At 72.6% G+C, this 225213-nt stretch carries 217 protein-coding genes, 3 pseudogenes, 1 CRISPR repeat array and 1 riboswitch (2 of these 222 only partly in view); of the genes and pseudogenes, 73 read left to right on the forward strand and 147 right to left on the reverse strand.

The window, feature by feature from the left end:
* Positions 1-1046, reverse strand: partial view of a beta-N-acetylhexosaminidase gene (locus tag IF45_RS0100525; RefSeq protein ID WP_015507778.1) — the 5' portion only. Its footprint begins 646 nt before the window's first position; 1046 of the gene's 1692 nt are visible here — the first part of the coding sequence; the start codon lies at positions 1044-1046; its stop codon lies beyond the left edge, outside the window.
* Between the two features lie 285 nt (positions 1047-1331).
* On the opposite strand from IF45_RS0100525, the gene IF45_RS0100530 reads away from it, so the two are divergent.
* The 8 genes from IF45_RS0100530 to IF45_RS0100565 all read left to right on the forward strand — a co-directional run bounded on the left by IF45_RS0100530 (position 1332) and on the right by IF45_RS0100565 (position 7527).
* Positions 1332-2024, forward strand: coding sequence for a 2-oxo-4-hydroxy-4-carboxy-5-ureidoimidazoline decarboxylase (locus IF45_RS0100530; RefSeq protein WP_020571955.1), 693 nt, complete (start codon positions 1332-1334; stop codon positions 2022-2024).
* 137 nt (positions 2025-2161) lie between these two features.
* Positions 2162-2542 carry a succinate dehydrogenase, cytochrome b556 subunit gene (sdhC, locus tag IF45_RS0100535; protein WP_003948436.1) on the forward strand — a complete coding sequence of 127 codons (381 nt, stop codon included), beginning with the start codon at positions 2162-2164 and terminating at the stop codon, positions 2540-2542.
* A gap of 5 nt (positions 2543-2547) precedes the next feature.
* Complete coding sequence (locus IF45_RS0100540) at positions 2548-3024, forward strand: succinate dehydrogenase hydrophobic membrane anchor subunit (protein WP_003948437.1); 477 nt, start codon at positions 2548-2550, stop codon at positions 3022-3024.
* 22 nt (positions 3025-3046) lie between these two features.
* Complete coding sequence (sdhA, locus tag IF45_RS0100545; protein WP_003948438.1) at positions 3047-4801, forward strand: succinate dehydrogenase flavoprotein subunit; 1755 nt, start codon at positions 3047-3049, stop codon at positions 4799-4801.
* Positions 4801-5559, forward strand: coding sequence for a succinate dehydrogenase iron-sulfur subunit (locus IF45_RS0100550; protein WP_003948439.1), 759 nt, complete (start codon positions 4801-4803; stop codon positions 5557-5559). Before sdhA ends, IF45_RS0100550 begins: the two co-directional genes overlap by 1 nt.
* 180 nt (positions 5560-5739) lie before the next feature.
* Positions 5740-6162, forward strand: coding sequence for a hypothetical protein (locus tag IF45_RS0100555; RefSeq protein ID WP_030304806.1), 423 nt, complete (start codon positions 5740-5742; stop codon positions 6160-6162).
* A 5-nt stretch (positions 6163-6167) separates the two neighbouring features.
* Positions 6168-6644 (forward strand): thiol-disulfide oxidoreductase DCC family protein, encoded by a 477-nt coding sequence (locus tag IF45_RS0100560; protein ID WP_003948441.1) that lies wholly within the window; start codon positions 6168-6170, stop codon positions 6642-6644.
* 10 nt (positions 6645-6654) lie between these two features.
* Complete coding sequence (locus tag IF45_RS0100565) at positions 6655-7527, forward strand: TetR/AcrR family transcriptional regulator (RefSeq protein WP_037637449.1); 873 nt, start codon at positions 6655-6657, stop codon at positions 7525-7527.
* Positions 7528-8186: 659 nt separating this feature from the next.
* Here the strand turns inward: IF45_RS0100565 and IF45_RS0100575 are convergent.
* The 5 genes from IF45_RS0100575 to IF45_RS0100600 all read right to left on the reverse strand — a co-directional run bounded on the left by IF45_RS0100575 (position 8187) and on the right by IF45_RS0100600 (position 11763).
* Entirely contained in the window at positions 8187-8435 is a 249-nt protein-coding gene (locus tag IF45_RS0100575; protein WP_030304811.1) for a hypothetical protein, read from the reverse strand.
* A 577-nt stretch (positions 8436-9012) separates the two neighbouring features.
* Complete coding sequence (locus IF45_RS0100585) at positions 9013-9480, reverse strand: hypothetical protein (protein WP_030304815.1); 468 nt, start codon at positions 9478-9480, stop codon at positions 9013-9015.
* Positions 9477-9869, reverse strand: a complete 393-nt coding sequence (locus IF45_RS0100590; protein WP_256671055.1) for an ATP-binding protein — start codon at positions 9867-9869, stop codon at positions 9477-9479. Before IF45_RS0100590 ends, IF45_RS0100585 begins: the two co-directional genes overlap by 4 nt.
* A gap of 169 nt (positions 9870-10038) precedes the next feature.
* Positions 10039-11454, reverse strand: coding sequence for a metallophosphoesterase (locus tag IF45_RS0100595; RefSeq protein ID WP_030304818.1), 1416 nt, complete (start codon positions 11452-11454; stop codon positions 10039-10041).
* 21 nt (positions 11455-11475) lie between these two features.
* Positions 11476-11763: an SCO4848 family membrane protein gene (locus IF45_RS0100600; protein ID WP_008405262.1), complete on the reverse strand. Its 288-nt coding sequence runs from the start codon at positions 11761-11763 to the stop codon at positions 11476-11478.
* Positions 11764-11899: 136 nt separating this feature from the next.
* Here IF45_RS0100600 and IF45_RS0100605 point away from each other — a divergent pair, with 136 nt between their 5' ends.
* Positions 11900-13150 carry a D-alanyl-D-alanine carboxypeptidase family protein gene (locus IF45_RS0100605; RefSeq protein WP_008405264.1) on the forward strand — a complete coding sequence of 417 codons (1251 nt, stop codon included), beginning with the start codon at positions 11900-11902 and terminating at the stop codon, positions 13148-13150.
* A gap of 9 nt (positions 13151-13159) precedes the next feature.
* On the opposite strand, the gene IF45_RS0100610 is transcribed toward IF45_RS0100605, so the two are convergent.
* Positions 13160-14128 carry a YihY/virulence factor BrkB family protein gene (locus IF45_RS0100610; protein WP_030304820.1) on the reverse strand — a complete coding sequence of 323 codons (969 nt, stop codon included), beginning with the start codon at positions 14126-14128 and terminating at the stop codon, positions 13160-13162.
* A gap of 154 nt (positions 14129-14282) precedes the next feature.
* Here IF45_RS0100610 and IF45_RS0100615 point away from each other — a divergent pair, with 154 nt between their 5' ends.
* A complete protein-coding gene (locus tag IF45_RS0100615) occupies positions 14283-15647 on the forward strand; it encodes an FAD-binding oxidoreductase (RefSeq protein WP_030304825.1) in 1365 nt (454 codons plus the stop codon).
* A 32-nt stretch (positions 15648-15679) separates the two neighbouring features.
* Positions 15680-16435, forward strand: coding sequence for a decaprenylphospho-beta-D-erythro-pentofuranosid-2-ulose 2-reductase (dprE2, locus tag IF45_RS0100620; RefSeq protein WP_003948455.1), 756 nt, complete (start codon positions 15680-15682; stop codon positions 16433-16435).
* 76 nt (positions 16436-16511) lie between these two features.
* Here the strand turns inward: dprE2 and snpA are convergent, their stop codons facing one another.
* Positions 16512-17159: a snapalysin gene (gene snpA, locus IF45_RS0100625; RefSeq protein ID WP_003948456.1), complete on the reverse strand. Its 648-nt coding sequence runs from the start codon at positions 17157-17159 to the stop codon at positions 16512-16514.
* A gap of 235 nt (positions 17160-17394) precedes the next feature.
* Here snpA and IF45_RS0100630 point away from each other — a divergent pair, with 235 nt between their 5' ends.
* Positions 17395-18357, forward strand: coding sequence for a LysR family transcriptional regulator (locus IF45_RS0100630; RefSeq protein ID WP_010638565.1), 963 nt, complete (start codon positions 17395-17397; stop codon positions 18355-18357).
* Between the two features lie 22 nt (positions 18358-18379).
* On the opposite strand, the gene IF45_RS0100635 is transcribed toward IF45_RS0100630, so the two are convergent.
* Positions 18380-19354, reverse strand: a complete 975-nt coding sequence (locus tag IF45_RS0100635) for an NAD(P)-dependent oxidoreductase (RefSeq protein WP_018894291.1) — start codon at positions 19352-19354, stop codon at positions 18380-18382.
* A 109-nt stretch (positions 19355-19463) separates the two neighbouring features.
* Between IF45_RS0100635 and IF45_RS0100640 the strand changes: the two genes are divergently transcribed.
* Positions 19464-19658, forward strand: coding sequence for a hypothetical protein (locus IF45_RS0100640; protein WP_129854232.1), 195 nt, complete (start codon positions 19464-19466; stop codon positions 19656-19658).
* A 2-nt stretch (positions 19659-19660) separates the two neighbouring features.
* Here the strand turns inward: IF45_RS0100640 and IF45_RS0100645 are convergent, their stop codons facing one another.
* From IF45_RS0100645 to IF45_RS0100660, 4 genes are all read right to left on the reverse strand, one after another.
* A complete protein-coding gene (locus IF45_RS0100645) occupies positions 19661-20911 on the reverse strand; it encodes a hypothetical protein (protein WP_030304827.1) in 1251 nt (416 codons plus the stop codon).
* 78 nt (positions 20912-20989) lie between these two features.
* Entirely contained in the window at positions 20990-21520 is a 531-nt protein-coding gene (locus IF45_RS0100650) for a 2'-5' RNA ligase family protein (protein WP_003948460.1), read from the reverse strand.
* Between the two features lie 98 nt (positions 21521-21618).
* Positions 21619-22632, reverse strand: coding sequence for a tryptophan--tRNA ligase (gene trpS, locus IF45_RS0100655; protein WP_008405279.1), 1014 nt, complete (start codon positions 22630-22632; stop codon positions 21619-21621).
* 220 nt (positions 22633-22852) lie between these two features.
* Positions 22853-23023 (reverse strand): hypothetical protein, encoded by a 171-nt coding sequence (locus tag IF45_RS0100660; RefSeq protein ID WP_008405281.1) that lies wholly within the window; start codon positions 23021-23023, stop codon positions 22853-22855.
* Between the two features lie 299 nt (positions 23024-23322).
* On the opposite strand from IF45_RS0100660, the gene IF45_RS0100665 reads away from it, so the two are divergent.
* Positions 23323-23508, forward strand: coding sequence for a CsbD family protein (locus IF45_RS0100665; protein WP_003948463.1), 186 nt, complete (start codon positions 23323-23325; stop codon positions 23506-23508).
* A gap of 577 nt (positions 23509-24085) precedes the next feature.
* Positions 24086-24922 (forward strand): DUF1206 domain-containing protein, encoded by an 837-nt coding sequence (locus IF45_RS0100675; protein WP_030304832.1) that lies wholly within the window; start codon positions 24086-24088, stop codon positions 24920-24922.
* A 90-nt stretch (positions 24923-25012) separates the two neighbouring features.
* Here the strand turns inward: IF45_RS0100675 and IF45_RS0100680 are convergent, their stop codons facing one another.
* On the reverse strand, positions 25013-25840 hold the full coding sequence (locus tag IF45_RS0100680; protein WP_008410798.1) for a S1 family peptidase: 828 nt from the start codon (positions 25838-25840) through the stop codon (positions 25013-25015).
* A gap of 156 nt (positions 25841-25996) precedes the next feature.
* Here IF45_RS0100680 and IF45_RS33220 point away from each other — a divergent pair, with 156 nt between their 5' ends.
* On the forward strand, positions 25997-26167 hold the full coding sequence (locus tag IF45_RS33220) for a hypothetical protein (RefSeq protein WP_008410796.1): 171 nt from the start codon (positions 25997-25999) through the stop codon (positions 26165-26167).
* Between the two features lie 108 nt (positions 26168-26275).
* On the opposite strand, the gene IF45_RS0100690 is transcribed toward IF45_RS33220, so the two are convergent.
* Positions 26276-26773: a hypothetical protein gene (locus IF45_RS0100690; protein WP_003948467.1), complete on the reverse strand. Its 498-nt coding sequence runs from the start codon at positions 26771-26773 to the stop codon at positions 26276-26278.
* A 357-nt stretch (positions 26774-27130) separates the two neighbouring features.
* On the opposite strand from IF45_RS0100690, the gene rocD reads away from it, so the two are divergent.
* Complete coding sequence (gene rocD / locus IF45_RS0100695) at positions 27131-28384, forward strand: ornithine--oxo-acid transaminase (RefSeq protein WP_003948468.1); 1254 nt, start codon at positions 27131-27133, stop codon at positions 28382-28384.
* A gap of 12 nt (positions 28385-28396) precedes the next feature.
* Here the strand turns inward: rocD and IF45_RS0100700 are convergent, their stop codons facing one another.
* The 4 genes from IF45_RS0100700 to pdxR all read right to left on the reverse strand — a co-directional run bounded on the left by IF45_RS0100700 (position 28397) and on the right by pdxR (position 32628).
* On the reverse strand, positions 28397-28930 hold the full coding sequence (locus IF45_RS0100700) for a GNAT family N-acetyltransferase (RefSeq protein ID WP_030304835.1): 534 nt from the start codon (positions 28928-28930) through the stop codon (positions 28397-28399).
* 43 nt (positions 28931-28973) lie between these two features.
* Positions 28974-30194 (reverse strand): glutathionylspermidine synthase family protein, encoded by a 1221-nt coding sequence (locus IF45_RS0100705; protein WP_003948470.1) that lies wholly within the window; start codon positions 30192-30194, stop codon positions 28974-28976.
* A 143-nt stretch (positions 30195-30337) separates the two neighbouring features.
* Positions 30338-30916 carry a hypothetical protein gene (locus IF45_RS34335; protein ID WP_030304837.1) on the reverse strand — a complete coding sequence of 193 codons (579 nt, stop codon included), beginning with the start codon at positions 30914-30916 and terminating at the stop codon, positions 30338-30340.
* Between the two features lie 284 nt (positions 30917-31200).
* Positions 31201-32628 (reverse strand): MocR-like pyridoxine biosynthesis transcription factor PdxR, encoded by a 1428-nt coding sequence (gene pdxR / locus IF45_RS0100715; RefSeq protein ID WP_030304838.1) that lies wholly within the window; start codon positions 32626-32628, stop codon positions 31201-31203.
* 106 nt (positions 32629-32734) lie between these two features.
* On the opposite strand from pdxR, the gene IF45_RS0100720 reads away from it, so the two are divergent.
* From IF45_RS0100720 to IF45_RS0100735, 3 genes are all read left to right on the forward strand, one after another.
* Positions 32735-33295, forward strand: a complete 561-nt coding sequence (locus IF45_RS0100720) for a carboxymuconolactone decarboxylase family protein (protein ID WP_030304840.1) — start codon at positions 32735-32737, stop codon at positions 33293-33295.
* A gap of 607 nt (positions 33296-33902) precedes the next feature.
* Positions 33903-34175: a CRISPR direct-repeat array (repeat unit 29 nt; unit sequence GTGGTCCCCGCGCACGCGGGGGTGGTCCC).
* Between the two features lie 160 nt (positions 34176-34335).
* On the forward strand, positions 34336-35445 hold the full coding sequence (locus IF45_RS0100730) for a LacI family DNA-binding transcriptional regulator (protein WP_037637458.1): 1110 nt from the start codon (positions 34336-34338) through the stop codon (positions 35443-35445).
* Positions 35446-35481: 36 nt separating this feature from the next.
* Positions 35482-36360, forward strand: a complete 879-nt coding sequence (locus IF45_RS0100735) for a M55 family metallopeptidase (protein ID WP_030304844.1) — start codon at positions 35482-35484, stop codon at positions 36358-36360.
* A 49-nt stretch (positions 36361-36409) separates the two neighbouring features.
* On the opposite strand, the gene IF45_RS0100740 is transcribed toward IF45_RS0100735, so the two are convergent.
* Together IF45_RS0100740 and IF45_RS0100745 are read right to left on the reverse strand one after the other, a co-directional pair.
* Positions 36410-37264 carry an alpha/beta fold hydrolase gene (locus IF45_RS0100740; RefSeq protein WP_051720656.1) on the reverse strand — a complete coding sequence of 285 codons (855 nt, stop codon included), beginning with the start codon at positions 37262-37264 and terminating at the stop codon, positions 36410-36412.
* A 132-nt stretch (positions 37265-37396) separates the two neighbouring features.
* Entirely contained in the window at positions 37397-38296 is a 900-nt protein-coding gene (locus IF45_RS0100745; RefSeq protein ID WP_018894279.1) for an acetylxylan esterase, read from the reverse strand.
* 690 nt (positions 38297-38986) lie between these two features.
* Here IF45_RS0100745 and IF45_RS0100755 point away from each other — a divergent pair.
* The 5 genes from IF45_RS0100755 (at position 38987) to IF45_RS0100775 (ending at position 44901) form a co-directional block, all read left to right on the forward strand.
* Entirely contained in the window at positions 38987-40237 is a 1251-nt protein-coding gene (locus tag IF45_RS0100755; RefSeq protein WP_010638599.1) for a sugar ABC transporter substrate-binding protein, read from the forward strand.
* Between the two features lie 5 nt (positions 40238-40242).
* Positions 40243-41193 carry a carbohydrate ABC transporter permease gene (locus IF45_RS0100760; protein WP_003948480.1) on the forward strand — a complete coding sequence of 317 codons (951 nt, stop codon included), beginning with the start codon at positions 40243-40245 and terminating at the stop codon, positions 41191-41193.
* Entirely contained in the window at positions 41190-42023 is an 834-nt protein-coding gene (locus IF45_RS0100765; RefSeq protein ID WP_003948481.1) for a carbohydrate ABC transporter permease, read from the forward strand. The genes IF45_RS0100760 and IF45_RS0100765 overlap by 4 nt, the downstream gene beginning before the upstream one ends.
* A 67-nt stretch (positions 42024-42090) precedes the next feature.
* The gene (locus IF45_RS0100770; RefSeq protein WP_008410772.1) at positions 42091-43284 is read left to right on the forward strand and encodes a glycoside hydrolase family 1 protein; all 1194 of its coding nucleotides are present in this window, start codon (positions 42091-42093) and stop codon (positions 43282-43284) included.
* Positions 43285-43380: 96 nt separating this feature from the next.
* On the forward strand, positions 43381-44901 hold the full coding sequence (locus IF45_RS0100775) for an FG-GAP repeat domain-containing protein (RefSeq protein WP_030304846.1): 1521 nt from the start codon (positions 43381-43383) through the stop codon (positions 44899-44901).
* 60 nt (positions 44902-44961) lie between these two features.
* Here IF45_RS0100775 and IF45_RS0100780 read toward each other — a convergent pair whose 3' ends face one another.
* The 7 genes from IF45_RS0100780 to IF45_RS0100810 form a co-directional block, all read right to left on the reverse strand.
* On the reverse strand, positions 44962-45426 hold the full coding sequence (locus IF45_RS0100780) for a VOC family protein (RefSeq protein ID WP_003948484.1): 465 nt from the start codon (positions 45424-45426) through the stop codon (positions 44962-44964).
* Positions 45427-45623: 197 nt separating this feature from the next.
* Positions 45624-46601 carry an ABC transporter substrate-binding protein gene (locus IF45_RS0100785; RefSeq protein WP_003948485.1) on the reverse strand — a complete coding sequence of 326 codons (978 nt, stop codon included), beginning with the start codon at positions 46599-46601 and terminating at the stop codon, positions 45624-45626.
* Position 46602: 1 nt separating this feature from the next.
* Positions 46603-48597, reverse strand: a complete 1995-nt coding sequence (locus IF45_RS0100790) for an ABC transporter permease (RefSeq protein WP_030304848.1) — start codon at positions 48595-48597, stop codon at positions 46603-46605.
* Positions 48597-49718, reverse strand: coding sequence for a quaternary amine ABC transporter ATP-binding protein (locus IF45_RS0100795; RefSeq protein ID WP_003948487.1), 1122 nt, complete (start codon positions 49716-49718; stop codon positions 48597-48599). Before IF45_RS0100795 ends, IF45_RS0100790 begins: the two co-directional genes overlap by 1 nt.
* Positions 49715-51232, reverse strand: a complete 1518-nt coding sequence (locus IF45_RS0100800) for a GMC family oxidoreductase (protein WP_003948488.1) — start codon at positions 51230-51232, stop codon at positions 49715-49717. The genes IF45_RS0100795 and IF45_RS0100800 overlap by 4 nt, the downstream gene beginning before the upstream one ends.
* Before the next feature lie 189 nt (positions 51233-51421).
* On the reverse strand, positions 51422-52900 hold the full coding sequence (locus IF45_RS0100805) for an aldehyde dehydrogenase family protein (protein WP_370443939.1): 1479 nt from the start codon (positions 52898-52900) through the stop codon (positions 51422-51424).
* Between the two features lie 496 nt (positions 52901-53396).
* Positions 53397-53717 carry a hypothetical protein gene (locus IF45_RS0100810; RefSeq protein WP_003948490.1) on the reverse strand — a complete coding sequence of 107 codons (321 nt, stop codon included), beginning with the start codon at positions 53715-53717 and terminating at the stop codon, positions 53397-53399.
* Between the two features lie 86 nt (positions 53718-53803).
* Between IF45_RS0100810 and IF45_RS0100815 the strand changes: the two genes are divergently transcribed.
* Positions 53804-54067, forward strand: a complete 264-nt coding sequence (locus tag IF45_RS0100815) for a hypothetical protein (protein ID WP_003948491.1) — start codon at positions 53804-53806, stop codon at positions 54065-54067.
* 72 nt (positions 54068-54139) lie between these two features.
* Positions 54140-54928 (forward strand): hypothetical protein, encoded by a 789-nt coding sequence (locus IF45_RS0100820; protein WP_030304852.1) that lies wholly within the window; start codon positions 54140-54142, stop codon positions 54926-54928.
* Between the two features lie 147 nt (positions 54929-55075).
* Here IF45_RS0100820 and IF45_RS0100825 read toward each other — a convergent pair whose 3' ends face one another.
* The 4 genes from IF45_RS0100825 to IF45_RS0100840 all read right to left on the reverse strand — a co-directional run bounded on the left by IF45_RS0100825 (position 55076) and on the right by IF45_RS0100840 (position 59646).
* Positions 55076-56065, reverse strand: a complete 990-nt coding sequence (locus tag IF45_RS0100825) for a malate dehydrogenase (RefSeq protein WP_003948493.1) — start codon at positions 56063-56065, stop codon at positions 55076-55078.
* Between the two features lie 343 nt (positions 56066-56408).
* Positions 56409-57470: a helix-turn-helix domain-containing protein gene (locus tag IF45_RS0100830; protein ID WP_030304853.1), complete on the reverse strand. Its 1062-nt coding sequence runs from the start codon at positions 57468-57470 to the stop codon at positions 56409-56411.
* A 500-nt stretch (positions 57471-57970) separates the two neighbouring features.
* On the reverse strand, positions 57971-58837 hold the full coding sequence (locus IF45_RS0100835; protein WP_030304854.1) for a helix-turn-helix domain-containing protein: 867 nt from the start codon (positions 58835-58837) through the stop codon (positions 57971-57973).
* Positions 58834-59646, reverse strand: a complete 813-nt coding sequence (locus tag IF45_RS0100840) for a helix-turn-helix domain-containing protein (RefSeq protein ID WP_030304855.1) — start codon at positions 59644-59646, stop codon at positions 58834-58836. Before IF45_RS0100840 ends, IF45_RS0100835 begins: the two co-directional genes overlap by 4 nt.
* Before the next feature lie 195 nt (positions 59647-59841).
* Between IF45_RS0100840 and IF45_RS31170 the strand changes: the two are divergent.
* Both IF45_RS31170 and IF45_RS0100850 read left to right on the forward strand, forming a co-directional pair.
* A pseudogene (locus tag IF45_RS31170) lies at positions 59842-60418 on the forward strand (LuxR C-terminal-related transcriptional regulator).
* Between the two features lie 63 nt (positions 60419-60481).
* Complete coding sequence (locus IF45_RS0100850) at positions 60482-61522, forward strand: hypothetical protein (protein WP_242534339.1); 1041 nt, start codon at positions 60482-60484, stop codon at positions 61520-61522.
* A gap of 215 nt (positions 61523-61737) precedes the next feature.
* Here IF45_RS0100850 and IF45_RS0100855 read toward each other — a convergent pair whose 3' ends face one another.
* Both IF45_RS0100855 and IF45_RS0100860 read right to left on the reverse strand, forming a co-directional pair.
* Positions 61738-62271, reverse strand: coding sequence for a DUF3017 domain-containing protein (locus tag IF45_RS0100855; RefSeq protein ID WP_030304858.1), 534 nt, complete (start codon positions 62269-62271; stop codon positions 61738-61740).
* 22 nt (positions 62272-62293) lie between these two features.
* Positions 62294-63157, reverse strand: a complete 864-nt coding sequence (locus IF45_RS0100860) for a bifunctional methylenetetrahydrofolate dehydrogenase/methenyltetrahydrofolate cyclohydrolase (protein ID WP_003948498.1) — start codon at positions 63155-63157, stop codon at positions 62294-62296.
* Between the two features lie 305 nt (positions 63158-63462).
* Between IF45_RS0100860 and IF45_RS0100865 the strand changes: the two genes are divergently transcribed.
* Entirely contained in the window at positions 63463-64110 is a 648-nt protein-coding gene (locus tag IF45_RS0100865) for a hypothetical protein (protein WP_008410620.1), read from the forward strand.
* Between the two features lie 76 nt (positions 64111-64186).
* Here the strand turns inward: IF45_RS0100865 and purH are convergent, their stop codons facing one another.
* Complete coding sequence (gene purH, locus IF45_RS0100870) at positions 64187-65749, reverse strand: bifunctional phosphoribosylaminoimidazolecarboxamide formyltransferase/IMP cyclohydrolase (protein WP_003948500.1); 1563 nt, start codon at positions 65747-65749, stop codon at positions 64187-64189.
* Complete coding sequence (gene purN / locus IF45_RS0100875; protein WP_008410614.1) at positions 65746-66402, reverse strand: phosphoribosylglycinamide formyltransferase; 657 nt, start codon at positions 66400-66402, stop codon at positions 65746-65748. The genes purH and purN overlap by 4 nt, the downstream gene beginning before the upstream one ends.
* A 311-nt stretch (positions 66403-66713) precedes the next feature.
* Between purN and IF45_RS0100880 the strand changes: the two genes are divergently transcribed.
* On the forward strand, positions 66714-67592 hold the full coding sequence (locus tag IF45_RS0100880; protein ID WP_030304860.1) for a hypothetical protein: 879 nt from the start codon (positions 66714-66716) through the stop codon (positions 67590-67592).
* A gap of 48 nt (positions 67593-67640) precedes the next feature.
* On the opposite strand, the gene IF45_RS0100885 is transcribed toward IF45_RS0100880, so the two are convergent.
* Positions 67641-69329 (reverse strand): cell division protein PerM, encoded by a 1689-nt coding sequence (locus tag IF45_RS0100885; protein ID WP_037637459.1) that lies wholly within the window; start codon positions 69327-69329, stop codon positions 67641-67643.
* Positions 69330-69509: 180 nt separating this feature from the next.
* On the opposite strand from IF45_RS0100885, the gene IF45_RS0100890 reads away from it, so the two are divergent.
* Entirely contained in the window at positions 69510-70727 is a 1218-nt protein-coding gene (locus IF45_RS0100890; protein ID WP_030304863.1) for a helix-turn-helix domain-containing protein, read from the forward strand.
* A 105-nt stretch (positions 70728-70832) separates the two neighbouring features.
* Here IF45_RS0100890 and sucD read toward each other — a convergent pair whose 3' ends face one another.
* The 5 genes from sucD to IF45_RS0100915 form a co-directional block, all read right to left on the reverse strand.
* Entirely contained in the window at positions 70833-71717 is an 885-nt protein-coding gene (gene sucD, locus IF45_RS0100895; protein ID WP_030304865.1) for a succinate--CoA ligase subunit alpha, read from the reverse strand.
* Between the two features lie 20 nt (positions 71718-71737).
* Positions 71738-72916 (reverse strand): ADP-forming succinate--CoA ligase subunit beta, encoded by a 1179-nt coding sequence (gene sucC, locus IF45_RS0100900; RefSeq protein WP_003948506.1) that lies wholly within the window; start codon positions 72914-72916, stop codon positions 71738-71740.
* Positions 72917-73246: 330 nt separating this feature from the next.
* Complete coding sequence (locus IF45_RS0100905; RefSeq protein WP_030304867.1) at positions 73247-74467, reverse strand: vWA domain-containing protein; 1221 nt, start codon at positions 74465-74467, stop codon at positions 73247-73249.
* A gap of 77 nt (positions 74468-74544) precedes the next feature.
* Positions 74545-76989, reverse strand: coding sequence for a DUF5682 family protein (locus tag IF45_RS0100910; protein WP_030304870.1), 2445 nt, complete (start codon positions 76987-76989; stop codon positions 74545-74547).
* 62 nt (positions 76990-77051) lie between these two features.
* Positions 77052-78170 carry an ATP-binding protein gene (locus IF45_RS0100915; protein ID WP_003948509.1) on the reverse strand — a complete coding sequence of 373 codons (1119 nt, stop codon included), beginning with the start codon at positions 78168-78170 and terminating at the stop codon, positions 77052-77054.
* Between the two features lie 202 nt (positions 78171-78372).
* Here IF45_RS0100915 and IF45_RS0100920 point away from each other — a divergent pair, with 202 nt between their 5' ends.
* Positions 78373-79719 (forward strand): SWIM zinc finger family protein, encoded by a 1347-nt coding sequence (locus IF45_RS0100920; protein ID WP_165395711.1) that lies wholly within the window; start codon positions 78373-78375, stop codon positions 79717-79719.
* A 220-nt stretch (positions 79720-79939) separates the two neighbouring features.
* Positions 79940-81727, forward strand: coding sequence for a DUF5691 domain-containing protein (locus tag IF45_RS0100925; protein ID WP_030304874.1), 1788 nt, complete (start codon positions 79940-79942; stop codon positions 81725-81727).
* Between the two features lie 34 nt (positions 81728-81761).
* Here the strand turns inward: IF45_RS0100925 and icmB are convergent, their stop codons facing one another.
* Positions 81762-82184 (reverse strand): coenzyme B12-dependent isobutyryl CoA mutase small subunit, encoded by a 423-nt coding sequence (gene icmB, locus IF45_RS0100930; protein ID WP_003948512.1) that lies wholly within the window; start codon positions 82182-82184, stop codon positions 81762-81764.
* Positions 82185-82366: 182 nt separating this feature from the next.
* Here icmB and IF45_RS0100935 point away from each other — a divergent pair, with 182 nt between their 5' ends.
* Positions 82367-83314, forward strand: a complete 948-nt coding sequence (locus tag IF45_RS0100935) for an esterase/lipase family protein (protein WP_030304877.1) — start codon at positions 82367-82369, stop codon at positions 83312-83314.
* A gap of 421 nt (positions 83315-83735) precedes the next feature.
* Positions 83736-85448: a M23 family metallopeptidase gene (locus IF45_RS0100940; RefSeq protein WP_018468445.1), complete on the forward strand. Its 1713-nt coding sequence runs from the start codon at positions 83736-83738 to the stop codon at positions 85446-85448.
* 20 nt (positions 85449-85468) lie between these two features.
* Here the strand turns inward: IF45_RS0100940 and IF45_RS0100945 are convergent, their stop codons facing one another.
* Entirely contained in the window at positions 85469-86755 is a 1287-nt protein-coding gene (locus IF45_RS0100945) for a glutaminase (protein ID WP_030304880.1), read from the reverse strand.
* A gap of 185 nt (positions 86756-86940) precedes the next feature.
* Here IF45_RS0100945 and IF45_RS0100950 point away from each other — a divergent pair, with 185 nt between their 5' ends.
* On the forward strand, positions 86941-87537 hold the full coding sequence (locus IF45_RS0100950) for a dihydrofolate reductase family protein (RefSeq protein WP_015507748.1): 597 nt from the start codon (positions 86941-86943) through the stop codon (positions 87535-87537).
* Between the two features lie 19 nt (positions 87538-87556).
* On the opposite strand, the gene pcrA is transcribed toward IF45_RS0100950, so the two are convergent.
* Positions 87557-90079 carry a DNA helicase PcrA gene (pcrA, locus tag IF45_RS0100955; protein WP_003948517.1) on the reverse strand — a complete coding sequence of 841 codons (2523 nt, stop codon included), beginning with the start codon at positions 90077-90079 and terminating at the stop codon, positions 87557-87559.
* A gap of 290 nt (positions 90080-90369) precedes the next feature.
* Positions 90370-90521, forward strand: a riboswitch (cyclic di-AMP (ydaO/yuaA leader).
* A 7-nt stretch (positions 90522-90528) separates the two neighbouring features.
* Here pcrA and IF45_RS0100960 point away from each other — a divergent pair.
* Positions 90529-91710: a C40 family peptidase gene (locus IF45_RS0100960; RefSeq protein WP_030304881.1), complete on the forward strand. Its 1182-nt coding sequence runs from the start codon at positions 90529-90531 to the stop codon at positions 91708-91710.
* A gap of 94 nt (positions 91711-91804) precedes the next feature.
* Entirely contained in the window at positions 91805-92278 is a 474-nt protein-coding gene (locus IF45_RS0100970) for a DIP1984 family protein (protein ID WP_003948519.1), read from the forward strand.
* Positions 92279-92600: 322 nt separating this feature from the next.
* On the opposite strand, the gene IF45_RS0100975 is transcribed toward IF45_RS0100970, so the two are convergent.
* Both IF45_RS0100975 and IF45_RS33525 read right to left on the reverse strand, forming a co-directional pair.
* A complete protein-coding gene (locus tag IF45_RS0100975) occupies positions 92601-92954 on the reverse strand; it encodes a hypothetical protein (RefSeq protein ID WP_008412721.1) in 354 nt (117 codons plus the stop codon).
* A 47-nt stretch (positions 92955-93001) separates the two neighbouring features.
* Positions 93002-93187 carry an Lrp/AsnC ligand binding domain-containing protein gene (locus tag IF45_RS33525; RefSeq protein WP_015507746.1) on the reverse strand — a complete coding sequence of 62 codons (186 nt, stop codon included), beginning with the start codon at positions 93185-93187 and terminating at the stop codon, positions 93002-93004.
* Here IF45_RS33525 and IF45_RS33710 point away from each other — a divergent pair.
* The 3 genes and pseudogenes from IF45_RS33710 to IF45_RS0100995 all read left to right on the forward strand — a co-directional run.
* A pseudogene (locus tag IF45_RS33710) lies at positions 93188-93529 on the forward strand (APC family permease); the annotation flags it as partial.
* Positions 93530-93638: 109 nt separating this feature from the next.
* A complete protein-coding gene (locus IF45_RS33715; protein ID WP_030304885.1) occupies positions 93639-94208 on the forward strand; it encodes a hypothetical protein in 570 nt (189 codons plus the stop codon).
* 158 nt (positions 94209-94366) lie between these two features.
* Entirely contained in the window at positions 94367-95470 is a 1104-nt protein-coding gene (locus tag IF45_RS0100995) for a C40 family peptidase (RefSeq protein WP_030304886.1), read from the forward strand.
* A gap of 9 nt (positions 95471-95479) precedes the next feature.
* Here IF45_RS0100995 and IF45_RS0101000 read toward each other — a convergent pair whose 3' ends face one another.
* On the reverse strand, positions 95480-95806 hold the full coding sequence (locus tag IF45_RS0101000) for an SCO4225 family membrane protein (RefSeq protein WP_003948523.1): 327 nt from the start codon (positions 95804-95806) through the stop codon (positions 95480-95482).
* Positions 95807-95910: 104 nt separating this feature from the next.
* Positions 95911-96909, reverse strand: a complete 999-nt coding sequence (locus IF45_RS0101005; RefSeq protein ID WP_239469427.1) for a PI-PLC domain-containing protein — start codon at positions 96907-96909, stop codon at positions 95911-95913.
* Positions 96910-96979: 70 nt separating this feature from the next.
* On the opposite strand from IF45_RS0101005, the gene IF45_RS0101010 reads away from it, so the two are divergent.
* Together IF45_RS0101010 and IF45_RS0101015 are read left to right on the forward strand one after the other, a co-directional pair.
* On the forward strand, positions 96980-97363 hold the full coding sequence (locus IF45_RS0101010) for a VOC family protein (RefSeq protein ID WP_030304890.1): 384 nt from the start codon (positions 96980-96982) through the stop codon (positions 97361-97363).
* Positions 97364-97424: 61 nt separating this feature from the next.
* Entirely contained in the window at positions 97425-98666 is a 1242-nt protein-coding gene (locus IF45_RS0101015) for a metal-dependent hydrolase family protein (RefSeq protein ID WP_003948526.1), read from the forward strand.
* Here IF45_RS0101015 and IF45_RS0101020 read toward each other — a convergent pair.
* A complete protein-coding gene (locus tag IF45_RS0101020; RefSeq protein WP_003948527.1) occupies positions 98663-99511 on the reverse strand; it encodes a class I SAM-dependent methyltransferase in 849 nt (282 codons plus the stop codon). The two genes, IF45_RS0101015 and IF45_RS0101020, sit on opposite strands and share 4 nt — an antisense overlap.
* 166 nt (positions 99512-99677) lie before the next feature.
* Between IF45_RS0101020 and IF45_RS0101025 the strand changes: the two genes are divergently transcribed.
* The gene (locus tag IF45_RS0101025; RefSeq protein WP_030304893.1) at positions 99678-100577 is read left to right on the forward strand and encodes a bifunctional helix-turn-helix transcriptional regulator/GNAT family N-acetyltransferase; all 900 of its coding nucleotides are present in this window, start codon (positions 99678-99680) and stop codon (positions 100575-100577) included.
* Positions 100578-100688: 111 nt separating this feature from the next.
* On the forward strand, positions 100689-100952 hold the full coding sequence (locus tag IF45_RS0101030) for a GlsB/YeaQ/YmgE family stress response membrane protein (protein ID WP_008412745.1): 264 nt from the start codon (positions 100689-100691) through the stop codon (positions 100950-100952).
* An 82-nt stretch (positions 100953-101034) separates the two neighbouring features.
* Here IF45_RS0101030 and IF45_RS0101035 read toward each other — a convergent pair whose 3' ends face one another.
* The 4 genes from IF45_RS0101035 to IF45_RS0101050 all read right to left on the reverse strand — a co-directional run bounded on the left by IF45_RS0101035 (position 101035) and on the right by IF45_RS0101050 (position 103768).
* On the reverse strand, positions 101035-101739 hold the full coding sequence (locus tag IF45_RS0101035; protein ID WP_235208972.1) for a DUF4232 domain-containing protein: 705 nt from the start codon (positions 101737-101739) through the stop codon (positions 101035-101037).
* 89 nt (positions 101740-101828) lie between these two features.
* Positions 101829-102803 carry an alpha/beta hydrolase gene (locus IF45_RS0101040; RefSeq protein ID WP_030304895.1) on the reverse strand — a complete coding sequence of 325 codons (975 nt, stop codon included), beginning with the start codon at positions 102801-102803 and terminating at the stop codon, positions 101829-101831.
* A 141-nt stretch (positions 102804-102944) separates the two neighbouring features.
* On the reverse strand, positions 102945-103280 hold the full coding sequence (locus tag IF45_RS0101045) for a hypothetical protein (RefSeq protein WP_030304897.1): 336 nt from the start codon (positions 103278-103280) through the stop codon (positions 102945-102947).
* Positions 103277-103768, reverse strand: a complete 492-nt coding sequence (locus tag IF45_RS0101050; RefSeq protein WP_030304899.1) for an SRPBCC family protein — start codon at positions 103766-103768, stop codon at positions 103277-103279. Before IF45_RS0101050 ends, IF45_RS0101045 begins: the two co-directional genes overlap by 4 nt.
* A gap of 178 nt (positions 103769-103946) precedes the next feature.
* On the opposite strand from IF45_RS0101050, the gene IF45_RS0101055 reads away from it, so the two are divergent.
* Positions 103947-105179, forward strand: coding sequence for a PQQ-binding-like beta-propeller repeat protein (locus tag IF45_RS0101055; protein ID WP_030304901.1), 1233 nt, complete (start codon positions 103947-103949; stop codon positions 105177-105179).
* A 60-nt stretch (positions 105180-105239) separates the two neighbouring features.
* Here IF45_RS0101055 and IF45_RS0101060 read toward each other — a convergent pair whose 3' ends face one another.
* The 5 genes from IF45_RS0101060 to IF45_RS0101080 form a co-directional block, all read right to left on the reverse strand.
* Positions 105240-105539, reverse strand: a complete 300-nt coding sequence (locus tag IF45_RS0101060; protein ID WP_051720658.1) for a DUF4333 domain-containing protein — start codon at positions 105537-105539, stop codon at positions 105240-105242.
* A gap of 91 nt (positions 105540-105630) precedes the next feature.
* The gene (locus IF45_RS0101065; RefSeq protein ID WP_030304904.1) at positions 105631-106206 is read right to left on the reverse strand and encodes an AAA family ATPase; all 576 of its coding nucleotides are present in this window, start codon (positions 106204-106206) and stop codon (positions 105631-105633) included.
* 48 nt (positions 106207-106254) lie between these two features.
* On the reverse strand, positions 106255-108033 hold the full coding sequence (locus tag IF45_RS0101070; protein WP_015507739.1) for a BCCT family transporter: 1779 nt from the start codon (positions 108031-108033) through the stop codon (positions 106255-106257).
* A 107-nt stretch (positions 108034-108140) separates the two neighbouring features.
* The gene (locus tag IF45_RS0101075) at positions 108141-108848 is read right to left on the reverse strand and encodes a LuxR C-terminal-related transcriptional regulator (protein WP_003948537.1); all 708 of its coding nucleotides are present in this window, start codon (positions 108846-108848) and stop codon (positions 108141-108143) included.
* 116 nt (positions 108849-108964) lie between these two features.
* Positions 108965-110206 (reverse strand): ATP-binding protein, encoded by a 1242-nt coding sequence (locus tag IF45_RS0101080; RefSeq protein ID WP_018468463.1) that lies wholly within the window; start codon positions 110204-110206, stop codon positions 108965-108967.
* Positions 110207-110351: 145 nt separating this feature from the next.
* Here IF45_RS0101080 and IF45_RS0101085 point away from each other — a divergent pair, with 145 nt between their 5' ends.
* Together IF45_RS0101085 and IF45_RS0101090 are read left to right on the forward strand one after the other, a co-directional pair.
* Positions 110352-111641: a PspC domain-containing protein gene (locus IF45_RS0101085; RefSeq protein WP_030304906.1), complete on the forward strand. Its 1290-nt coding sequence runs from the start codon at positions 110352-110354 to the stop codon at positions 111639-111641.
* Entirely contained in the window at positions 111628-111855 is a 228-nt protein-coding gene (locus IF45_RS0101090) for a hypothetical protein (RefSeq protein WP_030304909.1), read from the forward strand. Before IF45_RS0101085 ends, IF45_RS0101090 begins: the two co-directional genes overlap by 14 nt.
* Here IF45_RS0101090 and IF45_RS0101095 read toward each other — a convergent pair.
* A complete protein-coding gene (locus IF45_RS0101095; protein WP_030304911.1) occupies positions 111842-112045 on the reverse strand; it encodes a hypothetical protein in 204 nt (67 codons plus the stop codon). The genes IF45_RS0101090 and IF45_RS0101095 overlap by 14 nt on opposite strands.
* Positions 112046-112227: 182 nt before the next feature.
* On the opposite strand from IF45_RS0101095, the gene IF45_RS0101100 reads away from it, so the two are divergent.
* Together IF45_RS0101100 and IF45_RS0101105 are read left to right on the forward strand one after the other, a co-directional pair.
* Complete coding sequence (locus IF45_RS0101100; protein ID WP_030304913.1) at positions 112228-113022, forward strand: helix-turn-helix domain-containing protein; 795 nt, start codon at positions 112228-112230, stop codon at positions 113020-113022.
* Entirely contained in the window at positions 113019-113489 is a 471-nt protein-coding gene (locus IF45_RS0101105) for an NUDIX domain-containing protein (RefSeq protein ID WP_030304915.1), read from the forward strand. The genes IF45_RS0101100 and IF45_RS0101105 overlap by 4 nt, the downstream gene beginning before the upstream one ends.
* Position 113490: 1 nt before the next feature.
* Here IF45_RS0101105 and IF45_RS0101110 read toward each other — a convergent pair whose 3' ends face one another.
* The 4 genes from IF45_RS0101110 to guaA all read right to left on the reverse strand — a co-directional run bounded on the left by IF45_RS0101110 (position 113491) and on the right by guaA (position 118414).
* The gene (locus IF45_RS0101110) at positions 113491-114030 is read right to left on the reverse strand and encodes a DoxX family protein (protein ID WP_003948544.1); all 540 of its coding nucleotides are present in this window, start codon (positions 114028-114030) and stop codon (positions 113491-113493) included.
* Between the two features lie 102 nt (positions 114031-114132).
* The gene (locus IF45_RS0101115) at positions 114133-114885 is read right to left on the reverse strand and encodes an SDR family oxidoreductase (protein ID WP_003948545.1); all 753 of its coding nucleotides are present in this window, start codon (positions 114883-114885) and stop codon (positions 114133-114135) included.
* A 78-nt stretch (positions 114886-114963) separates the two neighbouring features.
* Positions 114964-116376, reverse strand: coding sequence for a hypothetical protein (locus IF45_RS0101120; RefSeq protein WP_030304917.1), 1413 nt, complete (start codon positions 116374-116376; stop codon positions 114964-114966).
* Between the two features lie 445 nt (positions 116377-116821).
* Positions 116822-118414, reverse strand: a complete 1593-nt coding sequence (guaA, locus tag IF45_RS0101125) for a glutamine-hydrolyzing GMP synthase (protein ID WP_003948547.1) — start codon at positions 118412-118414, stop codon at positions 116822-116824.
* Positions 118415-118874: 460 nt separating this feature from the next.
* Between guaA and IF45_RS0101130 the strand changes: the two genes are divergently transcribed.
* The gene (locus tag IF45_RS0101130; RefSeq protein WP_003948548.1) at positions 118875-119198 is read left to right on the forward strand and encodes a chorismate mutase; all 324 of its coding nucleotides are present in this window, start codon (positions 118875-118877) and stop codon (positions 119196-119198) included.
* A 704-nt stretch (positions 119199-119902) separates the two neighbouring features.
* On the forward strand, positions 119903-120943 hold the full coding sequence (locus IF45_RS0101135; protein WP_234313014.1) for an RAD23 family protein: 1041 nt from the start codon (positions 119903-119905) through the stop codon (positions 120941-120943).
* 130 nt (positions 120944-121073) lie between these two features.
* Here IF45_RS0101135 and IF45_RS0101140 read toward each other — a convergent pair whose 3' ends face one another.
* From IF45_RS0101140 to IF45_RS0101170, 6 genes are all read right to left on the reverse strand, one after another.
* A complete protein-coding gene (locus IF45_RS0101140) occupies positions 121074-122957 on the reverse strand; it encodes a GMC family oxidoreductase (protein ID WP_030304919.1) in 1884 nt (627 codons plus the stop codon).
* Between the two features lie 139 nt (positions 122958-123096).
* Positions 123097-124713, reverse strand: a complete 1617-nt coding sequence (locus IF45_RS0101145; protein WP_030304921.1) for a succinic semialdehyde dehydrogenase — start codon at positions 124711-124713, stop codon at positions 123097-123099.
* Between the two features lie 246 nt (positions 124714-124959).
* Positions 124960-126918 carry a TcdA/TcdB catalytic glycosyltransferase domain-containing protein gene (locus IF45_RS0101150; RefSeq protein ID WP_030304923.1) on the reverse strand — a complete coding sequence of 653 codons (1959 nt, stop codon included), beginning with the start codon at positions 126916-126918 and terminating at the stop codon, positions 124960-124962.
* A gap of 436 nt (positions 126919-127354) precedes the next feature.
* Positions 127355-129037 carry a serine/threonine-protein kinase gene (locus tag IF45_RS0101160; protein WP_030304926.1) on the reverse strand — a complete coding sequence of 561 codons (1683 nt, stop codon included), beginning with the start codon at positions 129035-129037 and terminating at the stop codon, positions 127355-127357.
* Between the two features lie 94 nt (positions 129038-129131).
* A complete protein-coding gene (locus tag IF45_RS0101165; RefSeq protein ID WP_030304930.1) occupies positions 129132-131747 on the reverse strand; it encodes a serine/threonine kinase C-terminal domain-containing protein in 2616 nt (871 codons plus the stop codon).
* Positions 131748-131893: 146 nt separating this feature from the next.
* On the reverse strand, positions 131894-133855 hold the full coding sequence (locus IF45_RS0101170; protein WP_030304932.1) for a serine/threonine-protein kinase: 1962 nt from the start codon (positions 133853-133855) through the stop codon (positions 131894-131896).
* A 630-nt stretch (positions 133856-134485) separates the two neighbouring features.
* Between IF45_RS0101170 and IF45_RS31175 the strand changes: the two are divergent.
* Positions 134486-135591 (forward strand): annotated as a pseudogene (locus tag IF45_RS31175) (tyrosine-type recombinase/integrase); the annotation flags it as partial.
* Positions 135592-135705: 114 nt separating this feature from the next.
* On the opposite strand, the gene IF45_RS34340 reads toward IF45_RS31175, so the two are convergent.
* The 6 genes from IF45_RS34340 to IF45_RS0101205 all read right to left on the reverse strand — a co-directional run bounded on the left by IF45_RS34340 (position 135706) and on the right by IF45_RS0101205 (position 152434).
* Positions 135706-136215 carry an SUKH-3 domain-containing protein gene (locus IF45_RS34340; protein ID WP_078842822.1) on the reverse strand — a complete coding sequence of 170 codons (510 nt, stop codon included), beginning with the start codon at positions 136213-136215 and terminating at the stop codon, positions 135706-135708.
* On the reverse strand, positions 136215-143012 hold the full coding sequence (locus IF45_RS0101185; protein WP_051720659.1) for an RHS repeat-associated core domain-containing protein: 6798 nt from the start codon (positions 143010-143012) through the stop codon (positions 136215-136217). Before IF45_RS0101185 ends, IF45_RS34340 begins: the two co-directional genes overlap by 1 nt.
* Before the next feature lie 94 nt (positions 143013-143106).
* A complete protein-coding gene (locus IF45_RS0101190) occupies positions 143107-146730 on the reverse strand; it encodes a LamG-like jellyroll fold domain-containing protein (RefSeq protein ID WP_030304938.1) in 3624 nt (1207 codons plus the stop codon).
* Positions 146727-148292 (reverse strand): integrin alpha, encoded by a 1566-nt coding sequence (locus IF45_RS0101195; protein WP_234344601.1) that lies wholly within the window; start codon positions 148290-148292, stop codon positions 146727-146729. Before IF45_RS0101195 ends, IF45_RS0101190 begins: the two co-directional genes overlap by 4 nt.
* 418 nt (positions 148293-148710) lie before the next feature.
* The gene (locus tag IF45_RS0101200) at positions 148711-150531 is read right to left on the reverse strand and encodes a stealth family protein (RefSeq protein WP_030304941.1); all 1821 of its coding nucleotides are present in this window, start codon (positions 150529-150531) and stop codon (positions 148711-148713) included.
* A 196-nt stretch (positions 150532-150727) separates the two neighbouring features.
* On the reverse strand, positions 150728-152434 hold the full coding sequence (locus IF45_RS0101205) for a glycerol-3-phosphate dehydrogenase/oxidase (protein WP_010638737.1): 1707 nt from the start codon (positions 152432-152434) through the stop codon (positions 150728-150730).
* A 409-nt stretch (positions 152435-152843) separates the two neighbouring features.
* Between IF45_RS0101205 and IF45_RS0101210 the strand changes: the two genes are divergently transcribed.
* Positions 152844-154109, forward strand: coding sequence for a nucleotide sugar dehydrogenase (locus IF45_RS0101210; protein ID WP_003948564.1), 1266 nt, complete (start codon positions 152844-152846; stop codon positions 154107-154109).
* A gap of 86 nt (positions 154110-154195) precedes the next feature.
* On the opposite strand, the gene IF45_RS0101215 is transcribed toward IF45_RS0101210, so the two are convergent.
* The 4 genes from IF45_RS0101215 to IF45_RS0101230 form a co-directional block, all read right to left on the reverse strand.
* Complete coding sequence (locus tag IF45_RS0101215) at positions 154196-155323, reverse strand: GuaB3 family IMP dehydrogenase-related protein (protein ID WP_003948565.1); 1128 nt, start codon at positions 155321-155323, stop codon at positions 154196-154198.
* A gap of 102 nt (positions 155324-155425) precedes the next feature.
* Positions 155426-156934 (reverse strand): IMP dehydrogenase, encoded by a 1509-nt coding sequence (guaB, locus tag IF45_RS0101220; protein ID WP_003948566.1) that lies wholly within the window; start codon positions 156932-156934, stop codon positions 155426-155428.
* Positions 156935-157095: 161 nt separating this feature from the next.
* Complete coding sequence (locus IF45_RS0101225) at positions 157096-157671, reverse strand: sigma-70 family RNA polymerase sigma factor (protein ID WP_003948567.1); 576 nt, start codon at positions 157669-157671, stop codon at positions 157096-157098.
* 252 nt (positions 157672-157923) lie between these two features.
* The gene (locus tag IF45_RS0101230; protein WP_003948568.1) at positions 157924-158535 is read right to left on the reverse strand and encodes a response regulator transcription factor; all 612 of its coding nucleotides are present in this window, start codon (positions 158533-158535) and stop codon (positions 157924-157926) included.
* Between the two features lie 445 nt (positions 158536-158980).
* Here IF45_RS0101230 and IF45_RS0101235 point away from each other — a divergent pair, with 445 nt between their 5' ends.
* Complete coding sequence (locus tag IF45_RS0101235; RefSeq protein WP_003948569.1) at positions 158981-159325, forward strand: WhiB family transcriptional regulator; 345 nt, start codon at positions 158981-158983, stop codon at positions 159323-159325.
* Between the two features lie 180 nt (positions 159326-159505).
* Here the strand turns inward: IF45_RS0101235 and IF45_RS0101240 are convergent, their stop codons facing one another.
* Positions 159506-160402: a LysR family transcriptional regulator gene (locus IF45_RS0101240; protein ID WP_003948570.1), complete on the reverse strand. Its 897-nt coding sequence runs from the start codon at positions 160400-160402 to the stop codon at positions 159506-159508.
* Between the two features lie 139 nt (positions 160403-160541).
* On the opposite strand from IF45_RS0101240, the gene IF45_RS0101245 reads away from it, so the two are divergent.
* Positions 160542-161354 (forward strand): SDR family NAD(P)-dependent oxidoreductase, encoded by an 813-nt coding sequence (locus tag IF45_RS0101245; protein WP_008413971.1) that lies wholly within the window; start codon positions 160542-160544, stop codon positions 161352-161354.
* Positions 161355-161443: 89 nt separating this feature from the next.
* On the opposite strand, the gene groL is transcribed toward IF45_RS0101245, so the two are convergent.
* From groL to IF45_RS0101260, 3 genes are all read right to left on the reverse strand, one after another.
* Positions 161444-163066: a chaperonin GroEL gene (gene groL / locus IF45_RS0101250; RefSeq protein WP_003948572.1), complete on the reverse strand. Its 1623-nt coding sequence runs from the start codon at positions 163064-163066 to the stop codon at positions 161444-161446.
* A gap of 157 nt (positions 163067-163223) precedes the next feature.
* Positions 163224-163532 carry a co-chaperone GroES gene (gene groES, locus IF45_RS0101255; RefSeq protein ID WP_003948573.1) on the reverse strand — a complete coding sequence of 103 codons (309 nt, stop codon included), beginning with the start codon at positions 163530-163532 and terminating at the stop codon, positions 163224-163226.
* 590 nt (positions 163533-164122) lie between these two features.
* Positions 164123-165061: a polysaccharide deacetylase family protein gene (locus IF45_RS0101260; protein WP_030304949.1), complete on the reverse strand. Its 939-nt coding sequence runs from the start codon at positions 165059-165061 to the stop codon at positions 164123-164125.
* A gap of 102 nt (positions 165062-165163) precedes the next feature.
* On the opposite strand from IF45_RS0101260, the gene IF45_RS0101265 reads away from it, so the two are divergent.
* The 4 genes from IF45_RS0101265 to IF45_RS0101280 all read left to right on the forward strand — a co-directional run bounded on the left by IF45_RS0101265 (position 165164) and on the right by IF45_RS0101280 (position 169005).
* On the forward strand, positions 165164-166372 hold the full coding sequence (locus tag IF45_RS0101265; RefSeq protein ID WP_015507730.1) for a class I SAM-dependent methyltransferase: 1209 nt from the start codon (positions 165164-165166) through the stop codon (positions 166370-166372).
* A 105-nt stretch (positions 166373-166477) separates the two neighbouring features.
* On the forward strand, positions 166478-167128 hold the full coding sequence (locus IF45_RS0101270; RefSeq protein WP_030304951.1) for a helix-turn-helix domain-containing protein: 651 nt from the start codon (positions 166478-166480) through the stop codon (positions 167126-167128).
* A complete protein-coding gene (locus IF45_RS0101275) occupies positions 167125-168495 on the forward strand; it encodes an MFS transporter (protein ID WP_030304953.1) in 1371 nt (456 codons plus the stop codon). Before IF45_RS0101270 ends, IF45_RS0101275 begins: the two co-directional genes overlap by 4 nt.
* 30 nt (positions 168496-168525) lie before the next feature.
* The gene (locus tag IF45_RS0101280) at positions 168526-169005 is read left to right on the forward strand and encodes a DUF5709 domain-containing protein (RefSeq protein ID WP_003948578.1); all 480 of its coding nucleotides are present in this window, start codon (positions 168526-168528) and stop codon (positions 169003-169005) included.
* 109 nt (positions 169006-169114) lie between these two features.
* Here IF45_RS0101280 and IF45_RS0101285 read toward each other — a convergent pair whose 3' ends face one another.
* The 5 genes from IF45_RS0101285 to tsaB form a co-directional block, all read right to left on the reverse strand.
* Positions 169115-169531, reverse strand: a complete 417-nt coding sequence (locus tag IF45_RS0101285) for a CBS domain-containing protein (RefSeq protein ID WP_008414820.1) — start codon at positions 169529-169531, stop codon at positions 169115-169117.
* A 219-nt stretch (positions 169532-169750) separates the two neighbouring features.
* Positions 169751-170026 carry a hypothetical protein gene (locus tag IF45_RS0101290; protein ID WP_008414818.1) on the reverse strand — a complete coding sequence of 92 codons (276 nt, stop codon included), beginning with the start codon at positions 170024-170026 and terminating at the stop codon, positions 169751-169753.
* Positions 170023-171159: a tRNA (adenosine(37)-N6)-threonylcarbamoyltransferase complex transferase subunit TsaD gene (tsaD, locus tag IF45_RS0101295; protein ID WP_003948581.1), complete on the reverse strand. Its 1137-nt coding sequence runs from the start codon at positions 171157-171159 to the stop codon at positions 170023-170025. Before tsaD ends, IF45_RS0101290 begins: the two co-directional genes overlap by 4 nt.
* The gene (rimI, locus tag IF45_RS0101300; protein ID WP_003948582.1) at positions 171152-171721 is read right to left on the reverse strand and encodes a ribosomal protein S18-alanine N-acetyltransferase; all 570 of its coding nucleotides are present in this window, start codon (positions 171719-171721) and stop codon (positions 171152-171154) included. Before rimI ends, tsaD begins: the two co-directional genes overlap by 8 nt.
* The gene (gene tsaB / locus IF45_RS0101305) at positions 171718-172380 is read right to left on the reverse strand and encodes a tRNA (adenosine(37)-N6)-threonylcarbamoyltransferase complex dimerization subunit type 1 TsaB (protein ID WP_010638764.1); all 663 of its coding nucleotides are present in this window, start codon (positions 172378-172380) and stop codon (positions 171718-171720) included. The genes rimI and tsaB overlap by 4 nt, the downstream gene beginning before the upstream one ends.
* A 127-nt stretch (positions 172381-172507) precedes the next feature.
* Between tsaB and IF45_RS0101310 the strand changes: the two genes are divergently transcribed.
* Entirely contained in the window at positions 172508-173065 is a 558-nt protein-coding gene (locus IF45_RS0101310; RefSeq protein WP_008414815.1) for a L,D-transpeptidase, read from the forward strand.
* Between the two features lie 74 nt (positions 173066-173139).
* Here IF45_RS0101310 and IF45_RS0101315 read toward each other — a convergent pair whose 3' ends face one another.
* From IF45_RS0101315 to alr, 4 genes are all read right to left on the reverse strand, one after another.
* Positions 173140-173349 (reverse strand): hypothetical protein, encoded by a 210-nt coding sequence (locus IF45_RS0101315; RefSeq protein WP_008407295.1) that lies wholly within the window; start codon positions 173347-173349, stop codon positions 173140-173142.
* Positions 173350-173545: 196 nt separating this feature from the next.
* Positions 173546-174142 (reverse strand): tRNA (adenosine(37)-N6)-threonylcarbamoyltransferase complex ATPase subunit type 1 TsaE, encoded by a 597-nt coding sequence (gene tsaE / locus IF45_RS0101320; protein ID WP_008407293.1) that lies wholly within the window; start codon positions 174140-174142, stop codon positions 173546-173548.
* Entirely contained in the window at positions 174099-175358 is a 1260-nt protein-coding gene (locus tag IF45_RS0101325) for an alpha/beta fold hydrolase (RefSeq protein WP_010638771.1), read from the reverse strand. The genes tsaE and IF45_RS0101325 overlap by 44 nt, the downstream gene beginning before the upstream one ends.
* A 67-nt stretch (positions 175359-175425) precedes the next feature.
* The gene (gene alr, locus IF45_RS0101330; protein ID WP_030304957.1) at positions 175426-176607 is read right to left on the reverse strand and encodes an alanine racemase; all 1182 of its coding nucleotides are present in this window, start codon (positions 176605-176607) and stop codon (positions 175426-175428) included.
* Between the two features lie 332 nt (positions 176608-176939).
* On the opposite strand from alr, the gene IF45_RS0101335 reads away from it, so the two are divergent.
* Positions 176940-178010, forward strand: coding sequence for a M23 family metallopeptidase (locus IF45_RS0101335; RefSeq protein ID WP_010638775.1), 1071 nt, complete (start codon positions 176940-176942; stop codon positions 178008-178010).
* Between the two features lie 86 nt (positions 178011-178096).
* Here IF45_RS0101335 and IF45_RS0101340 read toward each other — a convergent pair whose 3' ends face one another.
* From IF45_RS0101340 to IF45_RS0101355, 5 genes are all read right to left on the reverse strand, one after another.
* On the reverse strand, positions 178097-178522 hold the full coding sequence (locus tag IF45_RS0101340; RefSeq protein WP_015507727.1) for an SRPBCC family protein: 426 nt from the start codon (positions 178520-178522) through the stop codon (positions 178097-178099).
* 97 nt (positions 178523-178619) lie between these two features.
* Positions 178620-179240: a DUF6000 family protein gene (locus IF45_RS0101345; protein WP_030304959.1), complete on the reverse strand. Its 621-nt coding sequence runs from the start codon at positions 179238-179240 to the stop codon at positions 178620-178622.
* A gap of 64 nt (positions 179241-179304) precedes the next feature.
* A complete protein-coding gene (locus tag IF45_RS32060) occupies positions 179305-179484 on the reverse strand; it encodes a DUF397 domain-containing protein (RefSeq protein WP_078485275.1) in 180 nt (59 codons plus the stop codon).
* Between the two features lie 76 nt (positions 179485-179560).
* A complete protein-coding gene (locus tag IF45_RS0101350) occupies positions 179561-179755 on the reverse strand; it encodes a DUF397 domain-containing protein (protein WP_003948593.1) in 195 nt (64 codons plus the stop codon).
* Entirely contained in the window at positions 179752-180501 is a 750-nt protein-coding gene (locus IF45_RS0101355) for a DUF5753 domain-containing protein (RefSeq protein WP_226660293.1), read from the reverse strand. The genes IF45_RS0101350 and IF45_RS0101355 overlap by 4 nt, the downstream gene beginning before the upstream one ends.
* Positions 180502-180720: 219 nt before the next feature.
* On the opposite strand from IF45_RS0101355, the gene IF45_RS0101360 reads away from it, so the two are divergent.
* Together IF45_RS0101360 and IF45_RS0101365 are read left to right on the forward strand one after the other, a co-directional pair.
* Positions 180721-181092, forward strand: coding sequence for a hypothetical protein (locus tag IF45_RS0101360; protein WP_003948595.1), 372 nt, complete (start codon positions 180721-180723; stop codon positions 181090-181092).
* 63 nt (positions 181093-181155) lie between these two features.
* A complete protein-coding gene (locus tag IF45_RS0101365) occupies positions 181156-181449 on the forward strand; it encodes a hypothetical protein (RefSeq protein WP_003948596.1) in 294 nt (97 codons plus the stop codon).
* Here the strand turns inward: IF45_RS0101365 and IF45_RS0101370 are convergent.
* Positions 181430-182173 carry a DUF4097 family beta strand repeat-containing protein gene (locus IF45_RS0101370; RefSeq protein ID WP_003948598.1) on the reverse strand — a complete coding sequence of 248 codons (744 nt, stop codon included), beginning with the start codon at positions 182171-182173 and terminating at the stop codon, positions 181430-181432. The two genes, IF45_RS0101365 and IF45_RS0101370, sit on opposite strands and share 20 nt — an antisense overlap.
* A gap of 194 nt (positions 182174-182367) precedes the next feature.
* Between IF45_RS0101370 and IF45_RS0101375 the strand changes: the two genes are divergently transcribed.
* A complete protein-coding gene (locus IF45_RS0101375) occupies positions 182368-182562 on the forward strand; it encodes a hypothetical protein (protein ID WP_008407279.1) in 195 nt (64 codons plus the stop codon).
* Positions 182563-182684: 122 nt separating this feature from the next.
* A complete protein-coding gene (locus IF45_RS0101380) occupies positions 182685-183137 on the forward strand; it encodes a hypothetical protein (RefSeq protein WP_008407277.1) in 453 nt (150 codons plus the stop codon).
* A gap of 86 nt (positions 183138-183223) precedes the next feature.
* On the opposite strand, the gene IF45_RS0101385 is transcribed toward IF45_RS0101380, so the two are convergent.
* The 3 genes from IF45_RS0101385 to gap form a co-directional block, all read right to left on the reverse strand.
* Positions 183224-184753, reverse strand: a complete 1530-nt coding sequence (locus IF45_RS0101385) for a bifunctional ADP-dependent NAD(P)H-hydrate dehydratase/NAD(P)H-hydrate epimerase (RefSeq protein WP_030304962.1) — start codon at positions 184751-184753, stop codon at positions 183224-183226.
* A 4-nt stretch (positions 184754-184757) separates the two neighbouring features.
* Complete coding sequence (locus IF45_RS0101390) at positions 184758-185126, reverse strand: holo-ACP synthase (protein WP_003948600.1); 369 nt, start codon at positions 185124-185126, stop codon at positions 184758-184760.
* Positions 185127-185328: 202 nt separating this feature from the next.
* A complete protein-coding gene (gap, locus tag IF45_RS0101395; RefSeq protein ID WP_030304963.1) occupies positions 185329-186330 on the reverse strand; it encodes a type I glyceraldehyde-3-phosphate dehydrogenase in 1002 nt (333 codons plus the stop codon).
* 143 nt (positions 186331-186473) lie between these two features.
* On the opposite strand from gap, the gene IF45_RS0101400 reads away from it, so the two are divergent.
* The gene (locus IF45_RS0101400; protein ID WP_030304965.1) at positions 186474-187370 is read left to right on the forward strand and encodes an alpha/beta fold hydrolase; all 897 of its coding nucleotides are present in this window, start codon (positions 186474-186476) and stop codon (positions 187368-187370) included.
* Positions 187371-187381: 11 nt separating this feature from the next.
* On the opposite strand, the gene IF45_RS0101405 is transcribed toward IF45_RS0101400, so the two are convergent.
* The 6 genes from IF45_RS0101405 to IF45_RS0101430 all read right to left on the reverse strand — a co-directional run bounded on the left by IF45_RS0101405 (position 187382) and on the right by IF45_RS0101430 (position 194618).
* Positions 187382-188338 carry a GlxA family transcriptional regulator gene (locus tag IF45_RS0101405; RefSeq protein ID WP_003948603.1) on the reverse strand — a complete coding sequence of 319 codons (957 nt, stop codon included), beginning with the start codon at positions 188336-188338 and terminating at the stop codon, positions 187382-187384.
* A gap of 85 nt (positions 188339-188423) precedes the next feature.
* On the reverse strand, positions 188424-190145 hold the full coding sequence (locus IF45_RS0101410) for an eCIS core domain-containing protein (RefSeq protein ID WP_174905198.1): 1722 nt from the start codon (positions 190143-190145) through the stop codon (positions 188424-188426).
* 222 nt (positions 190146-190367) lie between these two features.
* Positions 190368-191534, reverse strand: a complete 1167-nt coding sequence (locus tag IF45_RS0101415; RefSeq protein ID WP_242536808.1) for a PP2C family protein-serine/threonine phosphatase — start codon at positions 191532-191534, stop codon at positions 190368-190370.
* Positions 191535-191662: 128 nt separating this feature from the next.
* Positions 191663-193564, reverse strand: coding sequence for a glutamine--fructose-6-phosphate transaminase (isomerizing) (glmS, locus tag IF45_RS0101420; protein ID WP_008407263.1), 1902 nt, complete (start codon positions 193562-193564; stop codon positions 191663-191665).
* A 144-nt stretch (positions 193565-193708) separates the two neighbouring features.
* On the reverse strand, positions 193709-194269 hold the full coding sequence (locus tag IF45_RS0101425) for an MOSC domain-containing protein (RefSeq protein ID WP_030304975.1): 561 nt from the start codon (positions 194267-194269) through the stop codon (positions 193709-193711).
* Between the two features lie 25 nt (positions 194270-194294).
* The gene (locus IF45_RS0101430; protein ID WP_018468506.1) at positions 194295-194618 is read right to left on the reverse strand and encodes a hypothetical protein; all 324 of its coding nucleotides are present in this window, start codon (positions 194616-194618) and stop codon (positions 194295-194297) included.
* A gap of 98 nt (positions 194619-194716) precedes the next feature.
* On the opposite strand from IF45_RS0101430, the gene coaA reads away from it, so the two are divergent.
* Positions 194717-195694: a type I pantothenate kinase gene (coaA, locus tag IF45_RS0101435; RefSeq protein WP_003948609.1), complete on the forward strand. Its 978-nt coding sequence runs from the start codon at positions 194717-194719 to the stop codon at positions 195692-195694.
* Positions 195695-195773: 79 nt separating this feature from the next.
* Here the strand turns inward: coaA and glmM are convergent, their stop codons facing one another.
* The 3 genes from glmM to rplM all read right to left on the reverse strand — a co-directional run bounded on the left by glmM (position 195774) and on the right by rplM (position 198410).
* Entirely contained in the window at positions 195774-197135 is a 1362-nt protein-coding gene (gene glmM, locus IF45_RS0101440; protein WP_010638815.1) for a phosphoglucosamine mutase, read from the reverse strand.
* A 284-nt stretch (positions 197136-197419) separates the two neighbouring features.
* Complete coding sequence (rpsI, locus tag IF45_RS0101445) at positions 197420-197923, reverse strand: 30S ribosomal protein S9 (RefSeq protein ID WP_008407256.1); 504 nt, start codon at positions 197921-197923, stop codon at positions 197420-197422.
* Between the two features lie 43 nt (positions 197924-197966).
* Positions 197967-198410 (reverse strand): 50S ribosomal protein L13, encoded by a 444-nt coding sequence (gene rplM, locus IF45_RS0101450; RefSeq protein ID WP_003948612.1) that lies wholly within the window; start codon positions 198408-198410, stop codon positions 197967-197969.
* A 310-nt stretch (positions 198411-198720) separates the two neighbouring features.
* Between rplM and IF45_RS0101455 the strand changes: the two genes are divergently transcribed.
* Positions 198721-199599: a hypothetical protein gene (locus IF45_RS0101455; RefSeq protein ID WP_010638819.1), complete on the forward strand. Its 879-nt coding sequence runs from the start codon at positions 198721-198723 to the stop codon at positions 199597-199599.
* 10 nt (positions 199600-199609) lie between these two features.
* Here the strand turns inward: IF45_RS0101455 and truA are convergent, their stop codons facing one another.
* From truA to rpsJ, 31 genes are all read right to left on the reverse strand, one after another.
* Entirely contained in the window at positions 199610-200497 is an 888-nt protein-coding gene (truA, locus tag IF45_RS0101460; protein ID WP_015507724.1) for a tRNA pseudouridine(38-40) synthase TruA, read from the reverse strand.
* Positions 200498-200585: 88 nt separating this feature from the next.
* Entirely contained in the window at positions 200586-201086 is a 501-nt protein-coding gene (gene rplQ / locus IF45_RS0101465; protein ID WP_003948615.1) for a 50S ribosomal protein L17, read from the reverse strand.
* A gap of 386 nt (positions 201087-201472) precedes the next feature.
* Positions 201473-202495: a DNA-directed RNA polymerase subunit alpha gene (locus IF45_RS0101470; RefSeq protein ID WP_003948616.1), complete on the reverse strand. Its 1023-nt coding sequence runs from the start codon at positions 202493-202495 to the stop codon at positions 201473-201475.
* A gap of 161 nt (positions 202496-202656) precedes the next feature.
* Positions 202657-203061 (reverse strand): 30S ribosomal protein S11, encoded by a 405-nt coding sequence (rpsK, locus tag IF45_RS0101475; protein ID WP_003948617.1) that lies wholly within the window; start codon positions 203059-203061, stop codon positions 202657-202659.
* Positions 203062-203126: 65 nt separating this feature from the next.
* The gene (gene rpsM / locus IF45_RS0101480; RefSeq protein WP_003948618.1) at positions 203127-203507 is read right to left on the reverse strand and encodes a 30S ribosomal protein S13; all 381 of its coding nucleotides are present in this window, start codon (positions 203505-203507) and stop codon (positions 203127-203129) included.
* 221 nt (positions 203508-203728) lie between these two features.
* Positions 203729-203842 (reverse strand): 50S ribosomal protein L36, encoded by a 114-nt coding sequence (gene rpmJ / locus IF45_RS0101485; protein ID WP_003948619.1) that lies wholly within the window; start codon positions 203840-203842, stop codon positions 203729-203731.
* A 64-nt stretch (positions 203843-203906) separates the two neighbouring features.
* The gene (infA, locus tag IF45_RS0101490; RefSeq protein ID WP_003948620.1) at positions 203907-204128 is read right to left on the reverse strand and encodes a translation initiation factor IF-1; all 222 of its coding nucleotides are present in this window, start codon (positions 204126-204128) and stop codon (positions 203907-203909) included.
* 247 nt (positions 204129-204375) lie between these two features.
* Positions 204376-205212: a type I methionyl aminopeptidase gene (gene map, locus IF45_RS0101495; protein ID WP_003948621.1), complete on the reverse strand. Its 837-nt coding sequence runs from the start codon at positions 205210-205212 to the stop codon at positions 204376-204378.
* A gap of 145 nt (positions 205213-205357) precedes the next feature.
* Positions 205358-206014, reverse strand: coding sequence for an adenylate kinase (locus tag IF45_RS0101500; RefSeq protein WP_003948622.1), 657 nt, complete (start codon positions 206012-206014; stop codon positions 205358-205360).
* On the reverse strand, positions 206014-207327 hold the full coding sequence (gene secY, locus IF45_RS0101505) for a preprotein translocase subunit SecY (RefSeq protein WP_003948623.1): 1314 nt from the start codon (positions 207325-207327) through the stop codon (positions 206014-206016). Before secY ends, IF45_RS0101500 begins: the two co-directional genes overlap by 1 nt.
* 234 nt (positions 207328-207561) lie before the next feature.
* Positions 207562-208017, reverse strand: a complete 456-nt coding sequence (gene rplO / locus IF45_RS0101510) for a 50S ribosomal protein L15 (RefSeq protein WP_003948624.1) — start codon at positions 208015-208017, stop codon at positions 207562-207564.
* A gap of 1 nt (position 208018) precedes the next feature.
* A complete protein-coding gene (gene rpmD, locus IF45_RS0101515; RefSeq protein ID WP_003948625.1) occupies positions 208019-208201 on the reverse strand; it encodes a 50S ribosomal protein L30 in 183 nt (60 codons plus the stop codon).
* Positions 208201-208803, reverse strand: a complete 603-nt coding sequence (gene rpsE / locus IF45_RS0101520; RefSeq protein ID WP_003948626.1) for a 30S ribosomal protein S5 — start codon at positions 208801-208803, stop codon at positions 208201-208203. The genes rpmD and rpsE overlap by 1 nt, the downstream gene beginning before the upstream one ends.
* Positions 208804-208869: 66 nt before the next feature.
* Positions 208870-209253 (reverse strand): 50S ribosomal protein L18, encoded by a 384-nt coding sequence (gene rplR / locus IF45_RS0101525; protein WP_003948627.1) that lies wholly within the window; start codon positions 209251-209253, stop codon positions 208870-208872.
* A gap of 3 nt (positions 209254-209256) precedes the next feature.
* The gene (rplF, locus tag IF45_RS0101530; RefSeq protein WP_003948628.1) at positions 209257-209796 is read right to left on the reverse strand and encodes a 50S ribosomal protein L6; all 540 of its coding nucleotides are present in this window, start codon (positions 209794-209796) and stop codon (positions 209257-209259) included.
* 21 nt (positions 209797-209817) lie between these two features.
* On the reverse strand, positions 209818-210216 hold the full coding sequence (rpsH, locus tag IF45_RS0101535; RefSeq protein ID WP_003948629.1) for a 30S ribosomal protein S8: 399 nt from the start codon (positions 210214-210216) through the stop codon (positions 209818-209820).
* Positions 210217-210463: 247 nt separating this feature from the next.
* Positions 210464-210649, reverse strand: coding sequence for a type Z 30S ribosomal protein S14 (locus IF45_RS0101540; protein ID WP_003948630.1), 186 nt, complete (start codon positions 210647-210649; stop codon positions 210464-210466).
* Positions 210650-210652: 3 nt separating this feature from the next.
* Positions 210653-211210, reverse strand: coding sequence for a 50S ribosomal protein L5 (rplE, locus tag IF45_RS0101545; protein WP_003948631.1), 558 nt, complete (start codon positions 211208-211210; stop codon positions 210653-210655).
* Positions 211210-211533: a 50S ribosomal protein L24 gene (gene rplX / locus IF45_RS0101550; protein ID WP_003948632.1), complete on the reverse strand. Its 324-nt coding sequence runs from the start codon at positions 211531-211533 to the stop codon at positions 211210-211212. The genes rplE and rplX overlap by 1 nt, the downstream gene beginning before the upstream one ends.
* Positions 211534-211535: 2 nt before the next feature.
* On the reverse strand, positions 211536-211904 hold the full coding sequence (rplN, locus tag IF45_RS0101555) for a 50S ribosomal protein L14 (protein ID WP_003948633.1): 369 nt from the start codon (positions 211902-211904) through the stop codon (positions 211536-211538).
* 133 nt (positions 211905-212037) lie between these two features.
* Positions 212038-212325 carry a 30S ribosomal protein S17 gene (gene rpsQ, locus IF45_RS0101560; protein WP_003948634.1) on the reverse strand — a complete coding sequence of 96 codons (288 nt, stop codon included), beginning with the start codon at positions 212323-212325 and terminating at the stop codon, positions 212038-212040.
* On the reverse strand, positions 212325-212549 hold the full coding sequence (gene rpmC / locus IF45_RS0101565) for a 50S ribosomal protein L29 (protein WP_003948635.1): 225 nt from the start codon (positions 212547-212549) through the stop codon (positions 212325-212327). Before rpmC ends, rpsQ begins: the two co-directional genes overlap by 1 nt.
* Entirely contained in the window at positions 212549-212968 is a 420-nt protein-coding gene (gene rplP / locus IF45_RS0101570; protein WP_003948636.1) for a 50S ribosomal protein L16, read from the reverse strand. Before rplP ends, rpmC begins: the two co-directional genes overlap by 1 nt.
* Positions 212969-212973: 5 nt before the next feature.
* The gene (gene rpsC, locus IF45_RS0101575; protein ID WP_003948637.1) at positions 212974-213804 is read right to left on the reverse strand and encodes a 30S ribosomal protein S3; all 831 of its coding nucleotides are present in this window, start codon (positions 213802-213804) and stop codon (positions 212974-212976) included.
* Positions 213804-214151, reverse strand: coding sequence for a 50S ribosomal protein L22 (gene rplV / locus IF45_RS0101580; protein WP_004571827.1), 348 nt, complete (start codon positions 214149-214151; stop codon positions 213804-213806). The genes rpsC and rplV overlap by 1 nt, the downstream gene beginning before the upstream one ends.
* A 44-nt stretch (positions 214152-214195) precedes the next feature.
* Entirely contained in the window at positions 214196-214477 is a 282-nt protein-coding gene (rpsS, locus tag IF45_RS0101585) for a 30S ribosomal protein S19 (protein ID WP_003948639.1), read from the reverse strand.
* A gap of 12 nt (positions 214478-214489) precedes the next feature.
* The gene (rplB, locus tag IF45_RS0101590) at positions 214490-215326 is read right to left on the reverse strand and encodes a 50S ribosomal protein L2 (RefSeq protein ID WP_003948640.1); all 837 of its coding nucleotides are present in this window, start codon (positions 215324-215326) and stop codon (positions 214490-214492) included.
* Between the two features lie 38 nt (positions 215327-215364).
* A complete protein-coding gene (gene rplW, locus IF45_RS0101595; protein WP_030304981.1) occupies positions 215365-215781 on the reverse strand; it encodes a 50S ribosomal protein L23 in 417 nt (138 codons plus the stop codon).
* Positions 215781-216434 carry a 50S ribosomal protein L4 gene (gene rplD / locus IF45_RS0101600; RefSeq protein ID WP_030304983.1) on the reverse strand — a complete coding sequence of 218 codons (654 nt, stop codon included), beginning with the start codon at positions 216432-216434 and terminating at the stop codon, positions 215781-215783. Before rplD ends, rplW begins: the two co-directional genes overlap by 1 nt.
* Before the next feature lie 7 nt (positions 216435-216441).
* Positions 216442-217086 (reverse strand): 50S ribosomal protein L3, encoded by a 645-nt coding sequence (rplC, locus tag IF45_RS0101605; RefSeq protein ID WP_003948643.1) that lies wholly within the window; start codon positions 217084-217086, stop codon positions 216442-216444.
* 14 nt (positions 217087-217100) lie between these two features.
* Positions 217101-217409 carry a 30S ribosomal protein S10 gene (gene rpsJ / locus IF45_RS0101610; RefSeq protein WP_003948644.1) on the reverse strand — a complete coding sequence of 103 codons (309 nt, stop codon included), beginning with the start codon at positions 217407-217409 and terminating at the stop codon, positions 217101-217103.
* A 614-nt stretch (positions 217410-218023) separates the two neighbouring features.
* Here rpsJ and IF45_RS0101615 point away from each other — a divergent pair.
* On the forward strand, positions 218024-218884 hold the full coding sequence (locus IF45_RS0101615; protein ID WP_008407182.1) for a hypothetical protein: 861 nt from the start codon (positions 218024-218026) through the stop codon (positions 218882-218884).
* Between the two features lie 65 nt (positions 218885-218949).
* Here IF45_RS0101615 and panD read toward each other — a convergent pair whose 3' ends face one another.
* The 5 genes from panD to IF45_RS33075 all read right to left on the reverse strand — a co-directional run bounded on the left by panD (position 218950) and on the right by IF45_RS33075 (position 223710).
* Positions 218950-219363 carry an aspartate 1-decarboxylase gene (gene panD, locus IF45_RS0101620; RefSeq protein WP_018468509.1) on the reverse strand — a complete coding sequence of 138 codons (414 nt, stop codon included), beginning with the start codon at positions 219361-219363 and terminating at the stop codon, positions 218950-218952.
* A gap of 88 nt (positions 219364-219451) precedes the next feature.
* Positions 219452-220357: a DUF6339 family protein gene (locus IF45_RS0101625; protein ID WP_030304985.1), complete on the reverse strand. Its 906-nt coding sequence runs from the start codon at positions 220355-220357 to the stop codon at positions 219452-219454.
* On the reverse strand, positions 220354-221331 hold the full coding sequence (locus IF45_RS0101630) for a hypothetical protein (protein WP_030304986.1): 978 nt from the start codon (positions 221329-221331) through the stop codon (positions 220354-220356). The genes IF45_RS0101625 and IF45_RS0101630 overlap by 4 nt, the downstream gene beginning before the upstream one ends.
* Positions 221328-223424, reverse strand: a complete 2097-nt coding sequence (locus tag IF45_RS0101635; protein WP_078842823.1) for a helix-turn-helix domain-containing protein — start codon at positions 223422-223424, stop codon at positions 221328-221330. The genes IF45_RS0101630 and IF45_RS0101635 overlap by 4 nt, the downstream gene beginning before the upstream one ends.
* A gap of 73 nt (positions 223425-223497) precedes the next feature.
* The gene (locus IF45_RS33075) at positions 223498-223710 is read right to left on the reverse strand and encodes a hypothetical protein (protein ID WP_129805722.1); all 213 of its coding nucleotides are present in this window, start codon (positions 223708-223710) and stop codon (positions 223498-223500) included.
* A 20-nt stretch (positions 223711-223730) separates the two neighbouring features.
* Here IF45_RS33075 and IF45_RS0101640 point away from each other — a divergent pair, with 20 nt between their 5' ends.
* Both IF45_RS0101640 and IF45_RS0101645 read left to right on the forward strand, forming a co-directional pair.
* Positions 223731-224108, forward strand: coding sequence for a hypothetical protein (locus tag IF45_RS0101640; protein ID WP_010638854.1), 378 nt, complete (start codon positions 223731-223733; stop codon positions 224106-224108).
* A 161-nt stretch (positions 224109-224269) separates the two neighbouring features.
* Positions 224270-225213: the 5' end (the start) of a DEAD/DEAH box helicase gene (locus IF45_RS0101645; RefSeq protein WP_030304990.1), read on the forward strand. 3862 nt of this gene lie beyond the right edge of the window; 944 of the gene's 4806 nt are visible here — the first part of the coding sequence; the start codon lies at positions 224270-224272; its stop codon lies off the right edge, out of view.

Below are 225213 nucleotides of genomic sequence, written 5' to 3' on the forward strand. Positions count from 1 at the left end.
TTGAACAGCTCCGCGTACTCCTTCAGCAGGTCGTCGACGATGCGGGCGGAGTCCGGGTTGGCGATGTCGATGGCACCGCGCGGGGTGTCCCCGTTGGCGGCCCGGAGCTGGAGGTCCGGGTGGGCCTTGATGACGGCGCCGAGGTGGCCCGGGGAGTCGATCTCGGGGATGACGGTGATGTGCCGCTCGGCGGCGACCTTGAGCAGGCGGCGCACCTGGTCCTTGGTGAGGTGGTCGTCCGAGACGATCTCGGGGTGGCTCTCGGACTCGATGCGGAACGCCTGGTCGTCGGAGAAGTGGAGCGAGAGCTGGTTGTACTTGAGGTCGCCCAGCTCGCGTATCCGGTCCTCGATCCAGTCGACCGGGTAGGGCTTGCGGGCGATGTCCAGCATGAAGCCGCGCTGCGGCTTGGCGGGCGCGTCCTTGATCACGCCCTCGGGCGCGCTCGACCCGGTGCGCAGCGCCTGCTTGAGGGTGCGGGTGCCGTAGAAGACGCCGGCCTGGTCAGGCGCGGTGATCCGGACCTGCCCGTCGGCGACGCGCAGCTCGTACGACTGGGGGCCGCCGGGGGTGTCGCCCGCCACGTCGAGGCGGACGTCGCCGCGCTCCGGCTCGGCCTCGCCGCCGTAGTCGACGTTCAGCTCGCGGGCGAGCAGCCGGCCCTCGTCGGCCAGCTCCCCGTCGGCGACGACGACTCTGCTGCCCTCGCCCGGCTTCCACCCGGGCCCGCGCGCCGCCTCGTGCTCACGCACCGAGGGGACGGTCGCGGGCTCCTTCGACACCGGGTACGAGGAGGGGTCGCGGACCGGCGCCTCGGCGGAGCCGCCGTCCGGGGTGGAGCCGTCGGGGGCCCGGTCCTCGTGCGGCCAGAACGCGACGGCCAGCGCGGCGCCCCCGGCGACGACCACCGCGGCGATGCCCGCCAGGTACCGGGCCCGCCCGCCCGAGGGCTTGCGGTGGCCGCGCGGCCGGGCCGGGGTCGAGCCCCCACCGGGCGCGTGGGGGCCGTCGGGGTCCTGCGGTTCGCGCGGGCGGTCGGCGTCCATGGGGGCTCCGTAGATCGTGGGGGCTGGGGGAAGGGGAGTGCGGGTCCGGGGTCGGGGGCTGGTCCGTCCGGGTGAACGGGGTGCGGTGGGGGCGGGTCACCCGTCCGGTGGAGCGGGTGGGAGCACGGGGAGCGCGAGGGACACGCCCGGGCGCCGTCGGCGGCGGGAAATCGCCCGGTCGGGGGTGTCAGCGCAGCGTGCGGGCGTCCACGAAACGTCTCGAAACTCTCCCGTTCGGATGAAATTCGCGCATGCGTCGGACTCTTTCCGTCCTCCCTCGCTAGCGTGGCGGCGCTGTCCCCGCCCCCGCACGAGGAGGACACGCTGCCCGCAGAACGAGGCCGGAGCACCCACGCCCCGGCCGTACCCGGCTACCCCACGGTGCCGCCCGGACTCGCCCGGCTCAACTCGGACCCGGCCGACCGGGCCGCCGCCGCGCTCCTGACCTGCTGCGCCAGCCCGGCCTGGGCCGGGCGGCTGGTGGCCCACCGCCCGTACCCGGACGTCTCGGCCCTGCTCGCCGCGAGCGACGAAGCGCTCTACGATCTGCCGCCCGTCGCCCGGCGCGAGGCGCTGACCGGCGAGGCCGACCGCTCCGCCGCCCCGCCGAGCGGCTACTCGGCGGCGGACACCGCGCTGGCCCACGCCCAGACGGCGTACGCGGCGAAGTTCGGCTTCCCCTTCGTCGTCTGCCTGGACGGGGCGAGCGCCGCACACGCCCTCAACCAGCGGCTGACCGCGATCCACACCCGCCTCGACCACGACGAGGAGGCCGAGCTGGCACTGGCCACCGAGGAGCTGCGGCGCCTGGTCCGGGGGCGGCTGGCCGCGCGGGCGGCGGGCGCGGCCCGGCCGGCGGCCTCGCTCCCCGCGCCCGGCAGGCGCGCCCCGGACCGCCCGTACGGGTCGCCAGAAGACGCCGTATGCCCGGAATCGCGGGATTCGGGGCGTCCTGATAGCCCGTACGTGCCAGTTTGATCACACCGAAGGCCCCGGCGCGAGGGAACCGACAACACGTCGCTACGATGTCCAGGGCCGGTGGACCGTACCCGGCCGGGCCAAGACCGACCTAGGAAGCCGGCAGGCCCCAAATCCTTTCCCCGGAGGGTTCTTCCGTGCCGGCTGGAACGCTGTACCGCGGCCGGGAAGGAATGTGGTCCTGGGTGGCTCATCGAGTCACCGGCGTCCTCATTTTCTTCTTCCTGTTCGTACACGTGCTGGACACCGCTCTCGTCCGCGTCTCTCCCGAGGCGTACGACGAGGTCGTTGCGACCTACAAGACGCCCATCGTCGCCCTGCTGGAGTACGGCCTCGTCGCCGCCGTGCTCTTCCACGCGCTCAACGGCCTGCGGGTGATCGCCGTCGACTTCTGGTCGAAGGGCGCCCGCTACCAGAAGCAGATGCTGTGGTCCGTGGTGGGAGTGTGGCTCGTTCTGATGGTCGGGGCCCTGTACCCCGTCCTCGGCCACGCCGTACGCGAAGTGTTCGGGAGCTGACGCTGATGTCCACTGAGACCAACGCCGCCGTCGGCCCCGTCGAGGGCGCTTCCCTCTACGACGTCGACCACCCCGCGCCGATCATCGAGCCGCCCCGCCAGCGCACCCGCAAAACGCCCAAGTCGACCCGCGGCAACTTCGAACTGGCCGCGTGGCTCTTCATGCGCCTGTCCGGTGTCGTCCTCGTCGTCCTGGTCATCGGCCACCTGCTGATCCAGCTCGTGCTGGACGGCGGCGTCTCCAAGATCGGCTTCGCCTTCGTGGCCGGCCGCTGGGCGTCCCCGTTCTGGCAGGTCTGGGACCTGGCCATGCTCTGGCTGGCGATGCTGCACGGCTCCAACGGCCTGCGCACCGTCATCAACGACTACGCCGAGCGCGCGGGCACCCGACTGTGGCTGAAGGGCCTGCTCTACACGGCCACGGTGTTCACCATTCTGCTGGGCACGCTGGTGATCTTCACCTTCGACCCGAACATCCGCTAGGCACGGGGCTGAGGCAACCGACATGAAGATCCACAAGTACGACACCGTCATCGTCGGCGCCGGCGGCGCCGGCATGCGCGCCGCCATCGAGGCGACGAAGCGCAGCCGCACCGCCGTGCTGACCAAGCTCTACCCGACCCGCTCCCACACCGGCGCGGCCCAGGGCGGCATGGCCGCCGCCCTCGCCAACGTCGAGGACGACAACTGGGAGTGGCACACCTTCGACACGGTCAAGGGCGGTGACTACCTGGTCGACCAGGACGCCGCCGAGATCCTGGCGAAGGAGGCCATCGACGCGGTCCTGGACCTCGAGAAGATGGGCCTGCCGTTCAACCGGACGCCCGAGGGCCGCATCGACCAGCGCCGCTTCGGCGGTCACACCCGCAGCCACGGCGAGGCCCCGGTCCGCCGCGCGTGCTACGCGGCCGACCGCACCGGCCACATGATCCTCCAGACGCTGTACCAGAACTGCGTCAAGGAGGGCGTGGAGTTCTTCAACGAGTTCTACGTCCTGGACCAGCTCATCACCGAGGTCGACGGGGTCAAGAAGTCCGCCGGCGTCGTCGCCTACGAGCTGGCCACCGGCGAGATCCACGTCTTCCAGGCCAAGTCGGTCGTCTACGCCTCCGGCGGCACCGGCAAGTTCTTCAAGGTGACGTCGAACGCGCACACGCTGACCGGTGACGGCCAGGCCGCCTGCTTCCGCCGGGGCCTGCCGCTGGAGGACATGGAGTTCTTCCAGTTCCACCCGACCGGCATCTGGCGCATGGGCATCCTCCTGACCGAGGGCGCCCGCGGTGAGGGCGGCATCCTCCGCAACAAGGACGGCGAGCGCTTCATGGAGAAGTACGCGCCCGTCATGAAGGACCTCGCCTCGCGTGACGTCGTCTCGCGCTCCATCTACACGGAGATCCGCGAGGGCCGCGGCTGCGGTCCCGAGGGCGACCACGTCTTCCTCGACCTCACCCACCTGCCGCCGGAGCAGCTGGACGCCAAGCTCCCGGACATCACCGAGTTCGCGCGCACCTACCTCGGGATCGAGCCCTACACGGACCCGATCCCGATCCAGCCGACCGCGCACTACGCCATGGGCGGCATCCCCACCAACGTCCAGGGTGAGGTCCTCGCGGACAACACCACGGTCGTCCCGGGCCTGTACGCCGCCGGTGAGGTCGCCTGCGTCTCGGTGCACGGCGCCAACCGCCTCGGCACCAACTCGCTGCTCGACATCAACGTCTTCGGGCGCCGGGCGGGCATCGCCGCCGCCGAGTACTCCCACGGCAACGACTACGTGGAGCTGCCGGAGGACCCGGCCGCCCAGGTGATCGAGATGGTCGAGCGGCTGCGGGACTCCAACGGCACGGAGCGCGTCACCGAGCTGCGCACCGAGCTGCAGGAGACGATGGACGCCAACGTCATGGTCTTCCGCACCGAGCAGACCATCAAGACGGCCGTCGACAAGATCGCCGAGCTGCGCGCCCGGTACAAGAACGTCTCCGTCCAGGACAAGGGCCGCCGCTTCAACACGGACCTGCTGGAGGCCATCGAGCTGGGCAACCTGCTCGACCTGGCCGAGGTCATGGCGCAGTCGGCCCTCGCCCGCAAGGAGTCGCGCGGCGGTCACTACCGCGAGGACTTCCCCAACCGCGACGACGTCAACTTCATGCGCCACACCATGGCGTACCGCGAGGTCGGCGACGACGGCCAGGAGTCGATCCGGCTCGACTACAAGCCGGTCGTCCAGACCCGCTACCAGCCGATGGAGCGTAAGTACTGATGGCTACCCCCGTACTCGACAAGCCGGCCCAGGACGCCACCGCGTCCCACCTGATCACGATCACGCTGCGCGTGCGCCGGTTCCTGCCCGAGGTCTCCGACGAGGTCACCTGGGAGGACTTCGCGCTGGAGATCGACCCCAAGGAGCGGGTCCTCGACGCGCTCCACAAGGTCAAGTGGGAGATGGACGGGACGCTGACGTTCCGCCGTTCCTGCGCCCACGGCATCTGCGGCTCCGACGCCATGCGCATCAACGGCCGCAACCGCCTCGCGTGCAAGACGCTGATCAAGGACATCAACCCGGAGAAGCCCATCACGGTCGAGCCCATCAAGGGTCTCGCGGTCCTCAAGGACCTCGTGGTGGACATGGAGCCGTTCTTCCAGGCGTACCGGGACGTCATGCCGTTCCTGGTCACCAAGGGGAACGAGCCGACCCGCGAGCGCCTGCAGTCGGCCGAGGACCGCGAACGGTTCGACGACACCACCAAGTGCATCCTGTGCGCCGCGTGCACCTCGTCGTGCCCGGTCTTCTGGAACGACGGCCAGTACTTCGGTCCGGCCGCCATCGTCAACGCCCACCGCTTCATCTTCGACTCGCGTGACGAGGCCGGCGAGCAGCGGCTGGAGATCCTCAACGACAAGGACGGCGTGTGGCGCTGCCGCACCACGTTCAACTGCACGGACGCCTGCCCGCGCGGTATCGAGGTCACCAAGGCGATCGCCGAGGTCAAGAAGGCGCTCATCACGCGCCGCTACTGAGTCCCGCTCAGGGTCCCGCTCAGCCCCGAAGGCCCCGTTCCCGGTACATCCGGGGGCGGGGCCTTCGGCATGCCCGGACGCGGCGGCGCAGCCCGTGCGGGCACTTTCTTGAACATGTTCAAAAAGAGGTCTACTGTCACGCGTGACAGCTTTTTGAACACGTTCAAGAAGGGTGGGGACATGGACCTCACAGTGGTCTCGTACGCCGTCTACCTGGTCGTCAGCATCGCCCTGACGATCTGGGTGGCCCGGACGCTGAGCCGCAACGGCCGCCTCTTCATCGCCGACGTCCTGCACGGCGACGAACGGCTGGCCGACGCCGTCAACCACCTCCTGGTGGTCGGCTTCTACCTCGTCAACCTCGGCTTCGTCGCCCTCTACCTGCGCGGCGGCGACGAGATCGCCTCCACCGCCGCCCTCTTCGAGGAACTCTCCGCCAAGCTCGGCGTGGTCCTGCTGGTCCTCGGCGTCCTGCACCTGGGCAACGTCTGGGTCCTCTCCAAGATCCGCCGCCGCGGCATCCGCGACCAGGAGACCCACCCGCCGGTCGCCCCCGACGCCCACCTCGCCGCCGGCCCGTTCGCCGCCCCGGCGAAGGGCTGACCCCGGTGCCCGCCACCCACCGGCCCGTACGGCGGCTGACCGTGCTGTACGACGCCGGGTGCCCGCTCTGCACCCAGCTGAGCGGCTGGCTGGAGCGCCGCCGCCAGCTCGTCCCGCTCGACCTGGTCCCGGCCGGCTCCGAGCGGGCCAGGGAGCTGCTGCCGGGCCTGGACCACGCGGCCACCCTGGACGAGCTCACCGTGGTGGGCGACGGCGGCCAGGTCTTCCGGGGAACGGCCGCCTGGATCACCGTCCTGTGGGCCCTCGACGGCTACCGCGCCCTCGCCCACCGCCTCGCCACCACCACCTCCGGCGCCGCCCTGGCCCGGGGCGCGGTCCTGGCCGCCGCCCGCCTGCGGGAGACCACCCGGCAGTGGGGCGGCGCCACCTACCCGGCCACGGACGGCTGGCGGTACGACCCCCGTACGGGCTGGGTCTTCGAGCCCCCGGGGTGCGACACGACCTGCCCGGCGGACGGCTAGGCTCGGCCGCGTGGCAGGCAAGAAGACCAGCGAAAAACACGACGGGGCGAGCGCGCGGGGGGCGGCCGCCCCGTCGGCACCGGCGGCGGCACCGGCCGCCTTGGCCAAGGAGCCGGACGGCCGGACCGCCAAGAGCGAGCAGACCCGCACCCTGATCCTGGAGACGGCCCTGCGCCTCTTCCAGGAGCGCGGCTTCGACAAGACCACGATGCGCGCCATCGCCCGCGAGGCCGGCGTCTCCACCGGCAACACGTACTACTACTTCGCCTCCAAGGAACACCTGGTCCAGGGCTTCTACGACCGCATCGCCGACGAACACCGGGCGGCCGTGGCCCCAGTCCTGGCCCGCGAGACCGGCCTGGAGGAGCGCTTCGCCGGGGTCCTCACCGCCTGGCTCGACATCGCGGCCCCGTACCACGAGTTCGCCGCCCAGTTCTTCAAGAACGCCGCCGACCCCGCCAGCCCCCTGAGCCCCTTCTCCACCGACTCCTCCCCCGCCCGCGACGCCGCCATCGCCATCCAGCGCGAGACCCTCACCGGCTCCCGCGCCAAACCCCCCGCCGAACTCGCCACCCTCCTCCCCGAACTGATGTGGCTGGCCCAGATGGGCCTCGTCCTCTACTGGGTCTTCGACTCCTCCCCGGACACGGAACGCACCCGCAGGCTGGCGGTGCGGGGGGCCCGGCTGACGGCCCGGGGGGTGAGCCTGTCGCGGTTCCGGGTGCTACGGCCGCTGGTGCGGGAGGTCCACGAACTACTGATGGACTTCCTGCCGGGGGCGAGCGAGACGCTCAGCGCGAAGGAGCGGCGGAAGGGGGGCGGGGAGGCACGGGGCACGGCCCCGGAGCAGCCGGACGTACGCGAACGACCTGCCGCCGACTGACTGCCTCCACCACAGCGCCCACTTCACGTCGCCGCATCGAAGGAGCGCTGCTTGCGGCGGGTGATGAAGAGTCAACCGGACAGGACGCCCGGGGCTGATCGGCTTGCGCGGCTTCGATTTCCCGCCTACGCAGGGCAGCAGCACGAAGAATGCCCCTTCTCGCTCTGCCGTGGAGCCGCAGAGGCGAGCGGGCCTCGGAGTCAGGGGCCTGGTCGATCCATCAATACAAGTCCCGTCACAACGACAACAAGACTCACCGAAGCCCCCCCCCCACCTGGCCGCCGTTCCCCAATCCTCCCACCCACGCTGCCCTTTACTGGAAACCAGGACGCCCAGCAACCCGAGGGCGAAGATCACACACCCTGCGCCCTGCACGCTCATCACCCTCCTCCCCGCACCCAGGACCACCACGACCGGGCCGACACGACACCCGGAACGCATGAATTACCACAGGGACGCAATGCAAATGAGCAGAGAGAGCGAGCCCACCAGCGCCCATCCGACAGCAATAGAAGTGATGAACCTGTCAGACATACCCGAGCTGCGCAAGATTGCTCTCGCCCCGGCCTCCTGAGCAGGCCGTTCCCGCAGAACGTACACCCCTATAGGGAGGAAGAGGGAAGTAAACGCAAAGAAGGACATGAAAATACTCCGACATGTTAGCGCGGGAAATACAGACTTACCGTAATCATGAGAATGCCCAACGCGGCCAGACCGACCAGCAGCACACCGATCACTTGAGACGCGACCGAAACAAAAGCCTCCCTCGCGTGCCGCCATTCACTGAACGGCGAACCCTCCCCTGTCAGGAACTTTCGAATCCCGAAGAGATCGAAGGCCAAGGAAATACCGGCCCCCAACAGGGTGAAACAGATGAGGTAAGGCACGGCGACATCCACGGTGTTCATCGCCTCAACCAGCCCGCCCCGTCGGCGGACGGCGAGGAGGGCCCCGGCCCGCGCAGGCCCGCAGGAAGCACACCCCGGACGCGGTCAGTGGTAGTACACAGAAGAGAGCGCGCGTCGTGCCGGCGACGAAGCCTTCGTCCACTGGTGCCTCCTGCCGCTGGCCAAGGAGGCCGAGACGGGTCGCGACGGAAGTGACCGCGTAGGCGGACACGCCGAGCAGCAGGAGTCCGAGGAAGCCCCAACTGGCCCTTGCCGCAGGCGGCATGCCGTTCGCTCTCTCCGTCCGGGCCGGACAGGGCCCAAGCCGTCATCCCAGGCTCTCCACGAGCATCGTGGTGGCAGCGGCTGCCACACACAGCCCGGCCACACGTACGACGAAGGGCGAGAACCCTCTGCCCGCTCCGTACGGCGAGTGGTCCATGGCCCAGGCGTAGACCCGGTGCGCGGAATCCCCGAGATTGAGCAGAAGGCCGACACCAGCGGCCAGATGGATCACGCAGAGAATGACCAAGACGGACCTCTGCTCGCTTTCCTGGCAGGTCTGCCGGACGGGCAGCTTCGTTAAGGCGGCGCATGTTCAGGCGGTGGTCTCCTCGTGGCGGCGTGCGATGGCGCGGAGGATCGCGCGTTTGGCCTCGCGTCCGCGTGACGGGGTGCGCCAGAAGCGGGGGAAGTCGGCCCCGTCCAGGGCGAGGGAACGGTGGAGGTCGCCGGTGGTGGTGTGGATCGCCATGAATCCGTGGCGGAATTCGACGCGTTCGATCTCTTCGAGGGGTATCGCGGTCTCGCGGAGGTTCCGCACGGTGAGGGTGCGGGAGTCGAGGGTGAGGCGGGCGCGGGACATGGCGGCGCAGACGGCGGCGTAGGCGGCCAGGAGCAGGGTGCCGGTGATCTCCTGCCAGGGGGCGAAGGACGGTCCCAGGTCCTCCCCTCTGACGAGGAGGAAGGCCAGAGCGAAGGAGGCGGCCGTCAGGGTGGTGGCGAGGGTCGCCAGGAGGAGGCGGGTTGCCGGGCGGCGGCGCCACTCCCGTATCGGAGGCGTCATGGTGCGACCGTCGCCAGCGCCCACACCGTCTTCCCGTACCGCCCCCGGTCGCGGACGCCCCAGGCCTCCGAGACGGCTGTGACCAGGGTGCGGGCGTGGCCGGGGAGGACGGCCTCGTCGGGGATGCCGTCGGAGACCTCGACGAGGCAGGAGCCGTGGGCGAGGACGGTGACGGCGACCTCGAAGTCGGGTTCGTCGCGGGGGCCGTGGAGGACGGTGTCGGCGGCGAGTTCGGAGACCAGCAGGACGGTCTCCTCGCGTATCGCGCTCCGTGGTGGGTGTCCCCAGCTGGCCAGATGGCCCCCGGTCCGGTGCCTGGCCTCACCCACCGAAGCGGGGTGCCGGGGCAGCCGGAACGCCTTGCGTCTCAGCACAACCGACTCCGTCATCCCCACAGTGCACACACTTCTCTCACATGACGCAATGTCAGGTGCGAAAGAGGAACGCCGCGGGCCGCCCACGGATCACTCCGGAGCGGCCCGGCGGGTGGTGGCCCGCTGTTTCGGCGGGCGGTGGGCGGAAAAAGGCGCTCACCGCCCGCCGAGGGGGTCGGAAGGGTCAGCTCCGCTTGGCGGCGAGCTGGACGATCGTGATGTCGGAGGGGGCGCCGACGCGTACCGGCGGGCCCCAGGCGCCCGCGCCCCGGGAGACGTAGAGCTGGGTGTCGCCGTAGCGCTCCAGGCCCTCGACGGTCGGGTTGGCGAGGCCGGCGATGAGGTTGCCGGGCCAGAGCTGGCCGCCGTGGGTGTGGCCGGAGAGCTGGAGGTCGACGCCGTGCTCGACCGCCTCGTCGATGACGATCGGCTGGTGGGCGAGGAGGACGCTGGCCCGGCCGCGGTCCCGGTCGCCGAGGGCGCGGACGAAGTCGGGGCCCTGGCCGTAGCTCTCGCCCGCCACGTCGTTGACCCCGGCGAGGTCGAAGCCGGCCTTCTCCACCCGGGCGTTCTCCAGCGGGCGCAGCCCCAGCTCGCGGACGTGGTCGACCCACTCGGCGGCGCCGGAGAAGTACTCGTGGTTGCCGGTGACGAAGTAGCTGCCGTCACGGGCCCGCAGCTGGGCGAGGGGCTCGGCGGCGTGGCCCAGCTCCGCCACGCTGCCGTCGACCAGGTCGCCGACGACGGCGACGAGGTCGGGCTGGGCGGAGTTGATCGTGTCGACGATGCGCTGGGTGTGTCCCCGGCCGAGTATCGGCCCGAGGTGGACGTCGCTGACGACGGCGATGCGGTAGCCGTGGGCGGCGCGCGGCAGCTTGGCCAGCGGCACGGTGACGTGCTTGAGCCTGGGCCCGCGCAGCACGCCGTACGTTCCGGCGCCGACGGTGCCGAGGGCGACGGCGGCGGCCGTCCCGCCGACGATCCGGGAGACGAAGAGGCGGCGGGAGGGGGTCGGGCGGGGCTTCGGGTCCGGGTCGCCGGGCGGCAGGATGCCGGCGGGCGGGGCCGGGGGCGCCGGGGCGGACGGGGCGGTCGCGGTGGCCGGCTCGGCGACGGCACAGCCGCCGGTGGCGGTGCCGGTCGGGCTGCCGGTACCGGCGGGCTCGTCGGCCGGGGAGGTACGGGTGCCCGTGGTGTCCGCCGGAGCCGAGGGCTCGGCGGACTCAGCGGGCCCGGCGGGCTCCGCAGGCTCCGCCCCGCCGGCCTCGCGCCCGCGCTCCCCCGGTGCCCGCATGCGCAGCAGCAGCGGGCGGACCAGTTCGCCGGCGAGGAGGGCGAGGAGCAGGTAGAGGAAGACGGCGCCCCAGAGGTAGCCGGGCCAGGCCACGATCTGCTTGACCACGAACGGCAGGCCGGAGCGGCCGGTGGCGAAGGCGCCGACGAAGAGCACCGGGCCGAGGACGACGAGCACCGTGGCGACGCGGCGCACGAGGGAGCCGGGCCGGGTGGTGTCCCGGACCAGGCGGCGCCAGACGTACCAGTGCAGGGCCACCAGCGAGGCCAGGACGGCGCAGGCGACGACGATGAAGAGGGGGTTCATGGCGCTCGTTCGGTCCTCGGGTCAGGGGGTGGGGCCGGGCGGGGCGGGGCTGGTGGCGGGGGTGGGGTTCTTCTCACGGCGCAGGGCGCGCAGACCGCGCAACCCGACGGCCCCCACGGCCGTCCCCAGAAGGAAGGACGTCACGGCGAGCAGCAGGTGGACCCAGAAGTAGGCGGTGGGGTCCCCGGCGGCGTCGAAGGCGAGCCCGCTCGCGTCGTTCCAGAGATTCTTGACGAAGGTGACCCAGATGAACCAGCTCCACACCCCGAAGGCGAGCAGGAACCAGGAGACCGGGCGGCTGAGCTTCATACGCCCAGTATCGCGGCCCGGCTCCGCCTCCCCGCGCCGGGGTCGGGAGCCGGTGGCCGCCGTTCCGCTTGGTGCGGCGGGCAGCCGGCCTACCGGGGCGCAGACAGCATCAGCCCGTACCTGTACGTTCTCGATCGTGCCTGCCTTGCGAAAGACCACCGTGCTGGTCGCCTCCACCGCCTTGCTGACGCTTTCCGCCGCGTTCCCGGCAGTTGCCGCCGAGAAGCCGGACGACGACAAGGCGAAGCCGCCGGGGAAGATGTCGGAGATCGGCGGCGCGCGGCTGGGCCAGGCCGGTACGCAGGTGAACGCCGGGCCGGGGGTGCCGAAGCTCCCGAAGAAGCTCACCGGGCGGTCCTGGATCGTCGCGGACGCGGAGAACGGGGACGTCCTCGCCGCGCACAACGCGCACTGGAAGCTGCCGCCCGCCTCCACGATGAAGATGCTCTTCGCCGACACCGTGCTGCCCAAGCTCCCCAAGGACGAGAAGCACCTGGTCACCGACGAGGAGCTGGCCGGTGTGGGCGCGGGCTCCAGCCTGGTCGGGGTCAAGGAGGACCAGACGTACACCGTCCACGACCTGTGGCTCGGCGTCTTCCTCTCCTCCGGCAACGACGCCGTGCACGTGCTGTCCGCGATGAACGGCGGCATCGACAGGACGGTCGCCGACATGAACGCCCGCGCCGAGGAGCTCCAGGCGCTCGACACCCATGTGGTCAGCCCGGACGGCTACGACGCCAAGGGCCAGCTCTCCAGCGCGTACGACCTGACGCTCATCGCCCGCTCCGGGATGCAGGACAAGGACTTCCGGGAGTACTGCGCGACGGTGAGCGCGGAGTTCCCGGGTGAGAAGAAGAAGGGCAAGAAGCGCGAGCACTTCGGCATCCAGAACACCAACCGCCTGCTCACCGGCGCGTACGGCATGGAGCGGTACGAGGGCATCGCGGGGGTGAAGAACGGCAACACCACCAACGCGGGGGCCACCTTCACCGGGGTCGCCGAGCGGGGCGGCCGGGTGCTGCTGGTCACCGTTATGAACCCGGACGGCAAGGAGAGCAACGCCGTCTACCAGGAGACGGCCCGCCTCTTCGACTGGGGTTTCCAGGCCGCGGAGAAGGCCGAGCCGGTCGGCACCCTGGTCCCGCCGCTCAGCGCGGTACCGGCCACCGGTGACGCCTCGGGCGCGCCGGACGAGGGCGCGGCGGGCGGGGCCCCGGCTCCGGCGGGCGGCGGCAAGGCACAGGCGGCCGCCGCCGGCGGCTCGGACGGGGTCGGCACGGCACTGGCGGTGGCGGGCGCCTCGCTGGTGATGCTCGGCGCCGGGGTGTACGTGGTCAACCGGCGCCGCCCGCTGCCCGGGCAGGGGACGCGCGGCCGGCGCCGCTGAGGAGCCGGGCTACCGCTGGAAGGGCTCGCGCCGGGGAGTCTCCCCGGCCGGGCGGGCCCGGGTGGCGCCGCCCTGCTCCTCCGTAGCGCCGTCGGTGCCGTCGTCCGCGTCCGCCTCCCGGGGCCCGCCCTCCTCCAGCGGGGTCGCCGTCCAGGCCGCGCAGACGAGGACGAGCTTGGCGGTGAAGTTGATCCACAGGAGCAGGGCGATGGGGACGCCGAAGGCGCCGTACATGCTCTTGGCGGCGACCCCGCTGATGTAGCCGCCGAGCAGCAGCTTGAGGAGTTCGAAGCCGACCGCGCCGATCAGGGCCGCGCCCAGCAGGGCCCGGCGCCGGGGGTGGACGGCGGGGAGCAGCGTGAGGACGTAGAGCAGGACGAGGAAGCCGGCGAGGACGGCGAGGGCGAAGGCGGCGGCCCTGAGCAGGACGGTGCCGACGCCGGTCTCGGCGAGGCCGATCTGCCGGGCGATCCAGCCGAGCGCGCTGCCGCCGGCCGTGGAGGCGACCAGCGAGACGATCCCGGCGGCGCCGAGGCCGAGCAGCACGATCACGTCCTTGGCCTTGCGCGCGACCGGGTTGCCCTCCAGGGCGGGGAGTTCCCAGACGGCGCGCAGGCAGTCGCGGATCGAGCCGACCCAGCCGACGCCGGTGAAGAGGAGCAGGGCGCCGGCGATGAGGGAGACGGTGCCGGCGTTGTCGACCAGGGAGGCGATGTCGAGCTGGTCGGAGATGCCGGGGACCTGCTCGGCCAGCTGGTCCTGGAGTTCGCGCTGCCGCGCCCTGGAGAGGGTGGAGGCGGCGACGGCGGCGACCAGGGTGAGCAGCGGGAAGAGCGCGAGGAAGCTGATGTACGTCATCGCGGCGGCCAGCTGCGACCACCTCGTGCGGTCCAGCGTCTCGTAGGTGCGCCACAGGTGGGTGTGCATGAGCCGGGTCATCCACGGCCCGACCACCGGGAGCTTCGTCAGCCAGTCCACACGTTCCGCCTACCCGCTGGGGACGCGGCCATGACCGGCCGCACACCCCCACAATTACGGCATGAGCGGAGACAATTCAATGAATGGACCATCCCAGTGAAACTCGGGATGTTCCGGCATGAACAGCACTGATCCGGGCGATACGGTCGCGGGCATGGCTGTCGACACCACCGTTCCGCTCACCGGCCGGGGCCGCGGCGCCCCCACCGCCGCGCGCCTGCTGCGACCGCGCAGCTACGAGGAGGCGGCCGAGGCCGTCCGCGACTGCGGGCATCGCGGCGCCATCGCCCGGGGCCGGGGCAGGGCCCCCGGGGACACCGCCCGCGACACCGGGGGCGACGTCCTCGACATGTCCGCGCTCGACCGGGTGCACGCCATCGACGCGGCCGGCGGCACCGTCCTGTGCGACGCCGGGATCACCCTCCACCGGCTGGCCGAACTGGTGCTGCCGCTGGGCTGGTTCGTTCCGGTGCCGCCGGGGGCGGAGCGGGTCACGGTGGGCGGCGCGGTCGGCGCCGACCTGCACGGACCCAACCACCACCGCGCCGGCTCCTTCGCCCGCCACCTGCTCGCCTTCGAACTCCTCACCGCCGACGGCACGGTGCACGTCGTGGACCGGGGTACGCCGCTCTTCGACGCGACCACCGGCGGGCTCGGCCTGACCGGCGTGGTCCTCACCGCCACCCTCCAGCTCCAGCCGGTGGCCACCTCCCTGCTGCTGACCGGCTCGGCCCGCGCCACCGACCTGGACGACCTGATGGCGCGGCTCTGCGACGCCGACCTCCGCCACACCTACGCGAGCGCCCGCGTCGACCTGCTGGCCCGGGGCGCCGCCACCGGCCGGGGCACCGTGCTCCACGCCGACCACGCCCCGCCGGAGGCGCTCCCGGCCCGGCTCGCCCGCCGCCCGCTGGCCGCCCGCCCCCAGCTGCCGGCCCCGCCGCAGCTCCCGCCGGGCCTCGTCCCCCAGCTCACCCCGGACCGGCCGCTGGGCCGCCGGGCGCTGGGCCTCCTCCACGACCTGCGCCACCGGGCGGCCCCGCGCCGCCGCGCCGGGACCCTGCGCGGCCTGGCCGCCGCCCTGCCCGTACTGGACGGCGGCCACGCGCTGGGCCGGGGCGAGGGCACGGTGGCGTACCGGTGCGCGGTCGGGCACGGCTGCGAGGACGTGCTGCGGCACCTGGTGCGGCGGGTCGCGGAGCAGGGGTGCGCCACCCGGCCGGGGCTGCTGAAGCGGTTCGGGGAGGGGTCGCCGGGGTGGCTCTCCTTCCCGGCGCGCGGCTGGGGCCTGTCGCTGGAACTCCCCGCCCGTGCACCGGGGTTGACCGCCCTCCTCGACGAGCTGGACGAGGAGGTGGCGGCGGCCGGCGGCCGGGTCTGCCTGGCCCGGGACAGCCGGGTCCGGCCGGAGCTGCTGGACGCGATGTACCCGCTGCTGGACGACTTCCGGGAGCTGCGGGCCGCTGTGGACCCCAGCTCCGTCTTCACCTCCGACCTCGCCCGGCGGCTCGGCCTGTGAACCGGCCGGCGGGACACCCGCGAAGGAGCGGCATGCCCAAGGACGCCTCCGGTCCGCCCCGGTCCCTGCTGGTCCTCGGCGGCACCTCGGCCATCGGCCTGGCCACCGCACGCCGCCTGATCGCCCGCGGGGCACGCCTGGTGCACCTGGCGGGGCGCCCCTCCCCCGCGCTGGAGAAGGCGGCCGGCGAGCTGACGGCACTCGGCGCCGAAGTCCGTACCGTGCCCTTCGACGCGCTCGACCCCGAGTCCCACCAGGCTTCGCTGGGGCCGGTGTTCGCCGCAGGCGACGTGGACCTGGTGCTGCTCGCCTTCGGCATCGCCGGCGACCAGGCACGGGACGAGTCCCGCCCGCTGGACGCGGTCCGGGTGGCGCAGACCAACTACACGGGCGCGGTCGGCGCCGGACTGCTCTGCGGCGCGGCCCTCCAGGAGCAGGGCCACGGCACCCTGGTGGTCCTCTCCTCGGCCGCCGGGGTCCGGGCCCGCCGCGCCGACTTCATCTACGGCTCGTCCAAGGCCGGCCTGGACGCCTTCGCGCAGGGGCTGGGCGACGCCCTGTACGGCACGGGCGTACGGGTGATGGTGGTCCGCCCCGGCACCGTCCTCGACCCGGGCACGCCCCGCGGCGACGCCCGCCTGACCACCACCCCCGGCCAGGTGGCCGCCGCGATCGAACTGGGCCTGCGCCGGGGCTCGGAGACCGTCTGGGTCCCCGGCGGCCTGCGCCTGGTCATGTCGGCCGTACGCGGCCTGCCCCGCCCGCTGTTCCGGCGGCTGGTGGTCTGATCCGGGCAGAAAGATGCCCGGGCGGCTCCCCATGGGGGAGGGAGCCGCCCGGGCTGGGGGTGTCACACGGCCTAGGTCAGCGGACCTCTGCTGCGGCCTCGGCGAGGCCGTTGGCCCAGAGCTGCTCGACGCGGGAGCGCTCGGCGGAGTCGGGCTGAGCGTTGGTGCAGGACGGGCCGGGGCCGCCGCCGGACATCAGCTGGCTGCACGGGCCGGAGTAGGTGTCGGGCAGGCCGAGCACGTGGCCGGTCTCGTGGGTGGTCACCCGGGTGGAGTTGTACTGCTGGTTCTGGGCGTAGTCGAGGAAGATGTAGCCCCGGCCGTGGCCGTCGGTGCTGGCGTACGAACCGCGCGGGTCGTTGCCCTCGCGGTACGTGAAGTCGGCGTTGGAGCCTTCCTGGAGGCGGACGTTGGAGACGGCGCCGTTCCAGATCGAGGTGGAGCTGGCGATCTGCGAGCGGAAGGTGGGGGCGGCCGAGGCGTCGTAGGTGACGGTGACGGCGAGCGCGCCCGGGTTGGCGGCGCGCTTCTCGGCGACCGCCTTCATGACCGCCTCCTGGAAGGCGCGGGTGGCGGCGGCGTTCTCGGTGGACGCCTCGTAGGCGGCGACCGAGCGCGGGGTCGAGGTCTCGGCGGCGGCCGAGGCGGGGGCGACCGAGCCGAGGGCGGCGGCGACGGCGAGGCCGAGCCCGGCGAGGGCGGAGGCGGTCCGGGTCATACGCATGTGGGGGTCTCCTGACTGTCCGCGGCACGGGCGGAGTGGGGTCCGCCGCGTACCGGACCGAGGAGTTCGGTCCGGGAACGAGTCTGGAGCGCACCGACGTCGGGCACATGATGCCAACCTGCGATAACCCGGTCTTATATTCCTGGCCACGTCCCGTACCCTTCCGGATGGTTGAGGGCATTTGGCGTGCTTGGGACCACTGGCGGGGCGGGCGGGGCGCTTCTAGCCTCGGTCCATGGAGCTCGAGGTGCGTCACCTTCGCGCGCTCTGCGCCATCGCCGACACCGGAAGCGTGCGCCGCGCCGCACGCGAACTCGGCGTGAGCCAGCCCGCACTGACCACACAACTGCGCCGCATCGAACAGAGCCTCGGCGCCGAACTCTTCCACCGGGGCCGCGACGGGTGCCGCCCCACCCTGCTGGGCCGCACCGTGCTCTCCCGGGCCCGCACCGTGGTCGACTCGATGGCGGTCCTGGTCGAGGAGGCCCGCGCCGAGGCCGCCGCGCTCGGCCGGCCCGGGCCCCGGCTGCGGGTCGGCTCGACCGCGAGCCGGATCGTCGGCGACTGGCTGCGCCGGCTGCGGGGGCGGATGCCGGAGACCGACATCACCCTCCAGGTCGACGTCTCGGCGACCGTGCTGCTCCGCTCGCTGCGCGCCGGCCGCCTGGACCTCGCCTTCGTCCACGAGGTGGAGGGCAGTCCGCTGCGGGTCCCGGACGGCCTGGTGCAGCACACCCTGCTGGAGCGCGAGCCCCAGTTCATCTCGCTGGCCCCCGACCATCCGGCGGCGGCCCGCCCGGTGGTGGACCTCGCCGACCTCGCCCAGGACCGGTGGATGGTCGACCCCTCGGTCGACGGCGAGTGGGACGGCGTACGCCGGGTGCTGGCCGCCGCCGGGATCGATCCGCCGGTGCTGCACGGCGACTACCTGACCACCGCCTCCCTGGTGGCGCTCGGCGAGGCCGTCGCCCCCTGCCAGCCCACCTCGGGCCCGCGCGACGACATGGTCATCCGCCCGCTCCGCGACGACCCGCTCGCCGTCCGCCTCCTCCTGGTCACCCCGCCGCGCTGCCCGGCCGCCGGTCCCGCCTACGAGGAACTGACCGCCGCCTACCGCGCGGCGGCGCTCCGGGCGGGCCCGTACCGCGAGTGGCTGGAGGGCGCGCCGGAACGGCCGGGGGCGCTGCTCGGCGGCTGACCCCGGCCAGGCGTACGCCCGTTCAGTACCCGCGCCCCACCCGTACCGCCAGTTCCGGCGCCCGCCCCGCCCGGAGCGCCTCCCAGCAGGCGCGGAAGTCGGCGGTGATGTCGGTGCCGGCGGTGATCCCGGCCGAGTGGGAGGTGAGGGTGGTGCGCGGCAGCTCCCAGACGGGGTGGCCGGGGGCGGGGGGTTCGTCGGTGAGCACGTCGAGGACGGCACCGCGGACGTGGCCGGCGGCCAGGGCGCGGCCGAGGGCGGGGAGGCTGACGGTCGCGCCCCGGCCGACGTTGAGGAAGGTGGCGCCGCGCAGGGCGGAGAGCCGGGCGTCGGCGAAGAAGTCCCGGGTGGCGTCGGTCAGCGGCAGCGCGTCCACCACGAACCGGGCGCGGCCCAGCCACGGCCCGTCCTCCCCGGCGGTGATCCGCTCGTCGAAGGGGCCGCCCGGCGCGTGCTCGGCGCGGCCCACGCCGACGGTGTGGAGCCCGGCGGCGCCCAGGGCGCTCGCCACGGCGGTGCCGATGTGCCCGGTGCCGTAGACCAGCGCGGTCTGCCCGGCGGCCAGTTCGGAGGGTTCGCGGCGCCAGGCGCGGGCCGCGGTGCGGGCCAGGTGGCCGGGGACGCCCTGGCAGTCGGCGAGGACCCAGGCCAGCGCGTACTGGCCGATGCGCTCGCCCATCCGGCCCACGGTGCGGGTCAGCAGCACCCCGGCGGGCCAGCCGCCGTCGAGCAGCGCGTCGACCCCGGCGTTGACGCTGTGGAACCAGCGGACCCGGGGGTCGCCGCGCAGCGCGGGCGGCAGGGTGGCGCCGACCAGGACGAGCGGGGCGTCCGGGGCCCCGCCCTCCGCACCGGTGATCCGCCCTTCGGCGTCGTAGCCGAGCACGGGGCGGCCGGTGAGCGCGGCCAGTTCCCCGGCGACGGCCGGGGCGGTGCCGGGCCCGACCGCGAGGGCGGCCCGGTCGAGCAGGCCGGCGGGGAGGGGGGTGGAGGACATGGGCGGCTCCTCTGCGCGGGATCGGGTCCGTGCGGGGATCGTCGCATCCGGGGGCACAGTGGCCCTGCTCACCCCCGCGCGGCTGGGACCGGCGCGGCCCCCGCGACCGGTGGCCGACCCTGTACCTGCCGGCCGGCGGCGACGGCGACCACACCACCTGGACCACCCTTCCAGGTCCAGGAACTGGCTCTGGACCGACTGGCGGAACGGCGGCAAGGGCGGCACCTACGGCCCCCGCGAACTGCGCGTCGCCCTGCCCACCCTGGTCGACGCCCTGCGCCCCGCCGGGCCCGGCCCGCGCTGAGGTCAGCGGGTGGCGTGCACGGTGACGGGGCGGCTGAACGGGTTACCGCTCTGCATGACCGCGATGTGGCCGACCCCGACGATCCGGTCGGTGCCGGGGACGACGGCGACCTCGGCGAGCGCCAGCCCCTGCCGGGCGCCCTTCCGGACCTCACCGCCGGTGGGCAGCCGGGGCCGCTCGACCTTGTAGCAGGGGCCGTCGGCGGCCTGGTACCAGAGGTTCTCGTGGAGGGTTCCGGTGTCGCCGTCGACCAGCAGCGGGGGGCGGGTGCCGCAGGCGCCCTCGGCGCCGGGCAGGTCGCGCCAGCGCTTGCCGTCCCAGCGCAGCCGCAGCTCCTCGTCGTCGGGCTCGTCCTCCACCTCGCCGTGGTTGAAGGAGTGCCGCCCGTAGGCGTAGACCTCGTCCGGGGCGACGGCGAGGACGGTGCCGAGCGCAGCGCCCGCCTCGGGCGGGACCGGGTCGGGGAACCGTCGCAGCGGGGTGTCGACGGTCTTCCAGCGCGTGCCGTCGAAGTGGTGGGCGGCGGTCTGGGTCATCGCCTGGCCCTCGCCGCCGATGCCGGGCCCCTCCGAGCGGTGGCCGACGGCCCAGAGGTCGTCGCCGGAGGTGCCGTCGAGGGCGGTGGCGGCCGAGGGCAGCAGGGTGGTGGTCCAGCGGGTGCCGTCCCAGTGGGCGGCCCGGCTGCGGTCGTCGCTGGTGAGGTTCCCGGCGCCGTCGTCCTGGTCGGGCAGGTGGGGGTCCTGGAGGAGGGTGACGTCGTCGGGGCCGAAGGCGACCAGGTCGAGCAGGTGGCCGTCGGGCGGCGGGGTGACGGTGGACCAGCGGCCGTCCTCGTACCGGGCGATGACGGGCGTGCCGTTCTGCTCGGCGGTGGTGCCGGTCGCCCAGAGGGTGCCGGGCCCCGCCGCGTCCAGGCGCGGCGGGTACGGGAGGCCGGCGAGGGCGTCGGGCAGCGGCAGGCGGCGCCAGCCCTCACCGGTGTCGCGCAGCAGGTAGCCGGCGGTGGCCTCGCCGTTCTTCTCGTCGTACCCGCTGGCCCACAGGTCGTCGGGGCCGAGCGCGGCCAGGTCGGTGAGCTGGCCGTCCCGGTCGCCGGTGTGGTCCAGGCGGAAGGCGGCCGGGGCTCCCTCGGGGGCGGCGGACCGCCCGGGCCGCGCGTCGTCCTTCTCCCCGCCCGCCGGCTCGGCCCCGCAGCCGGTCAGCACCAGCGCGAGGACGGTGAGCATTCCCGCCGATACGGTACGGCGCGCCATGGGTCCCCTTCCCCGGGCGGGCCGGGGTGGTCCGCCCTCAACTGGCGGGCAGCGTACCCCCGCCGGCGGTGGCCGCTCTCAGCCCTCGCGGCCGAAGGGGAAGTCGCGCAGCTTGCGCCAGACGCCGTCCGGGCCCTGCTCGTAGAGGGCGAACCCGGTGCAGGTCCAGCTCGCCTCGAACTCCTTCAGCGCCTCGTACGCCTCGTCCATCGCCTCCTCGGCGATGCCGTGGGCGATCGTGACGTGCGGGTGGTACGGGAACTGCAGTTCGCGGGCGATGGGGCCCGAGGCGTCCCTGACCTGCTTCTGGAGCCAGGTGCAGGCGTCCGCGCCGGCGGCGACCCGGACGTAGACCACGGGCGAGAGCGGGCGGAAGGTGCCGGTGCCGCTGAGCCGCATCGGGAAGGGGCGGCCGGTGGCGGCGACCTCGGCGAGGTGGCGCTCGATGGCGGGCACCGCCTCCGCCGCCACCTCGGTGGGCGGGACCAGCGTGACGTGGGTGGGGATGCCGTAGGCCGCGGTGTCGCCGAAGCCGGCACGCCGCTCCTGGAGGAAGCTGCCGTGCGGCTCCGGGACCGCGAGCGAAACGCCGAGCGTTACGGTCCCCACGTCGTACTCCTGTCCTTCGAAGGTGGCGGCGCCGTCCCCTGCCGGACGGCACCGCCTTCAGGTGCGGGCACGGCCGCGCCCGCCGGGTCCGGGACCCTTCAGTGCTTGGCGGGCACCAGGCCGAGCCGGTCGTAGGTCTGCGCCAGGGTCTCGGCCGCGACGGCGCGGGCCTTCTCGGCGCCCGCGGCGAGGATCGCGTCCAGCGTCTCCGGGTCGTCCAGGTAGGCCTGGGTGCGCTCGCGGAACGGGGTGACGAAGTCGACCATGACCTCGGCGAGGTCCGTCTTCAGCGCACCGTAGCCCTTGCCGGTGTACTTCTCCTCCAGTTCGGCGATTGTCACGCCGGAGAGGGTGGAGAGGATGGAGAGGAGGTTGCTGACCCCGGCCTTCTCGGCGCGGTCGAAGCGGATCTCCGAGCCGGTGTCGGTGACCGCGCTCTTAATCTTCTTCACGGTCGCCTTGGGCTCGTCCAGGAGGTTGATCAGGCCCTTGGGGTTGGCGGCCGACTTGCTCATCTTGGCCGTCGGGTCCTGGAGGTCGTAGATCTTCGCCGTCTCCTTGAGGATGTACGCGCCGGGGACGGTGAACGTCTCGCCGTACGTCCCGTTGAACCGCTCGGCCAGCGTGCGGGTCAGCTCCAGGTGCTGGCGCTGGTCCTCGCCGACGGGGACCTGGTCGGCCTGGTAGAGCAGGATGTCGGCGACCATCAGCATCGGGTACGTGAAGAGGCCGACGGTGGTGCGGTCGTTGCCCTGCTTGGCGGACTTGTCCTTGAACTGGGTCATCCGGGACGCCTCGCCGAAGCCGGTGAGGCAGTTCATCACCCAGCCGAGCTGGGCGTGCTCGGGCACCTGGCTCTGGACGAAGAGGGTGCACCGCTCGGGGTCGAGCCCGGCGGCGAGCAGCTGGGCGGCGGCGAGCCGGGTGTTGGCGCGCAGCTCCGCCGGGTCCTGCGGGACCGTGATCGCGTGCAGGTCCACCACCATGTAGAAGGCGTCGTGGGTCTCCTGGAGCGCCACCCACTGGCGCACCGCGCCGAGGTAGTTGCCGAGGTGGAACGAGCCTGCGGTGGGCTGGATTCCGGAGAGCACGCGAGGACGATCAGAAGCCATGGACCCATTGTCTCAGGTCCGCGGGTCCCGCCGGAATCGGACCCGTCATACCCCGGGGGGTGCCGGGTGTACGGGGAGCGCACGACCCGCGAGCGGGGGCGCGCACCGGACACGGGTGAGCCCCGCGCGGCGGGCTGCCGTGCGGGGCTCATGCCGCCCTGGCGGGCGGGGGTCCCGGTGATCACCCCCGGGACGGGGGCGGGGTGATGTCAGGCGCCGGTCACCAGCGGTACCAGCGGCCTCGCTTGCCACCGGCACCGGCGGAGCGGAAGACGAAGCCCAGGACCCAGACGATGATCACGATCGCCGCGATCCACCACAGGATGTCGAGAGCGAAACCCGCGCCGAAAAGAAGAGCGGCGAGCAGAAGAACAAGAAGAAGGGGCACCATTTCGATCAACCTCCGCAGTATCAGTTTCCCTGTCGAGAGCCCATGTGCCCTCGATCACCGAACAGATTCCCGACACGTTCCTCACAGATTGGTAAAGACGGGAACTCGCAGGTGGGGGCCGCGTGAAGGGCGCGTCCGGCAAATGCCGGGACAGTGAACGCGCGCACGCGAGGAGTCCCCCGGGCGCCACCTCGCCAGGGTCGGCGGAGGGTCTTTTCCGGTGCGGATGTTTGCCGTCCCGATCGCCGGTCATGCGATTCCTCAGAGTTCACCGCCCTCTCGCTAAGGAGTCGCAGACCATGAACGAGAAGAGCAGCGCCGACGAGAAGAGCAAGAGCCGCGTCGAGCAGGCCAAGGGCAAGGTCAAGGAGACCGTGGGCCGGGCCGTGGGCAACGAGCGGCTGACCGCCGAGGGCCGGGCCGAACAGGCCAAGGGCGACCTGCGGCAGGCGAAGGAGAAGGGCAAGGATGCCTTCCGCCACTGACCGCCGAGGCCGTGCGGTGCCGCGCCGGGGCGGGCTCGCCGCCCGCCTCCTGCCGGGCCGGCTGCTGGCCGGCCGCACCGGCGCCGCCGCACTCCGGCCCGGCGGCCCGGCCGCTCCGGCGGCCAGCGACCCCCGGGTGTCCCAGCCCAGACGGCCCCGCCCCGGCGGAGGGCTGAGACGGGCCGCCCGGCGGCTCCTCACCCTCACGACCGGGGCTCTCCGGCAGAGCGGCGGCCCCCTCCGCCGCCTCCGGGCCCGACGGCCCGGCTGACCCGAAGACCCGCTCCCCCGCCCAGGACCGGCGCGTGGGCCCCGCCCCCTACTCCCCCTCCCGGCGGGGCCCACCGCGCCTCCCCCTCCTTTCCCTTTCGCGGCGGGCGAGCGGGACCGGGCACCAGCGGGGTGACAGGATTTTCCGATCCTGTCACCCCGCTTTGTGCTGCGCGGAGGAGAATATCCGGAGCAGCGGCCCCCTCGTCCGGGAATTCACGGACATTCCCCCACCACTTCTCGCCACACCCCGCCCCCTCCCCTCCTTTTCCGTTTCTTCACGTCTTCCGGGGGCATCCGGAGTGCCATGAATTCCTCATCGATGGCACGCGAGGGCCACCGCCAGGCGCGGCGGGCGGCCGACAGCAAAGTGGTCTCCGCCGGGGCGCGCGCCGGCTTCGCCGCCCGCGGGGTGATCTACCTGCTGGTCGGGCTCCTCGCGGGCCAGATCGCCTTCCAGGGCGACGGGAAGCAGGCCGACCGGGGCGGCGCGCTCCAGGAGATATCCGGGCAGCCCTTCGGCGGGATACTCCTGTGGGTCATCGGCATCGCCCTGGTGGGCATGGCGCTGTGGCGGCTCTCCGAGGCGGCCTTCGGTGCGGCGGGCCCGGACGGCGACAAGGCGATGAAGCGGGTGGTCTCCGGGGCGCGGGCGGTCTTCTACGCCTTCGTCGCGTACTCGGTGCTGTCGTTCGCCGCCGGGGAGAAGAGCGGCGGCGGCTCCAGCGACAAGCAGTCGCAGGACATCACCGCGCAGGCGCTCGGGCTGCCCGGCGGGCAGTGGATCGTCGGCGTGGCGGCGCTGGGCGTGGCCGTCGCCGGTGTGGTGGTCGGCGCCCGGGCGGTGATGCGGAAGTACCACAAGCACCTGCGGATGGGCGCGATGTCCCGCCGCGCCCGCCAGTTCGTGGACGTGACCGGCGTCTTCGGCGGCGCCGCACGCGGCCTGGTCTTCGCGGCCGCCGGGGTCTTCGCCGTGGTGGCGGCCGTCGACTACGACCCCGACGAGGCCAAGGGCATGGACGACACGCTGCGCTCCTTCGCGGACACCCCGGCGGGCCCGTGGCTGCTGGTCCTGGTCGCGGTGGGCCTCGCCGCCTTCGGCCTGTTCTCCTTCGCCAACGCCAAGTGGCGCAAGGTCTGAGGACGGCGCCGGGTGCCTGACCCGGCGTACGAAGGGGCGCCCCCGGACCAGCTGGTCCGGGGGCGCCCCTTCGTACGGGAGGGTGGCGTGTCAGGGCTTCGGTACGGCGCAGCCCTCGCGGCCGAGGTCGATCTCGCTGCCGGGGCCTATGCAGGGGACGAGGGTGTAGGTCTGCTGGCCGTAGTTGATGCCCTCGCGGACGGTGACCTCACCGTTCTCGTCGACCTCGCACGGGTTGTTGTCGGTGCAGCGGCCGCCGCTCTCGTTGCCCGTGTTGTTGACGGCGACGACCTTGCCGGTGGCGTCGTCGATCACCGGGGAGCCGGAGGTGCCGCCGATGGTGTCGCAGGCGTCGGTGTAGCGGACCGAGTCCTTCCAGGTCCAGCTGCCCTCCTTGAGCTGGTGGGCGAAGCCGTCGACGGAGCAGTTGTACGTCCGCTTCCAGTACCCGGAGGCGACGGTGATCGCGGCGCCCTCGGACGGGCGGGCGGCGTCGAGTTCCAGGGCCTCGATGCCGTAGGCGCTCTCGATCTCGGCGTAGCTCTCGCCGAGCTGGTAGAGGGAGACGTCGGTGTCGGTCATGGTGCCGTACGCCAGCTTGGCGGCGCGCAGCGTGCCGACGCCGTTGCCCGCGCCGTCGAGCAGGGTGAAGGAGCGCGAGGAGGGCTGGTCGACCAGGACCTCGCCGGGCGCGGGGAACCCGGTCTCCAGGCAGTGCCCGTTGGAGAGGACCAGCGCGGGGTCGTCGGCCGAGGCGGACGGGGCGCGCACGACGGAGCCGGAACAGTTGGAGAGCGCGACGGTGCCGGCCAGGTCTACGGCGGCGGGGGCGGCCGGGCCGGGAGCGGCGACGGCGGGAGCGGCGGAGGCGCCGAGCAGGGCGGCGGCGAGCAAGGCTCCGGCCAGGGGCTTCTTCATGTGGGGGGCCTCTCTGCGGCCCGTGCCGGACAGGTGGGGGGCGCGACACGGGCGTGCGTGGACGAGTTGACATGCGCATTGTTGGCGCACATCTTCGGCCGGACAAGGGACCAATTTCAGCCACCGCCCTCGCCAACTCCCCTAAGCTGGCCGTTCATGAGCGCCAGCGAGATCACCCGGACCGAGTGCCGGCAGTGCGGCACCGAGATCTACGGCGTGAACGGCCGCTACTCCTGCGCGGTCTGCGGCTGGGTCAACCCCTGGTACGAGGGCCACGGCGAGCTGCCCACGGCCGAGGACGACCCGGACCGGAAGGGCGGACGCTGACGCCCGCGGAGGCCGCCGGTACGACGGACGCCGGCGCCGCGGCGGACGAGGGGAATCGTTCCCTCATCCTCTGCGGCACCGGCGTCCGTACAACCGGGCCCCGGGGGCTCACTCCTCGTCGGGCAGCTCCAGCACCACCGTCCACACGTCGCCCACCGACGGCACCTTCATGCTGCGCGTCTCCGCCATCAGGACGTAGACCACACCGCCGCTGCTGTCGACGCGGTACGCGTGGGTGCGGGCGCCCTCCTCGTGGACGGCCTCGATGCCGAACCCCTTGGCCGCCACCGTCTCCAGCAGCTCCTTGGCGTTGACCCGGCTCTCCACGGCGCCGAAGTACGGCGCGAGCACCTGCGGCACGATCCCGACGCCGAACCGGCCGAGGCGGTACGCCTGGATCTCGATGCCCGTGGCGTGCCAGCCGGTGTCGTACTGCTCGAAGATGATCTCGACCAGGCCGTAGTCACGGCGCAGCCGCCCCCGGCTGAGGCCGTCGGTGTACTCGTAGCCCATGCACCGGTCCCAGACCGCCATGGAGTCGCCGAGACCGGCGCCCCTGATCCGGCCCTCGATCAGTACCTCGGCACAGAAATCCAGCGCGCTCATATCTCTCCTGCCGCTCCTCGCCGTTCACCGGCCCTGTCGACTTCCCTCTTCGCGCCGTCCTGGTGACCGTGCGCCCGGAGTGAGCACAGCAACCACCGCACAACCTCTCCAACGCCCCGGGTACGCGGCGGCAACGGGTCGCCGCACTGCGGAATATCGCCGGATAACCGGTCAGGGGCGGACGAGTCGGGACGCCGGAAAGATCACGGTTGGATAACGCCCCCTGCGCGCCGACTGGCGGCGGCCGCCCCCGACCGCCTCGCCGGGCACGGCCGGGTTTCCGGACGGGGACGGCGAGCGACGATAGAAAGAGGGCCACACCCCGGCCTCACCCGCAGCAGGACGAACGGAGATCCCGTGTCTGGTACGCCTTCTGGTACGCACTCCTCCCCCGCTCCCGGTTCCGCGACCGCCGAGGCCATCGACGCCGCCGAGGCGCACAGCGCGCACAACTACCATCCGCTGCCCGTGGTGGTGGCGAGCGCCGAGGGCGCCTGGATGACCGACGTCGACGGCAAGCGGTACCTGGACCTGCTCGCCGGGTACTCCGCGCTCAACTTCGGCCACGCCAACCCCCGCCTGATCGCCGCAGCCAAGGCCCAGCTGGACCGGGTGACGCTCACCTCGCGGGCCTTCTTCCACGACCGGTTCGCCGCCTTCTGCGAGGAGCTGGCCGCCCTCTGCGGCAAGGACATGGTGCTGCCGATGAACACCGGCGCCGAGGCGGTCGAGACGGCGGTGAAGACCGCCCGCAAGTGGGGGTACCGGGTCAAGGGCGTCCCGGACGGCGCCGCCCGCATCGTCGTCGCCTCCGGCAACTTCCACGGCCGCACGACCACCATCGTCAGCTTCTCCACCGACGAGGAGGCCCGCGCCGACTACGGCCCGTACACCCCGGGCTTCGACGTGGTCCCCTACGGCGACGCCGACGCGCTGGAGGCCGCCCTCACCGACGACACGGTGGCCGTGCTGCTGGAGCCGATCCAGGGCGAGGCCGGGGTCCTGGTGCCGCCCGCCGGCTACCTGCGCCGGGTCCGCGAACTGACCGCCGAGCGGAACGTCCTCTTCATCGCCGACGAGATCCAGTCCGGCCTCGGCCGCACCGGCAGGACCTTCGCCTGCGAGCACGAGGGCGTCGTCCCCGACCTCTACCTGCTGGGCAAGGCCCTCGGCGGCGGCGTCGTCCCCGTCTCGGCGGTGGTCGGCGACAGCGACGTCCTCGGCGTCTTCCGCCCCGGCGAGCACGGCTCCACCTTCGGCGGCAACCCCCTGGCCTGCGCCGTCGCCCTGGAGGTCATCGCGATGCTGCGCACCGGCGAGTACCAGGCCCGCGCCACCGAACTCGGCACCCGCCTCCACAACGCCCTCGCCGACCTCGTCAAGGCCGACGGCCCGGTCCGCGCCGTCCGCGGCCGCGGCCTCTGGGCCGGCGTCGACCTCGACCCCGCCGTCGGCACCGGCCGCGAGATCTCCGAACGCCTCATGTCCCGAGGCGTCCTCGTCAAGGACACCCACGGCTCCACCATCCGCATCGCCCCGCCCCTGGTCATCTCGGCGGAGGACCTGGACTGGGGCCTCGGGGAGCTGCGGGGGGTGCTGGGGATGGCGTAGGGCCCCGGCCCCTCAGAGCCCGGCCGCCCCGATCGCCCCGGCCGCCCCTTCCTCCGGTCCCGCCAGTTCCTTCACGTACCTCCGCCCCGCCGTCCCGTTCCGCAGCACCGTCTGCTCCGTCGCCGTGAAGCCGGTGCGGGTCAGCACGGTGTGGGAGGCGAGGTTGTCCAGGTTTGCCTGGGCGCGGAGGGAGGTGAGGGCGTAGGCGGTGGCGGCCAGGTGGCAGACGGTCCGGGCGGCCTCGGTGGCGAGGCCGCGGCCGGTGGCCGACTCGGCCATGCGGAAGCCGAGTTCGGCCTGGCCGTCGCTGATGTCCATCAGGTTGAAGCGGCCCAGGATCGTGGTGGCGTCGTCGGCGACCAGGACGTGGAAGTGGTCGGTGCCCTCGTCCTGGTAGGTGAGGAGGGCGCGGTGGCGGGCGGGGAAGTCGGCGAAGTAGGCGTCGCCCCGGTCGCTGATGGTGCGGGCGAACCAGGCGCGGTTCTCGCGTTCGAAGGCGAGGAGGGCGGGGGCGTGGTCGGCGCGCAGGCGCTGGAGTTCGGGCACCGGGTCAGGTCTCTCTCGGGGTGGGGCGGGGAGCGGGGGCGGGTCAGAGGATGACGTGCGGGAGGAAGCGGGCGTAGCCGTCGGTGACGGGGCCGGCCGATTCGCGGATGCCGAGCCCGGCGGCCTCGTCGGCGACGACCCAGGCGCCGAGGACGACGTGGTTGGTGGGGCTGTGGGCGCCGGGAGCGGGGGTCGACAGGTCGGGCAGGAGGGCGAGTTGCTGGTAGCAGCTCGGGCCGGTGGCGGGCGCGGGGGTCTGTGTCCCGCCGGGCTGGTGGAGGGTGACGCCGGCGCCTTCGCGGCCGAGCAGGGGCTTGGTGACGTACCCGGTGGTGGTGGCGAGTTCGCGCGGGCCGTCGAGGTAGGAGGCGAGGAGGTTGGGGTGGCCGGGGTAGAGCTCCCAGAGGATGGCGAGGAGGGCCTTGTTGGAGAGGAGCATCTTCCAGGCGGGCTCGATCCAGAGGGTGGAGCCGGTGCCGCCGCCGTTGTCGAGGGTGTCCAGGACGTGCGGGCCGAAGTCGTCGGTGGCCAGCCACTCCCACGGGTACAGCTTGAAGCAGCTGCGGATGAAGCGGAGCCGCTGGTCGACGAAGCGGTGCGAGAGGCTGTCCCAGCCGATGTCCTCGACGGCTATCGCCTCGGTCTCCAGCCCTGCCTGGGCGGCGGTCTCGCGCAGGTAGGCGACGGTCATCAGGTCCTCGCCGCACTCGTCGTCGATGGTGTGCGCGAAGTGCACGGGGCTGCCCGGCGGCAGCAGCGCGGCCTGCGCGCGCCAGGCGTCGACGAGCCGTTCGTGCAGGGAGTTCCACTGGTCGGCGCCGGGGAACCGTTCCTCCATCCAGAACCACTGGGCGCTGGCCGCCTCCACCAGCGAGGTGGGGGTGTCGGCGTTGTACTCCAGCATCTTGGCGGGCGCCCCCGAACCGTCGTACCAGAGGTCGAACCGGCCGTAGAGCGAGGGCAGTTCGGCCTTGCGGTGCCAGGCCTCGGTGACGAGGGAGGCGAGGCGCGGGTCGGTGATGCCGAGTTCGGCGAAGCGGTCCTTCTCCACGATGTGCGCGGCGGCGGCCAGGCACATGGCGTGCAGTTCCTCGACGACCTCCTCCAGCGCCTCGACCTCGGCCAGGCTGAAGGAGTAGTAGGCGCTCTCGTCCCAGTACGGGCGGAGCGAGTCGTCGGGGTGGCGGGTCAGCGGGTAGATGACGCCCTGGGCCTCGACGGTCTCCTGCCAGCCGGGGCGCGGCTCGATGGTGTGGCGCTGCATGGTGGTGGTCCGTCCTGTACGCGGCGGGCGCGGGCCGCGCGGCCCGCACGGGCGGAAGGGGCAGGGGTACGGGCCCGGGGGCGCGGCCTGACCGGCGCGCGCCCCGGGCGTGTGCGCTGCTGCGAGCGGAGCGGTGCGGCCGGTCAGCCGCCGCCGCTGCCCTTCCCCGAGCAGCCGAAGCCGCCGGAGCTGACCGAGCTCTTGTTGAACGAGCCGTCGCTGGCGTACCCGCTCTTGCTGTCGCCGCCGTAGTACCAGCCGGCGTTGGAGCTCCGGTCGCTGCCGTAGCGGCCGCTGCCCCCGGAGCTGCCGCCCCCGCCCGTGCCGCCGGTCGAGCCCGAGGAACCGTTCCGGCACTGGCTGGAGTCGACCACCTTGTACCCGCCGCCGTAGGAGTAGCTGTTGCGGTCGACGCAGCGGCGGTCGGGCTCCGAGCCGCAGGCGGCGAGGGCGGCGGCCAGTACGCCCATCGAGCCCAGCGCCACGGTGCTGGAGCGCACCCGGCGGCGGGCCGCCTTCTTGCGCCGCTGCTCCGCCGACGGCTCCCCCGAGCCGGAACCGGGCTCCCCCGCACCGGACTTGGTGAGGCGGACCGGCACGGGCAGCCGCTCGTCGGCGACCGGCGGCTCCTGCGGCGCCGCTCCCCTGCCCGGACCGGTGGCCGGGCGGGCCACGGGCGCGTCCAGTGCCCTGACGGCGGGCACGGTGATGTTCTCGGCCATGCTTGTCTCAGCTCCCCGTTCGTCTCCCCTGACGGCCCCGCCCGGGACGCGTGTCCTCCCCCGGCGCCGACAGCTCTTTTCGGCCGCCGCCCTGGCGTGGCGTCCGCCGTCCGCGGCGCCGTCCCGGCGGGGCCGACCTGCCAAGAGGGCCCTGACGGGGGCTCCCTGACCGGATCTCGCCTTTATGCGCAGCCTACGCCGCTGCTCTCAGAAGGGACCCCGCAGGAGGCCGCACGGTTCCGCCCTGGCCGGAAAGAACGGGCGTATGGCCGCCGGAGCCCGCCTCAGGGCAGGCACCGGCAGAGCGTCTCCAGTGCGCTCTGCCAGGCATGGTCCGGCGGCCGCCCGTACCCGATGACCAGGCCCTCCGGCACCGGCCTGCCCGCCGCCTCCGCGTCCGGGTGCCGGAACCAGGAGAGCCCCTGCACCCCCAGCCCGTGCCAGGCCGCCGCCCGCAGCACCTCGCTCTCGGTGCCGGGCGGCAGCAGCAGCACGGCGTGCAGCCCGGCCGCGATCCCGCCGACCCGCACCGAGGGCGCGCGCCGCGCGAGGGTGGCCACCAGCTCGTCACGGCGGCGCCGGTACCGCAGCCGCATCAGCCGCACCTGCCGGTCGTACGCCCCCGAGGTGAGGAACTCGGCGAGCGTCAGCTGGTCCGGCGCCCCGCAGGTGTCGGCGTACCCCTTGGCCGCCAGCACCTCGTCCACCAGCGCCGGCGGCAGCACCAGCCAGCCGAGGCGCAGGCCGGGGGCGAGCGCCTTGCTGGCGGTACCGAAGTAGGCGACCCGGTCCGGGGCCAGCCCCTGCAGGGCGCCGACCGGCCGCCGGTCGTGCCGGAACTCCCCGTCGTAGTCGTCCTCCAGGATCAGCCCGCCGGTCCGCCGCGCCCAGTCGACCACCGCCGCCCGCCGCGCCGGGGAGAGCGTGCCGCCCATCGGGAAGTGGTGCGTCGGCGTCAGCAGCACCGCCCGCTCGCCGTCCAGCCCCGCCGGATCGGTCCCGTCCGCGTCGAAGGGCAGCGGAACCGTCCCCACCCCTTCCTCCGCCAGCCACTCCCGGTGAAACCGCAGCCCGTACGTCTCCACGGCCACGGTGCCGGCCCCCTGCCGCCCGCCATGCCCGCCCCGCGCCGCCAGCACCTCCGTCACCAGCTTCAGCCCGTGCGCCACCCCGGCGCACACCACGATCCGCTCCGGGTCGGCGGCGACCCCCCGGACCCGCGCGAGGTACTCGGCGAGGGCCGCCCGCAACTCCGGCCGCCCGCGCGGATCGCCGTACCCGAAGGCGTCGTTGGGCGCGGCGGTCAGGGCCCGGCGGGCCGCCTTCAGCCAGGCCGCACGGGGGAAGGCCGAGAGGTCCGGTGTCCCCGGGGTCAGGTCGTGCGCCGGGCCGGCCCGCTCGGGCACCCGCACCGGGCGCTGGCGACGCGGCACCGCCGAGGCAGGACCCGCCTGCTCGGCGACCCGCGTCCCGGAACCCTGGCGCGCGGTGAGATGCCCCTCGGCCACCAGATCGGCGTACGCGTCGGCCACCGTGTTCCGCGCGATCCCGAGATCACCGGCGAGCGTACGGGACGAGGGCAGCCGCGTACCGGGAGCCAGCCGCCCCGACCGCACCGCCTCCCGCAACGCGTCGGTGAGCCCCTTCCGCAGCCCCGGCCCGGCCGGCTCCAGATGCAGGTCGATCCCGAGATTGGCCCAAGATTCCGTCACGGAAATGGACCATACCTCTGGGCTGTCCCCCTCCTAAGCTCGACAACACGCAGCACCGGAAGCACATGAACCGCCACAGATCAGAAGAAACGGGGACACCACCACCATGACCACCGAGAACACCCCCACCGCCCCCAGCACCTCCACCACTCCCACCACTCCCACCACTCCCGACGAGAAGGCCGCCGCCTACCTGCCGGAGCACACCCCCCGCATCTCCGTCGCGGAACTGGCCCCCGACCTCTACCGCGCGCTGGCCCGCGCCGACGCGGCCGCCCGCAAGAACCTGGACCCGGTCATCGGCGAACTCGTCAAGATCCGCGCCTCCCAGATCAACCACTGCGCCTTCTGCCTCGACATGCACACCAAGGACGCCCTCGCGATGGGCGAGTCCGTCGAGCGCATCGTCCAGCTCAGCGCCTGGGAGGAGTCGAAGCACTACTACACGGCCAAGGAGATCGCCGCGATCGAACTGACCGAGGCCATCACCGTCCTCACCGACGGCTTCGTCCCGGACGAGGTCTACGCCCACGCCGCCGAACACTTCGACGAGAAGGAGCTGGCCCACCTGATCGGCGCCATCACGGTGATCAATGCGTGGAACCGGCTTTCGGTGGCGGCGCGGAATGTTCCGGGGCATTACGTGCCGGGGTCGCTGGGGCAGTGAAGGCGGGTCCGGCGCCCCGGGGATTCGAGGGCGGGGAAGCGGGGGTCGTGGGGGAGCTCCCGCTTCTTCGCCTGTTCGCGTAGGCCGGAGGGGGCGGACCGTGCCTGAAGCACCACACCCCGCAGCCCGCTACGCCACCGGCAAAGTCCGATACCAGGCGAACTGCTCGTGAGTGGGCATCCAGTGCTGGCCGCACCTGGAGCAGTACCAGCGCCAGTTGTCGGGGTCGTTGCGGAGGTAGGTCGTGTCCTTCCAGAGCCGGCCATGGATGTCCGTGTGGCAGGCCCGGTCAGGACAGGGCGGGGGAACGGGCGTGGTGCGCGGGCGAGTTGTGGTCAGCATGGGCGCCTCCGTGACTCGATGGGGTCAGGAGGGTGAAACGAGGGGGCTCGGGGCTGGGTGTGGGGCCGGGGCGAGGTGCGTTCGTTCGCGTGATGAATGGGGGATGAGGTGCGTGGGGGGGCCGGGGTCTGCTCCGCCGCCTCGGTCCGCTGCGTAGGATCTAGCGAGAACTCACGGCGAGGTGGGCATTTTGGGGCGAATATCGCTATCGGCGAAGCTTGCAGAAACTGAGGCAGGGGCGCCGTAAACCTGCTGGTCAGGGAGAGTGGTCCCCGCGCACGCGGGGGTGGTCCCAAGGTGAAGGAGGGGGCCTCGTGGCTCGGCGAGTGGTCCCCGCGCACGCGGGGGTGGTCCCTCGTCCCAGGTGATCGCCATGGGTGCGAACGGGTGGTCCCCGCGCACGCGGGGGTGGTCCCGGCGTCAACATCTGCGACCTCGACCCCAACTGGTGGTCCCCGCGCACGCGGGGGTGGCCCCGAGGCCGCTCCGGTCGTCACGAACATCATCGAGTGGTCCCCGCGCAGGCGGGGCAAGCCCCACCCCGCCTCACCCCGACCCGGCGCACAGCGCCGCCACCCGCCTTGCTCCCCCCACCCCCACCTCCTACCATGAATGCGCTTTCACAACGCGTGAGGCGGGTCGGTGGGCTCGGGTTCTGGATGGTCGGAGCGGGCGGGACGGGATGAGGGTAGGGGCGCGTGGGTGACGGGGTGGCGGGGACGCCGACGGTGTATGACGTGGCCGGGCGGGCGGGGGTGTCGATCGCGACCGTGTCGCGGGTGTACCGGAGTCCGGAGTCGGTGCGGGAGGCCACGCGGGAGAAGGTGCTCGTGGCCGCGCGGGAGCTGGGGTACGTGCCCAGCGGGAGTGCGCGCGGGCTGGCGAGCCGGTCGACGGGGGTGCTGGGGCTCTGCTTCCCCGACTACTCCGACCCGGACGCCGAGAGCGAGGCGGCCACGGTGGACGCCGACGACGACCACGCGTTCATGCTCTACTCCGACCAGATCATCCGGGGTATGGAGCGGGCCGCGCGACGGCACGGGTACGCGCTGCTGATCGCCGCCTCGCTGACCGGTGGGCCGGAGAGTCTGGTGGCGAAGGTCGCCGGGCGGGTCGACGGGTGCGCGGTGCTGGCGCGGACGGTGCCGACCGAGGATCTGGAGGTCATCTCGCGGCGGCTGCCGGTGGTGATGCTGGCCGGCCCGCCCGAGCAGGACGGCCCAGGCGGGCTCGACCGGCTCGACCACATCGAGGTGGCCAACGCCGAGGGCCAGCGGGAGCTGACCCGGCACCTCATCGAGGACCACGGACTGCGCCGCCTCACCTTCGTCGGCGGGATCGAGGACTCCCCGGACGCGGAGGCGCGGTTCGCCGGGTTCCGGGACGCCTGCCGGGCGGCGGGGCTGCCCGTGCCGGACGAGCCGGATCTGCGCGCCGAACTGATGACGCAGGCCGGGGGCGCGCGGGCGGCCGAGGAGCTGGTGGACCGGGCGGGCCCGGACGGGCTGCCCGAGGGCGTGCTCTTCGCCAACGACCAGATGGCGGTGGGCGCCCTGCACGCCCTGGGCCGCCGAGGTCTGCGCGTACCGGAGGATCTGGCGGTGACCGGCTTCGACGGGATTCCGCTCGGGCGGCTGGTGCAGCCGACGCTGACGACGGTCCGGCAGCCGATGCGGCGGCTCGGCGAGGAGGCGGTGGAGCTGCTGGTGCGGCGGCTGGCCGAGGAGAAGCGCGGGGAGCCGGAGTCGCTGGTGCTGCCGGTCGAGGTGGTCCGCCGCGCCAGTTGCGGCTGCGGCCACGAGGCGTAGGCAGGGGCGGGCCGGGCCGCGCGTACGCTCCGGTCCATGGACAACCACGGCTCCACGGGCGAGGACCCCACGAGCGAGGCCAAGGGCCCTCGGATACTGATCTCCGTCGACATGGAGGGCGTCTCGGGGATCGTGCATCCCCGGGAGACCAACCCGGACGGGTACGACTACGGGCGGGCGCGGGCGTTGATGACCGCCGAGGCCAACGCCGCCGTCGCCGGTGTGCTGGACGCCGAGCCCGGTGCCGAGGTGTGGGTGGCCGACGCGCACGGGTCGTACCGGAATCTGCTGCCCGAGGAGATCGACCGGCGGGCCCGGCTGGTGCGGGGGAAGCCACGGCCGCTGGGGATGCTGGGCGGCGTCGACGAGCGGACGGACGCGGTCCTCTTCGTCGGCTATCACGTACGGGCGGGCGCGGGCCCGGGCGTCCTCGCCCACACCATGAGCGACGCGCTCCTCGACGTACGGGTGGACGGGCGCTCCCTCGGCGAAATCGGCCTCAACGCGGCGATGGCCGGGCACCTCGGCGTACCGGTGGTGCTGCTCAGCGGCGACGACGCGGCCTGCGCGGAGGTGCGGGAGCTGGTGCCCGGGGTGCGTACGGTCGCCGTCAAGGAGGCGCTGGGCCAGTTCGCCGCCGCGGGCCTGCACCCCGAGGAGGCGCGGGAGCGGCTGCGGCGGACGGCCGCCGAGGCCGTGGCCGGGCGGGAGGAGGTCCGGCCGTTCGCGCTGTCCGGGCCGCAGACGGTCGAGGTCGATCTGGCGGCGGCGCACACGGTCGACCTGGCCGTGCTGATCCCGGGCGTGACCCGCGCCGGGGGCGCCCGTACGGTCACCTTCACCGCCGCCGACTTCGGCGAGGCGTACCGGGTCGTGCTGCTACTGGTGCAGCTCGGGAGCATCCGGCCGGCGTAGGCCCCCGGCCACCGGGGGTGCTGCGCCGGGGGCGCTTTCCCCCCTTTGGTCACCCCTGATCAGCCGCCTCCCACAGGTGTTCCATCGCGGCGTTGACGCGCTCCGGCTGCTGGGTGTGCGGGTAGTGACCGGGGACGACGAGGTGGGCGGCGCCGGTCGCTGCGGCGATCTCCTCGGCGCAGGCGATGAGCGGGAGGCCCGCGTACGTGCGGTACGGCTCGGGGGCGCCCTCCCAGTCGCCGGAGACCAGGAGCTGGGGGAAGGCGGCGCGGGCCAGCGGGCCGAGGTCGATCTCCGCGTCCCAGCACGGGAGTTCGGCCATGGTCGTGGCGGCGGCGCGCAGCCGCTCAGGGGTCGCCTCCGGGGTCTCCATGCCTACGGACTCGGTGGCCCCGCGCAGGAAATCGGCCGGGGTGAGGTCCGGCGGCAGGGCGGCGGTGGCGGCGCGGGCCCGTGCCAGCGCCTCGGCCACGACCGGGTGCCGCGCGGCGGGGCGCAGGGCGCCGGGCTGGATCAGCGTCAGTGAACGGACCAGGTCGGGGCGGCGTACGGCGGCGGCCAGGGCACCGACCCCGCCGTACGCGTGGCCGACCAGGTGGGCGCCGGTCCCGAGCAGTTCCACGATGTCCCCGGCGTCCACCGCCCAGTCGCTCCGGGCGATGTCCGGACTGCGGCCGTAGCCCCGGCGGTCCATGAGGAGGAGCCGGCGACGGGCGGCCAGGGGGCGCTGGGCGGCGAAACCGTAGCGGGGGTCGGTGCCCCAGGTCAGGATCCCGTGGACGAGGACGACCGGCCAACGGGACCCGCTCCCGCCGGAGTTGGGGCGGTCGTCCCAGACGGTGGCGTGCACCGGGAGCCGGGACTCACCCGGACTCCGGCTGCTCCTGATGGAAGCTCCGGACATGTCTGCTCGTCCCCCTCGGGTCGTGCACGTCGGGTCGCGTATGTCGGGTCGCGTACGTCGAACGGGCCCGACCAGTCTGCGCCACCCGGTGGTCATCGGCACCACCCGAACCACGCCCGCAGGACGGTGATTTCAGAGACGGGTGAAGAACTCCCGGTCGGCGCGAGCCAGTCCGGCCGCCTCCTCCTCCGCACCGGGGTGGTCGAAGTGACCGGCGCTCAGGACGTGCAGGGCGCGCAGGTCGTCCGGCAGCGCGTTGTGCACGGCGAACTGGCCGGGCGGCGGAACGGCCGGGTCGAAGAGGGCGGCCGCGACCAGGGTGGGGACGCGGACGAACGTGGCCGCCGTGGCGGCGTCGAAGTAGCTGAGTACGTCCACGACGTGGGGGTGGTCGCGGTGATGGCGGCGGACGGACTCGCCGCTTCCGGTGCAGGGCAGGGTGAGGCGGAGCGGGTGGTTGCCGAAGGTGGGGACGGTGAGCCGGGCGGCGGCGAACCGGTCGTCCCACGGCAGGGCGAGGGCGCCGAGGCCGCCGCCGAAGCTCTCCCCGAGGTAGCCGAGCCGGGGGCCGGAGGGGTGTCGGGCCAGTTCGGGGACGAGTTCCAGCAGGGCAGAGGCGGCGCACCACAGGTCGGCCACACACGCCCCGATGACGTAGGTGTCGCGCGAGGAGATGCCGTGCAGCACGTGAGCGTCGGCCACCGAGGGCACCCCCGGCAGACGCGAGCGCTCCCCCATGCCCCGTACGCAGGGCAGCAGCGCCGCCGAGCGCGGCAGCGGCAAGGGCAGGTCGGGTCCGGGCGCGTCCCGGCCGCCGTACCCGTGCCCCACGACGAAGCCGTGCTCGGCCGGCCCGTCCACGGGCAGCGCCAGCCATCCCCCGAGCCGCACCCCGCCCACCGAGCTGAACGAGACCCGGCACACCCGCACCCCGTCCCGCACCTCCTCCACCGCCCCCACCTCAGGCGCGGTGACCACCTCCAGCGCCTCCTCGTACCGCCCCCGCCAGAACCCCGCGAACCCACCCGGCACACCAGGCACCCCGACCCGCAACAACTCCTCCACCCCGTACCCGTACGAAGGATCGAAGGAATACCCATGCCGAAACCCACCCCCAGCACCAGAAGCCCCGGCAACACCCGAGAACGATGACGATGGGGATGACGGCGACGGCGATGACGGTGACGGTGACGGCGACGGCGATGACGGTGACGGTGACGACGACATGCCGCCGACTGTAGACACCGCCCACTGAACAGCCCGGCCGGCGCTTGAGGCCATCTTTGACCGGCACGGTCGAACCTCACCGCACCCACCCCCAGCCCGGCCGGCGCTTGAGGCCATCCCGAAGCCGCACGCACACGGCAACCTCAGCCCAATCTCAGCCCGGCCGGCGCTTGAGGCCCTCGTGAAGCCGCACCCGAAGCGGCACCTCAGCCAAAAGCCGGCCCAGCCGCCCAGAGCCCCGCCGCCGAAGGCGGCCCCCCTGCGAATTCCCTCACAAACCACCCCATCCCCCTCCCCCACCTGCTTGATTGGTTCCGGAACCATCCATTCCGCCCCCGGAACGGCAAGGCACCCCCAACGACGCCGCAGGCGACATCCCCGTTACGGGAGTGTGACCAAACCCCCTCTTGCGGCGGGCGGAACCCCTGGTTCAGAGTCATGTATGCGCTTACAGACAGCGCATACATGTCCGGTAGCGCTCAAGGAGGAGCCGCCATGCACCGCGTCGCCAGAACCGCCACGGCCGTCATCGCCGCGAGTACGGCGTTGGCCGTCGTCACGGCCTGCGGGGGCTCCTCGGGGACCGAGGTCGCCGCCGACGCCGAGCAGACCCTGACCGTGTGGGCCATGGGGGCCGAGGGCGAGAAGCTCGCCGAGGTCGCCAAGGAGTACGAGAAGGAGAACCCGCACCTCAAGGTGAAGGTGACCCCGGTCGGCTGGGACGTCGCCCACCAGAAGCTGGTGTCGGCCGCGGCGGCGGGGAACCTGCCGGACATCGCGCAGATGGGCGGGAGCTACCTCGGGGAGTTCGCCGAGCTGGGCGTCCTGGAGCCGGTGGACACCAAGCGGTTCCAGGAGAAGGACTTCTTCCCGGCCGGGTGGCAGCAGGGCGAGGTGGACGGCGAGGTCTACGGCGTGCCGTGGTACGTCGACACCCGCGTCCTGTACTACCGGACCGACCTCGCCGAGAAGGCCGGGGTCGACAAGGCCCCGGCCGACTGGAAGGAGCTGCGGGCGCTCGCCTCGGCGTACCAGAAGGACGCCGGGACCAAGTGGGGCCTGTCGATCCAGCCGAGCGGGCTCGACACGGTGCAGAGCTTCTACCCGTTCCTGTACTCGGCGGGCGGCGAGATCATCGACGAGGACGGCAAGGTCGTCGTCGACAGCCCGGCCGCCGTCAAGGCACTCAAGGAGTACGGCGCGTACTTCGACAAGGGGCTCGCCAACAAGTCGGTGCCGCCCGGCTACGACGTGGTGAAGGACTTCGGCAACGGCCGCGTCCCGATGTTCTTCGGCGGCCCCTGGCACGTGACCCTGCTCAACGAGGGCCAGCCCGACATCAAGGGCAAGTGGGCCGTGGCCGAGGTGCCGGCGGACGAGGCGTCCGTCTCGATGGCGGGCGGCTCCTCGCTGACCGTCTCCAAGGACAGCCCGCACAAGGCCGCCGCCGAGGAGTTCATCGCCCACCTGACCAGCACCGAGGGCCAGGCCGACTGGTACGAGCGGACCAAGGACCTGCCCGCCAACACCACCGCCTGGGAGTCCGGCTCGCTCGCCGACGACCCGGCGCTGAAGGTCTTCGAGAAGCAGATGAAGACCGCCAAGGCGTCCCCGACGCTCGCCAACCTCTCCGAGATCACCGACAAGGTCGACCAGGCGATAGCCCAGGTCACCCAGGGCAAGGCCACCGCGGAGGAGGCACTCGGCAAGGCCAAGGACCAGATCGAGGGCCTCGTCCAGAAGTAGGAGCCATGAGCACCACCACCCGTAAGGCCGACGAGGCGGCGCCCGGCGGACGACGGCCGGGTCGCCGGCGGGGTTCGCTGGGCGTGCAGAACGCGGCCGGCTGGCTCTTCTCGACGCCGTTCCTCGTGCTGTTCGCGGTCTTCATGGCGTTCCCCATCGTGGCGACGCTGCTGATGAGCTTCACCGACTTCGGACTGGGCAACGTGACCCGGCCGCTGGACGCGCGGTTCATCGGGTTCGAGAACTACACGCGGCTGTTCGGGGACGAGCGGTTCCTGAAGTCCCTCTTCAACACGGCGTACTTCGTCGTGGTCGGCGTGCCGCTGACGATCGGCCTCGGGCTGCTCGTGGCCGTCCTGCTCAACAACGGGATCGACCGGGCGCGGACCTTCTTCCGGGTCGGCTTCTACGCGCCGGTCGTCACCTCGATCGTGGCCGTGGCGGTGGTCTGGCGGTTCGTGCTCGACCCGAGTGACGGGCTGATCGCCGGGCTCGCCTCCGAGGTGGGGCTGACCGCGCCGGACTTCCTCGGCTCCGAGGCGCTGGCGATGCCCTCGCTGATCGCGATGGCGGTCTGGCGCAACCTCGGCACGGTGATGGTGCTCTTCATCGCCGGGCTCCAGGCCATCCCGACCGAGGTCCGCGAGGCCGCCCGCCTCGACGGGGTCGGGCCCTGGCAGGAACTGCGCCGGATCACCATTCCGCTGCTGCGGCCGACCCTGCTGTACGCCAGCGTCATCACCACCATCGGCTACCTCAACGTCTTCGAGGAGCCGTTCGTGATGACGCAGGGCGGACCCTCGGACTCGACCCTGACGGTCTCACTGAACATGTACCGCGAGGGCTTCAACTTCTTCCACATGGGCTACGCGAGCGCGATGGCGTACGTGCTGTTCGTCGTGATCATGGGCATCACGGTGCTCCAGCTCCGACTGCTGAAGGACAACACCCGATGAGCGCCGAAGGCCGTGTGCGCAGGCCCCTGACGTACGTCCTGCTCTCCGGCGGGCTGCTGGTGATGGCGGCGCCGTTCCTGTGGATGGGGCTTTCCGCCTTCAAGACGCAGCGGGAGCTGTCGGCGAGCCCGCCGGTGTGGATACCCAGCCAGTGGACGCTCGCCAACTTCCGGCAGCTCCTGGCCGACCTCGATCTGCCGCTGTACTTCATGAACTCGGTGATCGTGGCCGTCCTGGTCACCGTCTCCAACCTGGTCTTCTGCTCGATGCTCGGCTACGCCCTGGCGAAGCTGAACTTCGCCGGGCGGAACAAGGTCTTCGGGGTGGTACTGGGCGCCCTGATGGTGCCGGGCAACCTCATGCTCCTGCCGCTCTTCGTGCTGATGAGCAAGCTCCAGCTGATCGACTCGTACGCCGGTCTGGTGCTGCCCTTCGCGGCGGGCGCCTTCGGGGTCTTCCTGATGCGGCAGTTCATGCAGTCGATCCCGGACGAGCTGCTGGAGGCGGCCCGGATGGACGGGGCCGGGGAGTGGTTCATCTTCTGGCGGATCGTGATGCCGCTGGTCAAGCCGGCCCTGGCGACGCTGGCGATCCTCACCTTCCTCGGCTCCTGGAACAACTTCGTCTGGCCGCTGATCGCCACCAACGACCCGGACAAGTACACCCTCCCGGTGGCGCTCGCCACCTTCGCCACCGACCCGAACAAGGCCGGCGGCTCCAACGGGGTCCTGATGGCCGGGTCCTTCCTGATCGTCCTGCCGGTGCTGGCCGTCTTCATCGCGCTGCAGCGCCACTTCACGCAGGGGATCGCCACCGCCGGCATGAAGTGACCGGCCCGCGCCCGCCCCGTCGTACCCACCCCCACACCGCACCACCGCACCAGAAAGGCGTGCCCTGATGACCAGCACCCCGTTCCCCGAAGGCTTCCTGTGGGGCGCGTCGACCGCCGCCCACCAGATCGAGGGCAACAACACCGACAGCGACTGGTGGGTGAAGGAGCACACCGCCGGTACGCACATCCAGGAGCCCAGCTACGACGCCTGCGACAGCTACCACCGCTGGCCCGAGGACATGGACCTGCTCGCCTCGCTCGGCTTCACCGACTACCGGTTCAGCATCGAGTGGGCCCGCATCGAGCCGGTCGAGGGGCACTTCTCGCGGGCCGAACTCGCCCACTACCGGCGGATGGTGGAGGGCGCGATCGAGCGGGGCCTGCGTCCCATGGTCACCCTGCACCACTTCACGGTGCCGCAGTGGTTCGAGGCGCGCGGCGGCTGGACCGCCGAGGGCGCCACCGAGCTGTTCGCCCGGTACGTGGCCGCCTGCGCGCCGGTCATCGCCACCGGCGTGGCCCACGTCTGCACCATCAACGAGCCGAACATGATCGCCGTCATGGCCGGCCAGGCCAAGCGCGGGGACATCGGCTTCCCGCCCGCCGGGCTGCCCACGCCCGACGAGGAGACCACCCACGCGGTGATCGCCGCCCACCACGCGGCGGTCAAGGAGGTCCGGGCGATCTCCTCCGGCATCAAGGTCGGCTGGACCATCGCCAACCAGGTCTACCAGGCCCTCCCCGGCGCCGAGGAGGTCACCGCCGCCTACCGCCACCCGCGCGAGGACGTCTTCATCGAGGCGGCCCGCGGGGACGACTGGATCGGCGTGCAGTCCTACACCCGTACGCGGATCGGCGCCGACGGCCCGATCCCCGCGTCCCCGGAGGCCGAGCGCACGCTGACCGAGTGGGAGTACTACCCGACGGCCGTCGGCCACGCCCTGCGGCACACCGCCGAGGTGGTCGGTGACGTCCCCCTGATCGTCACCGAGAACGGCATCGCCACCGCCGACGACGAGCGCCGCACGGCCTACTACACGGGCGCCCTCGGCGAGGTCGCGGCCGCCATCGAGGACGGGCTCAAGGTCGAGGGGTACCTCGCCTGGAGCGCGCTGGACAACTACGAGTGGGGTTCCTTCCGGCCGACCTTCGGCCTCATCGCCGTCGACTGGGAGACCTTCGAGCGCACCGCCCGCCCCTCGGCCGTCTGGCTCGGCTCGCTGGGGCGTACGCGGGAGCTTCCCGGCCGGGCGGTCTGACCCCACGCGCCCCGGCGGGCACAGGAGTTGTGCAACTTCGCACGGGGGTGGGGCGTCACAGTAGGTGTACATGACCGGCAAACGAAGGAAGACGGCATGGCCTGGATGCGACGCCCCGACACCCCCACGACCCGGCGCGGACGGTCCGGCAGAGCGGCGGCCTCGCTGGCGGCGGCCCTGCTCGTCTCCGGCGGGCTGAGCGCCGCCGCCCTGGCCCCGACCACCGCCCTCGCGGCGGACGGACCCGCCGCGGCCTCCGCCGACGACTTCAACGGCGACGGGTACGCGGACCTGGTCTCCGGCGCCCCCGGAGGCACGGTCTCCGGCAAGGCCGGCGCGGGGTACGTGGCGGTGACCTACGGCTCGGCGAAGGGGCTCGCCCCCGCTCCCGGCACCGTGGTGAGCCGGTCCACGGCCGGGGTCCCGGGCGCGGCCACCGCCAAGCAGCGGTTCGGCGAGACCTTCGCCAAGGGCGACCTGGACGGCGACGGCTACAGCGACCTGGTGATCGGCTCGGCCACCGCCGAGCCCGGCGCGGTGATCCTCTGGGGCTCGCCGAAGGGGCTGACCGGCGGCACCGCCGTGGCCGGCTTCGGACAGGCCCCGCAGGTCGGCGACTTCGACGGTGACGGCCAGGCGGACCTGGCGCTCTTCGGCGCCGCCCAGGTCGCGGGCGACGACCCGGTCACCCAGGAGGCCCGCCTCCTCAAGGGCCCGCTGACCCGCGAGGGCACCCCGGCCGAGCAGCTCGACTTCCTCGACCGCTCCGAGTGGTGGGGGTACGACAGCGACGGCCCGGCCTGCGCCGAGGACGACAGCTGTGTGGACGGGCCCACCTCGGTCGGCGGCCCGGTCCGCCCGAAGGCGGTCGGCGACGTGAACGGCGACGGCTCCGACGACCTCGTCACCTGGCTCTACGAGGGCGACGGCGTCTGGGCCCACCACCTGTTCACCGGCAGCGCCACCGGCTTCCGGGACGCCCAGGAGGCCGGCCCGATCGGCAGCAGCGGCGACGACGCGGCCGTCGGCGTCGGCGACGTGGACGGCGACGGCTACGACGACGTGGTGACCGGCAGCGGCGAGGCCACCGCCAAGGTCACCGTCCGCTACGGCTCGGCCGCCGGCCTCGAAGGCCGCGAGCAGGCCTTCGACCAGAGCCTGCCCGGCCTCCACGGCGCCCAGGAGAAGGGCGACCACTTCGGCTCCTGCGTCGCGGTGGCCGACGTGACCGGCGACGGCCGGGCCGAGATCGCCCTCGGCATCAGCGGCGAGGACTTCAGCGGCCTGACCGACGCCGGTTCCATCGCCCTGCTCCACGGCACCGCCTCCGGGGTGACCGGCGAGGGCAGCCAGGTCCTCCACCAGAACACCGCCGGGGTGCCCGGCGTCGCGGAGAGCGGCGACAAGTTCGGCTCCGCCTGCGCCCTGCTCGACACCGACGGCGACGGTCACCGCGACCTGGTCGCCGCCGCGGCCGAGGAGAACGAGCAGGCGGGCGCGGTCTGGGCGCTGCGCGGCACCGGCGAGGGGCTGACGGTGGAGGGCGCCTCCGCCTTCGGGCCGGGCCACGTCGGCGGTCCCGTCACCAAGGCGAAGTTCGGCAGTTTCCTGCGCTGACCCTCCGCCGCACCGCCGGCTCTCCGGGGCGTCCTTCCCGCCGTACGCGGGGAGGGCGCCTCAGCGCGTACCGGGGCCCTTGCCGGCGGGCGGGTCGGCGTAGACGCCGTGGAGCATGCCGGTGGCCTGGCCGATCTCGATGAGGTAGCCGTCGGGGTCGCGCAGGTAGCAGCGGATCTCGGCCTTGCGGTCGATGGGCGGGGTGACGAACTCGGCGCCCTTGGCGCTCCACTCCTCGTAGACCGCCTGGATGTCGGCGACCCGGATGTTGAGGAAGCAGGTGGCGGTGGCGGGGTCCTCGGGCGGGTGGAGGGTGATGCCGGGCTTGTCGGGGGTGGGGCCGCCGCCGGGGTTCATGATGAGCCAGCTGTTGGCGAGGCGGACCGTGCAGGGGTTCTCCTCCAGGATCACCTCGCCGCCCAGCACCTCGCTGTAGAAGGCGCGGGAGCGCGGCACGTCGGCCACGGTGAGGAAGTAGGAGAGGAGCATCCCGGACTCGGGCGCGGGAAAGCTTTTCTCGGCCATGGGGTCGTTCCCCCAGTCTGTAGCGGTCGGGCAGCCTGTCGCTGTCGGGGTCCTCTCCCATGGTGGGGGCGGGGAGCCGGACGCGGAAGACGATCAAGGACGCCCCTTGGGGGGCCTGGGGGCGTACGCGCCGGAGCGCCCCGGCGGACGGTGGTCCGCGGGGGCGCTCCGGTACGGGAAGAGGGGTGGCGGGGCCGTTACGGCAGCCACTTCTTCCAGGTGGACTCGTTGGCCTTCGCCCACTTCTCGGCGGCCTTCTGCGGGTCCATCTTCTGGTCGGCGATCCACAGGGAGACCTGGTTCTGGTCCTCGGTGGTCCACTCGAAGTTCTTGAGGAACTCCGCGGCCTCGCCGCCGTTCTCCGCGAAGTCCGTGTTCAGGTACTTCTGGAGCGGGGTCTCGGGGTAGGCGCAGGCGACCTTGTCCGGGTCGGCGTCGCAGCCCTCCTCGTACTTCGGCAGCTCCACCTCCGTCATGGGCACCTTCTCGAAGAGCCACTGGGGCTGGTACCAGTAGGTGAGGAAAGGCTTCTTCTCCTTGGCGAACTGCTTGATCTGGGTGATCTGCGCGGCCTCGGAGCCGGCGAAGACGACCTGGTAGTCCAGGTCCAGGTTCTTCACCAGGGCCTTGTCGTTGGTGACGTAGGACGGCGAGCCGTCCATCAGCTGGCCCTTGCCGCCGCTCTCGGGGGTGCGGAGCTGGTCGGCGTACTTGTTGAGGTTCTTCCAGTTGGTGACGTCGGGGTGCTTCTTCGCGAAGTACGTCGGGACGAACCAGCCGATGTGGCCGGTGACGCCGACGTCCCCGGCGGCGGTGATCGTCTTCTTGTCGTCGACGTACCGCTTCTCCTCCTCCGGGTGCCCCCAGTCCTCCAGGATGGCGTCGACGCGCCCCTGGCTGAGCGCGTCCCAGGCCGGCACCTCGTCGATCTGCACGGTGTCGACGCGGTAGCCCAGCTCGTGCTCCAACAGGTACTGGGCGACGGCGACGTTGGCCTGGGCGCCGACCCAGGACTGGAGGGAGAGGGTGACGGACTTGCCGTCCCCGGCATTGGCGTACGGCGACGCCTGCTGGGTCATGTCGGCGGCGCCGCAGCCGGCCACGGCGAGCAGGGCGCCGGAGGCGGTGAGGGCGGCGGCGGTGCGGGTGGCACGGCGCGACGGGCGGATCCGCATGTCAGGCCCCCTTCGTCGTGGTGCGGCGTTCGGTGGGCTGGGTGACGCGGTCGAGCATCAGGCCGAGGCAGACGATCGCGGCACCGGCGACGAGCCCGACGGCGAGGTCGCCCTGGGCGAGGCCGAAGACCACGTCGTAGCCGAGCGCGCCACCGCCGACCAGGCCGCCGATGATGACGACGGCGAGGACCAGGACGACGCCCTGGTTGACGGCGAGCAGCAGCGAGGAGCGGGCCAGCGGCAGCTGGACCTGGCGGATCTGCTGGCTGCTGGTGGCGCCGAGCGAGCGGGCCGACTCCAGGGCGCCGGCGTCGACGCCGCGCAGCCCCTGGGTGGTGATGCGGACGACGGCGGGCAGCGCGTAGACCACGGCGGCGGCGACGGCCGGGGCGCGGCCGACGCCGAAGAGGGCGACGACCGGGATCAGGTAGACGAACTGCGGCATCGTCTGGAAGACGTCCAGGACGGGCCTGAGCGCGGCCTCCGCCCGGTTGGAGCGGGCGGCGGCGATGCCGGTGGCGAAGCCGAGCACCAGGGTGACGGCGACGGCGGCGAGCACCTGGGAGAGGGTGTCGAGCGAGGGGTTCCAGACGCCGAGGACACCGATCGCGGCCATCGCCAGGGTGGCGGTGAGCGCGGTGCGCCAGGTGCCGATGAGCCAGGCGAGGGCGGCGACGATCAGCAGCAGGCCCCACCAGGGCAGCCACTGGAGGCCGTCGCGGACCGGGTCGAGGACCCAGGTGGTGAAGTGCCCGGCCCAGTCGGCGGTGCCGCCGATCAGGGGCACCCCGGAGTAGAGGTGGTCGGTCATCCAGTCGACGGCCCTGTTGACCGGTTCGGCGATGCCGTAGGTCCAGGTGGCGGGCCACTCCAGAGCGGAGGCGAACCGCGTGCCGAGCGCGACCGCGAGGGTCGCGACGGCGGCCACGGCCCAGCCGACGGCCGGGGAGACGGGGCCCGAGGCGGCTTCCCCGGCGCCGATGCGGCGGCCGGCGGCGGCGGTGGTGCGGTCCAGGACGACGGCGAGCAGCACGATGGGGATGCCCGCGGCGAGCGCCGCGCCGACGTCGACGGAGGCGAGGGCCTGGTAGACGCGGTCACCGAGGCCGCCGGCGCCGATCACGGAGGCGATCACGGCCATCGACAGGGCCAGCATGATCGTCTGGTTGACGCCGAGCAGCAGTTCCTTGCGGGCCAGCGGCAGCCGGGCGGTGAACAGGCGCTGGCGGGCGGTGGTGCCGAGCGAGGTGACGGCCTCCATGACGCCCGCGTCGGCGCCGCGCAGGCCGAGCGCGGTGAGCCGGGCCATGGGCGGCGCGGCGTAGATGACGGTGGCCAGTACGGCGGCGGGGACGCCGATGCCGAAGACCAGGACGACCGGGAGCAGGTAGGCGAAGGCCGGGAGGACCTGCATGGTGTCGAGGACCGGCCGCAGCAGCCGGAAGACCCGGTCGGAGAGGCCGGCGGCGAGACCGAGCAGGGCGCCGAGGATCACCGAGGCGAGGACCGCGACGATCATCAGGGCGAGGGTCTGCATGGTCGGCACCCACATGCCGAGCACGCCGCAGAGCAGGAAGGCGACGGCGGTGCCGACGGCGAGCTTCACGCCCGCCGCGCGCCAGGCGATCAGCCCGGCGGCCACGGTGACTCCGGCCCAGCCGCCCGCGAGCAGCACCAGGTAGACGGCGCGCACGGAGAGGACGACGGCGTTGGAGACGTGGCCGAAGAAGTAGAGGAAGAGCGGGTGGCTGTCGCGGTTGTCGATGATCCAGTCGCTGGCGGAGCCGAGCGGTCCGGAGACGTCGACGGTGAGCGCCTCGGGCCAGCTGCCCGAGGCCCAGCGGGCGTGGGCGAGCGGCACCAGGACGGCGGCGAGGACCGCGAGGGCCAGCAGCTTGGTGAGGGCCGGGTGGCGGCGGGCGAGGCCGGTGAGCCCGGCGCCGGTACTGCCCGGCGGGGCGGCGGCGCCCGTGGTCGGGGCGGTGGTGGCGGCCATCAGAGCACCGCCTCCCCCGCCTTCGCGGGCGGCGCGGCGGGTCCGGGGTCGGCGCCCGCGACCACGCCGAGGAGCCGGTGGTGGTCGACGACGCCGAGGCAGCGGCCGGAGTCGACGACACGGGCGGTCTCGCCGGTGCGGGCGACGGCCTCGATGGCCTCGGAGACGGTGGCGCCCGGGGAGAGGGCGGGGCCCTGCTCGGCCTCGGAGCCGGTGGCCGGGCGCATCGCGGTGCGCACGGTGAGGACCTGCTCGCGCGGCACGTCGCGGACGAAGTCGCGGACGTAGTCGTCGGCGGGCGAGCCGACGATCTCCTCGGGGGTGCCGAGCTGGACGACGCGGCCGTCGCGCATCAGCGCGATGCGGTCGCCCAGGCGCAGCGCCTCGGAGAGGTCGTGGGTGATGAAGACCATGGTGCGGCCCTCCTCCTGGTGGAGCCGCTTGACCTCCTCCTGCATGTCGCGCCGGATCAGCGGGTCGAGGGCGCTGAACGGCTCGTCGAAGAGGAGGACCTCGGGGTCGACGGCGAGGGCGCGGGCGAGGCCGACGCGCTGCTGCTGGCCGCCGGAGAGCTGGCCGGGGCGGCGGTCCTCCAGCCCTTCGAGGCCGACCAGGGCGGCGGTCTCGGCGGCCTTGGCGCGGCGTTCGGCGCGCGGGACGCCCTGGATCTCCAGGCCGTAGGCGACGTTGTCGAGGACGGTGCGGTGCGGCAGCAGGCCGAAGTGCTGGAAGACCATGGCGGCGCGGCGGCGGCGCAGTTCGCGCAGCCGGTTCTTGTCCATGGCGCGGACGTCCTCGCCGTACATGGCGAGCTTGCCGGCGGTGGGCTCGATGAGCCGGGTCAGGCAGCGGACCAGGGTGGACTTGCCGGAGCCGGAGAGGCCCATGACGACGAAGACCTCGCCCTGGCGGACGTCGAAGCTGACGTCGTGGACGGCGGCGGTGCAGCCGGTGGCGGCGCGCAGCTCGACGGGGTCGAGGGCGGCGAGCGCCGGGTCGGCGGGGACCCGCTCGGCCTTGGGGCCGAAGACCTTCCAGAGGTTCTCGACGGAGAAGACGGGGGTGTTCTCGTCCGCGGGGGCCTCCCGGCCCGGCGGCGTGGCGGTGGTGGTGGCGCTCATCGGGCGTCACCGCCCAGCATCTCGGCGCACTTCTCTCCGACCATGAGGACTCCGATCATCGGGTTGACCGCCGGCATCGTCGGGAAGACGGAGGCGTCGGCGATGCGGATGTTGGTGAGGCCGCGGATCTTCAACTCAGGGGTGACCACGGCGAGTTCGTCGTCCTCGGCGCCCATCCGGCAGGTTCCGGCGGGGTGGTAGACGGTGTGCGCGACCTTGCGGGCGTACTCGCTGAGCGCTTCGTCGTCGGTGATCCCGGGGCCGGGGGCGACCTCGCGCTTGAGCCAGCCGGCCAGCGGTTCGGTACGGGCGATGCGGCGGGCGATCTTGATGCCGTCGACCAGGGTCTGGGCGTCGTAGTCGTCCTCGTCGGTGAAGTACCGGAAGTCGAGGGCCGGCTTGACCTCGGGGTCGGCGCTGGTCAGGTAGAGGCGGCCGCGGCTGTGCGGCTTGGGGATGTTCGGGGTCATCGACACGCCGTGCGCGGGGCGTTCGTAGCCCAAGCGCTCGGGGTTGTCGGTGAAGGGGATCTGGTAGAAGTGGAACATCAGGTCCGGGCCGCGTCCCTTGGGGTCGCGGCGGACGAAGAGCCCGGCGTCGCTGTCCATCGCCGAGTTCTCGGGTATGGGTCCGTCGGTCTCCCAGACGATGACCGACTCGGGGTGGTCGAGCAGGTTCTCGCCGACGCCCGGCAGGTCGTGGCGGACGGTGATGCCGAGCTTCTCCAGGTCGGCGCGGGGCCCGATGCCGGAGTGCAGCAGCAGCCGCGGCGAGTCGACGGCCCCGGCGCAGAGCAGCACTTCGCGCCCGGCCTCGACCAGGATCTCCTCGCCGTCCTTGGTCCGCACGTGCACGCCGGTGGCGCGGTCCCCGTCGAAGGCGAGCTGGTACGCCCAGGTCTCCAGCATGAGGTGGAGGTTGGGCCGGTCCAGGTACGGGTGGAGGTAGGCCACCGAGGCGGAGGACCGCTTGTTGTTCTCCGGGTGGTAGGCCAGGTCGAAGAAGCCGACGCCCTCGCTGAACGGCTTCTGGTTGAACCCGTCGACGTGCGGCACGCCGAGCGCGCCCTGCGCGGCGTCGACGAAGTCGCGGGCGATGGCGTTCCGGTCCTTCTCGTCGACCGGGACGATGTTGTTCTTCAGCCGCGCGTAGTACGCCTCCATCGGCACGGCGCCCCAGCCCTCGGCGCCGGCGGTCTCCCACTCGTCCCAGTCGGAGGGGAGCGGCTTGAAGGCGATGAGGGTGTTGTGGGAGGAGCAGCCGCCGAGGACCTTGGCGCGGCTGTGCCGGATGTGGCTGTTGCCGCGTGGCTGCTCGGTGGTGGGGTAGTCGTAGTCGAGGTCGCCGCCGAGCAGGCCCATCCAGCGGCGCAGCGTGAGGACGTCGGGCCGGTCGATGTCGGAGGGGCCGCCCTCGATGATCGCGACGGTGGTGTCCGGGTTCTCGGTCAGCCGGGAGGCGATCACCGATCCTGCGGTGCCGCCGCCGATGACGACGTAGTCGTACGTGGGCATGTTGCTCCTCCTTGGCCTGCAAGGTGCTGCGCGTGGTGGGGCGTCGCCGCCTGGTGCGGCCGCCTGCGTGCTGCGGGACTTGCGGTCGTGGCTCTGCGTGGGGGGTACGGGCGTCCCGGGTGGGGCGGGGTGCCCTGGCCCGGCCGCCGGATCGGGTGCCGGCGGCCGGACGGGGTGGCGGACCCGGGGTCAGCCCGCGAACCAGCGCACCGGCTTGGGCGCGAGGTTCTGGTAGACGTGCTTGGACTCGCGGTACTCGGCGAGTCCGGCGGGGCCGAGTTCGCGGCCGGTGCCGGACTTGCCGAAGCCGCCCCATTCGGCCTGCGGCAGGTAGGGGTGGAAGTCGTTGATCCAGACGGTGCCGTGGCGCAGCCGGGCGGCGACCCGGCGGGCGCGGCCCGCGTCGGTGGTCCAGACGGCGCCGGCCAGGCCGTACTCGGTGTCGTTGGCGAGCGCGACGGCCTCCTCCTCGGTGGTGAAGGTCTCCACGGTGAGGACCGGGCCGAAGACCTCCTCGCGGACGACGCGCATCTCGCGGTGGCAGCCGTCGAGGACGGTCGGCTCGAAGAAGTAGCCGGTGGCCGGGCGGACTTCGCTGGGCTCGGGCTGCTTGCCGCCGGTGCGCAGCACGGCGCCCTCCTCCAGGGCGGAGGCCACGAACCCCTGGGTCTTCTCCAGCTGGGCCTGGGAGACGAGGGGGCCGCACTCGACGCCCTCCTCGGTGCCCCGGCCGAGGCGGATGAGCTGGGCGCGGCGGGTGAGTTCGGTGACGAAGCGCTCGCGCACCGACTCCTCGATGATCAGGCGCGAGCCGGCCGAGCAGACCTGGCCGCTGTGGATGAAGGCGGCGTTGAGGGCCTGGTCGACGGCGGTGTCGAAGTCCTCGTCGGTGGCGCAGGCGTCGGCGAAGACCACGTTCGGGTTCTTGCCGCCCAGTTCCAGCGCGACCTTCTTGACCGAGGCGGCGGCGGCCTGGGCCACCTTGGTGCCGCTGACCAGGCCGCCGGTGAAGGAGACCAGGTCGACGTCGTCGTGGGTGCCGAAGCGGGCGCCGACGGTGTGGCCGGGGCCGGTCACCAGGTTGGCGACGCCCTCGGGCAGGCCCGCCTCGGCGAGCAGACGCATCAGGGCGATCGTGCTCAGCGGGGTGATCTCGCTGGGCTTCAGGACGAAGGTGTTGCCCGCCGCCAGCGCGGGGGCCACCTTCCAACTGGCCTGGAGCAGCGGGTAGTTCCACGGCGTGATCAGGCCGCAGACGCCGACCGGCTCGTGCACGACGACGCTGTGGACCTCGTCGGTCCCGGCGTCGACCACGCGGCCCGCGCCCTCGCCGACGACCAGGTCGGCGAAGTAGCGGAAGGCGTCGGCGACGCAGTCGACGTCGACCCGGCCCTCCTCCAGGGTCTTGCCCGCGTCGCGGCTCTCCAGCAGGCCGATCTCCTCGCGGTCACGGACCAGCAGGTCGGCGACGCGGCGCAGCAGGGCGGCGCGCTCGGCGACCGGGGTGTGGGGCCAGGGGCCCTGGTCGAAGGCGCGGCGGGCGGCGGCGACAGCGGCGTCCGCGTCCTCGGTGCCGCCCTCGGCGACCACCGCGAACGGCTTGGCGTCCGCCGGGTCGATGATCTCCCGGACGGCCCCCGACGTGGCCGCGCGCCACGTTCCGTCCACGTAAATGGTCTGTTCTGCCGACACGTCGTGTTTGCCTTTCGATCCAAGGGGTGTGCTGCCGCCTGCCTGCACGGCAGCCCGGTGCACCTGCCCATGGGCGTCGAATCCATGCCGTGTGGTGGGGGCATCGTGGGATGGCTCACCGGCGCCGTATGACATACGGCGCCTTTACTGGGCAAAGGGGGCCTTACCGTTGGTCACGTTGGTGCGGCGGTGTGTTGCCGCGCGGTGTGTTTCGGCCCTCCGGGCCGGGGGTGGGGCCTCAAGCGCCGGCCGGGCTGATGGAGGGGTTCGGTGGGATCGACCGTGCCGGTCACCGATGGCCTCAAACGCCGGCCGGGCTGAGAAGTGGCCTCAGACGCCGGCCGGGCTGGAAGGTGGCCGGCCGGGATAGACGGTGACCGGGGCCGGGGTGGAAGGCGGCCAGCCTGGGCGGAAGGTAGCCGGGGCCGGGGTGGAAGGCGGCCGAGGCCCGGGGGGAAGGCGGCCGACCCGCCTAGGCGTCCGGCTTCGGGGGGCGGAGGAGGGATACCGCTTCGGTGAGGGAGAGGGTGGGTTCGGCCTTGCGGAGGGCTCGGACTGCGGCTACGGAGTCGCGGTCTCCGGTGAAGGCGACGGAGGCGAGGCGGGCGTCGAGCCAGCGGGTTCGCAGGGTGTCCTCGTCGAGGCGGGCGGCGCGGGCCACGGCGAGGGCGCGTCGCAGGCCGGGGCGTTCGCTCTCAGGCGCGTCGGCGAGGGTGCGCTCCAAGGCGGCGAGGACCTCGTCGGAGTCCTGGACGAAGCGCAGCCGGGTCTGGTTCTTCGGTGTTCCCCACATGACGGTTCCCTACCTGAACGCGCTGGAGCTACACACCAGTTGAGCAAGATCTGAGACTGGGCCGCCATCGGGGGCACACGCCGGGCATGCTGAGGAACTGGTGGGACCTGGAGCGTACGGAAGAGCTGTCGCCCCGGCAGGAGCGGTGGCTGCGGCGGGCGTGGTGGCTCTACTGGTCGATGCTGGCCCTGAGCGTGGGCCTCGTCGTGCTGCGGGTGGTCGAGGGAGACCCCCCTCTCCAGATCCTGTTCTCGGCGCTGCTGGTCGCCGTGTGGATCTTCAATCTGTACGCGCTGCGGAAGCGGCTCCGGGGTCACGAAGCCGCCTCGGCCGCCCGCCAGGAGGGCTGAGCGCCGCCGATCTGCGGGTCCGCTCCCCCGCTCGTACGCTGGGAGGAGCCGCAGATCGGCGGAGGTGAAGCCATGCCCCATCCCATCCGCGCGGCAGCCGCAGCGGCGGCGTCCACCCTGCTCGCGGCGACCGCGGCGCTGGCGGCGCCCGGAGCGGCGTCCGCCGCCGAGGACGACCTGAGCCGGCTGAGCGCCGAGGAGATCGCCGAGCGCGCCCGTACCGAGCTACGCGGTGCCGCCTCGCTGCGCGTCACCCTCGACCAGGACCAGTTCGACGGCGGCACCGGCGCCCTGGAGGACCCGGCCACCGCCGACCTCGCCATGGACGAGCGGGGCCGGTGCGCGGGGAACGTGACGCTGACCCGCGGCCGCGGCAGCGTCGAGCTGGTCAAGCGGGGCGACGAGGTGTGGGTGAAGCCCGACCGGGACTTCTGGGAGGCCCAGCTCCCCGGCGGTCAGGGCACGGCCGCCGCCGACACCCTGCACGGCCGCTATGTGCACGGCTCCACCCGGGACGGGGTCCTCGCGGCGGTCACCGAGGCGTGCGACCTGGACTCCCTCAAGGAGGACCTGACCGGCGAGGCCACCCCGGACAAGGGCACCCGGATGACCAAGGGCGCCGCCACCACGGCCGTCTTCACCCCGGTGATCCCGCTGCTGCGCCAGGGGGACGGCGAGCGCGTCACCCTCTACGTGGCCACCGAGGGCCCGCCCCGCCTGGTCCAGGCGACCCGCACCTCCGACGTCAAGGAGGACACGGTCACCGTGACCGGCTACGGCGCCACGGTGCGCGCCGAGCCGCCGGCCGAGGAGGACACGGTGGACCTGAGCACCCTGCGTGACCGCCTCGGGCCGCTCTGAGGGAGGCACGGGGGGCGTACGACGCGAAGCAGCCTCCGGCCGCCCGGGTCGCGGGGGTCGGAGGCTGCTTCTGGGTCACCGTGGCCGCGTGGTCGGTGCGCTCGCGCGGTCACGGGAGACGGGGGCGGCCCGGGGGCCGGGGGTGACTCAGATGAGGCCCAGGGCGCGGACGGCGTCGCGCTCCTCGGCCAGCTCCTGCACCGAGGCGTCGATGCGGGCGCGGGAGAACTCGTTGATGTCCAGGCCCTGGACGATCTCGTAGGTGCCGTTCTTGGTGGTCACCGGGAACGAGGAGATGAGGCCCTCGGGGACGCCGTACGAGCCGTCCGACGGGATGCCCATGGAGGTCCAGTTGCCCTCGGCGGTGCCGTTGACCCAGGTGTGGACGTGGTCGATGGCGGCGTTGGCGGCGGAGGCGGCCGAGGAGGCGCCGCGCGCCTCGATGATGGCCGCGCCGCGCTTGGCGACGGTCGGGATGAAGTCGTCGGCCAGCCACTGCTCGTCGGCGATGACCTCGGCGGCGTTCTTGCCCGCGATCTCCGCGTGGAAGATGTCCGGGTACTGGGTGGCGGAGTGGTTGCCCCAGATCGTCAGCTTCTTGATGTCCGAGACCTGCGCGCCGGTCTTCTTGGCCAGCTGCGACAGGGCGCGGTTGTGGTCCAGGCGGGTCATCGCGGTGAAGCGCTCGGCCGGTACGTCCGGGGCGGCGGCCTGGGCGATCAGGGCGTTGGTGTTGGCCGGGTTGCCGACGACCAGGACCTTGATGTCGTCCGCGGCGTGGTCGTTGATCGCCTTGCCCTGGGGCTTGAAGATGCCGCCGTTGGCCTCCAGCAGGTCACCGCGCTCCATGCCCTTGGTGCGGGGGCGGGCGCCGACCAGCAGCGCGACGTTGGCGCCGTCGAAGCCGACGTTCGGGTCGTCGGTGATCTCGATGCCCTGGAGCAGCGGGAAGGCGCAGTCGTCGAGCTCCATGGCGGTGCCCTCGGCGGCCTTGAGGCCCTGCGGGATCTCCAGGAGGCGGAGCCGGACCGGCACGTCCGCGCCGAGCAGGTGGCCGGAGGCGATGCGGAACAGCAGCGCGTAGCCGATCTGGCCGGCCGCGCCGGTGACGGTGACATTCACGGGAGTGCGGGTCATGGCGATCTCCGTTAGACAGCGGGCGGTGGGGCGTACCCCAGGTGCGGTGGACCCACCGGGCCGGGCCCGGAGCCGGTCATCCGGCACCCGGGTCGCGCGGCGCTGGATGATCGATCTCTTGGTATCAAGAGAGTTCCGGTGGTCAGGCTATCGCGCTCCCGGGGTCACGCCAGGTGCGGGTGCTGTGGCGGGCCTCACGTGCCGCCTCCCCGCCCGGGGCCGCCCCGTCCGTGCCCCGGGCCCGGGGCACGGACGTACGGCCGGTGACGTTCCGTCGGGAGTGGGCGGGGTCACCCGCCGGGGCTCCGTGGCCACCGGGGCGCGCCCGCCCCGCCCGACGCCGTCACGGCGTCGGTGTCGTTGACGGAGTCGTGCACCCCGTCGTGCCGGCGGCCAGGGTGGCGCACGCCTTGGCGTCGGCCGGGTTCTCGACGGCGAGCATCGCGGTGTACGCGTCGAAGGTGGTGGCGACCTTGGCGCTCTCCTGCGCCTCGGTGCCGACGTCGATGGCGATCTCGTCGCCGGCCGCGGCCTGGGTGATGCGGGCCCAGGCGGCCTCGCAGGTCTTGCTGTAGCGGATCTCCACCACGGTGGGGCCGACGGTGGCGGTGGCGCTGGTGACGGCCTGTTCGCCCGCGCACCCCATCGCCTCCGGGTCCTCGCCGGTGCAGTCGGCGCCCGCGCACTTCACGCCCGCCGGCAGCTTCTTGGCCGTCTTGGTGGGCTTGGCGGTGGGCTGCGGGGCGGGCTCGTCGCCGGGGGCGAGGAGGAAGAAGCCGCCCGCGACGAGGGCGAGGGCGGCGACGGCACCGCCGAGGATCAGCGGCAGACGCCTGCCCTTGCCGCCCTTGCCGCTGCCGCCGGAGGCGTCGCCGCCGGGCAAGGGTCCGGGCGGGACCGCGGCGCCGGGCGGGCCGGGCTGGCGGGGTACGGAGGGTATCGGCGGGGCCTCGCGGACGCCCGCCGGGGCGCCGCCGCGCCCGCCGGGGCCGTCCGCGCCGTTGACCTTGGCGCGCGCCCCGGCCTTGGGGGCCCGGTGTCCGAGGTCGATGCCCTGCGGCGGGGTGAAGTCGCCGAGGGCCGCCCGCGCCTGGGTGATGCGGATGGCCTCCATGGTCATGTCGTGACGCATCTCGGAGCGGCTCCAGGCGCGCTCGGCCAGCTCCCACATGGTGGTGAGGTGGACCGGGTTGGTGCCGGTCGCCTCGGCGAGGGCGATGATCGCCCGCTTGGGCGCGAGCAGCCGCCCGTTCAGATACCGTTCCCAGGACGTCTTGCTGTAGCCGGTGCGGTCCGAGACCGCGGCGATGCTCAGCCCGCTGCGGTCGACCAGCCGGCGCAGCTGCCCCGCGAACTCGCGGACCTGCGGATCGAGTTCCTCCGGCAGTGGTTTCCATCGAGCCATGACGTGCCCCCCATTCCCCCCGTACCTGCCTTGCTGCTGCTTCCCCGTGCGGTGTGCGGTCGCCCCCGGTGCTACCGCTCCCCACCCTATTTCCCCGGGCCGCCTGGCGGACCGAGTCCCTCCGGAAGCTCCGGCCGCCGGTCGTGCGGCCGAGTTCCGACCTACCCCGAGGATGCGTGCGGCAAGGATGCCAGTTCCCGGACACGGGGCGCACGGGTGCACGGAGGCATCCGCCGCGCACAACGCACGCCCCGGTGAAGGGGGATGGCCTTCACGGGACGCACACAGTCTCCCACCGGAATGCGTCACCCCGGGACGCCGTTCGTTGCGGGACGGGAACACCGTGCCGGAACCGTCACTTCCGTGCGACAGGGCCCCTCACGACCTTGAGGTGCCCATGGCGCCTCGCTCAATCTGTACCGGGGCGCCCGCCCTCCGACGGGGGAGAGGACGGGCGCCCTCTCTTCCGCCGCCCGGCAAAAGCTCGCCCTCCGCGCGGATCAGCGCACGGGGGCGCACTCCTCGGGGCCGTGCACCGGCAGCAGGCAGGCCGTCGCCCCGGCCGCGGCACCCGGCCCGGAGACCCCGGTCATCAGCGTCGCCAGGTACCCGGCGGCCTCCTCCTCGCCCACCGGCCCCGCCGTCCGCGCGGGCGCCCCGGGCAGCCGCAGCGCGAACCGGTCCCCGGCCCGCAGCCCGCTGGCCCGCGCCCACAGCGCCCGGCAGTCCCGCCCGTACCGCACCTGGACGCGCCGGCCCTCCTCGGTGCGGTGCTCGGCGAGGGTGACCACGGCGTCGGCCCGGTCGCACCCCAGGGCGCCGGGGGCCAGCCCGTCGCACCCGGGGCCGGTGCAGCCGTGCACGAGGGGGCCGTCCTGCCGCCACGGGCCGGCGTCCGGCTCGGACGCGGCGGCCAGCGGGGCGCGTTCGGCCAGCGCCTTCACCCCGGCGCCCGCCCCGGCGACGACCGCCAGCACCGCACCCGCCACCAGCAGCCACCAGCTCCGCCGCCGCCGGGACGGCCGGGCGACGGGCTCCGCCGTGATGCCGGTCTCCGCAGGCGCGGCGGGCACCCCGGGCGTCCCCGTCCGCCCCTGGGCGGTGTACGACCCGCGCCCGCTCCACTCGGCGTCGGCCAGCTCCCACAGCGCCAGCAGCCGCGCGGGCCGCTCCCCCGCCACCTGGCAGAGCGCCACCACGGCGGCCCGGGGCACGGGCTGGGCGCCGGAGAGGTACCGGCCCCACGACGACTTGCTGTACGGGGTCACGGCGGCCAGAGCGGCCAGGCTGTGCCCGGACCGCTCGCGCAGGCAACGGAGTTCGCCGAGGAGGCGGCGGCACTCCGGGGGTGTCGCGTCGTCGGTCATCGGCGCAGCTCCCCCCAGGTGTCGGGGCCCACGACCCCGTCGACCGGGATGCGCCGGGCGGCCTGGAAACGCCGGACCGCCTCCTGGACCACCGGCCCGTACAGCCCGTCCACGGCGCCCGGGTCGACCCCGTGGTGGCGCAGCAGGCACTGGGCCTCGACCACGTGCCAGCCGGAGCTGTTGATGTCGAGGTACGCGGTCCGTTCGTGGCTGTGGCCCGCGTGCAACAGGCCCTCGGCGCGGTGGACACGGCAGGTGTGCTCGGCCCCGCGCCGCCAGCGCTCCCCGTCCGGCCGCACCAGGTCGGGGCCGTCGGCGCGGCCCGGCCCGGCGGCGGCCCGCGTCCCCGAACCGGCGACCAGACCGGTGGTCAGCCCCACCGCGAACCCCAGCGCCACCGCCCCCACCAGGAGCGCGGCAGCGACCGCCGTACGCCGCCGGCCCGCCGGCGGGCCGGGCGGTTCCGGGTGCTCCCCGGCCCAGGAGCGCGAGGCCGGGCCGGTGTCCGCGAGCGGCTGGGCGGTCCCCGTGCTGTGCCCGTCGGCGGCCCGGTGCTCGGTGGCCACCTCGTGCAGGGCCAGCAGCCGGGTCGGGTCGACCCCGCAGACCTCCGCCAGCCCGATCACGGCGGCGCGCGGCACGGGCGCCCGCCCGCTGAGGTACCGCTCCCACGACGACCTGCTGTACCCGGTGCGCGTGCCGAGCGCCGAAAGGCTGAGCCCGCTGTGGTCCTTCAGCCGCCGCAGCTGTACGACGAGCTGCCGCTCACGCCGGTCGAGACCGGCGGGCAGTTCCGCCCAACGTGCCATGTGTGCCGCCCCTGTCACCCGCTCCGCCCGCCACCACCCGTCACCGGCGGTCGCCCTCAGGCCGAAGCATGGCGGACCGACCGGCCCGTCCATGCGCGATACGGCCCGGAATCACCCGATCCGGAGACCTCTGCCCGGGGTTGCGCCGGAGTGTGCCGGGCGCGTGCGGTGGCCCGCACGGCGCGAACAGCGCGCATGCGGCTCACGACTTGGGCCGCGCGCCGCGGGGCCTGGGACACCGGGTGCGGATGGCTCCACCCCGACGTGGTGGCGATGGACGTCCGCATGCCCCTCATGGACGGCATCGAGGCCACCCGCGCCGTCCTGCGCACCGTCCCCGACCCGCCGAAGATCGTGGTCGTCACCACCTTCGAGAACGACGCGTACGTGTACGGGGCGCTGCGCGCGGGCGCCGACGGCTTCCTCCTCGAGCGCGCCCGCCCGGCCGAGATCGTGCACGCCCTGCGCGCCGTCGCCGCCGGGGACTCGCTCCTCTTCCCCTCCTCCGTAAGGGAGTTGGCGGCGGCCCACGCCCAGGAACCCGGCTCCGCCGAGGCCCGGGAGACTCTGCGCCGGGCCGCCCTCACCGACCGCGAGGGCCAAGTCCTCCGCATGATGGCCCGCGGCCAACGCGGAGATCGCCACCCATCTGACCGTCGGCACCGAGACCGTCAAGTCCCACGTCAGCGCCGTCCTGTCCAAACTCGGCGCCCGCGACCGCACCCAGGCGGTCATCGCCGCGTACGAGTCGGGCTTCGTCTCGCCGGGCTGAGACGAGGCTCCGGCGGACGATCGCCCTCTCGACCGCGCCGACCCCCGCCACTACTGTGACGCCATGCAATCGGGGGATACGACGGCTGCCCTGGAGGCCCTGCCGCCACTGGAGTCGGCCGAGCACCACGGCGCCGCGATGGCCATCTGCACCTCACTGGCCGAGGCCGACGTGGCGGCGCTGGAGGAACTGATCCGCGACACCGCCGATCCGTTACGGGCCTTCAACGCCTTCTACATCCTGCTGGCCCGCCACCGCCGGGCCCTGGACGGCGGCCGGTTCCGCACCCTGTACCTCCGCCACGCCGGACGCTTCAGCGCCGTACCGATGCGCGCCGTCCTCGAATCCGACCTCGCTCTCCTCGACCCGATGGGCCCGAACTTGCCGGCCGCCCTGCGCCACGCCGTCACGGCCGTGACCGCCTACCCGGACAACCTCGCCCTGGTCGCCCACCACGCCCGCGTCCTCGCCGAGTACGGCTGGAGCGGCGCCGAGACCTCCGAGGACGAGGTGCGCGAGGCCCTGACCCAGGTGGAGCGGGCCGTGGAGATCAGCCCCGACCAGCCCCGCTACCGGGCGGTCCGCGCCCAGCTCGCCGCCCTGCTGAACGACTTCGACACCGCGCTCGCCTCCATCCAGCGCGCCCTGGACCTGGAGGACTCCTCACGCGCCGGCTACGCCGTACGCATCGTCGAGTTCCACCGCATACGGGCCGACATCGTGCTGCGCCGGGAGACCGAGCAGAACCGCACGACCCTGCGGGAGACCGCCGAACGCCTGGAACGCTCCATGGAGGAGCGCGTGCGGCGGGTCGCGGAGGAGACCCGCGCCCACGAGCAGAAGGAACTCACCCGGCTCCGCTCGGAGACCCTGGCAAGCCTCGGCCTGCTGGCAGCCGTCATCGCCTTCATCGCCACCGGCACCCAGATCGCCCAGGACCTCCCCGTCCGCGAGGCACTGCGCATGCTCGCGGGCCTCGCCGGCATGCTCACCCTCGTCTTCACCGCCTTCGGCGCCATCTTCGGCATAGGCCGCCCCTCCCGCCTCATCCTCCCCGGCCTCTTCGGCGCCACCCTCTTCCTCTTCGCCTGGGCAACGGCATGACCTGACGACGCCCCCCCGAACCGCCTCCCAGAGCCCGGCCAAAACCAAGCCCGGCCGGCGCATGAGGCCGCATTGGAAAGCCCGGCCGGCGATTGAGGCCATCAGTGACCGTCGGCCGAGGCATCACCTCAGCCAAACGACAGCCCGGCCGGCGCTTGAGGCCAAACCAAGCCCGGCCGGCGCTTGAGGCCACCCCCCGCAACCGCGCCGCGAGGCTAGTCCACCGTGAAGTGCAACGTCCGGTCCAGGAACGGCAACTCAAGCAGCGGGTCGGGCTGCTGCATCAGCGCGAGCACCACGATCACCACACCGAGCACGGAGTACGTCACCAGATCCGTGAACCGCGAGCGAACAGCGAGCATCCCCACGGAGGGCAACCACCACCGCAACCCCGCCCCGACGAGCAGCGCCACCCCGATGAGCAGGGTGCCGACCCGGGTGACGTCGAAGGCGGTGAGGATCAACCCCAGCCCCACCAGCGAGAGCACCAGCAGCATCGGCCACTGCCGGGCGGGCGCGGGCGCGTCCCCGGCGGCGGCCCGCCCCCCGCCCTCGGGCCGGGCGATGGAGCGGGTGATCCGCGGGAAGCGCCGCGACCCGGGCTCCCGCCGGGTCCACCCCAGCTTGGCCACGCCGGTGCGCACCCCGGCCCCGGCGCGTGTGGCCCCGCCGGCGGGCTCGGGGCGCGGCTCCGGGGCCATGGGGGTCTGCTCGGCAGTGGGCCGGTCGTCGGGGGCGTCGGTGCTCATCGGTGGCGGCCTCTTCGGGGGATCAGGCGGCGGAGGCGGCCTGGCGCTCGGCCGCCTCGACGACGTTGACGAGGAGCTGGGCGCGGGTCATCGGGCCGACTCCGCCCGGGTTGGGGGAGATCCAGCCGGCCACCTCGGCGACGCCGGGGTGGACGTCGCCGACGATCTTGCCGTTCTCGTCGCGGCTGACGCCGACGTCGAGGACGGCCGCGCCCGGCTTCACGTCCTCGGGCTTGACCAGGTGCGGCACCCCGGCGGCGGCCACGATGATGTCGGCGCGGCGCAGGTGGGCGGCGAGGTCGCGGGTGCCGGTGTGGCACTGGGTGACCGTGGCGTTCTCGGAGCGGCGGGTGAGCAGCAGCGGCATCGGGCGGCCGATGGTGACGCCGCGGCCGACGACGACCACCTCGGCGCCGTTGATCTCGACGCCGAAGTGACGCAGCAGCGTGACGATGCCGAACGGCGTGCAGGGCAGCGGCGCGGGCTCGTTGAGTACGAGGCGGCCGAGGTTGGTCGGGTGGAGGCCGTCGGCGTCCTTGGCCGGGTCCATGAGTTCGAGGATGCGGTTCTCGTCGATGCCCTTGGGCAGGGGCAGCTGCACGATGTAACCGGTGCAGGCCGGGTCCTCGTTGAGCTCCCGGACGACCGCCTCGATCTCCTCCTGGGTGGCGGTGGCGGGCAGTTCGCGCTGGATGGAGGCGATGCCGACCTGGGCGCAGTCGCGGTGCTTGCCCGCGACGTACTTCTGGCTGCCCGGGTCCTCGCCGACCAGGACGGTACCGAGGCCGGGCAGCACGCCCTGGGCTCGGAGAGCGGCCACACGCTGGGCCAGCTCGGACTTGATCGCGGCCGCGGTGGCCTTGCCATCGAGAATCTGGGCGCTCATACCCCCATCCTCGCGGATGCGCGCCCTCCGCCGCCAATCCGGGCCGGAGTACGGACGCGGGGGCCGGGACGACGCCTTTCCCGGGCCGCCGTTTTCGGCCATCCGGTCCGCTCTGCCCGAATGATCACGGAGGTTGCACTTGCACAACGTCCACGGCTGGTGACTGGACAAGACCCCGGTGTATTGAGAACGATGATGTGCAGACAGTGCCGCGGGCAGTGCCGGGGGGAAGCGCCGCTTACGTCTTTCATCGCAACCTCCTGCGCGGGCCGCGCGTCCCCGCGCTTCAACGGAGGAATCCCGCCATGAGTTTCGGCGACCCCAACAACCCCTACGGTCCCCCGCAGGGCCAGCCCGGCGGCTACGGCTCGCCCCAGGGCCAGCCCGGCGGCTACGGCGCCCCCCAGGGCCAGCCGGCCTACGGCTACCCGCAGCAGGGCGGCCAGCCGGGCCAGCCCGGTTACGGCTACCCGCAGCAGGGCGGTCAGCCGGGGTACCCGGGTGGCCCGGGCATGAACCCGATGAAGCCCGAGATGCCGGGCCTGATGAAGACGGCCCGCGTGCTGCTCTTCATCGTGGCCGGCCTCCAGATCCTGGTCGGTCTCCTTTTCGGTGTCGCCATCGGCGCGGCCAAGGACGTCGCCAACGGCATGGACACGGACGCCGCCAACGGCCTCGTCGGCCTCGGCTACGTGCTGGTCTTCCTCCTGCTGGCGCTGGCCGTCCTCGCCATCGTGCTCGGCGTGAAGTTCTCCACCGGCGGCTCCGGCATACGCATCACGACGATCGTCTACGCCTCGCTGATGCTGCTCGGTTCGCTGAGCAACCTCTTCGCGGGCGAGGGCGGCTCGGCCACCTTCGGCGGCATCGTCGCGCTGGCGATCTACGGCATCATCCTCGCCGCGATGGTCAACAGCCAGGCTTCCGTCTGGTTCAACCGCCCGCGTTACTGACCCGCGCGAGCAGCTGAGACGGCCGAGGGCCGCGCCCCCGCTCGGGGGCGCGGCCCTCGGCCGTCTCGCGTTGCGGTCAGTGGAAGAAGTGGCGGGTCCCCGTGAAGTACATGGTGACGCCGGCCTTCTTGGCGGCCTCGACGACCAGTTCGTCGCGGACCGAGCCGCCGGGCTGGACGACGGCGCGGACGCCGGCCTCCAGCAGGATCTCCAGCCCGTCGGGGAAGGGGAAGAAGGCGTCGGAGGCGGCGAAGGCACCCCGGGCGCGCTCCTCCCCGGCCCGCTCGACGGCGAGCTTGGCGGAGTCGACGCGGTTGACCTGGCCCATGCCGACGCCGACCGAGGCACCGTCCTTGGCGAGCAGGATCGCGTTGGACTTGACGGCGCGGCAGGCCCGCCAGGCGAAGGCCAGCTCGGCCAGTTCGCCCTCGCCGAGCGCGTCGCCGGTGGCGAGCGTCCAGTTGGCCGGGGAGTCGCCGCCGGCCTGGAGGCGGTCGGCCTCCTGGAGGAGGGCGCCGCCGTCGATCTGCTTGGTCTCGACGGTGGCGGCGGGCGGCTCGGGGCAGCGCAGCACCCGGATGTTCTTCTTCCGGGTCAGCGCCTCCAGGGCGCCGTCCTCGTAGTCCGGGGCGACGATGACCTCGGTGAAGATCTCCGCGACCTGCTCGGCCATCTCCCGCGTGACGGGCCGGTTGACGGCGATGACGCCGCCGAAGGCGGAGAGCGGGTCGCAGGCGTGCGCCTTGCGGTGGGCCTCGGCGACGTCACCGGCGACGGCGATGCCGCACGGGTTGGCGTGCTTGATGATCGCGACGCACGGGTCCGCGTGGTCGTAGGCGGCGCGGCGGGCGGCGTCGGTGTCCGTGTAGTTGTTGTAGGACATCTCCTTGCCGTGGAGCTGCTCGGCCTCGGCGAGGCCGCCCTCGCCGAGGGTGTAGAGCGCGGCGGGCTGGTGCGGGTTCTCGCCGTAGCGCAGCACGGTGGAGCGGGTCAGCGCGGAGCCGAGGAAGTCGGGGAAGCCGCTGTCGTCGGCCGCCGCGTAGTCGTCGGCGAACCAGGAGGCGACCGCCACGTCGTACGCGGCGGTGTGCTGGAACGCCTTGGCGGCGAGCCGCTTGCGGGCGGCCAGTTCGAAGCCGCCGTCGCGGGCGGCTTCCAGGACGGCGCCGTACTGGCCGGGGTCGGTGACGACCGCCACGGACGGGTGGTTCTTGGCGGCGGCGCGGACCATCGAGGGGCCACCGATGTCGATCTGCTCGACGCACTCGTCGGGGGTGGCGCCGGAGGCGACGGTCTCCCGGAACGGGTAGAGGTTGACGATCACCAGCTGGAACGGCTCGACGCCCAGCTCGGCGAGCTGCTCGCGGTGGCTGTCCAGGCGCAGGTCGGCGAGGATGCCGGCGTGGACGCGGGGGTGGAGCGTCTTGACCCGGCCGTCCAGGCACTCGGGGAAGCCGGTCAGCTCCTCGACCTTGGTGACGGGGACACCGGCGGCGGCGATCCGCCCGGCGGTGGAGCCGGTGGAGACCAGCTCGACGCCCGCCTCGTGCAGCCCGCGGGCCAGCTCCTCCAGGCCCGTCTTGTCGTAGACGCTGACCAGGGCGCGGCGGATGGGCCGCTTCGTACCTTCGGCGGTCACGGAATCAGAACCTTTCGTCCCTCAATGCGGTGGCCGTTGCGGGCCAGACGCCCCACGACCTCGACGAGCAGCGTGCGCTCGACGTCCTTGATGCGTTCGTGGAGGGCGGCTTCGCCCTCCGCCGAGTCGTCCTCGACGACCTCGACCACGCCCTGGGCGATGATCGGGCCGGTGTCGACTCCGTCGTCGACGAGATGAACGGTGCAGCCGGTGACCTTGACGCCGTACGCGAGCGCGTCGCGTACGCCGTGGGCCCCGGGAAAACTGGGGAGCAGCGCGGGGTGGGTGTTGACCACCCGGCCGCCGAAGCGGGCGAGGAACTCCTTGCCCAGGATCTTCATGAACCCGGCCGAGACGACGAGGTCCGGCTCGTACGCGGCGACCGCCTCGGTCAGCGCCCGGTCCCAGGCGGCCCGGTCGGGGTGGTCCTTGACCCGGCACACGAACGAGGGGATTCCGGCGCGCTCGGCGCGGTCCAGTCCGGCGATCGCGCCCCGGTCGGCGCCGACGGCGACCACCTCGGCCCCGTACGCCCCGGCGCCCTGGGCGGCGATGGCGTCGAGGAGGGCCTGAAGGTTGGTCCCGGAGCCGGAGACGAGGACGACGAGGCGCTTCGGGCGTGAAGACGCGGCGCTGGGAAGCGGCGAGGCCACGGCGGGGGCCTTTCTACGGTGACGCCGGCCGTGCGGGCACGGCGCGTACGAGCGGTGCGGGAGGCGCTGCCTTGTCCGCCCGGACACCTTTGTGCGGTCGTACAAAGGTCGCGCTCTCCGCGATACGGGGAACTCTACGAAGCTCCCGACCGTCAGCAACGATACCGGCACACTCACCGGCCCCCACGGGACGGGGGCCCGAGGGGGCGGTAGCGTCTGGGAGGGGTCCCCAGGGGCCCTCGGGCCCGTCCCGGCAGCACACCACCCGCACCGGACCACCGGATTCACCACCGAGGGAAGACACGCACCTGATGCCGGACCGACGCTCCGCCGTGAGCCTCCGCCTCCCCCTGCCCACCGCTGCCCCCGGCTTCGGGGGCCTCGCCCTGCCGGGCGCCGCCGCGACGGCCCCGGATGCGTGGGGCGTGGTGGCGGTCAGGGAGAGCTCGGAGACGGAACGGAAGTCCTCCTCCGAGCCGGAAGGCCGTTCCGGCTCGGATTCCGGTTCCGGGTCCGACTCCGGTTCCGGCCAGTCGGACAACCCCTTCGCGGCGCCGCCCGAGGGCCGGCCCGACCAGCCGTGGAAGCCCCGGACGCCCGCCGGAGGCTCCGACGACGGCTCCGGGCAGGGCGGCGGGGGTGGCCGCTGGAGCGACCGCCAGCCCGGCCGCTCGCCCAACCCCTTCGGTTCCGGTTCGCGCGACGGCAGCGGCGAGGGGCGCCCGCCCGGCCCCCGCTGGGACCCGCGCGACCCGGGCCAGCGCCGCGCCCGGTACGCCCTGCTGTCGGGCATGTGGTCGTTCTTCTTCGCTCTCTTCAACTGGCCCTCGGTCGCCCTGCTGCTCGGCGCCCTCTCGGTGTACTGGGGCGTGACCTCGCTGAAGATGCGCGGCAAGTCCGCCGAGGGAGCCGACGGCGAGGCCCGCGAGAAGCGCGGGCCGGGCGAGAGCGCCCCGGCGCCCACCGAGTCGGGGACCCGCCAGCAGACCACGGCCGCCGTCAGCGGCCTGGTCACGGCGGGGCTGGGGCTCGCCCTGGTGGCCGCGATGTTCGGCGCCCGGATCGTCTACAGCGACTACTACTCCTGCATGGACGACGCGCTGACCAACGCCACCCGCGACACCTGCGAGAAGCACCTCCCGAAGGACCTGCGCCCGCTGCTGGGCGTCAACACCGAGAACAACGGCTGAGCGGGCACCCCGTGTGAGCGGGCGGACGGGGCACTCCCGTCCGCCCGCTCACGCGTCCGGCTCCCGCCCGGCGGGCCGCTCCCCCGGCGGGGCCGGCTCTTCGGCGGGCAGGGCCCGCCAGTCCTCGGGGCCGTGGGCCGGAAGCTGGTCGTACAGGTCGTACGGGGTGCCGAAGGAGCCGCCGAGCGCGGCCACCGGGTCGGGGCGGGAGACCCGCTCCCACCAGTCCAGCGGGTCGACGCGTTCCGGGTCGTCGTCGGGCTCGTCGGCCTCTTCCTCGATGTCCGCGTCCGCGTCCGCTCCGGGGCGGGCCTCCGGGTCCGTGCCGCCGTCCGCCGCGCCCGGCACCGCCAGCCCCGTCCCCGTCATGGCGATCCCGAAGAGCCCGGCCCCGGCCCACCGGCCACCCCCGGCCCCGGCCTCGCGCGGCTTGCGGGTGCGCAGCCGCCAGGCGCGCAGGGCGAGGGCGGTGGGGACGCCGAGAAGCAGGGTCCAGGCGAGCGCGGCCCCGCCGGCCGCCCACCAGACGGGGCCCAGCTCCGCCAGCCGCCCCGTCCCGAGCGGGCCGCCCGCCGCCCGGGCCGCGACCGCGCAGACCAGACCGGCGACGAGGGCGGCCAGGGCGGCGGTCGCGGCGGTGACCGGGGCGGACCAGGGCGGGGGCGCTCCTTCCGCGTCCGTGCCGGAGGAGCGGTCCGGGGCCGCCGCGCGCCCCGTGAACCAGCCCGCGGTGATCCCCGCCACCACCGGGATCGCGGCACAGGCCCAGGTCAGCGGCGTACCGGACCCGTCCGGCGGGACCGCGGCCAGCAGCGGGAAGGGCGGCAGGGCGGGGCCGGAGGTGGCGGCGAGCGGCGTCACGAGAGTGCCGGTGCCGACCTGGAACCCGGTGCCGAGCGCGTAGGCGGCGCCCCAGATCACCGCGTTGGGGAGGAGGGCGAGGGCGAGCAGGAGGACGGCGAGCCGCCCCGACCAGACGTCGGTGAGCATCAGGTACGAGGCGCGGGCCGGGTCCCGGTGGAGGGTGAGCGAGACGCCTACGAGGACGGCGCCGCCCCCCGCGAGGGTGAGGGCGGCGGCGAGCCCGGCCCGGCAGGCGGTGGCCCCGCGCCGCCCGGCCAGCGCCGCGCGCACGCCCCCGGAACCGCTGTCCGGCCCGGCGGGTGACGGTGCGTCGGCTCCCCGGCCGCGCACGGAGCGGAGTCCGGTGAGGGCGGCGGCGAGCGCCAGCAGCGGCAGGTGCCAGGCGGCCTCGCGCAGGGTGGGGCGCAGCTCGCCCCCGGTGGCGTAGAGGGCGGCGAGGGCGCCGACGGCGGTGTAGCCGCCGGTAACGCCCCAGACAACGGTGCGGGCGGGGATCTCGGGCGCTTGGGGCGTCTCCGGCTCGGCGGCGTCCCGGGCGGCGCGGCGGACCAGCCAGAACGGGAGGAGGGCGAGGAGCAGCGGGGTCAGGCCGAGCGGGGCGGGGACGCCGGTGAGCGTGTCGGCGCGGGTGAGTCCGACGCCGTGGCCCAGCAGCCACAGGCTCACGGCGGTCCCGGTGGCGCCGCCGGGACCGCTGTCCGGGTAGGGCGAGCCGATCCAGAGCGCCATGACCACCACCGCGTACGCGCCGAGGCCGAGACCGGCGGCGACCGCGCCGCCGAACAGACACCCCGCCAGGGCCGGCGACCGGTCGCGGAGGCGGTCGGCAAGGGCCTGGAGACGGGCGGCGGGTGAAAGGGAGTCATCGGTCATTCGGGTCACACCGGTCATGCTCCCAATGCCACGGAGGGGATGCGCGCAACAGGCGAAGTCCGGAGGTGTCGCCGAAGATACGGTTATGTACTTTTCCGTACGGACGGGTGAGGTGTGCCCGCGCTGCCCGTGCCCGCCGCCCGTCCTGGCGGTCCCGGCCCCTGCTGTGGAGAACGCGACATGACGAACCGTCCCGCCCCGACGCTCCCGACCCCCGCGGAACGCCGGAGACTCCGCGAGGCGGCCTCCCTCAGCCAGGCGGCGCTCGCCGCGCGGATGAGCGTCACCAGCACGACCATCCACTCCTGGGAGACCGGGCGCGCCACCCCTCGCGGCCGCGCCCTGGAGGCGTACGCCAGCTTCCTCACCACCACGGCCGGCCGCCCCGGACCGGCCGGAAAGCCCGTCAGAACCTCGCGGTCGCAGGCGGGGACGGCGGTGAAGGGGGCCGAGGACAAGGCCCGGGGCGAGGTGGGCGAGAAGGCCGAGGCCCCGCCGGAGCCCGCCCGCGCGGAGGCGTCCCGCCCGCGCCCCGCCCGGCCGGAACCGCCGCGTCCGTCCCCGCGCCCCCCGCGCCCGACCGGGGCGACCCCCCGCGAGGCGTTCGACGCGCTCTACGCCTCCTGCGCGGGGGTGCTCGTCCGGCAGACCTACCTGCTGACGGGCCGGCACACCGTGGCGGTGGAGTCGGTGGAGCGGGCGTTCCAGCTGGCCTGGGCACGGTGGCCGGAGGTCGCGGTGGACCGGGACCCGGCGGGCTGGGTCCGGGCCGCCGCGCACGAGTACGCCCTCTCGCCCTGGCACCGGATGCGGGCCGCCCACCGCCGCCCGGCCACGCCCGGCACCGTCCTCCCGCCGCCGCGCGGCCGCGCCGACCACGACCTGATGGACGCCCTGCTCTCGCTCGCCCCCCGCCACCGCCGCACGCTGCTGCTCTACGACGGCGTGGGCCTGGACCTGCCCGAGACGGCGGCCGAGACCGAGGCGACCACCCGCGCCGCCGCCCACCGGGTGCTCTCGGCGCGGGCCGCCGTCGCCGAGCGGGTCCCGGCCCTCGCCGACCCGGCCGCCCTGCACCGGCGGCTCGACGCCCTTTCCCCGCTGGAACCGGCCACGGAGGAGCAGGGGGCGCTCATCCGTACGGGGGGTGAGCGCCGGGTACGCCGGTGGACCCGGTCGGCCGTGGTGCTCACCGCGGTGATCGCCGGGGCGACGGCCTTCTGCGTCAGCGTCGCCCCCGACCACTACGTCCGGCCGCCCGCGGCGGGCGAGGCGATCACCGGGGTCCCGCCGCACGCGGGACCCGGCCCCCTGTCGGAGGAGGACCGCTCGCTGCGGGAGAAGCTGCGCGAGCACCCGGCGGCCGGACCGGAACGGGTCAGGCCGCTGCCGCGCTGAGCGCCGCCCGTCCCCGGGTACGCCTGAGGGCCCGCACCCCCGGCAGGGGATGCGGGCCCTCAGGCGTCGCTGGTCGCGCCGTCAGGCGCGGGACCGGTCGGCGAGTCAGCCGGCGAGGATCGCGCGGGCCAGCTCGGCGGTCTCGGTCGGGGTCTTGCCGACCTTGACACCGGCGGCCTCGAGGGCCTCCTTCTTCGCCTGGGCGGTGCCGGAGGAGCCGGAGACGATGGCGCCGGCGTGGCCCATGGTCTTGCCCTCGGGCGCGGTGAAGCCCGCGACGTAGCCGACGACCGGCTTGGTGACGTTGGCCTTGATGTAGTCGGCCGCACGCTCCTCGGCGTCGCCGCCGATCTCGCCGATCATGACGATCAGGTCGGTCTCGGGGTCCGCCTCGAACGCCGCGAGGGCGTCGATGTGCGTGGTGCCGATGACCGGGTCGCCACCGATGCCGACGGCGGAGGAGAAGCCGATGTCACGCAGCTCGTACATCATCTGGTAGGTCAGCGTGCCGGACTTGGACACGAGACCGATGCGGCCGGGCTTGGTGATGTCGCCCGGGATGATGCCGGCGTTGGACTGGCCGGGGGTGATCAGGCCGGGGCAGTTCGGGCCGATGATCCGGGTCTTGTTGCCCTTGCTCGACGCGTACGCCCAGAAGGCGGCCGAGTCGTGCACGGCGATGCCCTCGGTGATCACGACGGCCAGGCCGATCTCGGCGTCGATCGCCTCGACGACGGCGGCCTTGGCGAACTTCGGCGGGACGAAGATGACGCTGACGTCGGCGCCGGTCTTCTCCATCGCCTCGGCGACCGAGCCGAAGACGGGGACCTCGGTGCCGTCGAAGTCGACGGACGTGCCGGCCTTGCGCGGGTTCACGCCACCGACGATGTTGGTGCCGTCACCCAGCATGAGCTTGGTGTGCTTCATGCCCGTGGCACCGGTCATGCCCTGGACGATGACCTTGCTGTCCTTGGTGAGGAAGATAGCCATGGTGTTGGAGTCCCTCGTCCTTACTTCGCAGCCGCGAGCTCGGCGGCCTTGTCGGCCGCACCGTCCATGGTGTCCACGCGCTGCACCAGCGGGTGGTTCGCGTCCGACAGGATCTTGCGACCCAGCTCCGCGTTGTTGCCGTCGAGGCGCACGACCAGCGGCTTGGTGACGTCCTCGCCCTTGGTCTTGAGCAGCTCCAGGGCCTGGACGATGCCGTTGGCGACCTCGTCACAGGCGGTGATGCCACCGAACACGTTGACGAAGACGGACTTGACGTCCGGGTCGCCGAGGATGATCTCCAGGCCGTTCGCCATGACCTCGGCGGAGGCGCCGCCACCGATGTCGAGGAAGTTGGCGGGCTTCACGTTGCCGTGCTTCTCACCGGCGTACGCGACGACGTCCAGGGTGCTCATGACGAGACCCGCGCCGTTGCCGATGATGCCGACCTCGCCGTCGAGCTTGACGTAGTTGAGGTTCTTGGCCTTGGCGGCGGCCTCGAGCGGGTTGGCCGCGGCCTTGTCCTCGAGGGCCTCGTGGTCGGGCTGGCGGAAGTCGGCGTTCTCGTCGAGCGAGACCTTGCCGTCGAGGGCCAGGACCTCACCGGAGGCGACCTTGGCGAGCGGGTTGACCTCGACGAGGAGCGCGTCCTCGGCGACGAAGGTGTCCCACAGCGTCACCATGACCTCGGCGACCTTCTCGGCCACCTCGGCCGGGAACTTCGCCTGCGCGACGATCTCGCGGGCCTTCTCGATGGTCACACCGGTGTTGGAGTCGACCGGGACCTTCGCGAGGGCCTCGGGGGTCTTCTCCGCGACCTCCTCGATGTCCATGCCGCCCTGCACCGAGGCCATGGCCAGGAAGGTGCGGTTGGTGCGGTCGAGGAGGTACGAGACGTAGTACTCCTCGACGATCTCGGGAGCGGTCTCGGCGATCATCACCTTGTGGACCGTGTGGCCCTTGATGTCCATGCCGAGGATGTCGGTCGCCCGGGCGACCGCCTCGTCGGGGGTGGCGGCCAGCTTGACGCCACCGGCCTTGCCGCGCCCGCCGACCTTCACCTGGGCCTTGACGACGGACTTGCCGCCCAGCCGCTCGGTCGCCTCGCGGGCCGCCTCAGGCGTGTCGATGACTTCACCGGCCAGCACCGGTACACCGTGCTTGGCGAAGAGGTCCCTCGCCTGGTACTCGAACAGGTCCACGCGCGTCCGTCCCTTATCAGTGGTCTCGCCGCTGTGCGGTCGATGGTCTGCATGGGCGTGCCGCGGCGGGCAACGTGACTGCGCACTGTCACAGGGGAGGCGTACTCGGTCACCGGTACGCGGCATGTCCGTCTGGCAGGTTAACGCCGCCGCCGTGCCGCCTCTAAATCGCAGATCACACCTGAGCGGTGATACCTGTCACAGAGTGCCGCCACTCCTCCCGGCCCGGCCCCTGTCCGGCGGCTGATCGACTTCGCCAGGGGCGAACGGGCCGGGCGGGAGGCCGGGCCGGGGCGGGAGGCCGGGCGCGGGCCACCACGACCGGCGCCCTCAGGCCGCGGCCCCCTCCGGTATCGGGATCGTCCCCTTCTCCAGGGCCGCCGCCATCACGTCCGGGAAGAGGTCGGGGGTGCAGGCGAAGGCGGGGGCACCCAGTGCCGCGAGGGCCGTCGCGTGCTCGCGGTCGTAGGAGGGGGCGCCCTCGTCGGAGAGGGCGAGGAGGGTGACGAACTGGACGCCCGCCGCCTTCATCGCCGCGACCCGCTTCAGCATCTCGTCCTTGATCCCGCCCTCGTAGAGATCGCTGATGAGGACGACGACGGTGTCGGCGGGGCGGGTGATCCTGCTCTGGCAGTACGCGAGGGCGCGGTTGATGTCGGTACCGCCGCCGAGCTGGGTGCCGAAGAGGACGTCGACCGGGTCCTCCAGCTTGTCGGTCAGGTCGACCACGGCCGTGTCGAAGACGACGAGCCGGGTCGCCAGCGACCGCATCGAGGCCAGCACCGCGCCGAACACCGAGGCGTACACCACCGAGGCCGCCATCGACCCCGACTGGTCGACGCAGAGCACCACTTCCTTCTTCACCGCCTGCGAGGCCCGGCCGTACCCGATCAGCCGCTCCGGCACGATGGTGCGGTACTCGGGGAGGTAGTGCCGCAGGTTGGCGGCGATGGTGCGGTTCCAGTCGATGTCGTGGTGGCGCGGGCGGCTGATCCGGGCGCTGCGGTCGAGCGCCCCCGTCAGCGTCGTCCGGGTCCGCGAGGCCAGCCGCTTCTCCAGCTCCTCCACGACCTTGCGGACCACGGCCCGCGCCGTCTCCTTGGTCTCCTCGGGCATCGCCTTGTTCAGCGACAGCAGCGTCCCGACCAGGTGCACGTCGGCCTCGACCGCCTCCAGCATCTCCGGCTCCAGCAGCAGCGCCGCCAGCCCGAGCCGGTCGATGGCGTCCCGCTGCATCACCTGCACCACCGAACTGGGGAAGTACGTCCGGATGTCCCCCAGCCAGCGCGCCACCGACGGCGCCGACCCACCGAGCCCGGCCCCCCGTTCCGCCCCCGCCTTCAGCCGCCCGTCCTTCCCCTCACCGCGCCCGTACAGCGCAGCCAGCGCCTTGTCCATCGCCGCGTCGTTCCCCGCCGGCACGTACCCCGTGCCGTCGGCGGGCCCGCCACCGAGCACCATCCGCCAGCGCCGCAGGCGCTCCTCCTCACCGCCACCACCCTCGGGCACCTCACTCCCCCGGGCCGCCTGAGCCGTCCTGTCCTCGGTCATCGCTGGTTCCTTTCGTACGTGGGGCGGCTCGGAGTGGGTCTGCGCTTCGGGGCTGGGCGGGGTGTCGTGACGCCCGGTCACCCGGGCCCCCCGTCCCCCGCGCCCACCGCCACCAGGTCGCCCAGGAGGTGGCGGAGCACCTCGGTGACCGCGTCGGCGCGTTCGGGGTCGAGGCCGGGACCGAAGCCGTCGGCCGGGGTTCCGGGGAGGGCCTCGGTGCCGGGGGCGGGGCTGCCGGCGGCGCGCCCGCCACGGCGGACCAGTTCGCCGAGGGTGCGGCGCACGCCGGACTCGTAGGCGGAGAAGGTGCGGCGCAGGAGGGGCAGGACGTCGGTGAAGGCGGTGGCCGGGACCGAGGCGAGCCAGGTGTCCAGCAGCTGGCGGAGGCGTTCGTCGTGGACGAGGAGCATGCCGCCGCCGGCCGCGCCGCCGAGGAATCCCTCGATCCAGGCGGCCGCGTCCGGGGGCGGGGTGCCCGGGGAGAGGGCGAGGCCCATCCGGCGGGCCACCGCGTCCTCGTCGAGGGTGCCCTCGTCGAGGAGGAGGCGGACCGCGCGTCCCCGGACCAGGCCGGGCGCGCTCTCCCGGTCGGCGATGTTCCGGAGCACCGCCCGCCAGCGCTGCCGCAGCCCGGCGCCGTCGACCTGGGCGGCGGCGGTGTCGGCGAGCAGCCCCACCGCGGTGTGCACCGCCTCGATCTGGCGCCGGAGTTCCCGCGCGCCGTCGGCGTCGAGGCCGGTGCAGGCGGGCGGGAGGCCGACGAAGACCCGCTCGGCCAGCCCCGCGGCGACCTCCGCGAGGGCGGCGGTGTCCGTGCCGCGTACGTCGCCATACCGCACCGACCGCACCAGTGCGGGCAGCGCCTGTGCCAGGTGGCCCACGTCGGTGTCGAGGGCGGCGCGGTCGGCGAGGGCGCGCATGACGTCGGGGAGCGCCTCGGACAGCTCGGCGCGCAGGCAGAGTTCGGCGAGGGCGGTGATGTCGGCGAGGTGGGTGGCCGACGTGGCGTCGGAGCGCGCCTTGGCGGTGGCGGCGGAGGCGACGGTGGTGCCCCAGACGCCGGCCTCGGCGACCCGTACCGCGAGTTCCGGCTGCCAGGAGAGGCGCCAGCTCTCCCGGAAGGTGCCGGTGCCGGAGCGTGCGGCGGCCGGTGTGCCCCAGTCGACGCGCAGCAGGCTGAGGCGGTGGAGCAGGCGGCTGCGGGCGGCGTCGTTCTCCTTGCGGAGGTCCAGGTCGATCTCGCGGTCCGCCGCCTCGGGCTTGAACCGCAGGCTCCGCTGGAGGCGTTCCAGGTCGCGCTGGAGCGGCACGGCCGGTGCGGCGGCGGGGACCTCGCCGAGGACGTCGCCTACCGTCAGCCGGTCCTCGATCAGCGCGAGGGGGACGTCGGAGCCCTCGCAGAGGACGGAGCGGATCGCGTCGGTGGTCTCGGTGAGCCCGGCCAGCGGCCGGCCCCGCAGGGTGGCGAGGGCCCCGGCGAGCCGGACGGCCTCGATGACGTGGGCGGAGGAGACCTGCCGGCCCTCCTCCCGGAGCAGCCCCGCGACCTTGGTGAGCCAGCGCTCCACCGGCCGGTCGGGGGCCGAGAAGAGGTGGCCGTACCAGCCGGGCGAGGCGATCCCCGCGCCGTATCCCCCGGCCCGGGCGAGCCGGCGGTGGGTCCAGGGCACCCAGGTGAGGCCGGTCTTGACCTTGGGCAGGCCCTTGAGCAGGGCCCGGTCGGCGGTGAGCGTGGTGCGCAGCGCCAGGGCCGGCACGTGCCAGGCGCCGCAGATCACGGCGACGGAGTCCCCGTGCTCCTTGCGGGCGGCCTTGAGCCGGACCCGCATGTGGGCCTCGCGGACGAGGTCCCGGGTGTGTCCGCCGTCCCCGAACTCCTCGCGCAGGGCGCCCATCGCCTCGCCGAGGGCGCGGAACGAGGCGAGCGCGGCCTCGCCCGCGTCGTCCTCCGCGCCGGCCCCGGTGCCGCCCCGGTGCTCGACCACGTCCTCCCACCAGCGCTCCGGGTCGTCGTACCCGGCGGCGTCGGCGAGCACGGCCAGCGGGTCCACCCGCAGCGCCCCGGGGTGCGGGCGCGGGGGCTGCTCCTCGTTGCCCGCCTCCTCCGCCTTGTCGCCGCCGGTGCCGTCGGTGCCGTCGGTGTCGTCGCCTTCGGCCTCGTCCCCCGCGCGCAGGGCCAGTGTGTGGGTGGCGGGGAGGTCGATGAAGTGCACCGGGACGCCCCGGTCCAGGGCCCAGCGCAGCGCGACCCACTCCGGGGAGAACTCCGCGAACGGCCAGAAGGCGGAGCGGCCGGGGTCGTCGGTGGCGTGGGCCAGCAGGGCGACCGGGGGCCGCATGTCCATGTCGGCGGCGAGGTGGGCCAGTTCGTCGGCCTCGGGCGGTCCTTCGATGAGGACGGCGCCGGGCTGGACCGCGTCGAGCGCGGCCCGCACCGACCGGGCCGAGCCGGGTCCGTGGTGCCGTACCCCGAACAGCCAGGGCCCCTGCGCCCCCGCCTGACGGCCCTCCGGCTGCCGCATCGCCCTCCCCCTCTCCTTCTCCTTCTCCTCGCTCACGCTGCCCCCGTTCGTGCCGTCGCCGGTCACGCGCTGACCTCGCGGCAGGCGCGGTAGAAGTCCTTCCAGCCGTCCCGCTCGCGGACGACCGTCTCCAGGTACTCCTGCCAGACGACCCGGTCGGCGGCCGGGTCGCGGACGACGGCGCCGAGGATGCCGGCGGCCACGTCGGTGGGCCGCAGGACGCCGTCGCCGAAGTGGGCGGCGAGGGCCAGGCCGTTGGTGACGACCGAGATGGCCTCGGCGGTGGAGAGGGTGCCGCTGGGGGACTTGACCTTGGTGCGGCCATCGTCGGTGACCCCGCCGCGCAGCTCGCGGAAGACGGTGACGACCCGCAGGATCTCCTCGGTGCCGTCGGGCAGGCGCGGCAGGTCGAGGGAGCGGCCGAGCTGCTCGACCCGGCGGGAGACGATGTCGACCTCCGCCTGGACGCTCTCCGGCAGCGGCAGCACGACCGTGTTGAAGCGGCGGCGCAGGGCGCTGGAGAGTTCGTTGACCCCGCGGTCGCGGTCGTTGGCGGTGGCGATGAGGTTGAAGCCGGGGACGGCCTGGACCTCGGCACCCAGCTCCGGGATGGGCAGGGTCTTCTCCGAGAGGATCGTGATGAGGGTGTCCTGCACGTCCGCCGGGATGCGGGTCAGCTCCTCCACCCGGGCGGTCATGCCGTCCGCCATCGCCCGCATGACGGGGCTGGGCACCAGGGCGTCCCTGCTGGGGCCGTGGGCGAGGAGCTGGGCGTAGTTCCACCCGTACCGGATGGCTTCCTCGGGGGTGCCGGCGGTGCCCTGGACCAGGAGGGTGGAGTCGCCGCTGACGGCGGCCGCCAGGTGTTCGGAGACCCAGGTCTTGGCGGTGCCGGGGACGCCCAGGAGAAGGAGCGCGCGGTCGGTGGCGAGGGTGGTGACGGCCACCTCGACGATGCGGCGCGGCCCCACGTACTTCGGGGTGATCACCGTGCCGTCCGGCAGGGTGCCGCCCAGGAGGTAGGTCGCCACCGCCCACGGGGAGAGGTTCCACCGGGCCGGGCGGGGGCGGTCGTCCTGGGCCGCGAGGGCCGCCAGCTCACCGGCGAAGGCGGTCTCGGCGTGCGGCCGCAGGGCCTCCTGCGGGGCGCTCTCCGCCTGCTGCTTGTTCGAATTACCCATCTCACCCGTCCCCCGCTGTCCGTCCTGCTCCGCCGCCGCACCCGCCACGTCACCCACGTCCTTCCCGCTCTCCACCGACACGCTCATTCCCACGATCCCCCTTCGGCCCGATTGCTGGTGTCCACCGTGCACCCCGCCACTGACAATCGCCCTGACCTGCACCGATGACGGATTGTCAGTGGCGGCCCCTACCTTCGACGACATGACTCAGCAGGGGGTGCGCTGGGCGGCGGAGCAGGTGCTGGCACTTGCTCCTGACGCAGCGTCACGCAAAGCGGGAAGCAGACTCGGCGCTTCGGGCCCGTGGTCCGAGGCCGGATGTTCGAATGAGGGGGCGGTGTGGGGACTCTGCAAGGGCAGCGGCAGCAAGCCCTACCGGACGGTGGTCGACACGACCGGTCCGGCGTACCAGTGCAGCTGCCCGAGCCGGAAGTTCCCGTGCAAGCACGCGCTGGGGCTGCTCCTCCTCTGGAGCGACCCGGACGGGCCGGTGGCATCCGGCGAGAGTGAGGGCGCGCCCGACTGGGCCCGTACCTGGCTGGCGGGCCGGGCGGAGCGCACCGCCAGGAAGAAGGCCGCCCCGGCCGCTCCCGCCGACACCGAGGCGGCGCGCAGGCGGGCGGAGCAGCGCGCCGAGCGGGTCTCGGCGGGCGCCTCCGAGCTGGAGCAGCGCCTGGAGGACCTGCTCCGCGGCGGCCTCGCCGCGGCGGAGCAGGCCGGGTACTCCCTCTGGGAGGAGACGGCGGCCCGGATGGTCGACGCCCAGGCGCCGGGGCTGGCCGCGCGGGTGCGGGAGCTGGGGGCGATACCGGGTTCGGGGCCGGGCTGGCCGGTGCGGCTCCTGGAGGAGAGCTCCCTGCTGTACCTGCTGGTGCGGGCCCGCCGCCGGCAGGCCGAACTGCCCGAGGCGCTCTCCTCGGTGGTCGGCGCGCGGCTGGGCCTGCCGGTGCGCGCGGAAGGTCCGCCGCTCCGTGACACCTGGCTGGCCCTCGCCCAGTACGACACCGCCGACGCCCGCCTGACCACCCGCCGCGCCTGGCTCCACGGGGCCGCCTCGGGCCGTACGGCGCTCCTCCTCTCTTACGGGGCTGCCGGAAAGGCACCGGAGCTGACGCTTCCGGTCGGGCTGGCCATGGAGGCGGAGCTGACCTGGTTCCCGCGCGGCACCGGGGGGCGCGCGGAGCTGGGCGAGCGGTTCGGCACCCCGGCCGTCCCTTCCTCACGCCCCACGGGGGTGGACGTGACGGAGGCGCTCGGCCGGTACGGGCAGGCCGTGCGGGAGGACCCGTGGACCCCGCACTGCCCGGTCACCCTGGGCCCGGTCGTCCCGGCGCCGCTCCCCGACGGCCGGGGCTGGCAGCTCGCCGCCCCGGACGGCTCCGCCGCACTCCCCGTGAGTGCCTCGGCCGCCGCCGGGCCGGGCCTGTGGCGCCTGGTCGCGCTCTCCGGCGGCGCTCCGGTCACGGTCTTCGGCGAGTGCGGCCACCGGGGGTTCACTCCGCTGTCGGCGTGGGTGGAGGGGGACGAGGCGGTGGTGCCGCTGAGTTGAGGCATGGCCCGGCGAGGGCTGGGCGGGCCCGGTCGGTCACACGCGGGCAGCGGGCAGCGCGCGGGCAACCGGCTTCGCGGGCGGTACGAGAACGGGCCCCGGCGTGCGGACGCGGCCGGGCGGCAGAGCGGGCACGTGCGCCGTGCGCCGAGCGGCGAGCGGCGAGCGGCGAGCGGGACGAGAGGAATGAGGGGGCAGACCGGTGCGGAGGACGGCGGACATGCGTGACGAGACAGTGGGCGCGGCCCAGCAGGCGGGCCGGCAGGGCGGGGTGAGCGTGCGAGACACGACGGGCCCCGCCGGACTGAGGGAGGCAGCAGCCACGGAAGCCGCCGACGACTCCGGTTCCGGCCCCGAAGCCGGAACCGAGGCCGGCCCCGAGGCAACCTCCGTGAACGGAGCCCTTCCGCACCCCCTCCCCTGGGAGGAGCTGGTGAAGACCGCGCTGCTCGGGACCGACCGGCGGGCCTCTCCCGTAGCCGCCGGGGCGGAGGGGAACGCTCCGGGGGCCTTGCTGGCGGCTGCGGCGGTGCGGACGGTGCGGTACCGGGCGGGGCTGCGGGCGGCGGCTCCGGCGGGTGCGCCCCTGTCGGCGGCGAGGCCGGACGAGCGGCCGCCGCTGCCCCGCGCCGCGCGGAACCGGCTGGCGCAGCTGCTGGCGGTGCGGACGGCCGGGGGGACGGACCGCAGAGGGGCGGCGCCGGATCTCACGGAGCTGCTGCCGCAGTGGCTGGCGACGGCGCTCCGGCAGGGGTTCGCGGCCCCGCACGATCTGCTTCCCGCCCTGCTGGACGCCGCGCGGGCCCGGACCGATCTGCGGCCCGCCGCGCTGGCCTTCGCGGGGCCGCGCGCCCTGTGGCTGGCGCGGCTCAACCCGGCCTGGCGGTTCGCGCTGCGCGGTGTGCCGGGCGGGGCGGCGGGCGCTCCGGCGCCGGAGGACGCCGAGGGCGTGGCCCGGTTGTGGGAGGAGGGGCTGTTCGCCGAGCGGGTGGCGCTGCTGGGGACCCTGCGGGAGCGCGACCCGGCCCGGGCGAGGGAACTGCTGGCCACAACCTGGCGTACCGAGCGCGCCGAGGACCGTCTGCTCTTCCTCGACTCCCTGCGCGCCGGGCTCGGCGAGGCGGACGAGCCCTTCCTCGACGAGGCGCTGGCGGACCGCAGCCGCAACGTCCGGTCGACGGCGGCCGAGTTGCTCTCCGCGCTGCCGGGGTCGGCGCTGGCCGCGCGGATGGCCGAGCGGGCGGCCTCCTGCGTCAGCCTGGCCCTGACCGGCGAGACCCGGATCACGGTGGAGGCCCCGCACGAGTGCGACGCGGGGATGGAGCGCGACGGCGTGACCGCCAAGCCGCCCGCCAATCGCGGCGAACGCTCGTGGTGGTTCGGCCAGTTGGTGGAGGCGGCGCCGCTCGCGACCTGGCCGGGGCGGCTCGGCGGGCGTACGCCGGAGGAGGTGGTGGCCCTGCCGGTGGACGAGGGCTGGCAGAGCGAGCTGCACGGCGCCTGGTGCCGGGCGGCGGTGCGCCAGCGGGACGCCGCGTGGTCACGTGCCCTGCTGGGCGCCCCCGGCTCGCCCGTGGCGGACGGGCCGGGAGCGGTCTCCCTCGCCGAGCGGGCGCAGTTGCTCGGCGCGCTGCCCGAGGGGGAACGGGCCGCGTGGGTGGCCGGGTTCATCGCGGCGCACGGGCTCTCCGACTCGTTCCAGCTCCTCGCCACCTGCACGGCCCCGTGGGCCGGGCCGCTCGGCGCCGCCGTGGTCGACGCGCTCACGACGGCACGCCGGGCGGGCGGTTACCCGTGGAGCTACAGCGGCATCATGGGCCTCGCCGAGCGCTGCCTCGACCCGGCGGAGGCCCCGCGCCTGGACACCCTCACGCAGCCCGACCCGCCCGTGGCCGACCCGCCGGCCAACTCCACCACGGCCTACTGGACGGACGCCTTCGCACGCCTCACCGGCACCCTCCGCCTGCGCGAGGCCATGCACGCCGAACTCACCCGGCCCCCGGCGTGAGCACGAGCCCGAGCCCGAGGAGGGGCGGCGTGTCCTACTTCTCCACGCCCTTCTCCACGCCGATGTTGGCCCGGACCCACTCCACGATCGCCCCGGTGGTCGCCCCGGGCGTGAAGATCTCGGCCACGCCCTTCTCCTTGAGTAGCGGGATGTCCTCCTCGGGGATGATCCCGCCGCCGAAGAGGCGGATGTCGGCGGCGTCGCGTTCGGCGAGGAGCTCGATGACCTTGGCGAAGAGCGTGTTGTGGGCGCCGGAGAGTACGGAGAGGCCGATGGCGTCGGCGTCCTCCTGGATGGCGGTGTCCACGATCTGTTCGGGCGTCTGGTGCAGCCCGGTGTAGATGACCTCCATGCCCGCGTCACGCAGGGCCCTGGCGATGACCTTGGCGCCCCGGTCATGGCCGTCGAGCCCCGGCTTGGCCACGACCACGCGGATCGGTCCGGCTGCCACACCCATCACTGCCTCCATGTAGCGAGATGTTCGCGCACCCTCACGGGCCGGGAATGTGAACGAACGTTATCGCCAGCATCGCCCAACCGGCAGTTTCGGGGTCGGGCGGGAGGGGGAAATCACACGGGGGACACGGATGGCGAGGCGGCGGGACGCGCCCGCCTCGTACGCAGGCCGGAGGTCGGCCCATGTCAGCACTGTCGCTGCCCTTGACCCTCCTCTCCCCTTCCCGGCTCACCTCTCTCCTCCGCCTCCCTCCGCTCGCCCGCCTCCCGGGCGCGACGCCCGTCTCACACCCCCCGGGGGCGTTACTTCGCGCGGCCGCGCTGGAGTTGTCCGTCCTGGTGGCCCATCTCGCGCTCTACCCGACCGGGTTGGCGGACGAGCGGCCGGTGGACGAGGCGGGTCCGGCCGGGCCGTCGCCCGGCGCCTTCCCGCGTCTCCCCCTCGCCCCACCTCCCCCGGTCGTCCTCCTGCACGGTTTCGCCGACAACCGTTCCGTCTTCGTGCTGCTGCGGCGGGCCCTGCTGCGTGACGCGGACGGCACGGCGCGGCGGCGGACGCTGGTCTCCCTCAACTACTCGCCGCTGACCTGCGACATCAGGGCGGCGGCCGAGCTGCTGGGGCGGCACGTCGAGGAGGTGCGCAGGCGGACCGGGGCGGATCGCGTCGACGTGGTCGGCCACAGCCTCGGCGGCCTGATCGCCCGCTACCACGTGCAGCGGCTCGGCGGGGACGCCGCCGTCCGCACCCTGGTGACGCTGGGCACTCCGCACAGCGGTACGCGCGTCGCACGCCCCGCCGACGTGCATCCGATCGTGCGGCAGATGCGGCCGGGGTCGCCGGTGATCGAGGAGTTGGGGCGCCCGGCGCCGGGATGCCGGACGCGGTTCGTCGCCGTCCGCAGCGATCTCGACCAGATCATGGTCCCGACGAGCGCCGCCCGGCTCGACCACCCCGATCTGCGCGTGGAGAACGTCCTGGTCACCGGTATCGGCCACCTCGCCCTCCCCGTCCACCCCACGGTCACCTCCCTGGTGCGCGAGGCGCTGTCCGCCCCCGCCGGGCAAGGGGCCGGGGACCGGGCGTACGAGGTCCCGGGAGGGGCGGAAAGCGCCGCCGGCACGGTCGCCTGAGCCCTCGCGGGCCGGGCGGAGGGCCCGCCGCGTACCGGCCGCTTGCCGCCCACGTGACGCAATGCCTTGGCCATCACCTTGCGGCAGGAGTCGCCCCGCCACGCCCGATTGACCCCGTTCACCCCGCTTCGCCATCTCGCTCCCGTGTCGGGGAGGACTCGAAACGGCAACGGGCGCAACCATCCGGCCGTCCGCCCAGCCCCCGCAACGGCCCGCCGCATTCGAACAGGAATCGAATCTCCGGCCAAGCCTGCGCCCGCCGTCCCCCGAAAGGCGACCGAATGCCCCTTTCTCAACGCCAGGAAACCTGCCGAAGATTGTCGGCTCCGCGAACCGGCGGGTACAGTCGCCGCACTGCTCTGCCTCTGGGGGTGCCCCACACCAGACCCCCAGCCCTGCTGTCGAGGCGAAAGAGAAGTTGGTGAACGACCGTCACCCGTCGGGGAGCACGCACACCCCCGACCCGGCTCCAGACGCCGACTACACGCAGTACGCCACGTACGACCAGCAGAACGCGCAGTTCGGCTACACCGGGTACGAGAGCTACAGCGCGCATGCCCAGGACACGGGCGCCTATGCGGGCGACCCCACCTACGGCTCCGGGATGAGCGGGCTCTACGGCAACGCGGGTTACGCGACCGGGGCCTACGACACCGGCCAGTACGACGCCACGCAGTGGACGGACACCGGCCAGGCGGCCACGCTGACCGAGCAGCACACCCAGACTTTCGACCCGTACGCGGCACAGCAGACGCCGTACGACACGGGCACGTACGACACCTCGGGCAGCGGCACCGCCTACGGCACCGGTACGTACGACACCACCGGCATGTGGGCGGCCCCCGGCTACGAGCAGGCGGACCTCTCCGGCGCCCCGGCCCAGACGACCGGCACGTGGACGCCGCCGGGCACGTACGACGCCACCGGCCAGTTCGAGACCGGGCAGTGGGACACGACGGGCCAGTGGGAGACCGGCCAGTGGGACACCACGGGCCAGTGGGACCAGGCCGCCGGCGCCCCGGTCGCCACGCCCGAACCGGATCAGCACGCCTTCGGGACGGCCGCGTTCGAGACCGGCCAGTTCGAGACCGCGCAGCCCTTCGAGACCGCCCAGTTCGACGCGGTCCAGGACGCCACCGGGTACGCCACCGGCCAGTTCGACACGGGTCAGTTCGACACCGGCGAGTGGCAGGCGGCGGCGCACCCCGCCGACGAGGCCGAGGCCGGTGAACCCGCCCCGGCCGGGCGGACCGACGAGGACGACGCCCCGCACGCCTACGCGGCCGAGGGCGAGGGCGACACGCCCGGCTCCTACTACGACCCGTACGAGGACGGCGACGGCGCGGGCGACGGCCGGTCGGCGGCTGCCGGACGGCAGGTCTCCCGGGGTGGCCGCTCCTCGCGGCGGCGCCAGCCCGCCAAGCGGTCGGCGCTGCTGACCGTGGCGGTGCCCTCAGTCTGCGTGATGGGCGTGACCGGGATCGCGGCGGCCTCCGTCGGTGACCTCGGCGGCGACGACCAGGACAAGGTGACGACGCAGGCGGCACCCGACGCGAGCGCGGTGAAGCCCGCCGTCGCCAACCGCACGCTCGACACCCAGCTCAGCAACCTCCAGGCGGACGTGAGCAGTTTCGCCGACCGGGCCAGCCGGACCCAGGAGCGCATCGACCTCAAGGAGCGCCAGGAGGTCGCCCGGAAGAAGGCCGCCGAGGAGGCCGCCCGCGCCGAGCGGCTGCGGCCGAAGTTCGCCCTCCCGGTGGCGCAGCACGGCCTGAGCGCCTACTACGGCCAGGCCGGTATCAACTGGCTCTCCGTGCACACCGGCATCGACTTCCCCGTCTCGCACGGCACGCCCGTGATGGCGGCGACCGACGGCACGGTCCGCACGCAGTGGAACGACGCCTACGGCAACATGGTCATCGTCACCGCCAAGGACGGCACGGAGACCTGGTACTGCCACCTCTCCAGCACCACCATGCAGAGCGGCGAGGTCAAGGCGGGCCAGACCATCGGCCACGCCGGTACCTCCGGCAAGTCGACCGGCCCGCACCTGCACTTCGAGGTCCGCCCGGGCGGCGGCGCCTCGATCGACCCGCTCGCCTGGTTCCGCAGCCACGGCCTCGACCCGCAGTAGCCGCGGGCCCCGCGCGCCGGTCAGGTGGCGGGTGCCTCGCCCCATTCCCAGGTGTCGACGACGCGGGGCCGGATTCCGTCGCCCGCGACCGGGTCGGACAGGACGCGGTCCGGGTCGATCAGGGTGACGGCGTGGCCGTCGTGGGTGAGGCGGCGGACCGTTTCCAGAATCATCCGGCGGGCGACCGGGTTGATGGAGTACACCCGGGTGAGATCGAGGGCCACCTCGTTGTGGCCGGGCGGGGTGTGGGCGATGCCGTGCACGAGGCGTTCGGCGCCCGCGAACTGGATGGTGCCCTGGAGTTCGTAGACGAGCGCCGTCCTGCTGGCCGGGCCGTGCAGGACACGGCCGCCGCGCAGGACCGAGCGGGCCGGGGCCGGAGCGTCCATCATGTGCAGGCCCATGTCGGCGGAGAGCCGTTCGCAGACGCTGACGCCGCGCACGCTGTTGCCGTGCCGGTCCAGGCGCGGCGAGAAGACGCCGATGCCGACCTGGCCCGAGAGCACGCCGAGGATGCCGCCGGAGACGCCGCTCTTGGCGGGGATGCCGACGGTGGTCACCCAGTCGCCGGCCGCGTCGTACATGCCGCAGGTGGTCATGACGCTGAGGACCTGACGGACCACGTCGCGGCTCACCACCTGCTCGCCGGTGACCGGCTGCACGCCCCCGTTGGCGAGGGTGGCGGCCATCAGGGCCAGATCGCGGGTGGTGACCAGCAGCGAGCACTGCCGGACGTAGTCCTCGACGACGTGCGGGGCGTCCTCCTCGATGACCTCGTAGCTGCGCAGCATGTGGGCGATGGCGAGATTGCGGTGGGCGGTCTCCATCTCGGAGCGGCAGACGGCCTCGTCGATCTCCAGCCGCCGCCCGGCGAAGGCGGAGATGCCGGAGACGACCCGCTCGAACCGCTCCGCACGCGACGCCCCGGGCGGGCCCGCGAGGGTGTGGGCGGCCAGGGCGCCGACGTTGATCATCGGGTTGCGGGGGCGGGCCGAGCCCTCCTCCAGCGACAGCTCGTTGAACGCCTCGCCTGAGGGCTCCACCCCGATCTTGGCGAGGACCGCCTCGTAGCCCCGGTCGGCGAGGGCCAGGGCGTAGGTGAAGGGTTTGGAGATCGACTGGATGGTGAAGGAGGTGCGGCTGTCGCCCGCCTCGTAGACGGTGCCGTCGACCGCCGAGACCGCGACGGCGAGCTGCTCGGCGTCGGCGGCGGCCAGCTCCGGTACGTAGTCGGCGACGGCTCCCGCCCGGTCGCCCGCGCAGGTCCGGAGGACCTCGTCCAGGTACTCGGGGATCGGTGACCGCACGGCTCGCTCCTCCTGGCGGCCGCCCGGCGTACCCCTCCGGCCGCCTCGGGACCGCGCCCGCCCAGTCTGGGCGACGCCCGGCCGGAAAAAGGGGCGCGACGCGATGATTTCCTCCCGCCACCGGGGTCTGCCCTGCTGCACCGTGTACGGAACCGCTGTACGCGCCGACCCCGGGAGCCCCCGCCATGCGCCTCGTCATCATCGAGTTCACCAGCCTCGACGGCGTCGTCCAGGCACCCGGCGGTGCGGAGGAGGACACCGACGGCGGCTTCGCCCACGGCGGCTGGTCGAACGCCTACTTCGACCCGGAGATCGTCGGCGGCGCCTGGGACTCCGTACTGGAGCGGGCCGACGCCCTGCTCTACGGCCGCCGCACCTGGCAGGTGATGGCGGCGGCCTGGCCCGAGGCGAAGGACGACCCGTTCGCCGACCGGATGAACGCGTTCCGCAAGTACGTGGTCTCCGGCACGCTCGGCGAGGCCGACCTGACCTGGAACAACAGCACGCTGCTCGCCGGGGACCGGGCGCTGGAGCTGATCCGCGAGCTGCGCGCGAGCGAGGGCGGTGACCTCCTCCTGCTGGGCAGCGCCTCGCTGGCCCGGACGCTCCTCGCGGAGGGGCTGGCCGACGAGCTGAAGCTGATCGTCATGCCGGTCCTGCTCGGCGGCGGCAAGTCGCTCTACCCGGCGGACGGCACCAGGCGCCCGCTGGAGCTGGTCTCCACCACGACCAGCCCCGCCGGCGTCAACGTCTGCACGTACCGGGTCCCGCACGACGACTGACCCGGTACGGCGGCGGCGCCTACAGCTTCTCGACCGGCGCGTACCGCAGCAGGAGCCGCTTGGGCTTCTCGCCGCCGAAGTCGACGGTGGCCTCGGCGGCCGAGCCCGCGCCCTTGACGCCAACGACCGTGCCCAGGCCGAACTGGTCGTGGGTGACGCGGTCGCCGACGGCCAGCGCGACCACCGGCTGCTCGGCGGCGCGCCGGGTGGCGAAGGCCGGGGCTCCCTTGGCGCGGGTGGAGGAGGAGAGCGAGGAGGCGACGGAACCGGCCGGGCCGCGCGGGCTCGCGGCGGCCGGGGCGCCCATGGACCCGGTCCGCTTCCACTTCAGGTGCTGCTCGGGGATCTCCTCCAGGAAGCGGGAGGGCGGGTTGTACGAGGGCTGGCCCCAGGCGCTGCGCATGGCGGCGCGGGTGAGGTAGAGCCGCTCACGGGCGCGGGTGATGCCCACGTAGGCGAGGCGCCGCTCCTCCTCCAGCTCCTTGGTCTGGCCGAGGGCGCGCATGTGCGGGAAGACGCCGTCCTCCATGCCGGTGAGGAAGACGACGGGGAACTCCAGGCCCTTGGCGGTGTGCAGGGTCATCAGGGTGATGACGCCGGAGCCGTCCTCGTCCTCGTCGGGGATCTGGTCGGAGTCGGCGACCAGGGCGACCTGCTCCAGGAACTCGGGGAGCGTGCCCGCCCCCTCCTCCTCGCTGCGGTCCTGCTCGAACTCCAGGGCCACGGCGGCCAGTTCCTGGAGGTTCTCGATGCGGGTCTCGTCCTGCGGGTCGGTGGAGGCCTGGAGTTCGGCGAGGTAGCCGGTGCGCTCCATGACCGCCTCCAGGACGGTGGCGGGCCCGGCACCGGACTCGACCACCGTGCGCAGCTCCTCCATCAGCGTGTTGAACCGCTTGACGGCGTTGGCCGACCGGGCCGCCATGCCGTACGCCTCGTCGACGCGGCGCAGGGCCTGCGGGAAGCTGACCCGTTCGCGCTGCGAGAGGGCGTCGATCATCGCCTCGGCGCGGTCGCCGATGCCGCGCTTGGGGGTGTTGAGGATGCGGCGCAGGGAGACGCTGTCCTCCGGGTTGGCGAGGACGCGCAGGTAGGCGAGGACGTCGCGGACCTCCTTGCGCTCGTAGAAGCGGACGCCGCCGACGACCTTGTAGGGCAGGCCGACCCGGATGAAGATCTCCTCGAAGACACGGGACTGGGCGTTGGTGCGGTAGAAGACCGCGATGTCGCCCGCCTTGGCGTCGCCCGCGTCGGTCAGCCGGTCGATCTCCTCGGCGACGAACTGGGCCTCGTCGTGCTCGGTGTCGGCCACGTACCCGGTGATGCCGGCGCCCGCCCCGGCGTCGGTCCAGAGGTTCTTCGGGCGGCGGTTCTCGTTCCGCTCGATGACGGCGTTGGCCGCGGTGAGGATCGTCTGGGTGGAGCGGTAGTTCCGTTCCAGGAGGATCGTGGTGGCGTTCGGGTAGTCCTCCTCGAACTGGAGGATGTTGCGGATCGTGGCGCCGCGGAAGGCGTAGATCGACTGGTCGGCGTCGCCCACCACGCACAGCTCGGCCGGCTCGGGGGCCGGGTGGAGCGGGTCGTGGTCGGACTCGGCGCCCTCGGGGACGTCCACCGGACGGTCGGCCGGGGTGCCGACCAACTCCCTGACCAGGGAGTACTGGGCGTGGTTGGTGTCCTGGTACTCGTCGACCAGGACGTGCCGGAAGCGGCGCCGGTAGTGGTCGGCGACGTCGGGGAACGCCTGGAGCAGGTGGACCGTGGTCATGATGATGTCGTCGAAGTCGAGCGCGTTGGCCTCGCGCAGCCGCGACTGGTACATCGTGTACGCCTGCGCCAGCGTCTTCTCGAAGCCGTCGGCCGCCTGGGCGGCGAAGTCCTCCGGGTCGACCAGCTCGTTCTTGAGGTTCGAGACCTTGGCCGTGAAGGACTTCGGCGGGTACCGCTTCGGGTCGAGGTCGAGGTCGCGGCAGACCAGGGCCATCAGCCGCTTGGAGTCGGCCGCGTCGTAGATCGAGAACGACGAGGTGAAGCCGAGGTGCTTCGACTCGCGGCGCAGGATACGCACGCAGGCGCTGTGGAAGGTGGAGACCCACATGGCGTTGGCGCGCGGGCCGACCAGCTCCTCGACACGCTCCTTCATCTCGCCCGCGGCCTTGTTGGTGAAGGTGATCGCGAGGATCTGGCCCGGGTGCACACCGCGCTCGCCGAGCAGGTGGGCGATGCGGTGGGTGAGCACGCGGGTCTTGCCGGAACCGGCGCCCGCGACGATGAGCAGCGGCGACCCGCTGTGGACGACGGCGGCGCGCTGCTCGTCGTTGAGCCCGTCGAGCAGGGCGGCCGGGTCGACGGCGGGACGCGGGGCGCCGTCCCGGTAGTACGCGTCCCGGTCCGCGGGCGCGTCGAACTTCCCGCCGAACAGGTCGGCGGGGATCTCCTCCGGTGCCTCCTCCTCGGGCGGGGGCGGCGGCTCGTCCCCGAGCCGGGCGGAGGGCGCCGAGGACTGGAGGTCGGCCAGGAAGCTGTCGTCAAAGAGGCTGCTCATCGCCTACCGAGTCTAGGCCGCCGCACCGACAACCGGACCGCCCTTCCCGCGACCGGAGCCCTGACCTCGGGGAACGTGACGTACCGGACACGGGGCCGCACAGGAGGACGGGCGAAGGGCGTGCGCCAGGTCACACGGACCGCGACCCGGACCCGCTTTTCGACCGTTCACCGACAAGATAACGAAAATGTATCGGGCATATCGCTCACCAACCTTCACAGGCACCACACGCGTTGGCTAGCGTGCTCGCCGGGTCGGTTCGTCCCCCACCGGCGACTCGCGCCGGAGCGCACCGCCCCCTGCCGAATCCGGTCCGCCCCGACGGGCCCCGGAGCCGGGGACCCACCGCGCACCACCGGGGTGAATCGGTCCTGGACCGTAGGGCGGCCTTCCGAAGCCCGAACCCGACAGCTAACCCGGCAGGCGGTCCACGGAAGGAGTTGCACGCCTTGGCGTCGCATCGCAAGCCTCGTGCCCCGCGCAACCGCACCGCCGGTGCCCTCGGTCTCACCACCGCCGCCCTGACCTCGGTGGCCCTGCTGTCGCAGACCGCGCAGGCGGCCCCGCAGCGCCCGGCGGCCAAGCCCTCCCTGGAGGAGGTGCAGAAGAAGGTGGACCGGCTCTACCGCGAGGCGGGCACGGCGACGCAGAAGTACAACGCGGCCCAGGAGCGGACCAAGAACCAGCGCGCCAAGGTCGACAAGCTGCTGGACGGCGTCGCCAAGCGGGCCGACAAGCTGAACGCCGCCCGGGGCGAGCTGGGCGCCTTCGCCGCCGCCCAGTACCGCAGCGGCGGCGTCTCCGAGACCGCCACCCTGCTGCTCGCCGACGACCCGCAGAGCTGGTTCGACCAGAACCAGCTGATGAACCGCCTCACCCAGCGCCAGAAGGCGGTCATCGACGACTACCAGACCCAGCAGGCCGAGGCGGGCCGCGAGCGCGCCAAGGCCGCGCGCCAGCTGGAGAGCCTCACCGAGTCGCAGCGCGCCCTCAAGGACAGCAAGCGCGAGGTGCAGGGCAAGCTCACCGAGGCCCGCACCCTGCTCTCCGAGCTGACCGCCGAGGAGAAGGAGCGGCTGGCCGAACTCGAGCGGAAGAAGCAGGCCGAGGCGGAGCGGAAGGCGAAGGAGCGCGCCGAGAAGGAGGAGGCGGAGCGCAAGGCCCGCGAGGCCGCCGAGGAGAAGGAGCGCGAGGAGTCCGGTTCCGGTTCCGGATCGGGCTCCGGTTCCGGTACGGGCACCGGGTCCGGCGGCGGCTCCACGGCCCCCGACTCCTCGTACGCGGCCAAGGCCGAGAAGGTCATCGCCTTCGCCCGCGCCCAGATGGGCAAGCCGTACGTCTGGGGCGCGGCCGGCCCCGACTCCTTCGACTGCTCCGGCCTCACCCAGGCCGCCTGGAAGACCGCCGGCATCTCCCTGCCCCGCACCACCTGGGACCAGGTCGGCGTCGGCCAGAAGGTCTCCGTGGACAACGCCCAACCCGGTGACCTTGTCTTCTTCTACGACGACATCAGCCACGTCGGCATCTACATCGGCGGCGGCGAGATGATCCACGCCCCGAAGCCCGGCGCCGACGTCCGGGTCGAGTCGATCTACTACATGCCGATCCACAGCGTGGTGCGGCCGGCCTGATCCGCGGAAATCCCGTGGCGGCCGCGATCATGACCGTCCTACTGTCGGTCAGGTCCGCGGCGTCCGTCGCGGCCACGACGGGAGGTGGGGGCCGGTGAAGCTCGCGGAGGCACTGGCGGAACGGGCGGCCGCCGTCCGGCGCGTGGAGCAGTTGCGCTCCCGCGTCGAGGCGAGCGCGCGCTACCAGGAGGGGGAGACCCCGGCCGAGGACGCGGCCCGGCTGCTCGCCGAGGCCGACGAGGTGCTGGACTCCCTGGAGGCGCTGATCCGGCGTATCAACCGGACCAACGCCACCGTGGAGCTGGGTTCGGACGGCACCCTCACCGACGCCCTGGCCCGCCGGGACGTCCTGCGGCTGCGCCACGCCACGCTCACGGCGGCGGCCGACGCGGCCGCGGGCAGTGGTGGCCGGGGCGGGTACGGGCGGCAGCTGCGGTCCGAGCTGCTGATGCTCTCCGCCCTGCCCGTCGCGGAGCTGCGGGAGCGGGCCGACCTCGTCGCCCGGGACCTGCGGCAGCTGGACGTCCGTATCCAGCGCGCCAACTGGGAGGCGGACCTGGTCCTGTGACGTGGAGCAGTAGGTAGCCGTTCCGGAGGCGTGCACAACCGAGGGCCGGCGGTTCCGGTCCACCTCCTGGCGCGTGAAGGGCAACGCGGGGTTCGACTCCCCCTCGACAGCGCAGCCCAGCACCACGCACAGGTGACGGCGCACCGCGCACAGCACATCACCGCGTGCAGATCCGGACGGCGAGGGCGGGTTCGGGGCTCTCCACGTCGCGCGGCCGGGCCGCGCACGGCGAAGGCCGGGTTCCCCCGCGTCGATCTCGACGGTGGGGAACCCGGCCTTCGCCGTGTGTGCCGCGGCCCGCGTGGTGTCCGGTGGGCGGCGGTCAGGTCCAGACGGTGGCGATGAAGATGTTGAGGACGGTCAGGCCGCCGACGGCGGCGAAGACACCCTTGTCGACCTTCTCGTCGTCGCGTTTCACGTAGACCAGCGCGAGGATGACTATGAGGACCAGCAGCTTGATGCCGATCTTCATGTGGTTGAGGGTGCCGCCGTCCATCTCCCGGAGACCGACCAGGATGATGCCGGTCACGAGCATGGTGAGGGCGCCGTGGAGCATGGCGGGGATGAAGCGGGCCGTGCCCGCACCGATCGCCTTCATCTGGGTGAGGAAGCCACCCAGCAGTGAGGCGATACCGATGATGTGCAGGCCGACGAACACATTGATGAGGACGTCCATGGCCCGCACCCTAACGAGGGCCCTCGCGTCCCCTTCCCACCAGGGTCCTACCCGCCGAGGCGCCGGTGGTCCACCGGCAGCGGCCCGCGGCTGAGCACGGTGCGGATGGCGAAGGTGGAGCGCACGTCGCGGACGGGCCCGATGGCGAGGACCTCGTCGAGCAGCACCTGCTCGTAGGCGGCCAGGTCCGGTACGGCGATCTCCACCAGGAAGTCGGCCTCCCCGGAGACCACGTGGCAGGCGACGACCGCCGGGATCGCGGTGAGGGCGGCCTGCTGCTCCTCTCCGGCCTCATCGCCCTCGTCTTCACCCGCCTCGGTACGCGGGCAGGGTCGGCGACCGGCGTCGCCGGGTACACCGCGGCCGGGCTCGGCCCGCGCGCCGGACAGGCCGCCGCCTGGTGCTTCCTGGCGGGCGTGGTCACGGGCGCGCCGGTGGTCTGCCTCATCGGCGGCGCCTACGTGGCCGAGCTGCTCGGCGCCGGCGGGCGGGCGGCGTACGTGGCCGCGCTCTGCCTGCTGGTGCTGGTCCTGGCGGTCCGGCTGGGCGGGGTGCGGGCCGGGACCGGGCTGCAGCTGGTCCTGGTCGCCGTGCTCGTCACCCTGGTGGTGGTCGCCGTCGCCGGTGCCGCTCCCGGGGCGCGCGCCGCGCACTGGACGCCGTTCGCCCCGGGCGGGCGGGCCGGTGCCGCTGGCCGGGCTGCTGCGGGTCGCGATCGGCGGGTACGGGCCCGTGCTCGCCGCCGCCGCCGCGGTCGCCCTGACGCTGGCCGCCACCCACGCCTACCTGACGGGGGCCACCGCGCTGGCGACCGCCCTGGCCGGCGGCGCGGGCACCCGGCGCGGGACGGCCGGCGTCCTGGCCGCCGTCGCCGCCACCAGCGCGCTGCTGCTCGGGGCGGCCTGGGCGGGGCTGGTGACGACCGCTCAGCTCGTCACCGTACCCACCGCGCTCTTCCTCCTCGTCTACCTCGGGTGCCTGGCCGCCGCCGTACGCCTGCTGGCCGGAGCCGTGCGGCTCGCGGCGGGCGTGGCCTGCACGGTGGTGGCGCTGCTGCTGGCGGGCAGCGGGTGGGCCGCCCTGGTCGCGGCCGGTGTGGCGGTGGTCGCGGGGACGCGCGGCCGCCCGGCCCCCTCGGCCCGAGTTCGATCACGCGCCCCTGAGAGTCGGCACAACCCGGAAGCCGGGCGGTCCGAACCGGTCGATCCCGGCCCCGCTTCGGATGTTTGCGGACAATCCGTCACCGGGCCGTGACATCCGGGCTTAGCTCCTCCCTGGCGCAACCGGCAGTCGGCATAGTCCACAGGCACCGGCCGCGCCACCGAGACGACCCCGGCGGCACCCGCTCCCCCTGTGCGGGCTCCGCCCGGGCCCGGCTCACCCCCCGACCCCGACCGGAAGGACGCGCGGCTGTGGCCTCGCACCGGAAGCCTCGATTCCGCAAGCTGGCGGTGAACCTCCCCGCCCCCGGGCGCCTCACTCCGGGAGCCTCCCTGCGTACCGCCACCGCCACCGCGCTGGCCCTCGCCGGGGCGGCCGGGTCGGTGGTCGCCGGGGCGCCGGTGGCGCAGGCCGCGCCCGGGCCGACGACCGCGCAGGTCAAGGCCAAGGTGGACCGGCTGCACCGGGAGGCGGAGATCGCCACCGAGAAGTACAACGGGGCCAAGGAGAAGGCCGACAAGGCCGAACAGCGCCTCGACCGGCTCCAGGACGAGGCCGCCCGGCGCACCGCCCAGCTCAACCAGGCCCGTACCGCGCTCGGCGCCACCGCCGCCGCGCAGTACCGCGCGGGCGCCGTCGACCCGGCCGTCGAGCTCTTCCTCACCTCGGACCCCGACGGCTACCTCGACCGGGCCGCCCGCGCCGACCGCGCCGCCGGACGCCAGTCCGCCCAGATCGCCGGGGTGCGCCAGAAGATGCGCGCCGTCGACCAGTTGCGCACCGAGGCCGACACCGTCCTCGCCGGGCTGGAGAAGCGCCGCGGCGAACTGCGCACCCACAAGAAGACGGTCACCGGCAAGCTGGCGGAGTCCCGCGCCCTGCTCGCCCGCCTCACCGCCGCCGAACGCGCCGAGGTCACCGGCGAGACGCCGCGCGCCTCCCGCGACCAGGCCCGGCCCGCCGCCGCGTCGGCCGCCCCCGCCGCCGGCGCGGTCAAGGCCCCCAACTCCCGCGCGGCGCAAGCCATCGCCTTCGCCCACACCGCCATCGGCAAGCCCTACGTCTGGGGCGCCACCGGCCCCAACGCCTTCGACTGCTCCGGCCTCACCCAGGCCGCCTGGCGCGCCGCCGGCGTCTCCCTCCCCCGCACCACCTACACCCAGATCAACGCCGGCCAACGCGTCTCCCGCTCCCAGCTCGCCCCCGGCGACCTGGTCTTCTTCTACTCCTCCATCAGCCACGTCGGCCTGTACATCGGCAACGGCCAGATGATCCACGCCCCGAACCCGAACGCCCCCGTCCGCGTCGCCCCGATCAGCGAGATGCCGTTCGCGGGGGCGACGCGGGTGGGGTGAGGGAGCCCCTCAGGCGTGGCTCGTCCGTCCGTGTCCGCGGGGGCGGCCGGTCGCCCAGCGGTAGGCCGCGCCCAGGGCGAGGGCCTGGACCAGGGCGCCGACGGCCACTCCGACGAGGGGGAGCGGGCCGGGCAGGGAGGCGAAGAGGAAGGAGGTCGGGGCGGTGACGAAGAAGCCCCAGACGCCGGCCATGCTGGCGTCGGCATGGGTGACGAGCAGGGTGTCCACGGCGATCCAGGCCCAGACGGCGGCCACGACGGCCAGGTAGCCGAGGGCTGCCGGGTTGAGCAGGGAACGGCGGAAGGTCGTACCGGCGGAGCGCTGTGCGGCAGCCATCTGAGTGCCTCCTGAGAATCGTGGCGGTCGCTGTCGTGTTCCACGTTCTCAAGGCCGGGGCTCGGCGGCCTGAGTAGCCGTACTCACCGGCTCGTACGTACGTGTCAGCGGTACGTGTAGGTGTTCAGGGCGTCGACGGCGGCCATCGGGTTCCCGTCGCCGTACTGGTCGACGGCGAGGAAGTTGGGCTTCTTGGCGGCGGCCGGGAGGCAGTGGTTCTCGGCGCGGTCCTGGAGTTTGGTGTTGTCGTTGCGGTACGTCGGGTACATGGGGACGTCGCGGAAGTGGTTCATGACGAAGAGGCGGCGGAAGCCGGGTTCCTCGCGGGTGAGCGGGACGTCGTCCCAGCGGCTGTAGCAGGACCAGTCGGCGTCGCCGATGCCGCCGCCCATGGACCAGTAGTTCTCCACCGTCCAGTCCTTCTGGGCCATGAAGCCGAGGCGGTTCTTGCCGTGGTCGCGGCTGGAGGCGGCGGTGTCGTCGGTGAAGAGGAGGAGCCGGTGGCCCGACTCGCGCAGGGAGCTGACCGTGGGCCAGCCGTTCTCGCGCACCCCGGCGGCGTCGGGCCGGAAGACCTTGGCGCCGAGGCGGCCGTCGGGGGCGAGGAGGGCGCCGAGTTCCGCGCCGAGCTGGTCGGCGGTGGTGTAGTCCTCCAGGAAGACGGTGACCACGGCCTCCCGGTCCCGGTCGAGGAAGTCGGCGATCGCGGTGAAGACGGTGGCCGCGTCGGCGTTGGAGCCGCAGGGGTTGAGGACCGGGATGGCGTGGCACATCCGCACCCGGCCGTTCGCGTGATGCGCGTCCAGCATCAAGGCCCGTACTCCGTCGTCCAGTTGGCGGGCGACGCGGTGCGGCTGGTTGGGGGCGGCGAGGGACGAGCGGCCCTGGTCCTCGGTGTTGTGCATGGCGTTGTGGGCGGTGAGGAAGGTCAGGTCGGCGAGGGTGGGGTTCGCCGGCATGGGTTCGCGCCCGGCCGCGGACGCCTGGCCGGTGAGCCCGGTGAGCGCCAGAGCGAGGGCGGCGGCGGCCACCGCGCACCGGCCCGTGAACGTACGACATGCCCGCACCGCTGTTCCCCTCTCCGCCCAACTGATGGCGCTCATACGCCCGTTGGGAGGGTGGCACAGATCAGGGCGGCGGGCCAGGGTGCGGCCGGCGCCTACACTGCCCGCCATGGCATGCCGCATCAGTGAGCTGGTCCTGGACGTCGCCGACGCCGAAGGGCTCGCCGTCTTCTGGAGCGCGGTGCTGGGCTACGTCGAGGTCGGCCGGGAGGACGACGGCAGCATCGAGATCAGGCCCGCGGAGACCGGCTTCGGCGGACCGCGGCCCACCCTCGTCCTCAGCCCGAGCACCGACTCGCGCCCGAGGCGGCTCCGCCTCCACCTCGACGTCAGCCCGACCGACCGCGACCAGGACGCCGAGCGGGAACGCCTGCTCGCCCTCGGCGCCCGGCCCGCGGAGGTCGGCCAGAGCGGCGAGGAGAGCTGGCACGTGCTGGCCGACCCCGAGGGCAACGAGTTCTGCCTGCTGCGAAGGCGCGTACGCCCCGTCTGACCGGCCCGGTCCCGCCCCGGCTCCGGGTGCGGGCCACCCGGGCCGCGCCTAGCCTGGCGTCATGGCCGCGATGCTGATCAGCGGGGCGTCCGTCTGGGACGGGCTCGCCGACGCCCCGGCGGGAGTACTGGACGTCTGGGTCGAGGACGGCCGGGTCCGGGCGGTCGGCGCGGGGCTGACCCCGCCGCCGGGCACGGAACGGATCGACCTGACCGGGCACACCCTCACGCCGGGGTTCATGGACTGCCACACCCATGTCGCCATCGACCCCGACCTCACCCGCTCCCTGCTCAGCTCCTCGGCGGCGGCAGCGCTGCGCGCCGTCCCGGTGCTGCGGACCCTGCTCGACCACGGCTTCACCACCATCCGCGACCTGACCTGCGCCGACGTCGCCTACACCACGCCGGCTCTGCGGGACGCGGTGGCGGCGGGGCTGGTCGTGGGGCCGCGGATGCTGGTCGCCCCGCACCTGATCTCGGCGCGCGGCGGCCACGGCGACTTCAGCGGCGCCCTCGACGACCAGCGGCAGGGCCACGACCGGGTGCTGGAGATGGCCGCGGCCGACGGCCCCGACGAGATCCGCACCCGGGTACGCCAGGAGATCCGGGCCGGTGCCGACTGGATCAAGTTCGCGGCCTCGGGCGGGTTCAGCTCCCCCTCGGACGACCCCAGCCGGCCGACGTACAGCCAGGAGGAGATGGACACCCTGGTGGCCACCGCCGCCGACCTCGGTGTCCCGGCGACCCCGCACGTCTACAGCGACGAGGGCGTCCGGCGCGCGGTGCGGGCCGGGGTCCGCAGCGTCGAGCACGGCAACCTCGCCTCGGCCGCGACCCTGGCGATGATCGAGGAGGCCGGGGTCTTCCTCGTACCGACGCTGTACACGATCCTCGCCGACGCGCGGCGGGTGGACGACGACGCCTACTGGGCCACCAGGCCGCCGTACAAGCGGCGCAAGTTCCGGGAGTTCCACGACGCGCTGGTGGGGGCCGCCGAGCACCTGGCCGCCAGCGAGGTGAAGATCGCTTTCGGGACGGACGCGGGGATGTTCCCGCACGCGGAGAACTGGCGGGAGTTCCCGGCGCTGGTCTCCGCCGGAATCTCGCCGCTGCGCGCGCTGAAGGCGGCCACCAGCGTCGCCGCCGAACTGCTCCAGCTCGACGATCTCGGGGTGATCGCCGAGGGGCGGACCGCCGACCTGGTCGCCATGCCCGGCGATCCGTTCACCGACATCGAGGTGACGGGGCGGGTCGACTTCGTCATGAAGGGCGGGGTGGTCCACCGCCGCCCGGACATCACCTAGACCGTCGGCTGGCCCGCGACCTCATCGGGGCCGGCGGAGCCGTCCCGGCCGGCGGCGGGCCCCGGGCGGGGTGCGCGGGGGCGGACGCGGAGCTTGGACTGGCCGTGCGGCAGGGCCTCCCAGTCGTCCATGAACTCGGCGGTGAAGCCGTGTTTCTCCGCCAGGGCCACCAGGGTCTCGGTGCGGTAGTAGAAGTCCTCCCGCAGGACGTGGTGCTCCTCGCGTTCGGTGCGGTCGAAGGTGAAGTCGAACCAGCCGTCGGGCCGCAGCACCCGGCCGACGTGGGCCAGGCACTCCTCGATGACCTCGATCGGGGAGTGCGAGAAGACGCTGTGCGCGTGGACGACGCGGAAGTGCGCCTCGGGCAGGAAGGCGAGGGTCAGGTCGCGTACCGGGGTGAGCCGGGGCAGCTTCTCCTGGAGGCGCCGGCGGACCAGGGTCTCCTGGGCGGCGAAGAGGATGTCCGGGGAGATGTCGAGGCCGTAGTAGTGGCCGGGGTCGAGGTACTCGATGAAGCGCCAGCCGCCGCGCAGGTTGCCGCAGCCGATCTCCAGCAGGTGGTCCCCGGGCCGCAGGCCGTGGCCGGTGAGGTAGTCGAACTGGAGGGCGCCGAGGGCGAGCCAACGCTCGTGGGACTTGCTGCCGACCGCGGCCTCGGGGCCGGCCGCCGTGTCGTGGCGCATGACGGCCCGGTAGTAGTCGACGTGGCCGGGGTGGCGCAGCCGCAGCCAGGCGTCCCGGCCCGCGCGGGCGAGGAAACGGGGCACCCGCTCCGGGTACCGCGCGGCGTAGCGGACGCGGTGGGCGAGGGTTCTGCGGTTGGCGGTCAGGTTCTTCCCCGGCACGGGCACTCCCCGGAAGTCGCGGCACGCGGTCAGGAAATATCACCGCAGGCGGCAGAGCCTAATGACCGGAACATCCCTTTTCGCGGCGGAGGGCGGCGGGTGTGCGCCAGCCGGGTCAGCCGTCGCCCGATTGCCCCGCCCCTCATTCTCTGACTAAGGTCAGAGAATGACGAAGGAGCAGGTGGAACAGGTACGACGGTTCAGCAGGACGACCGCCGAACGGATCGGAGTGCTCCACGAGCACCACCTGGGCGGCACCCGCCCCTACGGCCAGGCACGGCTGCTCTGGCAGCTCGGCGACGACGGCGGCCCGCACGACGTCCGGACGGTACGGGACCGGCTCGGCCTGGACTCCGGTTACCTGAGCCGGCTCCTGCGGGCGCTGGAGGGCGACGGCCTGGTCGCCCTCGCGCCCCACCCGGACGACCGGCGGGTGCGCACCGTACGGCTGACCGAGGCCGGACGGCGGGAGCGGGCCCGGCTCGACGAGCGCAGCGACGCCCACGCCGCCGCCCTCCTCGCTCCGCTGAGCCCGGACCGGCGCACCGAGCTGACCGACGCGATGGCGAAGGTCGAGCGCCTGCTCACCGCCGCGACGGTCACCCTGGACCCGCTCGACCCGGACCACCCGGACGCCGCCTACTGCCTGCGCGCGTACGCCGCCGAGCTGGCGGAACTCTTCGCGGAGGGCTTCGACCTGGCGGCCAGCCTGCTGCCCGACCCGGAGGCGCTGCGCGCCCCGCGCGGCCTCTTCCTCGTCGCCCGGCTGCACGGCGAGCCGGTGGGCTGCGGCGGGCTCAAGCTGCCGCCGGGCGCCCCGGCCGAGATCAAGCGGCTCTGGGTGCGCCCGAGCGCACGCGGCCTGGGCCTCGCCCGGCGCCTCCTGGCGGAGCTGGAGGAACGCGCCGCCCGCCACGGCGCCGGGGCGGTCCGGCTCGACACCCACCGGGCCCTGACGGCGGCGACCCGCCTCTACCGGGAGAGCGGCTACACCGAGGTCCCGGCCTTCAACGACGAGCCGTACGCCCACCACTGGTTCGAGAAGCGGACGGGTGACATGGCCTAGAGGTGTTGCCCGCCCTCGTACATGGGTCGGCGCGCCCTGGGCATGAGTCCCCGGTACGACACACGTGTAGAAGCGGCTGCTGGGCAGACCGGGAAAGCAAAGGACACGCTCATGGGCATCATCGCCTGGATTCTGATCGGCCTCATCGCCGGTGCCATCGCCAAGGCACTGACCCCCGGCAAGGACCCCGGGGGCTGCCTGGTCACGATGGTCATCGGCATCGTGGGTGGTCTGCTGGGCGGCTGGCTCGGCAAGGTCATCTTCGGTGTCCACTCGATCAACGGGTTCTTCCACCTGTCGACCTGGATCGCCGCCATCGCCGGTTCGGTGATCGTGCTGCTGCTCTACCGCCTGCTCACGGGGAACCGGCGCTGACGCGCCCCTTCCGGTACGGCGACGGGCGGCCACGAGGACGATCCTCGTGGCCGCCCTTTCCGTGCGCGGGGACCGGCGAGGGTCACGGCGCCCGGTCGCCCACCGGGCCCACCTGGAAGCTGTCGCCGCAGACCTTGAGGCCGGCCAGGTCGGCCGTGGTCACCGTCTGCCGGGAGCCGGGCGGGTAGACGAGCAGGGTCGCGGCCTCGGGCCAGCACCGGCCGTCGGTGACGCCCTCGCCCGCCGTCTTGACGGTCGCGTGGGCCGCCTGACCGGGCCGCAGCCGGACCGCGCCGGCGTCGCCCGTGCCGTCCTGGCTGCGGGTGGCGGGCTCGCCGACGCGCTTGCCGCCCGCGTCCAGCAGGGAGACCCCGGGGTGGCCGAGGAGGTCGCAGGGCTCGCTGCCGGTGTTGGTCAGGCGCAGGTCGAAGTACTTGCTGTTCATCTCCTGCCCGTTGGCCACCAGCGACAGCGCCAGGCCGTCCGTCTCGCACCGCGCGATCCCGCCGGGCTTCGCCGAGGCGGACGGGGCCGCGCTCGTCGGCGGCGATGAGGGGGCCGGCTCCGCCGGGGTGCCCGTGCCGGTCGGGGTGGCGGCGGGCGAGGTGGGGGCGTCGCTCGCGGCACCGGCGGCGTCCGCGTCCCCGCCGTCGGGCCCGCACGCCGTGAGCGCGGCCGCACAGGCGAGGGCGAGGGCCGCGCCCCACACCCCGCGCGGCCACCCCCGCGCCTGATCCGGTCCGCCCCGCCGCCGCCCGTGCCCGTCGCGCCTGTGTGTATGGCTCATGCTGGTGCGGTTACCCGCGCGGCCGGGAGGCTGCACCACGCGCCGCCGCCCGGTCGGTGGGCGACGGCGCGCGAGGGGGCGTAGGGGGCTCAGTCGTGCAGGGCCTTGGTGAGGGCGTCGATCGCGAGGTGGCGGGCGACGTTGGCGGCGCGGGTGTCGCGCAGGCTGTCCAGGAGCAGGAAGTCGTGGACCATGCCGGCGACCCGCACGGCCGTCACGTCGACCCCGGCCTCCCGCAGCCGCGCCGCGTACGCCTCGCCCTCGTCGCGCAGGACGTCGGCCTCGTCGGTGATGACCAGCGCCGGAGGCAGCCCGCGCAGCTGCTCCGTGGTGGCCTGGAGCGGGGAGGCGTAGACCTCGGTGCGCTGGGCGGGGTTGGGGGCGTACTGGTCCCAGAACCACTTCATCTCGTCCCGGGTGAGGTAGTACCCCTCGGCGAACTGGAGGTACGAGGGGGTGCCGAAGTCCGCGTTCGCGACCGGGTACAGCAGCACCTGCGCCCTCAGGTCGATGCCGCCGCGCTCCTTGTTCATGATCGCGAAGACGGCCGACATGGCGCCGCCGACGGACTCGCCGGTGACCGCGATCCGCGAGGTGTCGAGCCCGTGCTCGGCGCCGTGCCGGAGCACCCACTGGCCGACCGCGTAGTTCTGCTCGACCTGCGTCGGGTACTGGGCCTCGGGCGCCCGGTCGTAGACGGGGAAGACGCCGGCCGCGCCGGCGCCCACGGTCAGCTCGCGGAAGAGCCGGTCATGGGTGTTCTCGTCACCGAAGACCCAGCCCGCGCCGTGGATGTAGAAGACCACGGGCAGCGGCCCGGTGGCCCCCTTCGGGCGGATGATCCGCGTCCGCACCTGCCCCCACTGCCCCGCGTCGACGGTCACCCACTCCTCGTCGACTTCGGGCCGCTCCACACCCTCCCCGCTCTGGAGCCCGGCGAGGATGTCCCGCCCCTGCGCGGGCGGCACCTCGTAGATCCGGGGATGCGGATCGGTCGCCTCGGCCAGTTCCTTGGCGGCCGTCTCGAGGTAGGGGTCGGGGGGCGGGGGGAGCTGGGACGCCATGCGGTCCTCCGGTGATGGACAGGGGGGCACTTCGTCCAGTTTTGGGGGATCGCGACCTGGTCGCAATCGGAGCACGGGGGGTGGCTGCGGCCGGCTCCTCCGCGAAACACAGGGCGAAGCCCCCGGTCGCGCACCAGGTCGTCAGAGGCCCAGCGGCGGGAGCTTCGCCCGCCGGGACGGCCTCCGCGCCCTGCGCCTCCTCGTCCACCGCCAGTAGTTGGAGCGTGCCATTCCCGCCCCCATGAGCAGGGCGGCCACCGCGATCAGGGGCAGCCACTGCCGGGCGACGGCCGGCAGCGCCAAGCAGAACCCTGCCGGGACCAGCCACCGGAACCAGGACTCACCCGGGGCCCTGAGGGCGTCCCACACCAGGAAGGCGAGGACGCCCAGCGCCATCACCGCGCCCACCACGGGGATTCCTGCCGGGGTGACGTCCACCGCGTGCGGAGCCCCGGAGGCGTACCCGAGCCAGGTCATCCTCCACCCGCCCCTCGCCCCGGCGCACCCCCGGCCTCCCTCTCCGCCACCGCCCGTATATGTGCGTTGCGCTCGCGCATCAGATGGGGCATGTAGCGGTCGAGGACGGCTCGTTCGGCGAGGCGGCCGAGGGGGCCCAGAGGGGCCTGGAAGGTGATCTCGTCGCGCATCAGGGTGCCGCCGTGGCCGTCGGGGGTGAAGTGGTGGGCGTGCCACCAGTGGTGGAAGGGGCCGGCGGTCTGTTCGTCGACGAAGTGGGTGGGGTGGTCGTAGGCGGTGATGCGGGAGGTCATGCGCCAGACGACGCCGAAGTGGCGGGCGCGCCAGGTGACCGTGTCGCCCAGGGCCATGGCGCCGCCGGTGACGCCCGCGACGGCGCGCTCGCCGGAACGGGCCATGGAGGCGGTGTGCGCGTCGACGTCGAGGGAGAGGCCGAAGACCAGCGGCACCGGCGCGGCGATACGGGTCTCGAGTTCGAAGCGCGTCATGGGGGGACTGTACGGCGGGCAAGGGCGGCCCCGGTCCGCGCCCCTCGGCATATGTACCGGCCCGTTCACGATGTCGTCCCGGTTGGGCCGCACCACCTTCCGCGACCCTCCCCGCACGGCCTAGGTTCCTCGGCGCAAGCGGGATTCCGGACACAAGTCACCACAGGGGGACGGCACGATGGCGAAGACGACGGTGGGCGGGGCTTCCAGACGGCGGGTGCTGCGGCTGGCCGGGAGCGGTCTGGCGCTGGCGGCGCTGGGGGCGGGGGCGGCCGGGTGCCGTGAGGACGACGTCGACGATCCGGCGGCCAGGGGCGACAAGCCGGCCGGGAGCGGCGAGCCGTCGGCCGGCGAAGGCGGCGGGGAGGACGGGAAGGCGCCGAAGGCCCTGTGGAGCCAGTCGGTCCCGGCCGAGACCTACGGGGACAACGACGAACTCGTCGCCGTGGCGGGCATGGTGATCGCCAGTGGCTCGCCGCTCTCCGCCCGGGACGCCGCCACCGGCGAGGAGCGCTGGTCGCTGCCGGACGGCGTGGCCCCCGGCGCCCCGCTGCTGCTCGGCGACGGCACGCTGTACCTGGCGAGCGGCAAGTACGACGGCACGGTCTCCGGCTACGACCCGGCGAGCGGCAAGGAGACCTGGCAGGGCCGGCTCGGCAAGGAGTACCGCCAGCCGAGGCCGATCGCGGTGGACGCGCGGCAGGTGTACGTGGTCGCCGAGATCCTGGAGAAGGACAACTCCTCGCACACCAACCTGATCGCCGCCCTCGACGCCGGCTCGGGGAAGATCGTCTGGAGTGAGCGGCGCGACCTCGGCACCGAGCAGAACGGCATCCACGCCGCCGTCCAGGGCCGCCACCTCGTCTACACCGACTTCAAGAAGAACCTCACCGTGCGCGACACCGGCAGCGGGCGCCAGGTGTGGACGCAGAAGACGGAGAAGACCAACTACGGCTTCTTCACCGTCCACGAGGAGCTGGTGATCGTCCCCCAGGGCGACCGGCTCCACGCGTACGCCCTGGCCGACGGCGCCCGCAAGTGGACGGTGAAGGCCGCCCACCTCACCACCTTCAAGGAGCCCGCCGTGGTCGACGGCGTCCTCCACATCGCCGACAGCGCCCGCACGGTACGCGCCCTGGACCCGGCCACCGGCAAGGAGATCTGGCAGTCGAAGGCGCTCGCCGAGGCGGGGTTCCAGGTGCCCCGGCAGTACGTGAAGGCGGGCAAGCTCCTCTGCGTCGCCACCGACCTCGACAAGGACGGCGGCGTGGCCGCGCTCGACGCGGCCACCGGCGAGCTGCGCTGGACCTTCAACGACGGCACGGGCGACTACCACGCCTGGCTGGTCGCCACCGACGGCAAGCGGGTCTTCGCCCTGCACGGCAAGAAACTGCACGCGCTGCCCGTGTGACGCGGGCGCCGGGGCGCGGGTCCCGGGGCGCTGCCGCGACACCCGGGACCCGCGCCCGGATCAGCCGCCCGGGGCGTCGTCGACCTTGAAGTCCATCTGGACGGTGCCGCCGGTGACCGACTTGGCGGTGACCGTCACGCCGTACTGCTCGCCGTCGGCGGCGAGCTGGCAGCGTACGGTGGCGCCCTTCTCGGCCTTGAGGTCGTCCTCGCAGGTGACGGAGTCGGGCTCCTGGCCGACCTGCTCGCCCAGCGCGGTCTTGGCCTGCTTCGCGACCTCGTCCTTGCCCACCGACCCGCCGGAGCTCACGTTCACCGAGCACCCGGCGCCGAGCAGCACCGCCACGGCCGCGACCGCCACCCGTACCGTCGTCCGGCCCGGCCTCTTCCGTCCCGTCTTCTGCACAGTTCCCCCCGTTGGACTCTTGTTCGGCAGCTCTCGGCCGCAGAACCTACCACCACCGTCGCGGGCCGCCGCCTGAGTCCTCCCCCGCCCCCACCACCCCCAGAATCCGGTCGACCCGCTCCTCCACCCCCGCCGCCGGGACCTCGACCAGGCGGAACCCGAACCGCCGGTAACTCTCCTCATGCACCCGCTCGAAGGCGAGCGCGTCCTCGTAGCTGATGCGCCGGGCCGCGGTGGGTTCCACGAAGCCGAGGGGGCGGAGGAGGAACACGTACGGCTCGTAGAGGCCGGGTGGGGTGGTGAGGCGGGTCAGTTCGGCGGTGAGGGCGGGTGGGACGGGGTGGCCGAGGTAGGTGGCGAGGGCGTGGGTGCAGACCGGGGAGCGGTCGAAGAAGCAGGGGCCGGGTGCCCCGGCAGCCGCCTCCTGGCGGGCGCGCTGTTCGGCGGTGACGCGGGCGATGAACTCCGGGCCCATCCAGGGTTCGGGGACGCCCAGGGCCTGTTCGCGGGCGATGACGTCGGTGGCGGCCTCGGCGACGGTGCGGTGGCCCCGGGACGCGAGGGCGCGCAGGACGGTGGTCTTGCCCGCTCCGGGGGTGCCCGTGAGGATGTGGTGCCGCATGGCGGGGGTCCTTTCCGGCCGGACTCCCCGTCATGCGGCGGGCCCGGCCTACTCCTTGTCGGGGGGTGTCTGGTCGGGGCCGCGCTCCGTACCCCGGTCCGGGGTCTCCGCCGGGCCGGTCTCGCCCTGGGCGCGGCTGCGGGCGGCGCGGCGCAGGCGGGGGTGGGCGGTGGGGTCGTTCCGGCCCTCGGACATGGCCTCGCCGATCATCTTGCGGACGGCGTCGCGCAGGCCGTGCAGGGCCTGGTGGCGGCGGGGCCCCGCGCCGGGGTCCTCGCGGAGTTCGCGGACGGTGGCCCAGCACAGCCCCAGCATGACGACGACGAAGGGGAGGGCGACGAGGATGGTGGCCGACTGGAGGGAGTCGAGGCCGCCGGCGATGAGCAGGGCGGCGGCGACGGCGGCCATCAGGACGCCCCAGGTGACGTTGAGCCAGGCCCTGGGGTGCAGGGCGCCCCGGCTGGTCAGCGACCCCATCACCAGAGAGGCCGAGTCGGCGCTGGTGATGAAGTACATCATGATGAGGACCATCGCGAACCAGGACGTGACCTGGCCGATCGGCAGCGCGTCCAGCATCGAGAAGAGGGTGGCCTCGGTGCCCTCGGACTCCTTCTCGGCCATGTCGACCACGCCCGTCTCGTCCAGCCGGATGCCGGTGCCGCCCAGCACGCAGAACCAGACGGCGGAGGCGCCGGAGGGGATCAGCAGGACGGCGAGGAGGAACTCGCGGATGCTGCGGCCCTTGGAGATGCGGGCGATGAAGGTGCCGACGAAGGGCGCCCAGGAGAGCCACCACGCCCAGTAGAAGATGGTCCACTGGCCGAGCCATTCGCTGTCGGTGAAGGCGCCGGTGCGCGTCGCCATCGAGATCAGCTCGTTGAAGTACCCGCCGATGCTGGAGGGGATGGCGTCGAGGATGTAGACAGTCGGGCCGACCACGAAGATGAAGAGCATCAGCAGCGCGGCCATCACCAGGTTGACCGAGCTGAGCCACTTCACCCCGCCGTGCAGCCCGGTGAAGGCGGAGATGACGAAGGCGGCGCCGAGCACCACGATGATCAGCAGCTGGAGCCCGGTGGTGTTCTCCACCCCCGCCGTCAGCTGGAGCCCGGTGGCGATCTGCAGGGCACCGATGCCGAGGCTGGTGGCGGTGCCGAAGACGGTGGCGAAGACCGCGAGCAGGTCGAGCAGGCGGCCGATGACGCCGTTGGCCAGGCGTTCCCCGATGAGCGGGATGAAGACCGCGCTGATCCGGTTGCCGCGCCCCAGCCGGAAGGTGGTGTACGCGAGGGAGAGGCCGACCACGCCGTAGATCGCCCAGGGGGTCAGCGTCCAGTGGAAGAACGAGTACTCCAGGGCCCGCCCGGCCGCCTCGGGGGTGCCGGCGGTGGCGTCGGTGGAGGGCGGCGGGCTCAGGTAGTGGGCGACCGGTTCGCCGACGCCGTAGAAGATGAGGCCGATGCCCATGCCGGCGGCGAACATCATCGCGACCCAGGCGAAGTCGGTGAACTCCGGTTCGTCGTCGCCCTCGCGGGCCAGCTTGATACGGCCGAAGCGGCTGAAGGCGAGGATCACGCAGAGGATCAGGAAGACGTCGGCGGCGATCACGAAGAGCCACTCGAAGTTCTTCAGCACCCACGGCAGGGCGGAGTCCGAGAAGCTCTTGAACGAGCCCTTGCCGAGGCTCGCCCACAGGACGACGCCCAGGACGCCGAGCACGCCGATGGCGACGACCGGGACGTCCGGCCGGGAGTCGGCGCCGGGCGGTTCGGCGGACGTCGGGCCGTGCGGACTGTCCGGGGGCAGGTCGGTGTCGGTGGTGCTCATAGCTGCCCACTATGGTCCGCGTACCGGACATACCGTCACCTACCACGCCGGAGCACGGCCGAACGGCGCGGCGGGTCCCTCCGGCCGCCGCGCCCTCTCCCCCGGGGTCAGACCAGGCGGCGGGCGGTCGCCCAGCGGGTCAGCTCGTGGCGGTTGGAGAGCTGGAGCTTGCGCAGCACCGCCGAGACGTGCGACTCGACCGTCTTCACCGAGATGTACAGCTGCTTGGCCACCTCCTTGTACGCGTACCCCCGGGCGATCAGCCGCAGCACCTCGCGCTCGCGCTGGGTGAGCCGGTCCAGGTCCTCGTCGACCGGCGGGGCGTCGGTGGAGGCGAAGGCGTCGAGCACGAACCCGGCCAGCCGGGGCGAGAAGACGGCGTCGCCGTCCTGCACCCGGAAGATGGAGTCGACCAGGTCGGCGCCGGTGATGTTCTTGGTGACGTAGCCGCGGGCGCCGCCGCGGATGACGCCGATGACGTCCTCGGCGGCGTCGGAGACGGAGAGCGCGAGGAAGCGCACCGGGCGCTCGGCGGCGCCCATCAGCGGGGCGCAGCGGCGCAGCACCTCGACGCCGCCGCCACCCGGCAGGTGCACGTCGAGCAGGACGACCTCCGGACGGGTCGCGGTGATGACGGTGACCGCCTGGTCCACGTCGTCGGCCTCGCCTACCACCTCGACGCCGGTCTCCTCGGTCTGCCCGATCTCCGCCTGGACGCCGGTGCGGAACATCCGGTGGTCGTCGACGAGGACCACCCGTACCCGCCGTCCGCCGTCCTCGCCCGCGCCGCCGCCGGCCGTGGTCTCGTCACTCATCTCGTCGCCCTCTCTCTCGGCCCGGCCACCCTCTGGAGCCCGCCTGCACCCATCATCAGCCCGCCCGCACCCGTCGTCAGGTGTCGTCACGTTTCGTCACGTGACGTCACCTGTCGTCACGAGGTCGTCCGTTTCATCTCCAGCTCCACCTCGGTGCCGCCGTCGGGCGCCGAGCGCAGCCGGGCGGTGCCGCCGTGGCGTTCCATGCGGCCGATGATCGACTCGCGGACGCCCATCCGGTCGGCGGGCACCGCGTCCAGGTCGAAACCGGGGCCCCGGTCCCGTACGGAGACGAAGACCTCCGGGCCCGAGACCTCCGCGAACACCTGCACCGGGCCGCCCTCGCCACCGTACTTGGCGGCGTTCACCATGGCCTCCCGCGCGGCCTGGATCAGCGCGGGCAGCGGCTCGTCCAGCGGGCAGTCGCCGACCAGGACGACCTCCAGCGGTACGCCGTGCTTGTCCTCGACCTCGGCGGCGGTGCGCTTGACCGCCTCGGCCAGCGTCGCCGGCTCGTCCTCGGCGGCGCGGCCCGACCCCTCCGGGCGGTGCAGCCAGTTGCGCAGCTCGCGCTCCTGGGAGCGGGCCAGGCGGCGGACCTCGGCGGGCCGGTCGGCGTTGCGCTGGATCAGGGTGAGGGTGTGCAGCACCGAGTCGTGGACGTGGGCGGCGACCTCGGCCCGCTCCTGGGCGCGGATGCGCATCAGCCGCTCCTGCCCGAGGTCCTGCGCCATCCGCACCAGCCACGGCCCGGCCAGCAGCGCCACCCCGACCAGCACGGCGAGCGATGCCTGCAGCACCGCCCCCAGGTGCTCGGCCGACCCCTGGATGACGAACATCCCCGAGACCCCGGCCCCGACCAGCAGCACGCCCGCCGCCGACCGGGCCAGCGTCAGGTTCCGCCGCCTGCGCCCGGCCTCGGCCCAGCGGGCGCGCCGGGCGTTGTCGGCCTGCCGCCACACGACGGCGACACCGGCGCCGACCAGCAGGGCGGGGAAGAGGTAGGCGCGGGCGGTGCCGTTGAGGTCGACCGAGGCGACGAAGACCATGGAGGCGACCAGCAGCGCCAGCAGGGCGACCAGCTGCCCCCGGTCGGCCTTGGCGGGCGCGCTCGGCGGCTGCGGCGAGAGCCCGCCGACCCCCAGCGGGACGAAGGACCAGAACGCGGCGTAGAGCAGCGCGCCCAGGCCGTTGGCGACGAAGAGGGCGACGAAGGCGAGCCGGACCCAGAAAACGGGCAGGCCGAGGTGGCCGGCGAGACCGCGCGCCACCCCGCCCAGCCAGCGGCCGTCGCTGCTGCGGTAGAGCTTGCGCGGCTCCCGCTCCTGCTCGATGGTCCCTGCTGCGGCGTCCGGCATGGACCGATCGTCACACGGGCGCGCGGCCAGGGGCATCAGGGTTGTCCCCGAGGACGCCCCCGGTCCGGCTCTCGGGGTCGATTTCAGGGTCTGCCCAGGGTCGTACCGGCTGCCCGCACGCCGCGCGCCCCGTCACCATGGAGCCATGACCCCGCCGCCCGCCGGAGCCACCGGTGCCCCGCCCGCCCCCGAGCCGCCCGTCGAGGAGCGGCCCCCCGGCTTCCGCCGCGACCGGCGCCACCGCAAGATCGGCGGCGTCTGCGCGGGGCTCGGCCTCCACTACGGCCTCGACCCGCTGATCTTCCGCATCTGCCTCGTCGTCCTCTCCGCGACCGGCGGCATCGGCCTCCTCTTCTACGGCTTCGCGTGGCTGCTGGTGCCGTACGAGGGCGAGGAGGAGAACGAGGCGCGCCGGCTGCTCTCCGGGCGGGTCGACGGGCCCGCGCTCACCGCTGTCCTCTTCGCCCTGGTCGGCTGCGGGCTGCTGCTCTCGGTCATCAACAACGGCAAGCTCCTCTGGTTCGCCGTGCTGCTGGGGCTGCTGCTCGCCGGGGCCGCCCGCTGGTCCAGGGCCCGGCCGGAGCAGGGGGAGAGCGCGCCGGAGGGCATGCCGCCCGAGCCGAAGGCGCCGCCGGTCCCGGACGGGCCCGAGTCCTGGTGGCGCGGCCCGATCCTCAAGGACGGCACCCACGAAGGCTCCACCGGCTACCTCTGGGGCCCGGCCGCCCTCGGCGACGACACCGGCGGCGCCACCAGCACCCGGGCCCGCACCCCCGGCCGCCGCCCGGCCGACACCCTGTCCGGACGCCCGCGCCGCCCCCGCTCCCTGGGCTTCCTCACCTTCCTGCTGGCCGGGGCGGCGGGCACCCTCACCGCCCTCGCCGACTGGGACACCCAGCCGCTCGGGCCCGCCCTCCAGACCGGCCTGGCCGTCGCCCTCGGCGTCCTCGGCCTGGGCATCGCGGTCAGTGCCTTCCTCGGCCGGACCGGGCTGGGCACGGTCTTCCTCGCCGTCCTCACCGCCGTCGCCCTGGCCGGCGCCGCCAACCTCCCCGCCGACGCCACCACCGGCTGGTCCTCGCTGACCTGGCGCCCCGCCGACACGGCCGCCCTCCGCCCCGACTACCGCATCGGCACCGGCGACGCCACCCTCGACCTCAGCGAGGTCACCGTCCCGAAGGGCGAACGCGCCTCGGTCCGGGCCCGCGTCGCCACCGGCCACCTGCGCGTCCTGCTCCCCCGCACCACCACGGTCGACCTCCGCGCCGACTCCGGCGTCGGCACCGTCCACCTCCCCGGGGACCGGACCGACGGCTTCACCGTCGGCAACGACGTCACCCGCAAGGCCACCTACCGCGCCCCGGAAGGCGGCCTCCTCACCGTCCACGTCGAAACAGGCTTCGGCCTGACGGAGGTCATCCGTGCTACGCCATGAGCCCCAGCCCGGCCGCCTCCTCGCCGGCCTCGTCCTGATCACCGCAGCGGTCCTGTACACCGGCGACGCGTTGTCGGCCTGGTCGATCCCGTGGTGGGTCCTGTTCCCGCTGGTCTGCGGGGGGTTGTGGCTGGCGGCAGCGGTGGGGGTGTTCGGCCACCTGCTCCGCAGGCGGCGCCGCCGCAGGACGGGCGAAGAGGTCAAGGGGTGCTGACGTGCCGATGATTCCGGATCTCCCGACTGACCTCGTACGCCTTGCTCCGGTCGCCGTACGCCAACGCCTCCTCCCGCTCACTGGCCAGGGCGGTGCAGACCTTGCAGTGGGCGGCACGGGTGCCTTCGAGCAGCCAGGGGTCGATGGGGAGTTCCACCGAGGGTGACGGGTAGGTGCGGGGTTCCGTCATGGCGAGGCCCTTCTTCTGGTCGGGGAACCAGCTCCGTCTGATTCCCGAAATCCGCTTCGTGCGGGCTTCATCGTCGTCCGCCGCCGCCTGCCGTCGCGACGACATCGAAGGCGTCGAACCGGCGTCATACGAAGGGCGTCAAAGAGGCGTCATCATCGCCCTCCTGGCCCTATCGTGAGCCCATGACAGAGAGCGTGCAGCAGGCCCCGAACGATGTTCTCCGCGCCGTCCGCATCGGCTTACGCATGTCGCAGGACGACCTGGCGAAGGCGTTGCGGCAGGCCGGGAACGAACTGCGGGAGCCCAACGACGCCAGCAAGCGGCTCGTCCAGCGGTGGGAGTCCGGCGTGAGCCGAGCACCTCGCCCCGTGTACGCCCGAGCCCTGGAGAAGGTCACCGGGCGACCCCTGGAGTCCCTCGGGTTCGCCCTTCCCGTACCCAAGGCCAGGGTGCACGGGGACGGTTCTGGAGGACATGGCATGGACGCGGGAGCACCCGGCGTCGCGGGAGCCGAGAGGGACAGCCGGGCCTCGACGCGAACAGCCGAGGAGAACCACTCCGGAATCTGGCTCTCCCGCTACGAGTTCTTCTCCTCCAGCCGCGAGCAGTCCTTCACCGCCGCCCATCACGTGGTCCTGCTCCAGCACGGGAACCGCCTCACAGCCCAGAGCCTCAGCGGCGCCTCCACCAACCCGGGCTCCCCGCTCTCCCTGGACCTGACCGTCGACCGCAACGTGGCCACCGGAACCTGGACCGAGCAGACCGCCCCCGACGGCTACTACCAGGGCGCCCGCTACCACGGCGCCATACAGCTCCTCGTCGAGCCCACCGGCCGTCGCATGGCCGGGAAGTGGGTCGGATTCGGCAAGGATTTCGACGTCAACACCGGTCCGTGGGAGCTGCGGCTCCTGGACACCTCGACAGCGAAGGCGACGCTGGAGCGGTACAGCCGGGTGCCCGACCAGCAGGGGCGATGACCCGCACCGAGTACTACGACGACCCCCAAGCCCCCCAGCCCAACAGCCTGGTCGTCGCCGCCTCCGCCGTCGTCACCGACGATCAGGGCCGCGTCCTGATGCAGCGCCGGGCGGACTCGGGGCTCTGGGCCCTGCCCGGCGGCGGCATGGAGCTGTCCGACACCCTCCCCGGAACCGCCGTCCGCGAGGTCAAGGAGGAGACCGGCCTCGACGTGGAGATCACCGGCCTCGTCGGCACGTACACCGACCCGCGTCACGTCATCGCGTACCCGGACGGAGAGGTACGCCGCCAGTTCAACGTCTGCTTCCGGGCCCGCCTCGTGGGCGGCACCCTGACCGTCTCGGACGAGTCGCTGGCGCTGCGGTGGGTGACCCCCGCCGACCTGGACGCGCTGGAGATGCACCCGACACAGCGGCTGCGGCTGAGCCACTTCCTGGAAGGGCGGGACGCGCCCTACCTGGGGTGACTCAGTCCCCCACCCCCAACCCCATGTCCAGCCCCCTCCGGCGTCGCAGTCGCAGTGCGTTGTCCGCCGAGAAGTGTTCCGCGCCGGCCAGGATCAGGGGGAGCCAGGCCATCAGGTAGGCCAGGTCGTTGCCGTAGTAGTACGGGGTGGCCGACCAGCTGACGGTGAGCCACAGGACGAGGGAGATGAGGGCGCCGCCGGTGGCGGCGACGCGGGCCCAGAGGCCGAGCAGGGTGGCGAGGCCGACGAGGAGTTCGCCGATGGCCAGGGCGTAGCCGAAGGCGGTGGGGCTGTGCTGGGCGAGGTCGATGAGGAAGGGGGCGCCGGCGGTGGGGCGGACGTTGTCGAGGAGTTCGCCGAGGGAGCCGGGGCCGGAGGCGGAGAGGAAGGCGGAGTCGGTGAGTTTGTCGAGGCCGGCGTAGGTGAAGGTGATGCCGAGGAAGACGCGCAGCGGCAGCAGGGCGTACCGGCGCAGGGTGGCGCGGACGCCGCGCCGGGGGCCGAGGCCCCCGGGCTGTTCGAGCAGGGTTCCGTGGGCCATGGCTGGTCGGCCGCCTTTCAGGTCGCAGCGGGGTGCGGGGGTCGTCGGCGCCCCTGCCCGTTCCGGGCTCCGACCATACGTACCCGCGTGGCGGACGGGGAGTCAGCGGCCCCCGGCGACGCGGAGGACGGCGCCCGTGGTGTACGAGGCGTCGGCCGTAAGGAGCCAGGAGACGGCGGCGGCGATCTCCTCGGGCTGGCCCGCGCGGCCCAGCGGAATCCCCGGCGCCTGCTTGGCGGGCCGCTCGGGATCGGCGTGGAACTCGGTCCAGATGACGCCGGGGGCCACGCAGTTGACGCGGATGCCGTCCTCGGCGACCTCCTTGGCGAGGCCGACGGTGAGGGTGTCGACGGCGGCCTTGGCGGCGGCGTAGTGGACGTACTCGCCGGGGCTGCCGAGGGTGGCGGCGGCGGACGAGATGTTGACGAGGGCGCCGCCGCCGGAGGCGGCCAGGTCGCGGACGGCGCGGCGGGCGCAGAGGAGGTAGCCGAGGACGTTGACGTCCAGGGCGCGGGAGAGTCCGGCCGGGTCGGCGTCGGCGAGGCGGCCGACGGGGCCGCTCATCCCGGCGTTGTTGACCAGGCCGGTGACGGTGCCGAGGGTGGCGGCCTCGTCGAAGAGGGCGTCCACGGAGGCGGCGTCGGCGGTGTCCACGGCGACGGCGAGCGCGCGGCGCCCGGCGGCGCGGACCCGCTCGGCGACGGCCTCGGCGGCGGCCCGGTCGGAGCGGTAGCCGACGACGAGATCGTGGCCGTCGGCGGCGAGGCGGGCGCAGACGGCGGCGCCGATGCCCCGGCTGCCGCCGGTCACCACGGTCAGGGGCTGCCGGCTGCTCGTACCGGTTGTGGTCGTCATCGTGGGAGACCTCCGCGTCGCACGCTCCCCCGCCGGGCGCGGAGGGCCGCCCTCACCGTAACGGCCGCCGGCGAGCGGTCAGTCGCCGACCTCGATGGTCACCTTGTTGGTCTCCACGCCCGCCGCCGAGACCAGCTGCACCTCGGCCTTGCCGGGCTCGACCTCGACCGGGACCGGGACGATCAGCGTGGTGTCGGAGGGGTTGGTGAAGCCGCCGGGCACCGGCACCAGCGGGACGTGGACGTGGACGGCCCCTATGCGGACGACCATCCGCGCGAGCCGGTCCGGGGTGCGGGCGCTCGGCGGCAGGAATCCGGCGCCGCGGATCTCGATGTCGTCGCCGGTGCGGATCGGCCCGTCCAGGTCGCCGGCCTCGCGGGCGCGCACCACGGCGTGGATGACCGGCCGGGACCCCTCGGCGTACTTGCTTGCCAGGTAGGTCGCGGCGGAGACGAGGACGAGCAGCGCCAGGCCCCAGGGGAGGTCGGGCAGTTGGTCGGGGCGGCGGGCCAGGCGGACCAGCGCGTAGACCACGGCGACCGCGCTGACCAGGACGTACTGGGTGTCGGCGAAGTGGGCGCGGCCGTTGTCGTCGGTGAGCAGGTCGGCGGCGCGCGGCCGGGGCGCCTGCGCCTTCTGGAGCCGCTGCCCCTGGACGCGTACGGCGACCACGCGCCGGACCACGACGGCCACCGCGCAGGTCACGGCGAGCACGGTGACCAGCCCCGCGCCCCGGGCGAGGTCGAGCCCGGCGAGGAGCGTGTCGCGCTCCCCGTCACCGGAGGCGAAGGCGAGCCGCCCGGCCAGGACGAGGACGGCGTACGCGGTGAGCAGCACCCAGAACGCCGCGACCGCGCGGGAGGTGGAGAGCCGGTTGTCCTCGCCGATCACGGGGGCGAGGACGCCGCCGCGCCGCCCGTGGAGGTGGGCGGCGCCGGTGAGCAGCCCGCCGCCGAGGAGGGCGGCGAGCAGTCCGGCCGTACGGGCGGCGGTCCACCCGGCGGTGAAGGCGGTGGCGACCTGGCCGAGGAAGAGCGCGGCGACCGTGCCCCAGACGACGTACACGGTGCGCCGCCACAGCAGCACGTACCACCCCTCGGCCTCGGCCCGGGCGCGGGCGCCGACCTCGCGGGCCGCCTGCGTCAGCTCGTCGGAGATCCACTGGCGGGAGGCTCCGGCCGAGTACGAGACGGCGGCGGGCAGCCCCTCGCCCGCCGCCAGCGCGTCGCGCCGGGCCCGGAAGGCGGCCTGCGCCTCCCGGTGGGCGGCCCGGGTGCCGCGCGGGCAGACCGGGCACGTGCAGGTGTGCGGGTGCGGGGCGTCGGCCTGCTCCGCCTCATCGGCCGGCTCCCCGGGCGCGGGCTTGTCGTCGGGGGCTCCGGCCTGGTGCGGTACGGGCGGCGGGGCCTCGTCCGTGGGGTGGCCCGGGGCGGGCGTCACGCCGGCCCCGCTGGTGTCGTCCGCCGTGTTACCGGCCTCTCGCCCCGCCACGGTCCATGCCCGCCTTCCCCGTCGTCCACGCTGGTCCCGGTGCCGTACGGCACCCTCGGCGCGCGCCGGTCCCGGGCCCGTACAGGGCCCCGCCAACTTCCGCGCGGTGACTGCAAATTGTGCCGTATGGGCGGGGTCCGGGGCACATCAGGGGCGCGCAGGGACCTCCCGGGCACGCACACACCCACAAGCACGCCGCTGACCTGCGACGAAGCGAGCGCCGGGATCCCAGCCCGGCCGGCGCTTGAGGCCACACCTTCCAGCCCGGCCGGCGCTTGAGGCCACACCTTCCAGCCCGGCCGGCGCTTGAGGCCATCAGTGACGCGCGCCCCCACGGCGCGCACGCACATCCGGCAACGAGGGGTACCCCCGGAAACGCCAGATGCCGCCGCACCCCCGGCAAGGGGACACAACGGCACCCGGCGTCAACCCTGAGCCGTCAGGCTCACTCCCACTCGATGGTCCCCGGCGGCTTGCTCGTCACATCGAGCACGACCCGGTTGACCTCGGCCACCTCGTTGGTGATCCGGGTGGAGATCCGCGCCAGCACGTCGTACGGCATCCGCGTCCAGTCGGCCGTCATGGCGTCCTCGGAGGAGACGGGCCGCAGCACGATCGGGTGACCGTAGGTCCGCCCGTCGCCCTGGACGCCGACCGAGCGCACGTCGGCGAGGAGCACGACGGGGCACTGCCAGATGTCGCGGTCGAGCCCGGCCGCGGTCAGCTCCTCGCGGGCGATGGCGTCGGCGTCGCGCAGCAGGTCGAGCCGGTCCTTGGTGACCTCGCCGACGATGCGGATGCCGAGGCCGGGCCCGGGGAAGGGCTGGCGCTGGACGATCTCCTCGGGCAGGCCCAGCTCCTGGCCGACCATGCGGACCTCGTCCTTGAACAGCATGCGCAGCGGCTCGACGAGCTCGAACTCGATGTCGTCGGGGAGGCCACCCACGTTGTGGTGGGACTTGATGTTGGCGGTGCCGGTGCCGCCGCCGGACTCGACCACGTCCGGGTAGAGGGTGCCCTGGACCAGGAAGGCGACGTCCTCGCCCTCACCGGCGGCCTCGGCGACGATCTCGGCCTGCGCCTGCTCGAAGACGCGGATGAACTCCCGGCCGATGATCTTGCGCTTCTGCTCGGGGTCGCTGACCCCGGCGAGCGCGGTCAGGAAGCGCTCCTCGGCGTCGACCACCTTGAGCTGGACGCCGGTGGCGGCGACGAAGTCCTTCTCGACCTGCTCGGTCTCGCCCTTGCGCATCAGGCCGTGGTCGACGTAGACGCAGGTCAGCTGGGTGCCGATGGCCTTCTGGACGAGAGCCGCGGCGACCGCGGAGTCCACACCGCCGGAGAGGCCGCAGATGGCGCGCTTGGTGCCGACCCGGGCGCGGATCTCGGCGACCTGCTCCTCGATGACGTTGCCCATGGTCCAGGTCGGGGAGAGCCCCGCGCCCCGGTACAGGAAGTGCTCCAGCACCTGCTGGCCGTGGGTGGAGTGCATCACCTCGGGGTGGTACTGGACGCCGTAGAGCTTCTTCTCGTCGTTCTCGAAGGCGGCGACCGGGACCACGGCGGTGGAGGCGGTCACGGCGAAGCCCTCGGGCGCGGCCGAGCAGGCGTCGCCGTGGGACATCCACACCGACTGCTCGTCGGGGGTGCCCTCGAAGAGCGTGGAGCCGGACTTGGAGACGGTCAGCTCGGTACGGCCGTACTCGCGGGCGCCGCTGTTGTCGACGGTGCCGCCGAGGGTCTGCGCCATCAGCTGGAAGCCGTAGCACATGCCGAAGACCGGGACTCCGGCCTCGAAGAGCGCGCGGTCCAGGGTGGGGGCGTGCTCCGCGTACACCGAGGAGGGGCCGCCGGAGAGGATGATGGCCGCCGGGTTCTTGGCGAGCATCTCCGAGACGGGCATCGTGCTGGGCACGATCTCGCTGTAGACGCGGGCCTCACGGACGCGGCGGGCGATGAGCTGGGCGTACTGCGCGCCGAAGTCGACGACCAGGACGGTCTCGGCTGCGGCGGGCGACGCGGGGGACGCTGAGGGCACTGCGGCGGCCTTCCGGCGGGTGATCGGGTGATTCATGGGCTGATCACAGGGGGTGGATGTCCACTGATTCTAACGGGGCCCCGGTCCGCTTCATTCCGTCTCGTCCCCGCGGAGGAACGCGCTCCGCGCCGGGTCCGGCGGCCGCGTCGGCCAGTTCGGGCGCGGGCCGCCCCGGGCGTGTGGGCCGTCTCACCATCCGGCCGGGTTGGCCCCGGGGCCGGGCGGCGGGTGCATACTGGCCTCGTGATCCAGCACCTGAGCTTCCTCTTTACCTATGGCACCCGGCCCGCCGGCTGCCATGGTCGTGCTGCTTGATCCACTGACAAGCGTGCGAGGGCGCCCCGGGCCGAACGGCCCGGGGCGCCTTCCGTTTCCCGGACCTCTCGCACCCGGTGCTCCCCGCCCGCCCCACACCGCCGGCCCCACCCGGACCGGCCCCGACGGAGCAGGAGCCCACCTCATGACCACCACCACGACCGCCACCACCGCCGCCACCGCCACTGACCGGCCCGCCGAACGCACCGGTGCCCGCACCCCCGAGGCGGCCGAGCTGATCGGCGGGGCGCGGGAGCGGATCGACGCGCTGGACGACCGGATCATCGGCCTGGTCCAGGAGCGGATCGCGGTCTCCGCCGTCATCCAGGAGGCGCGGATCTCCTCGGGCGGCCGCCGCGTCAACCTCTCGCGTGAGATGGAGGTCCTCAGCCACTACCGGGACGCCCTCGGCGCCCCCGGCACCTCGCTCGCCATGACGCTGCTGGAGCTCTCCCGGGGCCGGGTCTGAGGGCGTGCGCCAGGGCCCCGCACCTGAGTTCGCATCGCTTCTCACCCGTACGGCGCGTGACCGCCGGGCGCCGGGCTTCGTTGGTCCCGGTGTCCGTGCCAGCCAGGGGCGGGCCAGCAAGAACCACGCGTGGCTTTCACTGGAGCGATGAGACGTGCGGCGCCTGTCCGCACGTCGTGGGACCTCGCTCCAGCGTGACCGGACGGCAGGGGACAGCGGTCCGGTCACCCCCTGAACGGCCGGCTCCGGGGACGCCCGGAACCGGTCGTCTCGGGCCCCGTCTCCCCGCGCGGGCCCGGCACCGCCTCACCCTCACCTCCGTACGACTTTCCGGCGCCGCTCCCCTCCCCCGGCGCCGCCGCCCGGCACCCTGGCGCCCGACGACGCCGTGCCGCATCGAAGGGCCCCGCCACGTCCAGGACGAGGACACGGCGGGGCCCTTCGCGCGTCCGGAGGCCGGAACTCCCCTTTCTCGCCGGCCCCATCGGCCCCGCCGGGCAATACGGGATCAAGGTGCGGCAACCAGGACACTGCCCGGGGCATGTGCCAGACCGCGTAAGAATTCTGTGAAGTTCCGTACAACCATTCGTGCGGGCGCACGGTCATCCATGCGAAACACCGGCCACTTCCGTGCTTTGTGCGGCGGGCGGCCGCCTTCACCTCCGTACCGCTCTCCAGGCGGTACGCCTACACACGAGGTCTGAATGAAGCTTCGCCGTGCCATGGCCGTCGCCGCAGCGACCGCCGTCATCAGCCCCGTCGCGCTGCTCGCGGCCCCCGCCGCCTTCGCGACGGACGGACAGCAGGACGGCCAGACCAGCGAGACCACCCCGGCGCCCACCGCGTCGGAGAGCGAGACGACGGCTCCCGAGGAGCCGGCCGAGCCGCCGACCACCGCCCCGGAGGAGAGCGAGCCGGCCCCGACCGACTCGGCTCCCGAGGAGGAGACCCCCGGCACCGAGGACCCGAGCGGCGAGCCCACCGAGGAGCCGACCGAGAGCAGCGAGCCGTCGCCGTCCCCGTCCGACGACGAGGACGACGAGGAGGGTCCCTGGGACTGCGTCGACGAGGACGGGAACGACCTGGCCTCCGACCTGACCGTCGCCGTCTCCGGCCTGCCCGGCCAGGTCCGCGCCGGCTCGACCCACGAGTTCAAGCTGAGCGCCGCCAACTCCGGCAAGAACACGCTGGAGTCGGTCGAGTGGGGCGCCGCCATCATGAACGACGACGACTTCTGGATGGAGGACGGTCTCCTCAGCCACGTCGACCTGGCGTTCTACGACCCCGAGTCGCAGCAGTGGATCTCCTTCTACAAGGAGGCCGGCATCGGTGTCGCCTTCGGTGAGACCACCCTCAAGGCCGGTCAGACCATCGACATCAAGCTGAAGATGACCCTCTCCAAGGACGCCCCGCTCGGCGAGGGCTACGCCATCGGCTTCGGCGGCTACCTGGACGAGGACGCCGACTGCTTCGCCAACGCCTACGCCGAGTACGGCTTCACTGTGATCGGCGCGAGCGCCACCCCGAAGCCGGGTGACGCCAAGGAGAACGAGGGCAAGAAGCCGCAGGGCGGCCTCAAGCCCATCGAGGAGAAGAAGACCCTGGAGCCGACCGGCCAGCTGGCCGAGACCGGCGCCGGTTCGATGCTGCCGGTCATCGGCCTCGTGGGCGGCGTGACCGTCCTCGCGGGCACCGGCGTCGTCTTCGCCGTCCGCCGTCGCGGCGGCGTCGGCACCGCCGCCTGATCCACCTCGCACGGTTCCGGCGACGTGCCGGGGCCGTGCGGGGGAAGGCGTGCACACAGCGGAGGACCTGCGCTCGGAGGGGGGCGCAGGTCCTTCGTCGTTTCCGGAACGGCCCGGACAGGCCCGGGAGTTACGCGCCCTCGCCCGGCCGGGCCGGCGCGTCGGCGGGCCGCTGCTTCGGCGGCATCGCGGGCATCCCGAGGAAGGGCAGGTCGAGCGCGGCGAACGCCTTGGCGGGGACCGCCGGGCGGACCGGCGCGACGGGCGCGATCCGCTCGTAGGGGTGGCCCTGGGCGGGGCGCGGGTCGGCCTCGCCCTTGTTGGGCCAGAGCGAGGCGGCGCGTTCGGCCTGGGCGGTGATGGTCAGCGAGGGGTTGACGCCGAGGTTGGCGGAGACCGCGGAGCCGTCGACCACGGTGATGCCGGGGTGGCCGTAGAGCCGGTGGTACGGGTCGATGACGCCCTCGTCGGCGGTGGCGCCGATGGGGCAGCCGCCCAGGAAGTGGGCGGTGAGCGGGGTGCCCATCAGCTCGCCGATGTTGGAGCCGGCGAAGCCGTTGATCTCGGCGGCGATGGCGGTGGCGGCCTCCCCGGCCTCCTTGATCTGCGTCGGGTTGGGCGCGCCGTGGCCCTGGCGGGCGGTGAGCAGGCCCTTGCCGATCCCCTTCGGCTTGCGGTAGGTGGTCAGGGAGTTGTCCAGGGTCTGCATGACCAGGCCGATGATGGTCCGCTCCGACCAGCGGCGGTTGGAGAGCGAACGGACCACCAGCAGCGGGTGCTTGGCGCAGTTGGCGAGGAAGCCGGCGACGCGCGAGGAGTTCTCGGCGTACGGCACCTGGAGGATGGTGAGGCCGCCCATGGCGTTGGACTTCTTGCCGTAGCGGACCGGCTCGATGTGGGTGGAGTCGTTGGGGTGCACCGAGGAGGTGATGGCGACGCCCTTGGTGAAGTCGGCCTTCTCCGCGCCGTGCGCCTTGCGGTAGCGGCGGTCGGTGGTCTGCGCGCCGACCAGGCCCTCGGAGTTGGTGCGGGTGAGGGTGCCGAGCTTGTCGGAGAGGTGCGGGAGCAGCCCGGTGTCCTTCATCCGGTGCAGCAGCGTCTGGGTGCCGTAGGTGCCGGCGGCCAGCACGACGCGGCGGGCGGTGAAGGTGCGGCCGCGGCCCTTGCGCTTGGCGTTGGTGGGCAGGGTGCGGACGGCGAAGCCGCCGCGCGAGTCTTCGGTGACGGCGACCACGGAGGTCATCGGGTGGATGGTGGCCCCGGCCTTCTCGGCGAGATACAGGTAGTTCTCGTTGAGGGTGTTCTTGGCGCCGTGCCGGCAGCCCGTCATGCACTCGCCGCACTCGCTGCACGCCCGCCGCGAGGGCCCGGCCCCGCCGAAGTACGGGTCGGGGACCTCCTCGCCGGGCTTGGCGCGGCTCTCCCCCGTCGCGTCCTTGCCGTCGCCGAAGAAGACCCCGACGGGCGCCATGTGGAAGGTGTCGCCGACGCCCATCTTCTCGGCGGCCGCCTTGAGGTGGACGTCGGAGGGGGTGGTGGTCGGGTTGAGCCGCACGCCGAGCATCTTCTGCGCCTGTTCGTAGTACGGCTTCAGCTCGTCCTGCCAGTCGGTGATGGCGCCCCACTGGGGGTCGGTGAAGAAGGGCTTCGGCGGCACGTACAGGGTGTTGGCGTAGTTGAGGGAGCCGCCGCCGACGCCCGCGCCGGCCAGCACCATGACGTTGCCGAGCAGGTGGATGCGCTGGATGCCGAAGAGGCCCAGCGCCGGGGCCCACAGGTAGTTCTTCAGGTCCCAGGAGTTGCGCGGCAGGGTGGCGCGGGTGAAGCGGCGCCCGGCCTCCAGGACGCCGACGCGGTACCCCTTCTCGGTCAGCCGGAGCGCGGAGACGGCCCCGCCGAAGCCGGAGCCGACGATCAGCACGTCGTAGTCGTACCCTTCCCCGTCCGTCGGGGGCGCCGCCGCGGCGGGCTCGGGGGTGACGTCCCGGCTCTGGGCAGAGCTCTCCTGTGACATGGGCACTCCTCGGTTCGTACGGGCGCGGCCGGCCGGCGCGCGGGACCCCTCCGGCCGTCCCGTGCCGGGTCGCGGGTCCCCGCGTGCGGCGGGGTGGTGCGGGCGCCGGGCGGGTGGGCCGGCCCGGCGCCGGGGTGGATCAGCGCAGGCGGAAGAGCTTCATGGCGCGCAGGCTGCGGGTCATGAACTCGGCGTACTTGGCGTCGTCCATGCCGAACGACGGGGCCATCGGCAGCAGCCGCTGGTGGGCGACGGTCTGCGGCTCGGTGTACTTGAGGATGCCCTCGGACCCGTGCCGGCGCCCGATCCCGGACTCCTTCATGCCGCCCATCGGCGCCTGCACCGAGCCGTAGGCGGAGGCGTACGCCTCGTTGACGTTGACGGTGCCGGTGCGCAGGCGGGCGGCGATCGCCCGGCCGCGGCGGCCGTCCTTGGTCCAGACGCTGGAGTTGAGGCCGAACGAGGTGGCGTTGGCGCGGGTGATCGCCTCCTCCTCGTCGCGGAAGCGGTAGACGGAGACGACCGGGCCGAAGGTCTCGTCGTTGCAGACCGCCATGGCCTCCTCGACGCCGTCCAGGATGGTCGGCTCGAAGAAGTACGGGCCGATGTCCGGCCGGGGCTGCCCGCCGGCCAGGACCTTGGCGCCCTTGGCGACGGCCTCCTCGACGTGGCCGCGGACCGCCTCGAACTGGCGCTCACCGGCGAGTGAGCCCATGTCGGCGCCGTAGGCGAGGGAGTTGCCGAGCCGCATCGCCTTGGTGAGGGCGGTGAACCGCTCCAGGAAGGCGTCGGCGACCGACTCGTGGACCAGCAGCCGCTCGATGGAGATGCAGAGCTGCCCGGCGGAGGAGAAGCAGGCGCGGACGGCTCCGGCGGCGGCCTTCTCGATGTCGGCGTCCTCCAGCACCAGCATGGCGTTCTTGCCGCCCAGCTCCAGCGAGCAGCCGATCAGCCGGGCGGCGGCGCGCTGGGCGACGATCTTGCCGGTGATGGTGGAGCCGGTGAACGAGACGTAGTCGGCGTGCCGGACCACCTCGGTGCCGACGACCTGGCCCTCGCCGATGACCACCTGGAACACCTCGGCGGGCAGCCCCGCCTCGATGAGCAGGTCACGGCCCCACAGGGCGGTCAGCGCCGTCTCGGTGTCGGGCTTCATCACGACGGCGTTGCCGGAGACGAAGGCCGGGAGGGCGTCGCCGACGGAGAGTTCGAAGGGGTAGTTCCACGGCACGATCTGGCCGACGACCCCGCGCGGCTGGCGCAGCTCGGTGATCTTCGTCAGGACGGGGACGGCGCCGGTGTGCCGCTTGGGCCGCAGGTACGAGGGGGCCTTGCGGCCGTAGTGCCGGGCGGCCAGCGCGACCGCCTGCACCTCCTCGTGGGCGTGCAGCCGGGCCTTGCCGGTCTCCACCTGGATGAGGTCGAGCACCTCGGCCTGGCGGGCCAGCACCAGGTCGTGGAAGCGCAGCAGCACGGCGGCGCGGCGGGCGACCGGGGTGGCGGCCCACGCCTCCTGCGCTGCACGGGCCCGCTCGAAGGCGTCCGCGACGTCCTCGGGGGTCGACTCCGGCAGGTCGGCCAGCTTCTCGCCGGTGAACGGGGCGTGGTTGGCGGTCCGCCCGGAGCCCACCACGTCACGGGTGAGCTGCGCGACCACCTGGGGAGTCACCACGTCGGCCGCGGTGCGGGTCCCCTGGGGGGCCGGGGCGAGGGGGTTGGTGCCGGTGCGCGCACCGGTGGCCTGCGTCTCCGTCATGAGCGTGAGCGTACGGCCACCCAGCGCTTTTGGGTACCCGCCGGTAAGTACGTTTCACCCCGCCCTCACATCGCGCCAGCGGTCACTGGCACATATGCGCTGATCAGCGGCTTGGCACCGTCAGGAGGCGCGGCGAACTCGATCACGGGCATGTGCGGAATGCGACGGCGCGGGGGCGGGAGGCGCTCGCCCCCGCCCCCTGCCGGGCCCCGAACCGGCACTGCGCCCGTCCGCCGCGCCAGGGAATCACTTCTTCATCTTCAGGGCGCGTAGCAGCGACTGCGTCCTGCTCAGACCGGGTACGCCGTCGAGCTGCCGCTCACTCTCCGGGGTCACCCAGCCCAGCGACTTCCAGAACTCCAGGGCCTCCGGCGGGAAGAGCGACTGGAACTCGGTCGCGCTGATGGCCACCTCAGGCGCCTCGGCAGTGCTGTGTGGCTGCTCCATGACCCGGTGGTGCTGCCCGGTGTAAAGCTTGAGGACCTTCTCCACGAAGGCGGGACCCGAAATATCGGGGGCGAAACTCGGAAGGTCACCATCTATGACCTTGTCTCCGTACTTCTCCTTCAGGTCGGCAAAGTGTTTCGGAAGCTTCTCAAGTAGCTCACTCATGAATTCCGAGCCTGGGGCAAGGATGAAGTTGTTACCCAGAACACCCTTGCGGTATCGGCCCGTAGCCGCCTCCTCCAATTCTCCCTGCGTCGGGTCCTGATCCGGGTTCTTTCGGTCCAGTTCTTTGTTGACACTGCTCTTGTCGCGCAGCCGTGGGGCGAGAAGGGGAATCTCCTCGCTGCGCATCAGCACCTCGGGGGCCGCCGTGAGCTGTACGGAGCCGGGCGCCACGTCGATGTCCATGTACACACCGCCGTACTCCTTCATCACCGTGTAGCGAAGAATGTCGGAGGACAGGTTGTAGGCCTTCTTGGACTTGGCGCTCTTGTAGAGGTCGTAGTTCTCCTTCCTGCGCGCCTTGTCCTCGCCCGCCTTCTCCTTGACGAACTTGTCGCTGTCGGTTCGCAGCTTCAGATGGCCCCCGAAATCCTTCTCGAGGCTCTTGAACGCCGAGCTGTTCCCGTCGGTCCACAGGTTCAGCGTCCAGTCGCTCTCCTCGGCGTTCTCCTTCCACTCCTTCAGGTTGGCTACGGCGGATTCGCTCGGTTTGCTGCCCAGCCAGATGAAGTGCAGGTCCTTCGGCACCGGTACGCGTCGCGCCGACCGCGCCTTCTCCGCCCCGTTCCAGACCTGCTGCAGGGCGGCGGCCTGGGCGTCGGCCTTCCGGTCGTGCAAGCGCTGGAGCAGCAGCCGGTAGATGTCAGGCCGGTCCTCCTGCGCCAGATGGCGCACATAGGCGGTGAGTTGCTCCACGTCACCCGAGTGCAGCTCGTTGCGCAGGTGGTCGTGGAGTTGCAGGCTCTCTCCGCGCGCCGCCTCGGCTCCCTGCCGCTCTTCGGCACGCTCGTCCGTGGCGGCTGTTCCGCCGGGAGCCCGCTGCACCGCCGCCGTGATCCCGTCCTGACGCCCTGGTGCCGCTGCCTCCGCCGTCGCCACCCGTTGCACGGGACGGTCACCGCCCGCGGGCCGGTGCCGCCCGTCGTCGCACTTCTCTCCGTGCTGGTGTCCCGCGCCGGTCGCCTGCTGCCCTTCGGCGGAGACCCGCTGGACGGGCAGGGATCTGGACATGGCCTGGTCGGCCGCGGCGTCCGCGAACTGTTCACCCCGGTCGCGGGGGCTGGAGATGGACAGTCCGGCGCCGTTGTCCGTGCCGACGGCCGGTTCCGGGTCCAGGGTGTGGGCCAGCTCGTGGGCCCAGTCCTTCTTACTCATCGAACCGCCGTCGACGATGTGCCCGTCGACGGCGAACGCCCTGGCGTCGACCAGGCCGGCCGCCTTGCGGGCGACCACCCCGTCGTGCACCCGGACGCCGCCGAAGTCCGCGCCGTCGTAACGCGCTTCCATCTCCTGGCGCAGGGAGGGGTTCAGTGGGCGCGACGGCGACTGAAGGGCTTCGTTCACGGCTGCCCGCTGCACTTGCGCGGCATGGTCGGCGGCTTCTTGCGAGGGGCCGGCCGATGCCGCCTCCGGCTGAGAGGCGATCCGCTGAAGATGGGTCACCCAGTGCGAGTTCAGCCCGACGGCCCGACCCGCGCGGAATGGCCTCGCACCCTCTCGGCCGACCTGCTGGGCGTCTCTGTCGTGCGTGCGCACGCATGCCTCCATCGCGTCAAGTGCAGTTGCCGGTGTGCGAGTTCACGCTACAGCCCTGCCGCTGGGCGTGCCTCGCCGTCGCGTCGCGCCTCCCCGGAACCCGGGCTCGCCCCGGAAACGGGACGGAGCACCTTCACGGCGGCCGCGTTGCCCGCCGTCCGCTGCATCAGCGCGATACGTGCGACGACCCCGCTCTCCGGGGCAGACCGCTCCACCCCTGCGGCCGCGCTCCGCCCTTCCTCGGTGAGCCCGCGCGTGCCCGCTCTCGCGGCGTCCTCCTGCCCCTCGTTCATCCGTTCTCCTTTGTGGGAGAGGCTGCTCCTCTCCCACCATGCTCCACGGAGAGCGCCGTCGGCGACCGAGGACCGCGATGCGACGGCTCCGCCCGGGGGTCCCGCGGGCGGAGCGCGGTTCTCCTCGTACGCGTCCCCTGTCCCTACAGCTGCACGGTGAAGTTCTCCGTGATGGTGCGGAACAGCTCCTCGCCGTCGTCCAGGGCCTTGCCCGCGCCGGGCATACCCACGCGCAGCCGCCAGTAGACCTGGTCCTCGCCCGGGACGACGAGTTCGTGGTACCGGCGGCGCAGCGCGTCCTCGTCGTCCGCCTCGCCGTAGCGGTAGTGGTCGACGACGGTCTCGAAGGAGTCCCGGCGGCCCTGGTGCTCGACGGCGGTGGTCGTGACCTTGGCCTCCTCGATCTCGCTCTCGTCCGAGCCGCCGCGCTCGTAGTACCGCTTCCAGGCGGAGGCGGAGGGCGCGAGGGGCTTCTCGTCCAGGGAGGAGGTCTTCTCCTTGCGGTCGACCCGCTCGACGTAGACGAAGAAGACGCCGCTCGGGTCCTCGAAGCGGACGCTGGTGTCGTCGCTGTCGGAGGCGGACCGCTTGTACTCCTTGGGTACGCCGATGTCGGCGGCGACCGTCTCCGCCTCCGGCCGGGAGACCCAGTCCTCGGGCAGCCCGCCGCCGAACGGGTTGACCGCGATCAGCACCAGCACGAGGACGACCGCGACCAGACCGCCGAGCACCCCGTACTTCGCCTTCGGGCTGCGCTGCATGGCAGGCGGCAGCCACTGGCTGGTGCCCGGGCCCGAGCCCAGCAGCCGCGTGGCCGGGGCGGCGGCCGGCTGGGCGAGGGCGGTCAGGGCCTGGCGGACCTCGGCCGGGCCGGGGCGGAACGCCGGGTCCTTGCGCAGGAGCTGCATGATGACCTGGCCGAGCGCGCCGGAGGCCCGGGAGGGCGTGGCGGGGTCGGCCGACAGGACGGCCTGGAGGGTGGCCGGGGTGTGCGAGCGGCGGAACGGCGAGACGCCCTCGACGGCCGCGTACAGCACGACGCCGAGCGACCAGAGGTCGGAGGCCGGGCCCGGCTGCTGGCCCAGGACCCGCTCGGGCGCGATGAACTCCGGGGAGCCGACGAACGCGCCGGTCTCGGTCAGCCCCTGCTCGCCCTCGACCTGGGCGATGCCGAAGTCGGTGAGGACGACCCGGTCTCCCTTGCCGAGCAGCACGTTGTCCGGCTTGACGTCCCGGTGCAGGACCCCGGCCTCGTGGGCCGCCTCCAGCGCGCCGAGGACGGCGAGGCCGATCCTGGCCGCCTCGCGGGCGTCGAGGGTGCCGTCCTGGAGGCGGTCACCGAGCGACTGGCCGGTGACCAGCTCCATGACCACCCAGGGCCTGCCCTCCTCCACCACCACGTCGTGCACGGTGACGACGGCCGGATGCTCGATCCGGGCGGCGGCCCGCGCCTCGCGGTGCATCCGCTGGTACGCGTTCTCCCGCTCGGCCTCGCTCAACTGGTCGGGCAGCCGCGGTTCTTTGACGGCCACCGCCCGGTGCACCACCAGGTCGAAGCCACGCCAGACGGTCCCCATCCCGCCGTGCCCGAGCCGGTCGTCGAGCCGGTACCGCCCGCCGACCACCCGCCCGGCGCCCGGGTCGGCCGCCGGGGCCGCCGGAGTGGCGTACGGGTTGGGGCCGGCCGGCTCGGGCGGGCGCGGGGCCGGCGGGTAGCCGTACTGCCCGGCCGGGGAGGGCTCGCCCTGGCGGGGCGGGGGCGGCTGCTGCGGCGGGCGCAGGTCGTAGCTGGTGGGGTCGTTCTGCTGTCCCCCGTTGTTCGTCATGCCCACATCCTGTGGGAAGCGGCCGGTCCGAATCCACCGCGAAGGCGACTCGGTGTCCGCACCGTGACACGGCGCACCTCCCCGTGCCCGCCGCCTACTTCGGGGTGTAGCTCCCGGACGCCTGCTCGAACAGGCGGTCCACCTGGTCGCGTTCGGCGTCGGGGCCGCGCACCTGGACGACGTGGTAGCGGTTGCCGACCAGCATCGCGAGGTTGCGGACGTACAGCTCGGTGCCGCCGGCGGAGTCCCAGGTGAAGGTGCCCTCCGCCATCGACCGGCCGCCCACCTCGATCAGCCGCAGGTTCTGCGAGGTGGTCCAGGAGGAGGCGCGGTACGGGTCGAGTTCCCGCTCGTGCTCCAGCTGGTACTTGAGGAGGTCGTCGCCGTAGCGGCTGGTGGAGTCGCGGCCGGGGACGACGATCAGCTCGAAGGAGCCGTTGGTGTAGACGACCTGGCCCCGGCCGTTCCTGGGCTGGCGCTGCCAGCCCTTGGCGACGGCCACCTGGAAGCCCTCGGCGTCCTTGCGCAGGGTGAAGCCCTCGGCGACCTCGGGGGCGTTCGCGTCGGGGGGTGGCTCCTCGTCCTCCGTGGGCCCGGTCTGCCCCCCGTCGGGGGAGGTGCCCGCCTCGGGGGGCGCGGAGCCGGCGGGTGCCTCGCGGGTCTCGCTGGGGGCGGGCGGCGTGGCGGGGTCCGCACCGTCGCCCTCGCCCTCCTTGGGCAGGAAGAACACGGCGGCCACGATCACCACGGTCACCCCGCCGAGGATGCTCAGCAGCAGGGTCCGGCCCAGCGACTTCGGCTCGCCCCGCTCCTTGGGCGGCCGTCCCTGCCGGGGGGCGCGGCGGGCGCGGGGCGTGCTGTACGCGCGGTCGAGGTCGGCGCCGTCGCCGTACTCCGCCCGGGGCGGCGGGGGCACGGGGCGCTCCTCGCGGACGGGCGGCCTCGGCGCGGCGGCGCCCCTGCGCCGCCTGGTGCGGCGGCGGACGAGATCGCCCCGGCGGCGCTTCTCGGGGAGCTTGCGGGGCTCGTAGGGCGGGGCGGCGACGATGTCGCGCCCGGCGTCCGGCTCCGGCGCCGAACGCACCAGCGAACGCAACCAGCCACTCAGCTCCTCGAAGTCGGGCCGCTCGGTGGGGTCCTGGCGCAGCAGCGACTCCACGACCGGCCGCAGCGGGCCGCACTCCTCGGCGAAGGCGGGCGGCTCGGCGCAGACCATCTGGACCAGTTCGGCGACGCTCTCCTCCGGGTAGGGCGCGTGGCCCTGCACGGTGCGGAAGAGCAGCGCGCCCAGCGCCCACAGGTCGGCGGCGGGGCCGACCGGCGCGGCGAGCTGCCACCGGTCGTGCACGGGCCCGGCCTGCTCGGGCGCCCACCGTTCGGTGACGGCCCCGACCACGGTCATCCGCGCCTGCCGCGCCCGCTCGGCCTCCAGCGGGGTGTCAGGGCCGCCGCCCGTGGCGCGGGGCGCGGCCATGACCTCGTCCCAGCTGGCCGGCGCGGGCTTCTCCAGCTCCACCGCCGCCTGCTCGGGCACGTACGGGACGGCGGCGACGGGCAAGTTGTCCGGGCTGGGCAGGACGACGTGGTCGGCGTAGGGCGAGGGCGCCGCGTCGCCGGGGGCGAGCGCCTCGGGCTCCAGGCCGGGCGGCAGGGCGTAGGGGTCCCGGTGCGGGGTGCCGTACGGCTCGGGGTGGTCCTGGTAGGGCAGCCGGGGCCGGTCCTCCTCGCGGTCCTGCTCACCGGCGGCCGGGTCGCGGGGGCGCGGGGTGGCGCCGTGCCAGGACGGGGCCGCCTGCTCCCGCGCGCCGACGCCGTACGGGTCGGCTATCCGGCCGGGCACCCGCTCCTCGGGCTCCTCGGCGGCGGGCGCGGGCTGCTCGCCCAGCCGGCGCCGCTGCTCCTCGCCGAGCTGGGCGGCGGCCCGCGAGGTCCCGGCGCGGTACGCGGCGATGGCCCCGGCGCGGGCGGCGCGGGCCTCGGCGGCGGGGTCCGGGGCGTTCGCGGCGGGAAGTTCGGGCTGCGCGGGGAGTCCGGGCTGCGGAGCGGGGTCCGGCCGGGCGGGAGGAGTGGGCTCGGGCCCGTCCGGGGCGGGCTCCTCCTCGCCCTCGGGGGGCGGGACCGGGTCGTAGCCGCAGAGGGCCTCCTCGGCGGCGCCGGCGGCCAGCCCGGTGAGCATGACGCGGCCGTCCTCGCAGACCAGCACGGTGCGGGCGGTGATGTTGCGGTGGACCCAGCCGTGGGCGTGCAGCACCCGGAGCGCGGTGAGCACGTCGGCGGCGACCTCGGCGGCGCGGTACGGCGTCAGCGGCCGCTCGGCGAGCAGGGCGGCGAGCGGCCGGGCGGGCACGGCCTCGCTGACGATCCAGAGCGAGCCGTCCTCGGCGAAGACGTCGAAGACCTGGTCGAGCCGGGGGTGGTCGGGGATGCGGGCGGCGGCCTGGGCGGCCTCCATGGCGCGGCGGACGGCCGGGTCGGCGGGGCGGCGGGTGGCGCGGGCGCCGGGCGGGGCGGCCTGCGCGTAGTCGTGCGTACCGGCCTGTCCGTCGAGGACCTCGGCCTCGACCACCTCGGGCAGCAGCACCTGGCGGACCAGGACCTCCTGGCCGCTGTAGGAGTCGAAGGCGGGGGTCTCGGACAGCTCGAAGGCGCCCGCCGGGGGTAGCGGCAGGCGGTACCGGTCGGCGAGGACCCGTCCCGCGTACTCGTCCATCCCGTCCCCCTTCCCCGGCGGCCAAATCCGTTCGCACACACGCCCGTTGGTTCTACCCGCAGACGCCGCACCTCACGATACGTGGCGAGGCGGGCGCAGATGCGGCGATGGGCGATCCAGGGAACATCTGCCCGGGAAGTGCCGCCTCACTTCTTCGGCCGGAAGGTCTCCGTGAAGGTCCGCCAGGTGCCCTCGCGCAGTTCGCCGTGCCAGTCCGCGTCCTTGGCCGTGTACATCAGGCCGTACCCGAGGCTCTTGTTGACGACCAGGCCGCGGTCGATCGAGCGGTACTTCACGCCGCCGTCGACGTAGGTGAACTCCCAGTCGGCCGTGTTCCAGCCCCGGTAGTCGACCGCCTCGATCTGGATGCGCTCGTACTGCGCCCGGCGCATGTACTTCTCCTGCGCCTTCCAGTCCGCGACCGGGTCGTCCTTCGGCGTCCCCGTCCACCCGACCAGCAGCTTCTGCCCGTCGGGCCCGACGAACCGGGCCCCGGCCGCCCCGGTGGTGGTGTACTTCCACCCCTTCGGCAGCCCGATCCTGAACCCCTGGGAGTGTTCGTACGTGGTGTGGTCGAGGGTGTCGTCACCCGGCTCGCCGGGGTCGTGGCCGCTGCCCTCGCCGGCGTCGTCGCCCTTGCCCCCGTCACCGTCCTCGCCCTTGTCCCCGTCCGCGGAGCCCGTGCCGTCCTTGCCGTCGTCCTTGCCGTCGTCCTTGCCGCCGTCCTTCCCGCCGTCCTGCGCGGGGCCGTTGCCGCCGTCGGCCTTGTCCCCGCTCTCGCCGCCGGTGGCCCCGGCCGAGGCGTTCTTGTCGCCGCCCTTGGCCGCGTCGCCCCCGTCGCCGGAGTCGCCGCCCCGGGTGAGGACGAAGCCGAGCACGGCCGCGACCAGCAGCACGGCGACGCCCAGCGCCACCAGCAGCGAGCGCCGCGACACCACGTCGGTGAGCGAGGCCCGCGCCGCCGGCGGCCGCCCGCCCGCGGCGGTGGCCGTGGTGGGGGCCGCGGCGTGCGACACGGCGGCCGGGGGAACGGCCGGCGCGTCGTCGGACGCCTGCATCTTCGGCCAGAGCGCCGGGGACTTGGCCGCCCCCGCCGCACCCGCGGCGGCCGCCGCCTTCGGGGCCTTGGCCGCCTTCGGCGTCTTCTCCAGCTTCGGCCGGCTCTCCCGGGCGGCGCCGTCGGCCGGCTTCGGCAGCGGCACGACCTTGGTCGCGTCGGCGGCCTGGCCCGCGCCCGCCTCCTCACTGGCGATCACGTCACGCAGCAGGGCCCGCGCCCCCGCCTCGTCCAGCCGCTGCTCCGGGTCCTTGGCGAGCAGCCCGTAGATGACCTCGCTCAGCGGTCCCGCGTTCTTCGGCGGGTCCAGCGGCTCCGTCATCACCGCGGTGAGCGTCGCGATGGCCGACCCCTTGTCGTACGGCGGGATGCCCTCCACCGCCGCGTACAGCAGCCCGCCCAGCGACCACAGGTCGGCGGCCGGACCCGGCTTGTGCCCACGGGCCCGCTCCGGCGAGATGTACGAGGGGGCGCCGACCAGCATGCCGGTCGAGGTGATCGAGGGGTCGCCCTCCACCTGCGCGATACCGAAGTCGGTGAGCACCACCCGGCCGTCGTCACCCTCGATGAGCACGTTGGACGGCTTCACGTCCCGGTGCAGGATGCCCTCACGATGCGCGGCACGGAGCACCCCGAGGATGGCCAGCCCGACCTCGGCGGCACGCTTGGGGGTGAGCGTGCCGTCCTCCCGGATCACCTCGGCGAGGGACTTGCCCTCGATCAGCTCCATCACGATCCACGGCCGGTCGTCCTCGTCCACGACGTCGTAGACGGTGACCGCGCCGTTGCTGCGGATACGGGCGATGGCCTTCGCCTCGCGCAGGGTCCGCGTGATGAGCCGCCGCTTCTCCTCCTCGTCGATCGACGAGGGGAACCGCAGCTCCTTCACCGCGACGGTCCGCCCCAGCGTCTCGTCCTCGGCCCGCCACACCGTGCCCATACCGCCCCGGCCCAGCACACCACCCAGCCGGTACCGCCCGGCGAGCAGCCGGCCGCCGTCCTTGGCCCCGTCGTCCCGACGGCCCTTCTGCGACTGCTCCGCGTCCGTCATGCGTCCCCTCTGAACCCGCCCCGACAGAGCCACCATTGTCCCTCACGCGGGGAGCAGACTGCGCCTGGGGGATGGGGCCACTGTGCGGGGCATACGCCACACCGGGCAAGACGAGCAGGGCTCCAGCGGGGCCACCCGCCAACCGATATGACGACACATCATGGCCAGGTGGGGCGATACGGGCGCCAGTGGGGCCCGCCTTGACAGCCCACCGCTCCCCCTGGGCACACACCCTCCCCGGGCCCCTCGCCCCTTCGACCATCACCGCATCCGCCGGCACGACCGAGGGCACCCCACCCGCAGCCCTGCTTTCTGGAACAGGGCTCGAATACCTGCGCTCCCTCAAGAAGGACAACAGGACAAGGAGGGAGAGGTAGCAGGATCGGACTGCAGCGACAGCGGGCTCGCCTTCACCACGCCCACCGGACGGCTCCTCGGCCCGCCCAACCGCCCTGCCCAGCTTCCGCGGCTTCCACCGGGCGGCCTCCGCCCATCCGCTTCCGCGACCTACGGCATTTCACCGTCGCCCCGCCCCTGGAACAGTGCGTCGACCTCGCCGCCAACAAGGAACTGATCGACCACGCCCCACATCTGCATCACCGCCACCGTCGATGACCGAGTCAGCGCCCCGTCTACGGCAACACCCGGAAGGAGGCCCTGGCCAAGCTCACCGAGAAGATCGCCAACAGCAACCGCGGCCTTACCGTCCCTTCCGCGCAGGGCAGCGTGGCCGTGTACCTGACGTAGTGGCTGGAGAACGTCGCCGTCCACCACCTCCGCGAGAACACCCACACCCGCTACACCACCTGCGTCAGCCGCTACCTGATCCCCGGCCTGGGCATAAGAAGCTCACGAAGCTCACCGCCAAGGACATTCGCACCTGGCTCAACCAGCTCCGCACCACCTGCCAGTGCCGCACGCGCGGTATCGATGCCCGGCGTGATGAGCCCAGCTGCTGTGCCGCAGGCCAGTGCTGCCACAAGGTGCTCTCCCCGCTAACGCTCACCTACCTCCACTCCGTGCTCAAGTCCGCCCTGGGGCACGCCGTCCGCGAGGACGAAATCCCGCGCAACGTCGCCCGCAACGTCCGCACCGGCACCTCACGGCCCCGACGCTTCGAACCTCTCACCGCCGACGAAGCCCGCCAGTTCCTCTCGACTACGCGCGGACACCGGCTGCACGCATTGTTCGAACTCGCCCTCCACACCGGACTCCGCAAAGGCGAACTCCTCGGCCTGCACTGGGAAGACCTCGACCTCGACGCGGGCACCGCCGCCATCCGCCGCACACTCCAGCGCACCAGCACCGGCGGGCTTACCACGCTACCCACCAAAACGCGCGCCTCCGAGCGCCGCATTGCCCTCCCCACCCGCTGCGTCCAGTCGCTGAAGCTCCACCACGAACAGCAGGAGCGCGAGCGTGAGGCCGCGGGCGCCACGTGGCAGCACGACGGGCACGTGTTCACCACAGTGCAGGGCAGACCGATCGACCCGACCAACCTCACCCGCGCCTTCACCGCGTTCCTCCGCAAGGCCGGCCTCCGCCGCATCCGCTTCCACGACCTCAGGCACTCCACCGCCACCCTGCTCCTGGAGCAAGGCATCGAACTCGTCGTGATCAAGGAACTCCTCGGCCACGCCCACATCGGCGTCACCGCCACCGTCTACGCCCATGTCCGACTCCGCCTCCAGCGAGACGCCATCGACTCCCTCGGCCGCGCCCTCGACTATCCCTGACATACGTACGGCAACGGCGGCGGACACCCAGGTGTCCGCCGCCGTTGCCGTCAACTACTGCCGTCAACCCGGCCAGAAGCCCCGATACATGAAGCTCTATGCGGCCGAGATTCACTAACGAGAATCAGGTCTCGGCCAAGGATCGAGTCCCGGATCGGAGTGCAGACAGTTCAGTGGGCGATTCGCGCAGACCGCCAACTCTAGGGAGTCTTCAAAGGTGGAACCAAGCTCCCAAATCCAACCCATGCCAGCAGCAACCACCCTCCCCCCAGCTTCTACGAAAACGCTTGAATAACTGAGCCATTCACCGATGGGGAAATAGTCCCCACCGAGAACACTCTCCACCTCTGCTGCTAGATCACGCTGACCTGATCCAGCGGCGATGGGATCGAAATTGTAAGGCTCGTCATTGCTGAAGTTCGGGCCGACTCGATTTACCGGCTCGATTGAGAGTCCCCCCATCGCCGCGAGAATTCCCTCTGCCAATGGATGGGACCGGTATCCTTCACCCTCCAGCGGCAAGACCCATTGACCTGGGTCAACCTTCCTGTCTGCGCTCCATCCTGACGCAACAAGCGCCCCAAGCAGATCCTCGCTGAGCGAGCCGAAGCGAATCAGAGACATCAGTTGATCTCCAGGTCTTCCAGCAGTCGGCCACAACGACCACAAGGGTGAGCCGGTTCACCATGCCCATCCGTATTCGATGTTGGCATGGAGTTGTTCCGCGTCCTCACGGTTCGCATGGTTCCGCCCCTGATGGCCTCGGGACCCTCAGCCGCCTGGGCCTGAATGAGACAGTGCACCTCTGCGCATCCTCCATGATGCCCTGTCCGTTCGAGCGCATCCGCCAACGGCCCTTCCACCTGCTGGCCATGCTTATTGCGGCCGTAGTACTTCGCCCCTGAAGGAGACGTGTACTCGGAGGTAAACTTCACCCCAGATTCGTTGCGAACGCTGTCGGCATAGTCGCCCAGATTGCAGTTGTGAACGAGGACCGGCGTGGCGCCCGCCAGCACATAGTACGTATGGACCCCAGCAACCGTCAGGTTGTGAACAGTCGCGTCCAGTACCGTCGTCCGTTCGACCGCCGTGATCTGTACCCGGGTGCCGGCCGAGGTCTGTAGCCAGTTGCCCTTGTCCAGGTCGGTGGCGTCGAGCCATTCGTTCAGTTCGGGGACCCAGAACGGGTGGTTGTCGGTGGCGGTGACCGAGGCGGTGTGGTCGCCCTTCTCGCCGTCGAGATCGAGGGTGAGGCGGACCAGGTGCTTCAGGCCCTGGCCGCGGATTTCCGCGGTGACGTCCTGGGATGTGGTTTCGCCGGTTTCCGGGTCGGTGGCGAGGACCTCGTCACCGATCTCCACGTCCTCGATGGGTTTGGTGGAGCCGTCGGCCATGAGCACGAGGGTTCCGGGGACGAAACTGTTCTTGCAGCGAATCCACTGCTTGACGTTGTCGAAGAGCTTGCCGGCGAGCTCTCCGATGCGGCGCACGAGTGCTGCGGCCTTGTCCCAGTTCCTGAAGTCCAGGCCGTACTTGACGGCAAGTTTCCCGGCCAGTCCGCTGGCAAAGCTCAGCGCGATGTTGACCGCCGTGGACCCACAGGACCCCAGGGCCCCCGTGGTGAAACAGTCCAGCGCGTCCGTGATCCCCAGTTCGTCCGCCGCGATCTGGGCCAGTTCCTTCGCCACGGCGATGGCGCGCTGCTTGGCGGCGTTGGCCCGGTCCTGGTTGACGCGCTTGGTGTACTGGGCCGGGGTCTCCTTCGGCTTCTGCACCCCGTAGTACGTGTAGTAGGTCTCCGTGGGCTTGACGGTCCAGCCGCCCTTCTCGCCCTTGTACTGGCACGAGATGCCGACGTGTATGCAGTCGTCGGGGGCCAGGCCGTCGGGGTCGGAGAAGGTGACTGGGTTGTTGAGGCCGTAGGCGTAGCCGTTGATCTGCTGGGGATCGGTGTAGTCGATGATCGGGTCCGCCGAGAGGAAGCGGCCGGTCGTCGGGTCGTACTGGCGGGCTCCCATCTGGAGGAGGCCCGTCGAGGGGTCGTTGACGGCGCCGACGAAGCCCCGTTCGTTCGGCCATGCGGAGACCTCGGCGGAGCGCTCGTCGCGGGCCTGGCCGAACGGGTCGAGGCGGCGGCGCTGGAAGTCGCCGGTGGCCGGGTTCACGGCGACCTCGGCGGTGCCGTGGTGGTCGCCCGCCACGAACATCAGGCCGTTCTTGTCGCGCGAGGCGACCACCGTGTTGTTGAAGGTGTAGTACCGGGTGCCCTCGACGGCCTTGGTCTTGGTGTCGAGCCGCAGTTCCATGCCGGGCAGGTACAGCGTGGTCTGCCCGGCCGTCTTCCGCAGAATGCGGCCGCCGGCGTCGTCGTAGGTGTAATCGGTCCGGGAGCCGTCCGCCTCCTCCGCCGTGGCCAGCTTGCTCTGGGCGTTCCAGGTCAGCTTCTGGGTGTCGCCGCCGATGACCCGGGAGGTGGTGTTGCCGGTCGCGTCGTACGTGTAGGTGTCCTGCGAGCGGACGGCGGGTTCGGTCTCCGAGGCGTCGGTCTCCGTGACGACCTTGGTGACGTGGTGCGGGCCGGCGTCGCCCTCGCCGTAGGTGTAGGTGGCGCGGGACTCGGGGTCGCCTCCCACGGCGTGCCGGGTGACCGAGGTGCGGTTGCCGGTGACGTCGTAGCCGTAGCTGTGCCAGTAGGGAGCGGTGCCTCCGGCGGTGTCGGCCGTGGGGCCGCCCTTGCACGCCGCGTCGGCCGCGCCGGTCCCGGCCTTGCCGTCGGTGAGGGCGCGGGAGGTCCATGCCTCGGTCATCCGGCGCAGGCCGTCGTAGGTGAAGCACTGGGCGTCGGCCATGTCCGACCCCGGCTTGTCCACGACCGACTGGACGTTGCCCGCGGCGTCGTAGGTGTACGTGCCGTCGTAGGCGGGGCCGCCGCCGGCGCCCTCGATGCGGACGGACGCGTTGTTCAGGCGCTTGGTACCGCGCTCGTAGGCGTAGGTGAGCCAGGTCTTCTTGTCGGCGGCCCGGCCGGTGTGCAGGACGAGCTGCTCCAGCTGGTTGGTCGGGGAGTAGACGGCCTCCGGCACATAGGTGCCGCCCGCGAGCGAGGTGTTGAGGGCGACCGGCCGCTGGCTCTCGTCGTACTGGTAGGAGACGGATTCGGCCGGGAGCCCGCCGACGGCGGGGTAGCTCTGGCTCTGGAGCGTGCCGTCCGCGTAGTACTGGGTGGTGAACTCGTACTTGTCGCCCAGCTCCGGCTCGACGGCCTTGGGGACGGTGAACTGCGTCCGGGTCGGGCGGTACATCTCGTCCAGCTCGGCGTTGACGACGCTGTTCTGGAGGACTCCGCCCTTGTACGCGAACCTGCCGTAGACCTGGCCCTTGGCCACCGTGTCGTAGGTGGTGACGGTCAGCCGCTCGCCGGTCCCGGCGGGGCCGTTCCACGTGCCCTTGACCCGGCCCACCACGTCGTACTCGGTGGTGGTGGTGTTCTTGCGCGAGTCGGTGACGGAGATCTGCCGGTCGAGCTTGTCGTAGCCGTAGGTGGAGACGCCCACGTCCGGGTCCTCGGTGCGGATCTTCCGGCCGCGCTGGTCGTACCCGTACGTCCAGGTGTCGCCGTCCGCGTCCGTCACCTTGGCCAGCTGGCCGGAGGGCGTGTGGGCGTACTTGGTGGAGACGTAGTCCGCGGCGGGCCCGCTGGGCTGGGGGGAGGCACCCTTGTACTGGCGCAGCTCAACGGTGCGCTCACGGGCGTCCGTGAGGGTCGTCGTCGGGGTCTGGCCCTCCGGCGGGTCGACGTGGACGCGGTCGCCGCCGTAGGTGTACGTGGTCCGGTTCTTCTCCTCGCCCTCGACCCTGAAGATCGTGGCGCGGGTGCGTCCGGCGCCGTCGTACTCCGTGACGGTCTGGGCGTCGATGTCGGCGTTCTTGGGCGTGAAGAGCTTCCCGGAGGGGGCCACGTCCGCGAAGTAGGTGTCGTTGGCCCTGATCACGCGGCCGGAGCCGTCGTAGTAGGTGTCGGCGATCAGGGCCTTGCCGTCCTGGCCCTCGCCCTGGACCTGGCGCGGGCGCATCATGCCGTCGTACAGGGCGTACTCGTTGCCGTAGGTGGTGCCGTCGGCCTTGAGGCGCTGGGTGCGGACGTAGCTGGTGCCGTCCCGTCGCACGCCGTAGCTGTACTTGAGCGAGGGCGTCATGCCGGACGCCTTCTTGCGGTCCGGAAGCCAGACGGAGACCAGGCGGCCCAGGCCGTCGTAGGCGAGGTCGGTGCGCTTGCCGTTCTGGTCGGTCTGCACCACCGGGTGGCCCCATTCGGGGGCGTATTCCGTGGTGTTGGTCCAGCCGAGCGGCCCTGTCTCCTTCTTGGCGGTGCCCAGGCCGTTGGTGTCCGTGTACGTGGCCGTGGTGGCAGTCCCGGCCGCGTCCGTGGCCTTCAGGGGGCGGCCGTAGTCGTCGTAGGTGCTGGTGCTGACCGTTTCGTAGGTGGCGGTGGTGCCGGAGTGCTCTGCCAGGCGCTTCTGGGTGGTCGGGGTGCCCTTGGTGGGGGCGGCCCCCAGGGTCGTGCTGCCGTCGTAGTAGGTGAGGTTGTCGGAGATGACGTCCCTGGCGCGGTCCGGCGTGGTGCCGCAGTCGACGGCGAGGGTCTCGACCCGGGAGGTCAGGTTGTAGATGTGCTTGCCCGGGTTGTCCGCGTACTCGGTACGGGTGCACTGGTTGTCGGACACGCCGGTCTCACCGAGGTCGGCGACCTGGACGGGGCGTCCGGTCCTGTCGTCGTGCGTGGTCACCGACGCGGTCTGGCGCCAGCCGCCCGAGGCGAGCTTGGTGTAGGTGTCGGTGCGCTCTTCCCGGGTGAACCGGGCGTAACGCGTGCCCCAGTCCTCCTTCCGGGTCGCGGTAACCTTCGTCCAGGGCGTGGTGACCGACCGGGTGACGACCTCCTCGCCGTCGTACTGGGTGGTCTGGAGTTCCAGGCCCGACTTCCAGTCGCTGTCGGTGTGGCTGACGCCCAGGGCGTCGGTGACCTTCGCCTCCCGGGTGCCGCCACCGGGCTGGCTGTCGCCGTCGAGGCCACGGAAGAAGACGTGCTCGGTGATGCCGTTGGACGGGTGATTGGTGCCGTCGGAGGTGGTCACCCGGACCCGCTCGTACCCGCGCCAGTCGCCCCAGGTGAGGTACTTGCTCTCGGTGAGCCCGTCGGAGCGGTTCTTCCGCCAGCCGGCGTCGCCGAGGTACTGGTAGCTGGTCACCTGGTCCGGGGAGCCGCCGACCAGGTCCTGCTCGATCACGGAGGAGACGGCGTACTTGTGGAACCAGTCGGTGATGGGTTCTTCCTCACCGGGCGGGTTCCACTTCACCGGGTAGCAGCGGACGGTGGACTTGCCTTCGGTGGGCAGGTCACCGGCGGCGCACTCGCGTCCCGCGTAGTTGACGCTGAGCATGCTGCCGGCCTCGCTCTCCACCCCGGAGAGCCGGAAGCGGTGGAAGGCCTGGATGTTGTCCCGCTGCTGGTCCACCCGGTTGGGAAGCTGGGTGCCGTAGAGCTTCACCGAGGGCAGCTCTACGGTGGTGCCGGCCTTCCCGCTGTGGTCGATGGTGTTGAGCCACAGGGACCTGGAGCCGTCGCCGTTGTCCGTGAGGAGGTGGCCGAACTTCCAGGTGTCCACGTCCTTGTAGCCGGTGGTGCCGGACCGGATCTGGGTGGTGACGGCGGTGAGCTTCTTGCGCGTCCAGAAGGTCGGGGAGTTCTGCCCCTTGCACTGGGTGTCGACCTTGCAGTTGCGGTCCCAGGGGACATCGGGCCAGTCCGCCGCCGTGTCGTCCTTGAGCGCTCCCGGCGAACAGTCGGTGAGGTCACCGATGCAGCGCTCCGCCGTGTCGAAGACGACCCGCGCGGCGGCCGGCACGTCGTACGCCTTCTGGTCCCGCAGTCCGTACTCGGCGCGCTTGAGGTAGCCGCCCCGGTGGTACGCCTTGCCGTTCTCGCCGGTCTTCAGGCCCTGGGTGTAGTAGTTGGTCTCGGTGCCGTAGTAGTAGGCCATCGCGCTGCCGCGTGGGTCCACGACGTAGTCCAGGTTCCACCGCCACGCCTGCTTGCAGTGCGAGGTCTCGAAGGTGGAGGCGTGGCAGGGCTCGTTGGCGTCGTCGCCGTAGACCGGGACGGTCCAGGCCGATTCGGTCGCGGTGTCGCCGCTCTCGTAACCCGGGAGTCGGTTGAGGCCGAAAAGGTACTGGGTGCCGTCGGTGGCGGTCAGCTTCCAGTGCTCGCCGTCGTTGTCGCCGTTGGTGGCGCCGTCGAGCAGCTCGATCTTGCTGAAGTCGTCGGAGGCGACCCGCCACTCGTCCGTCTCGTCGTCGAGGATCAGCTCACCGGAGGCCCCTCCCGGTAGGGAGATCGTGGCGTTGTGGTGGCCCCAGCACTGGTCGCCGTACGTCTCCTTCTGACCGTCGTCCGCACATGCCTTGTAGCGGCGCTCGATGTAGCCCGGCTCGTAGCCGAAGCCCTGCCCGACCCAGCTGCCCTGGTTGTTGGTGGCGGCTGTCTGGCCGTCCACCGACTGGGAGTTGTAGGAGAAGGAAATGCCCGGGACGAGGCCGCCTGGCACCGGCGGGACGCTGAGCGGGTAGGACCAGTTGAAGGCGCCCGAGGAGTTGGACACGCTCCACTGGGACGAGGGCTTGAGCGAGGTGGCGGCGAAGTCGCCCTGGGACCCCGAGTCCCCTGCCACGGCGGCGAAGACCTGGGCCCCCGTGGCAGGAGCCACCACGTCGGCGGTGAGGGTGCGGGCGGCCGGATCGTTGGTGGATTCCAGCGGCCGGGGCGTGGCGCACTTCTCCTTCTCCGGTGTGGTCAGGGCACAGGCCGGAAGGCTGACCATCCGCAGGCGGGAACCGTACTCGCCGCCGAACCGGCCGGTGAAGTCCTCGTAGTCGAGGGTGACTTCCACCGGGCCGGCGTCCTTCTGCCCGTCGGTGCGCTCCACCGTCATGAGGGCACCGTCCACGCCGAGGCGTTCGGCCGGCCCCCGTCCGAGCACGGAGAGCCGTACGTCCGCCGGGCCGGCCGAACCGTTCCGGCCGACAGTGAGAGGAGTGCCGGCGACCCGCGCGGGCTTGGCCCCGAGCGCCGTCTCGACCCGGGCAGTCTTGGGCCAGGAGCTGCTCTCCGCCTCACGTACCGCGGACTTGGCGGCGCGGTCGGCCGGGGGGCGCTTGGCGAGCTGGTGCTTACCCTCGACCGGGTCGTCCAGGGCTGTCTGGGTGCTCGGCCTTCCCGAGGGCTTCTCCTCCGCCTCCGCCACCGGGGCGAACTGGGGCAGGAGTCCCACGGACAGGGCGACGCCCAGCCCCAGCAGGGTGGCGCGTCTCAGGGTCAGGGGCAGCCCTGAGGTACGCGGGCGGCGCCGGAACGGCGAAGGCATGACAGCTCCCGGTCTCGGGTGAAGCGGGTGGGGGTGAGGTGCAGGGGCCCGGGGCCGCGACGGACGCGGCCCCGGGTTTGCGTGGACGGAGCGGTCAGGTGACCGTGTCCTCCACGCTGGATCCCGCCGGGAGGCCGGCGACGGTGGGAATCAACGCGGCGTCCAGCGCGCCCCGGAAGACGCGTACCTCGTCGAGGGCTCCCGCGAAGGGCTTGGCCGTGGCCGTGCCCTGCTGGGTGCGGCCGACCTGGAGGCTGGTGGTGGTGAAGTCCCAGGCGTTGTCCCAGGGCACCTTCAGCGCCAGGGTCCCGTTGACGTAGAGGGCCACGTCCCCGAAGACCGCCGAGTAGACGAGCGCCAGGTGGTCGCCGTCGCCACCGGTGCTCGGCAGCACGCCGGGGGCCGATGCCGTCGAGGTGACGGACCCCCCGTCCTTGTCCGTGGTCGTGACCTGCCACCGGTCGGCCGTCGCCGAGTAGGTGACGTCCACGGCACTGCCGCTCGCGCCGTGCAGGGCGAAGACGGTCTGGTCGGCTCCGCCCGCGGAGGCGAGGCGCGCCCTGGCGGTCACCGTGAAGCTGTCCTCGGGTGCGAGGAGCCCGGCTTCCCGGGAGGCATGGCCCCCCGCTCCGTCGAGGGCGAGGTGTCCGTCGCCCCAGAGCGGCGGCGACGCGGGGACGCAGGTCGGGTCGAGACCGGGGTCGCAGGAGTCGTCCTGCCGGTAGATGACAGCGCCGTTCGCCAGCTTCAGCGGCCGTCCGGTCCCCACTTCCGGCGAGTCGGTTCCCGCGGCCTCGTCGAGTGCCCAGTAGCCGAGCTGGGTGGCGGAGACTCCGCCCAGGTCCTCGCCCTCGGCCTCGGGAACCACCCGGTCGTAGACCTTCACGTCGGCGAGCGCGCCCTTGAGGTTCGCCGTGTACCCGTCCGGTGCCATCTTGCGGCCGAGCTGCACGGGTCCGTCCGCCTTCCAGACGGTGCGCCTGGCCTGCACGTCGTCCTCGATGAGGTCACCGTTGACGAAGAGGCTGAGCATGCCCGTGTTGCTGTCGTAGACGCCGATCAGGTGGGTCCAGCTGCCCGGGGCGGCGGAGGCGCCGGACACCTTCCACGTGCCCATCGTCTCCATGTCGGTGACGGGGACCCGGAAGGTCCAGGACTCGGTGTCCACGTCGTAGCCGAGATCGAAACCGGGCTGACCGGTGCCGTCCTGGCTGACCAGCGTCAGGTCGTCCTTCGGCCGCTCGGGCAGGTTGACCCAGGCGCTGACCGTGAAGGTGCCAGAGGTGTCGACCGCGGGCTGGGCGGATTCCAGGTAGGCGTCGGCCGATCCGTCGAAGGAGGCGGCCACGTCGGTCGGTCCGAGCGGGCCCTCGGAACCGAAGGTGACTCCCTTGCCGGGGACGGCACTCGGCGTCTCGCCGATCCCGGACGCCGTGGCGGAACCACGCGGGTCACCCAGCGACCAGCCGGCCCTGGGGGCCCGGCCGTCGGCGACGAGGAAGGTGTGGGCGGTGGTGGTCACACGGGCGTTGCCGGCCCCGTCCACCGCCTTGGCCTCGACGTACATCGGCCCCTCGTCCGGCGGCATCCAGTGCACTGACACCGCCCCGCCGGTCTTGGCCGGGCGCACGGTCCGCCAGGTCTCACCCCGGAACCGGATGCGGTACTCGGCGGTGTCGGCGGAGGAGGAGGCGAACGTGAAGGTGCCGTAGTCGCCCACCCCCGCGTGCCACTCCTCGTCGTCCGGGTAGCGGTCCGAGGTGATGACCGGCGCCTTGGGGGCTTCGTTGTCGTAGATGAACTCACAGCGGGTCGCGTCCCCGGCCAGGCTCCACGGGCCCCAGGCGGAACCGTCGTTCCCGCGTACCGCCCAGCCGACGACGACGTTCTTGGGAACCGTGAAGCCCGCCTCGCCGTCGCCTGCCAGGTCCGACCCGACCACGTAGCCGAAGGTGGCCAGCCCGGTCTGGGTACTGCCCGGAGCATTGCGCGTGCTCACCGGCTTGGTGGTGGCGAAGTGCTCGTACTCCTTGCCGTCCTTCGTCCAGAAGACGCGGAACTGGGCTTTGATGCTCTCCGAGTTGCCCTCGACGTCCCCGTGGTCGAGGTCCTTGATGGAGGCGCGCAGTTTGGGGGGCTCGGCGACGTAGTGGTCGTCGGCCTTGCCGTACTCGCAGGCTCCGCCGGGCGCCATGGTGAGGTCGCTCATCGCCGGCTGGAGCGGCGGACGGTTGTAGGTGACCTCCAGGTGGGCGTTGCCGCAGAACCGCTTCCAGTAGGAGTAGTCACTCTCCGAGCCGGCCTTGAGGCGGAAGGTGGTGGTGCCCCATCCGCTGTCGGCGGCCTTCTGCACGGTGCTCTTGACGTTGAACCGGACGTTCTGGTTGGTCCGGGTGCAACTGCCGGCGGCGTTGCTGGGGGACTTGCTGTCGATCAGCTCCTTCTGCGACGGCTGGTTGCCCCAGTTGGTCGACGAACTGATGGCGCTGCCCCCGGCGGAGTTGACCCGGCCCAGTTCCACGGCCTTCCCGGAGGAGCTGTACGTGTGGACCATCGTCACGGCGAACTCGGCCGAGACGATGTCCTTCCCTTCGAAGCTGCCGGTGGGCATCGCGAAGAACTGACGCTTGACGTCGTTCCCGCTCGCGCACTGGTACGACACGTCGGCTGGGCAGCGCCCCACCCCTTCGTGGTCGTCGAACTTCCAGAACTCGGCGGAGGAGTGGTGTGAGGAGACCATCGTCCAGCCCGACCGGCCGGCGGTGCGGACGACGGGGTCGATGTAGACGGGGTAGACGGTGTCCTCGCCACGCAGAAGTGCCTCGTCCGGCGTGAGGCTCATGGCCTCGCCCGCGACCTCCAGGCCGACGTCGGACACCCGGCCGCTCTCGTGGGCCTCGACCGGGTCACCGCTGGACTCCTCGGAGCGCTGCCCTGCGGAGCGTTTCGCCGCGGAGCCCGGCGTGGCCTCTGTGCTGGAGTCCCACATCACCGGCTGGGCCGCCTCGAAGACGACCCCGCCCGTTCCCTCGTCGACGGCCTGGAGGCCACCGTCCTCAGTGGTCGCGATCCGCAGGTCGCGCGTGCTGAGACCGATGTCGATCTGGTCGAGCGCGGGTTGCCGCGCGGCCTCGGGGCTCTTCACGACCAGTACGTGGGACAGTCCCTCCGGGTCGGCGGTGACCCGCAGGTCCACGCCGGGCAGGACCTCCGCGTAGACGGCCGTCTCCCCTTTCACCTCGGGTTCCGGCAGTGCCTGGGGCCAGGAGAGCACGAGCGAACGGCTCTCCTTGCCCAGCACCGCGAAGGAGCGGTCGCCGCCGCCGGAGAGGGAGATCGCGGCCGGCGTGGCGACTGTCTCCAGCCGGCCGCCGGTCCCGCGCACGAGAGTGGCGTCGATCTCCGTCCACTTCCCGTCCTTCATCGTCCGCACGGCCTGCGCGTAGGTGCGGGTGGTGAAGGTGCCGTCCGGGTTGGCCACCGTGTCACTGCGCTCGTCCCGCAGCGCCGTCACCTCAACTGGCTCCCCCGCCTGGACGGCGGCGTCCCGCGCCTCGTCGGCGCTCGTCTGCCGCGCGGCCGGTGCGCTGTCGGCGGTGGCGGGCGAGGGGCTGACCCCGCCCGGTCCGAATGCTCCGGAGAGGAGCATCAGCGACAGGCCGACCACGGTTCCCCGGCGGAGCCGGGCCTGCCGGTTCTTCCTCACGCTCTTGGTCATCCGACCGCTCCGAAGGTACGACCGGTGTCCGCGACACCGTCCTGGCCTGGCTTGAAGACGCGGACGCTGCCGGCCGCACTGGTCTCCAGCACGCTCCACGGCACCTGGAGGAGCAGCCCCTTGGCCGATCCCGACGCCTTGCTGTACGGCACGCCGACCCAGAGGTTGGCGCCGCCGGAGGTCAGCGACGCCCCGGTGTAGTCGGCGGCCTCGGCGGGCCCGGGGAGGGGGCCGTCGGCGGCACCCAGAGTGAGTACCCGGTCGCGGGTACCCGCGGCGGCGTCCAGCGGCCGGAACAGGTGGACGGCTCCGGCGTCCTTCTTGGTGGAGACCTCGCGCCCGGGAACACCCACCGCCAGCCAGACCGCGTTCGGCTGGGTGACGGCGTCCGTGCCGGTGTTGGCGAGGGCCACCCGCTGTCCGAAGTGGTCACCCTGCTTGGCGACACCCTCGACGTTCTCGCGCTCCGCGTCGACGGCCAGCGTCTCCTGGTACGTGCCGTCCGGACGCACCCGCACCACGTGGGCCGACCCCGCGCCCGCCACGGAGCCGATGGCCTCCCCGGGAGCGCCAATCGCCAGCAGGGCGTCGGAGTTGTAGGTCTGGTCCGCCGGACGGTAGGGCGCCATGTCCAGCGAGGTCCCCAGAGCGTCGCCGGCTTCCGCCTCGCCGGAGAGCCCCGCACCGAGGTCGCCTTGGTCCAGGCCGACGAGTCCGCGCGGAACACCGTTGGCCACGGTGTGCGAGAAGACCGTGGCGGCACCCGCGAAGGCGGTTCCCTCGCCGATGGTCTCGCCCGGAGCGCCGACGGCGAAGAACCGGTTCGTCGACGTCAGCGAGTAGCCGAACCGGTCGTGCGCCTCGACGACTCCGGGGACCCCGGTGTCGTCCTGATTGACGGTGTACCGGGTGCCGCCGACCTCGTAGTGGATGCAGCCCGCGTCGGCGTAGTCCTTGCCGCCGCTGGTGACGTTCTCTCCGGGGACGCCGATGACCAGGAACGGCTCTCCGCCCGATGTCTCACCCGCCTCTACGGCGAACCCGAAGCGGTCGTACTCCTCCGTGGCGGTGCCGGAGTCGTACCGGGACTGGTTGTACTCGGCGACCCGCGACCCCATCCCGCTGGGAGCGCCGTACACGACGTAGACGGCACCGGCGTCGCGCAGCGTCTTGCCGTCCTTCTCGATGTCCTCGTAGGGCACACCGACGATCAGGTCACTGCATCCGTCACGGTCGAGGTCGGTCCACGTCCGGGCGAAGCCGAACTGGTCTCCCCGCTCGGGGGCGGCCTTCATCGCCGGCATCGCCTGCGAGACCTCCAGCGCCCCCTTGCCGCCCCCGAAGACGACATGGACCGCGCCGGCCCGCGCGACACCGTCCACGGTCGCCTCGGGGTCGGAGGCGAGAGTGTCGGCGACACCGTCGCCGTTGAAGTCCGGGCCGACGCCGCCCGTGCACCCGGCGGCTTCCGCCGGGGGCGCGCCCCCGAGCCATCCGGAGACGGCGATCAGCCCCGCTACGAGGAAGACCGCCCCTCGTCCTCCACCTCGCGCTGTACGCACGCCCACCCCTTGACCGAGTCCCCCACCGACCGCCCTTAGCGACCACAGAGAGTCGCCATCCACGCACCGGACGTGGCAGAGCGGAGATCAGGAGACGGCCAGGTGACAGGAACTGTCAAGAACCGGTCCGTATTGCCCGGAAATGACGACGGATCAGAATCGCACAAGGGCGACCAGTTGCCGCTTCCACACAAAGAGCGCATGCGAACCACAAACATGAAGATCTCTTGACCTGCGCGTGAAGGTAAGTTGAAAATCTTCACAGCGGGATTCGGCAGAAGCTCCCTTCCCGTTCCGGAGTGGATTTCTACCCCGAACTTCTACATAACTGTAGAAATAAAACGGACGCGAACTGCGGAGGAAAGACCGCTGCCCCGCGCTCCTCTTCCGGAGCACGGGGCAGCACGTACCGGTCCTATCAGGCACTCCCCGCCGCCGACCCCCTTCGCTCGAACCGGCTCGGGAATGGCAGATACGTGTCGAGGAAAGTCCGCAGCTCCCCGGCGACGCGCTCCTTCTCGCTCTCGGGCGTGTTCACGTCGTTCAGGCAGAAGGAGTCGAAGCGCCTGGTCGCGAGCAGGTCGTCCATGCGCTCGCGGGCGTCCGCGCGGGCCACGTCGACATAGCGGGTGCGGTACTTGCCGGGCACGGCCCGCCCGGTGAAGAAGGCGTGGTGGTGGTGGAGTGAGGCGCCCATCGCGATGTCGTCGACCGCGCGGAAACGGGAGCGGCTGGTGGACCGTACCGCCTCCTCGAACTCCGTCTCGATGTCCCGCATGACGGAACGTATCTGCGGATGCGGGGTGTGCATGAACTTGTGGGTGATGAACCGGGCGTGACGCTCCCACAGCAGCGCCCGGACGTTCTTACCGGCGGAATTCGGGGCCGGCTCGTCCGGGTGCGGCGCTCCGAGACCGTACTGGAACGGGGAGAAGGGCAATTTGGCCACGCCATTGCCGTGGAAGAAGTGACCGGCGGTGACCGGGCGGCCGAAGAAGACGTCGTCGTTCAGGTACAGGTACCGCTCGGAAAGCCCCTCGATGTGGTGGAGCTGCGTACCGATGGCGTGGGAGTTGAAGACGGGCAGCGCGTCGCGGTCCGCGAAGATCTCCCGGTGGTCCACGACCCTGATCCCCGGCACCGAGGTGTCGAGCCATGACGGCACCTGCCCGTCCGTGACGACGTAGATGTCACGGACGAAGGGCGCGTACGCCTCCAGCGACCGCAGTGAGTACTTCAGCTCGTCGTGGCTGGTGTAGCGCGAGGCACCGGTCTCGCGGGAGTGGATGGCGGAGGCGCTCTCCCCGCGGAAGGCGGCCCGCCTGGCGGCGAGTTCGGGGTCGTCGCCGTCCACCCACGTGTAGACGACGTCCACCGGGAAGTCCACCGCTTCGAGGCCGGGCCGGTCGAGGTCGGCGAAGGTCGGGTGATCGGTTCCGGCCACCCGGCGCTCGACCGTGACGCGGGCCTGCGCCGGCACCGTGTCCGTGACCGGGTTGACCCTGGGCGCCACCAAGGCCCCCGGCAGCAGGGCCTCCGGCAACTGGGTGCGGAGGGAGGCGATGCGCGCCGCCGCCCGGTCGGCTGCCGGGTCGTCTCCTTCCCGGCCGGCCAGCAGGTCCTCTCCCCGCTCCCAGAACTCGACCTCACAGCCGTAGGACAGATCGGCGAGCACCTGCCCGGACGGCCCGAGCAGCACTTCGCCGAAGGCGATGGCCGACTGCCGCTTCAGCCCCGCGGGCAGAGCCCCGTCCGCGTACAGGGAGGCGGACGGGAGTCCGGCCTTCCTCCCCGGCTCCCAGGTGTACACGGGTGACACCGCGTACAGCTCCCGCATGGCCGTGAGGAATGCCTTGCGGTTGGCGCGGAGCATGCCGACGACGTGCGCGGCGGCTGTCCCGGAGGGGACCAGGAAGTAGTCGACGCCCGCCTTCCTGCACGCCGCCGCGACGAGTTCCAGGTTGTGCGCGGCAGCCGCCGCCGCGCTGAAGGAGGTCACCTTCCGCCCGTAGTACGTGCCGCCGTCCACGGCGAACTCGACCACGTCGGGGTCCTTCTCCCGCAGAGCGCGCCGCCGCTCGGCGATCCTCTCCGCCTTCCGCCTCTCCTTCTCCAGGCGCTCGCGTTCCTCCGCCTCGGCCAGGGCCGCCTCGCGGTCCCGGGCGCGTTCCTCCTCCCTGGCCGCGCGGACCTGGGACGGAAGGAGTCGTTCGGCTGCCAGGGCTATCCGGGAAGACATCGGCGCGAGGCACCTCTCTCGGCGGGGGACGGACTCACGGCATCGGTCGCGGCGGAGTCCCGGCTCCGGCCTCTGCCGACACGCGCCCGGTCACGGCGCGCGAGCGCCTCGTTCTCCGCACACCTTTGTACGAATGGTAAACGCGGCATTTCCTTCTGCCGTACGGGTAGTCACCCTCACCGCAGAGCCCGGACCCTCACCCCTGCACCACATCCGGCGCCCCCAGCCGCGCCGCGTCCGCCGTCAGGTCGTCCGGCTGGCGTTGCGACTCGCGTTCGGCCTCGACGCGCATCTCGTAGTGCGCGACCTCGTTGTCGATCCGCTCCTGGTCCCAGCCGAGGACGGGGGCGACCAGTTCGGCGCACTCGCGGGCGCTGCGGGTTCCCCGGTCGAAGGTCTCGATGGAGATGCGGGTGCGGCGGGTGAGGATGTCGTCGAGGTGGTGGGCGCTCTCGTGGGTGGCGGCGTAGACGATCTCGGCGCGGAGGTAGTCGTCGGCGTAGCGCAGCGGTTCGCCGAGGGAGGGGTCCTCCGCAATGAGCTGGAGGAGTTCGTCGGTGAGGGTGCCGTAGCGGTTGAGCAGGTGCTCGATGCGGACCACGTGCAGCCCGGTGCGGGCGGCGGTGCGGGCGCGGGCGTTCCACAGGGCCTGGTACCCCTCGGCGCCGAGCAGCGGGACCTCCTCGGTGACGCAGTCGGCGACGCGCTGGTTGAGCCCGCGCACCGCCTCGTCCACGGCGTCCTTGGCCATGATCCGGTACGTCGTGTACTTGCCGCCGGCCACCACGACGAGCCCGGGCACCGGATGGGCCACGGTGTGCTCGCGGGAGAGCTTGCTGGTGGCGTCGGACTCGCCGGCGAGCAGCGGGCGGAGCCCGGCGTAGACGCCCTCGACGTCGTCGCGGGAGAGCGGGACGGCGAGGACGGAGTTGACGTGTTCGAGGACGTAGTCGATGTCGGCGCTGGAGGCGGCCGGGTGGGCCTTGTCCAGGTCCCACTCGGTGTCGGTGGTGCCGACGATCCAGTGCCGGCCCCAGGGGATGACGAAGAGGACCGACTTCTCGGTGCGCAGGATGAGCCCGGTGGAGGAGTTGATGCGGTCCTTGGGGACGACCAGGTGGACACCCTTGGAGGCGCGGACGTGGAACTGGCCGCGCTCGCCGACCATGGCCTGGGTGTCGTCGGTCCAGACGCCGGTGGCGTTGACGACCTGCTTGGCGCGGACCTCGTACTCGCCGCCGTGCTCGACGTCGGTGACCATGGCGCCGACCACGCGTTCACCCTCGCGGATGAACCCGGTGACGCGCGCCCCGTTGGCGACCTTGGCGCCGTACGAGGAGGCGGTGCGGATCAGGTCGAGGACGAAGCGGGCGTCGTCCATCTGGGCGTCGTAGTACTGGAGGGCGCCGACCAGGGCGTCCTTGCGCAGGCAGGGGGCGACCCGCAGGGCGTGCCGGCGGCTGAGGTGGCGGTGGGTGGGCAGGCCCCGCCCGTGGCCGCGGGCCATCGCCATGCCGTCGTAGAGGGCGACGCCGGCTCCGGCGTAGAGGCGCTCCCAGCCGGCGTGCTGGAGCGGGTAGAGGAAGGGCACCGGCTTGACCAGGTGCGGGGCGAGCCGCTCCAGGAGCAGGCCCCGTTCCTTCAGGGCCTCCCTGACCAAGGCGAAGTCGAGCATCTCCAGGTAGCGCAGGCCGCCGTGGATGAGCTTGCTGGAGCGGCTGGAGGTGCCGGACGCCCAGTCGCGGGCCTCGACGAGGCCGGTGGCCAGGCCCCGGGTGACGGCGTCCAGCGCCGTGCCCGCGCCGACCACCCCGCCGCCGACCACGAGGATGTCCAGTTCCCGTTCGGCCATCGCGGCGAGCGCCTCGGCCCGCTCGTCCGGTCCCAGTGTGCCTGTCCTCACCCGTAACCTCCCGTGACGTCTGCCTGATCCGGACTGGTCTGGTCTGGTGCCGCGGCGGGACGGGCGGATGCTCGCGGCCGGGGCGGGCCCACGGCCCTCGTGTTCCCGTTCCCCGGGCGGCCCACGCGTGGCCTCCCGGAAACCCGCTCCCTCTGCCCGAATTCTGACCCGCTTGTCCCGTATCGGCCACCGCCGGGGTGCGGGAGGGGCACCTGACCGGCGGTACGCATGCCACCCCTGCGGGCCGACATGCGCGCGATCCGACATCAATACCGCATCTCGTTCATATGTATGCCTAGTCTGACATTCACGCAGGTCCGCGCCGGTCCAGCGGCACCTCGGGGAGCCCGGGCCGGCGCGTCCCGCGCCCCCCTCGACGCCCGGCCCCCTCGAAGGACGGTCCACCGCCATGCCCGCAGACCTCGCCGTCATCGGACTCGGCTCGCACGGCCTGCCACTCGCGCAGGCCGCCGTCGGCGCGGGCGTCGACACCATCGGCTACGACCCGGACCGCGCCCGCGACCTGGCCTCGGGCCGCCTCCCCGGCACCGGCGCCGAGGGCGCGCTGACCGCGGCCGACGTCCGCCGGATGCTCTCCGGCGGCTTCCGCCCCACCGCCGACCCGCGCGAACTGGGCCGGGTACGGACCGCCGTCATCTGCGCCCCCGCGCCCGCCGGCCCCTCCGGCGGCGTCGACCTCGGGCCGCTCGCCGAGGCCGCCCGCGCCCTCGCGGCCCGCCTGCGGCCGCACACCACGGTCATCCTGGAGTCCCCGGCGGGCCCGGGCACCACCGAGGAGTTCCTACGCCCCCTGCTGGAGTCCGGCTCGGGCCTGACGGCCGGCCGCGACTTCCACCTCGCCTACTCCCCCGGCCGCACCGACCCCGGCAACCGCACCCACGGCTACGCCGCCACCCCGAAGGTCATCGGCGGCCTCACCCCGGCCTGCACCGAGTCGGCCGCCGCCTTCTACGGCCGCCTCACCGACAAGGTGGTGCGCGCCCGGGGCCCCCGCGAGGCCGAGACCGTGCACGTCCTGGAGACCAACTACCGGCACGTCAACCTCGCCCTGGTCAACGAGATGGCGGTGCTCTGCCACGACCTCGGCGTCGACCTCTGGGACGTCATCCGCTGCGCCGAGACCAAGCCCTTCGGCTTCCAGGCGTTCCGCCCGGGCCCCGGCGCCGGCGGCCACGGCCTCCCGCTCGACCCCAGCTGCCTCCCGCACGCCGACGCCACCCCGGGCAACGGCCTGCGCATGGTCTCCCTGGCCCGCGACATCAACGCCCGGATGCCGCAGTACGTCATCCAGCGCGCCACCCAGCTCCTCAACGAGCACGGCAAGTCCGCCCGCGCCGCCCGCGTGCTGCTGCTCGGCGTCACCTACAAGCCGGACGTCGCCGACCAGCAGGGCGCCCCGGCCCAGGAGATCGCCCTGCGCCTCACCGAGCGCGGCGCCTCGGTCAGTTACCACGACCCGTACGTCCCGCACTGGTCGCCGGCCGGGCGCCCGGTGCCGCGCGCCGACTCCCTCTACGAGGCGGCCGCCGAGGCGGACCTGACGATCCTGCTCCAGAACCACCGCACGTACGACCTCCAGGGCCTCGCCGTGAAGGCGCAGCTGCTCCTCGACACCCGGGGCACCACCCCGGCGGGCGCGGCCCACCGGCTCTGAGCCGTGTCTCCGGCCGGCCCGGACACGCCGCTGCCCGGCACTCCGCGAGGGGGTGCCGGGCAGCGGGGCGTGCGAGAGCGGGGCGGTCAGCGCTTGTGGTGCGAGTCCGCGACGGTGACCTCGACGCGCTGGAACTCCTTCAGCTCGCTGTAGCCGGTGGTCGCCATCGACCGGCGGAGCGCGCCGAACATGTTCATCGAGCCGTCGGGGGTGCGGGACGGGCCGGTGAGGATCTCCTCGGTGGTGCCGACCATGCCGAGGTCGACCAGCTTGCCGCGCGGCACGTCCTCGTGGACGGCCTCCATGCCCCAGTGGTGCCCCTTGCCGGGCGCGTCGGTGGCGCGGGCCAGCGGGGAGCCCATCATCACGGCGTCGGCGCCGCAGGCGATGGCCTTCGGCAGGTCTCCGGACCAGCCGACGCCGCCGTCGGCGATGACGTGCACGTACCGGCCGCCGGACTCGTCGAGGTAGTCACGGCGGGCGGCGGCCACGTCGGCGACGGCGGTGGCCATCGGGACCTGGATGCCCAGCACGTTGCGGGTGGTGTGGGCGGCGCCGCCGCCGAAGCCGACCAGCACACCGGCGGCACCGGTGCGCATCAGGTGCAGGGCGGCGGTGTACGTGGCGCAGCCGCCGACGATGACCGGGACGTCCAGCTCGTAGATGAACTGCTTGAGGTTGAGCGGCTCGGCGGCGCCGGAGACGTGCTCGGCGGAGACGGTGGTGCCGCGGATGACGAAGATGTCGACCCCGGCGTCCACGACGGCCTTGGAGAACTGGGCGGTGCGCTGCGGGGAGAGCGCGGCGGCGGTGATGACGCCCGCGTCGCGGACCTCCTTGATCCGGCGGCCGATCAGCTCCTCCTGGATCGGCGCGTCGTAGATCTCCTGGAGGCGGCGGGTGGCGCGCTCCTCGTCCAGCTCCTCGGCGATCTCGTCGAGCAGCGGCTGCGGGTCCTCGTAACGGGTCCAGAGCCCTTCGAGGTTGAGCACGCCGAGGCCACCGAACTCGCCGACGCGGATCGCCGTCTCGGGGGAGACGATGGAGTCCATGGGGGCGGCGAGGAAGGGAAGCTCGAAGCGGTAGGCGTCGATCTGCCAGGCGATCGAGACCTCCTTCGGGTCGCGGGTGCGGCGACTCGGGACGACGGCGATGTCGTCGAATGCGTACGCCCTCCGGCCGCGCTTGCCGCGCCCGATCTCGATCTCAGTCACTGGGTGGCCTTTCCTGTGGGTCTCAAGTCCATCAGTATCCCCCGCCCGCACGCCGAGGAGGCGGCCCGGTGTCCCGGGCCGCCTCCTCGACCGTGCGACGGGTCAGCGCTTGGCGGCGTAGTTCGGCGCCTCGACCGTCATCTGGATGTCGTGCGGGTGGCTCTCCTTGAGCCCCGCCGAGGTGATCCGGACGAACCGGCCGTTGCGCTGCAGCTCGGGGACGGTGGCGCCGCCGACGTAGAACATCGACTGGCGCAGACCGCCGACGAGCTGGTGCACGACCTGCGCGAGCGGGCCGCGGTAGGGCACCTGGCCCTCGATGCCCTCGGGGACCAGCTTCTCGTCGGAGGCGACGCCCTCCTGGAAGTACCGGTCCTTGGAGAACGACTTGCGGTCGCCGCGGGTCTGCATCGCGCCGAGCGAGCCCATGCCGCGGTACGACTTGAACTGCTTGCCGTTGATGAAGAGCAGCTCGCCGGGGGACTCCTCGCAGCCGGCCAGCAGCGAGCCGAGCATCACCGTGTCGGCGCCGGCGACCAGGGCCTTGGCGATGTCGCCGGAGTACTGGAGGCCGCCGTCGCCGATGACCGGGACGCCGGCCGCCTGGGCGGCGAGGGAGGCCTCGTAGATCGCGGTGACCTGCGGGACGCCGATGCCGGCGACGACGCGGGTCGTACAGATGGAGCCCGGGCCGACACCGACCTTGACGCCGTCGGCGCCGGAGTCGATGAGCATCTGGGCGCCGTCACGGGTGGCGATGTTGCCGCCGATGACGTCGACGCCGGAGCTGTTCGACTTGATCTTGGCGACCATGTCGCCGACCAGGCGCGAGTGACCGTGCGCGGTGTCGACCACGATGAAGTCGACGCCGGCGCCGATCAGCGCCTGGGCGCGCTCGAAGGCGTCGCCCGCCACGCCGACGGCGGCGCCGACCAGCAGGCGGCCCTCGGAGTCCTTGGCGGCGTTCGGGTACTTCTCCGCCTTGACGAAGTCCTTGACGGTGATGAGGCCCTTGAGGACACCCTCGTCGTCGACGAGCGGCAGCTTCTCGATCTTGTGGCGGCGCAGCAGCTCCATGGCGTCCACGCCGGAGATGCCGACCTTGCCGGTGACCAGCGGCATCGGCGTCATGACCTCGCGCACCTGGCGCGTACGGTCCGACTCGAAGGCCATGTCGCGGTTGGTGACGATGCCGAGCAGGCGGCCCGAGCCGTCGGTGACCGGCACGCCGCTGATGCGGAACTTGGCGCAGATCGCGTCGGCCTCGCCGAGGGTGGCGTCCGGGTGCACCGTGATCGGGTCGGTGACCATGCCCGACTCGGAGCGCTTGACGAGGTCGACCTGGTTGGCCTGGTCCTCGATGGAGAGGTTGCGGTGCAGGACACCGGCGCCGCCCTGGCGGGCCATGGCGATGGCCATCCGCGACTCGGTGACCTTGTCCATCGCGGCGGAGAGCAGCGGGACGTTCACCTTGACGTTCTTCGACAGGCGTGAAGTGGTGTCGATCTGGTCGGGCGCCATGTCCGACGCGCCCGGCAGCAGCAGCACGTCGTCGTAGGTCAGCCCGAGTGTCGCGAATTTCTCGGGCACTCCGTCGACGTTTGCAGTCATGACACCTTCCCCAAATGGCCTTGATCGGTGCGGATGTCCATGCTAACGGGATTCTGCCCGCTCCCATTCCACTCCGGGGAGATGAACGGGATGGCCCCGGACACATGTGTCCGACATCTCCCCGGGACTTCCGCGGGACTTCTGCCCTCCCGCCGCCCCGGCTACTGCTCCGCCAGCGCCCGCAGCCGGCTCAGCGCCCGGTGCTGGGCGACCCGGACCGCGCCCGGTGACATCCCCAGCATCTGGCCGGTCTCCTCGGCGGTGAGGCCGACGGCGATCCGCAGGAGGAGCAGTTCGCGCTGGTTCTGCGGGAGGTTGGCGAGGAGTTGCTTGGCCCAGGCGGCGTCGCTGCTGAGCAGGGCGCGCTCCTCGGGGCCGAGGGAGTCGTCGGGCCGCTCGGGCATCTCGTCGGAGGGGACGGCGGTCGAGCCGGGGTGGCGCATCGCGGCGCGCTGGAGGTCGGCGACCTTGTGTCCGGCGATGGCGAAGACGAACGCCTCGAAGGGGCGCCCGGTGTCCTTGTAGCGCGGCAGGGCGAGGAGGACGGCGACGCAGACCTCCTGCGCGAGGTCCTCCACGAAGTGCCGGGCGTCGCCGGGCAGCCGGGAGAGGCGGGTGCGGCAGTACCGCAGCGCCAGCGGGTGGACGTGCGCGAGCAGGTCGTGGGTGGCCTGCTCGTCACCCTCCACCGCGCGATGGACGAGGCCGCCGATCGCCGTCGTCTCGTCGTCACGCATCGGTCCATGGTGCCTTGGTGCCGAACGATCCGGGACATCGCGTCCCTCGTTGTGCACCGAAGCGTTATGAGCAGGTGCGCCGGACCTCATCGACTGCGCCCTCCCCTGCCGCTCGACCGACTCGTTCCCGAGGAACTCCACCCCTCAAGGATGCGGCATCGGCGCGCGAACCGGCGCGAGCCCTCCTGGCGAGGCGGAGAAACGGGGGTGTGCGCCCCGCCCGCCGGACGGCGGACGGGGAGGACCGGCAGGTCAGCGGACGAGGCCCCAGCGGAATCCGAGGGCCACGGCGTGCGCGCGGTCGGAGGCGCCGAGTTTCTTGAACAGGCGCCGGGCGTGTGTCTTGACGGTGTCCTCGGAGAGGAACAGCTCGCGGCCGATCTCGGCGTTGGAACGGCCGTGGCTCATCCCCTCCAGCACCTGGATCTCGCGCGCCGTCAGGGTGGGCGCGGCGCCCATCTCGGCGGAGCGCAGGCGGCGCGGGGCGAGGCGCCAGGTCGGGTCGGCGAGCGCCTGGGTGACGGTGGCCCGCAGTTCGGCCCGGGAGGCGTCCTTGTGGAGGTAGCCGCGGGCGCCGGCCGCCACCGCGAGAGCGACCCCGTCGAGGTCCTCGGCGACGGTGAGCATGATGATGCGGGCGCCCGGGTCGGCCGAGAGCAGCCGCCGGACGGTCTCCACACCGCCGAGTCCGGGCATCCGGACGTCCATGAGAATCAGGTCCGAGCGGTCGGCGCCCCAGCGGCGGAGGACTTCCTCGCCGTTGGCCGCGGTCGTCACACGCTCGACGCCGGGCACGGTGGCGACCGCCCGGCGGAGTGCCTCTCGGGCAAGCGGGGAGTCGTCGCAGACGAGGACGGATGTCATACCCGCCCTCCCGAGCTGATGCGCGTCACTTTGAGCCTCCAGGCTGGTACGTAATCGTCACCTGCGCGATCGACGCTGTCGGACATCTGCCCGACCGCTTTTTCCTTCAATCGCCTAGCCCTCTCAACGACGGTCACCCGAAAGAGTTACGGGGTCACCGACCGCATTCGGCACTCTACGTGAGGAGCCGGACACGGGGCGGTGATGGCGCGGCCATCGAGGAGAGCCGTACTCCACGAACTCTGCTATGCCCCATTTAGCGCCTCTTCTTCCCTTTTGGCAGTGTCTGTGCCTAGATTCGCAATGAGTCATATTTTCATTTCCTAGGACAGTAGATGTGCGGTCTTCGAGAGCGAGCACCCCGGACACCCCGCCCGGCGCCCGTCCCTCACCCCCGGACCGTCACCACGCCAGCACGGCCGACACTGCTACGACGGGACCAGTAATGGCTGATTTCTCCCGCCTGCCCGGACCGAACGCCGACCTGTGGGACTGGCAGCTGCTAGCCGCCTGCCGAGGCGTCGACAGCTCCCTCTTCTTCCACCCCGAGGGCGAACGGGGAGCCGCCCGCAGCGCCCGCGAGACCTCCGCCAAGGAGGTCTGCATGCGCTGCCCCGTACGCGCCGAGTGCGCGGCCCACGCCCTCGCCGTCCGCGAGCCCTACGGCGTCTGGGGCGGCCTGACCGAGGACGAACGCGAAGAGCTGATGGGCCGCGCCCGGACCCGCCTCACCCCGGCGGGGGCGGCGCCGGCACCCGGGCCCACCCCGCCCGGGCCCGGCTTCCCGTGACCCTCGCGAAGGAACGTTTCGCCATGCGGTGACCAGGGCCCGGGGGGGGGCGGCCGGGGTGCTTCCGCGAGCCATGCGCGGAACGGCCCGGCCCTGGCGGAGCGGGGAGAACTCGGCGTGCCCGGGTGTGCTGCGGCGCGCGCCGCGCGATCCCCGCCCCCGCCTCACCGCCTCACCGCCTCACCGCCCCGCCGTGGCCGCCAGGTGGTCCAGAGTCGCCGCGACCGCCGGGACCTGGGCCAGGTCGGGGAGGGTCAGGGCGACGATCTCGCGCTCCACGGCGGGCTCGACCGCGATGGTGCGGACGCCCTTCGGGCGGAGCGATTCCAGGGCGAGGGCGGGCAGGACGGCCACGCCGAGGCCCGCCGCGACGAGGCCGAGGACGGCCGGGTAGTCGTCGGTGGCGAAGTCGATGCGCGGGGTGAAGCCCTCGGTCTCGCAGACCTCGACCAGTTGGCGGCGGCAGCGGGGGCAGCCGGCGATCCAGGGGTCGGCGGCCAGTTCGCCGATGCCGGCCGAGGCGGCGTCGGCGAGGCGGTGACCCTCGGGGACCAGGCCGACCAGGCGGTCGGCGAGGAGGGGGCGGACCACCAGGTCGTCCCACTCGTCGGGGGCGGTGGCGCCCGCGTACCGGAAGGCGAGGGCGATGTCGCAGTCGCCGGCGCGGAGGAGTTCGGCGGAGCGCGGGGGCTCGGCCTCCTCCAGGGAGACGCGGGTGCCGGGGTGGGCCGCGCGCAGGGCGGCGAGGGCGGCCGGGACCAGGCTGGAGCTGCCGCTCGGGAAGGAAACCAGGCGGACCCGGCCGGCGCGCAGCCCGGCGATGGCGGCGACCTCCTCCTCGGCGGCGGTGAGCCCGGCGAGGATGCCCGCGGCGTGCCGGGTCAGCGCCTCACCCGCCTGGGTGAGGCGCATCTCGCGGCCGGTGCGGATGAGCAGCGGGGTGCCGGCCGAACTCTCCAGGGCCTTCATCTGCTGGCTGACGGCCGGCTGGGTGCAGCCCAGTTCCCGGGCGGCGGCGGAGAAGGAGCCGGTGGCGGCGACGGCGCGCAGGACGCGCAGGTGGCGTGCCTCGATCATGCGTCGAGCATAAGCGAGGCTTGGGGGTGACCGGAAATATCGGCCCCGGGCTTTGACTCCGTGTGGCCGGGGTGCTCGCGCGGGTGGCCCGCACCCCGCCCCTGCACGGGCACTGATCGTCAACTCGTAGCCTGACCCCATGACTACGGCTCTGATTACGGGATCGACCGCGGGCATCGGCGCCGCCTTCGCCCGGCGGCTCGCCGCCTCCGGCACCGACGGGAGCGGGGCGGACCGGGGCCACGGCGCCGGGCACCACCTCGTCCTGGTGGCCCGGGACCGGGAGCGGCTGCGGCGGCAGGCGACCGAACTCCACGACCGGCACGGCGTGGAGGTGGAGGTGCTGCCCGCGGACCTCTCCACCGACGAGGGGATCGGGGCCGTCGAGGCCCGGCTGGCCGACCGTACGCACCCGGTCGACCTGCTCGTCAACAACGCGGGGTTCGGCAACAAGGGCGCCTACCTCGAAGTGCCGCTCGCCGACGAGCTGAAGATGCTGAAGGTGCACTGCGAGGCGGTGCTGCGGCTCACCACCGCGGCCACCGCCTCGATGCGCGAGCGGGGGCGGGGCGGCGTCGTCAACGTCGCCTCGGTCGCCGCCTTCGTGCCGCGCGGCACCTACGGCGCGTCCAAGGCGTGGGTGGTGCAGTTCACCCAGGGCGCCGCCCACGACCTGGCCGGTTCCGGGGTGCGGCTGATGGCGCTCTGCCCCGGCTTCGTGCGGACCGAGTTCCACCAGCGGGCGAAGATGGGCACCGACAACATCCCCGGGTGGATGTGGCTCGACGCCGACAAGCTGGTCGCCGCCGCCCTCGCCGACCTGGCCCGGGGCCGTACGGTCTCCATCCCGGACCCTCGGTACAAGGCGCTGATGGGCCTGGTGAAGCTGACCCCGCGGGCCCTGCTGACCGGGATGACCTCGCGTACCGGCCGCAAGTACGGGCCGCAGTAGGCGTCGCGCGTCCCGGGGGGTCCCGGACACGCCGGAGGCCCGGCTCCCCGCGACGGGGAGCCGGGCCTCGGCTGCGGAAGGGGTCAGCCTCAGTGGCTGTGCCCGTGGCCGTGACCGGCCTCGGGCTCCTCCTCGGCCGGCTTCTCGACGACCAGGGTCTCGGTCGTCAGGAGCAGGGAGGCGATGGAGGCCGCGTTCTCCAGGGCGGAGCGGGTGACCTTGACCGGGTCGATGACGCCGGCCTTGACCAGGTCGCCGTACTCGCCGGTGGCCGCGTTGAAGCCCTGGCCCTTGTCGAGCTCCGCCACCTTGGTGGTGATGACGTAGCCCTCGAGGCCGGCGTTCTCGGCGATCCAGCGCAGCGGCTCGACGGCGGCGCGGCGGACGACCGCGACACCGGTGGCCTCGTCGCCGGTACGGCCGAGGTTGTCGTCCAGAACCTTGACGGCGTGGACCAGCGCGGAGCCACCACCGGAGACGATGCCCTCCTCGACCGCGGCGCGGGTCGCGGAGATGGCGTCCTCCAGACGGTGCTTGCGCTCCTTCAGCTCGACCTCGGTGGCCGCGCCGACACGGATCACGCAGACGCCGCCGGCCAGCTTGGCGAGGCGCTCCTGGAGCTTCTCGCGGTCCCAGTCCGAGTCGGTCGACTCGATCTCGGCCTTGATCTGGGCGACGCGGCCCTGGACGTCCTCGGCGTTGCCGCCGCCGTCCACGATGGTCGTGTCGTCCTTGGTGACGGTGACGCGGCGGGCGGTGCCCAGCACGTCCAGACCGGCCTGGTCGAGCTTGAGGCCGACCTCCTCGGCGATGACGGTGGCACCGGTGAGGGTGGCCATGTCGCCGAGCATCGCCTTGCGGCGGTCACCGAAGCCGGGCGCCTTGACGGCGACGGCGTTGAACGTGCCGCGGATCTTGTTGACCACCAGGGTCGACAGAGCCTCGCCCTCGACGTCCTCGGCGATGATCAGCAGCGGCTTGGAGCCACCCGCCTGGATGACCTTCTCCAGCAGCGGCAGCAGGTCCTGGATCGAACCGATCTTGCCCTGGTGGATCAGGATGTACGGGTCGTCGAGGACGGCCTCCATACGCTCCTGGTCGGTCACCATGTACGGGGACAGGTAGCCCTTGTCGAAGGCCATGCCCTCGGTGAAGTCCAGGTCGACACCGAAGGTGTTGGACTCCTCGACGGTGATGACACCGTCCTTGCCGACCTTGTCCATCGCCTCGGCGATGAGCTCGCCGACCTGCTTGTCCTGCGCGGAGAGCGCGGCGACGGCGGCGATGTCGGACTTGTCGTCGATCGGGCGCGCGGTGTCGAGCAGCTCGGCGGAGACGGCGGCGACCGCGGCGTCGATGCCCTTCTTCAGGGCGGCCGGGGAGGCGCCGGCGGCGACGTTGCGCAGGCCCTCGCGGACCAGCGCCTGGGCCAGCACGGTCGCGGTGGTGGTGCCGTCACCCGCGATGTCGTTGGTCTTGGTCGCCACCTCCTTGACGAGCTGGGCGCCGAGGTTCTCGTACGGGTCGTCGCACTCGACCTCACGGGCGATGGTGACGCCGTCGTTGGTGATGGTCGGGGCGCCGAACTTCTTGTCGATGACGACGTTGCGGCCCTTGGGGCCGATGGTCACCTTGACGGTGTCGGCCAGCTGGTTCACGCCGCGCTCAAGGGCGCGACGGGCGTCCTCGTCGAACTTCAGAATCTTCGCCATGGGAGCTTTTCGAATCCTCTCGGAGCGGCCTGCCGCCGCGCTCTCGAAATGAAACGCGCCCCTCGCCACCCGGCAAACACTCGCGGGGGCCAGGGGCGCGCTTCAGGAAAAAGGTGGAGTCTGCCGTCCGGGCTCGCGCCCGGACGCCTCCGGCCTGCTACTTCTCGATGATGGCGAGAACGTCGCGGGCCGAGAGGACGAGGTACTCCTCGCCGTTGTACTTGACCTCGGTGCCGCCGTACTTGCTGTACAGCACGACGTCGCCGGTCTTGACGTCGAGCGGCAGGCGCTCGCCGTTCTCGAAGCGGCCCGGGCCGACCGCGAGGACGACGCCCTCCTGGGGCTTCTCCTTCGCGGTGTCCGGGATGACCAGGCCCGAAGCCGTGGTCTGCTCGGCGTCGAGCGGCTGGACCACGATGCGGTCCTCGAGCGGCTTGATGGCAACCTTGGAGCTGGCGGTCGTCACGATCCGACCTCCCCCTTCGGAGATCACGGGGTTAACTGATCTGAGTGTGGCGACCAGGTCGATCCGTCGTCGCGGGTGCCGGACCTGCCCGTCGCTGTGTTGGCACTCTCCTGCGGGGAGTGCCAGACCTGAGACTATGACCGCGATTAGCACTCGGTCAAGCGGAGTGCCAATGCGCGCGGCGCGCGCTGCCCTCCCGCACCCCCTACCGGGCCGCCTGCCCCACTCCCCCACCCTGCCGAGCCCTGGCCTGGCCGCGCCAACTCGGCCGGGGGAGCCCGGTCGGGGCGCCTCGGCCCGTCGGCCGAACCCGGCCAACCTCAGCCCGGCCGGCGCTTGAGGCCATCGGTGACCGGCACGGTCAGACGTGTCCGCACCAAAACCAGCCCGGCCGGCGCTTGAGGCCACCCGGACCGCCCGGGCGGAAGACTCGCCGCTCCGCGGCTCATCGGCCTCAATCGCCGGCCGGGCTGAGATGGGCCGGGCCGAGATAGGCCAGGCCGAGATGGGCCAGGCCGAGAGCGGCCGGGCCGAGAGCGGCCGGGCTCAAAGATGGCCTCAAACGCCGGCCGGGCTGAGGTGGGCCGGGCTCAGATGTAATCCTCCAGCCGGGCAACGGCATATCCCTTGGAGGTGATCACCTTCATCGCCTGGCGAACCATGTCCACCATGGTCCCGTCCCACTGCCCCGTCCCCCGGAAATGGGTGAGCACGATGTCCCCGGGATGCAGATCCCGATCCCATTCGCGGTAGTCGACGCGGTCGATGAACGCCTCCGCGTTCCAGAGGGGGACGGCCTCGATGCCGCAGGACTTGGCGGCCTTGAGGGTGTCCTGGTTGTAGTTGCCGTACGGGGGGCGGAAGAGGCGGGGCCGCTTGCCGTACTGCTTCTCGATGATGTCCTGCATGCCGCAGATCTGGTGGCGCTGCTCCTCGTAGGAGAGGCCGGGCAGGTAGGGGTGGTCGAGGGTGTGGTTGTGGAGGGCGGTGCCCTGCTTCTGCATGGCGCGGAAGTAGTCGTAGTCCTCGCTGACCAGGTAGTCGCTGAGGAACGCCGAGTAGGGGATGTCGAGTTCCTTCATCATGCGGAGGAACTCGGGGTCCTTCTCGGCGCCGTCGTCGATGGTCAGGAAGACGACGCGTTCCTTGACGGGGACGGTGGTGAAGACGTGGGGCAGGTCCTCCTGGCCCTCGACCTCGAAGCCGTCGCGCGTGCTGAGGGTGGGTTTGGCGTCGGGCGGGGCGGGCGCGGTCAGGGGGACCTGCGCGAGCCCCCACCGGCGGGTGGCGGCGGCGATGGCGGCCTGCTTCTTGGCGAGCCGCTGGGCCTTGGTCTCGGGGGCGGGGCCTGCCTGACCGGTCGCACCCGGTCCGCCGGACCCGCTCTCCGTGCCGAGCGCGCACCCCGAGAGGAGCGCTGCGGCGGTGAGCCCGGCGGCGACGAGCCGGGCGGCGCGGGTGCGGCGCAGCAGGCCGCCCGGGTGGAGCCTCCGTCCACCCGATTGTTCATTTTGTCGTACTTGTCCCATGAATCCGCATCCTGGCAGCGCCCGGCGCCCCCGCCGCCCCGACACCGCGAGGGGCGCCCCCCGGTCCACCGAGTGGCCGACAGGGGCCGGGAGAATGGCCGGGTGACCGACCTCGACTCCTTCACCGCCCTGCTCACCCCCGAGGGCCGCGCCCTGCTCGACGCCGTCGCCGGGCACGACCCCGCCGACGAGCTGGCCACCGCGACCCGGCTGCGCCGCGACCACCCGGCGCCGCTGGTCTCGGCCGCGCTCGGCCAGGCCCGGCTGCGCCAGCGGGCGGCGGTCAAGTTCGGCGCGGACGCGGCCCGGATGTTCTTCACCCCGCACGGCGTGGAGCAGGCGACCCGTACCGAGGTCGCCGCCCACCGCGCGGCCCGGATCGCGGCACTGGGCGTCCGGAGCGTCGCCGACCTGTGCTGCGGGATCGGCGGGGACGCCGTCGCACTGGCCCGGGCCGGGGTGCGGGTGCTCGCGGTGGACCGGGACCCGGTGACGGCGGCCGTGGCGCGGGCCAACGCCGAGGCGCTGGGGCTCGCGGAGCTGATCGAGGTCCGGGAGGCGGAGGTCGCCGAGGTGGAGGTGGGCGGCTACGACGCGGTCTTCGTCGACCCGGCGCGGCGGGGCGGGCGCGGCGGGCGGGTCTTCGACCCCGAGGCGTACTCCCCGCCGCTCTCCTGGGCGGTCGAGGCGGCCCTGCGCGCCCCGGTGGCGGCGCTGAAGATCGCGCCGGGCGTGCCGCACGAGGCGATCCCGCCGCAGGCCGAGGCCGAGTGGATCTCGTACGGCGGGGACGTGAAGGAGGCCGTCCTGTGGTTCGGCGGCGCGGGCGCGCCCGAGGGCGTGCGCCCGGCGCCCGGTTCGGTGCGCGCGACCCTGCTGCCCGCCGGTGAGCAGCTCTGGAGCCCGGAGCCGCCGCCGGACGTGCCGGCGGGCCCGGTCGGCCGGTACCTCTACGAGCCGGACGGCGCGGTGATCCGCGCGCACCAGGTGGCGGAGGTGGCCGAGCGGGTCGGCGGCCACCTGGTCGACGAGACGATCGCCTACGTCACCTCGGACAGCCTGCGCCCGACGCCGTTCGCCGCCGTGTACGAGATCACGGATGTCCTGCCGTTCAACCTCAAGCGGCTGAAGGCGCTGCTGCGGGAGCGTGAGGTCGGCGTGCTGACCGTGAAGAAGCGGGGTTCGGCGGTGGAGCCGGAGGAGGTCCGGCGCCGGATGAAGCTGCGGGGCCCGAACGCCGCCACGGTCTTCCTGACCCGGGTGGCCGGAGCGCCGACGATGCTCGTGGGCGGCCCGGCCCCGGCCGCCTGACCCGAACTCCCCCACGCAGTCGCGGAATTGGCACCTCCACATTTCCCCGAAGAAATTCTGCAAAATTTCCTTTGCGAATGGCCTCGTCCCGCCTACGCTCCTGCCATGCCCGAACAGCCCTCCTCCCGCATAGACCTCACCCACAACCCGGCCGCGCTCAAGGCCCTCACCCACCCCCTGCGCGTCCGGCTCCTCGGACTGCTGCGGTCGGAGGGCCCGGCCACCGCCAGCGAGCTGGCCGCCACCACCGGCGAGACCTCCGCCTCCACCAGCTACCACCTGCGGGTCCTGGCCCGGCACGGCTTCGTCTCCGAGGCCCCGGCCCGCGACGCCCGCGAGCGGCGCTGGCAGGCCGCGCACACGCTGACCACCTGGGACAACGAGGCGCTGCTCGACCAGCCCGGCGCCGAGGTCTTCCTCGCCACCACCCGCCGCCAGCAGGTGGACCACCTCGGGCGCACCCTGGACCGCCACGAGGCCGACCTCGCCGCCGGACGGCTGGACCCCGCCTGGCGCGCCGCCGCCCACCTCGACGACTACGAGGTGCGCCTGACCCCCGCCTCGGCGGCCGAGCTGGGCCGCGAGTTCACCGCCCGCGCGGCCGAACTGGCCGCCCGGGACGACGCCGGGAACCCCGAGGCCGCCCGGGTCGTGGTCGTCACGGCCGCGCTCCCGGTGGCCGACCGTCCGGCCCGTGACGCCGAAGCCCCCGAAGCCCCCGACGCCGGACCCGCCCAGGACGGAGAGACCCCGTGACCGCAGCACCGGCCCCCGCCGACGCGCACATCCTCGACCCGGAGACGGCCCGGCGGCGCTACGTGACTGTCAGCGCCCTGTTCTGGTTCCCCATCGGCCTCTACGTCCCCTCGCTCGTGCTGATCCTCGGCGAGCGGGGCCTCGCGCTCGCCGCCGTCGCCGCCGTGCTCAGTTCGCAGGGGCTGACCGTGGCCCTGCTCGAACTGCCCACCGGCGGCCTCAGCGACGTGCTGGGCCGCAGGGCGGTGCTGGCCGCCGGCGGCGTGCTCTCCTTCGCCGGACTGCTGCTGCTCGCCCTCGGCACCGTTCCCTGGGTGCTCATTACCGGCATCGTCCTCATGGGCGCCCCCCGTGCGCTCGCCTCGGGCCCGGCCGAAGCCTGGTACGTCGACATGGCGCAGGCCCACTCCGGGCCGGAGGCCGAACTGCGGACCGGTCTGTCACGGGGCAGCTCCGCGATGGGGGCCTCGCTGGCGGTCGCCACGCTGCTGGGCGGGCTGCTCCCCTGGCTGTTCGCCGGTTCCGGGCTCGCCGAGGCCACCGGCGGGCTGGTCCTGCCGCTCTCGCTGCCGGGGCTGCTCAGCGCGGCCCTGGTCCTCTGCTACCTCGCCTACGTCCTGCTGCGCCTCCCGGAGCCGCCGCGCGCCCCCAGTACGCTCCGCTCGGTCCTCGGGAGCGTCCCGGGCACCATCGCCTCCGGCGTCCGCCTCGCCACCCGCGAGCGCGTCGTCCGCAAGGTCGTGCTCACCACCGCCGCCGTCGGCGCGGCCCTCGGCGCCATCGAGCTGCTGACCCCGGGCCGGGCCGCCGCGATCACCGGCGCCTCCGAGTCGGGCGCCGTCGTCTACGCCGGGCTCGCCACCGCCGGTTTCGCCAGCTCCTCCCTGGGCGCCCGGCTCGCCCCGCTCTTGGCCCGCCTCACCGGGGGCAGCGGCCGGGCCGTCCTGACCGCACTGGGCGGGATGGCCTGCGGCCTGGCCCTGCTCGGCCTCTCGGCGCCGGGCGCGGGCGAGTCCGCCTCCACCCTGGCCGTCGTCACCGGCGTCCTCGGCTACGTCCTGGTCTACCTCTGCCTCGGCGCCGCCGGGCCCAACGAGAACGACCTGCTCCACCACCGCGTGGCCAGCTCCGCCCGCGCCACCGCGCTCTCCGTGCAGTCCCTCGCGCTCCAGGCGGTGGCCTCCCTCGGCGGCCTGGTCGCGGGGCTGCTGCCGCTGGGCCCGCTGCCCCTGCTGCTGACGGCGGCCGTGGTGGGTGCGGGTGCCCTCATGTGGGTACGCGCGGTACCGGACGGACCGCGACCCGGTCATCCGGATGGCGCCGACGCACTCGCGGCGCCTGCCGCCAGCGGCGAACCTGGTCGCTGAGCGGTCGGCCGGCCGGGAGAAGGGCACCAGATGAGCGACAGCGAAGACTTCGACGCCTTCGGCGACGACGTGTACCAGCCGCAGGGCGAGGACACCACGGACGACTCCGGGATCTTCGACGAGGAAGACAACCTCATGAACACCGGGCTCGACGACCTGCGGGACGAGGGGTACTCACCCCCGGAGAAGCCCCGTGCCGTCGAGCACACCGGGACCACGGCCGAGGAGGAACGCGAGGGCGAGAGCCTGGACGAGCGCCTCACCGAGGAGGTCCCGGACGTGCAGGTGCCGCCCGGCGACGGCCTCGGCGACACCCTCGACACCGACGGCGAGCTGATCGACGACGAGGTCGGCGATCTCCGCGCGGGCCGCCTGGTCGCGCCGGACGAGGGCGCCCACGAGGACGCCGAGAAGGACATAATCGCCGAGGACGTGGGCATCGACGGGGCCGCCGCCTCCGCCGAGGAGGCCGCCGTGCACCTCGTCGACGAGGACGCGGACGACCTCTGACACCACCTCCCGGCAGGCCCCGGCAGCCCGCCGGCGACCGGCTCGTACGCACGCGAAGGCCGGGCGTCCCCCGTGACGGGGGCGCCCGGCCTTCTCGCGTCCGGCCCGTTCAGCCCTGGTACACGCGGCGGACGAAGGCCGCGAGGTCCTCGTCGGCGAGGTGCTGGGCGAGGTCGGCCTCGCTGATGATGCCGAGGAGGTCGCCGTCCTCCACCACCACGACCCGGCGGACCTGGGCGTTGCCCATCGCCTGGAGGACCTCGGTGCTGTGGGCGTCGGGGGTGACGGCGACCGGGGTGTCCTCGACCAGGTCCTCCAGGGTGGTGCGGTCCGGGGTCTTGCCCGCCGCGAGGGCGCGGACGACCAGGTCGCGGTCGGTCACGATGCCGAGGAGGGCGCCGTCGGCGCTCTTCACGGGGAGGGCGCCTACGTTGTAGTCCCGCATGACCTGGGCGGCTCGGTCGATCGTCTCCTCCGCCAGGATCGACTGGACGTCGGTGGACATGAGGGTGCGGGCGTCTGCCATCGGGGCTCCTTGGGTTCCGGGCGGGATGTCCGCTCCGGTCCCAGGGTCACCGGGGGGATCGCCTGCGGCGATCGGGGGCCGCCGATCGGGGGACCTTGTCCGATGAGTCCGGGCCGGCCCGGGTCAGGTGGGGTGGCCTCAAGCGCCGGCCGGGCTGTCTTTCGGCGGGCGCCGCACGACCGTGCCGGTCACAGATGGCCTCGAACGCCCGCCGGGCTGTCAGAGGACCTCGACCGACTCGAAGTGCCAGCGGTGTACGGCGCGGGTGATCAGCTCGGCCGGGGGCTCCGGGAGTTCGGGGAGGTCCGGGCCGTGGTCGGGGTGCCACCAGGTGAGGCAGAGGACACGGTCCTGGGGGGCCTGGAAGAGTTCGGTGCGGAGGGGGGACGGGGTCGCTTCCGCGAGTTCGGCGGCGCGGGTGCGGGTCCATTCCAGGAGGTCGGCGCCTCGGCCCTGGGTGGCGCGGGCCTCCCACATCAGGGTGTGGGCGGTCATGAGTAGAGGTTGTCCTTGGCGGTCTCGTGGACGTGGTCGTGGGAGTGGGCGTGGCTGTGCGGGTGGGGGTGGAGGTGGGCGTCACCGGGGACGTGGGTCTCGGTGACTGGGAGGGAGGAGTCGGCGGAGAGCTGCCAGTCGGAGGCGGCCCGGTTGCGGGCGACCATCTCGGCGCCGAGGGCGGCGACCATGGCGCCGTTGTCGGTGCACAGGCCGGGGCGCGGGACGCGCAGACGGATGCCGGCCCGCTCGCAGCGCTCCTCGGCGAGGGCGCGCAGCCGGGAGTTGGCGGCGACGCCGCCGCCGATCATCAGGTGGTCGACGCCCTCGTCCTTGCAGGCGCGGACGGCCTTGCGGGTCAGCACGTCGACGACGGCCTCCTGGAAGGAGGCGGCCACGTCGCGGACCGGGATCTCCTCCCCGGCGGCCCGCTTCGCCTCGATCCAGCGGGCCACGGCCGTCTTCAGCCCGGAGAAGGAAAAGTCGTACGCGGCGTCGCGCGGCCCGGTCAGGCCGCGCGGGAAGGCGATGGCCTCCGGGTCGCCCTCGCGGGCCAGCCGGTCGATGACGGGCCCGCCGGGGAAGCCCAGCTGAAGGACCCGGGCGATCTTGTCGAAGGCCTCGCCGGCCGCGTCGTCGATGGTGGCGCCGAGCGGGCGCACGTCGGAGGTGATGTCGGAGGAGAGCAGCAGCGAGGAGTGGCCGCCGCTGACCAGCAGGGCCATCGTGGGCTCGGGCAGCCGCCCGTGCTCCAGCTGGTCGACGCAGATGTGCGAGGCGAGGTGGTTGACGCCGTAGAGGGGCTTGCCCAGCGCGTAGGCGTACGCCTTGGCGGCGGTGACGCCGACCAGGAGGGCGCCGGCGAGGCCGGGTCCGGCGGTGACCGCGATGCCGTCGAGGTCGCGGGCCTTGACCCCGGCGTCGGTCAGCGCCCGCTCGATGGTGGCGACCATGGCCTCCAGGTGGGCGCGGGAGGCGACCTCGGGGACGACCCCGCCGAACCGGGCGTGCTCGTCCACGCTGGAGGCGACCGCGTCGGCGAGGAGCGTCGTGCCGTGCACGATCCCGACGCCGGTCTCGTCGCAGGAGGTCTCGATGCCGAGGACGAGGGGTTCGTCGCGGTGGTCAGCCATGGTGTTCGGTTCCTTGTGCGGGCACGGAGTCGGGGTCGTCCGTGGCGGGGGTGGCGGGGGCGGCCGGGTTGACCGACGGGTCGCTGAGGCGCATCACGAGGGCGTCGACGTTGCCCGGCTGGTAGTAGCCGCGCCTGAAGCCGATGGGCTCGAAGCCGAAGCGGGCGTAGAGCGCCTGGGCGCGGGTGTTGTCGACCCGTACCTCCAGCATGACCTCGGTGCAGTCGAAGGCGGTGGCGTGTTCGAGCAGGTCGGTGAGGAGCCGCGAGCCGAGCCCGCTCCCCCACTGGTCGCGGGCGACGGCGATGGTCTGGACGTCGCCGGTGCCGCCCGCGGTGGCGAGTCCGGCGTAGCCGACGAGGCGGTCCCCGGTGTAGGCGGCGACGTAGCGGTGGGTGGCCTCGGGGCCGCGGGCGTGGGCCAGCTCGGACCAGAACATGCCGCGGGACCAGGCGTCGTCGGGGAACAGCTCCCGTTCCAGGGCGAGCACCGGGTCGATGTCCCACCAGCGCATCTCGCGCAGGACGGGCTGCTCGGGCGGTGCGGTCTCCTGGCTGCTCACTTCGGGGTGACCACCTTGTAGTTCTTCGGCACCTGGGCGTCGGGCCGGCGCAGGTAGAGCGGCCGGGGCGGCAGCAGCTCCTCGCCGGCCGCGAGGCGTTCGGCGGCGACCGAGGCGAGGGCGGCGGCCGAGACGTGCTCGGGGGCGCGGGCGTCGGCGAAGGTCTCCGGGTACAGCAGGGCGCCCGCTCCGACGGCCGGGAGGCCCGCGACGCGGTCGGCGAGGTCGGCGGGCCGGTCGACGGCGGGCCCGGAGAGCGGCGTGCGGGAGTCGGCGTAGAGGCCCCAGTAGACCTCCTTGCGGCGGGCGTCGGTGGCGACCACGAAGGGGCCGGCGTCCGGGCCGAGGTCGCTGGCGTAGGCGAGGCCGTCCAGGGTGCAGACCCCGTGGACGGGGACGCCGAGGGCGAAGCCGAAGGTGTCGGCGGTCATCAGGCCGACGCGCAGCCCGGTGTACGGGCCCGGGCCGACGCCGACGACGACGCCGGTGACGTCGGCGAGGGCGAGCCCCGCGCCGGTCAGCAGCTTGTCGACGGCCGGGAGCAGCAGCTCCCCGTGGCGGCGGGCGTCCACCTGGGTGTCGGAGGCGAGGACCCGCTCGCCGTCGTGCAGGGCGACCGTGACGGCGGGGGTGGCGGTATCCAGAGCGAGCAAGAGCACGCAAACAGCCTACGGCGCCCGCGCTGCGAACACCGCCTGCCCGGGCCCGGCCGGGGCTCCTGCTACGGTCACCGGGTATCCGTATGCGCAGACGCCGTACCCCGGCGCCGTACGAGAGGTGGACCAGGTGTCCAGGAGCAGCTCGGGAGCCGTCGCCGGGCTCACCGCGGCGGCCATCGCCGTGGTCGGTTTCCTCGCCTATCAGGCATCCGCCAGCGTTCCCGACAACCTCGGCAAGGCCCCCGCCGCCAGTTCCGGGCCGGGCCCGACGGGTTCCGCGAAGCCCTCGGCGAAGCCCCGCCCGGACGCCCTGCCCGAGGAGTCCGGCAGCGGCACCCGCGTGGTGTACGCGCTGGGCAAGGACCGGGTCTGGCTGGTGGACGCCAAGGACAAGGTCGAGCGGACGTACAAGGTGTCGCCGAGCACGGTCGACCCGGAGCCGGGAACCTACGCGGTGACCTCCCGGTCGGGGTCCATCACCGGTTCGGACGGCGTCCCGATCGAGCACGTGGTCCGCTTCGCCACCCGCGACGGCGTCGTCATCGGCTTCTCGGCCGCGGTCAACGGCTCGGTGCCCGAGCTGGACCCGACCCAGCGCACCGGCGGGGTCCGCGAGACCCGTGAGGACGGCAAGGCCATGTGGGTCTTCGCCACCGTCGGCACCAAGGTCGTCGTCCTGCCCTGACCTCCCCTCGCACGCGACAGCGCCCCGGCGGCCGAGAGGCTGCCGGGGCGCTGTGCCGTACGGGTCCAGGCCGGTCAGGCCGCGCGGGGCGTCGGGAGTTCCGGGGGTGTGGAGACGGCGGAGGCGGCGGCGCAGGACTGGAGCAGGGCGCTCATCGAGACGGCGCCCTTCTTCTCCTGCCCGGCCTCGGCCGCCGCGTCGTCGGGAATCCCGGCGAGTGCCCCGTGCGACGGAACCTCGGGCACGGCCTGGACGGCGGGCGTGTCGGATGCGGACGTCGTCATCAGGGTGCCTCCTGCGATCAGGGGGAAGGCGTACGGAGCAGGTAAGGCAGACCTAACCTGTACTCCCCGACCATGGGAACACGGCCGGTACCCCCCGCGCAACATCTTCCCGACAGCGCGTCGGAAAACACCCGCGTGCGGGAGCCCGGCCCGAACACCCGCTCCCACCTGCCCGCTTGATCGAACCGGGCGCCGCTCAGCCCTCCCGCCCGTACGCCCCTTCGTCCCCGTTCCCGTCCTCGCCCGCCCGCAGCCCGTCCAGCGCGCCGCCGGCCCAGCGCCCGCCGACGCCGCCGACCGTGACCAGACGCACATCGTCCACGTCCGCGTCGGCCACCCCGGCGGGCAGCTCGTCGCCGGTGGCGCGGTCGATGCGGACGTGCAGCCGGTCGGCGGAGAGCTCCTCGACCTTGCCGTCGCCCCACTCCACGACCACCACGGAGTCGGACAGCGAGACGTCGAGGTCCAGGTCCTCCATCTCGTCGAGCCCGCCGCCCAGCCGGTACGCGTCGACGTGGACCAGCGCGGGCCCGCCGGTGAGCGAGGGGTGGACGCGGGCGATGACGAAGGTCGGCGAGGTGACGGCCCCGCGGACGCCGAGCCCTTCGCCCAGCCCCCGGGTCAGCGTGGTCTTGCCCGCGCCCAGTTCGCCGCTGAGCAGGACCAGGTCGCCGGGGCGCAGGACGCCCGCCAGGCGGAGGCCGAGCCGCCGCATGGCCTCGGGCGAGTCGACGGTGAGGCGGAGGGCGTCAGGGCCGCTCACGGGGGCGGTCCGGGTGTGCGGTGTTTCCATGCCCGCCAACGGTAGTCGCCCCGGGCACCGCTCCCGCGCGGACCAGCAGGTCGGCGAGGCGGTCGGTGACGGCCTCGGGGTGCTCCAGCATCACCAGGTGCCCGGCGTCCGGGACGAGCACCAGTTCGGCGTCGGGCAGGGCGGCGGCGATGGCCTCGCTGTGGGCGCTCGGCGTGATCAGGTCCCGGTCCCCGGCCAGCACCAGCGCGGGCACGTCGGCCAGGAGCGGCAGCGCCCCGGTCTTGTCGTGCTCGGTGAAGGCCGGGTAGAACTCCGCGACCACGTCGATCGGCGTCGACTCGATCAGCCGTTCCGCGAACCGGATCACCCCCGGGTCGACGTCCCGCGAGCCGAACGAGTACCGCTTGACCACTCCGGCGAAGAGGTCGGCCGTCGCCCGCCGCCCCCGCTCGACCAGGTCCACCTGCGAGCCCAGCGCCTTCAGCACGCCCGGCAGCACCCGCCGCACGGCGTTGACCCCGACGACCGGGAGCCCGAAGTCGACCTCGGAGAGCTTCCCGCCCGAGGAGCCGACCAGGGCGACCCCGACCACCCGCTCCCGCACCAGCTCCGGGAACTGGTCGGCCAGCGCCATCACCGTCATCCCGCCCATCGAGTGGCCGACCAGCACCAGCGGCCCCTCGGGCGCGGCCGCGTCGATGACCGCCTTCAGGTCCCGGCCCAGCTGCTCGATGGTGACCGGCACGCCCTCGGCCTGGGCCCGGCCGCGCCCGGACCTGCCGTGGCTGCGCTGGTCCCAGTGGACGGTGCGGACCACCCCGGCGAGGGCGGCCCGCTGGAAGTGCCAGGAGTCCTGCGAGAGGCAGTAGCCGTGGCTGAAGACGACGGTGGCCGGGGCGGGGGCCTTCCGCCCGAAGAGGCGTCTGCGGCGCGCCGTGGCCGCCGCCGGGGCGGCGTCCGCCTCGTCGACCTCGTAGTGCAGCGCCGTCCCGTCCTCGGCGATGGCGGTGCCCGGCGTACCGCGCAGGGTGCCGTACGGCCCCGAGGCGTCCAGGGCGAGCCGCGCCCGCTTGCGCATGCCGCGCCCGACGGTCATCCGCTCCACGGCGACCCCGGCGGCGGCTCCGGCCGCGACGACCCCTATGGCGGCCCCGGCGAGCCCCGCCCGGCGCCAGCCGCCCGAGGCGGCCTCGGCGGCCTTCGGCCCCAGCGCCTCGGCGGCCGCTGCCGCGATCCGTGCCTCGACCTCGTCCACCCGCCGCTCCCTTCGCCGGTCCGGGCCCACTCCTGCCATCCTGCCCGCGCCGGGGCGCGGGCGGCGGTCAATCCCGCGGACCGGCCGCGTCGGCGCCGGGTCCGGCGTCCCCGTGCGGCTCCCCGTCGACGTGGACGCGCGGGACCCGGCCGCCGATCCGGGTGACGATCTCGTAGCCGATCGTGCCGGCCGCCCGCGCCCAGTCCTCGGCACCCGGCTCACCCCGGTCGCCCGGGCCGAACAGCACGGCCTCGGTGCCCTCGGGCGGGGTCTCACCGCCGAGGTCGACGACGAACTGGTCCATCGCGATCCGCCCGGCGACCGTGCGCCACTTGCCGTCGACCAGGACGGGCCCGGCGCCCGAGGCGTGGCGCGGTACGCCGTCGCCGTAGCCGAGCGGGACCAGGCCGAGGGTGGTGGGGCCGGCGGTGACGTAGTGGTGGCCGTAGCTGACGCCGTGGCCGCCGGGGACGTGCTTGACCAGGGCGAGGGGCGCCGCCAGCGTCATCACCGGGCGCAGCCCGTGGTCGGCCGGGGTGCCGAGTTCCGGGGCGGGCGAGAGGCCGTACATGGCGATGCCCGGGCGGACCAGGTCGAAGCGGGCCTCGGGGAGGGTGAGGACGGCGGGCGAGTTGGCCATGTGCCGCACCTCGGGGCGCAGGCCCCCGGCGTACGCCCGCGCGCTCATCTCGTCGAAGCGGGCGAGCTGGGCGGCGATGGAGGGGTGGCCCGGCTCGTCGGCGCAGGCGAAGTGGGACCAGAGGCCGGTGACGGTGACCAGCCCCTCGCGTTCGGCGGCCCGCGCCTTGTCGACGAGGTCGGCCCAGTCGGCGGGCTGGCAGCCGTTGCGGCCGAGGCCGGTGTCGGCCTTCAGCTGGATCCTGGCCCTGCGGCCGGTGGCGCGGGCCGCCTCGGTGACCTCGGCCAGCGCCCACAGGTCGCTCACCGACATGTCGAGGTCGGCCTCGATCCCCTCGCGCCAGGGTCCGCCGGGCGTCCAGAGCCAGCACATGACGCGGGCCCGCTCGGGCGTGATCCCGGCGGCCCGCAGCTCCAGCGCCTCGTACGGCGTGGCGACGCCGACCCAGGTGGCTCCCGCCTGGAGCGCGGCCTCGGCGCAGCGCACCATGCCGTGCCCGTACGCGTCGGCCTTGACCACCGCCATGTAGGCGGCGCCGTCCGTCCGGGCGCGCAGGGCCCGCACATTGGCCCGCAGGGCCCCGAGATCGATCTCGACCCGCGCCCGCATCCGCTACCTCCGGTGGTTCTGGCGGTCTTCGCCCGGGGACGCAGACCGCGACGCTCATCGGGGCAGACGGGGTGGGGGCTGCGCCCCGCTTTCGGGGGCTGGGACCTGCCTGTCGGCGGGCCCCGGCTCGCCCGTAAGCGTAACCGGAGCCTCCAGGAGGGCTGGTCAGGCGCCGGGGCACGGCGGTAACCAGCCACCGTGCCCGTTTCGGGCAGCGGCTCACAGGCCAGTTTTTGACTGAACATTGACAATTATTCGGTGGACTCGGAAGGCTGCGCTCTCATCCCGCCACCCCGGCAGGGCCCGCCCCACCCAGGAAAGGGAATCCCCCCATGCGTTCCAGACGGTCCGTCAGAGCCACCCTCGTCGCCCTCGCCGCCACGGCCGGCCTGCTCGCCGCCGTGCCCGCCGCCACCGCGTCCCCCGAGGGCCCGGCCCCGGCCGCCTCGCCCTCCGCCGGGGTCACCGTGAAGGTGGCCCAGAGCGCCGCCGACCGCCTCGGCACGGCCCGCAAGGCCCTGGTGGACGCCGTCTCCGCCGACGTCCTCACCCGCTCGCACGACGCGAGCGAGCTGTCCCCGAGGACCGCCGTGGCCCAGCTCGCCGAGGAGGGCCGCAAGGTCGTCGTCGACGTCCGCGAGGCCAAGGGCGACTGGGCACGCGGCGTCGCCTACGTCGAGGCGTCCCGCGAGCACCACGGCGGGCCCGAGGGCTGGCTCTTCCTCGCCCAGCGCGAGAACGGCACCTGGGTGCCGGGCCTGGAGGGCGACAAGGCGTTCGCCGAGCACGTGGCCACCTCCCCGCTGGTCGGCAAGGCCGAGCGCGAGACGATCACCGCCTACGCCGAGCGCGAGGCGGACCCGCAGGCGAAGCCCGGCAACATCGGCATCCAGGCCAACGTCAACGGCCTGCTGCTGCCCTGGGCCCCCGACACCGTCATGACGCTCACCGGCGGCCCCCACACCCACGGCGGGACCGGCAACTGGAGCGCCCTCGACTTCGCGGGCGGCAGCGGCGAGGTCCGCCCCTCCCGTGAGGGCACCGCCACCTCGATGTGCGGCGCCGGCGGCGGCTGGACCCGGGTGATCCACCCCGGCGGCTTCTCGACGGACTACTACCACATGCACAACACGGCCTACTTCAACGGAACGGCCATCTCCGGCAGCACCCGCCTCGGCTCCATCGGCGTCGACACCTGCGCCGGCGGCTCCGCGACCGGCCCCCACGTCCACTGGAGCCTGCGCACCTACGACGCCAACCTCAACGGCGCCTACACCTGGCTCAACGGCCGCACCCTCGGCGGCTGGACCTGGTACAACGGCGGCGCCGAGTACTCCGGCTGCGGCACCCGCCAGGGCCTCACGGCCTGCCCCGGCACGGTGATCTACAACCGGCGCGCCTGACGCCCGCCTGAGACAGGCCACCGAGGCCCCGGCACCCGGCTCACCGCCGTGCCGGGGCCTCGGCGCCTTCCGCCTCAGCGCTTCCGTCAGCGCTCGACGTGGGCGGCGAGATTGGCGAGGATCATCGTGCTGCCCTCACGCGCCCGGGCGCACTCCTCGGCGGTCGCGTTGGTCTGGTCGATGGTGACCTCGACGCCGCCCCCGGCCTCCTCGAACGTCACCCCCATGACCTCGTCCGGAGCACCGGGCACCGCCATCGAGAGGACGAGCCGCCGCCCCTCCTCGACCTCCAGGAAGGTCCCGCCGAGCGGGTACCGACCGCCGTCCGGCCCGAGCAGCACGCACTTCCACCGGCCCCCGACCCGTACGTCCAGCTCGGCGCTCCCCTCCTCCGCACCGAACCACGCCTGCCACTCGGCAGCCGTCGTGTACGCCTCCCAGGCGCGGGCGGCCGTGGCGTCCATGACCCGGGAGACGCGGTAGGGGAAGCCGGTGGTGGTGTGCGCGTTCATGCCAGTACCTCTCGCGTACGGTCGGCCCAAGTAGCCGTTCCTGTCGCAGTGTTGACCGGCTTGCGCCCGGAAACTCATCGGCCGGCGGGCAGGATGGTCAGGCGGGGCCGGGGACGCCTCCGCCGACCCCCTCGGCGCACTCCTCCACCACGGCGCGGAGCCGCCGGACGAGGCTCAGGTAACCCGGGCCGGGGTCTCCCCCGCGATGCCGCATGTGCGGCGCGGTCCGCAACCACTCCCGCCACAGACCGTCCAGCGCCGCCGCGCGGTCACGGTCGACGTAGAGCAGCGCGCCCCACACCACCGCCTGGTCGTACCCGAGGTCAGGCCGTCGCAGATACCGCTCCAGGTACGCGGCCAGCAACTCGGCGTCCCGCTCCGCCCCGAAACTGGCCAGCGTCACGGCATACGAGGCCCCGGCACAGCACACCTCACTCTCCCGCAACAAGCCCCCGACCCGCTCCCGGAACTCGGTCCGCCCACCCACAGCCACCAGCCAAGCGGCGGTCCGCCGCTCCCGCCACCCGCCTTCCAGCAGCACCCCGATCTCCTCGGCGGTGACCGCCCTCGCGTCCTCCCGCAGGGCACGCAGGAACCGGCCGTACTCACCCTCCTCCATCCGGAGCAGGGGCCCGCCGAGCTTCAGATATCGCCGCCCGGGCATGACGTAGCGCCGCACGAGGGCATGGAGTTCGGGATCTTCGCGGGGGTCACGCATGGGGACACTGATCATGCCGTCCCGGACACAGCGGCCTTATGTGGCGGCCCAGTTGCACTCCGGGTCAGCCTTCTCGACCGACACCGTTCACAAAGACCTGCCATGCGGCCGAGCTGACGGCGAGGTGGGGCCGGGCGGGGGCTTTGCCGTCGCGGACGGGGACGGTACCGGTGGCTAGCGCGACAGAGGGCGCCCACTCCACGCAATCGCCGCCGTCCTGGCTGCTGTACGAGGACTTGGTCACTCGGGGTCGAACACGGCTGAGCCTCCCAGGAGTTCGGTCACTTCAGCACGAAGGACCTACCCCCGGGAGATCTCGTTCAGCCCTGCGCCTTCAGCGAGCCCACGAAGGCGGACCAGGCGGAACCGCTCACGGTGATGCCGGGGAGCCTCGTGTCCTTGCTGTCACGGATCGGAACAAGGCCAGTGGCTACGGCGTGCCCTCTGGCCCACTCCAGACAGTCTCCGCCGGACCCGTTGCTGTAGGTGGACTTGATCCACTCAGGATCGATCATGGAAACGCCTCCAACGCCTTCTTCAAGAACCGGGCCGTCTCCATGGGAGACAGAGAACGGCCCCATAGCCGATCCCAGTGACGCTCAAGGTGCTGCACGCGCTCCGGCGCCTCCACAAGCGTGCCTGTGGAGATGGCTTCCTCGTACGCGTACGTCTGCCCCTTCGGGGTGGTCATGAGGATCAAGGTGCCGCCGAGAAGTCCGTGGGCTCCAAGACCTGCCGGAACCATGTGGATCTCGCACGTCGGAGTGTCCACCATGCTGAGCACGAACTCCAATTGGGTTCGCATGACTTCGGGCGTCCCGATCTGCCGGGTAAGCACAGTCTCGTCGACCAGCACGGACAACAACGGAGGATCTTCGGAGGAAAGACGAGCCTGCCGTTTCCGACGCAAGATGCCCTGCGTCTCCGACCAGCCTTCATCCCCCGGTCGCCACGCACGAAACAACTCGCGCGCATACTCCTCGGTCTGCAACAAACCCGGTATCACGGTGCCGCCATACGCCTTGATGGCGACCGCCTCACGCTCCAGGTTCGAGCGCAACTTGTACTGCTGTGGCACCGCCTCCACGCACGCCAAGTCGTACATGTCGACGAACAGTTCATTGTCAGTCTCGAAGAACCGGTCGAGCAACGACGGAAGCACCGGCTGCGCCAAGTACTCCCCCCGTTCGATGCGCCCGAGGCTCGCCTTGCTGATCGGCGTGCGGGTGCGGCCCACAAACTCCTCGATGAACGTGTCCATGCTCAGCCCACGCTGCTGACGAGCCTTGCGCAGTTGCAGTCCGAACAACTTGCGACCCGAATCCGGGGTCAGCTCCTTGGGTGTTTGCCCGCCTGGCATATGCCCTCCACGTGCCATGAGCCGACTTCCGAATCGGCACATGTATCCGTCGCCAAGTTATCGAGGAATGGACCAGATTGAGGGGTAGTTGCAGATCCCCTCACCCCCTAGAGGCACCCCATGCCCTACATCGCCTGGCACCCCCGCACCCGGCGCCCCCTGGTCGTCCTGACCCGTTCCGGACCGTGCGCGAAAGTGCGCCTCGTGCACAGCGAGGTTCCCTTCGAGGTGCCCGTCGGGGAGCTTGAGCACTACCCGTGGGCCGCCGATCCGCACGCGCCCCCGGGGTTCGTGGCCGTGCTGCTGGACTCCCCGCAGGCGGTGCGTGAAGGGGACTGGGTGGTGGTCGTGGGGTGTGCGCGGCGGGTGCGGGCGTTGGCCCCGTACTCGGCCGGGAGCCGGTTGCTGGAGCTGGAGGGGTACGGAAAGTGGGTGCTCGCCGCGCCGCGCGTCGCGTACAGGCGGCCGTCGGCCGACGGGCAGGGCCCCTGACCGCGCTGCTCATCGTCACCTCCACCGTTGCCGCCGTCCTCTTCGCCGTGGAAGGAACCCCGTGTGAACCCCTTGAGCCACCCCCCGAACCCGTCGAACCCCCTGAGGACCGTGAACGCCGTGAACGCCGTGAACGCCGTGGGCACACCCGCCCCCGTGAACCCCGCCCTCTTCGACCACCTGGAGTGGAAGGCCGAGCAGATCCTCGGGCAGCTTCGCGCCGGGTACTCGCTCGAACGCCTCAGCGCGGTCTACGAGGTCCCGGAACCGCATCTGCGGGACCGGGTCCCCGAGTGGCGGCGGAAGTACCCGGGGCTGGAGGAGGGGCCCGTGCGGGTCAGCCGTTCCGGACCGTGACGGCGCCGTTGCTGGTGCGGATGTCGAGCGTGAACTTGCCCTTCGGGTCGTCGGGGACGTCGATGGTGCGGCTGCCGTTGGAGGTGTCGGCGGAGACCCGGTAGGCGGCCTCCGGGACGGTGAGGGTGACGGCGCCGTTGGAGGTCTCGGCGCGAATGTCGGCCGGGGTGTCGGAGGCGAGGTCGATCTTGCCGTTGGAGGTGCGGGCCTGGATGCGGTCGGTCTGCAGGGCGGTGCCCTTGACCGGGCCGTTGGTGCTCCGCACCTTGACCGGGCCGGTGACCCCGCGCAGCTCCACGCGGCCGTTGCCCGTGGACACCTCGACCGCCCCGACCCGCGCCAGCCGGATCGCCCCGTTGGCGATCTCCCCGCCGACCGGCACCCCGGCCGGCACGTCGACGGTGTAACTGACCGAGCAGCGGTTGCCGCAGTCGCCGAGGACCAGGACGCCGTCCTCGATCCGGTGGGTGGCGCCCGAGGGCCGCTCGCCCCTGTAGTCGAGTTCCCGGTGCAGCTTGTACGGGGTGGAGGCGCCGTCCTCGACGCCGTTGACCTTGACGCTGCCCGAGTCGTTCTCCAGGCGTACCGAGGTGATCTTGTCCGCGCCGGTGAGCGTGGACTCGTCCTCGTACCGCTCGCCCCGGCCGAGGCCGCAGGAGGTGAGCGCGCCTACGGCGACGACGGAGACCGTGAGCGCGCCGAGAGCGCGGAGGAGTGGACGCATGGAGGTACCCCGTTTCGATATCCGCCGGGCCCTGGCCGGCCCGGCGCAGTCGACGCTATGGCACGCGCGGCCGGGGTCACCATGGGGTAAACCCCCCGGTCCGGTGGGCCATTTGTCCCCACTCCGAAGCGGGCTCCCCGGAATCCCGCGCTCCGGCCACTACCCTCGACCGAGCGACGAGAGGCGGGACGAGCATGCGGCCAGAGACGACCGACAAGGACCGGTTCCTGATCTCCCTGGGCCTGATCGCGGTGAGCCTGCTGTGGCTCACCGTCGCGCGGAACGCCTGGATGACCGGGCTCTGCTGGACCGGCGCGCTGCTGGGCGCGGCCGGCGCCGTCCGCTTCGGGTGGCTGCGCCGGAGGGCGGCGCGGAGCGAGGAAAGCTGACCGGACGCTCCCTGGGGCCCGGCGGCGCGGGCGGACCGAAGGCGGGATCTCCGTACGCCATCCGCAGGAGACGGGGGCGCGTCCGGGCGGTCCGGGACCGGCGGCGGCCGCAGGATCGGCCCATGATGAAGCACCTGACGGCCGCCGCGCTCGCGGCCTGCCTGCTCTCCCTGGCCCCGGCCGCGTCGGCGGCCGTGCCCGCGCCCCCGCCGCACGCGACCGCCGAGGCCGCGCCCACCTTCGCGAAGGCGGCGGACCGGCACACCGCCCAGGAGATCCGCGCCTTCCTCCGCTGGTTCTACGACGGCACCGGCCCCTCCCCGTACCAGCGCGAGCACTGGACCTCCGACTACCTGAAGGCCAAGCAGGCCGAGACCCCCGACCACGACGTGATCCTCTGCGCCCAGAACGAGCCGGTCGCCATCGAGGTCGGCCCGGTCACGGTCGCCCAGTCCGCCGGGTTCGGCTGGGCCACGGTGACGACCTCCTGGGCGGGCGGCGCCCGCCAGACGCTCACCGCGTACGTGGCGCTCGACTCCGACCCGATCGAACTGCACGACGTGGTCTGCGGCTGACCCGCCGTCAGAGTGCCGACGGGAGGCCGGGCGGGGTGAACACTGGGCAGGGCTCCAGGCAGGGTTGCAGGGCTCCCCACCCGCCCTCAGCCCCGCTTGACGTCCCGCCAGGCCGCCGGGAGCGCGCCGGCCACGTCCTGCGCGTCGACCGGGGCGCCGTCGGCCGCGTGGCGGGCGGCCAGGCCGTGCAGGTACGCCCCGGCCGAGGCGGCGTCCCGGGCGGAGAGGCCGGCCGCCAGCAGGGAGCCGACGACGCCGGAGAGGACGTCGCCGGAACCGGCGGTGGCCAGCCACGGCGTCCCGGTGGCGTTGACCCGGACCGGCATCGACTCGTCGGGCGCGGCCACCAGCGTGGTCGAGCCCTTCAGCAGCACCGTCGCCCCGTACTCCAGCGCCAGCCGCCGCACCGAGGCCAGCCGGGCCGCCTCCACGTGCTCCCGCTCGACGCCGAGCAGCCGGGCCGCCTCCCCGGCGTGCGGGGTGAGCAGGGTCGGCGCGGTACGGGCCCGCAGTTGCTCCCGGTCGAGGAAGCGCAGGGCGTCGGCGTCGACGAGCACGGGCACGTCCTGCGCCAGCACGTCGGCGACGCGCCGCCCGGCCTCCTCGTCCTCCCCCAGCCCCGGCCCGACCACCCACGCCTGGACCCGCCCCGCCTCGGACGGCAGCCCGGCGCTGACCAGCGTCTCGGGGTGGCGCGCGACCACCGCCTGGTCCCCGGGGCCCGCGTACCGCACGGCCCCCGCCCCGGTCCGCAGCGCCCCGTGCACGCACAGCACGGCGGCCCCGGGATACCGCGCCGACCCGGCGCAGATCCCCACCACGCCCCGCCGGTACTTGTCGCTCTCCGGCGCCGGACGCGGCAGCAGCGCGGCCACGTCGGCGTGCTGCAACGCCTCGGCCGCCGCCGGTCCCGGCAGGTCGAGGCCGATGTCGATGAGGCGGACCGTGCCCGCGTGCTCCCGGGCCGGGTCGACCAGCAGCCCCGGCTTGTGCGTACCGAAGGTGACGGTGAGGTCGGCGGTGACGGCGGGCCCGTGCACCTCGCCGGTGTCGGCGTCGACCCCGCTCGGCAGATCGACGGCGACGACGGGCACCTGGTCGGCCTCGGCGGCGTGCGCCAGCCGTGCCGCGCCGGTCCGCAGCCCGCCGTGCCCGCCGAGCCCCGTGATCCCGTCCACCACCAGGTCGGCGCGGGTCAGCATCCGCTCGACGTGGTGCCAGTGCGCGGCGTACGCGGGATCGGTCGCCGTCTCCTCCGCCGTCTCGATGATCTCGCCCCCGGCGGCGGCCAGCGCCGCCAGCCCGCCCGCGTGCGCCTTGGCCGGGGCGAGCAGCAGCGCCGTCACCCCGGCCCCGCGCCGCACCAGGCGCGCACCGGCGTACAGGGCGTCGCCGCCGTTGCCCCCGGCACCGATCAGCAGGACGACCCGTGCCCCGTACACCCCGGGACCGCGCCCGGGACGTACGGCGGGTACGGGTCCGCGTCCCGCCAGCAGGGCGGCGCAGGCGGCGGCCAGCCCGGCGGCGGCGCGCTGCATGAGCGCCCCCTCGGGCAGCCGCGCCATCAACTCACTCTCGGCAGCACGGACGGCTTGCACGCTGTGGGCATGTCGCATGGCCTCAACCTTCCGCGATCACCACGGCGGACGCCACTCCCGCGTCGTGACTGAGCGACACATGCCACCCGGTCACCCCCAGCTCCGCCGCCCGCGCCGCCACCGTCCCGCGCACCCGCAACCGGGGCCGCCCGGTGTCCTCGGCGTACACCTCGCAGTCCGTCCAGAGCAGCCCCGCCGGCGCCCCGAGCGCCTTGGCCACCGCCTCCTTGGCGGCGAAACGGGCGGCTAGGGAGGCGGGGCCGCGCCGGTCGCCGCTCGGGGTGACCAGCTCGGCGGGGACGAAAAGCCGGTCGAGGAGAGCCGGGGTGCGCTGAACGGAGGCGGCGAACCGCTCGATCTCGGCCACGTCGATGCCCACGCCGATGATCATGACCGGGCCTCGCCGGGAACGACGCGGACCACCGCTCGACACCTGCCACTCACGCCACTACCGACCTTTCCAGCTCTGCCGGGCGAGGGCGGAACCGCCCCGCACGCGCGGGGACGACGCGTGAGCGCCATGCTAGGCCGGGACGGTGCCGGTGACAGGACCGGCCCACCCCGGCCACGGAGGTGGCAGGCCGCGCCGCGCCTCAGCCGCGCGCCAGCAGCTCCAGCGAGTCGATCACCCGGTTCGAGAAGCCCCACTCGTTGTCGTACCAGGCGACGACCTTCACGTGGCGCCCGTCCACGCGGGTCAGCGCCGAGTCGAAGATGGACGAGGCCGGGTTGCCGGTGATGTCGGACGAGACCAGCGGGTCCTCCGAGTACTCCAGGACGCCGGCCAGCGGACCCTCCGCCGCCTTGCGGTAGGCGGCGAGCACGTCCTCGCGGGTGACGTCGCGGGCGACCGTGGTGTTCAGCTCGACGATCGAGCCGACCGGGACCGGGACGCGGATCGAGTCGCCGGAGAGCTTGCCGTCGAGGCCCGGGAGGACCAGGCCGATCGCCTTGGCGGCGCCGGTGGTGGTGGGGACGATGTTGACGCCGGCGGCGCGGGCGCGGCGGGGGTCGCGGTGCGGGCCGTCCTGGAGGTTCTGCTCCTGGGTGTAGGCGTGCACCGTGGTCATGAACCCGTGCTCGATCCCGGCGAGTTCGTCGAGTACGGCGGCGAGCGGGGCCAGCGCGTTGGTGGTGCAGGAGGCGTTGGAAACGACGGTGTGCACGGCCGGGTCGTACGCCTCGGTGTTGACGCCGTAGGCGAGGGTGACGTCGGCACCGTCCGAGGGGGCGCTGACCAGGACCTTGCGCGCGCCCGCGTCGAGGTGGGCGCGGGCGGCCTTGGCCGAGGTGAAGCGGCCGGTGGCCTCCAGGACCAGGTCGACGTCCAGCTCGGCCCAGGGCAGCTGCGCCGGGTCGCGCTCGGCCAGCACCTTGATGCGGTGGCCGTCGACCACGAGCGTGTCGCCGTCGGCGGTGACCGGGCGGCCGAGCCGGCCGGAGGTCGAGTCGAAGGCGAGCAGCCGGGCGAGCGCGGTGGGCTCGGTGAGGTCGTTGACGGCGACGACCTCCAGGGTGGTGTCGCGCTCCAGCAGCGCGCGCAGCACGTTGCGTCCGATGCGGCCGAAGCCGTTGATGGCGATGCGAGTGGTCATGAGGGTGCTCTCCCTTGTGCTTCTGTCCCGTCCCACCAGCGTCGTTCTCCGGCCGCGCCGCCGACAGTGGCGGGATCGCCATGGTTCGCGAGGATCTCGCCAGGCGGACGGGGCACGGGCCCGCTCCGTGCCAGGATGCGGGTATGCCTGATGCCGCCGTCTCCCCCGACGTGTCCCTGGCGTACGAGTGCTTCGGCGACCCGGAAGACCCGCCCGTCCTCCTCGTGATGGGTTTCGGCGCGCAGCTGCTGGCCTGGCACGAGGACTTCTGCCGGGCGCTGGCGGACCGGGGGCGGTACGTGATCCGCTACGACAACCGCGACTGCGGCCTGTCCACCAAGTTCGACGAGCACCCCGTCGACATGGGCGAGTTCATCGCCGCCGTCAGCTCGGGCGACCTTCCCGCCGCCCTGGCGATGGTCCCCTACCGGCTTCGCGACATGGCCGACGACGGACTCGGCCTGCTCACCGCGCTCGGTATCGAACGCGCTCACGTGGTCGGCACCTCGATGGGCGGGATGATCGCCCAGACGATGGCCATCGCCTCCCCGGAGCGGGTGCTGACCCTGACGTCGATGATGTCCTCCACCGGCGAGAGCGAGTACGGCGGGTCCAGTCCCGAGGCGCAGGAGGTGCTGTTCACCCCGAAGCCGCCGGACCGCGAGGGCTACGTCAGGGCGGCCGAGCGGGAACTGGTGTGGGCCTCCAGGCGCTACGGCGACGCCGCGGCGCTCCGTGAACTGGCCGCGGCGAGCCATGACCGGTCGTACCACCCCGCCGGGATCGGCCGGCAGCTCGGCGCGATGATCCTCAGCGGTTCCCGCGCGAAGGCCCTCCGTGAACTGCGGGTGCCGACGCTGGTGATCCACGGCCTGGACGACACGCTGATCGACCCCAGCGGCGGCAGGCGCACCGCGGAGCTGGTCCCCGGCTCGGAACTCCTGCTGATCCCCGACATGGGCCACGACCGCCCCCGCGAGCTGTGGCCGGTACTCGTCGACGCGCTGGTGTCCCACACCGGCCGCACGGGGCCCGCGTAGCCGGCGCCCCGCTACTCACCCCGCGTGAAGGTCCGCCGGTACTCGCTCGGGGTCGTGCCGAGGATGCGCTGGAAGTGGAGGCGCAGGTTGGCGCCGGTGCCGAGGCCGACGTCGGCGGCGATCTGCTCGACGCCGCGCTCGGACCGTTCGAGGAGTTCGCGGGCGAGGTCGAGGCGGGCGCGCATGACCCACTGCATCGGCGTGTAGCCGGTCTCCTCGACGAAGCGCCGGGAGAACGTACGCGCCGAGACCCCGGCCTGGCGTGCCAGCAGGTCGAGGGTGAGGGGCTCGCCGAGCCGGTACAGCGCCCACTCCCGCGTGTCGGCGAACCGCTCCCCCAGCGGCTCGGGCACGCTGCGCGGCACGTACTGCGCCTGCCCGCCGCTGCGGTACGGCGCGGCCACCAGCCGCCGGGCCGCGTGGTTGGAGGCGGCCACGCCGAGGTCCCCGCGCAGGATGTGCAGGCAGAGGTCGATGCCGGAGGCGGCCCCGGCCGAGGTCAGCACGGTCCCCTCGTCCACGAAGAGCACGTTCTCGTCGACCTGGACCAGCGGGTACCGGGCCGCGAGCGCCCGCGTGTAGTGCCAGTGCGTCGTCGCCCGCCGCCCGTCGAGCAGCCCCGTCGCGGCGAGCGCGAAGGCCCCCGTCGAGATGGCGGCGAGCCGCGCCCCGCGCTCGTGCGCGCCGACCAGCGCCGCCACGACGGCCGGCGGCGGGTCCTCCCGGTCCGGGTGCCGGTACCCGGGCACGAAGACGATGTCCGCCCAGCCGAGCGCGGAGAGCCCGTGCCCCACGTGATACGCCAGCCCGTCACCCCCGGCCACCAGCCCCGGCGCGGCCCCGCACACCCGCACCTCGTACGGCATGCTCGCCCGCGTCGTGAACACCTGCGCCGGAATCCCGACGTCGAGCGGCTTGGCCCCTTCGAGCACGAGGACGGCTACGCGGTGGAGGGGGGATGCGGGCACGGAACGAGGCTACGCGGACACGCCGCCACCCCGTCCACGGAGCATGCCGTCCGTGGCCCGGGGCTCCGGGATCAGCCTCCTGCCGTCACGGTGCCGCCCGCCGGTAGTGGACGCGGATCTCCGGGTAGAGCAACGACTTGTCCTTGATGAGGAACTCGTTGGTCCCGGTGGCGCCCAGCCTGGCCGGGTTCTTCTTCAGGCCGGGACTGACCAGGGACGTCCGGCCGTCCTTCAGGGTCTTGTGGTCCTCCGCCCGCCTGTTCTGCCCGAGGTGCGCGAACTCCGGCGACCCGATGAGGCCGCGCATCAGCATCAGCTGGCGGGGCGGGTGCGTGGCGTCCACGCACTCGGGGTCCTCGCACTGGGGGCAGGCGAAGTACGTCTGCGCCTTGGAGGCGTTGTCGGCGACGTAGGTGCCCTGGCCCAGCACGCCGTACCGGGGCTTGTCCGCGGTCCCCTTGTTCGTGCCCATCTCGGGCGCCGGTCCGCCCTTGTCGATCAGGTCCATGATGTGGGTCCCGGTGCCGTGCCAGAAGAACGCCTCCCCGGCGCCCTGGGGCACGCTCGGGGGCAGCTGGTCGGGGCGCTGGTAGCCCGGCTGGACCGAGGTCGACGCCGCACCGCCCAGGTCGGGCCGGCTCCCGGTGGCCCAGGGGATGCGGTCGCTGCGGTCCCGGCCCGAGGCCTCCAGCCCCTGCTTGCCGTGCGTGATCATCGACTGGTGGAACATCTGCCGATTGGTCGTGTACTTCTGCCACAGCGTGGGGTTGGCGCAGACGACGATCTCCACGATGTCCATGCGGGCGCTGCTGGGCGGCGGCGGGCCGCCGGGCTTGCCCTCCTGGAGCCGGCGGGTGTGGGACGTGCGCTGCTCGTCGGTGATCGCCGGGTCGGCGAGACGTGACTGGGACGCCGCCATCCGGGTGGCCTCGCCCTTCGGCGCGGTGACGGGCGCGCGTTCCTGCGAGAGCCGGGCGTAGTCCTCGATGGCGTTCCACACGCGGTGCCCCCGGGGCAGGGTGGCGGTGTGGTACCCCTGGCCGCTGTCGGCCCACTGGAGGTCGTTCCAGTAGTCCGGGATCTCCCTGCCGAGCGCGGCGTTGAGGTCCGGCGGCAGCCCGATCTGCGGCTGCGGCGCGGTCTGGGGAGCGGCGTTGGCCGGTGCTCGCTGGACGTGTTCGGCAGGGGCCCCGGCGGCGCGCTGCACGCCGCCTCCCGTGGCGGAGCCGGGCAGGGCCAGGTCGGGGCTCTCCCCCCGCGCCATTCGCCGGCCGTTCTCCGTGGCCTTGACCTCGAAGGGGTCACCCGGGCTGGAGACCTTCGTCCCGGTTCCGTCGTCGGTACCGGCGACCTTGCCCATCGCCTGCTGCCAGACGTGCCCGGCCTCGTGGTACAGCGTCTCGTCGTCGAGGCTCGACCGTCCGCTGACGATGTGCGAGCCGGTGGTGTACGCCAGGGCGCCGTGATCGGCCGCCGATCGCTGGGCGACGGGATTGTCGTGGAGACGGACGTGGCCGAACTTCATCGGGTACTCCTGCTCCATGCGCTCCACGATGCGCGAGGGCAGCGGCTTGCCGGGGCTCGCGATCGCGTCCCCCGGCGACACCCGGCGCTGCACGGTCGTCTCCCCGTGACCGCATCCGGGCCCGTGCTCGTGCAGCTCGGAGTCGGCGCTGCGCTGCACCGAGGTGTCGGCGTGTCCGCAGCCGGGGCCGTGCTGGTGCCGGGCCTCGTCGATCGCCCGCGAGACGGCCGCGTTGCCGGCCAGCCGTTGGAGCGAGAGGACGCGCGCCTCCCGCTCGGACACCTGAGAGGACCGGGGCCGGTGGCGGGCCGGCTCGCTCCCGCGCTCTTTCGCCTTACCGCTGTCCTCCGCGCGCACGAGCGTCCCCTCGGTGGTGGTTACAGGCCAGTCCGGCATCTTCCTCCGGCCCGTCCGGGCCCGGTAGGCGCACAAGGGCACCCTTGAGGGCAGAGAGACCGTTGCGCCACGAGGGCGGCCCCTCGACCGGCTCGGCGAAGGCGGGCGTCAGGCCGTGCGGCGGACGGCAAGGAGGGTGGCGTCGTCCGTCAGGTGGCCCGCGGTGTGGTCGGCCAGGTCGCCGACGAGCCGGTCGAGCAGTGCGTCGGGGGCCGTCGTCCGCCGCCCGGCGTCCGACGCCAGGAGGTCGCGGGCCCAGGCGGCGAGGGGGAAGAACTCGCCCTGGTGGTCGCGGGCCTCGGTGACGCCGTCGGTGACCAGCAGGACCGTCTCCCCCGGCGCCAGCGGGACGCGGCTGATCCGGGCCGGCCCGCTGCCGGTGAGTTCGGCCAGACCGAGCGGCGGGTTCTGCCCCTCGGGCAGGTGCCGTACTCCGCCGGGGCCGAGGACGAGAGGCCCCTCGTGGCCGAAGTTGACGACCTCGGCGTGGCTGCCGTCGCCGAGGAAGCCGATGACGACGGCGGTGACGAACCGCGGCTCGTGGCCCGGGTCGACGGCGGTGAGCAGCGCGTTGTGGCGGCGCAGGCCGTCCTCCACGCGGGCGGCGACCACGGCCATGTCCCGCTCGTGGTAGCCGGCCTCGCGGAACGCCCCGACCACGGCCCCGGCCGTCGACAGGGAGGCCACCCCTTTCCCCTGGACGTCGCCGAGGACGATCCGCGCCCCGTGCGGGGTGGTCAGCACGTCGTAGAAGTCGCCGCCCATCCGGGCCTCGGTGTCGGCGGGCAGGTACGAGGTGGCCGACTCCACCCCTCCCCAGCCGCGCGGGATGGGCCGCACCACCACCTCCCGGGCGGCGAGCACCGCGGTCTGCAGCCGGACGACGTAGTCCCGGGTACGGGAGCGCAGCACGGCCACCAGGACCGCCAGGAGGACCACGCACACGTCCAGCAGGAAGCCCTCCACCCGGAGGTTGGGCCCCGGCGCCACCACCGTGAACAGCCGGTTCAGCAGCAGCGCGAGCACGCCGAAGAGGGCGGTCACCCGGGGCGAACACAGGGCCGCCGCCAGCAGGGGCACCATCAGCAGCCAGTTCTCGACGTCGTCCGAGCGCCGCAGCCAGCACCCCACCACCCCCACCACCACGAAGAACACGGCGGGCACCACCCAGCCCCACCGCTCCGCCCGCAACAGCCACGGCCCCCGCACCCCGTCCGAGGACCGCCGCACCGCCCTGGCCGCCCGCGCCTCGCCGGCAGAAGATCCCTCGTCCATGCCCCGCAGTGTGACCACCCGGCGCGCCCGCTTCCCGCAGCCACGCCACGACTCGGTGGCAGGGGCATCCAGTCGCGGCCACCGCCCGCCCACGCCCGCTCAGGCGGCGGCCGCCCCCGCTCCGTCCCTCACTCCACCGTCACCGACTTCGCCAGGTTCCTCGGCTGGTCCACGTCGTTCCCCCGGGCCGTCGCCAGCTCGCAGGCGAACACCTGCAACGGCACCGCCGCCACCAGGGGCTGGATCAGCGGCGGTACGGCCGGGAGCCGGATCAGGTGGTCGGCGTAGGGGGCCACGGCCTCGTCGCCCTCCTCGGCGAGCACGATGGTGCGGGCGCCCCGGGCGCGGATCTCCTGGATGTTGGAGACGATCTTGCCGTGCAGGAGGGCGGCGGTGACCGGGGACGGGACGACGACGATGACCGGGAGGTCGGGTTCGATGAGGGCGATCGGGCCGTGCTTCAGTTCCCCGGCGGCGAAGCCCTCGGCATGGAAGTAGGCCAGTTCCTTGAGCTTGAGCGCGCCTTCGAGGGCGACCGGGTGTCCGGAGTGGCGGCCGAGGAAGAGCACCGTCTCCTTGTGGGCGAGGCCGCGGGCCAGTTCGCGTACGGGCTCCATCGTGGCGAGGACGGCGGCGACGTCCTCGGGGGCGCGGCTCAGCGCCCGGGCGGCCTCGCGGAGTTCCTCGGAGGGGCCGCGCCGCACCTCGCCCAGGTGGAGGGCGAGGAGGAGGCAGGCGACGAGCTGGGTGAGGAACGCCTTGGTGGAGGCGACGGCGACCTCCGGCCCCGCGTGGGTGTAGAGGACGGCGTCGGACTCGCGCGGGATCGTCGAGCCGTTGGTGTTGCAGACGGCGAGGACGGTGGCGCCCTGTTCGCGGGCGTGGCGCAGGGCCATCAGGGTGTCGGCGGTCTCCCCGGACTGGGAGACGGCGACGACCAGGGTGCGCGGGCCGACGATCGGGTCCCGGTAGCGGAACTCGCTGGCCAGCTCGACCTCGCAGGGCAGCTGGGCCCAGCGTTCGACGGCGAGGCGGGCGACGAGGCCGGCGTGGTGGGCGGTGCCGCAGGCGATGACGACGACCTTCTCGGCCTCGCGCAGGACGGCCGGGTCCAGGCCCAGTTCCGCGCCGAGGGTGAGGGTGCCGAGGGCCGGGTCGAGGCGGCCGAGGAGGGTGTCGGCGACGGCCTTGGGCTGCTCGGCGATCTCCTTGAGCATGAAGGAGTCGTAGCCGTCCTTCTCGGCGGCGGAGGCGTCCCAGTCGACGCGGTAGGTGCGGGCGTCGGCCGGTGACCCGTCGAAGCCGGTGACGACGGCCCGGTCCGGGTGGACCTCGACCACCTGGTCCTGGCCCAGTTCCATGGCGGTGCGGGTGTGGTCGATGAAGGCGGAGACGTCGGAGGCGAGGAACGCCTCGCCCTCGCCGCAGCCGACGACCAGCGGCGAGTTCCGGCGCGCCCCCACGATCACGTCCGGCACGTCCGCGTGCAGCGCGACCAGCGTGAACGCGCCCTCCAGCCGGCGGCAGACGGCGCGCAGCGCCCCCGCGAGGCGGGGCCCGCCCTCCTGGCCCGTGCCCTCCAGCGCCGCGTACTCCTCGGCGAGCAGGTGGGCGGCGACCTCGCTGTCGGTCTGCGAGCGGACGTCGGCGCCCCGGGCGGCCAGTTCCTCGCGGAGGGCGGCGAAGTTCTCGATGATGCCGTTGTGGACGACGGCGCAGCGGCCGCTCGCGTCGAGGTGCGGGTGGGCGTTGGTGTCGGTGGGCCCGCCGTGGGTGGCCCACCGGGTGTGGCCGATGCCGGTGGCGCCGCCGTGCCCGTCACCGGTGGCGTCGGAGCCGGGCAGCGGGTCGTCGACCAGCGCCTTCTCCAGCTGCGAGAGCTTGCCGGCCTTCTTGACGCAGGCGACCTGGTCCCCGGCGAGGACGGCGACGCCCGCCGAGTCGTACCCCCGGTACTCCAGCCGCCGCAGCCCGGCGAGTACGACGTCGAGCGCCGACTGCGCCCCGACATAGCCCACGATCCCGCACATTCGCGCACCCTTTCGCCCACGCCGCGGGCCGCCCGTACGGCGACCCGGTTCGCATGTTCGCAGAGTGACCGCTCTTATACGATGAGCGACCGTTTGTGCGCGCGGCGCGCCCGCCACCCCGCATCGGGGCAACTTCCGTACTGGTCAGACCGGTTCGAGCGGGCGGTGCTCGCCGGCGGGCAGTTCCACGCCGACCGGATCGCCCGGACGGAGGGTGCCGCCGGTGCGGACGACGCCCATGATCCCGGCCCTGCGGACGACCGAGCCGTCCGGGGCGCGGCCGACGACACGCCGGAGCAGGCCCTCCTGGAAGGCGTCGATCTGGAGGCAGGGGTTGCGCAGCCCGGTGACCTCCACGACCGCCTCGGGACCGAGCCGCAGCAGGGCGCCGGTGGGCAGGGCGAGGAGGTCGACGCCGTACGTGGTGACGTTCTCGCCCAGCTCGCCGGGGGCGACCGGGTGGCCGGCGGCGGCCAGCTCGGCGAGGAGTTCGCCGGCGAGAAGGTGGACCTGCCGCAGGTTGGGCTGCGACGGGTCCCGGGCCACGCGGGAGCGGTGCTGGACGGTGACGCCCGCGTGCGCGTCCCCCGCCACGCCCAGCCCGGCCAGCAGGGTGATGCCCGCCCGGTTCGGCTTGCTGAAGCGGTGGGTGCCGTCGCTGCTCACCGCGGTGATCCGGCCCGTGGCCCCGTCGCGCACGCTCATGCCCCGTCCCCTTCCCGTCCCGCACTCACCCGACCCGGTCGAGCGCGTCCGCCACCAGGTCGAGGTACTCGGCCTCCTCCGCGTACGGCTTGCTGCCGTCGCGGTAGAGCGCCACCGCGTCCTCCAGGTACTCCCCGAAGTCCTCGTCGGGCAGCTCCCGCGCCAGCTCCGCCACCACCGCCGAGCGGGCGAGGAGCGCCCGGTCCCGGCGCGCCTGCGCCCCGCCCCGCCACCGGCGCCAGGCCGCCAGCGGCCCCCGCCGCCCGGCGGGAGCAGCCTCGGCGCGCTCCACGGCGAACCAGAACACACCGCCCGCCCCGTACGCCCCGCCGACGGCTCCCGTGCTCATCGCGTGCCCCATTCCGTCCCCCTTCGGTCGTCCCGTCCGTTCGGCCACGTGACCGAACCCACCCCCCACGGCGTTCACACAGCCGCAACAATGAGGGGGTGATCACTCCCGAGTCCCGGAGCGCCCACCGCAAGCCGGAGGCGACTCCCTACGTGGACCTCACCCGCGAGCAGTGGAGCGCTCTTCGTGAGAAGACTCCGCTGCCTCTGACAGCCGACGAGGTCGAAAAGTTGCGCGGCCTCGGGGACGTGATCGACCTCGACGAGGTCCGGGACATCTACCTGCCGCTCTCACGCCTGCTCAACCTCTACGTGGGCGCCACCGACGGCCTGCGCTCGGCGCTCAACACCTTCCTCGGCGAGAAGGGCGAGCAGTCCGGCACCCCGTTCGTGATCGGCGTCGCGGGCAGCGTCGCCGTCGGCAAGTCCACGGTGGCCCGTCTGCTCCAGGCGCTCCTCGCCCGCTGGCCCGAGCACCCCCGGGTGGAGCTGGTCACCACCGACGGCTTCCTGCTCCCCATGGCCGAGCTGCGCGCCCGCGGCCTCACCGCCCGCAAGGGCTTCCCGGAGTCGTACGACCGGCGCGCGCTGACCCGCTTCGTCGCCGACATCAAGGCCGGCAAGGACCAGGTGACCGCGCCGGTCTACTCGCACCTGGTCTACGACATCGTCCCGGACCGCCGCCTGACCGTGAACCGGCCCGACATCCTCATCGTCGAGGGGCTCAACGTCCTCCAGCCCGCCCTGCCCGGCAAGGACGGCCGCACCCGGGTCGGCCTCGCCGACCACTTCGACTTCAGCGTCTACGTCGACGCGCGCCCCGAGGACATCGAGCGCTGGTACCTCAACCGCTTCCGCAAGCTGCGCGCCACCGCCTTCCAGGACCCCTCCTCCTACTTCCGCCGCTACACCCAGGTCAGCGAGGAGGAGGCGCTCGACTACGCGCGCTCCACCTGGCGCACCATCAACCTGCCGAACCTGGTGGAGAACGTCGCCCCCACCCGGGGCCGCGCCAACCTGGTCATAAGGAAGGGCCCGGACCACAAGGTCCGCAAGCTGAGCCTGCGGAAGCTGTAGGCCACCGGAGACACGGAACGTCCCGTCGCCGGGACCCGGCGACGGGACGTCCACGAGACGGGCGCGCGGCCCGACGGCCTTATCCGAGCGCCGACTTCACCACGTCCGCCAGCCGCCCCGCGATGGCCCCGGCCTGCTCGATGTCGGCGGCCTCGACCATGACCCGCACCAGCGGCTCGGTCCCCGAGGGGCGCAGCAGCACCCGGCCGGTCGCGCCCAGCTCCTGCTCGGCCTGGGCCACCGCCGAGGCCAGCTCGGCCGAGGTGGTCACCCGGCTGCGGTCCACGTCGGGCACGTTGACCAGGACCTGCGGCAGCCGCTCCATGACTGAGGCCAGCTCGGCCAGCGGGCGGCCGGTCTCGGCGACCCGGGCGGCCAGCATCAGGCCGGTCAGGGTGCCGTCGCCGGTGGTGGCGTGGTCGAGGATGATGACGTGGCCGGACTGCTCGCCGCCCAGCGCGTAGCCGTGCTCCTTCATCTCCTCCAGGACGTACCGGTCGCCGACCGCCGTCTGGACCAGGGAGATGCCCTCGCGCTCCAGGGCCAGCTTGAAGCCGAGGTTGGACATGACGGTGGCCACCACGGTCTGCGAGCGCAGTCCGCCGTGCTCGCGCATCGACAGGGCCAGCACCGCGAGGATCTGGTCGCCGTCGATCTCCCGGCCCTCGGCGTCGACCGCCAGGCACCGGTCGGCGTCGCCGTCGTGGGCGATGCCCAGGTGGGCGCCGTGCTCGACCACGGCGGCGCGCAGCAGTTCCATGTGGGTGGAGCCGCAGCCGTCGTTGATGTTGAGGCCGTCGGGGTCGGCGCCGATGGTGACGACCTCGGCCCCGGCCCGGGCGAACGCCTCGGGCGAGACGCGAGCGGCGGCGCCGTGCGCCTCGTCCAGCACGATCTTCAGGCCGTCGAGGCGGTTGGGCAGCACCCCAATGAGGTGCGCGACGTACTGGTCGAAGCCCTCGTCGTAGTCGCGGACCCGGCCGACGCCCGCGCCGGTGGGCCGCTCCCAGGCGGCGCCGGTGCGGTGCTCCTCGTAGAGCGCCTCGATCCGGTCCTCCAGCTCGTCGGCGAGCTTGTGCCCGCCGCGGGCGAAGAACTTGATGCCGTTGTCGGGCATCGCGTTGTGGCTGGCGGAGAGCATCACACCCAGGTCCGCGCCGAGCGCGCCCGTGAGGTACGCCACCGCGGGCGTCGGCAGCACGCCGACCCGCAGCACGTCCACCCCGGCGCTGGCCAGGCCCGCGACGACCGCGGCCTCCAGGAACTCACCGGACGCCCGGGGATCCCGCCCCACCACGGCCACCTGCCGGTGACCGGTGCTCGCCGTGCCCGCCTCGGCGAGCACGTGCGCCGCCGCGACCGACAGGCCGAGCGCCAGCTCCGCCGTCAGATCCGCGTTGGCGACGCCGCGTACCCCGTCCGTGCCGAAGAGTCGTCCCACTGGTGTGTCCTCCGAACCTCAGGGCCCGCCGACCGCGCGCACGTACGACAAACGCGCGGATGCGCGAACGCGACGCGGGCATGCCGGGGCCCGTGCTCATGCTTCATACCGTTGTACGGCATACGGCTGCACGACCGGTGATCGCACGGCGCGTACAGCCCCGTATGCCCGAGATTCCCGGTCCGCACCCTCGTGGGGCACACGCGACCGGGCGCAGATAGACGTACGCCCCGGCGGCACAGCACGTGCCGCCGGGGCGAAGCGTCGCGAGAGCAGCGAGCGATTTAGCGCTTGCTGTACTGCGGGGCCTTGCGGGCCTTCTTGAGACCGGCCTTCTTGCGCTCGACCGCGCGGTCGTCACGCGTGAGGAAGCCGGCCTTCTTGAGGGCGCCGCGGTTGTTGTCCACGTCGGCCTCGTTCAGCGCGCGGGCCACGCCGAGGCGCAGGGCACCGGCCTGACCGGAGACGCCGCCACCCGAGATGCGGGCGATGACGTCGTAACGGCCTTCGAGCTCGAGCACCTTGAAGGGCTCGTTGACTTCCTGCTGGTGCACCTTGTTGGGGAAGTAGTCCTCAAGGGTGCGGCCGTTGATCTTCCACTTGCCGGTGCCCGGAACGATCCGGACGCGGGCGATGGCGTTCTTGCGGCGGCCCAGGCCGGCGGCCGGCTGGGGCTCACCGAAGCCGGACGCGAGGGACTCCGAGGTGTAGTCGCCCTCGGGGGTCTCGGACTCGGTGGTGTACTGCTCGATGTCGTCGAGGGGGAGCTCGGCGGTGGTCTCGGCCACGATTCTCCTCAGATTCGTTTCAGTCTTAGGGGTGTGGCCGGAACTACTGCGCGACCTGGGTGATCTCGAACGGCACCGGCTGCTGGGCAGCGTGCGGGTGCTGCTCGCCCGCGTAGACCTTCAGCTTCGAGAGCATCTGACGGCCCAGGGTGTTCTTCGGGAGCATGCCCTTGACGGCCTTCTCGACGGCCTTCTCGGGGTTCTTGTCCATCAGCTCGTCGTAGCGCACCGAGCGCAGACCGCCCGGGTAACCGGAGTGGCGGTACGCCATCTTCTGGGTGCGCTTGTTGCCCGAGAGGTGGATCTTGTCGGCGTTGATGATGACGACGAAGTCACCGGTGTCGACGTGGGGGGCGTAGATCGGCTTGTGCTTGCCCCGCAGGAGGGTGGCGGCAGTGGTCGCCAGACGGCCCAGGACAACGTCCCGGGCATCGATGACGTGCCACTGGCGGGTGACATCGCCGGGCTTGGGGCTGTACGTACGCACGGTTCGTAGCCTTCGCTTCTTCAGTGAGTGGGTCCTGACATGGCCACCACGGACGATCACGACAGCCCTGGCCGCACATCGGTGACGCATCCGAGTGCTTGCCGCTGGTCATCGGCCCGGTGGGACCGGTGTAAGGGCCCCTCACGTGAGAATGAGCAAGCCAATACACATAACGAACACGCACGATACCCGCGTTTCCCCGAACGGGTCAAAACGCGAGTGCGCACGCGGCGGACCCGAAGATCCGGACCGCGAGCCGAGGCGTATCCGCCCCTCCACCATAACCAACCCCGGCCGTAGGATGCGGGCCATGAGCTATGGGCAGGGGGGCCCTCCGTGGGGCCAGGGGGACAGGGGCCCGCAGGGGCAGCAGCCGTACGGGCAGCAGCGGCCGGCCACGCCGGACTGGGAGGCGCTCGCCTCGGCCTCCGAGGCGCGGGGTCGTAAGCGCCGCTGGACGCTGATCGGGGGCGGCGCGGTCGCCACGGTCGCGGTGGCCGCGCTGGTCGCGACCCTGGTGGTGCGCGCCAACAGCGACGACCCGAAGGCGTCCGACCCGATCGGCGGGGTCTCCAGCTCCTCGGCGCTGCCCGAGGACACCACGGCCCCGGCCCCGTCCTTCTCCGAGGTGGCCCCGCCTCCGCCGCCGGACCCCAAGGACTTCGTCTCCAGCGCCGAGAAGGACAAGGCCCCGCTGACGGCCCTCTCGCTCTACCCGGGCAGGAAGCTCACCGTCGGCGATCGCGTGTACGCCAAGGGCGCGCTCCACCGCACCACCAAGTGCGCGAGCGGCACCCAGGGCGCGCTGGGCCAGGTCCTCACCAAGAACGGCTGCGAGCAGCTGATCCGCGCCACCTACCGGCGCGACGGGGTCGCGGTCACCGTGGGCGTCGCCACCTTCAAGACGGCCGACGTGGCCGCCCGGGTGAAGGAGGAGACCAGCGGCAACGTCGCCTCGCTGGCCGGCGAGGGCGTCCCCACCTTCTGCCGCACCACGGTCTGCCGCTCCACCGCCAACGCCTACGGCCGGTACGTCTACTTCACCGTCGGCGGCTTCACCAACGGCGACAACGTCACCAAGCAGGACCGGGCCGTCTTCACCACCGGCGACGACGTGGCGGAGTTCACCCTGCGCCAGATCCACCGCCGCGGCGTCGCCCAGGCCTCCCAGGCGGCCGCCGCGCAGTGAGCCCGGCCGCTCAGCCGCAGCAGGCGGTGTTGGGCAGGGTCCGCTTGTTGCGGGCCTCCCGGTTGCGGGCCGCCAGCAGCTCGTCGGCCGGGTAGCCGACCTCCTCCAGGGTCAGCCCGTGCGGCCGCACCACGTGCACCGCGGAGTCCCGCACCCCGGCCGCCAGCACCTTCCCGGGCCATTCCACGGGCCGGTGGCCGTCGCCCACGAAGAGCAGCGCGCCGACCAGCGAGCGCACCATGTTGTGGCAGAACGCGTCGGCCCGCACGGTCGCCGTGACGATCCCGTCCCGGTCCCGCTCCCAGCTCAGCTCCTGGAGGGTGCGGATAGTTGTCGCCCCCTCCCGCCGCTTGCAGTACGCGGCGAAGTCGTGCTCGCCGAGGAGCGCCACGGAGGCCGCGTTCATCGCCTCCACGTCGAGCGTCCAGTCGTGCCACAGCACGTGCCCGCGCAGCAGCGGGTCGACCCCGCCGGGGTGGTCGGTGACCCGGTACGCGTACCGCCGCCAGACCGCCGAGAACCGCGCGTCGAACCCGGCCGGGGCCTCGGCCACCCGCCAGATCCGCACATCGTGCGGCAGCCGCCCGGCGAGCCGCCGCAGCAGCTTCTCCCGGTGCTCCTCCCAGACCGCCGCCGGCAGGTCCACGTGGGCCACCTGCCCCCGCGCGTGCACTCCTGAGTCGGTCCGCCCGGCCACCGTCAGCTCGTACGTCCGCTCCCCCGACCGCGTCACGGTCCGCAGGGCGTCCTCGATCTCGCCCTGCACGGTCCGCCGGCCGGCGGCCTGCTTGGCCCAGCCGGAGAAGTCCCGCCCGTCGTAACTGAGGTCCAGCCGCACCCGGACGTGCCCGTCCTCGGGCCCGTCCCGCCGCACCGTGTACTCCACCTGCTCGCTCACCCGCGCATCCTTCTCTCCACCGTCCCGGTACGGCGGCGGGCCCGCACCCCCGAGGGGATACGGGCCCGCACACACGCGTACGACCGGCTCAGGCGTCCTTCGCCTCGTCGTCCTTGGCCTCGGCAGCGGCCTCGGGCGCCTCGGTGGCGGCCTGGTCCTTGCCGGCGGCGTCTTCCTTGACCGCGCGCTTGGTCGCGGCCTCGGCCTCACCGGTGGCCTCCTGGGCCACGGTCAGGGCCTCCACCAGCTCGATGACGGCCATGGGAGCGTTGTCGCCACGGCGGTTACCGACCTTGGTGATCCGGGTGTAGCCACCCGGGCGGTTCTCGTAACGGGGGCCGATCTCGGTGAAGAGCGTGTGGACGACGCTCTTGTCCGTGATGACCTGGAGAACCTGGCGGCGGTTGTGAAGGTCGCCCTTCTTCGCCTTGGTGACCAGACGCTCGGCGTAGGGACGCAGACGGCGCGCCTTCGCCTCGGTCGTCTTGATCCGGCCGTGCTCGAACAGCGAGCGCGCGAGGTTCGCGAGCATGAGCCGCTCGTGCGCGGCGCTGCCGCCCAGACGGGCACCCTTGGTGGGCTTCGGCATGGTCTTTCTCCTTGTGATCTGCACCGGCCGTATCAGGTACCGATGACAGTGTCCGCACGAACTTGTGTCCGCCGGAGTCTCGACCCGAACGACTCCAAAGAGCCACCCGGACCCCTCAACCGCCCCAGACCGACTGCAGCCTGTCCGACGGACCCAACTGAGCCCGTCCGACGAACCCAACTAAGCCAGTCCGACGGACCCAACTAAGCCCGTCCGGCGATTGAGGACATCTTTTCAACCGGCCACGCACCCGAGGAATCCCCCGGAAGCCCGGCCAAACTCAGCCCGTCCGGCGCTTGAGGACAATTTCAAGCCCGTCCGGCGCTTGAGGACACCCGAGCCCCGGCAGGGGCAAGCCCGAAGGCCCACCCCTGCCGAGCGGAACCTCAGTACTGCTCGGTCTCCACGAACCCGGCGTCCGCGTCGTCGTCGGCGCCGAAGGCGTCAGCCGCGGCGGTCGGGTCGAATCCGGGCGGGCTGTCCTTGAGCGCCAGCGACATCCCGGCGAGCTTCGCCTTGACCTCGTCGATCGACTTCGCACCGAAGTTCCGGATGTCGAGCAGATCGGCCTCGGAGCGGGCGACGAGCTCACCCACGGAGTGGATGCCCTCACGCTTGAGGCAGTTGTAGGAGCGGACGGTCAGCTCCAGCTCCTCGATCGGCAGCGCCAGGTCGGCCGCGAGCGCGGCGTCCGTCGGCGAGGGGCCCATGTCGATGCCCTCGGCGTCGACGTTGAGCTCACGGGCCAGACCGAACAGCTCGACCAGGGTCTTGCCCGCGGAGGCCATGGCGTCACGCGGACGCATCGCCTGCTTGGTCTCGACGTCGACGATGAGCTTGTCGAAGTCGGTCCGCTGCTCGACTCGGGTCGCCTCGACCTTGTAGGTGACCTTGAGGACGGGCGAGTAGATCGAGTCGACCGGAACCCGGCCGATCTCCTGGCCCGCCTGCTTGTTCTGGACGGCGGAGACGTAGCCGCGACCGCGCTCGACGGTCAGCTCCATCTCCAGCTTGCCCTTGGCGTTCAGCGTGGCGAGCACCAGGTCGGGGTTGTGCACCTCGACACCGGCCGGGGGCGCGATGTCGGCGGCGGTGACCAGACCCGGGCCCTGCTTGCGCAGGTACATCACGACCGGCTCGTCGTGCTCCGAGGAGACGACCAGCTGCTTGATGTTGAGGATCAGGTCGGTGACGTCCTCCTTGACGCCCGGCACGGTGGTGAACTCGTGCAGGACACCGTCGATGCGGATGGACGTGACCGCCGCACCCGGGATCGAGGAGAGCAGCGTGCGCCGCAGGGAGTTGCCGAGGGTGTAGCCGAAGCCCGGCTCCAGCGGCTCGATCACGAACCGGGAGCGGAATTCGTCGACGACCTCTTCGGTCAACGAGGGACGCTGAGCGATCAGCATGCTTTCTGTTCCTTCAGTCAGGGGCGCCCGCTATTTGACGCCCGACCCGCCGGGCGGTGAGCCCGGCATTGACACTGCTCAAGGGTACGGGCGGTACGGCCGAATCGGCCGTACCGCCCGGAAACCCACAGCCGGCCGGGGCTCACGCCCCGGCGGTCCGATCAAACGCGGCGGCGCTTGGGGGGACGGCAGCCGTTGTGCGGGGTGGGGGTGACGTCCTGGATCGAGCCGACCTCCAGGCCGGTGGCCTGGAGCGAGCGGATCGCGGTCTCACGGCCGGAGCCGGGACCCTTGACGAAGACGTCGACCTTGCGCATGCCGTGCTCCTGCGCGCGGCGGGCGGCCGACTCGGCGGCCATCTGCGCGGCGAAGGGGGTGGACTTGCGCGAGCCCTTGAAGCCGACGTGGCCGGCGGAGGCCCAGGAGATCACGTTGCCCGTGGGGTCGGTGATCGAGACGATCGTGTTGTTGAACGTGCTCTTGATGTGCGCGTGGCCGTGAGCGACGTTCTTCTTTTCCTTGCGGCGCACCTTCTTGGCAGCGCCCTGACGTCCCTTGGGGGGCATGTCTTATCTCCAGTGGGAGGTGGTCGGTCCTACAGCGAAGACCGCTGACGAGCGTCCGCTGCGGACTACTTCTTGCCCGGCTTCTTCTTACCGGCGATGGCGCGACGCGGGCCCTTGCGGGTGCGGGCGTTGGTGCTGGTGCGCTGGCCGTGGACGGGCAGGCCACGGCGGTGACGCAGACCCTGGTAGCAGCCGATCTCGACCTTGCGGCGGATGTCGGCCTGGATCTCGCGACGGAGGTCACCCTCGGTCTTGATGTTGTTGTCCACGTACTCGCGGATCTTGACCAGGTCCTCTTCGGACAGGTCGCGAACGCGGGCGTTGGGGTCGACGCCGGTGGCCTCCAGCGTCTGCTGCGAAAGGGTCCGGCCGATGCCGAACACGTAGGTGAGGGCGACCTCCACACGCTTTTCGCGCGGGATGTCGACACCGGAAACGCGTGCCATCTAATGGCTCCAGTTGTCTGTCGGAGGTCTGCCGCAGTGCCGCTCCCGACCGCCGATCCACCGGGGCGGACGGAGCCGCCGAGGGGCATGGAACGGAACGGGTCCCCGGCCTCCGACCGGGGGTACCGCCCTTCTCACGTGTTCAGGACACGGGAAGAGGCGGGCACTGCGTTTGGTGATACTGCTGTGCGTCGCGCGTGATCTGCGAGAGCAGGTGTGCGTCAGCCCTGGCGCTGCTTGTGGCGCGGGTTGTCGCAGATGATCATGACCCGGCCGTGACGGCGGATCACCCTGCACTTGTCGCAGATCTTCTTGACGCTCGGCTTGACCTTCATGGTGAGGTTCTCCGGGTCAGGTGCCGGCCACCACCCCGGGGAAGGGGCGGCGAGCGGGCAAGATCTACTTGTACCGGTAGACGATCCGGCCACGCGTCAGGTCGTACGGAGACAGCTCCACCACGACCCGGTCGTCAGGGAGGATACGGATGTAGTGCATACGCATCTTGCCGCTGATGTGTGCCAGGACCTGGTGGCCGTTCTGGAGCTCAACCTTGAACATGGCGTTCGGAAGAGACTCGACGACAGTGCCCTCGATCTCGATGGCACCTTGCTTCTTGGCCACGCTTCGCCCTTCGAATCGACTACCTTGACCGGCTCCGTGTCCCTTGCACATCCATACGGACATACGGGTGCACGAGAGCCGACGCGTCAGTCTACGCCAGGGCTCCCGCAAAAGGCGAATCGAGGAACAATGCCCCGATGCGCTGATCCTTATGCGTCCCGGCCGCAGACCGTCGCAGGACCCGCCCGGACGGACGAATCCGCCGGCCCACGCGCCCCACGGGACGCGCACGCCGGACATCTCTGGATCAGGCCGCCGGGTCCGGGGCCGTGGTGATGCCGAACTCGGCCAGCTTCGCCTTGCCGCCGTCCTCGGCGGTCAGCACCAGCGGGCCCTGCTCGGTGAGGGCCACCGAGTGCTCCCAGTGCGAGGACCAGGTCCCGTCGGTGGTGATCACCGTCCAGTCGTCCTCCAGCACCTCGGTCTTCGGTGTGCCGAGGCTCACCATCGGCTCGATCGCCAGGCAGAAGCCCGGGACCAGCTTCGGGCCCTTGCCCCGGCGCCGCTCGACGTAGTTCAGCAGGTGCGGGTCCATGTGCATCTCGGTGCCGATGCCGTGGCCGCCGTAGTCCTCGACGATCCCGTACTTGCCGCCGCCCGGCTTCGGCTGCCGGCGGATGTACGTCTCGATGGCGCGGGAGATGTCGACCAGCCGGTTGCCCTGCTTCATCGCGGCGATCCCGGCCCACATCGACTCCTCGGTCACCCGGGACAGCTCGACCAGCTCCGGAGCGTGGCCGGAGCCGACGAAGGCGGTGTACGCGGCGTCGCCGTGCCAGCCGTCGACGATCGCGCCGCAGTCGATGGAGATGATGTCGCCGTCGGCCAGGACCGTCTTCTCGTCCGGGATGCCGTGCACCACGACCTCGTTGACCGAGGTGCAGATGGTCGCCGGGAAGCCGCCGTAGCCGAGGAAGTTGGAGCGGGCCCCGTGCTCCTCCAGCACCTTGCGGGCCACCTGGTCCAGGTCCTGGGTGGTGGCGCCGGGCACGGCCGCCTCTCGCGTGGCACGGTGGATGGCGGCCACGACCAGCCCGGCCTCACGCATCTTGGCGATCTGCTCGGGACTCTTGATCTGCACCACGGGACTTGAACCTCCTGATTGTGGGCGGGATTCACCGCCGGCCTCGGTACCGGCCGCGGGACGCACCGTCCTCCAGTCTGCCGGACGCGCGACGGCCGCGGGCCCCTGGCGGGGACCGCGGCCGTCGAGGCGCGTACGCGCTATGTCACTTCTGGTCGGCGCCGAGGGCCGCCATCGCGCGGGCGGTGACCTCGTCGACCTTGCCGAGCGCGGAGATCGTCACCACGAGGCCCTGGGCCTTGTAGTGGTCGATGATCGGCTCGGTCTCGTTGTGGTAGACCTCGAGCCGCTTGCGGACGGTCTCCTCCTTGTCGTCCGCGCGCTGGTACAGCTCGCCGCCGCAGACGTCGCAGACGCCCTCGGTCTCGGGCTTGCTGTACTCCACGTGGAAGACGTGGCTGGAGTCGTTGCGGCAGATGCGGCGGCCGGCGATGCGCTTGACCACCTCGTCCTCGGGGACCTCCAGATCCAGGACCGCGTCGAGCGCGACACCCTGTGCCTTGAGGGACTCGTCCAGCGCCTTGGCCTGCGACACGTTCCGGGGGAAGCCGTCGAGGAGGAAGCCGTTCTCGGCGTCCGGCTGGGCCATGCGGTCCTCCGCCATGCCGATGGTCACCTCGTCGGGGACGAGGTTGCCGGCATCCATGTAGGACTTGGCCTGCTTGCCCAGTTCTGTGCCCTGGCTGATGTTGGCGCGGAACAAGTCACCCGTGGAGATGTGCGGGATCGACAGGTTCTTGGCGAGGAACGCGGCCTGCGTTCCCTTGCCGGCACCAGGCGGTCCGACGAGGACGATTCGCATCAGCGGAGGAACCCTTCGTAATTGCGCTGCTGAAGCTGGCTCTCGATCTGCTTCACGGTCTCCAGACCCACACCCACGATGATCAGGATGCTCGTCCCGCCGAACGGGAAGTTCTGGTTGGCCCCGAAGCCGGCCAACGCCATCGTCGGCACCAGTGCGATCAGCCCCAGATACAGCGAACCCGGCCAGGTGATCCGGTTGAGTACGTAACTCAGATACTCAGCGGTCGGTCGGCCAGCCCGGATGCCCGGGATGAACCCACCATACTTCTTCATGTTGTCGGCGACTTCTTCGGGGTTGAAGGAGATGGCCACGTAGAAGAACGCGAAGAACACGATGAGGAAGAAGTACAGGATCACGTGGGCCGTCGCGCCCGTGTCCGCCAGGTTGTTGTTGATCCATTGGGCCCAACCCGCCTGGGAGTTGGAGAACTGGACGATCAACGCGGGGATGTAGAGCAGCGACGAGGCGAAGATGACCGGGATCACACCGGCCTGGTTCACCTTCAGCGGGATGTAGGTCGACGTACCGCCGTAGGAACGGCGGCCGATCATCCGCTTCGCGTACTGGACGGGGATGCGGCGCTGCGCCTGCTCGACGAAGACCACCAGGCCGACCATGGCGAGACCCACCAGGATCACGGTGCCGAACTCGATCCAGCCGCCGGCCAGGTCGCCCTGCTCCTTGATGGCCCACAGGGAGGCGGGGAAGCTCGCGGCGATCGAGATGAACATCAGGATCGACATGCCGTTGCCGATGCCACGGTCGGTGATGAGCTCACCGAGCCACATGACGAGGGCGGTACCGGCGGTCATGGTGAGGATCATGACGGCGGTCACGAAGATCGACTGGTCCGGCACGATCTCGCCGGCGACCGGGCAGCCCTGGAAGAGCGAGCCGCTGCGGGCGGTCGCCACCAGGCCGGTGCCCTGCAGGACGGCGAGCGCCACCGTCAGGTACCGGGTGTACTGCGTGATCTTCGCCTGGCCGGAGGAGCCCTCCTTCTTGAGGGCCTCCAGACGGGGGATGACCACGGTCAGCAGCTGGAGAATGATGCTCGCCGTGATGTAGGGCATGATGCCCAGGGCGAAGATCGTGATCTGGAGCAGCGCGCCACCGGAGAACATGTTCACCAGGCCGAAGAGGCCCTGGGTGGCGTTCGCCTGGTCCATGCAGATCTGGACGTTCTGGTAGCTCACGCCCGGGATCGGTACGTGCGCGCCGATCCGGTAGAGGACGATGATGCCGAGCGTGAAGAGCAGCTTCTTGCGCAGGTCGGGCGTCTTGAACGCCCGGGCGAACGCGGTGAGCACGGTGCCTCCTGCGACCCCCGCGCACGTGCGTCAGAGGTGACGGTCTTGAGGTTCGACGAATAGGGATCGGCGGATGAGCCGGGCGGCGGACCACTCGACCCCGGGGACGGGATGTCCCCTGATACAGCAACAGCGGACGCCACCTTACCGGCGAGAGCGCCCCCCTTGGAACGACCAACCGGGGATGCCCCATTTATGAGGCATCCCCGGTGGGTTACGTAACGGTCAACGAACTCAGACGAGCTCGGTGACGGTACCGCCCGCGGCGGTGATCTTCTCCTTGGCGGAGCCGGAGACGGCGTCGACCGTCACCTGCAGCGCCACGGAGACGTCGCCCTGGCCGAGCACCTTGACGAGGCTGTTCTTGCGAACGGCACCCTTGGCGACCAGACCCTCGACGGTGACCTCGCCACCCTCGGGGTACAGCTCGGCCAGCTTGTCGAGGTTCACGACCTGGAACTCGGTCTTGAACGGGTTCTTGAAGCCCTTGAGCTTCGGGAGACGCATGTGGAGGGGCATCTGCCCACCCTCGAAGCGCTCCGGAACCTGGTAACGGGCCTTGGTGCCCTTGGTGCCACGACCAGCGGTCTTACCCTTCGACGCCTCACCACGACCCACACGGGTCTTGGCGGTCTTGGCGCCCGGGGCAGGACGGAGGTTGTGGACCTTCAGCGGGTTCTGCTCCGCCATGTCAGTCGACCTCCTCGACCGTCACGAGGTGGCGGACGGTGTGCACCATGCCGCGGAACTCGGGGCGGTCCTCCTTGACAACCACGTCGTTGACCTTCTTGAGGCCGAGCGAACGCAGGGTGTCGCGGTGGTTCTGCTTGCTGCCGATGTACGACTTCTTCTGCGTGATCTTGAGCTGCGGCATTACGCACCCGCTCCCGCACGCGCACGCAGCAGGGCCGCGGGGGCCACGTCCTCGAGGGGCAGACCGCGGCGGGCCGCGATCTCCTCGGGACGCTGGAGGCCCTTGAGGGCCGCCACGGTGGCGTGCACGATGTTGATCGCGTTGTCGGAGCCCAGGGACTTCGACAGGATGTCGTGAACACCGGCGCACTCGAGGACGGCGCGCACGGGGCCACCGGCGATCACACCGGTACCGGGGGAAGCAGGCTTGAGCAGGACGACGCCCGCGGCCTTCTCGCCGGTGATGGGGTGCGGGATGGTGCCCTGGATACGGGGGACCTTGAAGAAGTGCTTCTTGGCCTCCTCAACACCCTTGGCGATGGCGGCCGGCACCTCCTTGGCCTTGCCGTAACCGACACCCACGGTGCCGTCCGCGTCGCCCACCACGACCAGCGCGGTGAAGCTGAAGCGACGACCACCCTTCACGACCTTGGCGACTCGGTTGATCGCGACGACACGCTCGACGTACGCGGTCTTCTCGGCAGCTGCGCCGCCGTCACGGCCCTTCCGGTCCCGCCGCTCGCCGCCACCGGCACCGCTTCCGCGGCGCTGGGGTCCAGCCATTGGATTTACCTCTCTCTGTTTCCGCTAGCTACGCAGCGACATTGAGTCGCTGTCCGCGACGGAGGCTCAGAACTTGAGCCCGGCTTCGCGGGCGGCGTCCGCCAGGGCGGCGATGCGCCCGGCGTACTTGTTGCCACCACGGTCGAACACGACAGCCTCGACACCCGCGGCCTTGGCACGCTCGGCGACGAGCGCGCCGACCTGCTTGGCGTGGGCGGACTTGTCGCCTTCGGCACCGCGGATGGACGTGTCCAGGGTGGACGCCGACGCCAGGGTGTGACCCTTGATGTCGTCGATCACCTGGGCGACCATGTGGCGGTTGGAACGCGTCACGACCAGGCGCGGGCGCACTTCGGTGCCCGAGACCTTCTTGCGGACGCGGATGTGGCGGCGCTTGATGGCAGCGGCCTTGTAGGCGTTGCCCTTAGCGATCTTCACACCGTATGCCATGGCTTACTTACCCGCCTTTCCGACCTTGCGGCGGATGACTTCGCCCTCGTACTTGACGCCCTTGGCCTTGTACGGGTCGGGCTTGCGCAGCTTGCGGATGTTGGCCGCAACCTCGCCGACCTTCTGCTTGTCGATGCCCTCGACCGAGAAACGGGTGGGGGACTCGACCTTGAAGGTGATGCCCTCGGGGGCCTCGACCAGGATCGGGTGGGAGTAGCCGAGAGAGAACTCCAGGTTGGAGCCCTTCGCGACCACGCGGTAACCGACACCGTTGATTTCGAGCTTCTTGACGTATCCCTGGGTCACACCGGTGATCATGTTCGCCACCAGCGTGCGGGACAGGCCGTGCAGAGCCCTGTTCTGACGCTCGTCGTTCGGGCGCGTCACCGAGAGGGTGCCGTCCTCGCCCTTAGCGATCTCGATCGGCGCGACGATGGTGTGCGCGAGGGTGCCCTTGGGACCCTTCACGCCGACCGTGCGGCCATCGATGGTGACGTCCACGCCGGCGGGAACCGTGATGGGAAGCTTGCCAATACGCGACATGAGCTTTTCCTCCGTTCCCGACTACCAGACGTAGGCGAGGACTTCCCCACCCACGCCCTTCTTCTGCGCCTGCTGGCCGGTCAGGAGGCCGTGCGACGTGGAGATGATCGCCACGCCGAGACCGCCGAGGACCTTCGGCAGGTTGGTGGACTTCGCGTAGACCCGGAGACCGGGCTTGGAGATCCGCTTGATGCCCGCGATGGAGCGCTCACGGTTCGGACCGAACTTCAGCTCGAGGACGAGGTTCTTGCCGACCTCGGCGTCCTCGGTCTTCCAGCCCGTGATGAAGCCCTCCTGCTGGAGGATCTCCGCGATGTGCGACTTGATCTTGCTGTGCGGCATCACGACGGAGTCGTGGTACGCCGAGTTGGCGTTACGCAGACGCGTAAGCATGTCTGCGATCGGATCAGTCATGGTCATGAATCGGCCTTCGGCCTTTCTCGCCGGGGTTTCCTGTATGCGCCATCCCTCTCCCCGATCCGGGACGGGACGGGTGCGGCGCGGGGACCTGCGGCGTAGTAAGCGTCATATGCGGACTGCTCAGTGGTGAGCGTCCGCGGGCTGTCCAGGGCGGCGGACGGCCAACCTCTCCAGCCTAAGCCATCGGAGGAAGATCGTCCGCCGCCTGGTTGCTTACCAGAGGCCCGGTGAATCCCTGAAGCGGGATCTACCAGGAGCTCTTGGTCACGCCCGGCAGCTCGCCGCGGTGAGCCATCTCACGAAGGCACACACGGCACAGGCCGAACTTGCGGTAGACAGAGTGCGGACGGCCGCACCGCTGGCAGCGGGTGTAGCCGCGCACGCCGAACTTCGGCTTGCGAGCGGCCTTTGCGATGAGAGCCTTCTTCGCCACGGCTCACGCCTCCTTGAACGGGAAGCCGAGGTGACGAAGGAGCGCACGGCCCTCAGCGTCGTTGGTCGCCGTGGTGACCACGGTGATGTCCATACCCCGGACGCGGTCGATCTTGTCCTGGTCGATCTCGTGGAACATGACCTGCTCCGTGAGACCGAAGGTGTAGTTGCCACGGCCGTCGAACTGCTTGGGGGACAGGCCGCGGAAGTCGCGGATGCGCGGGAGCGCCAGCGACAGGGTGCGGTCCAGGAACTCCCACATGCGGTCGCCGCGCAGGGTCACGTGGGCACCGATCGGCTGACCCTCACGCAGCTTGAACTGCGCGATGGACTTCCGGGCCTTGGTGACGGCCGGCTTCTGGCCGGTGATCGTGGTGAGGTCGCGGATGGCGCCCTCGATCAGCTTGGAGTCGCGGGCGGCGTCGCCCACACCCATGTTGACCACGATCTTGGTCAGGCCGGGCACCTGCATGACGTTCTCGTACTTGAACTCGTCACGCAGCTTGCCCGCGATCTCCTCGCGGTACTTCAGCTTCAGACGGGGTGCAGTGGTGGTCGTCATCAGATGTCCTCACCGGTCCGCTTGGCAACGCGGATCTTGTTGCCGTCCTCGTCGAAGCGGTACCCGACGCGGGTGACGACCTTGTTGCCGTCCTTCTCCACGACGAGCGACACGTTGCTCACGTGGACCGGGGCTTCGGTGGTCACGATCCCGCCGGCCTGCGATGCGCGGCCCGGCTGGTTCGCCTTGGTGTGCTTCTTGACCCGGTTGACACCCTCGACCAGGACGCGCTCCTCGCGCGGGAAAGCGGCAATGACCTTGCCCTGCTTGCCCTTGTCCTTACCGGTGATGACCTGGACCAGGTCGCCCTTCTTGATCTTCATGCTTACAGCACCTCCGGCGCGAGCGAGATGATCTTCATGAACTTCTTCTCGCGCAGCTCACGGCCGACCGGGCCGAAGATACGGGTGCCGCGGGGGTCGCCGTCGTTCTTCAGAATGACGGCGGCGTTCTCGTCGAAGCGGATGTACGAGCCATCCGCGCGACGGCGCTCCTTGACGGTGCGAACGATGACGGCCTTGACGACGTCACCCTTCTTCACATTGCCGCCCGGGATCGCGTCCTTGACGGTGGCGACGATGACATCACCGATGCCCGCGTAGCGGCGGCCCGAGCCACCGAGAACGCGGATGGTGAGGATCTCCTTCGCACCCGTGTTGTCGGCGACGCGAAGTCGCGACTCCTGCTGGATCACGTCTATCTCCTGATCGTCTGCCGGTTCCCGGCAGGGGAGGAACCCCGTGGGGCCGCTCCCCTGCCGAGCCTGGCGGAACTGGTCCGAGAGTTACCCCTCGGAGGGATGCTCTTGCCTGTAGTCCCGGAAGGGATTACTTGGCCTTCTCGAGGATCTCGACGATGCGCCAGCGCTTGGTGGCGGACAGCGGCCGGGTCTCCATCAGGAGGACACGGTCGCCGACGCCGGCAGCGTTCTGCTCGTCGTGGGCCTTGAGCTTGTTCGTACGGCGGATGACCTTGCCGTACAGGGCGTGCTTGACGCGGTCCTCGACGGCGACGACGACGGTCTTGTCCATCTTGTCGCTGACCACCAGACCCTCGCGGGTCTTGCGGAAGCCGCGGGCGTCCTTGGTCTCTTCAGTCACGTTGCTCTCGCTCATCAGGCGCTCTCCACCGTCTCGATGCCCAGCTCGCGCTCGCGCATCAGGGTGTAGATCCGGGCGATGTCCTTACGGACGGCCTTCAGCCGACCGTGGTTCTCGAGCTGACCCGTCGCCGCCTGGAAGCGGAGCTTGAACAGCTCGTCCTTGGCCTCGCGGAGCTTCGCCAGAAGCTCCTCGTTGCCCAGCTCGCGCAGCTCGGACGCCTTGGTACCGGCCGACATCACGACTCACCTGCCTCGCGCCGAACAATCCGGCACTTCATCGGAAGCTTGTGAGCAGCGCGGGTAAGCGCCTCACGCGCAATCTTCTCGTTCGGGTAGGACAGCTCGAACATCACCCGGCCCGGCTTGACGTTCGCGATCCACCACTCGGGGGAACCCTTACCGGAACCCATGCGGGTCTCGGCGGGCTTCTTCGTGAGCGGACGGTCCGGGTAGATGTTGATCCAGACCTTGCCGCCACGCTTGATGTGGCGGGTCATCGCGATACGAGCGGCCTCGATCTGGCGGTTCGTCACGTAGGCGGGGGTGACCGCCTGGATGCCGTACTCGCCGAACGCGACCTCGGTACCGCCCTTGGCCATACCGTTCCGCTTGGGGTGGTGCTGCTTGCGGTGCTTGACCCTACGGGGGATCAGCATGACCCTCAGGCCTCCGTTCCGGTGCTCTCAGCCGGAGCGGCAGCGGCGGGCGCTTCGGCCTTGGGGGCCTCGGCAGCCGGCGCGGACTGCTGCTGCGGCTTACGACCGCGACGCTCGCCACCACGGCCACGGGCCGGGCGGTCGTTGCCGCCGCCACGGGCCGGGCGGTTGCCGGCGCGGGCCGCGGCGTTCTCGGCGCGAACCTCGGCGATGTTCTTGACGTCGCCCTTGTAGATCCAGACCTTCACGCCGATGCGGCCGAAGGTCGTCTTGGCCTCGAAGAAGCCGTAGTCCACGTTGGCGCGGAGCGTGTGCAGGGGCACACGGCCCTCGCGGTAGAACTCCGAACGGGACATCTCGGCGCCGCCGAGACGACCGCCGCACTGGATCTTGATGCCCTTGGCGCCGGCCTTCATCGACGACTGCATGCTCTTACGCATGGCGCGACGGAAGGAGACGCGGGAGGACAGCTGCTCGGCGACGGCCTGGGCCACCAGCTGAGCGTCGGTCTCGGGGTTCTTGACCTCGAGGATGTTCAGCTGCACCTGCTTGCCGGTGAGCTTCTCCAGCTCGCCGCGGATGCGGTCGGCCTCGGCGCCGCGGCGGCCGATGACGATGCCCGGACGCGCGGTGTGGATGTCAACGCGGACGCGGTCGCGGGTGCGCTCGATCTCCACCTTGGAGATACCGGCCCGCTCCATGCCCTTCGTCATCATGCGACGAATGGCGACGTCTTCCTTGACGTAGTCCTTGTACAGCTTGTCGGCGTACCAACGCGACTTGAAGTCGGTCGTGACACCGAGCCGGAACCCGTGCGGGTTTACCTTCTGGCCCATTACCGGGTTCCTTCCTTGCTGCTGACGACCACGGTGATGTGGCTGGTCCGCTTACGGATCCGGTAGGCACGGCCCTGGGCGCGCGGCCGGAACCGCTTCAGGGTCGGGCCCTCGTCCACGTACGCCTCGCTGATGACCAGCGAAGAGGCGTCGGTGTGGTCGTAGTTGTGCGCGGCGTTGGCGATGGCGCTGTCCAGCACCTTGCCGACCGGCACGCTCGCGGCCTGCGGGGCGAAACGCAGGACCGCCTGAGCCTCCGTGGCGTCCATGCCACGGATGAGGTCCACCACGCGGCGGGCCTTCATGGGCGTGACGCGGATGTACCGCGCCTGGGCCCTGGCTTCCATGGTTGTCCCTTCGGTGTTAGTCATAAGTCGTTTCCACCCCGCCTTTAGCGGCGCTTCGACTTCCGGTCGTCCTTGACGTGGCCGCGGAAGGTGCGAGTCGGCGAGAACTCGCCGAGCTTGTGGCCGACCATCGACTCGGTGACGAACACCGGGATGTGGGTCTTGCCGTTGTGCACCGCGATCGTGTGGCCCAGCATGGCCGGGACGATCATCGAGCGACGGGACCAGGTCTTGATGACGTTCTTGGTGCCGGCTTCGTTCTGGACATCCACCTTCTTGATCAGGTGGTCGTCGACGAAGGGCCCCTTCTTGAGACTACGCGGCATCTAAACCCGCTCCTAGCGCTTCTTGTTCGTCTTGCGGCGGCGGACGATGTACTTGTTGCTCGCCTTCTTGGGAGAACGCGTACGACCCTCCTTCTGACCCCAGGGGGAGACCGGGTGGCGACCACCGCTGGTCTTGCCCTCACCACCACCGTGGGGGTGGTCAACCGGGTTCATCGCCACACCGCGAACGGTCGGGCGGACGCCCAGCCAGCGCTTACGGCCGGCCTTGCCCCAGTTGATGTTCGACTGCTCGGCGTTGCCGACCTCGCCGATGGTGGCGCGGCAGCGGACGTCGACCAGACGGATCTCGCCGGACGGCATACGAAGGTGGGCCATGGCCCCTTCCTTCGCGAGCAGCTGCACGGAGGCACCCGCGGAACGGGCGAACTTCGCGCCGCCGCCGGGCCGCAGCTCGATGGCGTGGATGGTCGTACCGACCGGAATGTTGCGGAGCGCCAGGTTGTTGCCGGGCTTGATGTCCGCGCCGGGACCGTTCTCGATCCGGTCGCCCTGCGACAGGTTGCGGGGGGCGAGGATGTAGCGCTTCTCGCCGTCCGCGTAGTGCAGCAGCGCGATACGCGCGGTGCGGTTGGGGTCGTACTCGATGTGCGCGACCTTCGCCGGCACGCCGTCCTTGTCGTGACGACGGAAGTCGATCACGCGGTAGGCGCGCTTGTGTCCGCCACCCTGGTGGCGAACGGTCACACGACCGGTGTTGTTACGGCCGCCCTTGCTGTGCAGCGGGCGGACCAGCGACTTCTCCGGCGTGGACCGCGTGACCTCGACGAAGTCGGCGACGCTGGAACCACGACGGCCCGGAGTCGTCGGCTTGTACTTGCGGATACCCATTTCTCAGTCCTCGTCCGATATCGGACCAGGGCGCTCCGTTAGGAGGCCTGGCCGAAGATGTCGATACGGTCGCCCTCGGCGAGGGTCACGATCGCGCGCTTGGTGTCGGCACGCTTGCCGAAACCGGTGCGGGTCCGCTTGCGCTTCCCCTGGCGGTTGATCGTGTTCACCCCGGTGACCTTGACCTCGAAGACCGCCTGGACGGCTTCCTTGATCTGGGTCTTGTTGGCGTTGGGCGCGACGATGAACGTGTACTTGTTCTCGTCGAGGAGCGCGTAGCTCTTTTCCGAGACGACCGGCTTGACGAGAACGTCACGGGGGTCCGTGAAGCTCTTGCTCAGCGGAGTCTCGACGGTGTTCTTGCCCTCCGCGGCGTGCCGCTTCGTCTTGGCGACGCGGGCGGCCTTGGCGGCCTTGGCCGCCTTGGGGGCAATGCTCGGGTGACGCGTGGCCATCAGGCGTCGCTCCCTTCGGTCTCGTTGGCGGCCTTGGGGCCGGACACGAAGGACTCGAAGGCGGCCTGGGTGAAGACCACGTCGTCCGAGACGAGCACGTCGTACGTGTTCAGCTGGCCCGGGTCCAGGATGTGCACCTGGGGCAGGTTGCGTGCGGAGAGCAGCGCGGCCTCGTCGGAACGCTCGATGACCAGGAGCACGTTCTTGCGCTCGCTGATCTTGCCGAGCAGGCCCTTGGCGGCCTTCGTGGAGACCTCGCCCTCGACCACGCCGGTGACGACGTGGATGCGGTCGTGGCGGGCCCGGTCCGAGAGGGCACCGCGCAGGGCGGCGGCCTTCATCTTCTTCGGGGTCCGCTGCGAGTAGTCACGCGGCACGGGGCCGTGGACGACGCCACCGCCGGCGAACTGCGGAGCGCGGGTCGAGCCCTGACGGGCGCGGCCGGTGCCCTTCTGGCGGTACGGCTTGCGGCCACCGCCGCGAACCTCGCCACGCGACTTGGTCTTGTGCGTGCCCTGTCGGGCAGCGGCCAGCTGTGCGACGACGACCTGGTGGATCAGCGGAACGCTGGTCTTCGCGTCGAAGATCTCCGCGGGGAGCTCGACGGTCCCGGCCTTGTCGCCTGCCGGCGAAAGGATGTCAATGGTGCTCATCGTTACCTCAGGCCCCCTTGGCCGCGGTACGGACCAGGACGAGGCCGCCGTTCGGACCGGGGACGGCGCCCTTGATGAGGAGCAGTCCCTTCTCCGCGTCAACGGCGTGGACGGTCAGGTTCTGGGTGGTGACCCGCTCGTTGCCCATGCGGCCCGCCATGCGGAGGCCCTTGAACACACGGCCCGGGGTGGCGCAGCCACCGATGGAGCCGGGCGAGCGGTGCTTGCGCTGGGTGCCGTGACCGGCGCCGAGGCCCTTGAAGTTGTGACGCTTCATGACACCGGCGAAGCCCTTGCCCTTGCTCTTGCCGGTCACGTCGACCTTGAGGCCCGCCTCGAAGGTGTCGGCGTTCAGCTCCTGGCCGAGGGTGTACTCGCTGGCGTCAGCGGTACGGATCTCGACGAGGTGACGGCGAGGGGTGACGTCGGCCTTGGCGAAGTGACCCTTGAGGGGCTTGTTCACCTTGCGCGGGTCGATCTCACCGAAGGCGATCTGCACGGCCTCGTAGCCGTCGGTGTCATTGGTGCGGACCTGGGTCACGACATTGGCACCGGCCTTGACGACGGTCACCGGGACGACCCGGTTGTTCTCGTCCCAGACCTGAGTCATGCCGAGCTTCTCGCCCAGGATGCCCTTAATCTGCTTAGCCATCTCTAGCGCGCCTCTCAGAGCTTGATCTCGATGTCGACGCCGGCCGGAAGGTCGAGTCGCATCAGAGAGTCAACGGTCTTGGGCGTCGGGTCGAGGATGTCGATGAGGCGCTTGTGGGTGCGCATCTCGAAGTGCTCGCGAGAGTCCTTGTACTTGTGCGGCGACTTGATGACGCAGTACACGTTCTTCTCAGTGGGCAGCGGCACCGGGCCTGCGACCGACGCACCAGTGCGGGTCACCGTCTCGACGATCTTCTTCGCCGAAGAGTCGATGACCTCGTGGTCGTAGGCCTTGAGCCGGATGCGGATCTTCTGTCCCGCCATGGCTACTTGGTAGTCCTGTCTCTCGTAACGCTCTGGGACCCGGGGTCCGGTCTCTCTCTCCGACCCACGCGGTCGGGTGTGTCGCCTTCCCGCCCGTACGAAATTTCCTCGCGGAATCCCATCTGGGGGGCTGCGTTCCACACCGTGGCCACGCGGTTCGGTGAAGCCACACCTTGCGATGTGGTGACCACCGGGCGCCTGGCTGGTACCCCGCACACGCTTCCCGGAAGATTCCCGTACGTCCGCCACAGCGCTGCCTTCGGCGAACCTGGGGCAGTTGAGGCGACGAGTACTGTGGGACTCGCTTCCAGTCCTCCCGGCGGGAGGCGCGCGGCATCGGCACTCAACCGAGCAACCCGGACAGTCTGCCACACGTGCCCCGCATAGAGCCAATCGAGCCGAGAAGCTTACCCCCGGCCTTCCCGCCGTCAAACGCGGACGCGGCCGAACGAGGGCGGGACACCCTTCGGGGACCTTCCGCACGGGCGTTCCCTTACTCCCCCATCAGGGTGAACGCACCCGTTCGGAGCTCCCTGGCATGTGCCGGAGTCATATGTTGCTGCCCCGATGATCAGACCGGCCGCTTGTCCGCCGGTCCCGAGGCAGGAGCACTCATGGTCAGCTCGCCCCACGAGGCGATGCACCGCGTCTTCCAGGACCATCCCGGCCTGTTCAGCCGGGTCGGCCCGGCACTCGGCGTGGACTTCCCCGCGTACACCTCGTTCGACGTCATGCCCACCGACCTCACCGAGCTCCAGCCCGTGGAGCGCCGGGTCGACACCCTCTTACGCTTCGACACCGAGCGCGACGGCTCGTTCCTGCTCGCCGTCGAGGCCCAGGGCAGGAAGGACCCCGCCAAGCTCGCGAGCTGGGCCTACTACCTCGGGTACCTGAACTCCAAGCACGAGGTCCCGCCCGTCCTGCTCGTCGTCTGCCAGGACCGCGCGACCGCGCGATGGGCCTCCCAGCCGATCCGGATCGGGCCGGCGGCATGGACCTCGTTCGCCGTCTTCCCTCTGGTCGCGGGCCCGCACAACCTGCCAGTGATCACCGATCCGGCAGAGGCCGCGGAGGACCTCGCCCTGGCAGTCCTGGCCGCCGTCACCCACGCGAAGGAACCGGACGTCGGTGCCATACTGAAAGCCCTGTCCGCAGCGTTGCGCGACGTCCCGGAGGACGTGGCCGACCCCCTGACCGAACTCACCGCGCAAGGGCTCGGGAAGCTCCCGGCCGCCGATCTGTGGAGGAACCTGATGGCCGTGGATCTCTCGTTCTACAAGTCGCCGATCAGCCAGGAGATCCGGGCGGAAGGGGAAGCGCGGGCGCTGCTCCTGGTGCTCCGGGGACGCGGCTTCGACGTTCCCAGTGAGACGGAACAAACGATCTCCGCCTGCCGTGACAGGGCAGCGCTCGAGCGGTGGCTGAGCCGCGCCGGTACTGCCGCGAACCTGGACGAGGTCTTCGCCGACGACTGACCTCGGCCGGCGAGGGGCCCGCAGCACGAACGCCGTGCCGCGGGCCCTCGCCGTACGCGCGGAGGCTAGACGCTCGCGGGGCTGCGTACCTGGTCGGTCCCGGGGACCGGCTCGCCCGGGTCCGTACCGAGCGTGACCACGTGGTTCTGGGCGTCGACGTGGACGACGGCCGGGACCAGGGAACGGGCCTCGGCGTCGTCGACCTGGGCGTAGCTGATGAGGATGACCAGGTCGCCGGGGTGGACGAGGTGGGCGGCGGCGCCGTTGACGCCGATGACGCCGGAGCCGCGTTCGCCCTCGATGACGTACGTCTCCAGCCGGGCCCCGTTGGTGATGTCGACGATGTGGACCAGCTCGCCGGGGAGCAGGTCGGCGGCGTCCATCAGGTCGCGGTCGACGGTCACGGAGCCGACGTAGTGCAGGTCGGCGTGGGTGACGGTGGCACGGTGGATCTTGGACTTGAACATGGTGCGCAACATGCGGGTGCACTCCTGAGGGAAGGGGTCGCGCCCTCGGGGAGGTGCGCGCCTACGTCGCCATGGTAGAGCGGGGGCGGGGAGCGCGGGATCAGTCGGCGGTGGCCCCCGCGCGGGCGCGGTCCCGGAGCGGAGCTTCCGCAGCGAACTGCTCGAACATCCGGGTCAGGGCCGAGCACGAGGTGCGACGGGCGGAGCCGTCGTCGGGGCCGTCCGGGAGCCGTTCCCACGGCACGGACGCGGCAGTCTCCGCTTCGTCGATCCAGGCGGCGCGGGCGGCGTGATCGGGAGCGTCGTCGGGGGCGATCACCTCGTACATCAGGGTGCTGCCGGCGGTGTTCACCGCGGTGCAGAGCGCGTTGACGCGGTCCCCGAGGCGGTTCGTACCGCTCTCCGTCCACTGCTGGAGCACCCGCGCCATGGCCAGTGCGGTCGGCTTGTGATCGACGGCGTCCAGCCGGAGCGCGGTGTTGATCATGTCCTGGTTGCCGCAGGCGACGACGGCCGGGCCGTAGTCGGGGCCGTCCCGGAACATCTCCGCCGACCACCACAGCCGAGCGAAGGCCTGGCTGTAGTGGGGGCCGACGAAACGGGCCGCGTTCACCTTCTTCGGCGCGGCCTCCTCGGACTGCCCCGCCGGCACGTGGCGCCAGAGCACGTAGTCGGGGGCCACGGCGAGCGCGAGGAAGTTCCACAGCCCCGGGTCCGCCGCTTCCGCGCGGGACATCCGCACCGTCGCGTGCAGACGGGGCGCCAGCCAGGCGTCCGCGTCGGTCCGTGCGTCGGCGAAGCGGTCCATCGCCTCGTCGAGGATCTCGCGCACCGGAGCGGTGCTCCAGCGGACGGCGTACCCGTCCAGCGGTGTGGCGGCACGCACGACGGCGACCTGAGGGATCTCGTCCTGCCCGGCCCGCACCCCCTCGGTGAGGAAGGAGGTCGCGCGGCCGGTGGTGAGCGAGGCGAGCCGCTCCGGGGGGTCGACGGGGTAGCTGTTCATCGACGCGCACCTCCCTGGGCGCGGGAGACGGCACGGATGGCGGCCGTCAGGTTCTTCGGCAGCGTGCCGCGCCGAGCCGCGGCGAACTGGATGCGGGACTGGACCTCTCCCCATCCGCGGCCGTCCGCCCGACGACTGTGTGCCTCGGCGAGGGCCTCCGCCAGGGGAAGCTCGGGGAAGACGTCGGGGAGCAGGGAGCGCAGGACGGCTCCCTGCCAGCCGCCGGGCAGGTGCGGGGTGCCGTCCTCGTCGAATTCGAGGTCGGCGAGTGCCGAGTGGAACATGGTGGACCAGGCATCAGCGGCGATCTGCGCCGCGAGCAGTCCGGCCGTCGCCTTCTCCAGCGGCCCGTGGGCACCCGACAGGAGTGGGGAGAGTCCTTCGAAGGAGGTGTTGAGGAGGATCGTCGGCTGTTCCCGCTCGGTGTCGATCAGCCAGGGGGCGTCGGCGAACCGTCGCAGCCACTCCTCGGGTCCGTCGCGGAAGTCCACCTCGACGATGTCCAGCTCACGTTGTCTGGTCGGGGTCCGGCCGTGCAGGTCCACCACCCACGGCGCGTCCGTCGTACCGATGACGCGGCCGTCGATCCCGCCGTAGGTGCCCACGACACACACGTCGAGGGTCGCCCTGGCGAGGTGGCAGGACCGGTGCACCCGGACCTCGCCGCGCCAGACGGAGTCGTCCCGCTGCTTGTCCAACCGGGTGACGACACGCGTGTTGGTGGCGCCCTCGCTCAGGACCGCGAAACAGCCGACTCGGGCCCAGGGGCCGTCGTCCACCTCACCCGCCGGAACGGAGACCTCCAGATCGAGAACGCCTTCCGTCCAGTCCTCCCGCTCCACCTGGTGCAGGGCGACGACACGCTCCGAGCGGGAGATCAACGACAGCTGGAGCGGCTTCCCGTCGATGTGGGCGCCCTTGACCGTGGCCTCGACCTTCCCGACCAGGGTCGGGTACGCGTACACCGTGCTCATGCCGAGACCTCTCGCGCCTGCTGGACGTCCACGATCACGCCGGCCATGGCGGCGGCGACCGGATGGCTCTCGACTGCGGTGACTCCTCGGAAGCGCGCCGACCGTACGTCGGGGGCGACGAGGAGTCTGTCCCCGACGACCTCGCAGTTCTCCAGAGGTTCGAGGGCCGCCCAGGCCAGCGACGGGCGGCCGCCCGAGCGCACGTCGAACTTGGCCACCGGTTTCATCTGCCACCGCTCGTCACGGCGCGGCACGGTCAGCGTGACGTCGAGGGTCCAGGCGCCGTCGGCGTCCACCCGGCCCGTCACCCGGTCCACGGCCGGCTGTCCCGGTCCGCGGCGACCGCCACCCGGCGTCGGGACGTCGAGGCGGAGCAGCTTGCGCAGCACTTCCGGGCCGTCCTCCCGCTGCCCGTCGGTCCGCCGTCCGATCACCGCGTGGAGCGCCTTGTCCATGGCGGCGTTGAACTCGGTGAGCCGACGGGGGGCGTTGGCATAGGTGGCGGTGAGGTCCTCGGTGGCACCCCACTTGTCGTGCTCCGGTGGTTCGGCGGCACGCAGGAACGCCTCGGCGGCGCGTGTCACCGCGTCGTCGCGTCCCGTGGCCGAGCCGGCGAGCAGGACCGCCTGAAAGGGATCGACTCCCATGCCCAGTCCGCGCGGGCGTCGCGCCATGACCCTCATCCGGGTGCCCCGCATGCAGATGACGCGGCTGTGCTCCTGGTCGGTGCCGTCGGCGGCGGTGACCAGCAGCACCGCTCGGTGTTCGTGGGTCGTGGACCGCTTTCCGCTGACGCGCGGCGTCGGTACGGCGAGCGGCACCTCCGTGGCGGCGACCTGACCGGCGGAGGTCAGCTCGGCGACCGTCTCGCCGTCGAGGTGCGCCCGCAGGGCGCGGGTCAGCGCGGGGTGCCGCTCGACCGGGTCGACCCGCCGGTCGGGGACCACCGTCTCGCCGTTCCGCAGGGCGCGGACGGACGCGTCGAGCATGGCGGGGGTGGAGCGGCCGGAGGTCATGGCGGCCCAGAAGTTGTCCGCCAGGGCCTGGTCGAGCGCGTCGCGCATCGACTCCAGGCTGTCACTGCTCCCGGCCGCGTCATGTGCGCCGACCACGAGGAAGGACGTTCCTGGGTCGTCGCCGTCCCGCTCCAGGCAGAGGTCGGCGACGACTCGTTCGTCGGCCCACCAGGAACGGGAGACGCCCTGGTGCTCCTTCTCGGTGTCGGGCTCGCCGAGCCAGGCCGGGCCCGCGTAGGCGACTCCGTCGACCTCGCGCCAGGGGAGGTCGAGGCGTCCGACGACCCTGCGCTCGGTACGCCCCTCGTGCGCCTCGGACAGGGTGCTGTTCATCAGGACCAGGCCCAGCCGGCTGGCCGCCCACAGGGTCGCCTTGCCCAGGCCGTAGGAGCCACCGGCGCGGTCGTCCCGCTTGTGACTGTCGAGTTGGCGTCGCACGACGGCCGCGTACCGCCCGTCCGCGTACTCCGGTCCGGTCAGCCCGGAGGCGTTGTAGTCGTCGACCCGCAGCAGGAGCAGCGAGGATTCCTCGCGGAGCGCGCGGAGCCCCTCCGCCAGGACCCGTGCGACCTTCTGGCGCGACTGTGCGGCGGCCTCGTAGTGCGGTGCGACCTCGTCCCACTTGAGGGCCGTGAGGAAGGAGTTCAGGTGCTCCCCGGTCAGCTCGTGCAGGGTGAAGCGGACCCGCACCGGGCGGTCGTGGTCCAGGCGCTCGTCGAGGGAGTTCTGCGTGACCTCGCGGGCCAGGACGGCGAGGTCGGCGTCGAAGGCGAAGGCGGCGGCGTTGCCGTACTCCCGGCCGCCGTCCAGGTGGGCGGTGCGGTGGTACCAGCCGATGGGGCGGGCGCCGCCGGTGTCGGTGTCCCGGGTGACCAGGGTTGCCAGGTCGGTCCCGAGGACTTCGGCGATCTTCGCCATCATCTCGGTCCGGGGACGCGCCCGACCAGTGACCCAGGCCGAGACCGCGGCACGGGTGAGGCCCAGCCGCTGCGCGAAGTCCGCCTGCGACAACTGGGTACGCCGCAACTGCCGTCCGAGCCAGACGCCGAACTCCTCGGACTCCTCCATGGCCGCCACTCCCCTTCTCCTGCAGGAGACCAAGACTAGCATCACCTTTGACACGCCTATGCTTGTCAAATCTAGTTAGACATCAGAGTCTGGTTACTGCGCCAGCAGTGGTGGAGATTTTTCTTCGCACCCCAAGATCGGGAACGCCGACTCGGCGTGGTACGGTCTTTTCGGCAACTCCCCACCCGGTTCCGGCCGTTGAAGGATGTGCCACCAAAAATCGACGGGAGAGCTCCGTCTTCAGACCGGCCAGCAGGTCGTCATCAGCATCCATGGCGGCGGGCATCTTCGGCATGTCCGCAGGGAGGGGTATACATGAGCACGGACGACGAGGCCTTCATGGCACGTTTCATCCGCCGGTACGACAACACGGAGGACCCGTATCTCCGCGCCGAGCTTCTCGCGAGCTCCGGCATCCATCCCGCGAGCCTCGCCTCCGCCCGGAAGCGCCTCGCCCGCGGGAACAGCACCGCCCAGCCGACCACCGAGCAGACGACCACCCCTTCCGTCCCGCCGGTGCGCCGCAAGAAGTCCCGGACCAGCCGTCGCCCCTCCACCCCTCGGGGCACCTCCGGTCCGCGCACCTACAAGGTCACCCGCACCACGCGGAAGTCGCGCCGGAGTGGAACCAGGACGGTCGTGACGACGGTCGTCACCGTTGTCACCACCACGGTGACGACCTTCTCCCGCTGACCGCTCCCCCCGCGCCGCCCCACATCGGCTGAAGCACCCCCCGCACACCCTCAGGCCCACGTTCGCCTGCCGGGGTGCCGGCGTCGTACGCGCCGGCACCCCGCCGACCCTCCCCCCGCGCGTCCTCGGTTCCTCCCCTCTTCTCAGAGACAGGTGCTCTCATGGCCGACCGGCAGTTCGCCGACCCCTCCGTCCCTCCCGTGATCGAGACCGTGCTGCGGCAGTCCGAGACCGTCCTGCGGACCTACCAGGTCGACCCGGGGCTGGTGCAGGAGCACGCCAACGGCGAACGTCGCATCACCCAGGGCGGGTACGGCGAGCGGCAGTTGCTCGAACTCGTGCAGAACGCGGCCGACGAGATCGCCAACGCGCCCGGCGGCAAGCTGCACGTCGTCCTCACCGAGGACCACCTGTACTGCGCGAACGAGGGCACCCCCGTGACGCCGGAGGGCGCGGAGACCATCCTGCGGATGAGCGTCTCCCGCAAGCGCGGCGGGCAGATCGGCCGCTTCGGGGTCGGAGTGAAGTCGGTGCTCTCCGTCAGCGACTCCCCGCAGTTCTTCAGCGACCACGGCGCCTTCGGCTTCGGCTTCGACCGGGACTGGTCCGCCGCCGAGATCGCCGAGGCCCTCGGCCTCGACGGGGCGGCCGACCTGAGCATGGAGACCCCGGTGCTCCGTATGGCCCGGCCGCTCGACGTCGACCAGGAACGGTCCGACGACCCGGTGCTGGACAAGTTGCTGACCTGGGCCACCACCGTCGTCCGGCTGCCGTTGATGCCGGGCGCCGCCCAGCGCCTGGGTCACGACATCAGCGGGCACCGGAGCGCGGACGGCCACACGACCGAGCCGTTCCCCGCGCGCTTCCAGCTCTTCTCCCCGCACGTCGGACAGGTGTTCCTGCACGACGAGCGGGCCATGCCGCCTGCCCGCCGCGAGATCTCGATCGACTCCGACGGGGTCCACCGTGTCCTCAAGGAGGTGGCGCGGGGCGCCAAGCAGACCACCGAACGGTGGCGGGTCTTCACCACCCAGCACTCCCCCACCAGCGAGGTCGCCGACAGCGCCGGCGAGCTGCACAACCGGCCGGAACTGGACATCTCCTG

It is taken from the genome of Streptomyces albidoflavus (assembly GCF_000719955.1).
Classification (GTDB): domain Bacteria; phylum Actinomycetota; class Actinomycetes; order Streptomycetales; family Streptomycetaceae; genus Streptomyces; species Streptomyces albidoflavus.

Coding starts and splice junctions, on each gene's coding strand:
- IF45_RS0100540 (WP_003948437.1), top strand. CDS start 2,548: ATGTCCACTGAGACCAACGCCGCCGTCGGCCCCGTCGAGGGCGCTTCC.
- sdhA (WP_003948438.1), top strand. CDS start 3,047: ATGAAGATCCACAAGTACGACACCGTCATCGTCGGCGCCGGCGGCGCC.
- IF45_RS0100550 (WP_003948439.1), top strand. CDS start 4,801: ATGGCTACCCCCGTACTCGACAAGCCGGCCCAGGACGCCACCGCGTCC.
- IF45_RS0100555 (WP_030304806.1), top strand. CDS start 5,740: ATGGACCTCACAGTGGTCTCGTACGCCGTCTACCTGGTCGTCAGCATC.
- IF45_RS0100575 (WP_030304811.1), bottom strand. CDS start 8,435: ATGAACACCGTGGATGTCGCCGTGCCTTACCTCATCTGTTTCACCCTG.
- IF45_RS0100585 (WP_030304815.1), bottom strand. CDS start 9,480: ATGACGCCTCCGATACGGGAGTGGCGCCGCCGCCCGGCAACCCGCCTC.
- IF45_RS0100590 (WP_256671055.1), bottom strand. CDS start 9,869: ATGACGGAGTCGGTTGTGCTGAGACGCAAGGCGTTCCGGCTGCCCCGG.
- IF45_RS0100595 (WP_030304818.1), bottom strand. CDS start 11,454: ATGAACCCCCTCTTCATCGTCGTCGCCTGCGCCGTCCTGGCCTCGCTG.
- IF45_RS0100600 (WP_008405262.1), bottom strand. CDS start 11,763: ATGAAGCTCAGCCGCCCGGTCTCCTGGTTCCTGCTCGCCTTCGGGGTG.
- IF45_RS0100615 (WP_030304825.1), top strand. CDS start 14,283: ATGGCTGTCGACACCACCGTTCCGCTCACCGGCCGGGGCCGCGGCGCC.
- dprE2 (WP_003948455.1), top strand. CDS start 15,680: ATGCCCAAGGACGCCTCCGGTCCGCCCCGGTCCCTGCTGGTCCTCGGC.
- snpA (WP_003948456.1), bottom strand. CDS start 17,159: ATGCGTATGACCCGGACCGCCTCCGCCCTCGCCGGGCTCGGCCTCGCC.
- IF45_RS0100630 (WP_010638565.1), top strand. CDS start 17,395: ATGGAGCTCGAGGTGCGTCACCTTCGCGCGCTCTGCGCCATCGCCGAC.
- IF45_RS0100635 (WP_018894291.1), bottom strand. CDS start 19,354: ATGTCCTCCACCCCCCTCCCCGCCGGCCTGCTCGACCGGGCCGCCCTC.
- IF45_RS0100645 (WP_030304827.1), bottom strand. CDS start 20,911: ATGGCGCGCCGTACCGTATCGGCGGGAATGCTCACCGTCCTCGCGCTG.
- trpS (WP_008405279.1), bottom strand. CDS start 22,632: ATGGCTTCTGATCGTCCTCGCGTGCTCTCCGGAATCCAGCCCACCGCA.
- IF45_RS0100660 (WP_008405281.1), bottom strand. CDS start 23,023: ATGGTGCCCCTTCTTCTTGTTCTTCTGCTCGCCGCTCTTCTTTTCGGC.
- IF45_RS0100665 (WP_003948463.1), top strand. CDS start 23,323: ATGAACGAGAAGAGCAGCGCCGACGAGAAGAGCAAGAGCCGCGTCGAG.
- IF45_RS0100675 (WP_030304832.1), top strand. CDS start 24,086: ATGAATTCCTCATCGATGGCACGCGAGGGCCACCGCCAGGCGCGGCGG.
- IF45_RS0100680 (WP_008410798.1), bottom strand. CDS start 25,840: ATGAAGAAGCCCCTGGCCGGAGCCTTGCTCGCCGCCGCCCTGCTCGGC.
- IF45_RS33220 (WP_008410796.1), top strand. CDS start 25,997: ATGAGCGCCAGCGAGATCACCCGGACCGAGTGCCGGCAGTGCGGCACC.
- IF45_RS0100690 (WP_003948467.1), bottom strand. CDS start 26,773: ATGAGCGCGCTGGATTTCTGTGCCGAGGTACTGATCGAGGGCCGGATC.
- IF45_RS0100705 (WP_003948470.1), bottom strand. CDS start 30,194: ATGCAGCGCCACACCATCGAGCCGCGCCCCGGCTGGCAGGAGACCGTC.
- IF45_RS34335 (WP_030304837.1), bottom strand. CDS start 30,916: ATGGCCGAGAACATCACCGTGCCCGCCGTCAGGGCACTGGACGCGCCC.
- IF45_RS0100720 (WP_030304840.1), top strand. CDS start 32,735: ATGACCACCGAGAACACCCCCACCGCCCCCAGCACCTCCACCACTCCC.
- IF45_RS0100735 (WP_030304844.1), top strand. CDS start 35,482: ATGGACAACCACGGCTCCACGGGCGAGGACCCCACGAGCGAGGCCAAG.
- IF45_RS0100740 (WP_051720656.1), bottom strand. CDS start 37,264: ATGTCCGGAGCTTCCATCAGGAGCAGCCGGAGTCCGGGTGAGTCCCGG.
- IF45_RS0100755 (WP_010638599.1), top strand. CDS start 38,987: ATGCACCGCGTCGCCAGAACCGCCACGGCCGTCATCGCCGCGAGTACG.
- IF45_RS0100760 (WP_003948480.1), top strand. CDS start 40,243: ATGAGCACCACCACCCGTAAGGCCGACGAGGCGGCGCCCGGCGGACGA.
- IF45_RS0100765 (WP_003948481.1), top strand. CDS start 41,190: ATGAGCGCCGAAGGCCGTGTGCGCAGGCCCCTGACGTACGTCCTGCTC.
- IF45_RS0100770 (WP_008410772.1), top strand. CDS start 42,091: ATGACCAGCACCCCGTTCCCCGAAGGCTTCCTGTGGGGCGCGTCGACC.
- IF45_RS0100775 (WP_030304846.1), top strand. CDS start 43,381: ATGGCCTGGATGCGACGCCCCGACACCCCCACGACCCGGCGCGGACGG.
- IF45_RS0100780 (WP_003948484.1), bottom strand. CDS start 45,426: ATGGCCGAGAAAAGCTTTCCCGCGCCCGAGTCCGGGATGCTCCTCTCC.
- IF45_RS0100785 (WP_003948485.1), bottom strand. CDS start 46,601: ATGCGGATCCGCCCGTCGCGCCGTGCCACCCGCACCGCCGCCGCCCTC.
- IF45_RS0100790 (WP_030304848.1), bottom strand. CDS start 48,597: ATGGCCGCCACCACCGCCCCGACCACGGGCGCCGCCGCCCCGCCGGGC.
- IF45_RS0100795 (WP_003948487.1), bottom strand. CDS start 49,718: ATGAGCGCCACCACCACCGCCACGCCGCCGGGCCGGGAGGCCCCCGCG.
- IF45_RS0100800 (WP_003948488.1), bottom strand. CDS start 51,232: ATGCCCACGTACGACTACGTCGTCATCGGCGGCGGCACCGCAGGATCG.
- IF45_RS0100810 (WP_003948490.1), bottom strand. CDS start 53,717: ATGTGGGGAACACCGAAGAACCAGACCCGGCTGCGCTTCGTCCAGGAC.
- IF45_RS0100815 (WP_003948491.1), top strand. CDS start 53,804: ATGCTGAGGAACTGGTGGGACCTGGAGCGTACGGAAGAGCTGTCGCCC.
- IF45_RS0100820 (WP_030304852.1), top strand. CDS start 54,140: ATGCCCCATCCCATCCGCGCGGCAGCCGCAGCGGCGGCGTCCACCCTG.
- IF45_RS0100825 (WP_003948493.1), bottom strand. CDS start 56,065: ATGACCCGCACTCCCGTGAATGTCACCGTCACCGGCGCGGCCGGCCAG.
- IF45_RS0100830 (WP_030304853.1), bottom strand. CDS start 57,470: ATGGCTCGATGGAAACCACTGCCGGAGGAACTCGATCCGCAGGTCCGC.
- IF45_RS0100835 (WP_030304854.1), bottom strand. CDS start 58,837: ATGACCGACGACGCGACACCCCCGGAGTGCCGCCGCCTCCTCGGCGAA.
- IF45_RS0100840 (WP_030304855.1), bottom strand. CDS start 59,646: ATGGCACGTTGGGCGGAACTGCCCGCCGGTCTCGACCGGCGTGAGCGG.
- IF45_RS0100850 (WP_242534339.1), top strand. CDS start 60,482: ATGCAATCGGGGGATACGACGGCTGCCCTGGAGGCCCTGCCGCCACTG.
- IF45_RS0100855 (WP_030304858.1), bottom strand. CDS start 62,271: ATGAGCACCGACGCCCCCGACGACCGGCCCACTGCCGAGCAGACCCCC.
- IF45_RS0100860 (WP_003948498.1), bottom strand. CDS start 63,157: ATGAGCGCCCAGATTCTCGATGGCAAGGCCACCGCGGCCGCGATCAAG.
- IF45_RS0100865 (WP_008410620.1), top strand. CDS start 63,463: ATGAGTTTCGGCGACCCCAACAACCCCTACGGTCCCCCGCAGGGCCAG.
- IF45_RS0100880 (WP_030304860.1), top strand. CDS start 66,714: ATGCCGGACCGACGCTCCGCCGTGAGCCTCCGCCTCCCCCTGCCCACC.
- IF45_RS0100885 (WP_037637459.1), bottom strand. CDS start 69,329: ATGACCGATGACTCCCTTTCACCCGCCGCCCGTCTCCAGGCCCTTGCC.
- IF45_RS0100890 (WP_030304863.1), top strand. CDS start 69,510: ATGACGAACCGTCCCGCCCCGACGCTCCCGACCCCCGCGGAACGCCGG.
- sucD (WP_030304865.1), bottom strand. CDS start 71,717: ATGGCTATCTTCCTCACCAAGGACAGCAAGGTCATCGTCCAGGGCATG.
- IF45_RS0100905 (WP_030304867.1), bottom strand. CDS start 74,467: ATGACCGAGGACAGGACGGCTCAGGCGGCCCGGGGGAGTGAGGTGCCC.
- IF45_RS0100910 (WP_030304870.1), bottom strand. CDS start 76,989: ATGCGGCAGCCGGAGGGCCGTCAGGCGGGGGCGCAGGGGCCCTGGCTG.
- IF45_RS0100915 (WP_003948509.1), bottom strand. CDS start 78,170: ATGGGTAATTCGAACAAGCAGCAGGCGGAGAGCGCCCCGCAGGAGGCC.
- IF45_RS0100920 (WP_165395711.1), top strand. CDS start 78,373: ATGACTCAGCAGGGGGTGCGCTGGGCGGCGGAGCAGGTGCTGGCACTT.
- IF45_RS0100925 (WP_030304874.1), top strand. CDS start 79,940: ATGCGTGACGAGACAGTGGGCGCGGCCCAGCAGGCGGGCCGGCAGGGC.
- icmB (WP_003948512.1), bottom strand. CDS start 82,184: ATGGGTGTGGCAGCCGGACCGATCCGCGTGGTCGTGGCCAAGCCGGGG.
- IF45_RS0100935 (WP_030304877.1), top strand. CDS start 82,367: ATGTCAGCACTGTCGCTGCCCTTGACCCTCCTCTCCCCTTCCCGGCTC.
- IF45_RS0100950 (WP_015507748.1), top strand. CDS start 86,941: ATGCGCCTCGTCATCATCGAGTTCACCAGCCTCGACGGCGTCGTCCAG.
- pcrA (WP_003948517.1), bottom strand. CDS start 90,079: ATGAGCAGCCTCTTTGACGACAGCTTCCTGGCCGACCTCCAGTCCTCG.
- IF45_RS0100975 (WP_008412721.1), bottom strand. CDS start 92,954: ATGGACGTCCTCATCAATGTGTTCGTCGGCCTGCACATCATCGGTATC.
- IF45_RS0101000 (WP_003948523.1), bottom strand. CDS start 95,806: ATGGCTGCCGCACAGCGCTCCGCCGGTACGACCTTCCGCCGTTCCCTG.
- IF45_RS0101005 (WP_239469427.1), bottom strand. CDS start 96,909: ATGAGCGCCATCAGTTGGGCGGAGAGGGGAACAGCGGTGCGGGCATGT.
- IF45_RS0101010 (WP_030304890.1), top strand. CDS start 96,980: ATGGCATGCCGCATCAGTGAGCTGGTCCTGGACGTCGCCGACGCCGAA.
- IF45_RS0101015 (WP_003948526.1), top strand. CDS start 97,425: ATGGCCGCGATGCTGATCAGCGGGGCGTCCGTCTGGGACGGGCTCGCC.
- IF45_RS0101025 (WP_030304893.1), top strand. CDS start 99,678: ATGACGAAGGAGCAGGTGGAACAGGTACGACGGTTCAGCAGGACGACC.
- IF45_RS0101030 (WP_008412745.1), top strand. CDS start 100,689: ATGGGCATCATCGCCTGGATTCTGATCGGCCTCATCGCCGGTGCCATC.
- IF45_RS0101035 (WP_235208972.1), bottom strand. CDS start 101,739: ATGAGCCATACACACAGGCGCGACGGGCACGGGCGGCGGCGGGGCGGA.
- IF45_RS0101040 (WP_030304895.1), bottom strand. CDS start 102,803: ATGGCGTCCCAGCTCCCCCCGCCCCCCGACCCCTACCTCGAGACGGCC.
- IF45_RS0101045 (WP_030304897.1), bottom strand. CDS start 103,280: ATGACCTGGCTCGGGTACGCCTCCGGGGCTCCGCACGCGGTGGACGTC.
- IF45_RS0101050 (WP_030304899.1), bottom strand. CDS start 103,768: ATGACGCGCTTCGAACTCGAGACCCGTATCGCCGCGCCGGTGCCGCTG.
- IF45_RS0101055 (WP_030304901.1), top strand. CDS start 103,947: ATGGCGAAGACGACGGTGGGCGGGGCTTCCAGACGGCGGGTGCTGCGG.
- IF45_RS0101065 (WP_030304904.1), bottom strand. CDS start 106,206: ATGCGGCACCACATCCTCACGGGCACCCCCGGAGCGGGCAAGACCACC.
- IF45_RS0101070 (WP_015507739.1), bottom strand. CDS start 108,033: ATGAGCACCACCGACACCGACCTGCCCCCGGACAGTCCGCACGGCCCG.
- IF45_RS0101075 (WP_003948537.1), bottom strand. CDS start 108,848: ATGAGTGACGAGACCACGGCCGGCGGCGGCGCGGGCGAGGACGGCGGA.
- IF45_RS0101080 (WP_018468463.1), bottom strand. CDS start 110,206: ATGCCGGACGCCGCAGCAGGGACCATCGAGCAGGAGCGGGAGCCGCGC.
- IF45_RS0101085 (WP_030304906.1), top strand. CDS start 110,352: ATGACCCCGCCGCCCGCCGGAGCCACCGGTGCCCCGCCCGCCCCCGAG.
- IF45_RS0101095 (WP_030304911.1), bottom strand. CDS start 112,045: ATGACGGAACCCCGCACCTACCCGTCACCCTCGGTGGAACTCCCCATC.
- IF45_RS0101100 (WP_030304913.1), top strand. CDS start 112,228: ATGACAGAGAGCGTGCAGCAGGCCCCGAACGATGTTCTCCGCGCCGTC.
- IF45_RS0101105 (WP_030304915.1), top strand. CDS start 113,019: ATGACCCGCACCGAGTACTACGACGACCCCCAAGCCCCCCAGCCCAAC.
- IF45_RS0101110 (WP_003948544.1), bottom strand. CDS start 114,030: ATGGCCCACGGAACCCTGCTCGAACAGCCCGGGGGCCTCGGCCCCCGG.
- IF45_RS0101115 (WP_003948545.1), bottom strand. CDS start 114,885: ATGACGACCACAACCGGTACGAGCAGCCGGCAGCCCCTGACCGTGGTG.
- IF45_RS0101130 (WP_003948548.1), top strand. CDS start 118,875: ATGACCACCACCACGACCGCCACCACCGCCGCCACCGCCACTGACCGG.
- IF45_RS0101135 (WP_234313014.1), top strand. CDS start 119,903: ATGAAGCTTCGCCGTGCCATGGCCGTCGCCGCAGCGACCGCCGTCATC.
- IF45_RS0101140 (WP_030304919.1), bottom strand. CDS start 122,957: ATGTCACAGGAGAGCTCTGCCCAGAGCCGGGACGTCACCCCCGAGCCC.
- IF45_RS0101145 (WP_030304921.1), bottom strand. CDS start 124,713: ATGACGGAGACGCAGGCCACCGGTGCGCGCACCGGCACCAACCCCCTC.
- IF45_RS0101160 (WP_030304926.1), bottom strand. CDS start 129,037: ATGACGAACAACGGGGGACAGCAGAACGACCCCACCAGCTACGACCTG.
- IF45_RS0101165 (WP_030304930.1), bottom strand. CDS start 131,747: ATGGACGAGTACGCGGGACGGGTCCTCGCCGACCGGTACCGCCTGCCG.
- IF45_RS0101170 (WP_030304932.1), bottom strand. CDS start 133,855: ATGACGGACGCGGAGCAGTCGCAGAAGGGCCGTCGGGACGACGGGGCC.
- IF45_RS34340 (WP_078842822.1), bottom strand. CDS start 136,215: ATGTCTCTGATTCGCTTCGGCTCGCTCAGCGAGGATCTGCTTGGGGCG.
- IF45_RS0101185 (WP_051720659.1), bottom strand. CDS start 143,012: ATGCCTTCGCCGTTCCGGCGCCGCCCGCGTACCTCAGGGCTGCCCCTG.
- IF45_RS0101190 (WP_030304938.1), bottom strand. CDS start 146,730: ATGACCAAGAGCGTGAGGAAGAACCGGCAGGCCCGGCTCCGCCGGGGA.
- IF45_RS0101200 (WP_030304941.1), bottom strand. CDS start 150,531: ATGTCTTCCCGGATAGCCCTGGCAGCCGAACGACTCCTTCCGTCCCAG.
- IF45_RS0101210 (WP_003948564.1), top strand. CDS start 152,844: ATGCCCGCAGACCTCGCCGTCATCGGACTCGGCTCGCACGGCCTGCCA.
- guaB (WP_003948566.1), bottom strand. CDS start 156,934: ATGACTGCAAACGTCGACGGAGTGCCCGAGAAATTCGCGACACTCGGG.
- IF45_RS0101225 (WP_003948567.1), bottom strand. CDS start 157,671: ATGCGTGACGACGAGACGACGGCGATCGGCGGCCTCGTCCATCGCGCG.
- IF45_RS0101230 (WP_003948568.1), bottom strand. CDS start 158,535: ATGACATCCGTCCTCGTCTGCGACGACTCCCCGCTTGCCCGAGAGGCA.
- IF45_RS0101235 (WP_003948569.1), top strand. CDS start 158,981: ATGGCTGATTTCTCCCGCCTGCCCGGACCGAACGCCGACCTGTGGGAC.
- IF45_RS0101240 (WP_003948570.1), bottom strand. CDS start 160,402: ATGATCGAGGCACGCCACCTGCGCGTCCTGCGCGCCGTCGCCGCCACC.
- IF45_RS0101245 (WP_008413971.1), top strand. CDS start 160,542: ATGACTACGGCTCTGATTACGGGATCGACCGCGGGCATCGGCGCCGCC.
- groL (WP_003948572.1), bottom strand. CDS start 163,066: ATGGCGAAGATTCTGAAGTTCGACGAGGACGCCCGTCGCGCCCTTGAG.
- IF45_RS0101260 (WP_030304949.1), bottom strand. CDS start 165,061: ATGGGACAAGTACGACAAAATGAACAATCGGGTGGACGGAGGCTCCAC.
- IF45_RS0101270 (WP_030304951.1), top strand. CDS start 166,478: ATGCCCGAACAGCCCTCCTCCCGCATAGACCTCACCCACAACCCGGCC.
- IF45_RS0101280 (WP_003948578.1), top strand. CDS start 168,526: ATGAGCGACAGCGAAGACTTCGACGCCTTCGGCGACGACGTGTACCAG.
- IF45_RS0101285 (WP_008414820.1), bottom strand. CDS start 169,531: ATGGCAGACGCCCGCACCCTCATGTCCACCGACGTCCAGTCGATCCTG.
- IF45_RS0101290 (WP_008414818.1), bottom strand. CDS start 170,026: ATGACCGCCCACACCCTGATGTGGGAGGCCCGCGCCACCCAGGGCCGA.
- tsaD (WP_003948581.1), bottom strand. CDS start 171,159: ATGGCTGACCACCGCGACGAACCCCTCGTCCTCGGCATCGAGACCTCC.
- IF45_RS0101315 (WP_008407295.1), bottom strand. CDS start 173,349: ATGACGACGTCCGCATCCGACACGCCCGCCGTCCAGGCCGTGCCCGAG.
- tsaE (WP_008407293.1), bottom strand. CDS start 174,142: ATGGAAACACCGCACACCCGGACCGCCCCCGTGAGCGGCCCTGACGCC.
- alr (WP_030304957.1), bottom strand. CDS start 176,607: ATGCGGGCGCGGGTCGAGATCGATCTCGGGGCCCTGCGGGCCAATGTG.
- IF45_RS0101335 (WP_010638775.1), top strand. CDS start 176,940: ATGCGTTCCAGACGGTCCGTCAGAGCCACCCTCGTCGCCCTCGCCGCC.
- IF45_RS0101340 (WP_015507727.1), bottom strand. CDS start 178,522: ATGAACGCGCACACCACCACCGGCTTCCCCTACCGCGTCTCCCGGGTC.
- IF45_RS0101345 (WP_030304959.1), bottom strand. CDS start 179,240: ATGCGTGACCCCCGCGAAGATCCCGAACTCCATGCCCTCGTGCGGCGC.
- IF45_RS0101350 (WP_003948593.1), bottom strand. CDS start 179,755: ATGATCGATCCTGAGTGGATCAAGTCCACCTACAGCAACGGGTCCGGC.
- IF45_RS0101355 (WP_226660293.1), bottom strand. CDS start 180,501: ATGGACACGTTCATCGAGGAGTTTGTGGGCCGCACCCGCACGCCGATC.
- IF45_RS0101360 (WP_003948595.1), top strand. CDS start 180,721: ATGCCCTACATCGCCTGGCACCCCCGCACCCGGCGCCCCCTGGTCGTC.
- IF45_RS0101370 (WP_003948598.1), bottom strand. CDS start 182,173: ATGCGTCCACTCCTCCGCGCTCTCGGCGCGCTCACGGTCTCCGTCGTC.
- IF45_RS0101375 (WP_008407279.1), top strand. CDS start 182,368: ATGCGGCCAGAGACGACCGACAAGGACCGGTTCCTGATCTCCCTGGGC.
- IF45_RS0101380 (WP_008407277.1), top strand. CDS start 182,685: ATGATGAAGCACCTGACGGCCGCCGCGCTCGCGGCCTGCCTGCTCTCC.
- IF45_RS0101385 (WP_030304962.1), bottom strand. CDS start 184,753: ATGCGACATGCCCACAGCGTGCAAGCCGTCCGTGCTGCCGAGAGTGAG.
- IF45_RS0101390 (WP_003948600.1), bottom strand. CDS start 185,126: ATGATCATCGGCGTGGGCATCGACGTGGCCGAGATCGAGCGGTTCGCC.
- gap (WP_030304963.1), bottom strand. CDS start 186,330: ATGACCACTCGCATCGCCATCAACGGCTTCGGCCGCATCGGACGCAAC.
- IF45_RS0101400 (WP_030304965.1), top strand. CDS start 186,474: ATGCCTGATGCCGCCGTCTCCCCCGACGTGTCCCTGGCGTACGAGTGC.
- IF45_RS0101415 (WP_242536808.1), bottom strand. CDS start 191,534: ATGGACGAGGGATCTTCTGCCGGCGAGGCGCGGGCGGCCAGGGCGGTG.
- glmS (WP_008407263.1), bottom strand. CDS start 193,564: ATGTGCGGGATCGTGGGCTATGTCGGGGCGCAGTCGGCGCTCGACGTC.
- IF45_RS0101425 (WP_030304975.1), bottom strand. CDS start 194,269: ATGAGCGTGCGCGACGGGGCCACGGGCCGGATCACCGCGGTGAGCAGC.
- IF45_RS0101430 (WP_018468506.1), bottom strand. CDS start 194,618: ATGAGCACGGGAGCCGTCGGCGGGGCGTACGGGGCGGGCGGTGTGTTC.
- IF45_RS0101455 (WP_010638819.1), top strand. CDS start 198,721: ATGAGCTATGGGCAGGGGGGCCCTCCGTGGGGCCAGGGGGACAGGGGC.
- rplQ (WP_003948615.1), bottom strand. CDS start 201,086: ATGCCGAAGCCCACCAAGGGTGCCCGTCTGGGCGGCAGCGCCGCGCAC.
- IF45_RS0101470 (WP_003948616.1), bottom strand. CDS start 202,495: ATGCTGATCGCTCAGCGTCCCTCGTTGACCGAAGAGGTCGTCGACGAA.
- rpsK (WP_003948617.1), bottom strand. CDS start 203,061: ATGCCCCCCAAGGGACGTCAGGGCGCTGCCAAGAAGGTGCGCCGCAAG.
- rpsM (WP_003948618.1), bottom strand. CDS start 203,507: ATGGCACGCGTTTCCGGTGTCGACATCCCGCGCGAAAAGCGTGTGGAG.
- rpmJ (WP_003948619.1), bottom strand. CDS start 203,842: ATGAAGGTCAAGCCGAGCGTCAAGAAGATCTGCGACAAGTGCAGGGTG.
- IF45_RS0101500 (WP_003948622.1), bottom strand. CDS start 206,014: ATGCGAATCGTCCTCGTCGGACCGCCTGGTGCCGGCAAGGGAACGCAG.
- rplO (WP_003948624.1), bottom strand. CDS start 208,017: ATGGCGGAGCAGAACCCGCTGAAGGTCCACAACCTCCGTCCTGCCCCG.
- rpmD (WP_003948625.1), bottom strand. CDS start 208,201: ATGCCGCAGCTCAAGATCACGCAGAAGAAGTCGTACATCGGCAGCAAG.
- rpsE (WP_003948626.1), bottom strand. CDS start 208,803: ATGGCTGGACCCCAGCGCCGCGGAAGCGGTGCCGGTGGCGGCGAGCGG.
- rplR (WP_003948627.1), bottom strand. CDS start 209,253: ATGGCATACGGTGTGAAGATCGCTAAGGGCAACGCCTACAAGGCCGCT.
- rplF (WP_003948628.1), bottom strand. CDS start 209,796: ATGTCGCGTATTGGCAAGCTTCCCATCACGGTTCCCGCCGGCGTGGAC.
- rpsH (WP_003948629.1), bottom strand. CDS start 210,216: ATGACCATGACTGATCCGATCGCAGACATGCTTACGCGTCTGCGTAAC.
- rplE (WP_003948631.1), bottom strand. CDS start 211,210: ATGACGACCACCACTGCACCCCGTCTGAAGCTGAAGTACCGCGAGGAG.
- rplX (WP_003948632.1), bottom strand. CDS start 211,533: ATGAAGATCAAGAAGGGCGACCTGGTCCAGGTCATCACCGGTAAGGAC.
- rpsQ (WP_003948634.1), bottom strand. CDS start 212,325: ATGAGCGAGAGCAACGTGACTGAAGAGACCAAGGACGCCCGCGGCTTC.
- rpmC (WP_003948635.1), bottom strand. CDS start 212,549: ATGTCGGCCGGTACCAAGGCGTCCGAGCTGCGCGAGCTGGGCAACGAG.
- rplP (WP_003948636.1), bottom strand. CDS start 212,968: ATGCTGATCCCCCGTAGGGTCAAGCACCGCAAGCAGCACCACCCCAAG.
- rpsC (WP_003948637.1), bottom strand. CDS start 213,804: ATGGGCCAGAAGGTAAACCCGCACGGGTTCCGGCTCGGTGTCACGACC.
- rplV (WP_004571827.1), bottom strand. CDS start 214,151: ATGGAAGCCAGGGCCCAGGCGCGGTACATCCGCGTCACGCCCATGAAG.
- rpsS (WP_003948639.1), bottom strand. CDS start 214,477: ATGCCGCGTAGTCTCAAGAAGGGGCCCTTCGTCGACGACCACCTGATC.
- rplB (WP_003948640.1), bottom strand. CDS start 215,326: ATGGGTATCCGCAAGTACAAGCCGACGACTCCGGGCCGTCGTGGTTCC.
- rplW (WP_030304981.1), bottom strand. CDS start 215,781: ATGGCCACGCGTCACCCGAGCATTGCCCCCAAGGCGGCCAAGGCCGCC.
- rplD (WP_030304983.1), bottom strand. CDS start 216,434: ATGAGCACCATTGACATCCTTTCGCCGGCAGGCGACAAGGCCGGGACC.
- rplC (WP_003948643.1), bottom strand. CDS start 217,086: ATGGCTAAGCAGATTAAGGGCATCCTGGGCGAGAAGCTCGGCATGACT.
- rpsJ (WP_003948644.1), bottom strand. CDS start 217,409: ATGGCGGGACAGAAGATCCGCATCCGGCTCAAGGCCTACGACCACGAG.
- IF45_RS0101615 (WP_008407182.1), top strand. CDS start 218,024: ATGGTCAGCTCGCCCCACGAGGCGATGCACCGCGTCTTCCAGGACCAT.
- panD (WP_018468509.1), bottom strand. CDS start 219,363: ATGTTGCGCACCATGTTCAAGTCCAAGATCCACCGTGCCACCGTCACC.
- IF45_RS0101625 (WP_030304985.1), bottom strand. CDS start 220,357: ATGAACAGCTACCCCGTCGACCCCCCGGAGCGGCTCGCCTCGCTCACC.
- IF45_RS0101630 (WP_030304986.1), bottom strand. CDS start 221,331: ATGAGCACGGTGTACGCGTACCCGACCCTGGTCGGGAAGGTCGAGGCC.
- IF45_RS33075 (WP_129805722.1), bottom strand. CDS start 223,710: ATGCCGAAGATGCCCGCCGCCATGGATGCTGATGACGACCTGCTGGCC.
- IF45_RS0101640 (WP_010638854.1), top strand. CDS start 223,731: ATGAGCACGGACGACGAGGCCTTCATGGCACGTTTCATCCGCCGGTAC.